At 60.0% G+C, this 230,686-nt stretch carries 189 protein-coding genes, 2 tRNA genes, 1 pseudogene and 1 riboswitch (2 of these 193 running past the window's edge); of the genes and pseudogenes, 80 read left to right on the top strand and 112 right to left on the bottom strand.

What is annotated here, in order from left to right; all coding sequences use genetic code 11:
* The 4 genes from AC3IUF_RS03245 to AC3IUF_RS03230 all read right to left on the bottom strand — a co-directional run.
* Window positions 1-227, bottom strand: partial view of a DUF6124 family protein gene (locus AC3IUF_RS03245; RefSeq protein WP_489280350.1) — the 5' portion only. Its footprint begins 136 nt before the window's first position; 227 of the gene's 363 nt are visible here — the first part of the coding sequence; it begins with the start codon at window positions 225-227; the stop codon falls past the left edge of the window.
* Window positions 228-826: 599 nt separating this feature from the next.
* Window positions 827-1,189 (bottom strand): DUF6124 family protein, encoded by a 363-nt coding sequence (locus AC3IUF_RS03240; RefSeq protein WP_489280348.1) that lies wholly within the window; start codon window positions 1,187-1,189, stop codon window positions 827-829.
* A gap of 818 nt (window positions 1,190-2,007) precedes the next feature.
* The gene (locus AC3IUF_RS03235) at window positions 2,008-2,796 is read right to left on the bottom strand and encodes a response regulator transcription factor (protein ID WP_007914633.1); all 789 of its coding nucleotides are present in this window, start codon (window positions 2,794-2,796) and stop codon (window positions 2,008-2,010) included.
* A 126-nt stretch (window positions 2,797-2,922) separates the two neighbouring features.
* Window positions 2,923-3,393 carry an A24 family peptidase gene (locus tag AC3IUF_RS03230; protein WP_176472353.1) on the bottom strand — a complete coding sequence of 157 codons (471 nt, stop codon included), beginning with the start codon at window positions 3,391-3,393 and terminating at the stop codon, window positions 2,923-2,925.
* Between the two features lie 75 nt (window positions 3,394-3,468).
* Here AC3IUF_RS03230 and AC3IUF_RS03225 point away from each other — a divergent pair, with 75 nt between their 5' ends.
* Window positions 3,469-3,912, top strand: coding sequence for a TadE/TadG family type IV pilus assembly protein (locus AC3IUF_RS03225; RefSeq protein WP_414893245.1), 444 nt, complete (start codon window positions 3,469-3,471; stop codon window positions 3,910-3,912).
* The gene (locus tag AC3IUF_RS03220) at window positions 3,909-6,662 is read left to right on the top strand and encodes a PAS domain-containing sensor histidine kinase (protein ID WP_489280345.1); all 2,754 of its coding nucleotides are present in this window, start codon (window positions 3,909-3,911) and stop codon (window positions 6,660-6,662) included. The genes AC3IUF_RS03225 and AC3IUF_RS03220 overlap by 4 nt, the downstream gene beginning before the upstream one ends.
* Here the strand turns inward: AC3IUF_RS03220 and AC3IUF_RS03215 are convergent.
* The 5 genes from AC3IUF_RS03215 to AC3IUF_RS03195 form a co-directional block, all read right to left on the bottom strand.
* A complete protein-coding gene (locus AC3IUF_RS03215; protein WP_007914629.1) occupies window positions 6,659-8,656 on the bottom strand; it encodes a pilus assembly protein TadG-related protein in 1,998 nt (665 codons plus the stop codon). The genes AC3IUF_RS03220 and AC3IUF_RS03215 overlap by 4 nt on opposite strands.
* Before the next feature lie 207 nt (window positions 8,657-8,863).
* Window positions 8,864-9,421 (bottom strand): DUF4136 domain-containing protein, encoded by a 558-nt coding sequence (locus tag AC3IUF_RS03210; protein ID WP_414893243.1) that lies wholly within the window; start codon window positions 9,419-9,421, stop codon window positions 8,864-8,866.
* Between the two features lie 54 nt (window positions 9,422-9,475).
* The gene (locus tag AC3IUF_RS03205) at window positions 9,476-10,090 is read right to left on the bottom strand and encodes a DUF4136 domain-containing protein (protein ID WP_489280343.1); all 615 of its coding nucleotides are present in this window, start codon (window positions 10,088-10,090) and stop codon (window positions 9,476-9,478) included.
* 12 nt (window positions 10,091-10,102) lie between these two features.
* Window positions 10,103-10,852: a methyltransferase gene (locus tag AC3IUF_RS03200; protein ID WP_007914626.1), complete on the bottom strand. Its 750-nt coding sequence runs from the start codon at window positions 10,850-10,852 to the stop codon at window positions 10,103-10,105.
* Window positions 10,852-11,154 (bottom strand): MazG-like family protein, encoded by a 303-nt coding sequence (locus tag AC3IUF_RS03195; RefSeq protein ID WP_007914625.1) that lies wholly within the window; start codon window positions 11,152-11,154, stop codon window positions 10,852-10,854. The genes AC3IUF_RS03200 and AC3IUF_RS03195 overlap by 1 nt, the downstream gene beginning before the upstream one ends.
* 245 nt (window positions 11,155-11,399) lie before the next feature.
* Here AC3IUF_RS03195 and AC3IUF_RS03190 point away from each other — a divergent pair, with 245 nt between their 5' ends.
* A complete protein-coding gene (locus tag AC3IUF_RS03190; RefSeq protein WP_007914623.1) occupies window positions 11,400-11,693 on the top strand; it encodes a hypothetical protein in 294 nt (97 codons plus the stop codon).
* Window positions 11,694-11,763: 70 nt separating this feature from the next.
* Here the strand turns inward: AC3IUF_RS03190 and AC3IUF_RS03185 are convergent, their stop codons facing one another.
* Both AC3IUF_RS03185 and AC3IUF_RS03180 read right to left on the bottom strand, forming a co-directional pair.
* Window positions 11,764-12,222, bottom strand: coding sequence for an ecotin family protein (locus tag AC3IUF_RS03185; RefSeq protein WP_123376937.1), 459 nt, complete (start codon window positions 12,220-12,222; stop codon window positions 11,764-11,766).
* A 110-nt stretch (window positions 12,223-12,332) separates the two neighbouring features.
* Window positions 12,333-12,776 (bottom strand): ecotin family protein, encoded by a 444-nt coding sequence (locus AC3IUF_RS03180; protein ID WP_463544052.1) that lies wholly within the window; start codon window positions 12,774-12,776, stop codon window positions 12,333-12,335.
* Between the two features lie 211 nt (window positions 12,777-12,987).
* Here AC3IUF_RS03180 and AC3IUF_RS03175 point away from each other — a divergent pair, with 211 nt between their 5' ends.
* The gene (locus AC3IUF_RS03175; RefSeq protein WP_489280341.1) at window positions 12,988-14,337 is read left to right on the top strand and encodes an MATE family efflux transporter; all 1,350 of its coding nucleotides are present in this window, start codon (window positions 12,988-12,990) and stop codon (window positions 14,335-14,337) included.
* Here AC3IUF_RS03175 and AC3IUF_RS03170 read toward each other — a convergent pair.
* The 7 genes from AC3IUF_RS03170 to AC3IUF_RS03140 form a co-directional block, all read right to left on the bottom strand.
* On the bottom strand, window positions 14,331-15,206 hold the full coding sequence (locus AC3IUF_RS03170) for an alpha/beta hydrolase (protein ID WP_414916636.1): 876 nt from the start codon (window positions 15,204-15,206) through the stop codon (window positions 14,331-14,333). The two genes, AC3IUF_RS03175 and AC3IUF_RS03170, sit on opposite strands and share 7 nt — an antisense overlap.
* 17 nt (window positions 15,207-15,223) lie before the next feature.
* Window positions 15,224-16,018 carry a DUF4123 domain-containing protein gene (locus tag AC3IUF_RS03165; RefSeq protein ID WP_007914618.1) on the bottom strand — a complete coding sequence of 265 codons (795 nt, stop codon included), beginning with the start codon at window positions 16,016-16,018 and terminating at the stop codon, window positions 15,224-15,226.
* On the bottom strand, window positions 16,015-17,352 hold the full coding sequence (locus tag AC3IUF_RS03160; RefSeq protein ID WP_414893239.1) for a type VI secretion system Vgr family protein: 1,338 nt from the start codon (window positions 17,350-17,352) through the stop codon (window positions 16,015-16,017). Before AC3IUF_RS03160 ends, AC3IUF_RS03165 begins: the two co-directional genes overlap by 4 nt.
* A gap of 233 nt (window positions 17,353-17,585) precedes the next feature.
* Window positions 17,586-19,499 (bottom strand): arginine decarboxylase, encoded by a 1,914-nt coding sequence (speA, locus tag AC3IUF_RS03155; protein WP_489280339.1) that lies wholly within the window; start codon window positions 19,497-19,499, stop codon window positions 17,586-17,588.
* Between the two features lie 219 nt (window positions 19,500-19,718).
* Entirely contained in the window at window positions 19,719-20,090 is a 372-nt protein-coding gene (locus AC3IUF_RS03150) for a translation initiation factor Sui1 (protein WP_007914613.1), read from the bottom strand.
* 188 nt (window positions 20,091-20,278) lie between these two features.
* A complete protein-coding gene (locus AC3IUF_RS03145) occupies window positions 20,279-20,836 on the bottom strand; it encodes an NUDIX hydrolase (RefSeq protein ID WP_007914611.1) in 558 nt (185 codons plus the stop codon).
* A 2-nt stretch (window positions 20,837-20,838) separates the two neighbouring features.
* Window positions 20,839-21,906, bottom strand: coding sequence for a DUF2333 family protein (locus tag AC3IUF_RS03140; protein WP_007914608.1), 1,068 nt, complete (start codon window positions 21,904-21,906; stop codon window positions 20,839-20,841).
* Between the two features lie 425 nt (window positions 21,907-22,331).
* On the opposite strand from AC3IUF_RS03140, the gene gcbA reads away from it, so the two are divergent.
* The 12 genes and pseudogenes from gcbA to AC3IUF_RS03080 all read left to right on the top strand — a co-directional run bounded on the left by gcbA (window position 22,332) and on the right by AC3IUF_RS03080 (window position 38,545).
* The gene (gene gcbA, locus AC3IUF_RS03135; RefSeq protein ID WP_007914606.1) at window positions 22,332-24,002 is read left to right on the top strand and encodes a diguanylate cyclase GcbA; all 1,671 of its coding nucleotides are present in this window, start codon (window positions 22,332-22,334) and stop codon (window positions 24,000-24,002) included.
* Between the two features lie 1,491 nt (window positions 24,003-25,493).
* A pseudogene (locus tag AC3IUF_RS03130) lies at window positions 25,494-26,000 on the top strand (methyl-accepting chemotaxis protein); the annotation flags it as partial.
* 253 nt (window positions 26,001-26,253) lie between these two features.
* Entirely contained in the window at window positions 26,254-26,706 is a 453-nt protein-coding gene (aroQ, locus tag AC3IUF_RS03125) for a type II 3-dehydroquinate dehydratase (protein ID WP_007914604.1), read from the top strand.
* Window positions 26,707-26,754: 48 nt separating this feature from the next.
* The gene (gene accB, locus AC3IUF_RS03120) at window positions 26,755-27,216 is read left to right on the top strand and encodes an acetyl-CoA carboxylase biotin carboxyl carrier protein (RefSeq protein WP_007914603.1); all 462 of its coding nucleotides are present in this window, start codon (window positions 26,755-26,757) and stop codon (window positions 27,214-27,216) included.
* Between the two features lie 17 nt (window positions 27,217-27,233).
* Complete coding sequence (accC, locus tag AC3IUF_RS03115) at window positions 27,234-28,592, top strand: acetyl-CoA carboxylase biotin carboxylase subunit (protein ID WP_123376932.1); 1,359 nt, start codon at window positions 27,234-27,236, stop codon at window positions 28,590-28,592.
* 237 nt (window positions 28,593-28,829) lie between these two features.
* On the top strand, window positions 28,830-29,708 hold the full coding sequence (gene prmA / locus AC3IUF_RS03110) for a 50S ribosomal protein L11 methyltransferase (RefSeq protein ID WP_007914600.1): 879 nt from the start codon (window positions 28,830-28,832) through the stop codon (window positions 29,706-29,708).
* Between the two features lie 30 nt (window positions 29,709-29,738).
* Window positions 29,739-31,022: a DUF3426 domain-containing protein gene (locus AC3IUF_RS03105; protein WP_007914599.1), complete on the top strand. Its 1,284-nt coding sequence runs from the start codon at window positions 29,739-29,741 to the stop codon at window positions 31,020-31,022.
* 185 nt (window positions 31,023-31,207) lie between these two features.
* Complete coding sequence (dusB, locus tag AC3IUF_RS03100) at window positions 31,208-32,218, top strand: tRNA dihydrouridine synthase DusB (protein ID WP_007914598.1); 1,011 nt, start codon at window positions 31,208-31,210, stop codon at window positions 32,216-32,218.
* Window positions 32,215-32,535, top strand: coding sequence for a DNA-binding transcriptional regulator Fis (fis, locus tag AC3IUF_RS03095; RefSeq protein ID WP_003221275.1), 321 nt, complete (start codon window positions 32,215-32,217; stop codon window positions 32,533-32,535). Before dusB ends, fis begins: the two co-directional genes overlap by 4 nt.
* An 83-nt stretch (window positions 32,536-32,618) precedes the next feature.
* The gene (purH, locus tag AC3IUF_RS03090; protein ID WP_007914589.1) at window positions 32,619-34,226 is read left to right on the top strand and encodes a bifunctional phosphoribosylaminoimidazolecarboxamide formyltransferase/IMP cyclohydrolase; all 1,608 of its coding nucleotides are present in this window, start codon (window positions 32,619-32,621) and stop codon (window positions 34,224-34,226) included.
* Between the two features lie 149 nt (window positions 34,227-34,375).
* Window positions 34,376-35,671 carry a phosphoribosylamine--glycine ligase gene (gene purD / locus AC3IUF_RS03085; protein WP_007914586.1) on the top strand — a complete coding sequence of 432 codons (1,296 nt, stop codon included), beginning with the start codon at window positions 34,376-34,378 and terminating at the stop codon, window positions 35,669-35,671.
* Between the two features lie 99 nt (window positions 35,672-35,770).
* A complete protein-coding gene (locus tag AC3IUF_RS03080) occupies window positions 35,771-38,545 on the top strand; it encodes a hybrid sensor histidine kinase/response regulator (protein ID WP_007914583.1) in 2,775 nt (924 codons plus the stop codon).
* Window positions 38,546-38,567: 22 nt separating this feature from the next.
* Here AC3IUF_RS03080 and AC3IUF_RS03075 read toward each other — a convergent pair whose 3' ends face one another.
* From AC3IUF_RS03075 to AC3IUF_RS03065, 3 genes are read right to left on the bottom strand one after another with little or no spacing between them, the layout of a single operon-like run.
* A complete protein-coding gene (locus AC3IUF_RS03075; protein ID WP_489280335.1) occupies window positions 38,568-39,209 on the bottom strand; it encodes a hypothetical protein in 642 nt (213 codons plus the stop codon).
* Complete coding sequence (locus tag AC3IUF_RS03070) at window positions 39,206-39,907, bottom strand: hypothetical protein (protein ID WP_095113539.1); 702 nt, start codon at window positions 39,905-39,907, stop codon at window positions 39,206-39,208. Before AC3IUF_RS03070 ends, AC3IUF_RS03075 begins: the two co-directional genes overlap by 4 nt.
* A gap of 55 nt (window positions 39,908-39,962) precedes the next feature.
* Window positions 39,963-40,763: a hypothetical protein gene (locus tag AC3IUF_RS03065; RefSeq protein ID WP_007914578.1), complete on the bottom strand. Its 801-nt coding sequence runs from the start codon at window positions 40,761-40,763 to the stop codon at window positions 39,963-39,965.
* A gap of 233 nt (window positions 40,764-40,996) precedes the next feature.
* Here AC3IUF_RS03065 and AC3IUF_RS03060 point away from each other — a divergent pair, with 233 nt between their 5' ends.
* A complete protein-coding gene (locus AC3IUF_RS03060) occupies window positions 40,997-41,593 on the top strand; it encodes a MarC family protein (RefSeq protein ID WP_007914577.1) in 597 nt (198 codons plus the stop codon).
* Window positions 41,594-41,679: 86 nt separating this feature from the next.
* Here the strand turns inward: AC3IUF_RS03060 and AC3IUF_RS03055 are convergent, their stop codons facing one another.
* From AC3IUF_RS03055 to cobG, 5 genes are all read right to left on the bottom strand, one after another.
* On the bottom strand, window positions 41,680-48,840 hold the full coding sequence (locus AC3IUF_RS03055; RefSeq protein WP_489280333.1) for a TcdA/TcdB pore-forming domain-containing protein: 7,161 nt from the start codon (window positions 48,838-48,840) through the stop codon (window positions 41,680-41,682).
* 292 nt (window positions 48,841-49,132) lie between these two features.
* Window positions 49,133-50,833 carry a precorrin-3B C(17)-methyltransferase gene (gene cobJ, locus AC3IUF_RS03050; RefSeq protein WP_447783389.1) on the bottom strand — a complete coding sequence of 567 codons (1,701 nt, stop codon included), beginning with the start codon at window positions 50,831-50,833 and terminating at the stop codon, window positions 49,133-49,135.
* On the bottom strand, window positions 50,833-51,567 hold the full coding sequence (locus AC3IUF_RS03045; RefSeq protein WP_007914574.1) for a precorrin-2 C(20)-methyltransferase: 735 nt from the start codon (window positions 51,565-51,567) through the stop codon (window positions 50,833-50,835). The genes cobJ and AC3IUF_RS03045 overlap by 1 nt, the downstream gene beginning before the upstream one ends.
* Window positions 51,564-52,190 carry a precorrin-8X methylmutase gene (locus AC3IUF_RS03040; RefSeq protein ID WP_007914573.1) on the bottom strand — a complete coding sequence of 209 codons (627 nt, stop codon included), beginning with the start codon at window positions 52,188-52,190 and terminating at the stop codon, window positions 51,564-51,566. Before AC3IUF_RS03040 ends, AC3IUF_RS03045 begins: the two co-directional genes overlap by 4 nt.
* Window positions 52,183-53,478, bottom strand: a complete 1,296-nt coding sequence (cobG, locus tag AC3IUF_RS03035) for a precorrin-3B synthase (protein WP_489280331.1) — start codon at window positions 53,476-53,478, stop codon at window positions 52,183-52,185. The genes AC3IUF_RS03040 and cobG overlap by 8 nt, the downstream gene beginning before the upstream one ends.
* A gap of 132 nt (window positions 53,479-53,610) precedes the next feature.
* Between cobG and cbiE the strand changes: the two genes are divergently transcribed.
* From cbiE to ureC, 21 genes are all read left to right on the top strand, one after another.
* Window positions 53,611-54,822 carry a precorrin-6y C5,15-methyltransferase (decarboxylating) subunit CbiE gene (gene cbiE / locus AC3IUF_RS03030; RefSeq protein WP_489280330.1) on the top strand — a complete coding sequence of 404 codons (1,212 nt, stop codon included), beginning with the start codon at window positions 53,611-53,613 and terminating at the stop codon, window positions 54,820-54,822.
* Window positions 54,815-55,912: a cobalt-precorrin-5B (C(1))-methyltransferase gene (locus tag AC3IUF_RS03025; protein WP_489280328.1), complete on the top strand. Its 1,098-nt coding sequence runs from the start codon at window positions 54,815-54,817 to the stop codon at window positions 55,910-55,912. Before cbiE ends, AC3IUF_RS03025 begins: the two co-directional genes overlap by 8 nt.
* Window positions 55,909-56,637, top strand: a complete 729-nt coding sequence (locus AC3IUF_RS03020; RefSeq protein ID WP_007914568.1) for a cobalt-precorrin-6A reductase — start codon at window positions 55,909-55,911, stop codon at window positions 56,635-56,637. Before AC3IUF_RS03025 ends, AC3IUF_RS03020 begins: the two co-directional genes overlap by 4 nt.
* Before the next feature lie 159 nt (window positions 56,638-56,796).
* A complete protein-coding gene (locus AC3IUF_RS03015) occupies window positions 56,797-57,099 on the top strand; it encodes a type II toxin-antitoxin system RelE/ParE family toxin (protein ID WP_122606498.1) in 303 nt (100 codons plus the stop codon).
* A 3-nt stretch (window positions 57,100-57,102) separates the two neighbouring features.
* On the top strand, window positions 57,103-57,393 hold the full coding sequence (locus AC3IUF_RS03010) for an addiction module antidote protein (RefSeq protein WP_007914567.1): 291 nt from the start codon (window positions 57,103-57,105) through the stop codon (window positions 57,391-57,393).
* A 97-nt stretch (window positions 57,394-57,490) separates the two neighbouring features.
* The gene (locus tag AC3IUF_RS03005) at window positions 57,491-57,889 is read left to right on the top strand and encodes a DUF2946 domain-containing protein (RefSeq protein ID WP_007914565.1); all 399 of its coding nucleotides are present in this window, start codon (window positions 57,491-57,493) and stop codon (window positions 57,887-57,889) included.
* Window positions 57,890-57,937: 48 nt separating this feature from the next.
* Complete coding sequence (locus tag AC3IUF_RS03000; protein ID WP_007914562.1) at window positions 57,938-58,417, top strand: copper chaperone PCu(A)C; 480 nt, start codon at window positions 57,938-57,940, stop codon at window positions 58,415-58,417.
* A 21-nt stretch (window positions 58,418-58,438) separates the two neighbouring features.
* Window positions 58,439-58,885 carry a DUF2946 domain-containing protein gene (locus tag AC3IUF_RS02995; RefSeq protein WP_489280327.1) on the top strand — a complete coding sequence of 149 codons (447 nt, stop codon included), beginning with the start codon at window positions 58,439-58,441 and terminating at the stop codon, window positions 58,883-58,885.
* An 85-nt stretch (window positions 58,886-58,970) separates the two neighbouring features.
* On the top strand, window positions 58,971-61,091 hold the full coding sequence (locus AC3IUF_RS02990) for a TonB-dependent copper receptor (protein WP_489280325.1): 2,121 nt from the start codon (window positions 58,971-58,973) through the stop codon (window positions 61,089-61,091).
* 101 nt (window positions 61,092-61,192) lie between these two features.
* A complete protein-coding gene (locus AC3IUF_RS02985) occupies window positions 61,193-62,572 on the top strand; it encodes a PepSY-associated TM helix domain-containing protein (RefSeq protein ID WP_007914556.1) in 1,380 nt (459 codons plus the stop codon).
* 255 nt (window positions 62,573-62,827) lie between these two features.
* Entirely contained in the window at window positions 62,828-64,093 is a 1,266-nt protein-coding gene (urtA, locus tag AC3IUF_RS02980) for an urea ABC transporter substrate-binding protein (RefSeq protein ID WP_007914554.1), read from the top strand.
* 330 nt (window positions 64,094-64,423) lie between these two features.
* On the top strand, window positions 64,424-65,926 hold the full coding sequence (urtB, locus tag AC3IUF_RS02975) for an urea ABC transporter permease subunit UrtB (RefSeq protein ID WP_489280322.1): 1,503 nt from the start codon (window positions 64,424-64,426) through the stop codon (window positions 65,924-65,926).
* Entirely contained in the window at window positions 65,926-67,005 is a 1,080-nt protein-coding gene (urtC, locus tag AC3IUF_RS02970) for an urea ABC transporter permease subunit UrtC (protein WP_007918912.1), read from the top strand. The genes urtB and urtC overlap by 1 nt, the downstream gene beginning before the upstream one ends.
* Window positions 67,002-67,871: an urea ABC transporter ATP-binding protein UrtD gene (gene urtD, locus AC3IUF_RS02965; RefSeq protein WP_007918913.1), complete on the top strand. Its 870-nt coding sequence runs from the start codon at window positions 67,002-67,004 to the stop codon at window positions 67,869-67,871. Before urtC ends, urtD begins: the two co-directional genes overlap by 4 nt.
* 143 nt (window positions 67,872-68,014) lie before the next feature.
* Complete coding sequence (urtE, locus tag AC3IUF_RS02960) at window positions 68,015-68,713, top strand: urea ABC transporter ATP-binding subunit UrtE (protein ID WP_007918914.1); 699 nt, start codon at window positions 68,015-68,017, stop codon at window positions 68,711-68,713.
* Between the two features lie 43 nt (window positions 68,714-68,756).
* Complete coding sequence (locus tag AC3IUF_RS02955; RefSeq protein ID WP_489280320.1) at window positions 68,757-69,596, top strand: urease accessory protein UreD; 840 nt, start codon at window positions 68,757-68,759, stop codon at window positions 69,594-69,596.
* 544 nt (window positions 69,597-70,140) lie between these two features.
* Window positions 70,141-70,443: an urease subunit gamma gene (ureA, locus tag AC3IUF_RS02950; protein WP_003221215.1), complete on the top strand. Its 303-nt coding sequence runs from the start codon at window positions 70,141-70,143 to the stop codon at window positions 70,441-70,443.
* A gap of 9 nt (window positions 70,444-70,452) precedes the next feature.
* Window positions 70,453-70,986 (top strand): GNAT family N-acetyltransferase, encoded by a 534-nt coding sequence (locus AC3IUF_RS02945; protein WP_007915950.1) that lies wholly within the window; start codon window positions 70,453-70,455, stop codon window positions 70,984-70,986.
* A 5-nt stretch (window positions 70,987-70,991) separates the two neighbouring features.
* A complete protein-coding gene (locus AC3IUF_RS02940; protein ID WP_016984790.1) occupies window positions 70,992-71,525 on the top strand; it encodes a GNAT family N-acetyltransferase in 534 nt (177 codons plus the stop codon).
* The gene (locus AC3IUF_RS02935; protein WP_007915947.1) at window positions 71,525-71,830 is read left to right on the top strand and encodes an urease subunit beta; all 306 of its coding nucleotides are present in this window, start codon (window positions 71,525-71,527) and stop codon (window positions 71,828-71,830) included. Before AC3IUF_RS02940 ends, AC3IUF_RS02935 begins: the two co-directional genes overlap by 1 nt.
* A gap of 294 nt (window positions 71,831-72,124) precedes the next feature.
* On the top strand, window positions 72,125-73,825 hold the full coding sequence (ureC, locus tag AC3IUF_RS02930; RefSeq protein ID WP_099757867.1) for an urease subunit alpha: 1,701 nt from the start codon (window positions 72,125-72,127) through the stop codon (window positions 73,823-73,825).
* Between the two features lie 188 nt (window positions 73,826-74,013).
* On the opposite strand, the gene AC3IUF_RS02925 is transcribed toward ureC, so the two are convergent.
* Both AC3IUF_RS02925 and AC3IUF_RS02920 read right to left on the bottom strand, forming a co-directional pair.
* A complete protein-coding gene (locus AC3IUF_RS02925) occupies window positions 74,014-74,319 on the bottom strand; it encodes a chaperone modulator CbpM (protein WP_016984795.1) in 306 nt (101 codons plus the stop codon).
* A 23-nt stretch (window positions 74,320-74,342) separates the two neighbouring features.
* Complete coding sequence (locus tag AC3IUF_RS02920; protein ID WP_007915937.1) at window positions 74,343-75,293, bottom strand: DnaJ C-terminal domain-containing protein; 951 nt, start codon at window positions 75,291-75,293, stop codon at window positions 74,343-74,345.
* 292 nt (window positions 75,294-75,585) lie between these two features.
* Between AC3IUF_RS02920 and AC3IUF_RS02915 the strand changes: the two genes are divergently transcribed.
* Window positions 75,586-76,860 carry an Hsp70 family protein gene (locus AC3IUF_RS02915; RefSeq protein WP_489280317.1) on the top strand — a complete coding sequence of 425 codons (1,275 nt, stop codon included), beginning with the start codon at window positions 75,586-75,588 and terminating at the stop codon, window positions 76,858-76,860.
* 135 nt (window positions 76,861-76,995) lie between these two features.
* Here the strand turns inward: AC3IUF_RS02915 and AC3IUF_RS02910 are convergent, their stop codons facing one another.
* From AC3IUF_RS02910 to AC3IUF_RS02900, 3 genes are all read right to left on the bottom strand, one after another.
* On the bottom strand, window positions 76,996-78,009 hold the full coding sequence (locus AC3IUF_RS02910) for an AI-2E family transporter (RefSeq protein WP_007915933.1): 1,014 nt from the start codon (window positions 78,007-78,009) through the stop codon (window positions 76,996-76,998).
* Between the two features lie 417 nt (window positions 78,010-78,426).
* The gene (locus tag AC3IUF_RS02905; RefSeq protein WP_007915930.1) at window positions 78,427-78,732 is read right to left on the bottom strand and encodes a PsiF family protein; all 306 of its coding nucleotides are present in this window, start codon (window positions 78,730-78,732) and stop codon (window positions 78,427-78,429) included.
* Between the two features lie 63 nt (window positions 78,733-78,795).
* Window positions 78,796-79,590 (bottom strand): AraC family transcriptional regulator, encoded by a 795-nt coding sequence (locus tag AC3IUF_RS02900; protein WP_016985402.1) that lies wholly within the window; start codon window positions 79,588-79,590, stop codon window positions 78,796-78,798.
* Window positions 79,591-79,686: 96 nt separating this feature from the next.
* On the opposite strand from AC3IUF_RS02900, the gene AC3IUF_RS02895 reads away from it, so the two are divergent.
* Entirely contained in the window at window positions 79,687-80,574 is an 888-nt protein-coding gene (locus AC3IUF_RS02895; RefSeq protein WP_095121883.1) for a DMT family transporter, read from the top strand.
* 109 nt (window positions 80,575-80,683) lie between these two features.
* Here AC3IUF_RS02895 and AC3IUF_RS02890 read toward each other — a convergent pair whose 3' ends face one another.
* The 3 genes from AC3IUF_RS02890 to AC3IUF_RS02880 form a co-directional block, all read right to left on the bottom strand.
* A complete protein-coding gene (locus AC3IUF_RS02890; RefSeq protein WP_489280314.1) occupies window positions 80,684-81,562 on the bottom strand; it encodes an alpha/beta fold hydrolase in 879 nt (292 codons plus the stop codon).
* Window positions 81,563-81,653: 91 nt separating this feature from the next.
* Window positions 81,654-81,959: a DMT family transporter gene (locus AC3IUF_RS02885; RefSeq protein WP_095113522.1), complete on the bottom strand. Its 306-nt coding sequence runs from the start codon at window positions 81,957-81,959 to the stop codon at window positions 81,654-81,656.
* Entirely contained in the window at window positions 81,960-82,598 is a 639-nt protein-coding gene (locus AC3IUF_RS02880) for an FMN-dependent NADH-azoreductase (RefSeq protein ID WP_095113521.1), read from the bottom strand. It lies immediately after the preceding gene.
* Window positions 82,599-82,706: 108 nt separating this feature from the next.
* Between AC3IUF_RS02880 and AC3IUF_RS02875 the strand changes: the two genes are divergently transcribed.
* Window positions 82,707-83,636, top strand: a complete 930-nt coding sequence (locus tag AC3IUF_RS02875; RefSeq protein WP_176472347.1) for a LysR substrate-binding domain-containing protein — start codon at window positions 82,707-82,709, stop codon at window positions 83,634-83,636.
* A gap of 90 nt (window positions 83,637-83,726) precedes the next feature.
* Entirely contained in the window at window positions 83,727-84,260 is a 534-nt protein-coding gene (locus tag AC3IUF_RS02870) for a ferritin-like domain-containing protein (RefSeq protein ID WP_007915920.1), read from the top strand.
* Between the two features lie 149 nt (window positions 84,261-84,409).
* Here the strand turns inward: AC3IUF_RS02870 and AC3IUF_RS02865 are convergent, their stop codons facing one another.
* On the bottom strand, window positions 84,410-86,485 hold the full coding sequence (locus AC3IUF_RS02865) for an AsmA family protein (protein WP_414893217.1): 2,076 nt from the start codon (window positions 86,483-86,485) through the stop codon (window positions 84,410-84,412).
* Between the two features lie 384 nt (window positions 86,486-86,869).
* Here AC3IUF_RS02865 and AC3IUF_RS02860 point away from each other — a divergent pair, with 384 nt between their 5' ends.
* The 7 genes from AC3IUF_RS02860 (at window position 86,870) to AC3IUF_RS02830 (ending at window position 92,157) form a co-directional block, all read left to right on the top strand.
* The gene (locus AC3IUF_RS02860; protein WP_095113518.1) at window positions 86,870-87,337 is read left to right on the top strand and encodes a hypothetical protein; all 468 of its coding nucleotides are present in this window, start codon (window positions 86,870-86,872) and stop codon (window positions 87,335-87,337) included.
* Between the two features lie 155 nt (window positions 87,338-87,492).
* Window positions 87,493-88,125: a TetR family transcriptional regulator gene (locus AC3IUF_RS02855; protein WP_007915913.1), complete on the top strand. Its 633-nt coding sequence runs from the start codon at window positions 87,493-87,495 to the stop codon at window positions 88,123-88,125.
* A gap of 300 nt (window positions 88,126-88,425) precedes the next feature.
* Complete coding sequence (gene ureE, locus AC3IUF_RS02850) at window positions 88,426-88,926, top strand: urease accessory protein UreE (RefSeq protein ID WP_414916657.1); 501 nt, start codon at window positions 88,426-88,428, stop codon at window positions 88,924-88,926.
* Complete coding sequence (locus AC3IUF_RS02845; RefSeq protein WP_007915911.1) at window positions 88,923-89,597, top strand: urease accessory protein UreF; 675 nt, start codon at window positions 88,923-88,925, stop codon at window positions 89,595-89,597. The genes ureE and AC3IUF_RS02845 overlap by 4 nt, the downstream gene beginning before the upstream one ends.
* A gap of 12 nt (window positions 89,598-89,609) precedes the next feature.
* Window positions 89,610-90,224, top strand: a complete 615-nt coding sequence (ureG, locus tag AC3IUF_RS02840) for an urease accessory protein UreG (protein ID WP_007915910.1) — start codon at window positions 89,610-89,612, stop codon at window positions 90,222-90,224.
* 27 nt (window positions 90,225-90,251) lie between these two features.
* On the top strand, window positions 90,252-90,824 hold the full coding sequence (locus AC3IUF_RS02835) for a HupE/UreJ family protein (protein ID WP_489280310.1): 573 nt from the start codon (window positions 90,252-90,254) through the stop codon (window positions 90,822-90,824).
* A 199-nt stretch (window positions 90,825-91,023) separates the two neighbouring features.
* Complete coding sequence (locus AC3IUF_RS02830) at window positions 91,024-92,157, top strand: AGE family epimerase/isomerase (RefSeq protein WP_489280308.1); 1,134 nt, start codon at window positions 91,024-91,026, stop codon at window positions 92,155-92,157.
* Window positions 92,158-92,265: 108 nt separating this feature from the next.
* Here the strand turns inward: AC3IUF_RS02830 and AC3IUF_RS02825 are convergent, their stop codons facing one another.
* From AC3IUF_RS02825 to amaB, 9 genes are all read right to left on the bottom strand, one after another.
* A complete protein-coding gene (locus AC3IUF_RS02825; RefSeq protein ID WP_489280307.1) occupies window positions 92,266-93,171 on the bottom strand; it encodes a cation diffusion facilitator family transporter in 906 nt (301 codons plus the stop codon).
* A 200-nt stretch (window positions 93,172-93,371) separates the two neighbouring features.
* On the bottom strand, window positions 93,372-94,136 hold the full coding sequence (locus AC3IUF_RS02820; protein ID WP_007915905.1) for an SDR family oxidoreductase: 765 nt from the start codon (window positions 94,134-94,136) through the stop codon (window positions 93,372-93,374).
* 840 nt (window positions 94,137-94,976) lie between these two features.
* On the bottom strand, window positions 94,977-95,693 hold the full coding sequence (locus AC3IUF_RS02815) for an ABC transporter ATP-binding protein (RefSeq protein WP_007915900.1): 717 nt from the start codon (window positions 95,691-95,693) through the stop codon (window positions 94,977-94,979).
* Window positions 95,690-96,562, bottom strand: a complete 873-nt coding sequence (locus AC3IUF_RS02810; protein WP_007915898.1) for an ABC transporter ATP-binding protein — start codon at window positions 96,560-96,562, stop codon at window positions 95,690-95,692. Before AC3IUF_RS02810 ends, AC3IUF_RS02815 begins: the two co-directional genes overlap by 4 nt.
* Window positions 96,559-97,860, bottom strand: a complete 1,302-nt coding sequence (livM, locus tag AC3IUF_RS02805) for a high-affinity branched-chain amino acid ABC transporter permease LivM (RefSeq protein ID WP_007915896.1) — start codon at window positions 97,858-97,860, stop codon at window positions 96,559-96,561. Before livM ends, AC3IUF_RS02810 begins: the two co-directional genes overlap by 4 nt.
* Window positions 97,861-97,863: 3 nt before the next feature.
* Window positions 97,864-98,778 (bottom strand): ABC transporter permease subunit, encoded by a 915-nt coding sequence (locus AC3IUF_RS02800; protein WP_007915894.1) that lies wholly within the window; start codon window positions 98,776-98,778, stop codon window positions 97,864-97,866.
* Window positions 98,779-99,019: 241 nt separating this feature from the next.
* Window positions 99,020-100,153 (bottom strand): ABC transporter substrate-binding protein, encoded by a 1,134-nt coding sequence (locus tag AC3IUF_RS02795; RefSeq protein ID WP_007915892.1) that lies wholly within the window; start codon window positions 100,151-100,153, stop codon window positions 99,020-99,022.
* A 368-nt stretch (window positions 100,154-100,521) separates the two neighbouring features.
* Window positions 100,522-101,805 (bottom strand): L-pipecolate oxidase, encoded by a 1,284-nt coding sequence (gene amaA / locus AC3IUF_RS02790; protein WP_489280304.1) that lies wholly within the window; start codon window positions 101,803-101,805, stop codon window positions 100,522-100,524.
* A gap of 158 nt (window positions 101,806-101,963) precedes the next feature.
* On the bottom strand, window positions 101,964-103,454 hold the full coding sequence (gene amaB, locus AC3IUF_RS02785) for an L-piperidine-6-carboxylate dehydrogenase (RefSeq protein ID WP_007915887.1): 1,491 nt from the start codon (window positions 103,452-103,454) through the stop codon (window positions 101,964-101,966).
* A 163-nt stretch (window positions 103,455-103,617) separates the two neighbouring features.
* Between amaB and AC3IUF_RS02780 the strand changes: the two genes are divergently transcribed.
* The 3 genes from AC3IUF_RS02780 (at window position 103,618) to nadE (ending at window position 106,789) form a co-directional block, all read left to right on the top strand.
* The gene (locus AC3IUF_RS02780; RefSeq protein ID WP_127925629.1) at window positions 103,618-104,520 is read left to right on the top strand and encodes a LysR family transcriptional regulator; all 903 of its coding nucleotides are present in this window, start codon (window positions 103,618-103,620) and stop codon (window positions 104,518-104,520) included.
* Between the two features lie 213 nt (window positions 104,521-104,733).
* Entirely contained in the window at window positions 104,734-105,957 is a 1,224-nt protein-coding gene (pncB, locus tag AC3IUF_RS02775; protein WP_095113512.1) for a nicotinate phosphoribosyltransferase, read from the top strand.
* 4 nt (window positions 105,958-105,961) lie between these two features.
* Window positions 105,962-106,789 (top strand): NAD(+) synthase, encoded by an 828-nt coding sequence (nadE, locus tag AC3IUF_RS02770; RefSeq protein WP_007915880.1) that lies wholly within the window; start codon window positions 105,962-105,964, stop codon window positions 106,787-106,789.
* A gap of 172 nt (window positions 106,790-106,961) precedes the next feature.
* Here nadE and azu read toward each other — a convergent pair whose 3' ends face one another.
* On the bottom strand, window positions 106,962-107,408 hold the full coding sequence (gene azu, locus AC3IUF_RS02765; protein ID WP_007915878.1) for an azurin: 447 nt from the start codon (window positions 107,406-107,408) through the stop codon (window positions 106,962-106,964).
* Window positions 107,409-107,748: 340 nt separating this feature from the next.
* Here azu and AC3IUF_RS02760 point away from each other — a divergent pair, with 340 nt between their 5' ends.
* Both AC3IUF_RS02760 and AC3IUF_RS02755 read left to right on the top strand, forming a co-directional pair.
* Entirely contained in the window at window positions 107,749-108,336 is a 588-nt protein-coding gene (locus AC3IUF_RS02760; RefSeq protein WP_123376907.1) for a cytokinin riboside 5'-monophosphate phosphoribohydrolase, read from the top strand.
* Window positions 108,337-108,404: 68 nt separating this feature from the next.
* The gene (locus AC3IUF_RS02755) at window positions 108,405-108,602 is read left to right on the top strand and encodes a hypothetical protein (RefSeq protein WP_095113509.1); all 198 of its coding nucleotides are present in this window, start codon (window positions 108,405-108,407) and stop codon (window positions 108,600-108,602) included.
* A gap of 212 nt (window positions 108,603-108,814) precedes the next feature.
* On the opposite strand, the gene AC3IUF_RS02750 is transcribed toward AC3IUF_RS02755, so the two are convergent.
* From AC3IUF_RS02750 to AC3IUF_RS02735, 4 genes are all read right to left on the bottom strand, one after another.
* A complete protein-coding gene (locus AC3IUF_RS02750) occupies window positions 108,815-109,705 on the bottom strand; it encodes a transglutaminase family protein (protein WP_123376906.1) in 891 nt (296 codons plus the stop codon).
* Entirely contained in the window at window positions 109,705-112,191 is a 2,487-nt protein-coding gene (locus AC3IUF_RS02745; RefSeq protein ID WP_007915860.1) for a circularly permuted type 2 ATP-grasp protein, read from the bottom strand. The genes AC3IUF_RS02750 and AC3IUF_RS02745 overlap by 1 nt, the downstream gene beginning before the upstream one ends.
* A gap of 88 nt (window positions 112,192-112,279) precedes the next feature.
* Complete coding sequence (locus AC3IUF_RS02740) at window positions 112,280-115,555, bottom strand: transglutaminase family protein (protein WP_095113506.1); 3,276 nt, start codon at window positions 115,553-115,555, stop codon at window positions 112,280-112,282.
* Between the two features lie 423 nt (window positions 115,556-115,978).
* Window positions 115,979-118,291, bottom strand: coding sequence for a YgiQ family radical SAM protein (locus AC3IUF_RS02735; protein ID WP_007915855.1), 2,313 nt, complete (start codon window positions 118,289-118,291; stop codon window positions 115,979-115,981).
* Between the two features lie 208 nt (window positions 118,292-118,499).
* Here AC3IUF_RS02735 and AC3IUF_RS02730 point away from each other — a divergent pair, with 208 nt between their 5' ends.
* Complete coding sequence (locus AC3IUF_RS02730; protein ID WP_489280300.1) at window positions 118,500-121,121, top strand: hypothetical protein; 2,622 nt, start codon at window positions 118,500-118,502, stop codon at window positions 121,119-121,121.
* 372 nt (window positions 121,122-121,493) lie between these two features.
* Complete coding sequence (locus AC3IUF_RS02725; RefSeq protein ID WP_489280299.1) at window positions 121,494-125,888, top strand: NEL-type E3 ubiquitin ligase domain-containing protein; 4,395 nt, start codon at window positions 121,494-121,496, stop codon at window positions 125,886-125,888.
* A gap of 39 nt (window positions 125,889-125,927) precedes the next feature.
* Here AC3IUF_RS02725 and dnaB read toward each other — a convergent pair whose 3' ends face one another.
* From dnaB to rnr, 7 genes are all read right to left on the bottom strand, one after another.
* On the bottom strand, window positions 125,928-127,325 hold the full coding sequence (gene dnaB / locus AC3IUF_RS02720) for a replicative DNA helicase (RefSeq protein WP_007915846.1): 1,398 nt from the start codon (window positions 127,323-127,325) through the stop codon (window positions 125,928-125,930).
* Window positions 127,326-127,445: 120 nt separating this feature from the next.
* Window positions 127,446-127,892 carry a 50S ribosomal protein L9 gene (gene rplI, locus AC3IUF_RS02715; protein ID WP_003186385.1) on the bottom strand — a complete coding sequence of 149 codons (447 nt, stop codon included), beginning with the start codon at window positions 127,890-127,892 and terminating at the stop codon, window positions 127,446-127,448.
* A gap of 18 nt (window positions 127,893-127,910) precedes the next feature.
* On the bottom strand, window positions 127,911-128,804 hold the full coding sequence (locus AC3IUF_RS02710; RefSeq protein WP_007915845.1) for a hypothetical protein: 894 nt from the start codon (window positions 128,802-128,804) through the stop codon (window positions 127,911-127,913).
* Window positions 128,805-128,840: 36 nt separating this feature from the next.
* Window positions 128,841-129,071, bottom strand: a complete 231-nt coding sequence (rpsR, locus tag AC3IUF_RS02705) for a 30S ribosomal protein S18 (RefSeq protein WP_002551829.1) — start codon at window positions 129,069-129,071, stop codon at window positions 128,841-128,843.
* A gap of 29 nt (window positions 129,072-129,100) precedes the next feature.
* Window positions 129,101-129,520 carry a 30S ribosomal protein S6 gene (gene rpsF / locus AC3IUF_RS02700; protein ID WP_007915844.1) on the bottom strand — a complete coding sequence of 140 codons (420 nt, stop codon included), beginning with the start codon at window positions 129,518-129,520 and terminating at the stop codon, window positions 129,101-129,103.
* Between the two features lie 306 nt (window positions 129,521-129,826).
* A complete protein-coding gene (rlmB, locus tag AC3IUF_RS02695; protein ID WP_007915843.1) occupies window positions 129,827-130,594 on the bottom strand; it encodes a 23S rRNA (guanosine(2251)-2'-O)-methyltransferase RlmB in 768 nt (255 codons plus the stop codon).
* Entirely contained in the window at window positions 130,591-133,221 is a 2,631-nt protein-coding gene (rnr, locus tag AC3IUF_RS02690) for a ribonuclease R (RefSeq protein ID WP_095120626.1), read from the bottom strand. Before rnr ends, rlmB begins: the two co-directional genes overlap by 4 nt.
* 226 nt (window positions 133,222-133,447) lie before the next feature.
* On the opposite strand from rnr, the gene AC3IUF_RS02685 reads away from it, so the two are divergent.
* The 4 genes from AC3IUF_RS02685 (at window position 133,448) to AC3IUF_RS02670 (ending at window position 136,665) form a co-directional block, all read left to right on the top strand.
* Window positions 133,448-133,534, top strand: a tRNA-Leu gene (locus AC3IUF_RS02685).
* 180 nt (window positions 133,535-133,714) lie between these two features.
* Window positions 133,715-133,801, top strand: a tRNA-Leu gene (locus AC3IUF_RS02680).
* A gap of 288 nt (window positions 133,802-134,089) precedes the next feature.
* A complete protein-coding gene (locus AC3IUF_RS02675; protein ID WP_007915841.1) occupies window positions 134,090-135,100 on the top strand; it encodes an extracellular solute-binding protein in 1,011 nt (336 codons plus the stop codon).
* Window positions 135,100-136,665, top strand: a complete 1,566-nt coding sequence (locus AC3IUF_RS02670; RefSeq protein ID WP_489280295.1) for an ABC transporter permease — start codon at window positions 135,100-135,102, stop codon at window positions 136,663-136,665. The genes AC3IUF_RS02675 and AC3IUF_RS02670 overlap by 1 nt, the downstream gene beginning before the upstream one ends.
* A 109-nt stretch (window positions 136,666-136,774) precedes the next feature.
* On the opposite strand, the gene AC3IUF_RS02665 is transcribed toward AC3IUF_RS02670, so the two are convergent.
* The 12 genes from AC3IUF_RS02665 to AC3IUF_RS02610 all read right to left on the bottom strand — a co-directional run bounded on the left by AC3IUF_RS02665 (window position 136,775) and on the right by AC3IUF_RS02610 (window position 151,772).
* On the bottom strand, window positions 136,775-138,709 hold the full coding sequence (locus tag AC3IUF_RS02665) for a methyl-accepting chemotaxis protein (protein WP_489280293.1): 1,935 nt from the start codon (window positions 138,707-138,709) through the stop codon (window positions 136,775-136,777).
* Between the two features lie 140 nt (window positions 138,710-138,849).
* The gene (locus AC3IUF_RS02660) at window positions 138,850-140,139 is read right to left on the bottom strand and encodes an adenylosuccinate synthase (protein ID WP_007915835.1); all 1,290 of its coding nucleotides are present in this window, start codon (window positions 140,137-140,139) and stop codon (window positions 138,850-138,852) included.
* A 54-nt stretch (window positions 140,140-140,193) separates the two neighbouring features.
* Entirely contained in the window at window positions 140,194-141,381 is a 1,188-nt protein-coding gene (locus tag AC3IUF_RS02655; RefSeq protein ID WP_007915833.1) for an ATP phosphoribosyltransferase regulatory subunit, read from the bottom strand.
* A 313-nt stretch (window positions 141,382-141,694) separates the two neighbouring features.
* A complete protein-coding gene (gene hflC, locus AC3IUF_RS02650; protein WP_007915830.1) occupies window positions 141,695-142,564 on the bottom strand; it encodes a protease modulator HflC in 870 nt (289 codons plus the stop codon).
* On the bottom strand, window positions 142,564-143,736 hold the full coding sequence (hflK, locus tag AC3IUF_RS02645) for an FtsH protease activity modulator HflK (RefSeq protein ID WP_007915828.1): 1,173 nt from the start codon (window positions 143,734-143,736) through the stop codon (window positions 142,564-142,566). The genes hflC and hflK overlap by 1 nt, the downstream gene beginning before the upstream one ends.
* Before the next feature lie 96 nt (window positions 143,737-143,832).
* Window positions 143,833-145,134 carry a ribosome rescue GTPase HflX gene (gene hflX, locus AC3IUF_RS02640; RefSeq protein ID WP_123376900.1) on the bottom strand — a complete coding sequence of 434 codons (1,302 nt, stop codon included), beginning with the start codon at window positions 145,132-145,134 and terminating at the stop codon, window positions 143,833-143,835.
* Window positions 145,135-145,146: 12 nt separating this feature from the next.
* Window positions 145,147-145,407 carry an RNA chaperone Hfq gene (hfq, locus tag AC3IUF_RS02635; RefSeq protein ID WP_007902656.1) on the bottom strand — a complete coding sequence of 87 codons (261 nt, stop codon included), beginning with the start codon at window positions 145,405-145,407 and terminating at the stop codon, window positions 145,147-145,149.
* Between the two features lie 95 nt (window positions 145,408-145,502).
* Window positions 145,503-146,474, bottom strand: coding sequence for a tRNA (adenosine(37)-N6)-dimethylallyltransferase MiaA (miaA, locus tag AC3IUF_RS02630; protein WP_095113497.1), 972 nt, complete (start codon window positions 146,472-146,474; stop codon window positions 145,503-145,505).
* Window positions 146,474-148,375 (bottom strand): DNA mismatch repair endonuclease MutL, encoded by a 1,902-nt coding sequence (gene mutL, locus AC3IUF_RS02625; RefSeq protein WP_463544121.1) that lies wholly within the window; start codon window positions 148,373-148,375, stop codon window positions 146,474-146,476. The genes miaA and mutL overlap by 1 nt, the downstream gene beginning before the upstream one ends.
* Window positions 148,376-148,383: 8 nt before the next feature.
* Complete coding sequence (locus AC3IUF_RS02620; protein WP_409212662.1) at window positions 148,384-149,757, bottom strand: N-acetylmuramoyl-L-alanine amidase; 1,374 nt, start codon at window positions 149,755-149,757, stop codon at window positions 148,384-148,386.
* A 57-nt stretch (window positions 149,758-149,814) separates the two neighbouring features.
* The gene (gene tsaE, locus AC3IUF_RS02615; RefSeq protein WP_489280291.1) at window positions 149,815-150,285 is read right to left on the bottom strand and encodes a tRNA (adenosine(37)-N6)-threonylcarbamoyltransferase complex ATPase subunit type 1 TsaE; all 471 of its coding nucleotides are present in this window, start codon (window positions 150,283-150,285) and stop codon (window positions 149,815-149,817) included.
* A complete protein-coding gene (locus AC3IUF_RS02610) occupies window positions 150,273-151,772 on the bottom strand; it encodes an NAD(P)H-hydrate dehydratase (RefSeq protein WP_489280289.1) in 1,500 nt (499 codons plus the stop codon). The genes tsaE and AC3IUF_RS02610 overlap by 13 nt, the downstream gene beginning before the upstream one ends.
* Window positions 151,773-151,835: 63 nt before the next feature.
* On the opposite strand from AC3IUF_RS02610, the gene queG reads away from it, so the two are divergent.
* Window positions 151,836-152,915, top strand: a complete 1,080-nt coding sequence (gene queG / locus AC3IUF_RS02605) for a tRNA epoxyqueuosine(34) reductase QueG (protein WP_489280287.1) — start codon at window positions 151,836-151,838, stop codon at window positions 152,913-152,915.
* Here the strand turns inward: queG and AC3IUF_RS02600 are convergent.
* Both AC3IUF_RS02600 and orn read right to left on the bottom strand, forming a co-directional pair.
* On the bottom strand, window positions 152,897-153,508 hold the full coding sequence (locus AC3IUF_RS02600) for a trimeric intracellular cation channel family protein (protein ID WP_095120635.1): 612 nt from the start codon (window positions 153,506-153,508) through the stop codon (window positions 152,897-152,899). The genes queG and AC3IUF_RS02600 overlap by 19 nt on opposite strands.
* A gap of 91 nt (window positions 153,509-153,599) precedes the next feature.
* Window positions 153,600-154,142: an oligoribonuclease gene (orn, locus tag AC3IUF_RS02595; RefSeq protein ID WP_489280285.1), complete on the bottom strand. Its 543-nt coding sequence runs from the start codon at window positions 154,140-154,142 to the stop codon at window positions 153,600-153,602.
* Between the two features lie 107 nt (window positions 154,143-154,249).
* On the opposite strand from orn, the gene rsgA reads away from it, so the two are divergent.
* Complete coding sequence (gene rsgA, locus AC3IUF_RS02590) at window positions 154,250-155,281, top strand: small ribosomal subunit biogenesis GTPase RsgA (RefSeq protein ID WP_034151654.1); 1,032 nt, start codon at window positions 154,250-154,252, stop codon at window positions 155,279-155,281.
* 409 nt (window positions 155,282-155,690) lie between these two features.
* Here rsgA and dinD read toward each other — a convergent pair whose 3' ends face one another.
* From dinD to motA, 4 genes are all read right to left on the bottom strand, one after another.
* Window positions 155,691-156,599 (bottom strand): DNA damage-inducible protein D, encoded by a 909-nt coding sequence (dinD, locus tag AC3IUF_RS02585; protein WP_489280284.1) that lies wholly within the window; start codon window positions 156,597-156,599, stop codon window positions 155,691-155,693.
* Between the two features lie 125 nt (window positions 156,600-156,724).
* On the bottom strand, window positions 156,725-157,858 hold the full coding sequence (locus AC3IUF_RS02580) for a sterol desaturase family protein (RefSeq protein ID WP_489280282.1): 1,134 nt from the start codon (window positions 157,856-157,858) through the stop codon (window positions 156,725-156,727).
* 90 nt (window positions 157,859-157,948) lie between these two features.
* On the bottom strand, window positions 157,949-159,004 hold the full coding sequence (motB, locus tag AC3IUF_RS02575; protein WP_007915797.1) for a flagellar motor protein MotB: 1,056 nt from the start codon (window positions 159,002-159,004) through the stop codon (window positions 157,949-157,951).
* A gap of 3 nt (window positions 159,005-159,007) precedes the next feature.
* Entirely contained in the window at window positions 159,008-159,859 is an 852-nt protein-coding gene (motA, locus tag AC3IUF_RS02570) for a flagellar motor stator protein MotA (RefSeq protein ID WP_007915795.1), read from the bottom strand.
* 166 nt (window positions 159,860-160,025) lie between these two features.
* Between motA and AC3IUF_RS02565 the strand changes: the two genes are divergently transcribed.
* The 4 genes from AC3IUF_RS02565 to AC3IUF_RS02550 all read left to right on the top strand — a co-directional run bounded on the left by AC3IUF_RS02565 (window position 160,026) and on the right by AC3IUF_RS02550 (window position 165,125).
* Window positions 160,026-161,564 (top strand): HDOD domain-containing protein, encoded by a 1,539-nt coding sequence (locus tag AC3IUF_RS02565; RefSeq protein ID WP_007915793.1) that lies wholly within the window; start codon window positions 160,026-160,028, stop codon window positions 161,562-161,564.
* A gap of 42 nt (window positions 161,565-161,606) precedes the next feature.
* A complete protein-coding gene (rhdA, locus tag AC3IUF_RS02560; RefSeq protein WP_489280280.1) occupies window positions 161,607-162,422 on the top strand; it encodes a thiosulfate sulfurtransferase in 816 nt (271 codons plus the stop codon).
* An 18-nt stretch (window positions 162,423-162,440) separates the two neighbouring features.
* Complete coding sequence (gene asd / locus AC3IUF_RS02555) at window positions 162,441-163,301, top strand: archaetidylserine decarboxylase (RefSeq protein WP_489280278.1); 861 nt, start codon at window positions 162,441-162,443, stop codon at window positions 163,299-163,301.
* Between the two features lie 69 nt (window positions 163,302-163,370).
* Window positions 163,371-165,125, top strand: coding sequence for a molecular chaperone (locus AC3IUF_RS02550; protein WP_489280276.1), 1,755 nt, complete (start codon window positions 163,371-163,373; stop codon window positions 165,123-165,125).
* An 89-nt stretch (window positions 165,126-165,214) separates the two neighbouring features.
* Here the strand turns inward: AC3IUF_RS02550 and serB are convergent, their stop codons facing one another.
* Entirely contained in the window at window positions 165,215-166,429 is a 1,215-nt protein-coding gene (gene serB, locus AC3IUF_RS02545; RefSeq protein WP_008079219.1) for a phosphoserine phosphatase SerB, read from the bottom strand.
* Between the two features lie 134 nt (window positions 166,430-166,563).
* On the opposite strand from serB, the gene AC3IUF_RS02540 reads away from it, so the two are divergent.
* A complete protein-coding gene (locus AC3IUF_RS02540) occupies window positions 166,564-168,069 on the top strand; it encodes an AhpA/YtjB family protein (RefSeq protein WP_007915782.1) in 1,506 nt (501 codons plus the stop codon).
* A gap of 423 nt (window positions 168,070-168,492) precedes the next feature.
* On the opposite strand, the gene AC3IUF_RS02535 is transcribed toward AC3IUF_RS02540, so the two are convergent.
* From AC3IUF_RS02535 to AC3IUF_RS02495, 9 genes are all read right to left on the bottom strand, one after another.
* Entirely contained in the window at window positions 168,493-169,203 is a 711-nt protein-coding gene (locus AC3IUF_RS02535) for a PqiC family protein (RefSeq protein ID WP_007915780.1), read from the bottom strand.
* A 177-nt stretch (window positions 169,204-169,380) separates the two neighbouring features.
* Window positions 169,381-171,645: a DNA topoisomerase IV subunit A gene (gene parC / locus AC3IUF_RS02530; RefSeq protein WP_414893200.1), complete on the bottom strand. Its 2,265-nt coding sequence runs from the start codon at window positions 171,643-171,645 to the stop codon at window positions 169,381-169,383.
* Between the two features lie 7 nt (window positions 171,646-171,652).
* Window positions 171,653-172,177 (bottom strand): retropepsin-like aspartic protease family protein, encoded by a 525-nt coding sequence (locus AC3IUF_RS02525; RefSeq protein ID WP_489280275.1) that lies wholly within the window; start codon window positions 172,175-172,177, stop codon window positions 171,653-171,655.
* Window positions 172,174-173,163 carry an esterase-like activity of phytase family protein gene (locus AC3IUF_RS02520; protein WP_007915773.1) on the bottom strand — a complete coding sequence of 330 codons (990 nt, stop codon included), beginning with the start codon at window positions 173,161-173,163 and terminating at the stop codon, window positions 172,174-172,176. Before AC3IUF_RS02520 ends, AC3IUF_RS02525 begins: the two co-directional genes overlap by 4 nt.
* A complete protein-coding gene (gene parE / locus AC3IUF_RS02515) occupies window positions 173,163-175,070 on the bottom strand; it encodes a DNA topoisomerase IV subunit B (protein WP_007915770.1) in 1,908 nt (635 codons plus the stop codon). Before parE ends, AC3IUF_RS02520 begins: the two co-directional genes overlap by 1 nt.
* Window positions 175,071-175,111: 41 nt before the next feature.
* Entirely contained in the window at window positions 175,112-175,720 is a 609-nt protein-coding gene (locus AC3IUF_RS02510; RefSeq protein WP_095113482.1) for a YqiA/YcfP family alpha/beta fold hydrolase, read from the bottom strand.
* A 289-nt stretch (window positions 175,721-176,009) separates the two neighbouring features.
* Entirely contained in the window at window positions 176,010-176,825 is an 816-nt protein-coding gene (gene cpdA, locus AC3IUF_RS02505; protein ID WP_489280273.1) for a 3',5'-cyclic-AMP phosphodiesterase, read from the bottom strand.
* Between the two features lie 97 nt (window positions 176,826-176,922).
* Window positions 176,923-177,375, bottom strand: a complete 453-nt coding sequence (locus AC3IUF_RS02500) for a DUF1249 domain-containing protein (protein WP_095113480.1) — start codon at window positions 177,373-177,375, stop codon at window positions 176,923-176,925.
* Window positions 177,366-177,983: an NUDIX domain-containing protein gene (locus AC3IUF_RS02495; protein WP_007915755.1), complete on the bottom strand. Its 618-nt coding sequence runs from the start codon at window positions 177,981-177,983 to the stop codon at window positions 177,366-177,368. The genes AC3IUF_RS02500 and AC3IUF_RS02495 overlap by 10 nt, the downstream gene beginning before the upstream one ends.
* A 227-nt stretch (window positions 177,984-178,210) precedes the next feature.
* Here AC3IUF_RS02495 and AC3IUF_RS02490 point away from each other — a divergent pair, with 227 nt between their 5' ends.
* The gene (locus AC3IUF_RS02490) at window positions 178,211-178,957 is read left to right on the top strand and encodes an RsiV family protein (RefSeq protein ID WP_007915753.1); all 747 of its coding nucleotides are present in this window, start codon (window positions 178,211-178,213) and stop codon (window positions 178,955-178,957) included.
* On the opposite strand, the gene cytX is transcribed toward AC3IUF_RS02490, so the two are convergent.
* Entirely contained in the window at window positions 178,926-180,218 is a 1,293-nt protein-coding gene (cytX, locus tag AC3IUF_RS02485) for a putative hydroxymethylpyrimidine transporter CytX (RefSeq protein ID WP_007915751.1), read from the bottom strand. The genes AC3IUF_RS02490 and cytX overlap by 32 nt on opposite strands.
* Before the next feature lie 130 nt (window positions 180,219-180,348).
* On the bottom strand, window positions 180,349-182,238 hold the full coding sequence (gene thiC, locus AC3IUF_RS02480; protein ID WP_007915736.1) for a phosphomethylpyrimidine synthase ThiC: 1,890 nt from the start codon (window positions 182,236-182,238) through the stop codon (window positions 180,349-180,351).
* Window positions 182,239-182,384: 146 nt separating this feature from the next.
* Window positions 182,385-182,490, bottom strand: a riboswitch (TPP riboswitch).
* A gap of 206 nt (window positions 182,491-182,696) precedes the next feature.
* Here thiC and AC3IUF_RS02475 point away from each other — a divergent pair.
* The gene (locus tag AC3IUF_RS02475) at window positions 182,697-184,130 is read left to right on the top strand and encodes a TolC family outer membrane protein (RefSeq protein WP_007915734.1); all 1,434 of its coding nucleotides are present in this window, start codon (window positions 182,697-182,699) and stop codon (window positions 184,128-184,130) included.
* 90 nt (window positions 184,131-184,220) lie between these two features.
* On the opposite strand, the gene waaA is transcribed toward AC3IUF_RS02475, so the two are convergent.
* Both waaA and AC3IUF_RS02465 read right to left on the bottom strand, forming a co-directional pair.
* Window positions 184,221-185,495: a lipid IV(A) 3-deoxy-D-manno-octulosonic acid transferase gene (gene waaA, locus AC3IUF_RS02470; RefSeq protein ID WP_489280269.1), complete on the bottom strand. Its 1,275-nt coding sequence runs from the start codon at window positions 185,493-185,495 to the stop codon at window positions 184,221-184,223.
* Window positions 185,496-185,506: 11 nt separating this feature from the next.
* Window positions 185,507-186,409: a LysR family transcriptional regulator gene (locus AC3IUF_RS02465; RefSeq protein ID WP_176472350.1), complete on the bottom strand. Its 903-nt coding sequence runs from the start codon at window positions 186,407-186,409 to the stop codon at window positions 185,507-185,509.
* Window positions 186,410-186,514: 105 nt separating this feature from the next.
* Here AC3IUF_RS02465 and AC3IUF_RS02460 point away from each other — a divergent pair, with 105 nt between their 5' ends.
* The 4 genes from AC3IUF_RS02460 to AC3IUF_RS02445 all read left to right on the top strand — a co-directional run bounded on the left by AC3IUF_RS02460 (window position 186,515) and on the right by AC3IUF_RS02445 (window position 189,966).
* Entirely contained in the window at window positions 186,515-186,847 is a 333-nt protein-coding gene (locus tag AC3IUF_RS02460) for a DMT family transporter (RefSeq protein ID WP_007915730.1), read from the top strand.
* 140 nt (window positions 186,848-186,987) lie between these two features.
* Entirely contained in the window at window positions 186,988-188,163 is a 1,176-nt protein-coding gene (locus tag AC3IUF_RS02455) for an NAD(P)/FAD-dependent oxidoreductase (protein ID WP_095113477.1), read from the top strand.
* Window positions 188,160-188,972, top strand: coding sequence for an aldo/keto reductase (locus tag AC3IUF_RS02450; RefSeq protein ID WP_489280267.1), 813 nt, complete (start codon window positions 188,160-188,162; stop codon window positions 188,970-188,972). Before AC3IUF_RS02455 ends, AC3IUF_RS02450 begins: the two co-directional genes overlap by 4 nt.
* A 31-nt stretch (window positions 188,973-189,003) precedes the next feature.
* A complete protein-coding gene (locus AC3IUF_RS02445; protein WP_414893196.1) occupies window positions 189,004-189,966 on the top strand; it encodes a metal ABC transporter ATPase in 963 nt (320 codons plus the stop codon).
* Between the two features lie 4 nt (window positions 189,967-189,970).
* Here AC3IUF_RS02445 and AC3IUF_RS02440 read toward each other — a convergent pair whose 3' ends face one another.
* From AC3IUF_RS02440 to msbA, 7 genes are all read right to left on the bottom strand, one after another.
* The gene (locus AC3IUF_RS02440; protein ID WP_414916674.1) at window positions 189,971-190,771 is read right to left on the bottom strand and encodes a hypothetical protein; all 801 of its coding nucleotides are present in this window, start codon (window positions 190,769-190,771) and stop codon (window positions 189,971-189,973) included.
* Window positions 190,772-190,829: 58 nt separating this feature from the next.
* The gene (locus tag AC3IUF_RS02435) at window positions 190,830-191,537 is read right to left on the bottom strand and encodes a hypothetical protein (RefSeq protein ID WP_489280266.1); all 708 of its coding nucleotides are present in this window, start codon (window positions 191,535-191,537) and stop codon (window positions 190,830-190,832) included.
* Complete coding sequence (locus AC3IUF_RS02430) at window positions 191,538-192,512, bottom strand: glycosyltransferase family protein (RefSeq protein WP_489280265.1); 975 nt, start codon at window positions 192,510-192,512, stop codon at window positions 191,538-191,540.
* Window positions 192,513-192,642: 130 nt separating this feature from the next.
* Window positions 192,643-194,064 carry a bifunctional D-glycero-beta-D-manno-heptose-7-phosphate kinase/D-glycero-beta-D-manno-heptose 1-phosphate adenylyltransferase HldE gene (gene hldE, locus AC3IUF_RS02425; RefSeq protein WP_007915721.1) on the bottom strand — a complete coding sequence of 474 codons (1,422 nt, stop codon included), beginning with the start codon at window positions 194,062-194,064 and terminating at the stop codon, window positions 192,643-192,645.
* A gap of 64 nt (window positions 194,065-194,128) precedes the next feature.
* On the bottom strand, window positions 194,129-195,529 hold the full coding sequence (locus AC3IUF_RS02420; protein WP_489280263.1) for a PIG-L deacetylase family protein: 1,401 nt from the start codon (window positions 195,527-195,529) through the stop codon (window positions 194,129-194,131).
* 4 nt (window positions 195,530-195,533) lie between these two features.
* The gene (locus AC3IUF_RS02415) at window positions 195,534-196,430 is read right to left on the bottom strand and encodes a GNAT family N-acetyltransferase (RefSeq protein ID WP_489280262.1); all 897 of its coding nucleotides are present in this window, start codon (window positions 196,428-196,430) and stop codon (window positions 195,534-195,536) included.
* Window positions 196,424-198,250: a lipid A export permease/ATP-binding protein MsbA gene (gene msbA / locus AC3IUF_RS02410; protein ID WP_007915714.1), complete on the bottom strand. Its 1,827-nt coding sequence runs from the start codon at window positions 198,248-198,250 to the stop codon at window positions 196,424-196,426. Before msbA ends, AC3IUF_RS02415 begins: the two co-directional genes overlap by 7 nt.
* Window positions 198,251-198,375: 125 nt before the next feature.
* Here msbA and AC3IUF_RS02405 point away from each other — a divergent pair, with 125 nt between their 5' ends.
* Window positions 198,376-199,029, top strand: a complete 654-nt coding sequence (locus AC3IUF_RS02405) for a protein kinase family protein (RefSeq protein WP_007915712.1) — start codon at window positions 198,376-198,378, stop codon at window positions 199,027-199,029.
* A 3-nt stretch (window positions 199,030-199,032) separates the two neighbouring features.
* On the opposite strand, the gene AC3IUF_RS02400 is transcribed toward AC3IUF_RS02405, so the two are convergent.
* From AC3IUF_RS02400 to glnE, 12 genes are all read right to left on the bottom strand, one after another.
* Window positions 199,033-200,493: a hypothetical protein gene (locus AC3IUF_RS02400; RefSeq protein WP_007915710.1), complete on the bottom strand. Its 1,461-nt coding sequence runs from the start codon at window positions 200,491-200,493 to the stop codon at window positions 199,033-199,035.
* Between the two features lie 53 nt (window positions 200,494-200,546).
* Window positions 200,547-201,455: a glycosyltransferase family 2 protein gene (locus AC3IUF_RS02395; protein ID WP_007915704.1), complete on the bottom strand. Its 909-nt coding sequence runs from the start codon at window positions 201,453-201,455 to the stop codon at window positions 200,547-200,549.
* Window positions 201,448-203,202 (bottom strand): carbamoyltransferase family protein, encoded by a 1,755-nt coding sequence (locus AC3IUF_RS02390; protein ID WP_007915701.1) that lies wholly within the window; start codon window positions 203,200-203,202, stop codon window positions 201,448-201,450. Before AC3IUF_RS02390 ends, AC3IUF_RS02395 begins: the two co-directional genes overlap by 8 nt.
* A gap of 172 nt (window positions 203,203-203,374) precedes the next feature.
* Window positions 203,375-203,710, bottom strand: coding sequence for a YceK/YidQ family lipoprotein (locus tag AC3IUF_RS02385; protein ID WP_007915693.1), 336 nt, complete (start codon window positions 203,708-203,710; stop codon window positions 203,375-203,377).
* A gap of 124 nt (window positions 203,711-203,834) precedes the next feature.
* Window positions 203,835-205,286, bottom strand: coding sequence for a lipopolysaccharide kinase InaA family protein (locus AC3IUF_RS02380; RefSeq protein ID WP_095113471.1), 1,452 nt, complete (start codon window positions 205,284-205,286; stop codon window positions 203,835-203,837).
* Window positions 205,286-206,038: a lipopolysaccharide kinase InaA family protein gene (locus AC3IUF_RS02375; protein WP_007915690.1), complete on the bottom strand. Its 753-nt coding sequence runs from the start codon at window positions 206,036-206,038 to the stop codon at window positions 205,286-205,288. Before AC3IUF_RS02375 ends, AC3IUF_RS02380 begins: the two co-directional genes overlap by 1 nt.
* Window positions 206,035-206,769 (bottom strand): lipopolysaccharide kinase InaA family protein, encoded by a 735-nt coding sequence (locus AC3IUF_RS02370; protein ID WP_007915688.1) that lies wholly within the window; start codon window positions 206,767-206,769, stop codon window positions 206,035-206,037. Before AC3IUF_RS02370 ends, AC3IUF_RS02375 begins: the two co-directional genes overlap by 4 nt.
* On the bottom strand, window positions 206,769-207,575 hold the full coding sequence (gene rfaP / locus AC3IUF_RS02365) for a lipopolysaccharide core heptose(I) kinase RfaP (RefSeq protein ID WP_095113470.1): 807 nt from the start codon (window positions 207,573-207,575) through the stop codon (window positions 206,769-206,771). The genes AC3IUF_RS02370 and rfaP overlap by 1 nt, the downstream gene beginning before the upstream one ends.
* The gene (locus tag AC3IUF_RS02360; protein ID WP_007915686.1) at window positions 207,575-208,696 is read right to left on the bottom strand and encodes a glycosyltransferase family 4 protein; all 1,122 of its coding nucleotides are present in this window, start codon (window positions 208,694-208,696) and stop codon (window positions 207,575-207,577) included. The genes rfaP and AC3IUF_RS02360 overlap by 1 nt, the downstream gene beginning before the upstream one ends.
* Complete coding sequence (waaC, locus tag AC3IUF_RS02355; RefSeq protein ID WP_489280259.1) at window positions 208,696-209,757, bottom strand: lipopolysaccharide heptosyltransferase I; 1,062 nt, start codon at window positions 209,755-209,757, stop codon at window positions 208,696-208,698. The genes AC3IUF_RS02360 and waaC overlap by 1 nt, the downstream gene beginning before the upstream one ends.
* Window position 209,758: 1 nt before the next feature.
* Complete coding sequence (gene waaF, locus AC3IUF_RS02350) at window positions 209,759-210,793, bottom strand: lipopolysaccharide heptosyltransferase II (RefSeq protein ID WP_042704930.1); 1,035 nt, start codon at window positions 210,791-210,793, stop codon at window positions 209,759-209,761.
* A gap of 310 nt (window positions 210,794-211,103) precedes the next feature.
* Entirely contained in the window at window positions 211,104-214,043 is a 2,940-nt protein-coding gene (gene glnE, locus AC3IUF_RS02345; protein ID WP_489280257.1) for a bifunctional [glutamate--ammonia ligase]-adenylyl-L-tyrosine phosphorylase/[glutamate--ammonia-ligase] adenylyltransferase, read from the bottom strand.
* Between the two features lie 384 nt (window positions 214,044-214,427).
* Between glnE and aceE the strand changes: the two genes are divergently transcribed.
* The 5 genes from aceE (at window position 214,428) to msrA (ending at window position 224,417) form a co-directional block, all read left to right on the top strand.
* On the top strand, window positions 214,428-217,073 hold the full coding sequence (gene aceE, locus AC3IUF_RS02340) for a pyruvate dehydrogenase (acetyl-transferring), homodimeric type (protein ID WP_008081364.1): 2,646 nt from the start codon (window positions 214,428-214,430) through the stop codon (window positions 217,071-217,073).
* Window positions 217,074-217,084: 11 nt separating this feature from the next.
* Window positions 217,085-219,040: a dihydrolipoyllysine-residue acetyltransferase gene (gene aceF, locus AC3IUF_RS02335; protein ID WP_489280256.1), complete on the top strand. Its 1,956-nt coding sequence runs from the start codon at window positions 217,085-217,087 to the stop codon at window positions 219,038-219,040.
* Between the two features lie 277 nt (window positions 219,041-219,317).
* Entirely contained in the window at window positions 219,318-220,715 is a 1,398-nt protein-coding gene (locus AC3IUF_RS02330; protein WP_123376878.1) for an alkaline phosphatase D family protein, read from the top strand.
* 243 nt (window positions 220,716-220,958) lie between these two features.
* Complete coding sequence (locus AC3IUF_RS02325) at window positions 220,959-223,655, top strand: putative bifunctional diguanylate cyclase/phosphodiesterase (protein ID WP_007915678.1); 2,697 nt, start codon at window positions 220,959-220,961, stop codon at window positions 223,653-223,655.
* A gap of 96 nt (window positions 223,656-223,751) precedes the next feature.
* Window positions 223,752-224,417, top strand: coding sequence for a peptide-methionine (S)-S-oxide reductase MsrA (gene msrA, locus AC3IUF_RS02320; protein WP_007915676.1), 666 nt, complete (start codon window positions 223,752-223,754; stop codon window positions 224,415-224,417).
* Between the two features lie 129 nt (window positions 224,418-224,546).
* Here msrA and AC3IUF_RS02315 read toward each other — a convergent pair whose 3' ends face one another.
* On the bottom strand, window positions 224,547-225,386 hold the full coding sequence (locus tag AC3IUF_RS02315; RefSeq protein ID WP_007915674.1) for a 23S rRNA (adenine(2030)-N(6))-methyltransferase RlmJ: 840 nt from the start codon (window positions 225,384-225,386) through the stop codon (window positions 224,547-224,549).
* Between the two features lie 515 nt (window positions 225,387-225,901).
* Between AC3IUF_RS02315 and AC3IUF_RS02310 the strand changes: the two genes are divergently transcribed.
* Window positions 225,902-226,315: a T6SS amidase immunity protein Tai4 family protein gene (locus AC3IUF_RS02310; RefSeq protein WP_489280254.1), complete on the top strand. Its 414-nt coding sequence runs from the start codon at window positions 225,902-225,904 to the stop codon at window positions 226,313-226,315.
* Window positions 226,316-226,423: 108 nt separating this feature from the next.
* Here the strand turns inward: AC3IUF_RS02310 and AC3IUF_RS02305 are convergent, their stop codons facing one another.
* The 4 genes from AC3IUF_RS02305 to putP all read right to left on the bottom strand — a co-directional run.
* Window positions 226,424-226,744 carry a hypothetical protein gene (locus tag AC3IUF_RS02305; RefSeq protein ID WP_007909544.1) on the bottom strand — a complete coding sequence of 107 codons (321 nt, stop codon included), beginning with the start codon at window positions 226,742-226,744 and terminating at the stop codon, window positions 226,424-226,426.
* A 334-nt stretch (window positions 226,745-227,078) separates the two neighbouring features.
* The gene (locus AC3IUF_RS02300) at window positions 227,079-227,792 is read right to left on the bottom strand and encodes a DUF4123 domain-containing protein (protein ID WP_489280252.1); all 714 of its coding nucleotides are present in this window, start codon (window positions 227,790-227,792) and stop codon (window positions 227,079-227,081) included.
* Window positions 227,782-229,797, bottom strand: a complete 2,016-nt coding sequence (locus AC3IUF_RS02295; protein ID WP_489280251.1) for a type VI secretion system Vgr family protein — start codon at window positions 229,795-229,797, stop codon at window positions 227,782-227,784. The genes AC3IUF_RS02300 and AC3IUF_RS02295 overlap by 11 nt, the downstream gene beginning before the upstream one ends.
* 352 nt (window positions 229,798-230,149) lie before the next feature.
* Window positions 230,150-230,686, bottom strand: the 3' end of a protein-coding gene (gene putP / locus AC3IUF_RS02290; RefSeq protein ID WP_007909537.1) for a sodium/proline symporter PutP. 948 nt of this gene lie beyond the right edge of the window; 537 of the gene's 1,485 nt are visible here — the last part of the coding sequence; its start codon lies off the right edge, out of view — the gene reads right to left on this strand; the stop codon is at window positions 230,150-230,152.

Genomic DNA, 230,686 nt, shown 5'->3' with positions numbered 1-230,686 from the left:
GCCGAAGCCAGGGATTCGCAGGCGTGGGCGAGCAGGCTTTCGGTATCGATTTTCGGATGGATGAGAAACATCGTGCTGGGCTGGCGGGGTTTTGCAGATTCGGGGCAGAGGTAGAAATCGAGAGCGCGTTTGATGGCTTCGCGGTTCTTGACGAGGTCGTCGGCGCGGATGGCATCTTCGAGCGGGGTGATGGGTTCGTGGGGTGGGTCGGGGATCAGTTTGTCCATATCAACTCCTACTTGGCTGAGGAGCCAACCTTTGTCGTTTCCACACGACAAAAGGTGGCAGCTGTACGCAGGGTGGAAAACCGATAAGTAGGCAACCGGCCAGACCGAAGCCTGCCCGCGCACAGCCGCCGCGACACAGTTTGCAGACGAAAGAAGACGCCGACAATGATTGCGGTAGCGATGCAACGCATCTACTTGAAATTCAGGTTTCCACACCCGGTCGCTGAATTGGCAGCGACAGCCAGAGACTAAAGAGCGCACGTCCGACGGACAACCTGAAAACCATGTGGGAAGGTTCTGGTTATCTGGCACACATTTAAACAGCCAAAAGCCAACCCTCACCCTAGCCCTCTCCCAGAGGGAGAGGGGACTGACCGGGGTGTTTGGTAGAGGTACGCCGACGTGAAATATCGAGTTGAACTCAGGCTTTGAAAAACACACAAATCGGCCCCCTCTCCCTCGGGAGAGGGCTGGGGTGAGGGGCGAATCCAACGCAAATCAAAAGCCGCCCCCCCTGCGCTCTCCCACAGCTGAAATGCATTTCAAAATGTGGCAGCAAGCCTACTCGCGAAGAACGATGACACAGTTTGCCTGCCGAATCAGGCCTGCGGATCCACCCGATCCAGCGCCCGGTTTACCGCCAACTCGGCCAGCATGACGATCTGCTGAATCGCCAGCGCGGTATTGCGCTCGGGCCGGCCGAGCTGATCGGCAAAGTTACCCGCCAGGGTGTTGGCCGAAGCCAGGGATTCGCAGGCGTGGGCGAGCAGGCTTTCGGTATCGATTTTCGGATGGATGAGAAACATCGTGCTGGGCTGGCGGGGTTTTGCAGATTCGGGGCAGAGGTAGAAATCGAGAGCGCGTTTGATCGCTTCGCGGTTCTTGACGAGGTCGTCGGCGCGGATGGCATCTTCGAGCGGGGTGATGGGTTCGTGGGGTGGGTCGGGGATCAGTTTGTCCATTGAAACAACTCCAAAGTCTTTGCCGCCACCCACTGCCATTCTCACGGGGCAAAAGGTGGCAGCTGTATGCGGGGTGAGAATACCGGTTATGGACACCCGGCCAGACCGAAGTCTGCCCGCACACAGCCGCCATGACACATTGCAGACAGCAGACAAGCTGGCGGCGATTATGCGTGCACAAAGACTTGATGACCATAAATTGCCGGGTTCTCACACCCGATCGCTGAGTGTTCAGCGACAGCCAGAGACTAAAGAGCGCACGTCCGACGGACAACCTGAAAACCGTGTGGGAAGGTTCCGGTTATCTGCAACAAATTTAAACAGCCAAAAGCCAACCCTCACCCTAGCCCTCTCCCAGAGGGCGAGGGGACTGACCGAGTTGTCTGTGGAGAGCTACGCCGGCGTGAAAGACCGAGTCGAATTCAGACGATAAAACAGATCAAAAGCCCTCACCCGCTCCTAACCACTCAACAGGATGAGCGTTAGCTCGGCTGCAGCTTTTGATCTGCTGGCCCCTTCGGCAGGCTGAGTGGAGGGATTTATCCGGGGGTGGGAGCGCAGCGACCGTTTGGCGAAGCCAAACACATCGAGAGGAGGTGCAGCGAAGCAAACCGTAGGCGATGCCCCCCGGATAGATCCCGGAACGAAGGAACCCCGAGCCCTAGCGAGGGGCCGAACGCCGGGGCCCAGCCTTTTGGTTACTTTTTGGCGTCTGAAAAAGTGACCCGCCGTAAGGGCGGAACCGCCAGCCGCAACACCCAAAAAAACGGATATACACACCAAACCCCAAGAACCTGGTCGGCCCAAAGGCCGCCAAGTCAATGCGCCGTAACCCTCTGCCGCGCAGCAGAAGCACTCGGCGACAAAGCCAGAGCCAACTGCGTCCGATTATGCATATGCGTCAACCGCAACACCTGCGAAACATAAAGCTTCACCGTGTTCTCGGTAATCCCCAACTCACAGGCAATCTGATAATTGGTCTGCCCCTTGCCCACCAACCGCGCCACATCCAATTGCCGCGGCGACAACTGATTGAAAATCGCCGGCATCTCCTGCGCCTCAGCCTCAGCAGACTCACCACCCAATCCATCGCGAGCCACCGACGAAGGACTACGCCGTACCTTGTCCAGATCCTGATAAAGGTCATCAATCGACTCAGACAGATACTGCAACTTCTGATTCAAATGCCCCAGTTGCAGATTCTTCTGCCGTTCCTGCAGAGCCGCCTCCTGTCGCCGCACACCTTCGAGCAATTCATCCAGATCAATCGGCTTCTGATAGTAATCAGCAATCCCGGCCCGCAACGCCTTGATCACATCCTGCTTGTCGGCACGCCCGGTGAGCATGATCGCCTCAAAAGCCCGATGCTTGCCCGCCAGTCGCTGCAACGCCTGAATCAACTGAATGCCATCCATGTCCGGCATGTGCAGATCACTCAGCACCAGACCGATTTCCGCGTCCTCAGTGAAACGCTCGATCGCCTGCAGACTCGATTCGCACGGCACACAGCGATAACCGCTACTTTCAAGAAACTCGCACAGCTCCTCAACAATCAACGGCTGATCGTCGACCACGAGGACTTTTACCGCAGACGTAAGCTTGTTCACGTGCTACTCCATGTGCCAGGCCAAAGCTGACCATTCCTGTACTGCCAGCCTTTGGCTGTATAACCAGTTCCTTTGAAAGTAGACGTACTTTCCGACTATGTACATAGGACTAGTGGCGCTTGGCGACTAGTGGATCCAAAGCATGACAAACACGGCCCCCACCAACACGAACGGTGCAAATGGCAGCTTTTTTGACTTATCTGGCGCCAGATATCGCAGACGATCTCTAAGCCCTTGACTCATATGGAGCCAGACTCTTGGCGCCAGCAGCAGCCAGACCACACTGGCAAACCCTGCGCCAATAAACACGCCAAGAATGAACAGACCGTCCGTCGCAAGGCCCAGAGCTGTCATTAATTTCACATCGCCGGCACCCATCCGGCCCATGAAAAAACCCGGAAGGGTCAGCGCCAGAGCGATCAGGCAAGCCCAACCGCCCTGCCCCGCATCAGCGCCCAGCCAAGTGCTGCCGGTCCACAGCAGCCAGATCAGCGCCAGCGCGGCGACGCCGAAGGTCAGCCCATTGGCGATGCGTCGCTGGCGGGCGTCTTGCGCCGCGCACAGCCCCAGCCAGATCAAGAGGACAAAACTGTACATCGGGTAAAAACCGTCCATTTTTGCGGAATGATTCTATGCTGATACTACGCAGTGACAGTCAGGGTAGACGCACTCATGAAAACCGGCTTTCGGAAGTCGCAAAAAGGTGCGGTGGCGATCGAGTTCGCCTTGGTGTTCATCATCTTTTTCGCCGTGTTCTACGGTCTGGTCAGCTACAGCCTGCCGTTGGTGATGATGCAATCGTTCAATCAGGCCACGTCCGAAGCGGTACGCCGCAGTGTCGCGGTCGACCCCAACACGCCCGACTATTCAACGGTCGTGCTTAACACCGCGAATGCCACGCTGACCCAGCAATTGTCCTGGATTCCGCCGGTCTTCAACCTGGTGGTCGGCGTTGATACCAGCAGCCAATACAGCGCGTCAGGCCTGCTGACGGTGCGAGTGGATTATCCAGTCAGCAAGTTGAATCAGGTCATGCCGTTTCTGGTGCTTCCGGTCGTTGGCACAGTGCCTAGTCTGCCCACCTATCTGACCGCCAAATCGAGTCTGCAATTTTGACGTCGGGGGACAAACTGTTCGGGCGCTTGCTCAAACGCACACCGCCCGCCGCCCATGAGTTGCCCGACCCTCTCGGCTCACCCGCAACAGGCTTGCACCTGTACCTGAACGATGACGGTGGCGTGCTGCAAATGGCTGGGCCGTTGCGGCATCTGCTGGCGCAGTTCAAGCCTCACGATCACCCTTTACCGCTGAGCACCTACCTGCTGCCGCACAGCACACTGGCCATCGAAGGTCGACCAAGGGAATGGCAGGGGCTGCTGCTTGATCTCGACTTCTTCGGTCTGGGCGAGCAGACCGTGCACCTGCGTGGCTGGGTGCAGCCGCAGGGCGAAGGCTGGCTGATGCAGTTGATCGATATCGCCGACTTGCTGCTCGAACGTCAACAATCGCGTCAGCGGGATGCCTGCCAATTGATTGCCGGGCAGATCAGCGAACAGTTACGCGCGTGCAGCCAGTTGCGTTTGCCAGTGATCGTCAGCGAACAATTGCAACTGATCGCCCAGCGCTGGCATATCCCTTGTGTGGCCCTGGCCTTGCTCGATGACGAGCAACAGGGTTGGCAAATCTATCGCCAGTATCGCGCTCACGATGCGCCGAATCTGTGGCATGACCAGCAGCGTCTGGGCACGCCGCTGGACAGCCTGAACGGTGTCGCGCCACAGCGTGTCGGCGCACACCATGGCCTCGACGAACACTCGCGGGTGCAAGTCCTGTTCGGCAATGCCGAAGGTTTCGCGGTGCCGTATAGCGATGAACGCGGCGTGGTGGCTTGGCTGCTCTGCGGTTTTTACTCCGTGGACAGCGCCGCGCCGTACCTGACCGAGCGCGACTGGATCGCACTGGTCGGTGCACTGGCCGGGCCTTTACTGGGGCGTTTGCGTGAACAGCAACATCACCTGCAACTGGAACGCATCGAAGCGCTGCAAACCCTGCTGGGCACCGGCTGGTGGGAGATCCTTGCAGGCGACAACAACATTCAACTGGCGCCTGCGCTGGCCGCAGCCCTGAAGGTGAACCCTGGCGGATTATCGCTGGAAGACTGGCTGAGGCAAATCCATCCCGTCGACCGCGACGAGTTGCGCAGCCGTCTGCAAGCCTTGCAGCAACAGGGCGAAGCCCTGACGCTTTCGGTGCGTCTGAGCAGCGATGATCCCGCGCAGGCCCCCCTGTGGTATCGCGTGCAGGGCCAAGTGATTGGCAGCGGCGAGTACCGCCGGTTGGTCGGTTTCATGCTCGATATCAGCGACATTCAGAACCAGCACCAACGAGCCGCTGCCGCACATGCACGGCTCGACAATCTGATCGCCAGTTCGCCCGCAGTAATTTACGTCCAGCAGTACCACGAAGGTGCACTGATTCCGGCGTTCTTCAGTGCCAGCCTGCAGCCGTTGCTGGGCTGGAGCCTTGATGATTGCGGGAACGGGGCCTTGGTCGAAATGATCCACCCCGAAGACCGTGACCTGTATTTCGCCCGCAGTCGCCAGCTGTTGCGCGAAGGTTCAGTGCGCGCGCGTTATCGGCTGCGCGATCGTCACGGTGAATATCACTGGCTGCTCGATGAAGCCAAGTTGCTGCGCAATGACCTGGGCCTGCCCGTGGAAGCAGTCGGTCTGTGGCTGGACGTCACCGAGGCGACCCTGGCGGCCGAGCAGGTGAAAAAGAGCGAAGAGCGCTATCGGATTCTGGTGGAGGACTCGCCAGCGATGATCTGTCGTTATCGCCCGGACCTGATTCTGACCTTTGGCAACCGGCCGCTGGCGAGGTATCTGGAATGCACGCCGGAGCAACTGCCAGGGGTCGATCTGGGCAGTTGGATGTCCGAGGAACAACGCGCCGCATTCGTCCAGCGTCTCGGATCACTGACGGCGGAACAGCCGGTGAGCACCGCAGAAATCAGCCTGCAACTGCCCGGCCGCGAACACGCCTGGTGGGTCTGGTCCGATCGCGGTGTATTCGATGAACACGGCCAATTGATCGAAGTGCAAGCGGTGGGCCGCGATAACACCGAGGTGCGCCGCTCGCAGCAGCAACTCACGCAAAGCGCGAAAATGGCCACCCTCGGCGAAATGGCCACCGGCCTGGCCCATGAAATCAATCAGCCGCTGAACGTCATGCGCATGGCCATCGTCAACGTGCTCAAGCGTCTGGGCAACGGCGATGTGCAGGTCGACTACCTGACCGACAAACTCAACCGCATCGACGCGCAGGTGCAGCGTGCGGCGAAAGTGGTCGATCACATGCGCGTATTCGGCCGGCGCTCGGAGATCGAGCAGCAACTGTTCAACCCCGCCTCGGCCATTGAAGGCACGCTGTCGCTGCTGGCCGAGGGCATGCGCGGCAAAGGCGTGGATTTGCGCATCAGCGAGACCGGGTTCGAGGTCCAGGTGCGCGGCTACGTCGATCAGCTTGAACAGGTGTTGATCAATCTGATGGTCAATGCGCGCGACGCGTTGCTGAGCAAACGCGAGAAGGATTCATCCTTCAAACCGTGGATTTCGATCTATGCCGAACGCGATGAACAGTGCGTGCGGTTGTGGGTCGAGGACAACGGTGGCGGTATCGATCCACGTTTGCTGGAGCGGATCTTCGAGCCGTTTTTCACCACCAAACCGATCGGCGTCGGCACCGGTCTGGGATTGTCTGTGAGCTACGGCATCATCGACAACATGGGTGGCCGGTTGAGCGTGCGCAACTCGGTGGAGGGCGCACGGTTCTGCATCGAATTGCCGGTTGCCGTGGACGCCTAGATCACCAGATAGGCCTTGCCGGTCTGGCCGCAGGTCATGTTGGCGCCGACGTCGACGTCCATCAGATTGATGCCCAGACCTTTGAGCAGGTTGTTCAGCAGCGGGTCGAGCAATGGGCTGACCAGATTGGTCACCACTGGCAGTAACTTGCTGGTGACATCGCTGATCAACGAGGCGACGCCGGTAACAACGGCACCCAATGGATTACTGCCCTGGGGTTTGTAGACGATCAGGTTGATGCCGGCGAGGGTGTTCGACAAGCTGCCGACGATGTTGTTGGTGGGTGCGGCTGACTGAATGCTTGGGGGCAATTTGAGGTTGGCCGGGGTGGCGAATGGCGTGGCGCTGGAGAAGACCAGATCCTGAGTGTTTTGCGCGACGCTGGTGTCGAGCATGATGCCGATGCCTCCCGCGCCGAAAGGGACATGGGTGGCAGGATCACAGGTGCCGAGCAGCAGGATTTTGTGACAGGTGACGATCCCCAGATCGATCAGCGCCAAGGGTGCCACCGTGGGTTCGGCCGCCGAAGAGAAGGCATTGGTCGGATCGATCTTGCCGAGTTTCAAATCAGCGATGGACGTGATGGTATGCGCGGTCAGGCTCTTGGTGCCGGTGGTGCCCGTCGGACAGCTGTAATCGGTGACATAACTCTTGGCGCCACCGGCATCCAGACTGATGTCGATTTGCGGTGATGGCAGCAATTGTGGATCAAGTTGCTCACAACCGGCGCCCAACAGGCACAGGACTGAATTGAGCGTACTGACCAGATTCAGACTCAGTAGTGCATTGAGGGTCGGGGTCAAGCCACCGACCAGCCCCAGCACGGCATTGGTCAGCCCGGTGACGCCGCTGAGCACCGGCAGACTGACTGACACCAATGTGCGCACCTGCGCCGTACGCACATAAATCCGGTCCGCCCCGGTCGGGTTGACCTTGGCCCGCGCCGGATCGCCAATCGCAGAAAACTGCGGCGGTTCGATCACTTTCACCCGCACCGTGACATTCGCCAGCCCGAGCACGCTGATCGGCAATGTCGCCGCCACCGCACTCTTGCTGTTGGCCAGTTGCACCACGCCCTGAATCAGTTGCAGCAGTTGCAGATTGGCGTCCAGCCCTGCCGCCGTGGTGCCAGTCTGCAGTTGCAGGATGTCGCCGAGTTTGACCGGCGCGGCATTGATTGCCGCGACCTGCAATTGGCCCAGTGCAGTGATCACCTGGGCGGTCGCGCCATTGAGCTGCACCACCGTCGCCGCCGCCTGAATCAGTTGCGTCACGGTCGCCTGGGTGTTGAGCAACTGCGTGTAATTGCCGGCCGCGACGTTGAGATTGATCGCCAGTTGATCAAGGTATTTGAGCAAGTTGATGTCGGTGTTCAGCAGGCCATCCCAGCCCAGAGCCGTGAGATTGACGTTACCGCCCAATAATCCGGAAAACAGTGGATTGAGGATGTTCGACTGCGCCGTATCGATGCTGGCCAGGGTGCTGCGAATATTCAACTGGGCCACCGTCGGCTGCGGTTTGGCGGCCACCGCCGAGGCATTGAGCGTGGTATTGAGACTGACCGGTGTGCCGCTGAACAAGGCCTGTACGCCACCGGCAAAACTGCTGGTCACCGTGCGACTGGCGACGACTTTGACCGCTGCCGCTTGCGTGGCATCCACTGCGAACGTGCGCAGGCCGGTGGCGGCCGTCACCAAGGTGCCGCACGTGGTGGCGAGGGTGTTGCTGGCATCGACGAGGTAGCCATTGCGCACGGCGCTTTGCCCGGCATAACTGGCGGCGCTCAGGCCCGGCAGGCAATTACCGCCACGGCTGACGGCTTCGAGGGCGGCGTTGTCGACCACGCGCTGCAATTTGCGTTGTTCCATGTACAGGCGACCGGTGTCGACCACCAACAGCAGCATCACCACCGCCAGACTGAGGGTGGCCGCCGCCATCAAGCCAATCGCCCCGCGCTGCCGGGCCGGGCTGTTGAATCGCGAACGAGGCGACATGGCGCACTCCTTTGCCGCTAGCTCCATTGGTGCAACTGAGTGTAGACGCGCAATCCCCGGTAGGAGCTGCCGCAGGCTGCGATCTTTTGATCTTGGCCTCTAAAAAAGCAAAATCAAAAGATCGCAGCCTTCGGCAGCTCCTACAAGGGTTCGTCGCAGGACAAAAAAAAATGGGAGCTCAAGAGCTCCCGCTTTTCCTGAACGGATTCAGCGCGGTGGATAGTTGACCAGAATCCGCCCGACCGTCTCGCGGATGGCATTGCTGCGATCCTGCGGATTAGGCTTGCTGGCGAGCATCTGCTCATCACTGCCGCGCCACACCAGTTTGCCGTCCTTGCCGTCGAGCAGGTCGATCTGGATGGTCGCGACCTTGTAGGTGATGTTGCGCGTTTCGTTGTACATCGGTGCGCCCCAGTAGCCGTTCCACGGGCCACCCCAACCGCCGCCGTAGTTGGTTGTTACTTGCTGCTGACGATCCTCGACGATCAAGTAGGTCTGCACACTCAAGTCACCCTTGGCGCCCGCAGCCGCCGGGCGCAAGCCACGCTGATCGAGTTGGTCGGCGACTGCCTGGCGGATGCGCTGTTCGGTCAGGTCGCTTTTGATTCGCGGATCATCGGGGCGATATTGCAGGGCGGGGTCTTTCCAGCTCCAGCTGCGATAGGCGGCAAAGTCGCGGCTGGCATCGAAGTCGTGGTTGACCTGGTTGGCCGCGCAGGCGGTGAGCAGCGCGGCCATGGCCAGTAGAACGAGACGGCGGAACATGGTTTTTCTCCGGTTGAAGACATGAACCTGCGGCAGCTTCTGATTGGCAGGAAGCTAACCGGGAGGATACGCCGACATGGCCTTTTCCACAGCCTCGCGGATCGAATCGGTGCGATCGATTTCGCTGCCCTTGTTCGCGGTTTCAGCACTGGCGCTCCACACCGGTTGCCCCGTGCCGGCATCGAACAGATCGACTTGCACCACCACAACCTGCTCCGAATACGTGCGTACGATCGGCACCGTGTTGTACATGCCATAACCGCGACCATATCGATCATAGCCGCCGTATCCGCCGCCGTAATAACCGTAGTCGTCCTGGACCTGACGCAAGCGGGTTTCCAAACGCAGATTGGCGCTTACCAACAAGTCGGCCGGGCGCTTGTCGTGCAGCGGGCGCAAACCGCGCTGATCGAGGGCATTGCTCACCGCCTCGGCCACTTGCGCCGAATCGGCCCACGCCGTACCCGGCGGCAATTGCCCATTGAGCCAGGCCCAACTGCGATAGCGTCCGTAGTCACGCGGCGGCGCCGGGTACGCGCTGCGGTCGAAGGTGGCGGCGGCCTGGGGCGGTGCAGGCGGCAAGGGCCGCGATTGCGTCACGTACGGGTTGCTGCTTTGGCAGGCAGCCAACCCCAGACAGATCAGCAATAACCCGGATTGAGCTTTCATGTCGCGCTCCGATCAGATCGGCCGGCAGATCCAGTGCAAGTAGCGCCCAAGCCCGGCGAAGCTTGGGTGACGGCGGTGAGCGAGTTCCATCTCGAGCAAATCCGCGAGTTCGGCGCGGGCCTGGAACTCCACCGGCATGTAGTCGTGGAAAACGCGAATCCCGCTCTGGGTTTCGACCTGCCACAGGCCGTCGAGTTGCGTTGCCAATTCCCGTGGGTCCAGCGGTTGTTGCGGGGTCAGGCTCTGCTTTTCCCCGGCCATGCTGTTCTTGCGCATTTTCTTGAAATGGCCTTTGAGCAGGTTGCGGTAGATCAGCGCATCACGGTTGTAGAACGCCAGCGACAACCAGCCACCAGACTTGGTCAACTGATGCAGCACCGGCAGGATCGCGTGGGGTTCGGCGAGCCATTCCAGCACGGCGTGGCAGATCACCAGATCGTACGGTTCAGTAAGTTGCCCGAGCAGTTCCTGCCATGGCGCCTGAATGAACGTCGCGGTTTGCCCGGCTTCAGCGAAACGCTGGCGCGCGCCTTCGAGCATCGGTGCGGCCGGCTCGGTGAAGGTCACATCGTGACCGCGTTCAGCCAGCCACAGCGACATGTGGCCAAGGCCGCCGCCAATGTCGAGCACCCGCAACGGACGACCCGGCAATGCCTCGATAAGATCGGCCTGCAACACCGCGAGGCGAATCGCGCCTTTGGCGCCGCCATAGATTTTTTCGGCGAACCGCGTCGCCAACTGATCGAAATGCCGGTCGCTCATCAGCTGAACCGCCGTTCGCTGTCGGCGAGCTTGGCGCGCACCACTTCATTCATGTCCAACCCCAATTCGCTGCACAGCAGCAACAGATACAGCACGATATCGCCGACTTCCTGCCCGGCGTGGGCGAGTTTGTCCGCCGGCAACTGGCGCGACTGGTCTTCCGTCAGCCACTGGAAGATTTCCACCAGTTCAGACATCTCGACACTGGCCGCCATGGCCAGATTTTTCGGGCTGTGAAATTGCCGCCAGTCATTGCGGTCGCGAATGGCGTGCAGGCGTTCGGTCAGTTCAACAAGGTTCATCGGGCTCTCCTGAAGGCGTATAGCTTCGGGGGGATACCCACCAAAGGCAAGCGGCGCAGGTGATCTGATGTGGGAGCGAGCCTGCTCGCGAATACGTTGTGTCATTCAACCCATCAGTTATCTGATCCACCGTATTCGCGAGCAGGCTCGCTCCCACACAGAATGGGTGCAAACCTTCTATCATGCAGGGAACTCGGCCACCTGCGTTGTGGCCCAAGGCTCAGCTCTTTCATCAGGATGCACACATGCAGGTAGAAAGCTTTTTCGAATGGCTCGGCCAGGCGCTCGGTTCGGTCATCCGCTTTATCGTCGACGGCCTCAGTGGCTTGTTCAACATTCTGAGCAATGCCGGCGGCAACTTTGTCGACGGGCTGGCCAAAACCCTGGGCATGGACACCTCGATCATCAGCATCATCGCGCTGATTGTCGGGTTGATGCTGTTGTGGTCGGCGATTCGGGCGTTCATGAATGCCTCGATCATTGCCGGGATCATCTGGTTGTTGCTGGGGTTGTGGTTATTGAGCTGGATTATTCATTGACCCTGTAAAAGCCCCCTCATATCAGGGGGCTGATCAAATACAGGATCAATCAATTCAAAGCTGGCAGCACTCAACTCCCGGATTCTTCGGGCCTGGCTTCTACGGTGTAATGAATATCGATGTCCTCATGTGCGTGAATAACAATTGGAGCGGTGCTGGAATAGGCAAGCAGGCTGTCCCTGAGTATCAGATCGTAAGTCTTGGCATCACGACCGCATTGCAGTCGCTGTGTAGTCAGTTCATAGGGTTTATCGATCTTGTAATAACCCTCCGGAATTGCCTCCAGATCACCGAAAAACAGATTGCCCCCCATTCCGCAGTCTGTCCAAAGATTGCATTCTCCAATAACGGTGATCCTGGCCTGAATCCGTACGACCAGCGTTTGCGCGTCGTCGCGCCTCGGCAGCCAGAAAACATGTTTCCGATCAGGGGCTTTTATCCGGATATTCTCCGGGCGTTCGGAATAGTCCCTGTCGCGCACAGTTTCCTGAGACACAGGTTCGTGGATGATGTTTCGCTCGTTTTCCATTTCGTTTCCTTACAGCCTGATCATTAGTAAACACAGGCCAATTCAATCCATTAATGTTCCGGACATGCGCCGCAGCGAAATACCCGGCGGTTTTTTTGTTCAACAACCGCTCAACCGCTAATCGCCGCGCGCTTTTTTTCAATCGCGTACGAAATATCAATATGCTCGTGCGCATGAATAACAATGGGTTGTCTGCTCGAATAATCGAACGTGTTATCCGTGAGCACTAACGACACCGTTTCTTCGTGGGTGACCGGGCATCCCTTTCTTGTCGACAGGGTAATCGGCAAATCAAGTCGAAAATATCCCAGCGACTCTTTGTGAAGTCTGCCTGGCAATGTAGTCGTCACGTTGCAATCAACGCTTCTTGTTATCTCAGCCTTGATGAGGACCTCAAAGGACGCTTCATCGCTGCGTTTTTTCAGCCAGATAATGTGCTTGCGATAGGGGGCGCTGACTATCGCGTTCTCTGCGCTTTCGAAAAAACCGGTGGAGCGAAGCGCCGTCACAACGGCGTTGACGATGCCAGAGATGATGCTTTCAGAGTGATCCATTGCGCCTTCCAGTAATTTGTTTGACTGCTTGAGGGCGATTGAACCCCGTGTGCAAATCTGGTGTGCGGTACATAGATATACGCGGCATGTTTTTGAGCTGGGCGCATAACCCGATGTGTCGTCGGGGAGCGCCATTGCCGCCCGACGCAGATTTCGGGTGCGGTAAATCCGCGGTGCATCGCTACAATGTCCGCTTCCCCAAGGAGCCTGCATGCCCACTCTGATCGCCGACTGGCGCGACCGCCCGACGCACCGCAAGGTCTGGGCACTCGCCGCGCCCATGATTCTGTCGAATATTTCCGTACCGCTGGTGGCGCTGGTCGACAGCACCGTCATCGGCCACCTGCCCCACGCCCATCAATTGGGCGCGGTGGCAGTCGGCGCCAGCCTCTACACTTTTCTCGCTTGGGCCATGGGTTTTCTGCGCATGGGCACCACCGGGTTTGCCGCACAGGCTGCCGGGCGCAGCGACGGTGCGGCATTACGGCAGATTCTGTTGCAGGGCCTGCTGCTGGCGATGGGACTGGCACTCGTGCTTGGCACGTTGGGTGTGCCGCTGAGCGGCGTCGCGCTGCACTTCATGCAACCGTCGTCGGAGCTGGATCAGCTCACTCGGGACTTTTTCCACACGCGGCTGTTCGGCTTGCCGGCGGCGCTGGCCAGTTATGCGCTGGTCGGCTGGTTCCTCGGCACGCAAAACGCCCGGGCGCCGCTGGCGATTCTGCTGAGCACCAACCTGATCAACATCGTTCTCAATTTGTGGTTCGTCATCGGCCTGGACTGGGGCGTGGTCGGTTCGGCGCGGGCCTCGGTGATCGCCGAGTGGAGCGGCGCCCTGCTCGGCCTGCTGCTGACACGCAAGGCATTGCGGGCGTATCCGGGGCACATTGTCTGGGCGGCGCTGAAGGTCTGGCAGAGCTGGCGCCCGTTGCTGGCGGTCAACCGCGACATCTTCATCCGCAGCCTGGCGCTGCAATCGGTGTTTTTCATGATCACCGTGCAAGGCGCGCGACTGGGTGATTCGACGGTGGCCGCCAACGCGCTGCTGCTCAATGGCTTGCTGTTGACGGCGCATGCGCTGGACGGTCTGGCCCATGCCGTCGAAGCTTTGTGCGGACACGCCATCGGCGCCCGTGATCGCCTGGCCCTGCGTCGATCGCTGGTGGTTGCCGGCGGCTGGTCACTGATCGCCAGCCTCGCCTTCGCCACGTTGTTTCTGCTGGCCGGGCACCTGTTCATTGAGATGCAGACCGACATCCAGAGCGTGCGCGACACGGCCTTCGTCTACCTGCCCTACCTCGCCGTGCTGCCGCTGATTGCAGTCTGGAGCTACTTGCTCGACGGCTTGTTCATCGGCGCCACCCGCGCGCGGGAAATGCGCAACGGCATGTTGATCACTGTGGTGCTGTTGATGCCGTTCGCCTGGGCGTTGCAAGGTCTGGGCAATCACGGGCTGTGGATATCTTTTCTGCTGTTCATGGTGTTGCGCAGCCTGACGCTCGGCGCACAAGCCTGGTGGCTCAAACGCAACGATGGCTGGTTCAGTGGCGGCGTTCACTGAGATGGAGTGTGGGCGATAAACCCGACCACCTGATCGAGCACCGGCGCCAGTTGCCGCAACGGTCGTGACAAGGTCGCAACCAACGTAATGTGATTGGGCCGCGAGTAATACAAGTCCTGCACAGGCACCCCTGCCTCGCGCAGTTTGCTCGCAAGCCCGCCGGTGTTGCGCGTCGGGTTGACCAGATCATCCTCGGTCGCGGCAATCAGCAGCGCAGGCGGTGCGCCGCGACTGACATGGTTGATCGGCTGCGATTGCGGCGGCGAGTCCGGCCAGAAGAACACCGGGCGCACCTCGGGATTCTTGATTGGCAGAAAGTCGTAAGGCCCGGCGAGACCGATCCAGCCGCGCAAATCCTTGGGCGACATGCCCACCGCCGCGAGCCACTCACCATCCAGCGCAAGCATCGCTGCGTTGTATCCGCCAGAGCTGTGGCCCATCACATACAAGCGCTGCGGGTTGCCGGCAAACTCGCGGATATGCGCTTTGGTCCACGCCACCGCCCGCGCGCCGTCCTGCAGAAACAGTGGATAGCGCACCTGTGGATACAAACGGTAATCCGCCACCACCGTGACTATCCCCCGGGACGCCAGCGCTTCACCGACAAAGCGGTAGTCAACGCGCGAGCCACTGTTCCAGCTGCCGCCATAGAAAAACACCACCACCGGCGCGCCCGCCATCGGCTGATGCGGCACATACACATCGAGCTTCTGCCGAGGGTCGTCGCCATACGCGATGCCCATGGTTTTGTCGTAGGTGCTGTCCGGCGTCAGCGCGTTGAGCAACTGCACGGGCGAGCAACCGCTCAGCGCCAGCAGCAACACACTGCCGATCACAGCGCCCACCCCTTGCCGGAATAACCGTGTCATACGCGCCGAACCTCGCCTCAGGACTGATCGCCGCGCCACTGGCGTCGTACATGGTCAAGCCGCTGCTGTTGGGTCAAACCCACCGGCGGTGGCACCAGCACGGCACGCGGATGCAGCAAGCGTAGCCATAACCAGCCATCGAGCACGGTGCGGTCGCTGAATCCCAGCGCCAGGCCTTGTTGAACATGGGAGGACATCGTCGCGTAATCGGTTCCCAACGATTGGCACCAGCGCCAGATGTGCTGTTCCAGCAAGCAGGTTTGCAAGCGTTCGCGCTGGCGCCGGGTCAGGCTTTCTTCGATGCTCAGCGGTTCGACGGCAAGCCCCGGATTGCGCAACTGCTGCCAGCCCTGGCTGCCAATCGCGCGGTCGGCCCAAGTGCCGCCGAACCAGCGCAACTGACGGATCGGCCCGAGCCAGCGGCTCAATTCGGAGGCGTCGCAAGCGTCGAAAAAATAGCTCGCGGTCTGCCGGTTGTAATAGCTGAGCAACGCCCGATGACTCAATCCGAACGACACTGTGAGCATGCGCTGCAAGTGCCTCAGCAACTGTTGCGCCGAGACCTCACTGCCCAGCAACAGCCCACGCCAGGTGTCCGGATCGCGGTGACACAACGCGGCCAATGCCGGGCAATCGCGCAACTCGATCAACACCGGGCCATGCTCGCTGACCGGTTCAAACTCGGTGCCATCGAACAGCTTGAAGCACCGCACATCGGCAAAGGCCTGGCGCAATACCAGCAAGGCCTGCGGTGCATCCGGGCCATCGAGCAACAGCCACTGCGCCATGGGCTCAAGCGCCGCGCCAGTCATGTTGTGCCGCTCTGTTCAAGGGCGGTGACCAGTCGACAACTGCACACCGGCTCTGCGCAGTGACTGAAACTGCCGCCGCCGGGGATCAGGCACAACAGCAGCAACGGCTCGCCGGACGCCAGCAGTTGCTGCAGGCCTTCACTCACCAAGCTGTCGGGCAGTGGCGGGGCATCGTCAGGCTCGGCGACGGCAAGTGGCGGTTGCAGTACACCGCTGATCATCGGCTGATCCGGATCGCCCTCGAAAAAGCTCACCACCACCTCGACGCCATCGCTCAGCGCCGCCATTGGCGTTTGCGCCACGGATGGCGCGAGCGGTAGCCAACAGTGACTCGGCGCGGCGCCTTCACCTTGATAGAGCCAATCGAATTGCACCGCCACCGGGCGCTGGCAATCAGGCTGCGGCTCGTCCACCGTCACCACCCACGCCCGTTGCAGGCTGTGCATGCGCGAGGGCGCAGTGGCTGATGCACACGGCACCTGCAACGCACCAAACAAGCGATTGGCATAAGGACGTTCGAGGGAGGGATCGGCGCGATGTTCAATGCGTGTGAGCAACCATGGGCGATTGCATTCGGCGAAAGGATGACCGGCCAATCGCAGCCAATGACCGCTGCGCAACGCCGCCAGCTCACTTTGTCCTTCGGCCTGTTGCTGGCCCGATGAGCTGGCCTGCACGGTCTCTTGCAACTGCCATTGGTGCAAGGTGCGAGAAGCGTTATGCCCATTGTCCTCGCGCTGATACCGCGCGGCACCGGCCAAGGGCAACTGCGCCGGATCATCGGCAAAAACCAGACAATGCCGGTCACGGTCGTGTTCAAAGTAATAGTGAATCCGCGCCTGCGCGCACAAGCGCTGGAGCAGTTGCAGATCGGACTCGCGGTATTGGGTGCAGAACGTCCGGGGCGCGTACTCCCCGCGTAACTCGAAGCGGCGCTGGGCACCGACGATGCCGTGCTCTCTGAGCACCTGTTCGATGATCTGCGGCACCGAACGGCCACTGAAGATTCGTTGGCTGAAGCGCAGCGCGAGGCAACCCAGTTTCGGCCCCAGACGGATCCGGCTCAACCGCAAACCCTGTCCATGATCATGCTCATGCTGGACAAGGCTCTGCAATTGCCCGTGCACACCCTCCCCCGACGGCCCGAAACAGAGGAACGCCGAACGGTAAAGCAGACCGGCGAGATCCAGGTGCGGATCGTCGATCAACACATCGATCTCGAACGCAAAGGATTCGCTGAGGGCTTCGCTACCGGTAAAGGCCAGGACTTCGAAGGGGTCGGACAGGCCCGCTACATCGAGACGAAACGACGACTCGTTGACTGGTTCGAACATGGGCGGATCTCTACAGGAGGGGCGGTCGGGGATTCTCGCCGAGAGCCATGGCCGAGTAGAGAGCTGAAGTACAACTTAGGAAATGACCTACGTGAAAAGCAGACCGGATGACTTTGCTGGCCGGGGATGCCAAGCATTTCGCGAAGATTTTGGGAGATATCCCACCGGGTCATGCGAATTTTCCACCACTTTCGGAAAAAATTCGGACAACCCGGCGAGATCGCCACCTGGCGTCAGGAGGACAGGTAGGAGGAACGGGTCAGGCCCAGACGCAAGGCATCGAGAAATTGCGTACGCTCGCTGGCACTGATGCGGGCACTGGCGCACTTGTCGCGGTAGTGAGTCATCAGTTCTTCCGGCGACAAGTGCACGTAACGCAGCATGTCTTCGATGGTGTCGTGGGTCTCGATGCCAGCGTGGTACACGCCGCCATCGGCGTTCTGGTAGATGTTCACCGAGTCGGTGTCGCCGAACAGGTTGTGCATGTCGCCAAGGATTTCCTGATAGGCGCCGACCAGGAATACGCCCAGCAGGTAGTCTTCGCCTTCATTCAAACCGTGTACTGGCAGGCTGGTTTCGATGCTCTGCTCGTCGACGTACTGGTTGATCTTACCGTCGGAATCGCAGGTCAGATCCTGCAACACCGCGCGGCGCAGCGGCTCTTCGTCGAGACGGTGCAGCGGGATGATCGGCAGGACCTGATCGATCGCCCAGGTGTCCGGCAGGCTCTGGAATACCGAGAAGTTGCAGATGTACTTGTCGGCCAGCTTGTCGTTGAGTTCGTCGAGCACCTGACGGTGCGAACGCTGACGCGCTTTCAGCGAGTTGTGCAGGCGACGGCAGACAGCGAAGTAGCATTGCTCGGCCAGGGCTTTTTCAGCCAGGGTCAGTTTGCCGTCGGCGTACTGCGCAGCCACATCGCTCATGTAGTGCGTGGCACGCCAGTAGGTTTCGGTGACCATTTCGATGTCGGTCGGGCCGAGCAGATCAACCAGCCACTGCACGGTTTCCGGCAGCGCTTCCTTGTTTTCGATCTGCGGGATTTCGTCGTTGTGCTTCTCGACGTCGGTGACCTGCACGACCAGCATCGCGTGGTGCGCGGTCAGCGAGCGGCCGCTCTCGGAGAAGATGTGCGGGTGCGGCAACGCCTGCGCGTCGCAGAACTCCTTGAGCATGCCGACCACGACACCGGCGTAATCGTCCATGTCGTAGTTGATCGAGCTGGCGTTGCGCGAGTGCGTGCCGTCGTAGTCGACACCGAGACCACCACCGACGTCGATGTGATCAACCGGCAGACCGAGGTTGCGCAGCTCGCCGTAGTAACGGATCGCTTCCTTGAAGCCGTGCTGGTAGTCGGCCAGGTTGGCGATCTGCGAACCCATGTGGAAGTGCAGCAGACGGATGCCCTGATCGAGACCGGCCGCGCGGAAACGCTCGACCACCGACAGCAGTTGCGCCGCCGACAGACCGAACTTGGATTTTTCGCCACCAGTGTCCGCCCACTTCGACGACGCCAGCGACGACAGACGCACGCGCAGGCCGACCTGTGGCTTGACCTTCAGCGAGGCAGCTTCTTCGATCACCAGACCGACTTCGGATTCTTTCTCGATGACGATGAACACGTTGTGACCGAGCTTCTGACCCATCAGCGCCAGACGGATGAACTCACGATCCTTGTAACCGTTGCAGACGATGGTGCCGCCCTTCGGCGCCAGCGCCAGCACGGCCAGCAGCTCAGGCTTGGAGCCGGCTTCCAGGCCGATGGACACGTCCTGGGTGGCAATGATGTTCTCGATCACCGCTTCTTGCTGGTTAACCTTGATCGGGTACAGCGCGGTGTACTTGCTCTGGTATTCCAGACGCTCGATGTTGGCATCGAAGGCGCCGGTCAACTGGCGGACACGGTCTTGCAGGATGTCGGGAAAACGGACCAGCAACGGCAAAGACAAACCGCTCTTGCGCAGTTGGTCGACTTGCTCGAACAGGTCGATAGGCGAGCTGCTCGGGCCGTTCGGACGAACTTCGACGCGACCGGCGTCATTGATCGCGAAATACCCGGCCCCCCAATGGCGAATCCCGTAAACACTGCGGCTGTCCGCAACTGTCCATTGGCTGCCATCGTCTTTGCGTGTGCGTCGTACGGACATCGAAGTCCCCTATAAAGAAGTCATAGTGCGTCGCCTGATCGCAGGCCGGCGCAGTCTAAAGAATGAAAATGACGGTTCGTCAGTGCGGCGGTAGACCTCACTGACTGCGTGGAGTTTAGAAACCGGTCATGAACAGGCTCTGTGAAAACCATGGAGACGACGCCGGATCTGAAGTGTTTCAGCGCCGGATCAAGCCGCAGATGGATTTCACAGAGGCTGCTAGCCGCCGGACTTCTTCGCTTTGAAACCGTGCTTGATCAGCTCAGCCAAGAGTAGCTCGACATGATCGCCCTGGATTTCGATGATGCCGTCTTTCAACGCCCCGCCAGTGCCGCAACGTTTCTTCAACGTTGTCGCCAACTCTTTGAGCGCGTCTTCGGCCAGTGGCACGCCGGTGATGGTGGTCACCGTCTTGCCGCCACGGCCCTTGCTCTCGCGACGCACGCGGGCAATGCCGTCACCGGCCGGGATCACGGTTTGTTTGCAGATACAGGCGTCTACCGGCTTACTGCATTCCGGGCAATGACGACCTGCGTCGGTGGAAAATACCAGGCCACCAAGGGCGGCGAAGGATGCGGCTTTTTTGGCCACCGGCAATCCTCTTGGGAGGACAAAGACTGATCGCGACCTTGGGCAAGGTCATCGACCGCGAAGCCCCACTCAGGCAGGGGCAGCGCTACTGCACCGGATGCTTCAATAAAAGCAGGACGGTGCAGCTTGAAAAGGTCGCGCAGTGTAACGGCAAAAATCCCGATTGCTAAGTGCCAATCGGCGCCAATTTATGTGTTCTTTGCGACGTCGCTTTGCTGCGCCTTCAGATAGCGCTTCAAAGCGGCCAGAGAGTCCGGGCAATAAGGCTTCTGCTCGATTTCCCGCATGACCTGATCGACTGGAATAAAGCGCGCTTCCAGCACTTCTTCAGGTTGCAGGTTCAACGGGCCGTCCCACACCGCAGAAAACGCCGAACACCACAGACGATTGCCAGTGTCTTCGAAGTAGAAATGGTCATGGGCCGTCAACTCTACGCCGCTGACACCCAATTCTTCTTCCAGCTCACGGGCCGCCGACTCGGCGTAGGTCTCGTCCGCCTGCACCATGCCGCCCGCCGCGACATCCCAGTAGCCGGGATAAATCGCCTTGCTCAAGGTGCGCCGGTGCACGCAAAGCTCTCCGGCGGAATTGAACAACATGATGTAGGTGCCTCGACCAATCAGCCCACGCTCGCGCAGATCGGCACGGACGAGCGCGCCGAGCAGGTTGTCCTGCTCGTCGACCCAGGCGATCTGTTCGGCATCCGAGGCGGCGCGATGGGCCGCCTCTTTGGCGTTCTGACTCATAATCAGCCCTGATTGAGCAGTTGACGCAAATCGATCACAGCGGCGTTGGCACGGGAAATATAGTTGGCCATGACCAGCGAGTGGTTGGCGAGGACGCCGAAGCCGCTTCCGTTAAGAATCATAGGACTCCAGACCGGTTCCTGCGAGGCTTCCAGTTCACGGATGATCTGACGCACGCTGACCGTGGCATTCTTCTTCGCCAGCACATCGGCGAAGTCGACCTCGATGGCGCGCAGCAGGTGCGACAGCGCCCAGGCCTGACCACGCGCTTCGTAGAACACGTTGTCGATCTGCATCCACGGAGTCTCGACGACTTCTTCGTCAACCTGTGGTACTTCGCCGATCGCCGGCACTTCGGTTTTCAGCGCGGTATTGAGCTTGACCCGGCCAACGCTGGCCGACAGGCGTTGCGACAGCGAACCGAGACGGGTGCCGACATCGCCCAGCCAGTTGTTCAGGTTGTCGGCGCGGGCATAGAACAGCGCGTTTTTCTGGGTTGGATCAGACAGGCGAGCCTGATAGCGGCTCAGCGAGTTGATGCCTTCCTGATATTCCGACTCACTCGACGGCAGGATCCAGCTTTTGTTGTCGAAGTTGAAACGCGGCTCGGCCTTGGCCAGATCGGCATCTTCCGCCGACTGCGATTGCGAACGGGCAAAGTCTTTACGCAGAGCCCGGGTCAGGTCACGCACCTGCACCAGAACGCCGTATTCCCAGCTTGGCGTGTTGTCCATCCACAGGCCTGGCGGGAAGCGGTCGTTGGAAATGTAGCCGCCCGGTTTGTTGAGCAAGGTGCCGGCAACAGTCTTCAAGGTTTCGACGGTGGTGTAGCCGATCACCATCTGCTTGCCTTCTTTCTCGGCAGCCACTTGCGCATTTTGTGCGACCGGAAACAGCGCCGGCTCCTGGCTCCAGTACCAGCCCAGGCCAATGGTCACCAGCAGATAGAGGCCGATCAGCGTGGCCAAAGCTCGGCTGAACAGCACCCCACCGACATAGCTGCGGGCGGCCGACTTGGGCTCGGCGGCACGTTCAGGCGCGCTGCCCGCGCGGTTTTTCCAGTCCAGCATGGCGATATCCTTTCAATCACTTGGGTTCAACGGTTCGACCACAACCATACAACAACGTGCCAAGGCCGGGCACCCGCGCGTAAAGATAAGCCGCAATTCGTATGGCCGAATGACGCTTCGACGATGACTAAGGGAATCCCCGATGCCCACGCTTCAGCCCATTGGCTTGAAAACCATCGCAAAGGTCACTCAGCGCTCGGGTAAAAGCACGACAGCGTGGTCATCCTGATCACCCTGTTTAGTCAGGGAGTGCCCGGTCTACGGGGACTTGTCAGACGCCAAGGTCAAAAACAAAACCGTCCGGTCAGAAACTGAATGGTGACGCATTGCAGATTATTGACGTACGACACTCGTGTAAGGGAAAAGAGGTGCTAGCATAGAGCCACCAGTCGATCTCAGCATGCAGCCTAACTAGTAGTCAGGATATGACCGAGCCAGAAGACCCCAGCCGTGAGCGTCTCAAGCACCACTTTGCCCAGCGGGTAATTCATCAGGCACGTCAGATTCTTGAGATATGGCAGCGCCTGCAACGCAGTGAGTGGTCCACTGTCGACCTCGCCGAACTGAGCGAGGCCAACCTGCGCCTGCTGCGTTTTGCCGAGCGCTTCGAACAGCCCGAACACACTCAACTGGCGCGGCACATCAGCCAGTCGCTGGAAGCGGTGGACGCCAACCGCGGACGCCTCAGCAGCGGCCTGATCACCGACCTCAATCGCTTGATGCAGCGCTTGTCGCGTACCGGCCTGCGCCATGGCGACCAACTCGACCAGACTTTTTTGCCGCCCCTGCGCAAACCGATCTACGTAATGCTGCAGGACTACGACCGCGCCGAGCGGCTGGCCAAGCAACTGGAATTTTTCGGCCTGAGCGCGCAGGCGCTGGACAGTGTTTCAGCCTTTCGCTCCTCAATGGTCGAGCGTCTGCCAGCAGCGATCGTCATGGACGTGGATTTCAGCGGCGCCGGCATCGGCCTGAAGCTCGCCGCCGAAGCCCAGGTTGGCCTGGAAGAACCGCTGCCGCTGCTGTTCTTCAGCCTGCACGAAACCGACACACCGACGCGTCTCGCCGCCGTGCGTGCCGGTGGCCAGGAATTCCTCACCGGCACTCTCGAAGCGTCGAGCCTGCTGGAAAAGATCGAAGTCCTCACCTGCGTCGCCCAATACGAACCTTATAAAGTGTTGATCATCGACGACTCGCGCGCGCAGGCCCTGCACACCGAACGCCTGCTCAACAGCGCCGGCATCGTCACGCGCACCTTGATCGAACCGATTCAGGCGATGGCCGAACTGGCGGATTTCCAGCCGGACCTGATCATCCTCGACATGTACATGCCGGCCTGCACCGGCACCGAACTGGCCAAAGTCATTCGCCACAATGATCGCTACGTCAGCGTGCCGATCATTTATCTGTCGGCCGAAGACGATCTGGACAAGCAGCTCGACGCCATGAGCGAAGGCGGCGATGACTTCCTGACCAAACCGATCAAGCCGCGCCACCTGATCACTACCGTGCGCAACCGCGCCGCCCGCGCGCGCAATCTGAAAGCACGGATGGTCCGCGACAGCCTTACCGGCCTGTACAACCACACGCATATTCTGCAACTGCTCGAGGATTGCTCATTCCGCGCCCGCCGCGAGAACAAGCCGCTGAGCTTTGCCATGCTCGACATCGACCACTTCAAACGGGTCAACGACAGTCACGGCCATCCGATGGGCGACCGTGTGATCAAGAGCCTCGCGCTGTTTCTCAAGCAGCGTTTGCGCAAAACCGATTTCATTGGCCGATACGGCGGCGAAGAATTCGCCATCGTCATGCCCGACACTGATATAGAAGCCGCGCACAAAGTGCTCGACGAAATCCGCCAGCGCTTCGCCGAAATCCATTATCCGGCGCAGCCGCAGGATTTGTGGTGCACCTTCAGTGCCGGCGTGGTGGAAATGCACGATGACTGCGACAGCCTGATGATGGCCAGTCAGGCCGACGAAGCGCTGTACCGGGCCAAGGGGGCCGGGCGCAACCGGGTACAGACCGCGCGCGACTCAAAGCAAAGTGCCACTTTTTCATCAGATTCCACTGATTCGGTCATAACCCTGTAACAGAACCGCAATAAATTCAGGCGCTTACCATTTCTGCCGTTGGTAGCCGTCATGCGCCTGAAGTTGCTCACCAATCTCAATACGCTGCTGCTGGTCGCCGTGTGCCTGGCACTCGGCGCTACGCTGTGGTGGTCGCAAAAAGCCCTCGAACGCCCGTATCTGTTGATGGAGCGTTATCTTGGGCTGTCGCAACAATTTCAGAACGAGGTGGCACGCAACGTTGAGGACTACCTCGGCAGCGGTGATGCCCTGCGCCTGAGCAGCGCCAGCCAGGCCATCGATAGCCTGCGCAAAGAACTCGATGAGTTGCCGCCGGCGCTGGCTGAAACGCTGCGCCCGAGCCTGTCGGGCCTGGATGAGTTCAGCAAAACCGACTTGCTCGCGGCCGGCAAACTGGCGGGTGATCCGCAGGCGTTGCTATTGCAGGCCGAGCGCGAATTGAGCGCCAGCCTCGATCAGTTCAGCACCTACGCCAACGGTAATCCGGCTTATCTGGCGCCGTTGCTCATCGCCTCTCAGCACTTGGGCAAACTGTCACTGGCGCGGGGCAAACTGGTCAGCAGCGGGCGCAGCGAACTGGCGGCCGATGTTGAGCGCGAAGTCACCAGTATTCGCTCGCAGGCTCAAGCGCTTGATGCCCTGCCGCTGCTCGGCGTCGTCGCCAACAATGAATCGGGCAGCGACGACTTCGCGGCGATGATGGGCATCGAGAACAGTGAAAAAACCGTCGCCGAAGATGTCGGGGTCGGCCTCAAGCGTGAACTCAACAGTTTGTTGGCCCGCTACCCGGCGGAGCTTGCGCGCACTCGCGACCAGATCCAGAAACGCGCCGACCTCAGCGCCGCCACTCACCAGAAAATCGCCGCCGTACAGCAAGCCATCGCCGGACTAGAGCCGGTGGTACGCGCCCAGCACGGCCAGATCCAGGGCGAAGTGCGCTTGATGCAAGGCGTGATGATCGGCCTGATTCTGCTGATCGCGTTGCTGATCGATACCTTGCAGCGCCGGCTCTCGCGCACCCTGACCAATCTGGCGCCGGCGCTGTCGACCTGGGCCGAAGGCGATTTCAGCCGCGATATTCAGTTGGGCAAGACCAACCGCGAACTGCACGACATCGAAGCCTCGCTAAACCGCTTACGTGCCTATCTGGTGGATCTGGTCGGGACGATTCGTGGCAACGCCGAACAAGTCGCGGGCAGCAGCCGCACCCTCGCCGAACTGAGCAACGACTTGCACAGCGGGGCAGAACATCAGGCCGGCGATACCGCGCTGATCCGCGATTCCCTCGGCGAACTTGAAGCGACAATCCAGCAAGTTGCCGGTGATGCACAACAGGCAGCAGAGGCCAGCCGTCACGCCGGACTGGCCGTTGTGCATGGCCAGACCGTGATCGGCCAGAGCCTGACCGGCCTGCACGCGCTGGTCGGTGAAGTTCAGGGCAACGCGCAGATGATCGAGCATTTGGCCGAAGAGTCGGCAACCATTGGCGGCGTGTTGACGGTGATCCGCTCGATTGCCGACCAGACCAACCTGCTGGCGCTGAACGCGGCGATTGAAGCGGCGCGCGCCGGGGAAATGGGCCGTGGTTTTGCCGTGGTGGCCGAGGAAGTGCGCTCGCTGGCACAACGCACCGCCGGTGCTACAGCGGAAATTCAGACGCTGATCGCCGGCCTGCAAACAGCGGCGCGGCAATCGGTCGAAGGCATGCGCGCACAGGTCGAACACGCCGAAGCCACAGCCAACCAGGCGCAAGCAGCGGATGGCGCGCTGGATAAAATCGTCGGCGCGATCCAGACCATCTCCGAGACGGCGATCCGCATTGCCGATGTCACTGCGCAACAGAGCGGCGCTGTCAGCGAGATTCGCGATCACAGTGAGCGGATTCATCAGTTGGGTGGGGATAACTTGCTGCGGATCGGCCAAGGTCGCGAACAGGGCGAGAACTTGCTGGTTCTTGGCGGGCAACTGCATACAGCCGTTCAGGCCTTTCGTGTCTGATAGACCGCTATCGCGAGCAGGCTCACTCCTACAAGGGATCGCATTCCAACTGTAGGAGTGAGCCTGCTCGCGATAGCGTCATTTGTATCACCGCCTATCTTGCAGAAATGACCGGATCAAATCACTTGGTCACATATTTCGCGCAAACATCGGCCATCGTGCTGGCTATTGCATAGAACTGGACAGTCACAAAGTCTTTGCGGCATAGTCGCCGGGTTCTGACGATTGCTCACTCATAACAAGGACTACGCAGATGGCAACCCTCCTGGTGCTGCACGGCCCCAACCTGAACCTGCTCGGCACCCGCGAACCCGGCACTTACGGTTCAACGACCTTGGCGCAGATCAATCAGGATCTGGAGCGCCGCGCCCGTGAAGCCGGCCATCATCTGCTGTATCTGCAAAGCAATGCCGAGTACGAATTGATCGACCGCATCCACGCTGCGCGCGGCGAAGGTGTCGATTTCATTCTGATCAATCCGGCGGCTTTTACGCATACAAGTGTCGCATTACGTGACGCGTTGCTGGGAGTGAGCATCCCATTCATCGAAGTGCATTTGTCCAACGTGCACAAACGCGAACCTTTCCGCCATCACTCTTACTTCTCCGATGTAGCGGTGGGAGTGATCTGCGGCCTTGGCGCCAGCGGTTACCGACTGGCCCTGGAGGCTGCACTAGAACAGCTTGAAACACAGGCAACGACTTGAACTACAAGCGTTAAGCGCCCCTGACCGACCCTTGGGAGTTGATGATTCATGGATATCCGTAAAGTTAAGAAACTGATCGAATTGCTGGAAGAGTCCGGCATCGACGAGCTCGAGATCAAGGAAGGCGAAGAGTCCGTACGCATCAGCCGTCACAGCAAGACCCCGGCTCAGCAGTACTACGCGCCGGCGCCGATGCAAGCGCCGGCTGCCGCACCTGTTGCTGCTGCTCCGGTGGCTGCTGCAGCCCCGGCTGCCGCTGCTGCTCCAGCGCTGAACGGCACCGTTGCCCGTTCGCCGATGGTCGGCACGTTCTACCGTAAATCTTCGCCAACCTCGCCGTCCTTCGTTGAAGTCGGCCAGACCGTGAAGAAAGGCGACACTCTGTGCATCGTCGAAGCCATGAAGATGATGAACCACATCGAAGCTGAAACCAGCGGTGTGATCGAGTCCATCCTCGTCGAAGACGGCCAGCCGGTTGAGTACGACCAACCGCTGTTCACCATCGTTTGAACTGCGGAGAGCCTTTGATGACTGCGAAGTTGGAAAAAGTTCTGATCGCTAACCGCGGTGAGATCGCCCTGCGGATTCTGCGTGCCTGCAAAGAGATGGGCATCAAGACCGTCGCCGTTTACTCCAAGGCCGACAAAGAGCTGATGCACCTGGGTCTGGCAGACGAATCCGTCTGCATCGGCCCGGCTTCTGCCGCGCACTCTTACCTGCACATCCCGGCCATCATCGCTGCCGCTGAAGTGACTGGCGCTACCGCCATTCACCCAGGCTACGGTTTCCTCGCGGAAAACGCCGATTTTGCCGAGCAGGTCGAGAACTCCGGCTTCGCTTTCATCGGCCCGAAAGCCGAAACCATCCGCCTGATGGGCGACAAGGTTTCGGCCAAGCACGCGATGATCGAAGCTGGCGTGCCAACCGTTCCAGGCTCCGACGGCCCACTGCCGGAAGACGAAGAAACGGCGCTGCGCATCGGTCGTGAAGTCGGCTACCCGGTGATCATCAAAGCCGCTGGCGGCGGTGGTGGTCGCGGCATGCGTGTGGTGCACAAGGAAGAAGACCTGATCGCCTTCGCCAAACTGACCCGCACCGAAGCTGGCGCGGCGTTCGGCAACCCGATGGTGTATCTGGAAAAATTCCTCACCAACCCGCGTCACGTCGAAGTGCAAGTGCTGTCCGACGGCCAGGGTCACGCGATCCATCTGGGCGACCGCGATTGCTCGCTGCAACGTCGTCACCAGAAAGTTCTCGAAGAAGCGCCGGCACCGGGCATCGACGAGAAGGCGCGCGAAGAAGTATTGGCTCGCTGCGTCAAGGCGTGCATCGACATCGGCTACCGTGGCGCCGGTACTTTCGAGTTCCTCTACGAGAACGGTCGTTTCTACTTCATCGAAATGAACACCCGTGTTCAGGTGGAGCACCCGGTTTCGGAAATGGTCACCGGTATCGACATCGTCAAGGAGATGCTCAGCATCGCCGCTGGCAACAAGCTGTCGTTCACGCAGGAAGATGTGGTGATCCGCGGTCACTCGCTGGAATGCCGGATCAACGCTGAAGACCCGAAAACCTTCATGCCGAGCCCGGGCACGGTCAAGCATTTCCACGCCCCAGGCGGCAACGGCGTTCGCGTCGATTCGCACCTGTACAGTGGCTATGCGGTTCCGCCGAACTACGACTCGCTGATCGGCAAGCTGATCACTTACGGTGCCACCCGCGACGAAGCCATGGCCCGCATGCGCAATGCCCTGGACGAAATCGTGGTTGACGGGATCAAGACCAACATCCCGCTGCACCGTGATCTGGTTCGTGACGAAGGCTTCTGCAAGGGTGGTGTGAACATTCACTACCTCGAGCACAAGCTGGCTGGCGAGAAGCACTAAGCTTCAGCCCGCACCTGACAAAGCCGCCTTCGGGCGGCTTTGTTGTTTCTGCTGCAAAGTCAAAAGATCGCAGCCTGCGGCAGCTCCTGCCTTGGAATGCGAACTCCTGTAGGAGCTGCCGCAGGTTGCGATCTTTTGATCTTCAACCATGTTCGTGTTCTGCCGCGCGCTCGCGTAAACTTGCGCGCTTCTCGCCGGCCGCTAGGCTGCAATCAATATTTTTCAAAGGTGCCCGCCATGCCTTGGCTGCAAGTACGTCTCGCCATCAGCCCGGAACAAGCCGAAACCTACGAAGACGCTTTCCTTGAAGTGGGCGCCGTGTCGGTGACCTTCATGGACGCCGAAGACCAGCCGATCTTCGAGCCGGAACTCAATACCACTCCGCTTTGGGCGCACACGCACCTGCTGGCGCTGTTCGAAGGCGGTACCGAACCGGCACCGGTTCTGGCCCATCTGGAACTGCTGACCGGCAGCCCGCTGCCCGAGCATCACAGCGAAGTCATCGAAGATCAGGACTGGGAACGCAGCTGGATGGACGGTTTTGAGCCGATGCGTTTCGGCCAGCGCCTGTGGATCGTGCCGAGCTGGCACGCTGCGCCGGAACCTGATGCGGTCAACCTGCTGCTCGATCCAGGCCTGGCCTTCGGCACCGGCACGCACCCGACCACCGCGCTCTGCCTGGAATGGCTCGACGGTCAGGACCTGAAAGACTGCAACGTGCTCGACTTCGGTTGCGGCTCGGGGATTCTGGCGATCGCCGCCCTGCTGCTCGGCGCCAAGGAAGCGGTCGGCACTGACATCGACGTGCAGGCGCTGGAAGCTTCGCGCGACAACGCCGGGCGCAATAACATTGCCGATGAGCTGTTCCCGCTGTACTTGCCGGAAGATCTGCCGCAAGTTCAAGCCGATGTGCTGGTCGCCAACATTCTTGCCGGCCCGCTGGTTTCGCTGGCGCCGCAACTGTCCGGGCTGGTCAAGTCCGGTGGACGCCTGGCGCTGTCGGGCATCCTCGCTGAGCAGGGTGACGAAGTGGCTGCAGCTTACGCGCAGGACTTTGATCTCGACCCGATCGCCAATCGCGATGGCTGGGTGCGCATCACTGGCCGTCGGCGCTAATATGTCCGCCTGCATAATCCGGATCGCCGCATGACCGACAGTTTCGTCACCCAGTGCCCGCATTGCCAAACCAGTTTCCGTGTCAGCCATGCTCAATTGAGCGTGGCCCGCGGGGTGGTTCGCTGCGGCTCCTGCCTGCAAGTGTTCAACGCCGCCAAACAGCTGCTGGAACAACACGCCGGCAAGGACGCGGTGACGCCGGTTGCACCACCGCTCGCCGAGCTGCCTGTCGAGGCGTCGCCGAGCATTGCCGCGCCGCCTGTTGTCGAGCCCCCCGCCATTGAACCTGCGGCACCGCGTGCCATCAGCCAGAAACAATGGAGCGCCTCGGCGCTTGATCTCGACAGCCTCGATCTGGACGAAGAACTGGCCCGTCTCGAACAACGGGAAATCCAGCCCGCCACCGAACTCGGCCGCCCGCGCGAAGAGTCCCTGAGCGCCCGACGCGACAGCCCCGAGCCCGATGATGCCGCGTGGCCTGGCAGCCTGTTCAGCGAACCCGCCGATGAGCGGATCCCTGAGCCGGACGACGAGCCGCAAGCCGACGACATTGAACCGCTCACCTCCGAGCGCACCGAGCCTTCGCTGTCGCTGGAACCGGTGGATGTGGATGACGAGCCGGCGATTCCGCATCTGCGCTTGCATGATCCGATCGACCCGAATGCCCGCCGCGAACGCTTGTCGGCCAGCGACGAGGTCGATGACGACGATTTGCCATCGATCGAACCGCTGCGCAAAAAGCGCGAGCGCGCAGAACCCGGCGTACGCGCCGAAGTCCTGCAAGACCTGACTGACGACCCACTGCAACTGGACTGGCAGAAACGCCGCTCACCGTGGGGACGCCGCTTGCTTTGGCTGTTGTTGGTCCTGCTGGCGGCAGGTGGACTGGCTGCCCAGTACATTTCCTATCATTTCGATGAACTGGCTCGACAGGATCAATACCGCCCGTGGTTTCAGCAAATCTGCCCGCAGATCGGCTGCACGGTGCCGTCGAAGGTCGACATCGCCCGGATCAAGAGCAGCAACCTGGTGGTGCGCAGTCACCCGGAGTTCAACGGTGCACTGGTGGTCGACGCGATCATTTATAACCGCGCGACGTTCTCTCAGCCCTTTCCATTACTGGAACTGCGCTTCGCCGACCTCAACGGTCACCTGATCGCCAGTCGTCGTTTCAAACCCGGCGAGTACCTTAGAGGAGATCTCGAAGGTCTGGCCGAAATGCCGCCGCAGACGCCGATCCATATTGCGCTGGATATTCTCGATCCCGGCCCCAAAGCGGTGAATTACAGCCTGAGTTTCCACTCACCCGAGTGAATCCCTGCATGGCTTTCGAATTGACGGCGGTTTTCTGACTTTGCCAGCCACGACCAAACCGGCGGCGATAACAGAATAACTGTTCAGATTTTGTTCAATTCAGCCTTTATCCAGTCATCGAGAGCGGGTATCATGCCAACCCTTTTTCGAACTCTCATGATCCGGCCCCACCTCAGGGAAGTCCTATGTCGGCGGTACGCATCGGCCCATACACATTGCAGAACGGCTTGATTCTCGCCCCGATGGCGGGCGTCACCGATCAGCCCTTTCGTCAGCTGTGCAAGCGTTTGGGCGCAGGGCTTGTAGTCTCGGAAATGGTCACCAGTGACATGAGCCTGTGGAACACCCGCAAGTCGCGCATGCGCATGATCCACGAGGGCGATCCCGAGCCACGCTCGGTACAGATCGCCGGTGGTGATGCACAGATGCTGGCGGACGCAGCGCGGGCCAACGTCGAACTGGGCGCACAGATTATTGATATCAACATGGGTTGCCCGGCAAAGAAGGTCTGCAACAAGGCCGCCGGTTCCGCGTTGTTGAAAGATGAAGCACTGGTGACCGAGATCCTGCAGGCCGTTGTGGCTGCGGTTGATGTGCCGGTCACCCTGAAGATCCGCACCGGCTGGGATCGCGACAACAAGAACGGCCTGACCGTGGCGAAGATCGCCGAGCAGGCCGGGATCACCGCGCTGGCAGTGCACGGCCGCACTCGCGCCGATCTGTACAAGGGTGAAGCCGAGTACGACACGATTGCCGCGATCAAGCAGGCCGTGTCGATCCCGGTGTTCGCCAATGGCGATATCGATTCGCCGGAGAAGGCCCGTTACGTGCTTGACGCGACCGGTGCCGATGGCCTGTTGGTAGGCCGCGCCGCCCAAGGGCGGCCATGGATTTTTCGCGAGATCGAACACTTCCTGCGTACCGGCGAGAAATTGCCGGCGCCGGAGCTGATCGAAGTGGAACACATACTGCTGGAGCATCTGGCCGCACTTCACGCTTTCTATGGGGACGTGATGGGCGTGCGCATTGCGCGCAAGCATGTGGGCTGGTATCTCGCAACCTTGCCGGGCGCCAGGGAGTTTCGCGCCCACTTCAATCGTTTGGATGGTACGGAAACACAATGCGCCAATGTTCGGGAGTTCTTCGCCGAGCATTACAAGAGCCTGACAGGGGACGAAGAAGGGGTGGCCGCATGACGATGATGACCGAGACTTTAGTGAGTGGAACAGCACCCGTGAGCGACAACGTGAATTTGAAACAGCACCTCAATACCCCGAGCGAAGAAGGCCAGACCCTTCGCGGGAGTGTCGAGAAGGCGCTGCACAATTATTTCGCCCACCTTGAGGGCGCGTCCGTCACGGATGTGTACAACCTGGTGCTCTCCGAAGTCGAGGCTCCCCTGCTCGAAAGCGTGATGAACTACGTCAAGGGCAACCAGACCAAGGCCAGTGAGCTGCTGGGACTTAACCGCGGCACGCTGCGCAAGAAACTCAAGCAGTACGATCTGCTGTAAGCATTCAATCAAACCAGAAAGGCGCCCGCGTAAAAAACGGTCGCCTTTTTTGCTGACTTCCTTTGCTTTTGATGGAAATTGAGATGACCGACCAGACTACCCGCCTGCCGATCCGCCGCGCCTTGATCAGCGTTTCCGACAAGACCGGGATCCTCGAATTCGCCAAGGAGCTTGAAGCCCTGGGCGTCGAGATCCTCTCCACCGGCGGGACGTTCAAGCTGCTGCGCGACAACGGTGTTGCCGCAGTGGAAGTCGCGGATTACACCGGTTTCGCCGAGATGATGGACGGTCGGGTGAAAACCCTGCACCCGAAAATCCACGGCGGCATCCTCGGTCGTCGCGGTATCGACGATGCAATCATGAGCGAGCACGGCATCAAGCCGATCGATCTGGTTGCCGTTAACCTCTATCCGTTCGAAGCCACCATCAACAAGCCAGGCTGCGACCTGCCGACCGCCATCGAGAACATCGACATCGGCGGCCCGACCATGGTCCGTTCGGCAGCGAAAAACCATAAAGACGTAGCAATCGTGGTAAATGCCAGCGATTACGCCAGCGTGCTCGAAGGCCTCAAGGCCGGTGGCCTGACCTACGCTCAGCGTTTCGACCTGATGCTCAAGGCCTTCGAACACACCGCCGCCTACGACGGCATGATCGCCAACTACATGGGCACCGTGAACCAGGCCGCTGAAACCCTGAGCACTGAAGGCCGCAGCGAATTCCCGCGCACCTTCAACAGCCAGTTCATCAAGGCCCAGGAAATGCGCTACGGCGAGAACCCGCACCAGAGCGCGGCGTTCTACGTGGAAGCCAAGCCTGCCGAAGTCGGCATCGCCACCGCGACCCAACTGCAAGGCAAAGAGCTGTCGTACAACAACGTGGCCGACACCGACGCCGCGCTGGAATGCGTGAAGAGCTTCGTCAAGCCAGCCTGCGTGATCGTCAAGCACGCCAACCCATGCGGCGTGGCAGTCAGCCCGGACGCTGAGGGCGGTATCCGTCAGGCCTACGAACTGGCTTACGCGACTGACACCGAATCTGCGTTCGGCGGCATCATTGCCTTCAACCGTGAACTGGATGCCGAGACCGCCAAAGCGATCGTCGAGCGTCAGTTCGTGGAAGTGATCATCGCCCCTAGCGTCAGCGAAGAAGCCCGCGCCATTGTTGCGGCGAAAGCCAACGTACGTCTGCTGGCCTGCGGCGAGTGGTCGGCTGACCGCGCTGCAGCGTGGGACTACAAGCGCGTCAACGGCGGCCTGCTGGTACAGAGCCGCGACATCGGCATGATCAGCGCCGATGACCTGAAAGTCGTGACCAAACGTGCGCCGACCGAACAGGAGATCCACGACCTGATCTTCGCCTGGAAAGTCGCCAAGTACGTTAAGTCCAACGCCATCGTCTACGCCAAGAACCGTCAGACCATCGGTGTCGGCGCAGGCCAGATGAGCCGCGTAAACTCGGCACGTATCGCCGCAATCAAGGCTGAGCACGCCGGTCTGCAAGTGGCCGGTTCGGTGATGGCATCGGACGCGTTCTTCCCGTTCCGTGACGGTCTGGACAACGCGGCCAAGGTCGGTATCACTGCGGTGATCCAGCCGGGTGGCTCGATGCGCGATGCTGAAGTGATTGCTGCTGCCGATGAGGCTGGCATCGCGATGGTGTTCACCGGCATGCGCCACTTCCGTCACTGATTATTGCTTGATCGTACCCACGCTCTGCGTGGGCACGCAGCCCGGGACGCTCCGCGTCCCTCGGACGCAGAGCGTCCGTAGAGGCATTCCCACGCAGAGCGTGGGAACGATCAGCCCCCACAGAATTAGCGTCATCCGAGGTTTTTGAAATGAATGTTTTGATCATTGGCAGCGGTGGCCGTGAACACGCCCTGGCCTGGAAAGTGGCTCAGGATCCGCGCGTGCAGAAGGTTTTTGTCGCTCCGGGCAACGCTGGCACCGCCATTGAAGCCAAGTGCGAAAACGTCGCCATCGACGTGCTGGCCCTTGAGCAACTGGCCGACTTCGCCGAGAAAAACGTTGCCCTGACCATCGTCGGCCCGGAAGTGCCGCTGGTGGCTGGCGTCGTTGACCTGTTCCGCTCCCGTGGCCTGGACTGCTTCGGTCCGACCGCCGGCGCTGCGCAACTGGAAGGTTCGAAAGCCTTCACCAAGGATTTCCTCGCCCGTCACAAGATTCCGACCGCCGACTACCAGAACTTCACCGAGATCGAGCCGGCCCTGGCTTATCTGCGTGAAAAAGGCGCACCGATCGTGATCAAGGCCGATGGCCTGGCCGCCGGTAAAGGCGTGATCGTCGCCATGACCCTGGCTGAAGCCGAAGACGCCGTGCGTGACATGCTCGCCGGCAACGCTTTCGGTGACGCTGGTTCGCGCGTGGTCATCGAAGAATTCCTCGACGGCGAAGAAGCTTCGTTCATCGTCATGGTCGACGGCAAAAACGTTTTGCCGATGGCCACCAGCCAGGACCACAAACGTGTTGGCGACGGCGACAGCGGCCCGAACACTGGCGGCATGGGTGCCTACTCCCCTGCCCCGGTGGTCACCGCCGACGTGCACAAGCGCGTGATGGATCTGGTGATCTGGCCGACCGTGCGCGGCATGGCTGAGGAAGGCAACGTCTACACCGGTTTCCTGTATGCCGGTCTGATGATCGACAAAGCCGGCAACCCGAAAGTCATCGAGTTCAACTGCCGCTTCGGCGATCCGGAAACCCAACCGGTGATGCTGCGTCTGCAGTCGAGCCTGGTGCTGCTGGTTGAAGCGGCGCTCGCGCAAGCGCTGGACAAGGTCGAAGCCCAATGGGATCCACGCCCGAGCGTCGGCATCGTGCTGGCCGCTGGCGGCTACCCGGGCGACTACGCCAAGGGCGCAGCGATCAACGGTCTCGATGCTGCGGCGAAGCTGGAAGGCAAAGTCTTCCACGCCGGCACGGCACTGAAAGACGGCAACGTCGTCACTGCCGGCGGTCGCGTGCTCTGCGCCACCGCAATGGGCGCCAGCGTCGGTGAAGCGCAGCAGCAAGCCTACAAGCTCGCGGCCGCCATCGACTGGGAAGGCTGCTTCTACCGCAAGGACATTGGCTACCGCGCCATTGCCCGTGAACGTGGCGAAACCCAGGAATAAGCTGTCGATCAAGTCCGGCGAGGGATACCGTTCCTCGCCGGGCTGTTCCGCCGCCGCGCATCGTTATATTCTGGCATCAACCTACGAAGGGATTTCGCCGTGCGCTGGCTCAGGATTGCCATAAGCTTCACCGTCACGTTGCTGACCTTGCTCTGCATGCTTCCGGCCCAGGCCGCGCAAGGCAGTGGCTGGTCGGTATTGCTCGACGATCAGGGCAATCTGCAACTGAGCGATATCCGCTCCGCTCGCTACACCAATCAATTCAGCCCCATCGACCTTGACCGCCTCACCGCGTCCGAACCCGATGGCGCCTTGTGGCTGCGTTTCAGGCTGGCACCGGGCAAGCACGAGCAAGTGCTGCGCATCTTTGCCCCCGACCTGTCACAGCTCAATCTCTACGTACTCGACGGCGACAAGCTGATCGAGCAACGCAACACCGGCACCGACCAGCCGCAGGCCGAACGGCCGTTGCCGAGCAGCGACTTCATGTTGCCGTTGCCGCAGAGCGACAAACCCCTCGACGTGTATCTGCGCCTGGTGTCCGACCATCAGTTGCGCCCGCACGTCACCCTGCAATCGGCGGTGATGAGCGCGGCCAATCACAATCAGACGCTGGTCTTCGGTTTACTGTTCGGCTGCCTCGGCATGCTGCTGTTGCACAATCTGGTGCGCTACGCCTATTCCCGCTCGCGCAGCAGCTTATGGCTGGCGGTCTGCGAAGGCCTGCTGGGCCTGAGCCTGTTGCTGCTGCTCAACCTCGCCGGTCCCTGGCTGCCGAACTGGCATGCGGTGCAGACGCCGGGCGCCTATCTGGCGTTGCTGCTGACGGCGCCGGCCGGGCTGATGTTCGCCTATCGCTTCTTCGCCCCGCTCGGCCCGCATCCGCTGAACAAACTGTTGCTGGGCGACATTCTGTTTATCGTGACCTGCAGCCTGTTGCTGCTGTTCGTCAACACCCTGCCGCTGAACATCATCACTTATGCACTGGTGGCGCTGGCCGGCCTGAGCATGTTGTTCGTCGCGTTCTATCACTGGCAGAAGGGTTACCGCCCGGCGCGTTTGTTCGTCGCGGCGATGGTGGTGTTCAACATCGGCACGCTGATCATTCTTCCGGCCTTGCTGGGGCTGACATTGGTCTCGCCGCAAGGCTTGATCATGACCCTGATGGCATTCATCTGCATCAGCGGCCTGCTGATGAGCATCGCCCTCGGTGAGCGTCAGCGCAGCATCACCGAAAGCCGTTTCAGCGTCAGCCGCGACCTCGCCGCAAGCAATGCCGAGATCAACGCCAAAGCCGAATTCCTCGCCAAGATCAGCCACGAAATCCGCACGCCGATGAACGGCGTGCTCGGCATGACTGAACTGCTGCTGGGCACGCCACTGTCGGTCAAGCAACGCGATTACGTGCAGACCATCCACAGCGCCGGCAACGAACTGCTGACGTTGATCAACGAGATCCTCGACATTTCCAAGCTTGAATCCGGGCAGATCGAACTGGACGACGTGCAGTTCGACCTTAATGCCTTGATCGATGACTGCCTGAGCATTTACCGCGCCAAGGCCGAACAGCAGAACGTCGAACTGATCAGCTTCATCCAGCCGCAAGTGCCGCGAGTGATCAGCGGTGACCCGACACGTCTGCGTCAGACGCTGCTGAGCCTGCTGGAAAACGCTCTGAAGAAAACCGATGAAGGTGAAGTGCTGATCGTCGTCGCGCTCGACGAACGCAGCAGCAAGCCACGCCTGCGCATCGCTGTGCAGGACAGCGGCCAACCGATGGATCAGGAAGAACGCGACGCGCTGATGCACGCCGAACTGCACAGCAAGCACTTCCTCTCGGCGAATCGCTTGGGCGGCAATCTCGGTCTGGTCATCGCGCGGCAACTGATTCGTTTGATGCAGGGCGAATTCGGCATCAAGAGCGGCGCCAATCAGGGCAGCACCTTATGGTTGACCCTGCCGCTGGATCCGGATCGCCTCGAACACCCGACCTCCGATCTCGACAGCCCATTGCAAGGCGCACGAGTGTTGGTGGTCGACGACAACGACACCTGTCGCAAAGTACTGGTGCAGCAATGCAGCGCGTGGGGGCTGAATGTCAGCGCCGTGCCTTCCGGCAAGGAAGCGTTGGCCCTGTTGCGCACCAAGGCGCACCTGCGCGATTACTTTGATGTGGTGTTGCTCGATCAGAACATGCCGGGCATGACCGGCATGCAGCTCGCGGCCAAGATCAAGGAAGACCCGAGCCTGAACCACGACATTCTGCTGATCATGCTCACCGGCATCAGCAATGCGCCGAGCAAGATCATCGCGCGCAACTCGGGGATCAAACGCATCCTCGCCAAACCGGTGGCCGGCTACACCCTCAAGACTACGCTGGCCGACGAACTCAACCAGCGCAACAAAGGCCAAGTGGTGTTCCAGCCGCAAGTGGTCACCCCAGCCACGGCTGCCAAAGTGCCGAGCGACTTCCGCATCCTCGTTGCCGAAGACAACACGATTTCGACCAAAGTGATTCGCGGCATGCTCGGCAAGCTCAACCTGCAACCGGACACCGCCGCCAACGGCGAAGAAGCCCTGCAAGCGATGAAAGCCCAGCGTTACGACCTGGTGCTGATGGACTGCGAAATGCCGATTCTCGATGGCTTCTCGGCGACCCAGCAACTGCGCGCGTGGGAAGTCAGCAACCAACGCATCCGCACGCCGATCGTGGCATTGACGGCGCACATTCTCGCCGAACACAAGGAGCGCGCGCGTCAGGCCGGGATGGATGGGCACATGTCCAAGCCGGTCGAGTTGTCGCAATTGCGCGAGCTGATCGAGCACTGGGTTGCCCAGCGAGATCAGCAGAACCGGACGGCGTCGACCTTCTGAGCAGGATCGTATTGTTATTCGATCAGATCTCCAGGCCATCAAGGTATTTGAGTGAGCCGGTGATGACGGAGTTTTTCACCTTTTCGCGAAACTGTGCGTAATGCAGCGTGTTGAATGTAATGGCAGCAATTTGTTCAACGCTGTTGTGGATGAGTGTTTCATCCTCGCTGAACAAAAAACCGCTGGCCTCTCTCTCGATCTGGAACTGGCGGTGATAGATGCCCATTTCCACTTTGTTCGGGCCACTCATCACGCAGGGGATCATTTGAAAATATCCGACATTGGCACACAGGCTCGTGGACTCGAACAGCCTGAGTGCCAATGCGTCACGCTCCATCACCTGCAGCGCACGCCGCATAGGTTCGCAGAACTGTTCACCCAATACCGCCGCGATACGCTGCGTTGCCTGACTGGCCATCAGATTATTGCGCGACGGCGTCAAGGTTTGCGGTTTCGGCACGTCCCATCCGACAAATTTCAGGACATTCCTGTAGTACTCGAACCAGTCCCCCGATAGTCCGTCCTCGAACGCCGCGCGCGTTGCTCTTTGCGCATAGGCTGTGCTCATGTAGATGTCGTCTCGATGGGTCGCAGGCAGGCCACCGGCAAACGCCACGACACTGCCGCCCACCACCGCAGCCTGCGGTGTAATCAAGTCCTTCATGCCGTAATCTCCTTGGGCAGATTCAGCACTGCCACGCTGTCCGCAAGTTTGTCCCTGACTTTCCTGGCAATCGCCTCACGCGCGCCGCTGTAGCGAATTTCCGACAGACTTGCCCGGGCGTGATGCACATGGACCAAGCCTTGAACCTCTTCGCACTGATACAACTGTTGAAATGGATTTTGGCTTAACTCGAGTGACGCCTCGAACTCAACAAACGCGCTTGCTATCGAATCGGCAGCATTCGCGACAATTACCAGTAGATGTACCTTCGCCAACGGCGGCGGCATGCTGTCCGACTCGGCCGTAGCCGATATTTTCATGAAACTGCGCAATCGCTGGATGGCGAGTTCGTCGCCCGGTATTTGTGCCATTCGCTGCAGAACAACACCCATTATTCGGGTTTCAGACATGGCATCATTGCTTAACGCTGTATTGAAAAACTCCAGCGCGGACTGACTTCCGGGATTGCTGACCTGCCATGTCTGCTTCGACTTCTGATGGCGCAACCAGAAATCATCAAGGACACTCACGTACGTGCCGTACCAATCCGGGGACAGGGATTTTTCACGTTTCTTATTGGCAACCAGTTGCGCCAGCAAAATCGAATTGACCAGATCGCTATAAACTTCCAGCCGTTCACCATCGGGAATAATCACCACACAAGCCCCGACAATCAGAACTAAACACTCATCATCCATGTTAGGCCTCCGTAATAAAAAAGGGCAGTCGCCATGACTGCCCTTCTTCTGTCAATCAGATTTCATACTCTTCGATTTTCGATACCACGTTCAGACCCAGCTTAGTCCTGATGGCCATGCGCGCCTTATCAGCAACTTCGGTATTCTTGGCAAAGATCGTTTCACCGGTGTACAACTTCACATTGCGAATATCCACATCGACAAACATAACTTTAGTAGAAGTATTGCGACGCAGAAAACGCACAGCGCCGACGGCCATGATGGCTTCACCATTAACTTCGGTACAGACGCCAGCGGTGATGCCGCCAACGCCGTGGTTCAGCAGATTGCGCTCATACAGAGTCAATGCGGTGTCGCGTTTTTTCAAAGCGGCGATGGCGTCGCCCGCCGTCTTCAGCATCAGCGCAGTTGCAGGACCAGGCACCGCAAGACCCGCTACCACCGAGCCGAGAATTTCCAGGACCAGTTTATCCATCCGTACGCTGGTGCCCGCAACCTCCAGATCGTTGTAGTACTTGGTAACAGGCGTCCAGCCTGAGTTGGTCATGACCTCGCGAAACAGCAGATACCACTCCAGGCCCTGGCTTTCGAGCGGGAATTTCTTGTTGGCTACAAGTGTCGCGAAAAGAAAGGCATTTTGTGCGTCGGTCCGATTGTCATCCGTCAGATGAGCAGAAAATGCCAAAAGACCCTCGCCAACAACTGCCGCCTTTGTCGGCGCTTCCACGGCGTCACCCGAATTAAGGGTCAGGGCAACACCACGACCTTGAATAGTTGGAACCTCATCAATTTCATATTGCTGCAAAGCACTAATGCAGTTGGCGACATAGAGTTGTTGCATTACTGGGTTATTCACTTTCAATTCCTTATCATCATTTAAGCAAGTCTTCATTAACTTGCGAAAACGACCATAACCAAAGACACCAACACCCCACAAACAAAAACATGTAACACTACTTACCAAAGCAATAAAACCACAACTAACAAACAACTAAACCAATAACAATCAGCGCTATAAAAGTCGATACCCCAACCCCGCAAAGCGCTGATAGACTCCATCCCCACTCTCCTTCCCAGCGAGACATGACCATGCTCCACGTGTTGTTCAGCGTTTACCTGAAGATGCTGGTGCTCTACAGCCCGTTCTTCGTGCTGTCCTGTTTTATCAGTCTGACCCGCGGTTATTCGCGCAAGGAGCAACGGCGGCTGGCCTGGAAGGTCGCGGTGGCGACGCTGGTCTCCAGCGTCCTGCTGTATTTGTTCGGACGGGTGATTTTCGATGTGTTCGGCATCACCGTGGATGCGTTTCGCATCGGCGCCGGCAGTGTCCTGTTCATTTCGGCGCTGGGCATGGCGCAGGGCAAACCGGCGGTACAGGCCGACAACGTGCAGCAGGACGTCACCATTGTGCCGCTGACCATCCCGTTGACGGTTGGCCCGGGCACAATCGGTGCCTTGCTGGTGATGGGCGTCAGCCAGCCGCATTGGGACGACAAGCTCACCGCGATCATCAGTATCGCGCTGGCCAGCTTCACCGTGGGCGTAGTGCTCTACCTGTCCAATCGTATTGAGCGGATTCTGGGGGATCAGGGATTGCAGATCGTCAGTCGTTTAATGGGATTGTTTGTCTGCGCCCTGGCGGCGCAGATCATTTTTACCGGGATCAAAGGCTATTTGGTGCCCTGAAACCGGCCCCCGAGTGCGCCGGCCAAAATTAAAACGCCGCGAACGACAACGTTCGCGGCGTTTTGGTTTTCAGACGAATTCACCGGTCAGAGCGAATGGTCAGCCAGCACCGCCAGGCTGGCAGTTGCGTCATTGCCCTGCACGCTCGCCAAAGCCTTGAAGCATTGTTCGAGTGCGAACACGTACTGACGGCCAGCGATTTTGACAGCCAGTTCGCATGAACCCTGCTCCTCGATCCCGCGTACGATCAGACTGTGGCCATTGTCCGGATCGGCCAGTACCAGGTGGCCATCGATCCGCGACATCAGCCAATGCCCACACTCGGGCATATCCAGCACCAACAAGCCAGGTTCCGTCTCCTGCTCCGCGGATGGGCGCCGCACATCGACAACGATGCAATCGAGTCGCTGCCAGGTTGCGGCCGATATCCGATAACCCTCCGTGCGCGAACCGAAGGTCAGAATCAACCGTTCGACGCTGTCCGCAAGCAATGGCTGTACCTCAGTGAGGTCATCACTCACTTCCAGCACCATGACCTCCTCGTCACGGTGGGCGTAGCTACCCGGCAACCAGACGCCATCGACCGTTCCGGCGCTGAAGATCAATGGGTCAATCGGGTCGAACAGCAGCGGATTGGCCGCATCACGCGTACCAAGGAACGTAGCCCATTTTCCATCGTCCCGAGCAGACACCTCGAATAGTCGATCAAGCTTCGGCACGTAGTATTGGTAGCGATTGCCGGTATTTTCAACGGGAAGAAACGCGGCATGGTCTTGCCCGTCCAGCAGCTTTTTTAAACGCTCCTGCAATTGCACAGACGTCTGGCCCGGGACGTATGACCAGCGGTTTTCCATGCCGACAATGCGCGCCGGCTGCTGATCCTGCAGTTGCAGCGTCACACCTTCGCGGGTACGCCCGAGCAGCCCGTCGCCATGCGGCAGCACTTCGCAAAACGCCCACGATGACCAAACTCGCTCGGCCTGTGGCAACGCTTGGCGATGCAGCAACACGCTGCCGTTGCCGAACGCCGCGTGCATCTGCTCGAGAGCAACCAGCGTCTGGCGCCACAGCTGCCCGGAAGTAATATCAAGCAACCAAACTGCTTGCCGGTCGGGCGTTAGCCCCAGCAACGTAAGCTCGTGGCTGCCCATGGCGTCCATCAACACAAGTTTTTCGTCAATACACCACACTGGCAGAAACGTCTGACTCGCTTGGGCACGCAAGCCGATGATTGCAAACGCGGTGCTGCTGTATTCCATGGCAAGCGCCGGTAATGCCGTCAGCCAGTCGGGGTTTTGTTGCAGCCAACGTTGGCCGAGGCCGACAAATTTCAGCACAGGTCTATCAAGCTCGGACAGCCAGTTGTCGTCCTTGACGCCGAGGTCGACTTCGAACATTCGCCCATCGTCTTGGGTGGCCAGGAAGCTTTCGCCAACGCGCGTAACATCGATCACACCTTTCGCAAGCGCCTTGTGCCATGGCACGTTGTCACGCAGTTCTATGCCATGACTGAGCATTTGACTTTGCCGGCTGTAAAACAGCAGCGCAGCGGCGGGATCAGAGGATCGCGGCATCAGCATCACCCTGTCCGCGTCACTGTCGGTGTCTGCTGGGAAGTACCTGTCGTGATGCGCGGCAATCCATGCCCGCTCAAGCAACTGATCGAAGGACCAGGCACGGGCGTGAATGTATGGCGCGTAGGTCCAGGTGCTGATGGGCGAAGCCATACCAGGTGTCTCGTCTGCGTAGGGACGGCGTTGTTTCTGGCGATGGCGGAAAAACGCGATTCGCGTGCCCTCCTCGGGCTTGAGGAAAGATTTTTCCAGACCGGGCGACCACATGTGGATGTCCGTCAGGGTCACTTCGCGGTCGGTCAGATGAAACTCCAGTGTCGTGCGCACATTCATGGACTTTTGTTCTAGCAACTGCTGCGAGACTCGCAGAGTGCCGTCCGCCAGTTGCCCGAAAGCGCTGATTTTCGTACCGGGCTCCACACTCAATAACCGATAACGATGCACGACCAGGCCGCTGATCACAGCCACGCGCCAGACCGTGGCATGCTCGGGATGATAAAACCACGCGTGCGCAGCGCTGGCGGCGCCCAGCATCAGGCCGTCGTTGACTTCGCGCGGCAGCTCGCGCGCGTACAACAAGCGTTTTCGAGCGACATCGTAAAAAGCGGTTGTGCGCACAGCGTGGCTGGCCGGATTGAACGGCACCCTGAACCGGTGAAGCGTGACGTAACCAGTGCCCAGACGCCCTTCATTGTCTCGCTGGCGCAGATGGGCAAGGACATCACGCGGATTGTCTTTAGCATCGTTGAGGGTGATGGAAAGCAGGCGCAGCGACTGACGTTGCCAGTCCAGTTGAAACAACTCTCCCCCGGCCAGTTCGATCAGCCCCTCGAAGGCCGACAGCACGATACCGTCGACCGTTAGTTGACGCCCCGCCAGGTATGTCTGCAGGGCGCCGTCGTCCATCTTGGATACGTCATCAAAGCAGACCTGCTCAATGCTGGCCCAAGGAGCATGCACCAGCCATTGCGTCGCTCCATTGAATTTCACGGTTTTCAGTCCCGGGGTCAGACGGAGCTGGCAGCGGTCTGACGTGGCGCTGATTTCGTAGGACAGCTTGTGCTGGCACTCCATCGGCAAGGTCGGCACCGCTAGTTGGCGCACCTGCTCGTCCAGCACCACGCTGATCGTTGTCGCTTTATAGACCGGATGCAGTTTGTAGAGGATGTGTTTGAAAGAGGGTGTGCTGTGCAGATAAAAACGCCGGTTGCCCTGCTCGTCGTATTCCAGCTTGTCCGCCGCACTGTCGCGCAATTGCGGATAGCGTGTGTGGATGCGCTTATCCAGATGTCTCGTCAGCGTATCGCCCAGTGCCGCGAACGGATTGAAGTACGAGTAAAAGTCTGGCTCAGGCATTTCACTGGCGTTACGAGGCTCGACCTGCTCTCCCGGCAGAGGCTCGTACACATAGCCCGCGCCTCCCAGTTGATATTCGTAGCCGTAATAGCAGAGTGGTGTGCAAGGCAGCACCACGGTATGCAGTGAAGCGGCCCCGTGGATATTCAGCGCTGCGCTCTCGGGGAGACCGAAAGCCTGGCGGATATTGAGGGAACGGTGTATCTGCTGCGGGTCATCGTTGTATTTCGGCAATTCGAGTGCGCCGCCGCCCCATGGATAAAAGCGCTGGCTGTCAAAGCTAACCCGCCTGTCCTGCAGATCCAGATGGGTGATCACGGCTTCTGGCGGGAACTGCAATACACCCTCTGCGACAGTGAAAGCGCCCGGTTTGTAAGCGTTGTGGATGGCACGCAAATGATTGCCGACCGCTGTTGCCTTGTCGGCAATCTGCCCAAGATTGCTGGCGATGGCCGTGGCACCGATGCCGATGCCGAGTAACGGCACAGACAGAAAAGCCGCCGCTGCGCCAACCGTTCCGCCTGCCGCCAATGCAGCAACATCCAATCCCAACGCTATTGTGTTGAACGCCAGAGACGTGGAGAACTGCGAGCGCTGCTCGTGATTTTGCGCCAGTGACAGGTTATGGATGTCGAAGCCGATGTTGACCAGCGAAAACGCAAAACCAACGCCGGTTGCCCCGCGATCGAGCACACGGCCGGACAACGACGATTGGCGCAGGACCAACGCCTGTTCACTGGCCACCACTTGCCGCACCAGGTTGATCATCTGTGCGGTGTCGCTGAGCACGCCAAAACCCAACTGCGCATAGCTGACGTAAACCTGGACTTGAAGCGCAATCGACAAGGCTGGCAACTGATCCCCGGCCTGGTATTCACGATGGCGCAGTTCGCTGATCAGCGTCTGGATCGCAAAGGCGAAACTCAAGCGGCTGCCTCCATCAGCCTCGGCCGGGCCACTGGGTTTGCCTGCCTTCACGCTCTGATGCAGATGCTGCTTGAGCTGAGTGAAGCGCGGGTCGGCCGTGCTCACGGTTCGCACTTGATGCGGATTCTGTGCATCGACCAACGTCAGCGAAAAGTCACCGTCCGCCTGAGGTGTGAGCGTTTCCAGCAACGGCAGATATTCACGCCCCAACGAGTGCTCACTGCGCAACTGCTGCATGGCCTGAGCAAACGCCTGCGCCCAATAGCGCGCATCCACTTGCGCCAGGCTGGCACCCATCCGCGCGTTTTCACTGAGCGAACGCTGGCGCGCCACGGCCTGCTTTGCCCAGACTGGGCCACTGCGTGAATCACGCGAAGGAATGCGCAAAAAACTGTCCAGGGGCAAACCCGTCGATAGCGTGCGGGCCGCCATTGCCTCAGTGTTCAACTCGATCACGTTGAATCGCGCCCCGGCCATGTCGCCCAGACCGTAGAGCCTGGCCAGTGCACTGTCGCCGGCGCTCAGATAACGCTCAACGCCAAGTTTCACCTGCGCGCTTTCGGCGAACGCATAAATGGCAAAGTTCGGGTCGTAGAATCGATAGACGAATTGACCTCCTGCCTGCACTTTGGCCACCAGCAAGGCGTGATCGCCGGTGTCGAGCAACAGGACGGTGGCTGCACTTTTCGCCTCCAGTGTCTGTATGACCGAGTCCAGACTCTGCAAGCCACGGGAGTCACCAATGGCACTGGCAGGCAAGGCTCGCAGTTCATTCAACGCACTGAGCAATGCCTGTGAACTGGGTTGCTGGTGGTTGATGTTGGCCGTGGCAACATGCCCCACCAGTGTCCGTTCGGCCGACTCACCGGCAGCCACCGCTGCGCCCATCAGCAACGCCAGCGGATAACACCGGCGCCCCGGATCACTGCTCGTGTGCATCAGCAAATCCTGCGACAGCTGCCGGGCCGAGGTCGCGCCGGCCTCGAAGAATATCTCGCGCACCTGCGCACTGCGCTGGAGAATCCGCGAGCGGAACTCGCCTTGCGCCGTGTGATTGATCTGCCCGATACGTTCGCCCCATTGGCGCAAGGTCAAGGGTTCAAACAGTGCCTGAACCTTGAGTTCGCGGGCTGTCAGGACGTCATGCGCTTGTCCACGCGCCAGCCCGGCCTCGAAGTCGGGCGACTGCCGCTGGCGCAGGGCTTTTTCAACCGCATCATAGCGAGCGAAAGTACCGTCGCCGTCAGTCTCGACAGCAAGGTCGCGCACGGTTTGCCAGACGCTGGCAAAGCTCGCGTCGTCCAGACTTGTCGCGCCGAAAATCCCCCCGAGCATGACGCGCACCAACGGGCTGAGTTGTTCCAGCGGCAGAGAATCATGGGCGATGCGGCTGAGCAGTTCATTGAGGTTGCTTGAGGATTCGGCGCCCTGGGAAACGGGCAGCTCGCGCACAGGTTGCGCAAGGATCAACTGACGATTTTTAAAGCCGATGGAAAAGGCTTTGGTGAAGCTGATGTCACCGCTGAGTTTGTCCCTCATGGCTCGCACAAAGGGTTCGCCCAGATCATCCATCAATTGTTGCAGGACCGACGTCAGCAGCACCGCTTTACCGCCCACCACCGGCCAGCCTTGTTTGAACGTCAGCGTCTGTTGCGGCTGAAGCAGATCCGCCAGTTGCCCGGTATAGCGTGATTTGAGTTTGCCGGTTTTCCACTTTTCCTGCTCTTTGGCCAGCCATTGCTCGGCGTCATCATTGACGGTCCAACCGGAGATCGCTTCCTCCTCGGTCTGCACGTTGTAACCCTCGGCCAGTCGCAAGCGCTCCTGAACCGTAACCTCGTTGTGCGGCAGGAGGTGAGTCTCGACGTAATTTTTCAGCCCGGTCACCGCTGCACCGGGTCCGGTAAACGCAATAGTGCCGCGCGATCCGACGCGAATACCATCACGGTAGTAGCTTAAAATCGCCTCGCTCAACTTACCCAGAAAATCCTGCAGCGTGCGCGTCAGTTGCCCCTGCTCGATTTTCTCGTTCATGACGTTTTCTATGACATCGAGCAATCGTTCAGTCTGTGACCAGTCTACCGACGATGCGATGGCCGCCTGCTCAACGGCCTGCAGGCAGTCATAGTTGAAGCGGATCAATTGCATGACCGCGAGCGTCATCTCGCTTTGCGGCTGTGCCAGCAGATAAGCGTTCATCTCTCTGCTGAATTGCGTGCCCATTCGCAGACCGTGTTGCGGGCTGACGACTTCACGCGGTGCGACAAATATATGCTTGACGCCGGGCTTGCTGCGGGCAAAGACCAGCAGTGCCTCGCGATGTGCGGCAGGCAAAGTGTCCGTGTGATCGGCGTAGCGCAGGCGGTCGCGACCGGGCATCAACGTTTCATCATGATTGAGCAAAAGCTGCAACACCCCCAGCCGTTGCTCGTCACTGAACCCGCTGATGTCGACACCGCCCAGTCTGTCAGCCAGCGGCGGCAGATAATCCATGTCGCTGTAACGACCACCCTCGGCATATTCGGTTTGCAAGCGAACAACATCGCTTGCCGCCGCAAAGTTACCGCGCATTGACACTTCGCGTTGATAGACATCCTCTAGAAAGTGCCCGGCGAACTCCCGTCGAACATCACGCAACTGCAAGTCGCTGCCGGCCATTTGCTGATGGCTTTGCAAGCAGCGTTGACGGAAGGCTTCCAGCGTCGTGCGGTCTTTGCCGTAAGCGCGCACCATCAGGTCGATCCGGGCCTGATCAGCTTTCCCTTGCCATTGCGGTTGTTGCAGGTACTCGAACATCTCGCGCTTTAATACACGCGCACGATCTTCGATCATCTTTGCAAGTTCATCGGGGTTGCTCACGGTGTCCCCGCCAGACTCCATTGCAGCAACTCTGGCGCTGTCGGATATAACCCGATTCATTTCGAAAGCCAGTAACGCATCGCTGTCGTACCAGAGATTGAACTGGTAATTCTCGGCAGCCAGCACCTGACGCCAGATGTTCATGTAATCGCGCTGGATATTGCCAACCTCACTGCCACCCACCCAGACGAAGTGCATGACTGCGGGTATCGGACTGGGCACGTCACTGAGCATGTTTACAGTGCCTGCCAAGCGGGCGATGTAAGCGCGCAATTGTTCTTCGACGGTATCGATCAACGCTATTGCGGGCGCTGAGTTACGCTTTGCCAAGCGTTCAAAATTTTCCAGAAAGAGTGTTACAACCTGCAGCTTTTCAGCGAGGCTGGTGGCTAGTCCGGCCTGCTCGTAAAGCGCCACCAACATTGCATATTCGGCAGAAGCGGAAAACGCCTTGAATGCGCGCTTTAACGCGGAGTATTCATCGGCGGAAATAAAATCAAACTCGTCAACATATTGCTCCATGACACCCATCAAACTTCATCCTTTATTCGTTGAGAGAATCCTCGACGAAGTTAGTCTGCCTGCGGGGTAACTTCAAAAAGCACAAAACTCAAATAGTTTCCCAAGAAATATCAAACAACAGACAAGTTGCTTCCGCGCACGATTCGGTAACAAACAGACGCGTGCCCCGTCGTTCGATAAACAAGCGAAGCGGCGCTCCCAACGGATGCACCGCCGTAATTCAAAATTAATCGTCCGGGAATGAATTTCGACTTGATGTCACACCGAGGCAACTTATTTACAACTTGCCTCGGCTCGGCACTCAGGAAAGCGGCTTTTCGCCGTACCAGCGCGGCGTGTAAACCCAATCACCACCGCTGGCACGCGCAAACGTGCAGGTGGTCGAAGAACCAATCAGCACCATGGTGCGCATGTCCACCTGCTCGGGAGTTAATGCGCCAAGTGTCGTGGTGCGCAGGGTCTGTCCCGGACGGCCGATGTCGCGGCCCAACACCACGGGGGTTTCAGCTGAGCGATGCTGCGCGACAATCTCCAGCGCCCGGCCCAATTGCCACGGACGTGCACGGGAGATCGGGTTGTAGAACGCCAAGGCCAGATCCGCTTCAGCAGCCAGATCCAGACGCTTTTCGATGATCGACCACGGTTTGAGGTTGTCCGACAGCGACATCACGCAGAAGTCATGGCCCAGCGGCGCTCCGGCTTGCGCGGCGGTGGCCAGCGAAGCGGAAACGCCCGGAAGGATTTCCAGATCGACGCTGTGCCACGCCGGATCAGCCGATTCGTGCAACGCTTCGAGCACTGCCGCAGCCATGGCGAACACACCCGGGTCGCCCGAGGACACAACGATCACCGAACGCCCCTCGGCGGCCAGTCTGAACGCGTGACGGGCGCGTTGCATTTCTTCGCGGTTATCGGTGCAGTGCTGCACTTGATCGTCGCGAAACGGACCGGCCATGCGTACGTAGGTTTCGTAACCGAGCACATCGGTCGCGCGAGCCAATTCGGCTTTTACCGCCGGCACCATCAGTTCGGCAGCGCCGGGGCCGAGGCCGATCACCGCGAGACGACCGCGTGGCCGGCCAATGTTCGAAACATCCAACGGCTGTTCGGCGACCGCGATTGCCATGCCGTGGCCGGCAATGACGGTTGCCTCAGGCACTGCGACACGTGCCTGCGATTCGATGTCGCTTTGCGCCGCGACAAAGCGCAGCGGTACACCCAATTCAAGCGCCGCTTCACGCAAAAGTGGCGAAGCCATTTGCGTCTCGCTGGCCAACAGACAGGCCAGCGACTGCACGGCGATTTGCGCCTGCTGCAATGCGCTGCGAACGGCACACGGCAGGTCCGCAGTTTCCGCGCTCACCGCCACCGCCACACTGCGTGGATAGATCAGTAACTCATTGGCACTTGCTTCACGCTCGGCACTGCCGACATGAATCGAGCGCTGTGCCTGCGGATCTTCCGGCAGTTGCGCCTGATCCAGCCACGGCGCCGCGCCTTCGATGCGCACGCTGTGGCCGGCCAACAGATCGGAGACAAACCGCTTGCCCAGTTCCAGATCGCCCAGTGCGTAACCGCTCGGAGGATTGAGCAGGCAGGTGCCAAATCGCAACTCGCCGCTGGTGGTGATCGCCGCTGCGACTTGCAGCCCGGCAGCGATCTCTCGCGCCATGACATTCACCCCGCCAAGGCCGCCCAACAACGGCACCACGGCGCTGCCGTCTTCGGCCACGGCGAGCACGGCAGGTTCGGCGCCCTTTTCCAGCAACAGCGGCGCCAGCGTGCGAATGACGATGCCGGCTGCGCACAGGGCAATGATCGGCGTGTCCTGCTGATATAGCGCGCGCAGGGTCGCGCCGAACTCCTGATAGGTGCAATCGGCGCCTTCGACGCGCCCGGCGAGGCCGTGGATCTGCGCCGCCGGATAGACTTGCTGAATGCGCCGCGCGGTGGCCAGGCTGCCCTGACCGAGAATGACGATGGCTGGCGTGGATTGAGTCATCAGCCTTGCCACCGTTCGCCCGGCACGATGATCAGCGAGAAGTACGGCGACGACATCGGCTCGACCTGATCCATCGGCACGATCTTCTGATTGGCCATGGTTGCGCGCTCGACGTACAGCGCACGTTCGGCCAGACCGAGTTCTTCCAGCACCTGCCGCACTTTCGGGAAATTGCGCCCCAGCTTCATGATCACCGCCGCGTCGGCATCGGCCAAGCGTCGCTTCAACTCTTCATGGGGCAACACGCCGGAGAGCACCGACAGGCTCTGATTGCGATACACCAGTGGCGCACCCAGCACCGAAGCGCCGCCCAGCATCGAACAAACGCCGGGCACTACTTGTGCTTCGTAACGGCTGGCGAGGCGATCGTGCAGGTACATGTAGGAGCCGTAGAAGAACGGATCACCTTCACAGATCACCGCGACATCGCGACCGGCATCCAGATGTGCCGCGATGGTTTCGGCAGCCTCATCGTAGAAATCGCTGATGACCTGTTCATACGAGAGCGGAGCCGGCAGCACTTCGGTGGTCACCGGGTACACCAGCGGCAGCAGATTCTGTGCGTCTTGCAGGTGCGCTTCGATGATGCCGAACGCATTGCCCTTTTTGCCCTTGGCAACGAAGTACGCCACCACCGGCGATTCGCGCAGCAGGCGCAGGGCTTTGACAGTAATCAGTTCCGGATCACCCGGGCCGACGCCCAGACCAATCAAACGTCCTTTGGCCTGCATCATTCGATCTCCGTGGCGAGGGCATTAACGGCGGCGGCGGCCATGGCGCTGCCACCGAGGCGGCCTTGCATGATCACGAACGGTACGCCACGGCTGTCGGCGGCCAGGGCGGCTTTCGATTCGGCAGCGCCGACGAAGCCGACCGGGAAACCAAGAATCAATGCCGGTTTCGGTGCCCCGGCGTCGAGCATCTCCAACAGATAGAAGAGTGCGGTCGGTGCGTTGCCGATCACCACTACGCTGCCTTCCAGGTGCGGACGCCAGAGTTCCAGCGCGGCGGCGGAGCGGGTATTGCCCAACTCGCGAGCCAGCTCCGGCACGCTCTCGTCGCGCAAGGTGCAGATCACTTCGTTATTGGCCGGCAGGCGTGCACGGGTCACGCCTTCGGAGACCATCCGCGCATCGCAGAGGATCGGCGCACCGGCGGCCAGCGCATCGCGCCCGGCCTTACCCGCACCTTCGGAGAATTGCAGGCCGTCGACGGCTTCGACCATGCCGCAGGCGTGGATCACCCGCACCGCGAGTTTTTCCAGATCGGCCGGGATGCGCGCCAGATTGGCCTCGCTGCGAATGATCGCGAAGGAGTTGCGATAAATCTCCTGACCGTCGCGGATGTAATCAAGCATCAAGGGGGCTCCGAGAGCGGGTGGCGAGCAGGGTCGCGACCGCTTCAATAGTAAGGTTGCGTGCGTGCAGCGCGCCGAAACCCGGCAGCGTCGCATCGCGAAAATAGAGGTCGTAATGACCGGAATTGACGGCCAGCAACGTAACCGGGGCACAGTGGGCGGCGGCGCACGAGCGCGGGCAACCACTGAGGTGGATGTTGAGGGCAGCAGGCAGCAACGTCGCCAGAAGGCGGGCGTCCTGCTTGGTGTCGGCCAGGCCTTTGCTGCAGCCATTGGAACCGGTGCAGGCGATCAGCCGTGCAAGCGGTTCGCCAGCGCGGGTCTGCAGGTTCAGTCGCTGAAAACCTTCCAGCACTTGGACCGCATCACCTGCATTGACGTCGGGCAGCAGCAGGCTTTGCCAAGGGGTGAAGCGCAGGCTGCCATTGCCGAACTGGCGGGCCAGTTGCGCCGCCCCGCGCAGCATCACCGGATCAAGACGGCCCAGCGCCGGCACTGCACCGATGTACACCCGCCCCGAGGTATTTTGCGGATGAGCGCCGATGTGCAGATCGTCCGCCACGGCCGCGCGCTGCCAATGGCTGATCGGCTTGATCGGCAAGCGCGTGCTCAGTTGCCCGATAAACGCCGAGAGCGGCAACTCGTCGAGCAAATGGCGCATGCGCGTCTGCTCGGGCCGCGCCAACTCAAGAAACAATTCCAGCACCGCAACCACCAGTGCATGGCCGTGTTCCAGCGCCACTGCGCCGACCGCGCGATCCGTTGGGCATCCGGCCAGACCGAACGCCAACAAGGTTTCACCGTCACACTCGAACGCTGACAACCACAGATCATGGGGATGTTCGAGCATCGCCAGTGCTTCACCGCCATCGAGTTGCACGGCGAACTTGGCGCTCAGCTCGTGGAACCGTGGATGGCTTTGCAAGGTGTCGAGGATCTGCCCGGCGAGGCCTCGAGTGTCGAAATGCATCTGCCGATCAATCCCGGCCGCAGGGCTGAGCATCAGGTTGCGCACATCGTCAGCGGCCGCCGTGCGCGGACCAAGACCGGCGGCAAGCAAGCCTTCGATCAGTGCCGCAGATTGCTGGCCGATCCCACGGATTTGCAGATTGGCGCGGTTGGTCGCCTCGATAGCCCCGCCGAACTGTTCGGCAACGTCGGCCACCGCGTCAGCCTGATCGGCGCTGATCGAACCACCGTTGAGTTTGATCCGACAGATACCGCCGTCCAGTGCCTGGACAATACGCAGCAACCCCGGGCAGGCCGAGGGGCGTAAGGCGGTGGACATCGGGTGTTCGTTCAAGGGGCTGACCGGCTGCGTGGGAAAGGCGCTTCGCGGGCGAAGGCGCGGTATTATGCCTGCTTTGTCCGCTGGCATGAAAAGACTGCCCGTCGGAACGGCGTGTTTAGAGGAATATAGATGTCACCCTGGCTGACGGTAGTGGGAATCGGTGAAGACGGCTTCAAGGGCCTGGGCAAAAACGCCCGGCGTGCCCTGCTGGGCGCCTCGCGGATCGTCGGTGGCCAGCGTCAACTGGATTTGCTGCCGGTGTGTATTCGCGGCGAACGGCAATTGTGGCCCAGCCCGTTTTCCCTCGCGCCGGTGCTGGCGCAGCGTGGCGAAGCGGTCTGCGTGCTGGCCAGTGGTGACCCGATGTTCTACGGCGTCGGTGCCAGCCTCGCCCGCCAGGTGCCAAGCGAGGAAATGCTGATCCTGCCAGCGCCGTCGTCCTGTTCACTGGCTGCCGCTCGTCTCGGCTGGCCGTTGCAGGAGGTGGTGACGCTGTCGCTGGTGGCCCGACCACTGGCGGCACTCAATGCACAACTGTTCAGTGGCGTGCGTCTGTTGTTGCTAAGCAACGACGGCCAGAGTCCGACTGCTGTTGCGCAATTGCTCCGTGAGCGCGGATTTGGTTCGAGTCGCCTGAGCGTGCTTGAGCATCTTGGCGGTGACGCCGAACGGCGCATCGACAGCACCGCCAATGCCTGGAATGCGACGTCGGTGGCCGACCTCAATGTCATCGCTATCGAATGTCTGGCCGACGCCGACGCCCCGCGCCTGTCACGTTTGGCCGGACTGCCGGATTCGGCATTCCAGCACGACGGCCAGTTGACCAAGCGCGACGTACGCGCCATCACCCTCGCCCGTCTCGCCCCGACCCCCGGCGAACTGCTCTGGGATGTCGGCGCCGGCAGCGGTTCGATCGGCATCGAGTGGATGCGCGCGCACCCGAGTTGCCGCGTCTTGGCCATTGAAGCCGACGAAGGTCGCCAGCAATTGATCGAACACAACCGCGATGCGCTGGGTGTGCCCGGTCTGCAATTGATTCGCGGCAAGGCACCGCAGGCGCTGGCCGGACTGGAGCGCCCGGACGCGATTTTCATCGGCGGCGGCGTGACCCGTGAAGGCGTGTTCGAAACCTGCTGGGAACAGCTCAAACCCGGTGGCCGTCTGGTCGCCAACGCGGTGACCCTGCAAAGCGAAGTGGCCCTGATGAACTGGCGCGAACGTTACGGCGGCGAGCTGACGCGTATCCATGTCGCCCAGGCGCAACCGCTCGGCGAATTCGACACTTGGCGTCAGGCGCTGCCAATCACCCTGCTCGATCTGGTCAAACCCCTCGATGCGTGACGAAACTGCCGAACAACCCGCCCCCCTGCGCAGTGGCCTGACCACCGGCAGCTGCGCCACCGCCACCAGCCTTGCCGCCGCGCGCCTGCTGCTCGGCGGGCTGTCCGCCGATGCAGTGCAGATCGTGTTGCCGAAGGGCAAACAGGTGCAGATGCGCCTGGAGTTCTGTCGTTTGACCGACGACGGCGCCGAGGCCGGGACGATCAAGGATGCCGGTGACGATCCCGACGTGACCCACGGTGCGCTGCTCTACTCGCGGGTGCGGCTGCTGAGTGAGCCGGGAATTCGCTTCAATGCCGGTGCCGGCGTGGGCACCGTGACTCGGCCGGGGCTGGTGCTCGGCGTTGGTGAGCCGGCAATCAACCCGGTGCCGCGCAAGATGATCAGCGATCACCTGAGCCTGCTCGCCGCCGAGACCGGCTACGGCGGCGGTTTCGACGTCACTGTCAATGTCGAGGGCGGCGAAGCGCTGGCGCTGAAAACCATGAATCCACGGCTGGGCATTCTCGGTGGATTATCGATCCTCGGCACCAGCGGCATCGTCCGGCCGTTTTCCTGTGCGGCTTACATCGCTTCGATTCATCAAGGCATCGACGTGGCGAAAACCAACGGTTATCTGCACATCGCCGCCTGCACCGGCAACGCCAGCGAAGACACCATGCGCCGGGTCTACGATCTGCCGGAAATCGCCCTGATCGAAATGGGCGACTTCGTCGGCGCGGTGCTCAAGCATGTGCGCAAAGTGCCTGTGGATAAACTCAGCCTGTGCGGCGGCTTCGGCAAGATCAGCAAACTGGCCGCCGGGCACATGGATCTGCACTCGCGGCATTCGAGTATTGATTTGCCGCAACTGGCGGAGTGGGCGGCGGCGATTGGCGCCGATGCGGCGTTGCAACAAAGCATTTGCGAGGCCAATACCAGTCAGCAGGCGCTGGCCATGGCCAGTGCGGCGGGGATCGCCCTCGGTGATGAAGTCTGCCGCCATGCGCTGAATTTCGCCTGCAGCGTGGTGCCCGCGCAGGTGCAGGTCGAGGTGTTTGCGATTGATCGTCAGGGCGGGATCGTCGGGCATGCCGGAGGTTCTGCATGAAGCGGATTTTGCTGCTCGGCGGCGTCACGGAAGCGCTGGCAATTGCTCGCACGCTGGGGGCAGAACATATCTATAGCCTCGCTGGCGTTGGCCGAGTACCGACCGACCTGACCTGTCAGGTGCGCGTCGGTGGCTATGGGGGCGCTGAAGGTCTGGCGCAATTCATTCGTGACGAAGGCATCGATCTGTTGCTCGACGCCACGCATCCCTATGCCGCACAGATCAGCCAGAACGCCGCGACCGCCGCGCGACTGACCGGCATTCCCTGCTGGGCTTTGCGCCGTCCGGCATGGCAGCCGCAACCCGGTGATGACTGGCGCGAAGTCAGCGACTGGGCCGAGTTGATCGCGACCCTCAAGCCGTTTCGCCGACCGCTGTTCACCCTCGGCCGCGAACCGCTGCAACACCTCGATGAAATCCCCGCCGACCAGTTCTGGACCCTGCGCGCCCTCGACGTCTATCCCGGCAACCAACGCTGCGAAGTCATCGGCGCACGCGGGCCGTTTCTGCTGGAGGATGAGCGAGCGCTGTTCGAGCGGCGGCAGATCGATGTGTTGATCAGCAAGAACAGCGGCAGCACCGCGACCGAGCCGAAGCTGGAAGTCGCGCGTGAGCGTGGGGTGCCGGTGATTGTGTTGAAGCGACCGGGGTTGCCAGAGGTTGATCGGGAATTTCGATCAGCGTCTGAAGTCCTTGAAGCCCTGACGACGTCAGACTTTTCCTGACTTCGAATTTATTTGCGAATTTACCTGCAATTTTTGAGGACGCAGCCGACTGTTTTTCACTACATCCTCACCCCAATACTTCGGTTCCTTTAATCCCGACAAGCAGACAGCCAAGAAAAGCGGCTTGCCAGCTTGTATCCCAAGGAATACGATCCCGACATGATCGCTTTTGAACGATCCCGCATATTTTCCGAATGGCTCGACTCCTTGAAAGACATCAAAGGGAAAGGCCGAATCATCTCCAGAATTAAAACAGCCGAAAATGGCAACTTCGGTGATTGCGGGTTCGTCGGTGACACTGTTTATGAAATGCGTGTTCATTACGGCCCCGGTTACAGGATGTACTTCACACGCAAAGGCGAAGTGATTTATCTACTGCTGATCGGGGGCGACAAATCGACACAAAAAAGAGATATCAAACGCGCCGTGCAGATGGCTCATAACATCGGAAATGAGGAGTAAATCATGACCGAAGAATTCGCCCGTTTTGACGCCGCCGAGTACCTCAAAACTCCCGAGGACATGGCGGCGTATCTGGATGCCTGTTTTGACGACGATGAAGGCGACGGCGTCCTTATCCGTGCAGCGCTCAATGACATCGCCCGGGCTCAAGGCATGACACAAGTGGCGCGGGATGCAGGTTTGGGCCGCGAAAGTCTTTATAAAGCGCTGAGTAGCACTGGCAATCCCGAATTCGCAACTATCATGAAAGTCATGAAGGCTCTGGGTTTGCGATTGCATGCCGTAACACTGTGAACGCGCTGCGACACCAAACCGCACGACGCTTTTTTACTTATCGGCCCTGATCAGGCTAAATAGCCGCGCCTGATCGCCCACCCAATGGATCTGTCCCATGAACCGACACCGGCTAGCAATTGCCTGGATCGCCTGCTTTGCAGTGCTGTTCAACATGCTCGCCATGCCGATGACGGGAGCGATGGCGCAGGCGGCCAATTCACCGGCCGAACAGTTGCTCTGGAGCAGTTTCTGCACCGGCAGCGGGACCAAGATGGTGGCGATCAACATCGGCGCCACCGATCAGAAGGCCCCGAGCAACGACACTCATTCGAACATGCAGCATTGCTGGTGCTGCTCGGGCTCGGCGCCGCTGGTGGCGTTGCCGGGGCATTCGCCGCAGCTTTACTTCGCCCGTTATGAAAGCAATCGCAGTGTGGCGCCCGCCTCGTTGCAAACACCCACGCCGCGCCAGCAATGGCCGAGTCTCAATCCCCGCGCCTCCCCTCTGGTTTGATTTGTTCGCGCAATTGACCTGCGTTTCAAATCGTTCTGGAGAACTGTCATGTTGAACAAACTCATCGTCGTCGCTGCGCTGCTGTTGCCGGCGTGCTTTGCTCATGCCCACGAATACAAGGTGGGCGAACTTGAGATCGCCCATCCGTGGTCGCAAGAGTTGCCGCCAAATGCGCCGACCGTTGCTGCCTATTTCATCATTCACAACGCCGGCAAGACGGACGATCGCCTGCTCAGCGTCGACTCGCCCATCGCCCCGGAAGCGCAACTGCACGAACACGTCATGCAGGGCGATCTGATGAAGATGCAGCAGGTGCCGAGTGTGGCCATTCCGGCCGGCGGCAACGTGACATTCGCGCCGATGGCCTATCACGTGATGCTGCTCAACCCGACCGATCGCAGCCTGCTCAGCGACGGCAAGCGCTTCCCGCTGACGATGCATTTCGAGAAGGCCGGTGACGTCACCGTCGACGTCTCGGTGCAGAAGAAACCGCCGGAAACCACGCAGGCCCACGCGCACGCCCAGTAAGCCTTCCGGCAGACTCCGCCCATGCGCCCGCAGAGCGCCAGGCCCTCCCGGCAACGCCGTCAGACTCAACACCTGACTCGCGGCAGCTGGATCGCCCTGTTCGCCATGTTGATGATCTTCATCGGCCCACTGATTTCTCAGTCGATGCCGATGGATCAACACGCCTCGACATCGATGCCGATGAGCATGGACATGTCGATGGACATGCCGGGCATTGATCACAGCGGCCATGATGCAAAGCCCAGCGCCGAACACTGCCCACCGCAATCCTCGCACCACGTGCTGTGGGAAAAGTGCGGTTATTGCAGCCTGCTGTTCAATTGCCCGGCACTGACCGGCGGCGGTGATTTCGTCGCCTGCAACATCCCGCCGCTGAACACCTTCACCCCGCCCTATCCACGTCTGGGCCACGCCCGGCAGACCTTCTTCCCCGGCGCCCGCAGCCGCGCCCCGCCCGTCGCAGCGTAAACACCGCACCTCTGATTGCACACGGTGGAGAAGACAGCTTCAGGCTGCCGGCCGTGTCGTTTACGACTGTTTGATGGAAATTGTCATGTCCAGGTTTGCTGCTGTTTCACGCTCGGGTGCTGCCCCGGCGTCCTTCGCTTTGAACGAATCGCGGATTCGTTTCAGGCACGCTACCGCCGTCCTTTGCGGCGTTCTGCTGTCCCCGCTGGTGCTGGCCGATGATCACGCCGCGCACAACGAAGAACTCAGCCCGACGGTGATTACCGCAATCGCCCCGAGCTCGCCGCTGACCATCGTCACCAATCCAAAAGACCCGCGCCAACCGGTGCCGGCCAGTGACGGCGGCGATTATTTGAAGACCATTCCGGGCTTCGCACTGGTACGCAATGGCGGCACCAACGGCGATCCGGTGCTGCGCGGCATGTTCGGCTCACGCCTGAACATTCTCACCAACGGCAGCATGATGCTCGGTGCCTGCCCGGGCCGGATGGACGCACCGACCTCGTACATCTCGCCAGAAACCTACGACAAACTCACCGTGATCAAAGGCCCGCAAACTGTGCTGTGGGGGCCGGGCGCCTCGGCCGGCACCGTGCTGTTCGATCGTGAGCCGGAGAGCTTCGGCGAACTCGGCACCCGCGTGAACGCAAGCATTCTGGCTGGCTCCCACGGACGTTTTGACAAGGTTGTCGACGCCGCTGCCGGTGGCCCATTGGGCTACGTGCGAGTAATCGGCAACACCGCGCATTCCGACGACTACCGCGACGGCAACAACGACATCGTCGCCTCGCGCTACGACAAGTGGAACGGCGACATCGCGGTCGGCTGGACCCCGGACGCCGACACCCTGATCGAACTCACCGCCGGCAAGGGCGATGGTGAAGCGCGCTACGCCGGACGCGGCATGGACGGCTCGCAGTTCCTGCGCGAGAGCCTCGGTTTGCGTTTCGAAAAATCCAATATCACGGACGTGCTGGAGAAACTCGAAGCGCAGATCTACTACAACTACGCTGACCACGTTATGGACAACTACACCCTGCGCACGCCGTCCGGCACCGGCATGATGGCGGGGCCGATGGCGTCCAATGTCGACCGCCGCACCCTCGGCGCGCGGATCAAAGCGACCTGGCGCTGGGCTGATATTCAGTTGATCACCGGCCTCGACGCGCAGACCAACGAGCACCGCCAGCGCAGCGGCATGGGCATCGACACCTACAAGGATCAGCCGTACAGCAAGGACGCCGATTTCCATAACTACGGCGTGTTCAGCGAAATGACCTGGTACGCCGCCGACCGTGATCGCCTGATCACTGGCGCCCGCGTCGACCGCGCTTCGGCCAAGGATTACCGGCAAACCACTGGTTCGGGAATGATGACTCGCCCGAACCCGACCGCCGACGACACCCGTGCCGACACCCTGCCGAGCGGTTTCGTCCGTTACGAGCATGACCTCGCCGACAGCCCGACCACGCTCTATGCAGGCCTCGGCCACGCGCAACGCTTCCCGGATTACTGGGAGCTGTTTTCGCCCAAGTCCGGCCCGGCGGGATCGGTCAACGCGTTCGATTCGATCAAACCGGAGAAGACCACCCAGTTCGACTTCGGCGTGAACTACAAGCGCGCCGACCTCGAAGCCTGGGCCTCGGGTTACATCGGTGTAGTCCGCGATTACATCCTCTTCGACTACTCCCCGGGAATGATGGGCATGAGCACCTCGCGCGCCGAGAACATCGACGCGCGAATCATGGGCGGTGAACTCGGTGCCGCGTACAAACTCACCGATAACTGGAAAGCCGATGCGACCCTGGCCTACGCCTGGGGCAAGAACAGCAGCGACGGCACGGCCCTGCCGCAAATGCCGCCACTGGATGCACGCTTCGGTCTGACCTATAGCGAAGACAACTGGAGCGCCGGCGCACTGTGGAGGGTGGTTGCCGCGCAGAACCGTATCGACCAGAACAAGGGCAACGTGGTCGGCAAGGATTACGACAAGAGTTCGGGCTTCGGCGTGTTCTCACTCAACGGTGCCTATCGGATCAACAAGAACTGGAAGGTCAGCAGCGGCGTCGACAACCTGTTCGGCAAAGCTTACGCCGAACACCTGAACCTGGCGGGCAACGCCGGGTTCGGCTACCCGGCCAATGACCCGCAAGCGATCAATGAGCCGGGGCGCACGCTCTGGACCAAGGTCGACATGAGTTTCTAACAAGAAAAGTCAAAAGATCGCAGCCCGCATGTACCCCTGTAGGAGCTGCCGAAGGCTGCGATCTCTTGATCTAGAAAAATTCGCCCAGCGGAGCACACGTGATGAAACAGCCCAAACCGAATTTCTACAACCTGGCCTGGCGTTGGCATTTTTACGCCGGTCTCTTCGTCGCCCCCTTCATGGTGATGCTGGCCCTGACCGGCATCATTTACCTGTTCAAACCGCAACTCGATTCGCTGATGTACAGCAGCCTGCTCAACGTCCCCGCAGGGCATCACACTGTCCCGGCCGATGACCTGCTGCAACGAGTGAAAAGTGCCTATCCGCAAGGCCAGGTCACCCAGTATCTGCCGCCAGTGAACGCCGAACGCAGCGCACAGTTTGTGGTGAAAAACGCCGGCCAGGAACTCAACATCTTCGTCGATCCGTACCACGGCGACATCCTCGGCGAGCAGGATGCCAAGCAGAACCTGCAGGCCATTGCCCGGGCGATCCACGGCGAATTGATGATCGGCACCGTCGGTGACCGCCTTATCGAAATGGCCGCCGGTTGGGGCGTGGTGCTGGTGGTGTCCGGCCTGTTCCTGTGGTGGCCGCGCGGTCAGGCCGCGGGGATTCTGTGGCCGCGGTTGAACAGTCGCGGTCGCGTGTTGTGGCGTGACCTGCACGCGGTCACCGGGTTCTGGGGCGCGACCTTGCTGCTGGTGATGTTGCTCAGTGGCATGACCTGGACCGGCTTCTGGGGCAAGCAATACGCGCAGGTGTGGAACGTGTTCCCGGCGGCGATGTGGGACAACGTGCCGACCTCCGACGTCGAGGCTCGAACCCTTAACAGCGCCACCCGCCAGACCGTGCCTTGGGCGATGGAAAACACGCCGATGCCGATGTCCGGCGATCACGCCGAACACATGAACCACGGCGCCACCAACGCTGGCCCCGCAGCACCCGCCATCAGTCTGCAAGACGTGCAAAACATCGCCACCCAGCGCAAAGTCGAGCCGGGCTACAGCATCACCCTGCCGACCACCGCCACCGGCGTGTTCACCATCGCTGTGTTCGCCGATGACCCGCGCAACGATGCGACCCTGCACGTCGATCAATACACCGGCAAGGTCCTCGCCGATGTGCGTTTCGAACAATACGGCAGCGTTGCCCGCGCCACCGAAATCGGCGTGATGCTTCACGAAGGCAAGATGTTCGGCACCTTCAATCAGATTGTCGTGCTGCTGATATGCCTGATGATTCTGCTCAGCGCCGTAAGCGGCGTGGTGATCTGGTGGAAGCGTCGGCCACAAGGCAAATTGGGTGTGCCGCCGCTGCGTCATGACCTGCCGAAATGGAAAACCGGCGTGGTGATCATGTTGGCGCTGGCGGTGGTGTTTCCGCTGGTGGGGGCTTCGCTGGTGGTGGTGTGGTTGCTGGATCGATTGCTGCTGGCGCGGATGAACCGACCAACCGGGTCTGCCTCGACTTCTTCCTGAACCCGCACTCGATCTTCTTCAACGCCAATCCCGTGCAGGGTCGCCTGCACGGGATTTTTTTGCGCCCCAATCTGGCGCGGCGGCCTGCACCAACGCGCCATGGACGTTCCTTCGTGGTGCATGCGCCATGCAGTCAACCGCTCTAACACGACATTTTCTTGCCAAAACCCGACCGGGCACAGCCCTTGCAAAACACCCTTCAGTCGTCCGCATCTGCCAACCAAAAAAACTTCAAACGTTCATGGAGATCGCACAATGAAGCGTCGCAGTTTGATCAAGGCTTTCACACTCACGGCATCCATTGCCGCGATGGGCATGACCTGGACTGTCCAGGCCGCCGAGACCATCAAGGTCGGGATTCTGCATTCGTTGTCCGGCACCATGGCGATCTCCGAAACGTCGCTCAAAGACATGGCGCTGATGACCATCGACGAGATCAACGCCAAGGGCGGTGTGAACGGCAAGATGCTTGAGCCGGTGGTGGTCGACCCGGCGTCGAACTGGCCGCTGTTCGCCGAAAAGGGCCGGCAGTTGCTGACCCAGGACAAGGTCGCCGTGGTGTTCGGCTGCTGGACCTCGGTGTCGCGCAAATCGGTATTGCCGGTGTTCGAAGAGCTCAATGGCCTGTTGTTCTATCCGGTGCAATACGAAGGCGAAGAGATGTCGCCGAACGTCTTCTACACCGGCGCCGCGCCTAACCAGCAGGCGATCCCGGCGGTTGAATACCTGATGAGTGAAGAAGGCGGCAGCGCCAAGCGCTACTTCCTGCTCGGTACCGACTACGTCTACCCGCGCACCACCAACAAGATCCTGCGCTCGTTCCTGCATTCCAAAGGCGTCGCCGACAAAGACATCGAAGAGGTCTACACGCCGTTTGGTCACAGCGACTATCAAACCATCGTCGCCAACATCAAAAAATTCTCCGCCGGTGGCAAGACTGCGGTCATCTCGACCGTCAACGGCGACTCCAACGTGCCGTTCTATAAAGAGCTGGCCAACCAGGGTCTGAAAGCCACCGACGTACCGGTTGTAGCGTTCTCGGTCGGCGAAGAAGAACTGCGCGGCATCGACACCAAACCGCTGGTGGGCAACCTCGCGGCGTGGAACTACTTCGAGTCGGTGGAGAACCCGCAGAACAAGAAATTCGTCGCTGACTGGAAGGCCTACGCGAAGAAACACAACCTGCCGGGCGCCGACAAAGCCGTGACCAACGACCCGATGGAGGCTACTTACGTCGGCATCCACATGTGGGCGCAAGCAGTTGAAAAAGCCAAATCCACTGACGTCGACAAAGTCCGCGAAGCCCTTGCCGGCCAGACTTTCGCGGCGCCGTCGGGCTACACCTTGACCATGGACAAGACCAATCACCACCTGCACAAACCGGTGATGATCGGCGAGATTCAGGCTGATGGTCAGTTCAACGTGGTGTGGCAGACCGAAGGGCCGATCCGTGCGCAACCGTGGAGCCCGTTCATTCAGGGCAACGACAAGAAGCCGGATTATGCGGTGAAGAGCAACTGAGGCGGATTCAGTTTTTGAGGCGGGCTTTAGATTCCCCCCCTCACCCCAGCCCTCTCCCTCAGGGAGAGGGGGAAAGGGAGCCGATCTTCATGCCTTTCAAAGCCTGAGTTCGGCTCGAATTCGCAGGTCGCAGCACATCGTTCAAACACCTCGGTCAGTCCCCTCAATTTCAAGAGGGAGAGGGGGAAAGGGAGCCGATCTTCATGCTTTTCAAAGCCTGAGTTCGACTCGAATTCGCAGGTCGCAGCACATCGTCCAGACACCTCGGTCAGTCCCCTCTCCCTCTGGGAGAGGGTTAGGGTGAGGGGGCGGTTGAACAGGACACCACTAATGCCCACTGCCATACACCGCTTTCTCATAGCCATCGCACTATTGCTGCCAATGCTGGCCCATGCCGGCGACGCCGAAGACTTCGTCGCGGCCAATCCTGTGCAGCAAGCCAAACTGCTGGAAACCTGGGCCGCGCAGCCCGACCCGGCGCGTATCGAATTGCTCAACGCCCTGCAACAAGGCGAGCTGACGATCGACGGCCAACCGAAAACCCTGCGCCTGAACAATCGCCTGCGGGGTCTGATCGACACCGCCATGGCCAGCCATCAATTGCTCGCTGCCGACGCCAAAATCCGTCTGACTGCCGCGCAGCAATTGCAGAAAAGCGCGAAACCCGCGCAGCTGAAATTCCTCGACCAGCAACTGGCTGGCGAAAAAGATGAAAGCGTCCGTGCCGCCCTGAGCCTGGCGCTGGCCAATCTGCAACTGGTCGACACTGATCCGGCCGTACGACTCGCGGCGGTGCGATTGCTTGGCGAAACCGGCGATCCACTGGCGCGCACGCGCCTCGAAGGTTTGCTCGAACCCGGCGTCGAAGCCGATGCCGGCGTACGCACGGCGGCCGAAACCAGCCTCGCCCAAGTCAAACGCAAACTGCTGATCGGCGAGATCCTCGGCCAGGCGTTCAGCGGCATGTCGCTCGGTTCGATTCTGCTGTTGGCAGCGCTCGGTCTGGCGATCACCTTCGGCCTGCTCGGCGTGATCAACATGGCCCACGGCGAAATGCTGATGCTCGGTGCCTACTCGACCTACGTGGTGCAGTTGATGTTCCAGCGTTACGCACCGCAAGCGATCGAGTTCTACCCGTTGATCGCGCTGCCGGTGGCGTTCTTTGTCACGGCGGCGATCGGCATGGCGCTAGAGCGCACGGTGATTCGCCACCTCTACGGCCGCCCACTGGAAACCTTGCTCGCCACCTGGGGCATCAGCCTGATGCTGATTCAACTGGTGCGCCTGTTGTTCGGCGCGCAGAACGTTGAAGTGGCCAACCCGGCATGGCTGTCAGGCGGGATTCAGGTTTTGCCAAATCTGGTGCTGCCGTACAACCGCATCGTGATCATCGCCTTCGCATTGTTCGTCGTCGTGCTGACGTGGCTGCTGCTGAATAAAACCCGCCTCGGCCTCAATGTCCGTGCCGTTACCCAGAACCGCAACATGGCCGCCTGCTGTGGCGTGCCGACCGGTCGCGTGGACATGCTCGCCTTCGGCCTCGGCTCGGGCATCGCCGGCCTCGGCGGCGTGGCGCTGAGCCAGATCGGTAACGTCGGCCCGGACCTCGGCCAGAGCTACATCATCGACTCGTTCCTGGTGGTGGTGCTCGGCGGCGTCGGCCAGTTGGCCGGTAGCGTGTTCGCGGCGTTCGGCCTGGGCATCGCCAACAAGATTCTTGAACCGCAGATCGGTGCGGTGCTTGGCAAGATCCTGATCCTCGCGCTGATCATTCTGTTTATCCAGAAACGTCCGCAAGGCCTCTTCGCACTGAAAGGACGGGTGATCGACTGATGAACCAGCCTCTGTTAGTCACGGCCACGCAAAAGGCCGGGCCGAAAATCACCCTCGCGATTGGCGCGGTAATCCTCGCTCTGCTGATCGCCCTGCCGCTGCTGTCGTTATTGTCGCCCGACAATGCGCTGCACATCTCGGCGTACACGCTGACGCTGGTTGGCAAAATCCTCTGCTACGCCATCGTCGCCCTGGCGCTGGATCTGGTCTGGGGTTACGCCGGTTTGCTGTCGCTGGGTCACGGCCTGTTCTTCGCTCTCGGCGGTTATGCGATGGGCATGTACCTGATGCGTCAGGCCGCCGGCGATGGCTTGCCGGCGTTCATGACCTTTCTGTCGTGGAGCGAATTGCCGTGGTACTGGACCGGCACCAGCAACTTTATCTGGGCGATGTGTCTGGTGGTGTTGGCGCCGGGATTGCTGGCGCTGGTCTTCGGTTTCTTCGCTTTCCGTTCGCGGATCAAAGGCGTGTATTTCTCGATCATGACCCAGGCCCTGACCTTTGCCGGCATGCTTCTGTTTTTCCGCAATGAGACCGGGTTTGGTGGCAACAATGGCTTCACCAATTTCCGCACGATTCTCGGTTTCGGCATCACTGAACCGGGGACCCGCGCGGTGCTGTTTCTGGCCACGGTGTTGCTGCTGGTGGCGAGTCTGTTCATCGGCTGGCGCCTGGCGCAGAGCAAGTTCGGTCGTGTGCTGACGGCGTTGCGCGATGCGGAAAACCGCTTGATGTTCTGCGGCTACGACCCGCGCGGTTTCAAGCTGTTCGTGTGGGTGTTGAGTGCGGTGTTGTGTGGCCTGGCCGGGGCGTTGTACGTGCCGCAAGTGGGCATCATCAACCCGAGCGAAATGTCGCCAACCAACTCCATCGAAGCAGCGGTATGGGTTGCCCTTGGCGGTCGCGGCACGCTGATCGGCCCGCTGCTCGGCGCCGGTGTGGTCAACGGCATGAAGAGCTGGTTCACCGTGGCCTTCCCGGAATACTGGCTGTTCTTTCTCGGCGCGCTGTTCATCGTCGTGACGCTGTACCTGCCCAAAGGCGTGATCGGTCTGCTGAAGAAACGAGGTGAACAATGAGAGTCACGGCGAGCGCTGAATTCATGCTGGAACCGGCCTTCTTTCCCGTCGAACCGAACAAGGACGCCGGCACCAGCCGCGACTCGATCGGCCTCGGCCAGCGCGTCGGCCCGGGCCTCGACACCCGTCACGGCACGATCCTCACGCTGGAAGACATCAGCGTCAGCTTCGATGGCTTTCGTGCGCTGAACAATCTCAACCTGTACATCGGCGTCGGCGAATTGCGCTGCATCATCGGCCCTAACGGCGCGGGTAAAACCACGCTGATGGACGTGATCACCGGCAAGACTCGGCCGAGTCACGGCAAAGCCTGGTTCGGCGAAACGCTGGATCTGACTCAAATGAGTGAAGTGCAAATCGCTCAGGCCGGCATCGGCCGCAAGTTTCAGAAGCCGACGGTGTTCGAGGCGCTGAGCGTGTTTGAAAACCTGGAACTGGCGCAGAAAACCGACAAGTCGGTGTGGGCCAGTTTGCGTGCGCGCTTGAGCGGCGAGCAAAAAGATCGAATCAGCGAAGTGCTGGAGACGATTCGCCTGACCACCTCGGTCAATCGTCAGGCAGGCTTGCTCTCCCACGGTCAGAAGCAGTTTCTCGAGATCGGCATGTTGCTGATGCAGGATCCGCAATTGCTCCTGCTCGATGAGCCGGTGGCGGGTATGACCGATGCGGAAACCGAGTTCACGGCTGAACTGTTCAAGTCGCTGGCGGGCAAGCATTCGCTGATGGTGGTGGAGCATGACATGGGCTTTGTCGGCTCGATTGCCGACCACGTCACCGTATTGCATCAGGGCAGCGTTCTGGCGGAAGGCTCACTTGAGCAGGTGCAGGAAAACGAGCGCGTGATTGAGGTTTACCTCGGCCGCTGAAGCTGCAAACACTCATCAAAACTGTGGGAGCTGGCTTGCCAGCGATGAGGCCGGCACATCCAGCATTAATGCCGACTGATCCACCGCTATCGCTGGCAAGCCAGCTCCCACAGGGTTCTGTGTGCAACAGGGAGAATTTGGAAATGCTGCAAGTCGACAAGCTGCACCAGTACTACGGCGGTAGCCACATCCTGCGTGGCCTCTCGTTCGACGTGAAAGTCGGCGAAGTCACCTGCCTGCTCGGCCGTAACGGTGTCGGCAAAACCACCCTGCTCAAATGCCTGATGGGCCTGCTGCCGGCCAAAGAAGGCGTAGTCAATTGGGAAGGCAAACCGATCACCACGTTCAAGCCACACCAGCGGGTTCACGCCGGGATCGCCTATGTGCCGCAGGGCCGCGAGATCTTCGGACGCCTGACGGTGGAAGAGAATCTGTTGATGGGCCTGTCGCGTTTTCCCGGCAGTGAAGCCAAGGAAGTCCCAAGTTTCATCTACGAACTGTTCCCGGTGCTGCTACAAATGAAGCAGCGTCGCGGCGGTGATCTTTCCGGCGGTCAGCAACAGCAGTTGGCGATTGGTCGCGCATTGGCCAGTCGTCCGCGTTTATTGATCCTCGACGAGCCTACCGAAGGCATTCAACCTTCGGTGATCAAGGAGATCGGCGCGGTGATCAAGAAACTCGCGGCGCGCGGTGATATGGCGATTCTGCTGGTTGAGCAGTTCTACGATTTCGCCGCGGAACTGGCCGATCAATACCTGGTGATGTCCCGGGGCGAGATCGTCCAGCAGGGTCGCGGTGAAAATATGGAGGCCGAGGGTGTACGCGGGCTGGTAACGATCTAGTACAACGAATTAATCTGTAGCTTCCTAACGATAATTACACACCATGAATTCGACTGTTGCACCTGCCCTGTTTACCCCGAGCTGGCACGCCGCGCTGGAACTCGCTTATGCCCGTTTCGGCGACTGCACGCGCCCGGTCATGCGCCGACACCTCGGGCCGCTGCGGGTGCAAAAGCACCTGTACGCCGAAGGCCCTGAAGTCTGTCAGCACATCATCGTCCACCCGCCGGGCGGGATTGCCGGCGGTGATCGGCTGGACATCAGCGCGCGCGTCGAAGCCGACGCCTGGGCGCAGATCACCAGCCCCGGTGCCGCCAAGTGGTATCGCGCGGGTGGGCCGGCGTATCAAAAACTGGATTTGAAAGTGGCAGCCGGCGGGACGCTGGAATGGCTGCCGCAGGAAACCATCGTCTATAGCGCCGCGCAGGCTGAGCTGAGCACTTCGATTGAACTTGAGGGTGATGCACGGCTGTTTTACTGGGATGTGGTGGCGCTGGGTCGCCCGGCCAGTGGCGAACGTTTTGACCACGGGCATTTTCAGGCGCACCTGGATATTCGCCGCGATGGCCGATTGCTCTGGCACGAGCGCCAGCGCATTGTCGGTGATGACGGTTTGCTTGATTCGCCGATCGGGCTGGATGGCAATCCGGTGTTTGCGACGTTGTTGGTGACCGGTGAGATTGAGGCTGAGTTGCTGGAGCGCTGCCGCTCGCTGGATCACCACGTTCGCGGGGATTTGACGCAATTGCCGGGACTTTTGGTTGCCCGTTGTCTGGCCAGTGAAGCGTTGCTCGCACGGGCCTGGCTCATCGAGTTATGGCGCTTGCTGCGTCCGGTGCTTCTGGATCGCGAGGCGGTGTCACCGAGAATATGGAACACCTGAAAGCAACCCTCACCCCCCGCCCTCTCCCGGAGGGAGAGGGAGCCCGACCGAGTCGTTTGAAATGAATTTAACTGACTGAACGAATACCGCTGACTGAACCGGCCATTGAAAACAACCGAGATCAGTCCCCTCTCCTTCGCAAGAGGGAGCCTGACCGAGTCGCTTGAAATGAATTTAACTGACTGAACGAATACCGCTGACTGAACCGGCCATTGAAAACAACCGAGATCAGTCCCCTCTCCTTCGCAAGAGGGAGCCTGACCGAGTCGCTTGAAATGAATTTAACTGACTGAACGAATACCGCTGACTGAACCGGCCATTGCAAACAACCGAGATCAGTCCCCTCTCCCTCGCAAGAGGGAGCCTGACCGAGTCGCTTGAAATGAATTTAACTGACTGAACGAATACCGCTGACTGAACCGGCCATTGAAAACAACCGAGATCAGTCCCCTCTCCTTCGGGAGAGGGCTAGGGTGAGGGGCTGCTCCAACTGGCACCCCACACCGGCAAGAACCTCACAAATCTGCCCTGATGGAACCCCACAATGGACCTGACCCCACGCGAAAAAGACAAGCTGCTGATCTTCACCGCCGGCCTCGTCGCCGAGCGGCGTCTGGCGCGCGGCGTGAAACTCAATTACCCGGAAGCCATGGCCTACATCTCCGCCGCTCTGCTTGAAGGCGCGCGTGACGGCCAGACCGTGGCCGAGCTGATGCACTACGGCACCACCCTGCTCAGCCGTGAACAAGTGATGGAAGGCATCCCGGAAATGATCCCGGAGATCCAGGTCGAAGCGACGTTCCCCGACGGCACCAAACTGGTCACCGTCCACCAACCGATCGTCTGAGGCTACGCCATGACTTACACCATTCGCGACGCCGTCCACGCCGACCTGCCGGCGATCCGCGACATCTACAACGATGCCGTAATCAACACCACGGCGATCTGGAATGAACAGGCCGTCGACCTCGGCAACCGCCAGGCGTGGTTCAGCGCGCGTCAGGCCCAGGCCTATCCGATTCTGGTAATCATCGACGGTGACAACAGCGTACTCGGCTACGCTTCATTCGGTGACTGGCGGCCGTTCGACGGCTTTCGCCATACCGTCGAACACTCGGTTTATGTGCGCAGCGACCAGCGCGGCAATGGCCTCGGCCCGCAATTGATGGCAGCGCTGATCGAGCGCGCCAGAACCTGCGACAAACACGTGATGGTCGCCGCCATCGAAAGCGGCAACGCCGCCTCGATTCGCCTGCACGAGCGCGCCGGTTTCAGCATCACCGGGCAGATGCCGCAGGTCGGCACCAAGTTCGGCCGCTGGCTCGACCTGACCTTCATGCAACTGACCCTCAACCCTGGCGCGGAGCCGCCTGACGCCAACAAGGAGTGACACCGATGAACGCCGCCCAACTGCGCCGCGTCAATGCTGAAAGTTTTGCCCACTACCGTCAGGGCCTGATTGATCTGCTGCTTGATGCGGTCGGTTACGGCGCCAGTGTCGGCTTCATGGCCGACCTCGATGCGGCTCAGGCGCGCGCCTATTTCGATGAGGTGCAGGACAACGTCAACAAAGGCAGCGTGCTGCTCTGGGTGGTGGTCAAGGACGAGCAGGTGCTGGCCAGTGTGCAACTGGGCCTGTGTCAGAAGGCTAACGGTCTCAACCGCGCCGAGGTGCAGAAACTGCTGGTGCGCGAACACGCACGGCGTCGCGGTCTCGGTCAGCAATTGATGAGTGCGCTGGAACTCGAAGCGCCCAAACACAAGCGCGGCATGCTCTACCTCGACACCGAGGCCGGCTCGCCCGCCGAAGATTTCTACAAGGCGTTGGGTTACACCCGCGCGGGCCAGATTCCCGATTACGCCTGCGACCCGCACGGCACCTATCGACCGACCGCCCTCTATTACAAGATTCTGCAAGGAGCCCAGTGATGATTCCTGGCGAGTACCAGATCCAGCCCGGCGACATCGAACTCAACGTCGGCCGTCGCACCGTCAGCCTGAAAGTCGCCAACAGCGGCGACCGGCCGATCCAGGTCGGTTCGCACTATCACTTTTTTGAAACCAATGACGCGCTGACCTTTGATCGTGCAGCGAGCCGTGGCATGCGCCTGAATATTCCGGCGGGGACGGCGGTGCGCTTCGAGCCGGGGCAGAGTCGCGAAGTCGAGCTGGTCGATTACGCCGGGCATCGGCGGGTGTTCGGGTTTGCCGGACGGGTCATGGGTGATCTCTGATATCGGCGTGCACCGCTGCCCCTCACCCCAGCCCTCTCCCGAGGGAGAGGGAGCCGATCACCGACAGCCGCCCCACCGTGAACAGTCCCCTCTGCGGAGCCGATCACCGATAGCCGACCCACCGCGAACAGTCCCCTCTGCGGAGCTGATCACCGATAGCCGACCCACCGCGAACAGTCCCCTCTGCGGAGCTGATCACCGATAGCCGGCCCACCGCGCACAGTCCCCTCTCCCTCTGGGAGAGGGCTAGGGTGAGGGTCGATGGCTCACCACTATTTTCCTGAAGGACGCAGCATGAAGATTTCCCGTCAAGCCTACGCCGACATGTTCGGCCCCACCGTCGGCGACAAGGTGCGCCTGGCCGACACCGAGCTGTGGATCGAAGTCGAACAAGACTTCACCACCTATGGCGAAGAAGTGAAGTTCGGTGGCGGCAAAGTCATCCGCGACGGCCAGGGCCAAAGCCAACTGCTCGCGGCCGAAGTCGTCGACACGCTGATCACCAACGCGCTGATCATCGACCACTGGGGCATCGTCAAAGCCGACGTCGGCCTCAAGGACGGGCGCATCGCCGCGATCGGCAAGGCCGGCAACCCCGACGTGCAGCCGAACGTGACCATCGCCATCGGCGCCGGCACCGAAGTGATCGCCGGCGAAGGCATGATCCTCACCGCCGGCGGCATCGATACGCACATCCACTTCATCTGCCCGCAGCAGATCGAAGAAGCGCTGATGAGCGGCGTCACCACCATGATCGGCGGCGGCACCGGACCTGCCACCGGCACCAACGCCACCACCTGCACCTCCGGGCCTTGGCACCTGGCCCGCATGCTCCAGGCCGCCGACGCCTTCCCGATGAACATCGGCCTCACCGGCAAAGGCAACGCCAGCCTGCCGGAGCCGTTGATCGAGCAGGTCAAGGCCGGCGCCATCGGCTTGAAATTGCACGAAGACTGGGGCACCACCCCGGCGAGCATCGACAACTGCCTGAGCGTCGCCGATCAGTTCGACGTGCAGGTGGCGATCCACACCGACACCCTCAACGAATCCGGTTTCGTCGAAACCACCCTCGGCGCGTTCAAGGGCCGCACCATTCACACCTATCACACCGAAGGTGCCGGTGGCGGTCACGCACCGGACATCATCAAGGCCTGCGGCTTCCCTAACGTATTGCCGAGCTCGACCAACCCGACCCGGCCGTTCACCCGCAACACCATCGACGAACACCTCGACATGCTGATGGTCTGCCACCACCTCGACCCGAGCATTGCCGAAGACGTCGCGTTCGCCGAAAGCCGCATCCGCCGCGAAACGATTGCCGCCGAAGACATTCTTCACGACCTCGGCGCATTCTCGATGATCAGCTCCGACAGCCAGGCCATGGGCCGCGTCGGCGAAGTCATCACGCGCACCTGGCAGACCGCCGACAAGATGAAAAAACAGCGCGGCCCACTGCCGCAGGACGGCGCAGGCAACGACAACTTCCGCGCCAAACGCTACATCGCCAAATACACGATCAACCCGGCGATCACCCATGGCATCAGCCATGAAGTCGGTTCGATCGAAGTCGGCAAATGGGCGGATCTGGTGCTGTGGCGCCCGGCATTCTTTGGTGTGAAACCGACGCTGATCCTCAAGGGCGGTGCAATTGCCGCCAGCCTGATGGGCGATGCCAACGCCTCGATTCCGACACCGCAACCGGTGCACTACCGCCCGATGTTCGCCAGCTACGGCGGCTCGCTGCATGCCACTAGCCTGACCTTTATCAGTCAGGCTGCGCAGGAAGCCGGGCTGCCGGAAGCGTTGGGTTTGAAGAAAAAGATTGGCGTAGTGAAGGGCTGCCGTGACGTGCAGAAAACCGATCTGATTCACAACGACTATCTGCCGAACATCGATGTTGATCCGCAGACCTATCAGGTCAAGGCTGACGGGGTGTTGCTGTGGTGTGAACCGGCGGAAACATTGCCGATGGCGCAGCGGTACTTTTTGTTCTGACCACAAAAAAAGGCCCTTCGGGGCCTTTTCAATGTTGAGTCAGAAACTCCGCGTTATCGTTCATCGCTGGCAAGCCAGCTCCCACAGGTTCTGCGCCGATCCGAGATCTACATTCCAACGCAAAACCCTGTGGGAGCTGGCTTGCCAGCGATAAGGCCAGCTCAGCCACAACAAGATTTTCAGGCTGACTACTCCACCACCAACCGCCCCAAACGCTGCCGCAACATACGGTTCTCGGCACGCAACTCACGCACCTCCTCCAGCAGGTCCAGCGCCAGCGCAACGCCCTCCCACTCCAGTTCCAGATCACGGCGCAACTTCGCCGCCCGTTTGGCCAACGCCAATTCGTAATCGGTGAAGCGCCACTCCCGGGGCTGCGCGCCCTGAGGTTCGAGGATGCCGTGCTCGACGATTTCGATCACGTAGACGTCCGACAAATCGGCCGCCTCACAGAATTCTGCCAGGTCCAGTTGAACGATCAGGGGGCTGCTCATGATGGGCTACTCCGTCGTCGAATTCAGAAGTTCTCGCGCGGGTTGAACGCGGCTTTCTTCGCCAGTTCCTGCCACAGCGCCTTGACCTCGTCGTCCGAGGTTTTCGGCATCACGGCTTTGAGCTGGACGAACAGGTAACCGCGCTCGCCCGCCTTGTTTTTCAGGCCATGACCTTTGGCGCGCATGCGTTGGCCGTTCTGGCTGCCGGCCGGCACCTTCAAGTTGATCTTGCCGGTCAGGGTCGGCACCGCCACTTCAGCCCCCAGCGCCAGTTCCCACGGTGCCAGCGGCAAGGTGATGATCAGGTTTTCGCCTTCAACATCGAATTTCGGGTGTGGCGCAAAACGAATGGTCAGGTACAGGTCGCCATTCGCCCCGCCACCGACGCCCGGTGCGCCCTGGCCTTTGAGGCGGATGCGTTCGCCGTCGGTCACGCCCGCCGGAATTTTCACGTTCAGGCTCTTGCTGGTATTGCTGACGTGCTGGCCGTTGGCGTTGTATTGCGGCACCTGGAAGGTGACTTTCTTCGATTCGTTAGCGAGCGTCTCCTCGAGGAAGATCGGCAGTTCCATTTCCACGTCTTGCCCTCGGCGCCCAGCACTGCGTTGTTGCCGACCTTCGCCGCCACCGAAACCGGGGCCGCGATTGCCGAAGATCGAACTGAAGAAGTCCGAGAAGTCGCCGGTGTCAGCACCGCCGCCGCCAAAGCCACCACGGCTCTGCCAGCCCGGTGGCCCCTGGAACGGCTGACCATGCTGGCCATAACGGCGCAGCTCGTCATATTCGGCGCGTTTGTCGGCGCTTTTCAGCGCTTCATAAGCTTCCGAGGCGTCTTTGAATTTGGCCTCGGCGTCTTTTTCCTTGCTGACATCGGGGTGGTATTTGCGCGCCAGCTTGCGATAGGCAGCCTTGATTGCCTTGTCGTCTGCTGTCGGCTCCACGCCGAGTATCTTGTAATAGTCTTTGAAGTCCATCGAAGGAATCACCGTCCGTTATCGATTTCGCGCCGATGCCAGCATGCGCCGATTCGCGCGTGCCAGGTTGACCGATCTCAAGGTTGTGACCGGGTGGCGCAGCAGAAGTTTATCGGCAGTGGACGGCGGTTCTTGCGACCGCCGGTGGTTCTGCCGGCCCATGCCAGCAAGTTTGGGGCAAAGCTTGAGGTTTCAAGGCAGTTTAGTCGTGAAATAGCAGATGACCGGCCTTCGATTCTGGCGCGCACTGACATACACTGCGCGGCCGTTTTTTTGACCGGAACCGAAAGACATGAAAGACGCCTCTCCAGCCCGTGCCTGCGGCATCGACTTCGGCACGTCCAACTCCACCGTCGGCTGGCTGCGCCCCGGCATGGAAACGATGATCGCGCTGGAAGACGACAAGATCACCCTGCCGTCGGTGGTCTTCTTCAACATCGAGGAACGCCGCCCGGTTTACGGCCGTCTGGCGCTGCACGAGTACCTGGAAGGCTACGAAGGCCGGCTGATGCGCTCGCTGAAAAGCCTGCTCGGTTCCAAGCTGATCAAGCACGACACCAGCGTGCTCGGCACGGCGATGCCGTTCAAGGACCTGCTCGGCCTGTTCATCGGCCAGTTGAAGAGCCGTGCGGAAACCGCCGCTGGTCGGGAATTCGAGCAGGTGGTGCTCGGGCGTCCGGTGTTCTTCGTCGATGACGATCCGCTGGCTGACCAGGAAGCGGAAGACACGCTGGTCGAAGTGGCGCGCAAGATCGGCTTCAAGGACGTGTCGTTCCAGTACGAACCGATCGCCGCCGCCTTCGACTACGAGTCGACCATCGAAAAAGAAGAGCTGGTGCTGATCGTCGACATCGGCGGTGGTACCTCCGACTTCTCGCTGGTGCGCCTGTCGCCCGAGCGTCGTGGCCTCGATAACCGTCACGATGACATCCTCGCCACCGGCGGTGTGCACATCGGCGGGACCGATTTCGACAAACAGCTGAGCCTGCAAGGTCTGATGCCGCTGTTCGGCTACGGCAGCCGCATGAAGAGCGGCGCCTACATGCCGACCAGCCACCACATGAACCTGGCGACCTGGCACACCATCAACTCGGTGTACTCGCAGAAATCCAGCCTGGCGCTGGGCAGCATGCGCTACGACATCGAAGACACTGGCGGCATCGATCGCCTGTTCAAGTTGATCGAACAACGCGCCGGGCACTGGCTGGCGATGGAAGTCGAAGAAACCAAGATCCAGCTGACCCACACCGACAGCCGCCATGTGCCGCTGGACCGGATCGAGGCCGGGCTGAGCGTGGAACTGACGCGCGCGCTGTTCGAGTCGGCGATCGACGCCTTGCTGGAGCGGGTACGCGGCAGCGTTACGCAGCTGTTGAACGATGCCGGTGTGGCGGTGGATCAGGTTGATACGGTGTTCTTCACCGGCGGTTCGAGCGGGATTCCGGCGCTGCGCAACAGCGTCTCGGCGATGCTGCCGAATGCCCGACATGTTGAAGGCAATATCTTTGGCAGCATTGGTAGCGGTCTGGCGATTGAAGCGATGAAGCGCTACGGGTCGATGGCCTGATCCAGAATCGGCGGCGCGCCATTCGCGAGCAGGCTCGCTCCCACAGTGGGTCGCATTTCAACTGAAGGAATGCGCTCAAAATGTGGGAGCGAGCCTGCTCGCGAAGAGGCCCGCTCAAGCGCTACAAGGCTTGGATCAAACCATCCCGCCCAACTTCAACTCACTCTTCAGGTACGCATAATAAATCGGCCCCGCCACCACTCCCGGCAAGCCGAACGCGGCCTCGAACACCAGCATCGCCAACAGCAACTCCCACGACTTGGCACTGATCTGCCCGCCAACGATGCGCGCGTTGAGAAAGTACTCGAGCTTGTGGATAAAAATCAGATAGCCCAGCGCGGCAATCGCCACCCAGATCGACAGTGACAGGCCGACGATGGTGATCAGCGTGTTCGACATCAGGTTGCCGATCACCGGCAACAGGCCGAGCAGGAAGGTCAGCACGATCAGGGTTTTGGTCAGTGGCAACTTGATGCCGAACATCGGCAGGATCACCGCGAGGAAGATCCCGGTGAAGAAGGTGTTGAGCAGGGAAATCTTGATCTGCGCGAAGACAATGTTGCGGAAGGCCTGCACCAGCAAGTGCAAGCGATCAAACAGGGCCGCAGCCAGCGGTTTGCGCTTGGTCACGTCGGGGATGCGCTGCAAGGCAATGATCGCGCCGAGCACCATGCCGATCAGCAGCGTGACGAACATGTGTGCGGCGTCTTTGCCGACCAGTTGCAGGTCGGACAGGTGCTTGCTCATCCACTCGCCAATCGCCACGCGAAACTCGGCAGCACTGGCCGGTAGATAGGCGTCGATGAACGGCGGCAATTGCCCGCGCGCGCGGTCGACCACACCCATGAATTTGTCGAGGGAAGCGCCGGGGTTTTCCGCTTCATGCAGGAGAAAACTGATCGCGCCGGCGAAGATCAACGCCAGCACACTCACCACCAAAGTGCCGAGCAACGCCACCGCCAGCCAACGCGCGCGGCGGCCTTCGATCAGCCGTTGCAGTTGCGGGGTGAGCATGTTGACCAGTTCAAATACCAATAGCCCGGCCAGCAGACTCGGCAACAAGCGCAACGGTAGCACCAGCAGCAAACCGCCGAAAATGATGATGCAACTGACCCAGAACACTACATGACGCTCAGAAAACGTTGGCATACAGCCTCAAAACGAACGGCGTAAAAGGATTGGCAGTCTGCCAGCGTTCCGGGGTGAGCACTAGAAATATGCGGTGCTTCAGGTCCCCTCACCCTAACCCTCTCCCAAGGGAGAGGGAACCGATCGAGGAATGGCGAAAAAATCCGGCGACCTGCCAGTCCTGTATTGAATCCAGAATCGGCCAGATAGTTCAGGTCGATGGATATCTGAAAACAACACGGTCAGTCCCCTCTTCCCTCCGGGAGAGGGGACTGATTGGGGGATGCTCTGGATACCCGGTGACCTGAAATAGCGCCATGGAATCCATAATCGACCGGTTTTTTCAGGTCGACGAGTTTCTTGAGACACCGCGGTCAGTCCCCTCTCCCTCTGGGAGAGGGTTAGGGTTAGGGTGAGGGCGCACCCCACAGAACCAGGTTATTTTTTCTTCAGGCAATCACTCATGAACGTCTTGCGCGCATCGCCGGTCAGGGCTTTGGTTTTCGCGTCGGCGTTGCAGGTTTTCATTTTTTCCTGCTGCGGGGTCAGGGCCTTGGCATCGTTGGCCGCTGGCGTTGCCTTGAGGCAGGTGCTCATGAAGGTTTTGCGCTCATCGCCTTTCAGACTCTTGGCGGTCGCATCGGCATTGCAGGTGGTCATTTTGTTCTGTTGCGCCGTGGCGGCGAAACCCTGGGAACACAGGAGCAAACCAATCATCAACAACGGCACACGCAACATCTTCATGGAGTTTTCTCCTTGTCGCCGCTCCGATGGGGGCGGCCTCTGCTGGAGTGTAGCCAAATCTTGTTACACCTTCCTGCCTTCCAGATGGCTACGGCGATACTGCTCCGGCGTGCAACCGGCCTGCCGCGCGAACATGGCGATAAATGCCGAGCCGCTGCTGTAACCAAGATCGAAGGCGATTTCCTGTACGCTGCGCGACGTCTCCAGCGCCTCGATTGCCGCGAGATAACGCAGACGCTGGCGCCACTCGCCGAAACTCATCCCCAACTCCCGAACGAATTGCCGGGCCAGCGTGCGCTCACTGACGTGCACTTGCAGCGCCCAATGCGCCAGCGGCTGATTGTTGCCCGGTTCGGCCTGCAAGGTTTCGAGGATTGCCAGCAACCCCGGACTGCTCGCGTACGGCAGATAACACTCATGCACTGGGGCCTGTTGCAGTTGATCGACCAACACCTGCGCCAGACGCTGATCGGCATCGAGTTCGGGAATCTTCACGTCGCGGGCGGCGAAGTCTTTGAGAATCGCCTTGAGAATGTCGCTGATCGCCAGCGTACAGGCGCGCTTCGGCAGTTCGGCGCAGACCTTGGGGTCGAGGCACACCGCGCGATAGTTGACCGGTTGATGGCTGTAGAAACTGTGCTCGACCTGCGGCGGTACCCACACCGCGTACTGTGGCGGTGACATGAAACGGCTGCCGTCGACGTCCATGTGCAGCACGCCATGAGCGGCGTACTCCAGCGTGCCCCACGGATGGCGATGCGGCGCGGCGTATTCATGGGCATTGAAGTCGGCGTAGCGGAAGTACACCGCCGATGGCAGTTCGCTGAAATCCAGCAGATCGATGTGTTTGCTGTTCATGCTGTCCGGTTTCAGAGGCAGGTTGTCCGGTTCGAAGTATAGGCCTGCATCCAGACAAGGGATAATCGCCCTTCATCAACGTAATGGTTTCAACTCATGCAATACGCGTTTCCGCTGCTGGCGATTTTTATCTGGGCCGGCAATACCGTGATCAACAAACTCGCGGTCGGGGCAATCTTCCCCGCCGAGATCGGTTTCTATCGCTGGCTCCTCGCCGGTTTGCTGTTCACCCCGTTCATGCTCAAAGCGGTGATCGCGCACTGGCCGCAGATCCGCCCGAACCTGGGCAAGATTTTCATCCTCGGCGTACTCGGCATGGCGGTGTATCAAAGCCTCGCCTACTTCGCCGCAACCCTGACCACCGCCACCAACATGGGCATCATCCTGTCGCTGATGCCGTTGATGTCGCTGGCCATGGCAATCATCAGTCTCGGTCAGCGCCTGACGGCGGGGGCCCTGGTCGGTGCGGTGTTGTCGTTTGCCGGTGTGCTGGTGGTGGTGTCCTCCGGCAGCCTCGGCGCTTTGCTGCAACACGGCGTGAACATGGGTGATGCGATGATGCTGATCGCGACCCTGGCGTATGCGATCTACAGCACTTTGCTGAAAAAATGGCAGTTGCGCCTGCCGCCGCTGGTGTTGCTGTATTTGCAGGTGCTGGTGGCGATTGTCGTGTTGTTTCCGCTATACGCAGCTTCGCCGAAGACCGGGCTGACTCTGCAGAACATTCCGCTGGTGCTGTATGCGTGCCTGCTGGCGTCGATGCTCGCGCCGCTGGCGTGGATGCAGGCTGTGCAGCGTCTGGGGCCGAGCCGCACGACGTTGTTCTTTAACCTGCTGCCATTGATTACCGCGCTGATTGCGGCGGTGGTGTTGAAGGAGCAGTTGGCGATGTATCACTTGGTGGGCGGGTTGTTGACATTGGGCGGGGTGATTCTTTCCGAGCGCTGGACGACCGTGTTGGGCCGCCGAATCAGCGTTGCCTGATGGAAAAGATCGCAGCCTGCGGCAGCTCCTACATGAGTTCGGGGCGTTCACAAAATCTGTGTTCGACACTGAACCCGTAGGAGCTGCCGCAGGCTGCGATCTTTTGATCCTAAAGGCCTGCAGCCTTCAGCCGCGCCGCATGCTCGACAAACAACCGCACCGGATCCGCGCCCTTACCCACCAGCCCCAGCGACTGGTTAACAATGTCGAAGTGATCCAGCGGATAGTCATCGCCAATCACCGTGCCCAGATGCGAGCTGTACCGTCCGACCATCCCATCGCACTGCCCCGGTTCACGCACAAACGTTTTCGCAAACAACCGGCAACTTCGATTCGTCCCGTCAAACAAATTCCCGCCACGATCAGTCTTGCCCGGCTGCAATGTCCCCGACCACGAGTAATAGCGCACACCGTTGACCTCTTCCGGCCCGTGCCCGCCCCACGTTTCCGGCAAGCCCTGTGGATAACGCTGGTTGAACAGCGCCACGCCCTCCGTCGTCAGTGATTGATGCGAGGCGTGAATATCCACCGGCAGTTTCGGCCCGTGGTAACCGGTTTCCATTAGCGCCATCAGCCAGCCGACAAAACGCAGCAATGCCTCAAGCACACGACCCTTGGCGCTGTCCGCCGGGTAATGTTTTTGCAGATAGTCGGCCAGTTCCGAACCATGATTCGGTCCGGCGACCGACGTCACCGAGGCCACCAGATCCGGCCGTTTCGCCGCCGCATAGCGCGCCGTCAGCGAGCCCTGACTGTGGCCGAACAGGTTGACCTTTTGTGCCCCGGTCTCGCGCAAGATCTCATCGATGCGCGCCAGCAACTGCTCGCCGCGCACCTCAGTCGAATGGAGCGGCGACACTTGCACCGCAATCACCGTCGCACCACCCCGGCGCAGTGCCTTGATGATGCCGTACCAGTACGGATAGAGCACCAGCCGGATAAACCCGAGCATTCCGGGCACCAACACCAATGGATAACGCGTCGACATGGGCAAACATCCTTGTGGTCGGTGAGTGGATGCCAGACGTGCAAAACGCCCGCCAAGCATCCTCCCTGATCATGACAACTCAACGACCAGCCTACTTCAGGCCCACCACCCCCGCCACAATCAGCCCTACCGAAACCAGTTTGACCAGCGTCAGGCTCTCACCCAACAGGGCAAAGCCGAGGAACACCGTGCCCAGCGAACCAATCGCGGTCCAGATCGGGTAGGCGATGCTCACCGGCAACTCACGCATCGCCAGGGTCAGGAAGTAGATCCCGCCGAGCGCCGCAATCACCGTGATCAACGAGGGCCACAGCCGGGTGAAGCCCTCGGCGTACTTCATGCCCATGGCGAAGGTCACTTCAAACCCGGCGGCGATCAGCAAGAACAGCCAGGCCACCTAGAACTCCCGGGCAAGGCTGAGCAAACGCTGCTCCGCCTCGGCCACCGATACCGCGAAAGTGCGTTCGGCGGACTCTTCGCCCTCGGCCGCGACCACGCTGACGTCATTGATGCCGATGAAACCCAGCGCCGTGCGCAACCATGGATCGGCGTGGTTCAAGGCTTCCAGTTCACCACCCGGACCGAAGCCGAAGCCACCGCGACTGGTGACGATCAAGGCTTTCTTGCCCTGCAACAAAGGCGTGTACTGGGCGACGCCATTGTCCAGCGTGTGATCGAAGGTCAGCCCCAGGCGCACGATCTGATCGACCCAGGCCTTGAGGCCGCTGGGCACGCTGAAGTTGTACATCGGTGTGGAAATCAGCAGCAGGTCGTGCTCGAACAACTCGCCGACCAATTGATCGCTCAGGGCCAGATCGGCCTGCATCGACAGTGGGCGTGCTTCAGGCTGTGGATAAAACGCGGCGGCGACAAAGGCTTCGTTGACCGCCGGAATCAGTGCCCGCCCGACCTCGCGGCGAGTCACTTGCGCCTGCGGATGACGCACCTGCCAGGCACTGAGAAAATGTTCCGCCAGACGCCGCGAATGGGAACGGTCGCCACGTGGGCTGGCATGGATCGCAAGAATTTTGCTCATCTGAAACTCCTTGAGGCTAGACTTGAGTTGGCGTGTCGTTGCAGATTGCAGGTGTCACCCCTAAGCCTCAAATGAGCAAAAGTCAGTCTGGATGAGTTTATTTCATCCATGGAGTTTTCAATGTTCGCCTCGCTGCCTCTCACCGCCCTGCGCGCTTTTGAATCGGCGTCACGGCTGCTCAGTTTCAAGGCTGCCGCCGAAGAACTGTCGGTCACGCCCACGGCGATTTCTCACCAGATCCGGTCGCTGGAAGACTGGCTCGGCCTCGCGTTGTTCGAACGCCTGCCACGCCAGGTGCGCCTGACCGAGGGCGGCGAGCGCCTGTTTCGCAGCCTGCACGGCGCATTGCTGGAAGTGGCGCAGAGCGTCGATACCCTGCGCCCGCAGCGCAACGCCAGCACGCTGACGCTATCGACCACCGCCGCGTTTGCCGCGCTGTGGCTGGTGCCGCGCCTCGGACGCTTTTATGCGCAGCATCCGAACATCAACGTGCGCCTCGACACCCACTGCGAAGTCATCGATCTGCATCAGGACGCCAGCGTCGATCTGGTGTTGCGCTACAGCCTCGACGACTACCCGAACCTGTACGGTCTGTGCCTGTTCGATGAATCGTTCGGCGTTTATGGCTCGCCCGAGCAAGTGGCGCTGGCCGCGCGGCGTACGCCAACGTTGATCAGCGTGCGCTGGCACAACTCGAAACTGTATGCCCATGGCTGGGAAGCGTGGTGCGCCAAGGCCGAGGAAAACTGGCTGAACCAGCAACCGGCGATCCGCGAATACGACGAAGAACATTACGCCCTGCAAGCGGCGATCGCCGGGCAAGGGCTGGTGCTGGCGAGCAATATTCTGGTGTCGGAGAGCGTCGCCAGCGGTTTGCTGGTGCCGTACAAGGGCGAGGTTCAGGTCGATGGCGCCGGTTACAGCGCGTTGTGTGTGCCGGGGCGTGAGCGGCATCCGCCGGTGCGGGCGTTTTTTGCCTGGTTGCGCGACGAAGCGCAGCGCTCGGGACTGGTGCCAAGGTCGCAGCAAATCGGGTAAAACTTTTTGCAACGCTCATGACTCACAGCTTAGGTAGCGACCGCGTCCGCAGAACGTGGCGACAATCGGATTAGCCTCCAGGAGATCGAAATGAGCGACGACCTGCATCTGTCAGATGTTCAAACCTTGCGCGACCGTGCGCGCCAACACGTCGAGAATGGCGCCGTCACCGAGGGCTACAGCGCCGACCGTGAAGAGGTGCTGCGCTTGCTCAATGAATCGCTGGCCACTGAACTGGTCTGCGTGCTGCGCTACAAGCGCCACTATTTCATGGCCAATGGCGTGAAAGCCCATGTGGCCGCCGAAGAGTTTCTCGAGCACGCCACCCAGGAAGCCGAGCACGCCGACCGTCTGGCCGAGCGCATCGTGCAATTAGGCGGCGAGCCTGAGTTCAACCCCGACCTGCTGTCGAAAATGTCCCACGCGCAATATGTGGCCGGCAACACCCTCAAAGAGATGGTCTACGAAGACCTCGTTGCCGAGCGGATCGCCATCGACAGCTATCGCGAGATCATTCAGTACATCGGCGAGAAAGACCCGACTACGCGGCGTATCTTCGAAGATATTCTGGCGCAGGAAGAAGAACATGCCGATGACATGGCTGACATCCTGAACGACCTGTAACCCCTGACGACTGATCGTTCCCACGCTCCGCGTGGGAATGCAGCCCGGCACGCTCCGCGTGCCTTTTTATTGCCGAACGCGGAGCGTCCGTTGAGGCATTCCCACGCAGAGCGTGGGAACGATCAGGAAATCGCCTTCGCGAGCACCGATTACTTGGTCGGTTTTACGGTGACAGGCGCCTTGCCCGCCTTCATCTGCTCCAGCAACGGCGCGCACTGATTCGGCTCACCGCCACTCGGCGCCACCAGCGCCAACAGCCCCGCCGCCGGTGCGGCAATCACGCCCAACGCAACCATCCCCGCTCCACGCAACATCAGCGGCACGGCCTTCACGCCGGCATCCGGCTTGATGAACTTGCCCCGCACATACAGCGGCGAACGCAGGGAGATCAAACGCCAGCCCTTGGATTCCGGCGTCACCGTCAGATCCAGTTGCTCGGTGGCCATGTTCGCCGTGCCGTCGATATAGATGATCGCGTTCTCGGTATCGAAGACAAACAGCTGCGTGGTCGCCAGACCGGTCTTGATGTCAAAGTCGGCCGCTGCGCAATTGATCTTCACTTCCTTATCGCCAAAGATCTTGCCGACCACATAGTTGCCGACGTTGAGCCCGGCCAGTTCCATCAGCTCACGGCTGATCGCGCCGTCGTTGATCAACATCTTCAATTTGCCGTTGGCGCCGCCCAGCAGCTTGGCCACCGAGTTGCCGCGACCAGTGATATCGGCGTCGCCATTCAGCTCACCAAAACTGGTCTTCATCGGTTCGAAAGTCGGGAACAGCTCCTTGAGCTTGAAGCGGCGCGCGGTCAGTTTGGCCCGGCCTTCCAGCGGTTCGGTGCGGCCGTTAAGGCGAATCTGTGCATCGAGATTACCGCCAGCGACACCGAAGCGCAGTGGCTCCAGACTGAGCTCACCGTCATTGAGCTTAAGGTGGGTATAGAGGTCGTTGAACGGCAGTTTCTCGCTGTGGACGATGCGCTTGCCGGTGAACTCGACGTCGGCGTCCATCGCGCGCCAGCGATCAGTCTTGAACTCTTCCACCGGCAGCACTTTATCGGCCGGCTGTTTGCTCTCGCCACCGCGGGCCTTTTGCTTGTCATTGGAGTCGGCGCCGATCAGCGGTGCGAGGTCAGCGAACAACAGTTGATTGGAGAGCAACGCGCCGCTGAGTTTTGGTCGCGGCTGGCTGGCGACGTAGGTCAGGTCACCATGAATATCACTGCTGCCGATCTTGCCGTTGAACTGCTCATAGGTAAATTTCGCCCCGGCCTCGTCATGCAGCTTGGCGATCAAATGGCCGTCGGTGGCGTACGGTGGCGTATCCGGCAGGGTCACGCCGGTCAGCGGATAGAGATTGCCGAGGCTGGCGCCGGCCAGTTTCAAGCGCAGATCGAGGGCGCCGAGATTGAGCGGATCGGTCAGCGTGCCAGCCAGTTCGATGCTGGTGTCGCCGATCTTCGCCTGGGCCTGCAGCGGGAATGGCTTGCGCGCATCCTGCAAGGCGAGCAACCCGCCGATCTTGCCTTGGCCGGTGAGGTTCTGCCCGTGGTATTGGCCTTTGACCTTCAAGGCAAACGCATAATCCTGCGGCGCACCGCCCTTGTCCTGCGCGGTTTTCGCCGCCTTGGCACCAACGATGTCGCTGTACGGGATCGGCTTGCCCAGCGGATCGATCAGCACATCGAGATTGGTCTTGAGTGTCTGATCGTCGAGGGTGACGTGCCCCTTGTCGAACCCGATCGCGCCGATGTCGACCACCCAGTTCGACGGTTCAGCGTTCGGATCTTTCGGGTCGAACTTGAACGTCCAGTTGGCGCGGCCATCGGCCAGACGCTGCAACTGGGCATTGGGCTCGGTCAGGTCGATGCGCGGAATCACCACCCGTTGCGCCAACAGCGCCAGCGGCGAGATACGCAGCTCAACGCGCTTGAGCGTGACCATCTGCGGTTGCTTCGACCAGTCCGGGTTGCCCAGGCTCAAGTCCTCGGCGACCACGTGCGGCCACGGCACCCACGCGCGCCAGCCACCCTCGTCCGGCTCGCGCTGCCAGATCACCGCGAGATTGCCGTTGATGGCAAACGGTCGGTGCAGTTCTTCCGAGACTTTGGCGTTGAGCGGCGGTTTGATCCGGTTCCAGTCGAAGAACACGATGATCAATACCAGCACGGCCAGTAGCAGCACGAGGATGGCGAAGGTCCAGCTGAAGATTTTTCCAGTGCGCGTCATGCACAAAGCTCCTGATCACGACCGCACGCAAAGACTGCAGCGCACGGCTGAAACGGCGGGCCAAAGCGGCCCTCATGAAATCTACGACTGGCAAACCAGCCGCAGGTTTAATCGAAAGGCCGATTACTGCGCAAAAAGTCGCGCGAAATCTGACCAACCAGTCGAACAGTGTTACCGCGACCGCACTTTTGCGAGGCGCGAGTGAGTCGGAAATACCCACCCCGGTGCAAAACCGTCGGCCGGAAAGCCGCGATCTAGAGCCTCCCGGCAGAACAATCAATTCTGTTGATTATTACCATTGCGTTTATGAACTTTTATATCGACTTATCGAGAGTAGCATTGCCCTCGTACCCACTTTATCGCCCTCCCAAGGAGCAACCCATCATGAAACGCCAATTACTGCTCAGCCTTACCCTGTCGATGCTAGCCAGCACTGCTTTCGCCCTGCCCGCTGCCGACCAAGCGACTCCGCAAGTTAAATCCAGCCACTCGGTATTCAGCCAAACCGTAGCAGCTGATGGTTCGGACCGTACTCCACAAGGCCAGACCCTGGCTGAAGGCGGCCGCGATCGCCTGGAAGAGAAAGGTCTGGTTCAAGACGGCTACGACAAGACTCCTCAAGGTCAAACTCTGGCGTCTGACGGTAGCGACCGCACTCCACAAGGCCAGACCCTGGCGTCCGACGGTAGCGACCGCACCCCACAAGGCCAGACCCTGGCTTCTGACGGCGGCGACCGCACCCCACAAGGCCAGACCCTGGCTTCCGATGGCGGCGACCGCACTCCACAAGGCCAGACCCTTGCCGAAGGTGGTGGTGACCGTGTGATCGAACGCAACAGCGCTTTGAGCTAAGCCCATGGCGGCCTCGAAAAAAAGCCCAATCCACGGATTGGGCTTTTGACTTTTCCGGCCCGATAAAATCTTCCGCTGCATGCCCTCCCGTTCGACGCCGACAAAGCCGATTTGCTAGAGTGCGGCGCTTGTCCTGCCAAAGAACACACCCTGCGATGCTGCCCCGCGCCGAACAGAAACAACAGACCCGCAACGCCTTGATGGACGCTGCCCGCCACCTGATGGAAAGCGGCCGAGGATTCGGCAGCCTGAGCCTGCGTGAAGTGACGAAAACCGCCGGGATTGTGCCCACCGGTTTCTACCGGCATTTTGCCGATATGGACGAGTTAGGCCTGGTGCTGGTCAGCGAAGTCGGCCAGACCTTCCGCGAAACCATTCGCTTGGTGCGCCACAACGAATTCGTCATGGGCGGCATTATCGACGCCTCGGTGCGGATTTTCCTCGACGTGGTCAGCGCCAATCGCTCGCAATTCCTGTTTCTTGCGCGCGAGCAGTACGGCGGTTCGCTGCCGGTGCGCCAGGCGATCGGGCGCTTGCGCGAGAACATCAGTTCCGACCTCGCGGCCGACCTGACGATGATGCCCAAGCTGCAGCATCTGGATGCCGCCGGTTTGAGCGTGATGGCTGACCTGATCGTCAAATCGGTGTTCGCTACCCTCCCCGACATCATCGACCCGCCCGCCGAAGCCCTGCCGGAGCATCTGACGCCGCAGGCGAAGATCACCCAGCAACTGCGCTTTATCTTCATTGGCCTCAAGCACTGGCAAGGGCTAGGCAGTACCGAGTAACAACCTCTTCCTTACTGATACATCCGGTCCCCTGTAGGCCTTCGCCTGCTCGCGATAGCGGTTTAACAGCTACATATTTGCTGACTGACACTGCGCTATCGCGAGCAGGCTCACTCCTACAAAGGTGCGGTGTCACAGCCTCTATTTGGTGCATAAAAAAATCTTCACGCACCAAAACCTTTCATATTCCCGCAACATCTTGAAACATCCACTACGCTCCGACAGGGATTTCCTACATCTCGTCCGATTGGCAAGGCCCTTGCTCTAGCCAGAGTATTGTCCATAGCTGGAAGTTTTCCGATGCTGGTGATTCACCGCAGAATCGACCCTCAACCCGTCTGGGCCGCCGAGTTGCACCTGACCTTCGAAGCACGGAGCAAAAGCCGTTTGCGCTGTTTCAGTGCCGAGGACGAAGACGTCGGGTTGTTTTTGGAGCGCGGTCAGTCGCCGCTGTATGACGGCGAATGCCTACAGGCTGAAGACGGCCGCATCGTCCGCGTCTGCGCCCGTCCCGAACACCTGTTGCATGTCACCTGCGCCAACGCCTTCGAACTGACCCGCGCTGCCTATCACTTGGGTAACCGCCACGTCGCCCTGCAAGTCGGCGATGGCTGGCTGCGTTTGCTCGACGACTACGTGCTCAAAGCCATGCTGGAACAGCTTGGTGCGCAGGTCGAAGCGATCGAAGCGCCATTCCAGCCGGAGCACGGCGCCTATGGCGGCGGCCATCACCATTCACGCCACGGCGACGAAGACTTCAATTACGCGCCGAAACTCCATCAGTTCGGCGTACGCCTGTGAATCCGGCCTGGGCGCTGCTGCGCCTGGCCAGTCCGCAGCTGCCGATTGGTGGCTACAGCTATTCACAAGGCCTGGAAATGGCGGTGGATAACGGCCGCGTCAACAATCCGGACAGCGCTCGGCGCTGGATCAGCGATCAGTTGCTGCTCAACCTCGCTCGCTTCGAAGCGCCGCTATTGCTCGCGCATTGCCAGGCGGCGGCGGATGAACAGTGGGCTGATTTGCAGATCCTTTGCGAAAGCCATCGCGCCAGTCGCGAGACGCGCGAGTTGCATCTGGAGAGCCGGCAGATGGGCTATTCGTTGCAGCAGTTGCTCAACGGTTTGCCAGAACTCGACGCATCCGCCCGCAGCTTTCTCGATCAATGCACTGAACCGCATCTGGCCCTGTGCTGGGCGCTGGCCGCGCGTGCCTGGGGCATCAACCCGCAGGACGCGCTCGCCGCATGGTTGTGGAGCTGGCTGGAAAACCAGCTCGCCGTATTGATGAAAACCCTGCCGCTGGGTCAGCAAGCCGCGCAACGCCTGACCAGCGAACTGCTGCCGCTGCTGCAACAGGCGCAGCAGGACGCCAGCCGAATCGATCCCGAACACATGGGCAGCGCCGCGTTTGGTCTGTCCCTGGCGTGCATGGCCCACGAGCGCCAGTACAGCCGACTCTTCCGTTCTTAGGAGAAATACTCGATGAACACACAACCTCTGCGCGTCGGCATCGGCGGCCCGGTCGGTTCCGGCAAAACCGCGTTGACCCTGGCCCTGTGCCTGGCGCTGCGCGAGCGCTACAACCTCGCCGTGGTCACCAACGATATCTACACCCGCGAAGACGCCGATTTCCTCGTGCGCAACGAAGCCCTTGCACCGGAGCGGATCATCGGCGTGGAAACCGGCGGCTGCCCGCACACGGCGATCCGCGAAGACGCCTCGATCAACCTTGAAGCGGTCGATCAACTGAACCGGCGTTTTCCGGGGCTGGATCTGATTCTGGTGGAATCCGGCGGCGACAACCTCTCGGCGACTTTCAGCCCGGAGCTGTCCGACCTGACCATCTACGTGATCGACGTCTCGGCCGGCGACAAGCTGCCGCGCAAGGGCGGACCGGGGATCTGCAAATCCGATCTGCTGGTGATCAACAAGATCGACCTCGCACCGCTGGTGGGCGCCTCGCTGGAGATGATGGACAGCGACACCAAACGCATGCGCAACGGCAAGCCGTTCGTTTTCAGCAACCAGAAAACCGGTCAGGGCCTTGAGCAAATCATCGCCTTCATCGAACGCCAGGGCCTGCTGACCGCAGCCTGATTCACTGCTCAACAAGGAAGCTTATCCATGACACTCAAACGTATTCTTGGCGCTGTGGCGCTGCTGCTGACGCCGGCATTGGCTTTCGCACACCCGGGGCATGGCGACAGTGGCTTGATCGCCGGTATCAGCCACCCGATCGGCGGCCTCGACCATTTGCTAGCGATGGTGGCGGTCGGTTTGTGGGCGGCGCAGCAGCAAGGCGCGGCGCGCTGGGCGCTGCCGTGCACATTTGTCGGCACCATGTTGATTGGCGGCATGCTTGGGTTTGAAGGGCTGGAATTGCCGGCACTGGAAAGCGGGATTGCCGCGTCGGTGCTGGCGTTGGGTCTGGCGGTGGCGCTGGCGGTGCGTCCGCCGTTGGTCATGGCGGTGGTGGCGACGGCGGTATTTGCGCTGTTCCATGGCGTGGCGCATGGCTTGGAACTGCCGGACATGAGCAGTCCTTGGGCGTATGCGGCGGGTTTTGTGGCCGCGACAGCTGCACTGCATGCGGCGGGTTATGGAGTAGTGCGTTTCCTGCCTAAGGCTGCGGCACCGTTGGTGCGCCTTGCAGGTGCTGCCTCAGCAATAACAGGCGCCTGGCTGCTGGCAGGCTAATCTCCATCGCCTGTACCGGTCTCATCGCTGGCAAGCCAGCTCCCACAAGGATATTTGGTGTTCACACAATTGTGGACTGACCCAATCACCTGTGGGAGCTGGCTTGCCAGCGATGACGGCCGATCAGACACCAAGACTCTAACGGCCGCCGCTCTGCTACCATGTCGCGCAATCGCCCCAGCCGTGACGACGTCCGCCCATGCCCCACGCTTCCCGCTCCACCTCCCTGCCTGAATTGACCGCCCTGTTTGGCGCTGTGCAACAGCACTTCGTCGACGTGATCGTGCCGCTCTGGCAAGGCCCGGGCTGGAACGCCGACATGGCGTTGCCCTATGAGGCGCTGGACGCCGCGCATCAGCCGCTGCCACCGCAGCGCTACCGGGCGATGGCCTGTGCGCGACAGCTGTATCTGTTTTCCAGTCTGATCGGAGTTGTGGATAACGCTGAAGTCCGTGCGGCGGCGCTGTTCCGCTCCTTGCAACGGCACTTTCATGATGCCGATCATGGCGGCTGGTTCTATAGCATCGATGCGCAGGGCAAGCCGCTGGATCAGCGCAAGGATCTCTACACCCACGCGTTTATCCTGTTTGCCTGCGCGCATTATTGGGCAAAGTCCGGCGATCCGCTGGTCGAGTCGACGCTGAACGCGGCCCTGGAAATCATTGGCCGACGCTTCGCCACCGGCGATGGATTGTACGAAGCCTGCCTGGAACGCGACTGGATCACCCTGCAAACCGGTCCGCTGCAAAACCCGTTGATGCATCTGGCCGAAGCATTCCTCGCGACCCTTGCCGTGCGCGAAGATGCCCAGACGCAGAAAGCACTGCTGGAGTTATGCACAGCCATGCACAAGCGGTTCGTCGATCCGCAATATGGCGTGTTGATGGAGAAGCCTCTCGGCGCTGTGGATAACTGGTATGAGCCGGGGCACCAGTTCGAATGGTATTTCCTGCTGGAATCGTCTGCGGTGTTGCGGGGTTCGAAACTGCACGCGGCGCTCGACCGGGCGTTTGCCTTCACCGAGCAATACGGTGTGGTGCAGCCATCCGGCGCGGTGCGGGCAATGCTCGATCTGGAAATGGACGGACGCCCGCGAGACTCGACTCAGCGGATCTGGGCTCAGGCGGAATATCTGCGCGCGCTGACCTTGCGTCAGGGCAGTGAAGCGGTGGTGCTGCGCCAGTTGCAGGCGTTGCAGCAGCGGTTTCTGCACGCGGGTGGCTGGCATGAGTGTCGGGATGAATTGGGCGAGGTGAGTCGCAAGGACATGCCTTCGACTACGCCGTATCACTTGGCGACTTGCTATAGCGGCCTGGCTGAATATCTGCGCTGACGGATAAATAGCTATCGCGAGCAGGCTCACTCCTACAGGGAACGCATTCCAAATGTAGGAGTGAGCCTGCTCCGGGCGGCAATCCGACGAATGGCCGTTACGTGGTCTTCAGGCAATCCATTTCTTGTCCCCGGTAAAACTGATGGTCAACCAGCGCGCCGCATCCGGCTTGCCCAGCTTCGCCGAAATCTCCTCGCGCAACGTATCCAGCTGTCCGACATGGCTCAGCGCATAATCCGCTGGCAACACCACATGAATCTCGATAAACCGCGCCCGCCCGTGCTTCTGCACGTACGACACGTAATCGTCGAAACCATGCTCGGTTTTCGCCGCGTCCATCACTTGGCGCACCTGATCATCCAGCGTGTCCGGGGCAATCCCCAGCACATCGCGCAGCGCCGGCCCAAGGATCTTGAACGCCGGCGGCAACATGGTCAGCGCCAGCACGATCAGGATCAGCGGATCGACATACACCGCCCACTGGCCATAACCCTGGGACTTGAGCAGCAACGCCGCAAGGAAACTGATCAACAGGCCTACCGACAGCATCGCGTCCACCAGCCAGCTGATGTTGTCGAACTGGATCAGGCTGGATTTGAGCTTGCGGTTACGCTGGCGCACGTAGAAGAAGTAGGCGAATTCGACCACGGTAAACACCGCGGCATAAATGATCACCAGTCCTAACTCGATGTCGCGGCCACCGTTGATGATGCCGAACACGCCGTTGAGAAACGCGTAGATCGCGATCAACATCAGGAAGCTGCCTTCGATTAGCAGCACCATGGGTTCCAGGTGCCAGAAACCGAACTGGAAACGGTGGTTGCTTTCCTTGGCGATCAGCTTGGCAGTGATCAGCATCAGGACTTTGATGAACGTTGCGATCAGCGAGAAAAAACCATCAAACAGGATGGACTGGGAACCTGAAACAAAACCGGTGACGATCCCGGCAATCGCCACCGCCAACATCAGAATGGTCGATTGTTTGAGCAGTGCCTGCTCACCTCGGTTACTCACTTTGACTCCTCGAAAAACCTTGAAAACCGCGGGGTGCGGTTGGGTTGTTGCGAGGGGAGTTTACCTTATCGCCATTTTTTGCCTGTTCTGGCCTCATCGCTGGCAAGCCAGCTCCCACAAGTATCGAGCCGTTCACAAGATTTGTGTACGCCAATAAATCTGTGGGAGCTGGCTTGCCAGCGATTGGCCTTAACGCGGTGTCAGGCCTTATTGCGCTCAATGGCAAACCCGGCCCAGGTCTGACTCACCGGCATCAATTCCAGGCTGTTGATGTTGATGTGCGCCGGCGCATTCATTACCCAGAAAATCGTTTCGGCGATGTCCTGCGGCTGGATCGGCTCGGCACCGGCGTAAGTCGCGTTGTAACGCTCCTGATCGCCAGCAAAACGCACCAGCGAGAACTCGCTTTCGCACAGCCCCGGCTCGATGTTGCTGACCCGCACACCGGTGCCCTGCAAGTCGCAACGCAGGTTCAGCGAGAACTGTTTAACGAACGCTTTGGTCGCGCCATACACGTGGCTGCCCGGGTACGGATAGTTGCCCGCGATGGAGCCAAGGTTGACGATGCCGGCGCCACGGCCATGGGCAATCAGGCGCGGCAGCAGCAGGCGGGTTGCGTACATCAGGCCTTTGACGTTGGTGTCGACCATGGTGTCCCAATCGTCCAGATCGCACTTCGGCGCCGGGTCCACGCCCAGTGCCAGACCTGCGTTGTTGATCAGGCCACGCAGCTTGGCGAACGATGGCGGCAAGTTGGCAATCGCCTCCTCCATCGCCTTGCGATCGCGCACATCGAGCACCAGGCCATGCACTTCGGTCTGCTTCGACAGCTCGGCGCACAGCGCATTGAGGCGTTCTTCACGACGACCGGTCAGCACCAGTTTCCAGCCAGCCTCGGCAAAACGGCGGGCACAGGCTTCACCAAATCCGGACGTCGCGCCGGTGATAAACAGGGTGTTGGACATCGTGTTCTCCTTGCTTCGACCGCCGGGGCAGCCCTTGGAATAGAAAATCAGCAGGCAGCATGCCCGCACGCGCATTCACGGGCAACACCCACAAGCTGTACAAAAAACAACCAATCGCACCAACGCTATAGCAACCGTGGCCTGTAGCCATGTGCACGCATGTTATCCACAGTCCCTTCCACAGTTTCCGGGGGCAAGTGCAAACGCGCAAAGCCGCGCCACACAAGGCTTTGCGGGCGAAATAGAAAGTTTTTTGCTTGACCCTGAAGTGGCGGATGTGCGGGACATGGCATTTTGCACGAGCGGACAGTCAACACAGTGATTGCGCGAGGCCAGTAATTACGGCCCTCAGCGCAGTCTTTCCAGAGTTTAATCACAGACTTATCCACAGGCTTGTTGACATGCAATGGCCGCTGAGGTGGCACCCAAAAAAAGGTTGACAACGACGTCTCCTGCTCTCGTAAAAACGCCTGATCAAAAAACAACCACATCCTTGCAGGCCACGGCTTACAAGGCGCGCAGCCAGATACACCCACGTTATTCACAGCCAGCTCCACAGTAACCGGGGACAAGTCAAAACTGTGGAAAAACAGCCATTTGCAGCGTCTATATGTCGCGCTTTGGCAGCTATGGGAATTTGTTTTCCACAATTCCACGCAAGACTTGAAATCACTGATCAATTCCCTGTAGGAGCTGCCGAAGGCTGCGATCTTTTGATCTTTAAAGACAACATCAAAAGATCGCAGCCTTCGGCAGCTCCTACACAGGCGTGCGGTATGTTTGCGGAATGAAAAAGCCCCGGGACTTGCGTCGCCGGGGCTGTGCATAACGCTGGAAGAATCAGTGCCCGCCCAGATAGGCGTTACGCACCTCCTCATTCACCAGCAACTCTTTACCCGTGCCGGTCAGGCGAATCTCGCCGTTGACCATCACATACGCGCGGTCAGACAGTTTCAGCGCATGGTTGGCGTTCTGCTCGACCAGAAAAATGGTCATGCCGGTTTTCGCCAATTCGCGCAGGGTCGCAAAGATCTGCTTCACCACAATCGGCGCCAACCCGAGGCTAGGTTCATCGAGCAGCAACAGCTTCGGTCGACTCATCAGTGCCCGAGCAATGGCGAGCATTTGCTGTTCACCGCCAGACATGGTCATCGCCCGTTGGTTACGTCGCTCTTCCAGCCGTGGAAACAGCGTAAACATGCGCTGCATGTCCTCTTTGGCGTACTTGTCGCCAATCGGGATGGTGCCCATCAGCAGGTTCTCCTCGACGGTCATGTCGGGAAACACCCGCCGCCCTTCCGGCGACTGCGCAATGCCGTTGGAAGCAATGTAGTGCGAGGACTTGTGGGTGATATCGACGCCTTGATAAAGGATCTGCCCGCCCGCGGCCCGTGGCTGGCCGAAGATCGACATCAGCAACGTCGATTTCCCCGCCCCGTTGGAGCCGATCAGGCTGACGGTTTCCCCTTCATTGATCTGCAGCGACACACCTTTGAGGGCCTGGATCGGACCGTAGAAGACGTCGAGGTCTTTGAGTTCGAGGATCGGTTGCGTCATACCAGCTCCTCTTCATCGGCGCCCAGATAGGCCGCGATCACTTTCGGATCGTTGCGGATCGCTTCAGGCCCGCCTTCGGCGATGACGATGCCGTGGTCCAGCACCACGATGTGATCGGAAATGCTCATTACCATGCCCATGTCGTGTTCGATCAGCACCACGGTCAGATCGTGCTCGTCGCGCAGCAGCCGGATCATCGCGCTCAGCGCTTCGGTTTCCTGAGGGTTGAGGCCGGCAGCCGGTTCGTCGAGGCAGATGATCTGTGGCCGCGTGCACATGGCCCGGGCGATCTCCAGACGGCGTTGCTGGCCGTAGGAGAGTTCACCGGCGAGCCGGTTGGCGCAGTCGACCAGATCGACCACTTCCAGCCAGTAGAAGGCGCAGTCCAGCGCGTCGCTTTCGGCCTTGCGATAGCCCTTGGTGTTGAGGATGCCGGCGAGCATGTTGCGGTTGACCCACATGTGCTGGGCCACCAACAGGTTTTCCAGTACCGACATTTCCTTGAACAGACGAATGTTCTGGAATGTCCGCGCCAGGCCTGCACGGTTTACCAGGTGCGTACCGCCGAACATCTTGTAGTACATGCGGCTGAGGAAGGATTTCGGCGAGACAAAATCCGTCGGTTTGAACGACTCACCCAGCAACTGAATGACGTTGGTCTGCTGGCCGCGCACATTGAGTTCGATCTTGCCGCCGGTGGCTTTGTAGAACCCGGTCAGGCAGTTGAACACCGTGGTCTTGCCGGCGCCGTTGGGGCCGATCAGGGCGAAGATCGAGTTGCGTTTGACCTTCAGGCTGACATCGCTCAAGGCCTTTATGCCACCGAAATGCATCATCAGTTTTTCAACAGAGAGTACGACTTCACTCATGGCGCAGTCCTCTCATAGTGAATGGCACCTTTGCGTGGAGTGACCCCGGTACGGCTGATGCGAATCAGCCCGCGTGGTCGCCAGATCATCATCAACACCATCAGGATGCCGAACAGCAGCACGCGATATTCAGCGAAGCCGCGCAGCAATTCCGGAGCGACGGTGAGTACGAATGCCGCAATCACCACGCCGATGGTCGAGCCCATGCCGCCGAGCACGACAATGGCGAGGATCAGTGCCGATTCGAAGAAGGTGAACGAGGTCGGGTTGACGAAGCCCTGGTAGGTGGCGAAAAACACCCCGGCCAGACCTGCGGTCGATGCACCGATAGTGAACGCCGAGAGCTTGACCAGCACGTGGTTGAGGCCCATCGAGCGGCAGGCGATTTCATCTTCCCGCAAGGCTTCCCAAGCGCGACCGACCGGCATTTTCACCAGCCGATGCTTGATGTACAGCACAGCCAACACCACGAGGAACAACACCGCGTAGATGAAGTAATACTTCACGTCCGGGTTGTAGGCGATGCCGAAGAACTCGTGAAACGGCACCCCGCCATCCTTCGCCCGTTTGCCGAATTCCAGACCGAAGAACGTCGGCAGTGGCGCCGGCATACCGTTCGGGCCGCCGGTCAGCGACAACCAGTTGTTGAGGACCAGGCGAATGATTTCACCGAAGCCCAAGGTCACGATTGCCAGATAGTCGCCGTGCAGACGCAACACCGGGAAGCCAAGGATGCACCCGGCCAGCCCGGCAGTGATCGCCGCCAGCGGCAACACCGTCCAAAAGCCCAGACCGAGATACTGATAACCGAGCGCCAGACCGTAGGCACCGATGGCATAGAACGCCACGTAACCCAGATCGAGCAGACCGGCCAGACCGACCACAATGTTCAACCCCAACCCCAGCAGCACGTAGATCAATCCGAGGATCACCACGCCCAGCAGATAGGAGTTGGAAACAAACGGCACGATGATCGCCAGCACAATCAGCAGCGGGATGATCCAGCGCAGGCTCGATTTATGGTCGCTTGGCAGCACATGCACACCGGAACCGGTGCTCTCGAATCCGTCGAGGATCTTCAGGCCCTTGGGTGTTTGCAGGAACAAGCTGAGGGCGAAGCGGCCGATCATGACAATGCCGATAATCCACGCCACGCGGGTCGGCTCAAGATTGAAGCTGTAACCCTCGAGTACGACGCCGACAATCGGCCCGAATACGATCAGGGCAATCAGGCCGGCCAGAATCGCCTCAACCAGGCTTTTTTTGATATCAATGCTTTTTTGAGTGGTTGAAGACATCGCTTACACCTTCGACACAAGAGGACGGCCCAACAGGCCCTGCGGCCGGAAGACCAGAACAAGTACGAGCAGCGAGAAGCTGAACACGTCTTTGTAGTCGGAGTTGACCAGACCGGAGAACAGCGACTCGGAAATGCCGAGGATGATCCCGCCGAGCATGGCCCCGGGCAGCGAACCGATCCCGCCAAGCACCGCCGCGGTGAACGCCTTGATGCCGATGATGAAGCCGGCATAGAAGTCGAAAGTGCCGTAGTTCATGGTGATCAGCACGCCGGCCAGCGCCGCCATGGCTGCACCGATGATGAACACATAGGAAATGACCCGATCGGTATTGATGCCGAGGATCGAAGCCATCTTGCGGTCTTGCTGGGTCGCACGGCACATGCGTCCGAGCTTGGTGTACTTGATGACGTAGGTCAGCAGGCCCATGCCGACGAACGCGGCCACCAGAATGAAGACTTTGGTGTAGGTCAGTTGCACGAAGCCAGTACCGACTTCAACACGCCACGCCCCGGTCAGCAGGGTAGGCACACCCTGTTGTTTGGCGCCTTGGGCGATCTGTGCGTAGTTTTGCAGGATCAGGGAGATACCGATGGCGCTGATCAACGGTGCCAGTCGGGTCGAGTTGCGCAGGGGTTTGTAAGCGACACGCTCGATGACCCAGCCATACACCGCCGTGATCACGATGGTGAAAATCAGGGTGCCGAGCATCAGCAGCGGGAAGGATTCAATACCGAAGTACGCCAGCAGAGCCAGACTGATTGCCGCCAGGTAAGCAGAAATCATGTAAACCTCGCCGTGGGCGAAGTTGATCATGCCGATGATGCCGTAGACCATTGTGTAGCCGATGGCGATCAGGCCATAGACCGACCCGAGGGTCAGGCCGTTGACCAGTTGCTGCAGGAAAATACCATCCATAACGCAATCTCACGCAGTGAGAACCTGCACACCTGTGATGTGCGGTTCTTCTAGGAAAAATACAGATTTACGTCGGAGCAATGTCAGAGCGCGAACAGTTCGATCACCGCAGGACCTTGTGGGAGCTGGCTTGCCAGCGATAGCGGTAGAACATTCAACACAGTTGTCGACTGTCAGGCCGTCATCGCGGGCAAGCCCGCTCCCACAGGGATTTGCGGAGTTCAAACGGTCGCGTCAGCCCTTACTTCTGTTTTTCCAGCTGGTGATATTTGCCGTCCTTGTCCCACTGGTAAACCACGTAGTCGGAGACTTTCAGGTCGCCCTTGGAGTCCCAGGTTTTTTCGCCCATGACGGTTTTCACCGGATTTTTCTTCAGCCAGGCTGCGGCCTCTTCGCCCTTGTTGGACTTGGCACCGTTGAACGCGGCAGCCAGGGTCTGCACCGAAGCGTAGGCGTACAGGGTGTAACCCTCAGGCTCGGTACCGGCCTTGCGGAAAGCGTCTACCACAGTCTTGCTGTCTGGCAGCAGGCGCGGGTCGGCGCCGAAGGTCATCAGCACGCCGTCGACGAATTGCGGGCCACCGGCGGTGGTCACCAGTTCGTCAGTCACGATGCCGTCATCGGACATGAACTTGACGTCTTTCAGGCCTTGTTCACGCAGCTGGCGAACCAGCGGGCCGGCCTCCGGGTGCAGACCGCCGAAGTAGACGACGTCGGCGCCGGCGCCACGGATCTTGGTGACGATGGTGCTGAAGTCTTTTTCGCCACGGGTCAGGCCTTCGTACAACACAGGCGTCACGCCGCGCTTGACCAGTTGTGCCTTGGTGGCATCCGCCAAGCCTTGGCCGTAGGTGTCTTTGTCGTGCAGCACAACGACTTTCTTGCCCTTGAGCACATCAACGATGTAGTCGCCGGCCACGATGCCTTGCTGGTCATCACGCCCGCACATACGGAACATGGCGCTGAGGCCGCGCTCGGTGACTTGCGGGTTGGTCGAACCCGGGGTGATCGCGATGATCCCGGCTTCGTCATAGATTTCCGACGCTGGAATGGTCGAAGAGGAGCAGAAGTGGCCGACTACACCGGCGACTTTCTGGTTGGTGAGGTCCTTGGCGACCGTCACGGCCTGCTTCGGCTCGCAGGCGTCATCGCCTTTGACCAGAACGATTTTCTCCCCGTTGACGCCACCCGCCGCGTTGACTGCATCAGCCGCTGCCTGTGCACCCTTCATGTACTGCTCGCCAAATGCCGCGTTGGCGCCCGTCATTGGACCCGCTACACCGATTTTCACATCAGCTTGAGCAAACGCAGAAACACCCAATGCAGTAGCCACTGCGAGGGCCAGAAAGCCTTTCTTGTAAAACGTCTGGGACATGAGGTGGTGCTCCAAGGTTTTTTTTAGTTGGCACTGCGACTTCACTTCACTGAATGCTCAGAGCAAGGGCCGTGCCATCGGTTTTTTATTCTTCAAAAAGTCGCTGCTTTCTTGTTATTTCGACTGTTTCGTTCCCATTTTCATTGGGCGTGCAACCGTCTAAACCGCGGAAGGTGAAACCATTTATTTTTTCAGGCGCAACCCGCACGCGCCATCATTGCAACCGCGGCGCCAAACGACGTGCAACCAGCGTGTAACAGCCCGCGTCACCGAACTGCACACTGCTGGTGCGGGACTGCTACAACCCGCACCATTACAGGCTAGTCGCTGCATCGAAAAGCGCCGCTTCCGGCAACATATTTCAACACTCAAATGACGATGCGCAGGCACTGGCCCGCGTGATACAGCGAGAAACCGGCCTCGTACAGGCAACTGCGCAAGCCCACGCCGGCCAAGGGCTGCATCGGTGCGAAGGGAATCGGCAGGGCTTGCGGATTGCCGTTACACAGATAATCAGCGAAAGCCTTGCCGACCACGGTGCCGGTAGTGACGCCACGGCCGTTGTAACCGGTGACGGCCACCAGTCCCGGCGCCGGCTCGAACAAACGCATGAGGTGATCGGGTGTAAACGCAATGCGCCCGGTCCAGGTGCATTCCCACTCGACGGGTTTCAGACTGGGGAAGTAATGCTGCTGCACGCGATCGGCCCAGGCCTTGAGAAACCAGGTCGGCTTCTGATTGCCGTTGCCGAGGCTGCCGAGCAATAACCGGCCTTCTTTGTCGCGACGAATGCTGCTCAGCACTTGCCGCGTATCCCACGAGCCCTGCCCGCCCGGGAGAATTTGCTGCGCGGCGTCTTCGGTCAACGGCACCGACGCGACCTGATAGTAGTAACCGGGGAAGAAGTTGCGCTTGAGCTCGGTCCAGTCGCCTTCGGTGTAGGCGTTGGAGGCGATGACCACTTGCTCGGCCAGCACCGAACCGTGCTCGGTCTGCACCGACCATTTCGTGCCCTGACGCTCAAGGCGAGTGACCGGTGAATGATCGAACAGTTGCCCGCCGAGACCGCTTACCGCATTGGCCAGCCCGGTGACATAAGCCATCGGATTGAGCGTACCGGCGCGGCGATCAAGCAACGCAGCGGCGATTTTTTGCGTGCCCGTGGCTTGCTCGCACGCCTTGCCAGTGAGCAATTCGACTGGCGCGCCACGGCGTTTCCATTGTTGTTCACGACTGCGCAGATCCGCTTCGCCCTTGGCGTTGTGCGCCATGTGCAGGGTGCCTTCGCGGCGTAACTGACAATCGATGTTGTACTTATCCACAAGGCTGAACACCAGCGCTGGCGCCGCCCCGAGCATGCGATTGAGCTGACTGCCGACCGCTTCGCCAAACCCGGCTTCGATCTCGTCCGGTGGAATCCACATGCCAGCGTTGACCAGCCCGACGTTGCGCCCGGAACCACCGTGACCAGCGCGATGGGCCTCCAGCACGCAGACGCTTTTGCCCTTTTCCAACAGATGCAGCGCCGCCGACAACCCGGTAAACCCGGCGCCGATCACGCAGACATCGACCTTCACTTCGCCCCGCAGCCCGGTGTTATCCGGCCTTTGCGGTGTGAGTTTTTCCCACAGACATTCTTCGCGTAACGGCATTGCCAGACTCCAACAGAAACCTAACAAACACTGCAAAATGATCGTTCCCACGCTCTGCGTGGGAATGCAGTCAGGGACGCTCTGCGTCCCAAAAGCGAACGCGGAGCGTCCGCTGAGGCATTCCCACGCAGAGCGTGGGAACGATCGATCTCAACCTATCAGTCGAATGTGATGCCCTGCGCCAGCGGCAGCTCCAGCGAGTAGTTCACGGTGTTGGTCTGCCGGCGCATGTACGCGCGCCACGCATCGGAGCCGGACTCACGACCGCCACCGGTTTCCTTCTCGCCACCAAAAGCGCCGCCGATTTCGGCACCGCTCGGGCCGATGTTGACGTTGGCGATACCGCAATCACTGCCCACCGCCGACATGAACTGCTCGGCTTCACGCACGTCCGTGGTGAAAATGCACGACGACAAACCTTGCGGTACAGCGTTATTCAGGCGCAGCGCTTCCTGGAAATCGCTGTAGCCGACCACGTAGAGGATCGGCGCAAAAGTTTCACTGCAGACCACGTCGCTCTGCTCCGGCATTTCAACGATGGCCGGCGAAACGTAGTAAGCGTTAGGGAATTGATCTTCGAGTTGGCGCTTGCCGCCGAACACCCGGCCGCCCTCGCTCAATGCCTGTTCCAGCGCGTCCTGCATGTTTTCGAAGCTGTGCTTGTCGATCAGCGGGCCGACCAGATTGCCTTCCAGCGGGTTGCCAATGCGCACTTTCGAGTAGGCAGCCTTGAGACGCGTGACGATTTCTTCTTTGACCGACTCATGAGCGATCAGACGGCGCAAGGTGGTGCAGCGCTGGCCGGCCGTGCCGACCGCACTGAACAGAATTGCGCGCACGGCCATGTCGAGATCCGCGCTCGGGCCGAGGATCATCGCGTTGTTACCGCCCAATTCCAGAATGCTGCGAGCGAAACGAGCGGCGACTTTCGGCGCCACTTCGCGGCCCATGCGTGTGCTGCCAGTGGCGCTGATCAACGCAACACGCGGGTCATCGACCAAGGCTTCGCCAGCGTCGCGGCCACCAATAATCACCTGGCAAAGATTCGCTGGGGCGTCGGTGAAATTCTTCACTACACGATCAAACAGCGCTTGGCAGGCCAACGCGGTCAGCGGAGTTTTCTCCGACGGTTTCCACACCACCGGGTTACCGCAGACCAGCGCCAGCGTGGTGTTCCACGCCCACACCGCCACCGGGAAGTTGAACGCGCTGATCACCCCGACCACGCCCAGTGGGTGCCAGGTTTCACGCATGTGGTGGCCCGGACGCTCGGAGGCGATGGTCAAACCGTACAACTGGCGGGACAGGCCGACGGCGAAATCGCAGATGTCGATCATCTCCTGCACTTCACCCAGACCTTCCTGGGTGATCTTGCCAGCCTCCCAGGAAACCAGCTCGCCAAGATCAGCCTTGTATTCGCGCAGCACTTCACCGAATTGACGCACCAGCTCGCCGCGACGCGGGGCCGGCACCTTGCGCCATTGCTCGAACGCATGATCTGCGCGACTGATGTGCTGCTCGACTTCGGCCGGGCCTTCCCAGTTGACGGCGGCGATGCGGCTGCCGTCGATCGGCGAATGCACCGGCACTTTGCCGTTCTGATAAAGGGCCGGGTTCACACCAAGACGATCAAGCAATGCGGCAACCATGGGTCACTCCTCAAGCAAAAAACTGAATGTGTGCGGACGCTTTTTCGCGACCGGGCAGGCCTTTAGTTGTAGCGTCACAATGGCAAGGCAACAAACGACCTTTACGCGAGATATCATTCCGTTTATTCATGCTGGGCATAGAAAGACAAGAAAAGGATCAGCCATGCTGAACAAACGCCACCTGCCATCGATCACCGCATTGCAGTGTTTCGAGGCCGTGACCCGTCACCTGAGTTTCACCCGCGCCGCCGAGGAGCTGAACCTGACCCAGAGCGCAGTGAGCAAACAGGTCGCGCAGCTTGAAGAGCTGCTGCAGCACTTGTTGTTCCGCCGGGTGCGTCGGCGCTTGCAGATGACCCCGGCCGGGGATTTGTACTTGGTCGAAGTACGAAAAATCCTCACGCAAGTGGAAATGTCGACGCATTACCTGCGTTCCTACGGTGGTGAAACCGAAGTCCTGCGCGTGTCTACGCCATCGACCTTCGGCGCGCGCTGGCTGGTGCCGCGCCTGAAAGGCTGGCGTCTGCGCCATCCATCGATTCACCTGGATTTGTGCAACGAGCAAGAAGCGGATGATCTGCTGCAAGGGCGCAGTGATCTGGCGTTCTATTTCGGTCAGGGCTCACGGCCCGGCACTGAATGCCTGAAGTTGTTCGGCGAAGAACTGGTGCCGGTGTGCGCGCCGGGCAGCCTGCCGGACACGCCGTTCACTGATCCGACGCAACTTACCGATCTGGTCCTCCTGCAAAATGCCTCGCGCCCGCAAGCCTGGCACGACTGGTTCGACAGTCAGGGTTACCAGACCGAACACAGCTACCACGGGCCGCGTTTCGAAACCTTTTATATGTGCATCCGCGCCGCGCAGGTCGGTTGCGGTGTGGCGTTGTTGCCACGGTTTCTGGTGGAAGAGGAATTGGCCGACGGCAAACTGGTCATTCCCTTTGAGCATGCCATGCCCAGCACTGATGCCTATTACCTGGCGTACCCGGAGCATGCGGCGGAAGTGCCCAAGGTGCGGGACTTTGTGAAGTGGATGCTCGAACAGATCGACAGCCCGGAAATTTGACTCGATTGAAAAATGTGAGAGCGAGCCTGCTCGCGAAGAGGTCGGCACATTCAATACCCATTTCGACTGAATTGACGCCTTCGCGAGCAGGCTCGCTCCCACCAGGGTTCTGCGGTGATCTAAAAAATTGCTGGCAATCTTCGTCCCTGATATGCGCCACTAGCGCCATTGTTTGAGACCGCGCACAGGCGCGGCGCACCTGGAGACCCCGTTATGAGCGAGAGCGTGTTTGCCGATCGCATCGTGCAGAACCTGCTCGACACCGACTTCTACAAACTGACGATGATGCAGGCGGTGCTGCACAACTACCCCAACGTCGAAGTCGAATGGGAGTTTCGTTGCCGTAACAGCGAAGATCTGCGCCCGTATCTGGCCGAGATCCGTTTTCAGATCGAGCGTCTGGCCGAACTGAGCCTGAGCGCCGATCAACTGAGTTTTCTTGAGCGCATCAGCTTCCTCAAACCGGATTTCCTGCGTTTTCTCGGATTGTTCCGCTTCAACCTGCGCTATCTGCACACCGGTATCGAGAACGGCGAACTGTTCATCCGTCTGCGCGGGCCGTGGCTGCATGTGATTCTCTACGAAGTGCCGTTGCTGGCGATCGTCAGCGAAGTGCGCAATCGCTATCGCTACCGCGAAACCGTGCTTGAACAAGCGCGCGAACAGCTCTATCGCAAGTTCGACTGGCTGACCGCCAACGCCTCGGCCGACGAGTTATCGCAGTTGCAGGTCGCCGACTTCGGCACCCGCCGGCGCTTTTCGTTCGGCGTGCAGGCAGAAGTGGTGAACGTGCTCAAGCACGACTTCCCCGGCCGTTTTGTCGGCACCAGTAACGTGCATCTGTCGCGAGAACTGGACATGAAACCGCTGGGCACCATGGCCCACGAATGGATCATGGCGCACCAGCAACTCGGCCCACGGCTGATCGACAGCCAGATCGCCGCGCTCGATTGCTGGGTCCGCGAATACCGTGGCCTGCTGGGGATCGCGCTCACCGATTGCATCACCACCGATGCGTTTCTCGGCGACTTCGACCTGTTCTTCGCCAAGCTGTTTGACGGCCTGCGCCATGACTCCGGCGATCCTGTGGTGTGGGGCGAAAAATGCATTGCGCACTATCACAAGCTCGGCATCGACCCGATGAGCAAGACCCTGGTGTTCTCCGACAGCCTGACCCTGCCCAAGTCGCTGGAGATCTTCCGCGCCCTGCACGGCCGGATCAATGTCAGCTTCGGCATCGGCACCAACCTCACCTGTGACATTCCGGGTGTCGAACCGATGAGCATCGTGCTTAAAATGACCGCCTGCAACGGCCAACCGGTGGCGAAGATCTCCGACGAGCCAGGCAAGTCCCACTGCAAAGACCCGAATTTCGTCGCTTATTTGCGACACGTTTTCCAGGTTCCTGCCGATTCCAGTCTATCTAGCAAGGAGTGAATTCATGCAAGCCGTACAGCGTGAGATTGCTGAACAGCTCAAGGTGCAACCGCCGTTCGCCGACTACCAGGCCCTGCAGGCCGAAGTCGCCCGGCGCATTACCTTTATTCAGGATTGTCTGGTCAATTCCGGGCTCAAGACGCTGGTGCTGGGCATCAGCGGCGGCGTCGACTCGCTGACCGCCGGCCTGTTGGCCCAGCGGGCGATGCGTGAGCTGCGCGACCAGACCGGCGACAACAGCTACAAATTCATCGCCGTGCGCCTGCCGTACGAAACCCAGTTCGACGAGCACGACGCCCAAGCCTCGGTGGATTTCATCGCCCCGGACGAACGTCACACGGTCAACATCGGCCCAGCGGTGAAATCGCTGGCCAGTGAAGTGGCGGCGTTTGAAGGCAAGCACGCGGTGTCGGTGGACTTCGTATTGGGCAACACCAAGGCGCGCATGCGCATGGTCGCGCAGTACACCATCGCCGGCGCGGCGCACGGGTTGGTAATCGGCACCGATCACGCGGCGGAAGCGGTGATGGGTTTCTTCACCAAGTTTGGTGACGGCGCCTGCGATCTGGCACCGCTCAGCGGTCTGGTAAAAAATCAGGTGCGCGCGATTGCCCGCAGCTTTGGCGCGCCGGAGTCGCTGGTCGAGAAAGTGCCAACGGCGGATCTGGAAGATCTGTCGCCAGGCAAACCGGATGAAGCATCGCACGGCGTGACCTATGCCGAGATCGATGCGTTCCTGCACGGTGAGCCGGTGCGTCAAGAAGCGTTCGACATCATCGTCGCGACCTACAACAAGACTCATCACAAACGCGTGATGCCGTTTGCGCCTTAAGCGCTGACGGAATGAAAAAGCCCGCTGAGGAGTGATCCTCAGCGGGCTTTTCTTTGGCCATTGCTTTCATTGATGCGAATGGCCCCTTCGCGAGCAGGCTCGCTCCCACATTGATGGCGCAAACCTGTGGGAGCGAGCCTGCTCGCGAAGAACGATGACGCGGTTGACCGGCTTACTTGACAGTAATGGTGCCTTTCATCATCGAGATGTGGCCTGGGAACGAGCAGAAGAAGCCGTATTTATCAGTGCCGGCCAGCTTCGACACGTCGAAGGTTACCGAGTCAGTTTCCTTGGCACCGATGATTTTGGTGTGCGCGATCACGCGAGCATCGCCATCTTTCAGGTAGTTTTTGTCGATGCCAGCAGCCAGGCCATCAGTGGCGATTGGCTGCATGTCCGCTTCTTTGCTGATTACCAGGTTATGGCCCATGACGTTCTTCGGCAGGCTGCCGGAGTGAGTCAGTTCAACGGTGAAAGTCTTGCAGCTCTTGTCGATCACGATTTCCTTGGTGTTGAAGGACATCTGATCGGTGGAGTCAACGGTGGTTTTGCACTCGGCAGCCATCAATTGGCTGCTGGCCAGCGCCAGCAGGGATACCGCAACAACTTTGGAAAACATGGTGAATCTCCAAGGCAGGGTTAACAAAAACACGAATGGTGGAAAGACTGCCTGAAATCTTCGCAAGTTCCTATGACTTGAGTCAAAAATTGTATACAACTTTCAGGCTATGACACTCATCGAGACAATCTAACGGCCAGAATTCCGGGCCCGGTCTATGATCGGCGCATCTACTGAGACGGAGTGCCTGTCATGTTCTTTAACGGTCTGTTGTGCAGTTTGCTCGCCGCCTACGCCTGTGGCGCCAGCGGTACCTTTGAATCACCGGAACGCGAAGTTTAGCCCTTGGATCGAGGCGTGCCAGCCATTACCCTGTGACGGATTGACCCAGGAGGAAGGCATGTCTCTGAAATCCGTTTGTGTATTTTGCGGTGCCAACGCCGGCACTGTTCCGGCTTACACCGAAGCCGCCATCGCCCTTGGCCGGGCCTTGGCTGAACGCAAGTTGACCCTGGTCTACGGCGGTGGTGCTGTGGGGCTGATGGGCATTGTTGCCGATGCGGCGCTGGCCGCTGGCGGCGAAGTGATCGGCATCATCCCGCAGAGCCTGATGGACAAGGAAATCGGCCACAAAAGCCTGACACGCCTGGAAGTGGTCAACGGCATGCATGCGCGCAAGGCGCGCATGGCTGAACTCAGCGATGCGTTTATCGCCCTGCCCGGCGGTCTCGGCACGCTGGAAGAGCTGTTCGAAGTCTGGACCTGGGGTCAGCTCGGCTACCACGGCAAGCCGCTGGGCCTGCTGGAAGTGAACGGCTTTTACAGCAAACTCACCGCTTTTCTTGACCATATCGTCGGCGAAGGCTTCGTTCGCGCGCCACACCGTGACATGCTGCAAGTGAGCGAATCGCCGCAAACACTGCTCGATGCCCTGGATAACTGGAAGCCGACCATCACGCCCAAGTGGGTCGACCAAAAACCCGGCTAACCACGAGGCACCGATACAGGGCAGAATATGCGCCGCTCAACCTCACCTTCGACCCAAGAGGATCGCCCATGGCCAAACCCAATTACTCCTTCGCCAAACGTCAACGAGACCTGGCAAAGGAACAGAAGAAAGAGGAAAAGCTTCAGCGCAAGAAACAAACCGCTGAAGAAGCAGCACTGAACCCTGACGGTGAAGTGGCGACGCAAGATGATGTTGATGCAACCGATGCGACTGAAACACCGAAAGATCAGGCGCCCGACGCCTGAACCCCACCGGGTTTGATGATCGAATCAGGCCCTGCGGATTTGTGACGGGGCTGGCAGTTTCACTGCTGGCCCTCACAGCCCTCCCCCTTCCCAAGCACACCCAAATTCCCATGTGAGAGCGAGCCTGCTCGCGATAGCGGTGTGTCAGTTGAAATATTTGCTGCTGACACACCGCTATCGCGAGCAGGCTCACTCCTACAGTTTGATCGGCGTTAATCCAGAGGCATTACGGTGACGCGCACTTCCGGGTCGTGATTGCCGCCACCGAGGATCACCCCACGCAACGGCGACACATCAGAGAAATCCCGCCCCCACGCCAATGTGATGTGCTCCAGCGCCGGTTGCACATTGTTGGTTGGATCAAAATCCACCCAGCCCAGCACCGGACAAAATACCGACACCCACGCATGCGATGCGTCGGCGCCGATCAAGCGTGGCTGCCCCGGCGGCGGCTGCGTCAGCAAATAACCACTGATGTAGCGCGCCGCCAGCCCTCGCGAGCGCACGCACGCCAGCATCAAGTGCGCGAAGTCCTGACACACCCCGCGTCGCCGCTCCAGCACTTCCACCAGCGGGGTCGCCACTTGGGTTGCTTCGGCATCGAAGGTGAACTCGCTGAAGATCTTCTGCATCAAGTCCTGCACGCCCAACAGCAACGGTCGGCCCGGCGGGAAACAACTCTGAGAGAACTCGACGAAGCTGCGCTTCAAATGCACGTACGGTGACTGGAAGCGGTAGCGACAGGCTTCGAGCAACTCAGCGGACAACGGCTGGCTGCTGTAGGTCAGCGCATCGCGGGTCAGCTCCCAGGCGGGCGACTGATTGAAATCCAGCGCAGGCCGCGCCAGCACTTCCACCGTGAGTTGTGCATTGACCTGCAATTCGTCATGCGGGCGTTCGAAGGCCAGTCGGGTCAACGGATTGCCAAACACATCCAGCTCATCGCGCCGCGCTGTCGGATCCGGGCTGATCAGCAATTGCTGATCGGTACAACGCTGCCAATCGCATTTCCGCGGCCACAAGTGCGCCAGTTGCTGCGCCAGGGAAACCGGGCTGTCGTAGTGATAACAGGTGTCGTGGAAAATCTGGTATCGAGCATTCATCAGACGGACACCGTGCGTTGGCTAACGTCATCGACATGAGCGAAATGACGCAGAGCCAAGCGATCCGAGACCTGCCCACTGGCCTCGGCAATCTCTTGCAGCAGATCCGCCAGACCGCTCAAAGCCGCTCGTACGCTGGACTCACCGAACAATGGATTCTCCAGACAACCCAGATCGAACCGTGCCAGACGCTCGACCAGTCGCGGCAACCCCGCTTCCCGTGGCGCGCCAAAATCATCGTTCAAACGTTTCAACGTGCGCGTGACCAGTTTCAACTGGAACAACACCGCGTGCGGGTTCTGCTCGTCCAGCAGCAATAGGTCGAGCACCGGAATCAATTGCGCCACGGCCAGATAACGTGAGCGATAGGTGATGCTGCTGTTGCCCAACTCCAGCAACCACTCCAGGCCCGCCTGATCGAAAGCACCGGCGCCACGCAGAAACGCCGCGAGGCTACTGCTGAGAAACTGCAGTCGCTCGATACGCCGGCCAATCATCAGAAAGCGCCAGCCTTCGTCGCGGGTCATGTCGTCGAGGGCAAACCCGGACAACGCCGCCAGCGACATCACCAGCCGGTTGAGGAAATCCAGCAGTTCGCCGAAGTCAGGCTCGTCGGTGTCCAGTTCCATCGCTTCGCGCTGCAACTCCACCAGCGCCTGCCAGTTCTCCCGCGAAAGCTTGCCGCGCACCTGTGACGCCGCCCACTGCAAGCGTTGCAGGTTGGAACGCAGGCTGAACGACCAGTCTTCACCGAGCAATGCAGCGAGCAAGCGCTCGGGCAGCTCTCCTTCATCCGGCAACAACGTCAACCGCTCACCGAGATCGACCGCCGCCTGCAACGCTTGCGGGTCATCACCATCGACATACCGCGCAAGCATGATGCGCAGCAGCCGCGCACTGTCGTCACAGCGTTCGCAGTAACGGCCGAACCAGAACAGGTTTTCCACCACTCGCGAGGGTAGATATGGATCGCGCCGCACCAGATCGTGCACCCCTACATTACGCTGGCTCTTCCATTGCTCGCCGCTGGGTGGACGATCGCCAATTACCCAAGTGTCCTTGCTCGCCCCGCCGCGCTGCATCGATACCACTTCGGCATCAGCCTCGGCGGCCACCCGGGTCAGACCACCGGGGAGCACACGATAACCATCACCACCCGCCACGGCGTACATGCGCATGCCGATCGCCCGCGGTTGCAGTTGACCGTTTTCGGCCTGCCAGATCGGCGCCTGGGACAGTTGAGCCAATTCTTGCGCCACATAAGCATAAGGGCGCGCCTGCATGCGCTCGGCAAGCGTGTGACGCTGCTTTTCACTCAGATCACGGCCAAATACAGGCGTGAAGCTTTGCGAGGGAAACGCCGGTTTGATCAACAGCTCAGGTAGTTTTTCCAAGGCCTGCGCCAGTACCGGTGGCTCGCCGCACCACCACGTCGCGATTGACGGCAAGATCAGCTCTTCGCCGAACAGGTATTGATTGATCTTCGGCAGAAAACCCAGCAACCCCGGCGATTCCAGAACGCCGCTGCCCAACGCGTTGGCCACCAACACGCGGCCCTGACGCACCGCTTCGAGCAGACCGGGCACGCCGAGCGCCGAATCCGTACGCAGCTCAAGCGGATCGCAGAAATCATCATCGAGCCGGCGCATGATCGCGTGCACCCGACGCAGTCCGCTGAGGGTTTTCAGATAGACCGTGGCATCGCGCACCGTCAGGTCACCGCCCTCGACCAGCGGGTAACCGAGCTGACGAGCCAGATACAAGTGTTCGAAATAGCTTTCGTTGAAGCGCCCAGGCGTGAGCAGCACCACCAGCGGCGCCTCATCGTCACTCGGTGCCTGCCGTGCAAGGGTTTCCTGCAATGTGCGGAAAAACCCGGCCAGATGCTGCACCTTCAGATCCCGGTACAACTCAGGAAAGGCGCGGGACACGATGGTGCGGTTTTCCAAAGCATAACCGGCGCCCGACGGTGCTTGTGTGCGATCCGCCGTGACCCACCAGCGCCCATCCGGCGTGCGCGCCAGATCCACGGCATACAGATGCAGGTACGCGTCTTCCGGCGGTGCAATGCCCTGACAAGGCCATAGGAAATTGTTGTGTCCAAACACCAGTTCAGCCGGCAACAGGCCTTCGCTGATCAATCGTTGCGGCCCGTACAAATCAGCCAACACCGAATTGAGCAGACGTGCACGTTGAGCGATGCCCGCCGACAAATGCTGCCATTCATCTGCGGCAATCACGTGGGGCAACAGATCCAGCTCCCACGGCCGATCCGCGCCTTTGGGATCGGCATAGACGTTATAGGTGACACCGTTTTCCTGAATCTGCCGCGCCAGCAAAGACTGTCGCTGCATCAGTTGCGCCGGGGTGCTGCGCTGCAACTGATCGAACAGCCGCCGCCAGTGCGGGCGCACCGCGCCACTGCCGTCGAGCAGTTCGTGATAAGTGCCCGCCGTCAGCGGGTAGCGGTCTAGCAGGTCAGGCATGGAAAGCTCGGCAGACAGCAAAGAACGGTCAGACTAACGCAGGCACATGACATGCGGATATACGAAAAATCCGCATGTCGCGTGCGATCTAGAAACGTCGCAAATCGATTGTCATCGGTAGCTCGTCACTGATTTCCACGTTGGGTATAGGAAGTTTCCCCGGCGTGTGTCCGACGCGGAAGAATCGCGCCATGCGCCGGCTCTCCGCTTCGTTGGCATTGACCGGCAACGTCTCGTAATTACGCCCGCCCGGATGGGCAACGTGGTACTGGCAACCGCCCAGCGAACGGCCCATCCAGGTGTCGAGCAAATCGAACACCAGCGGTGCGTGCACGGGAATCGTCGGTTGCAGACAGTTGGCCGGTTGCCACGCACGGTAACGCACACCCGCGACGAACTCGCCCACGCGCCCGGTCGGGTGCAACGGCACCGCGATGCCATTACAGGTCAGCAAATAACGCTGCGGCGGCAGCCCTTTGAGCTTGACCTGCAGACGTTCCAGAGATGAGTCGACGTAACGCACCGTGCCGCCTGCCGCGCCCTCCTCGCCCAGCACATGCCAAGGCTCCAGCGCCTGACGCAGCTCCAGTTCGATGCCGTTGACGGCATAATCGCCGACCTTGGGAAAACGAAACTCCAGATGCGCGGCAAACCATTCCGCGCGCAGCGGATAACCGGCGTTGTTCAGCTCCACGATGACGTCGGCGAAGTCCTGCTCGATAAAGTGCGGCAGCAAGAAACGATCGTGCAGCTCGGTGCCCCAACGCGCCAGTTTCGGCGGCGCATAAGGCTCACGCCAGAAACGTGCGACCAGCGCCCGCAGCAACAGCTGCTGGGCCAGGCTCATGCGCGCATGGGGCGGCATTTCAAAGGCGCGCAGTTCCAACAAGCCAAGACGTCCGGTGGCGCCATCCGGCGAATACAGTTTGTCGATACAGAACTCGGCACGGTGCGTGTTGCCGGTGACGTCGATCAGCAGGTTGCGCAGCAGACGATCCACCAGCCACGGCGCGCACTCCTCACCCGGCTCGGGCATCTGCGCGAAAGCGATTTCCAGTTCGTACAGTGCATCATTGCGCGCCTCGTCGACACGCGGCGCCTGCGACGTCGGGCCGATGAACAATCCGGAAAACAGATACGACAGCGACGGATGGTTTTGCCAGTAGCTGATCAGGCTGCGCAGCAGATCCGGGCGACGCAGAAACGGTGAGTCCGCCGGCGTCGCACCACCGAGCACAAAATGGTTACCGCCGCCGGTGCCAGTGTGGCGACCATCGATCATGAATTTCTCGGTGGTCAGTCGGGTTTGCCGTGCCTCTTCATAGAGAAACTCAGTGCGTTCGACCAATTCGTCCCAGGTCGCCGACGGCTGCACATTCACCTCGATCACACCGGGATCCGGGGTGATGCGGAAGTTGCTCAGGCGCGGATCGCTTGGCGGCTCGTAGCCTTCCAGCAACACCGGGCAATGCAGTTCTTCAGCCGTCGCTTCGATGGCGGCCACCAGTTCCAGGTAATCCTCGACCCGTTCCAGCGGCGGCATGAACAGGTACAAACGTCCCTCGCGCGCTTCGGCGCAGAACGCGGTGCGGGTCAGCCAGTCGGCGGACTCGTCGATTTTCGGCGCGCGTTCGTCAGGCGCCGCCGCTTCTCCCGGACTGTTGAGCTGCGCGGTGTCTGGCAACGCGGCGAAGTCCTGATTCGGATCCTGTGGATGAATAAACGGATACTCGGCCGCCTTCACCCACGGCTGCGAACCCAGCGGCAAGCGATAACCCAGCGGCGAATCGCCCGGCACCAAACGGCAATGTTCGTCGCGCAGATACCAGCGCCCGCTCTGCCATTGGTCGCCCTTGGCAGTGCGCGCCAGCGGCAGCACCTGGCCGATCACCTTGTTCAGGCCCTGACTGAAGACCTTGCGCAGTCGCGCGCGCTCCAGCGGTTCCTCAAGACGTGAATCTTCGGCGCTGACATTGCTCGGCAACGTGCCCTCGCGCCAGAGGTAATAGAAATTGTCCTCGTAGGCCGGGAAGACAAAGCGTGTAGGCAATTTCAGGCGTTCGGCAACGCTGGCGAGAAAGCGCCCAGCCAATTCGCCATTGGCGCCGTAATCCTGCTGTTCGTCGGCGATCAGCGCACCGTTGCGCCAGATCGGCACGCCGTCGCGGCGCCAATAGCAATTGAGCGACCAGCGCGGCAGTTGCTCGCCCGGGTACCACTTGCCCTGACCGAAATGCACCAGACCATTCGGCGCGTAGTGTTTGCGCATGCGCTGGAACAGTTCGGCGGAGAGCTGACGCTTGGCCGGCCCCAACGCGGCGGTGTTCCACTCGGCACCGTCCGGATCGTCAATGGAGACGAAAGTCGGCTCGCCGCCCATGGTCAGGCGCACGTCATCCGCCAGCAGGTCAGCATCGATCTGCCGGCCCAGCGCCTGAATTGCCAGCCACTGCTCATCGGTGTAGGGCTTGGTGACGCGCGGCGCCTCCCAGATCCGTTCCACCGACATCTCATGGCTGAACACACATTCGCACGGCTCGACCAAGCCACTGATCGGTGCCGCCGAGGACGGATCGGGACTGCAGGCCAACGGGATATGCCCTTCACCAGCAAACAGCCCGGACGTGGCATCCAGGCCGATCCAGCCGGCACCCGGCAAATACACCTCGCACCAGGCGTGCAGATCGGTGAAGTCGACGTCCGTACCGGACGGGCCGTCGAGGCTCTTCACATCGGCGGTCAGTTGAATCAGGTAGCCGGAGACAAAACGTGCCGCCAACCCGAGGTTGCGCAACAACTGCACCAGCAACCACGCCGAATCCCGGCAAGAGCCAGAGGCATGTTCGAGAGTGTGTTCCGGGGTTTGCACGCCCGGTTCCATGCGAATCAGATAGCCGATGTCTTCGCTCAGGCGCTGGTTGAGCGCCACCAGAAAATCCACCGCCGGCAACGGCGTGCGGTCGATTCCGTCCAGATAGGCCTTGAATTTCGGCGTCAGCGGCAAGGTTTCGAGGTACGGCGCCAGCTCCTTACGCTCATCGGCGGCGTAGGCGAAGGGGATTTTCTCGGCGTAGGGTTCGAGGAAGAAGTCGAACGGATTGAACACGGCCATTTCGGCGAGCAGATCGACTTCAATACGCAACTCATTGGTCTTCTCGGGGAACACCAATCGGGCGAGGTAGTTGCCCTGCGGATCCTGCTGCCAGTTGATGAAATGCTGCTCGGGCGAAACTTTCAGCGCATACGACAGAATCCGCGTGCGGCTGTGGGCGGCCGGGCGCAGGCGAACGATCTGCGGGCCGAGTTCGACAGCGCGGTCGTAGCGGTAATGCGTGACGTGATGCAATGCGACATGAATCGACACGGCGTGCCTCCTGCGAGCCTAAGCGTATTCGAAAGCGCGCAAGACTTATGCCATGCAGAGGCTTGGGCGCTTTCCCGGAATGCTTAGGGCAGTACAGCACCAAAATCGGGCGATGCGGGGAAATGGTTTGGGCTGATTGCACGTAAATGTTGCGAAGAGCCCCTCACCCTAGCCCTCCCGAAACGTCGGACCGCCCATAGGGAGAGGGGACTGACCGAGGTGGATGTAAGAGGTACGCAGACGTGAAAGTCTTGAGTCAAACTCGGATTTTGAAAAGCATGGAGATCTGCTCCCTTCCCCCTCGCCCCCTTGGGGGAGAGGGCTGGGGTGAGGGGGATGGATCTCCCGGACAACGCAATATCCAGCCCCAGAAATGCACAACGCCAACCCGAAGGTTGGCGTTCTGTTCAGCTCAAGCGATGTTTAGCGCGGTACGACCGGCTTGCGGGTCGGTTTCGGCCCCTTGCCTTTCGCGGCGTCTTTACGCTCTTTCGCAGCCTGCTGGTTGCGGGCAAACGCCGCCGCCTTGGCCTGTTCCCGCTTGTCCCAAGGATTACCGCCATCACTGGCACGCGGCGGCAGGCCGGTGTGCTGAGTGAGGATCTTGGTGGTCTTCTCTTTGCCTTCCTTCGCCACTTTATGGCTGCCGGCCGGCGTCGAGTTCTTGCGACGGGCGCTCTGGTAGCTGTCAGTCGCCGGCTGATGAGTCGGGATCAACTGATCCTTGCCCGAACCGATCAAGTCGCCACGGCCCATGCGGATCAGCGCTTCACGCAGCATCGGCCAGCCTTTCGGGTCGTGATAACGCAAGAACGCCTTGTGCAGACGACGCTGCTCTTCGCTCTTGACGATGGTCACGCCGTCGCTCTTGTAAGTGACCTTGCGCAGCGGGTTCTTGCCCGAGTGGTACATCGCGGTGGCGGTGGCCATCGGCGACGGGTAGAACGCTTGCACCTGGTCAGCGCGGAAGCCATTGCCCTTGAGCCACAGGGCCAGGTTCATCATGTCTTCGTCGGTGGTGCCCGGGTGGGCGGCGATGAAGTACGGAATCAGGTACTGCTCTTTGCCCGCTTCCTTGGTGTACTTCTCGAACATGCGCTTGAACTTGTCATAGCTGCCAATGCCCGGTTTCATCATCTGGTTGAGCGGACCTTCCTCGGTGTGTTCCGGGGCGATCTTCAGGTAACCACCAACGTGGTGGGTCACCAGCTCTTTGACGTACTCCGGCGACTCGACCGCGAGGTCGTAGCGCAGGCCGGAAGCGATCAGAATCTTCTTCACACCCGGCAAAGCACGAGCACTGCGGTACAGCTGAATCAACGACGAGTGGTCGGTGTTCAAGTTCGGGCAGATGCCCGGGAACACGCAGGACGGCTTGCGGCACGCGGATTCGATTTCCGGCGTTTTGCAGGCGATGCGGTACATGTTCGCGGTCGGGCCGCCGAGGTCGGAAATGACGCCGGTGAAGCCTGGAACCTTGTCGCGGATCTCTTCGATTTCGCGAATGATCGACTCTTCGGAACGGTTCTGGATGATCCGGCCTTCGTGCTCGGTGATCGAGCAGAAGGTGCAGCCACCGAAGCAGCCACGCATGATATTCACCGAGAAACGGATCATGTCGTAGGCCGGGATCTTCTCCTTGCCATACGCCGGGTGCGGAACGCGCGCGTAGGGCATGCCGAACACGTAGTCCATTTCTTCAGTGGTCATCGGAATCGGCGGCGGGTTGAACCAGACGTCGACTTCGCCATGCTTCTGCACCAGCGCGCGGGCGTTGCCCGGGTTGGTTTCGAGGTGCAGCACGCGGTTGGCGTGGGCATACAGAACGGCGTCGCCACGGACCTTTTCAACCGATGGCAGACGAATCACGGTCTTGTCACGGGTCATGCGCGGGCTGGCCAGAATCTGTACGACCTTGGCTTCCTGCGGATCTTCAACCGGACCTTTTTCCTGCTCGATGGCGCAGGCCTGGGTGTCCTGGGTATTCACGTACGGGTTGATGATCTTGTCGACCTTGCCCGGACGGTCGATACGCGTCGAGTCGACTTCATACCAGTCTTTCGGCGTATCGCGACGAATGAACGCGGTGCCGCGCACGTCGGTGATGTCTTCGATCTTGTGCCCGTAGGACAGACGCTGAGCGACTTCGACAATTGCGCGTTCGGCGTTGCCGTACAGCAGAATGTCGGCGCTGGCGTCGATCAGGATCGAGTTACGCACGCGATCCTGCCAGTAGTCGTAGTGGGCGATGCGGCGCAGCGAGGCTTCGATGCCGCCGAGGACGATCGGCACATGCTTGTAGGCTTCCTTGCAGCGCTGGCTATAAACCAGGCTCGCGCGGTCCGGACGTTTGCCGGCCATGCCGCCAGGCGTGTAAGCGTCGTCGGAACGGATTTTCTTGTCCGCGGTGTAGCGGTTGATCATCGAGTCCATGTTGCCCGCCGCAACGCCGAAGAACAGGTTCGGCTCGCCGAGCTTCATGAAGTCGTCTTTGGACTGCCAGTTCGGCTGCGCAATGATCCCGACGCGAAAGCCCTGAGACTCCAGCAGCCGGCCAATGATCGCCATGCCGAACGACGGGTGATCGACGTAGGCATCACCGGTAACAATGATGATGTCGCACGAATCCCAGCCAAGCTGATCCATCTCCTCCCTGCTCATCGGCAGGAATGGCGCTGGCCCGAAACATTCGGCCCAATATTTTGGATAGTCAAATAACGGCTTGGCTGCTTGCATGTCGACGACCGGTGTTGAAGTGAAAATTCGCGGGCGCGGAATATAGCACAAAAAATAACCAATTCCGACGGCAATGGTCGGTTTCTCTTACAACCGGCGTCGAGCCTGCCCGATAACCCGTAACCGGCAAAAAATCATCGTTCAAACTTAACATTCATCAGTCCGGTGCCTGCGCCAACTGATATGGCAACCCTTCAAGGATGAAGCAATGTCACCCAAACAGCCCGCCAAGGGCAGCATTAAAGTCAACACACCAACCAGCCCGGATGCGCCGCAGCAAGGCAATACCGGGCGAGCGCCACGGACGGGGCCTGAACCGTCCCTGTCTGTCCACCCTGCAACGCGGCCGGGTGGCACTCACGGCGCTCACGGCACTGACAGCCCTGAGGTAACAAGACCACCGCCCGTCGTCATCACGCACACGACAACCGCCTCGGTGAAAACAGGCGCAACGGGACCAAAATCGCTGGAGAGTTACCGTATCCTCGCACCTGACCGTTTGCCCCGGGCCAATACCGAGGGCTTGAGGATGTACAAGGGCCGCGAATACGTCGATGTCGCGCACGACAGCATCGTGATGGTCGGGGTCGATCCGCAGACCGGCCTCTACCGCGCCCAACTCGCGGCCGAGCGCGTGGCCTCTGGTCCGCTACTGCTGCGCGACAGCGACAGCGGTCTGTGGCATTCGCTCGAGGACGGTGACGCCGTTACCTTGATCGACACTCACCTGCAGACGTTGCACACCAATCTCGATCTCACACGTGCCAAGGCCGACAGCGACGGGTTGTTGCGCCACGAGGGTCGGCTGTACCTGCCCCTGCACAATCAGGTTTATCAGGTCATGCACGATGTGAGTGCATCCACGGCGACACACAAAGCGTGGCGCATCGTCAATCCGAAAGACCCCGTGGCAATCGACAGCGCAAATATCTTCCGGGCCAGCCGCAGCGGCGAAACGCGGTCGGTCAGGCGTGATGAGGGCAATCGCTGGGTCTATCATTTGCCAGATCTGAAGGGAGGTATTCAGGACGCGGAGATTGTCCGCCTGAGTAAAGACACGTTGATGCAGATGTATGAGCCTTTTCACAAGGCCCACACGGAGTTGACGAACTCGTCGGACCGGCATAACACCCTCTGGGCGCAAACCCAGAAACTGGCGGAAGGCAGCGCAGAGCGAATCGCAAAACTGCTGAGTCTCGAAGTGCATTTGCTCAAGCATGTGCAGAAACAGGCGGATTTCGTGGAGTCGCTGGTGCTCAACAGAAAATGGCTGGTCCTTGCGAAAGCCAGCGGGCTGTTCAAGCAGGAACTGCACACCTTCCGCATAGAGCGCGCCGAGTTCCTGAACCGCCTCATGGCAGCCATGGATCTGCGGGTGAAGCCAACGATCTCCAGTCTCGATGCCGACAGTTGCAAGCGAATCATCCCTCACCTGAACAAGAAGCTGAGGTTTATCGAAGAACGTGAAGTGGTGCTGGCAGAAATCAGAAAAGCCGACCCCGGAGCGGCGCCGATACTCGAAGAAATCAGGCAGCAAGTTCCGTCGGCCGAGCGCATCAACTTCAACAAGCTGACCCTCTATATACACCTGTTTGCGGGCACACCCGAGCATTCGCCCAATACCACCATGCCCTCGCTTTCAGCCGTCGACCTGGTCACCGCAGACCTGAAAAACATTCCGCAACATGAGCATCCGATGGCACTGCTTTTGAGCCTTGATCAGATCAGGGCGGACAAGTCCCGATTTGAAATGCAACTGGCCGCCAACGCTGACACCGATGCTTTGAGGGCCGGGTATCTGAGGGAAATCCTCGATCTGATTGATCCATTCGAGAAGCGAATCGAAAACCGGCTGAGCGACATTCTGGAGTCGATCGGGCGCGATCGCGAGCTGCCCAACATCGACCACGATATCGATTTCGATTTCCTTCCAGCACTGCCTGACCCTTCCGAAAGCCCCCGCCCGTCAGCCCCCAGAAAGATTTTCCGGGTCCGCCAGCACGGCACGTACCGGGTTCTGGTCGGCGAAACGGAAACGGCGCTGGACGGCAACGTCATCGTCAAGGTGCCGGACCCGTTGCGTCCCGGTTCGCCATCCGCCCGCTACGAAAAAAGACAGGGCGAATGGTTGCCAGTGCGGCCACCCATCGTCAGTACACCCAGACCACAACTGGTCGCCGAGGCAAAACGGTTACTGGTCGACGTTGAACAACACGTCGCCAAGGCCAAGGTGGACGAAGCGAAAAAAACCAATCCGACCGAGATTCTTGAAGGCTTGGGCAAAGAGGCGGAAAGCCTCAACGAGCAGGCAAGGCGCCTGGAAAGCCATGAAGACGCGACCAATGACGCCGAGATCCTCGCCCTGGCTGCGCGATTGCGCAGCGCTGCCGAGTCACTGGATGCGCATGGCCAAAGTGTTCTGGTGCGCATGTACAAGAACAGGGACGTGCTCGACATCATGCGTTTGAACTACCTGATGGATGCCGAAGAAGTCCGCGTGAGCAAAACCGTTGAGCGCAAGCAATCGGGCAAAGGCAGGGACAAGTCGTTTCTCGATGTTTATTCGATCACTGATCGCGCCGACGGCACTCCGTTGTGGGAGGCACATTTCCACTATGACCAGCACAACGCCGCGCCGCTGAGTTTCACTACACGAGGCGGTCACCTCAAAACCCTCGAACAGAGCCGACGCGGCATCGACGCTCAGCGCCGCGATGAACAGGCTGGCTTGCCGCACGTGGCCATCTGGCGCCAGACCTTCGATGGCAAGACCGCGCGCAAAATATTTGCACTGGCCAGCCCGGCTGGCGTGCCTTCCAAGCCTGAGTAAAGAACTCAGGGCCATACGATCAATCAGGCAATGACGCCGCCCCTGCCATCAGCTCCCGCTCAGGCGAGCTGATGCGCAAACCTGCAAGGATAGAAAGACATGCCCGTTAAATCGCCTCCCAGAGGCAACAATTCCGGCAATCCCCCGGTTCGCCAAAACGCTGGGGCAGACGTGGACACCCCGCGCCTCGACTTGCCAGCGCGCGCAGATTTAGAGATCTCGATACCCGGTGGGCAAACGCCACGACCGGGCCGCTTACCAACGCCAGCCGATATCGATGCGATCGAGCCGGCTCCGCGCATCACGATTCATCGACCCGCGTTGCCGTTTGAAAATCCGCGTGCGCCTAGCCAGTCCCTGGAACATTACTGGGTGCCTGCGGCCACAGGTTTGTCGGATCGCAACGCTGACGGCTTGAGAACGCACAAGGGCCGCCAGTATGCCGATGTACCTGGCGGCATCGTGATGGTCAGCAAAGATGCGCAAACAGGACTGTATCGCGCCAGGCTGCCCAGCGAGTCCAGCCCCTCGGGGCCCGTGCTGCTGCGAGACTCCAGCGCGGGACTCTGGCATGAACTGGAACACTTCGAGCCCATCGGGGTGCCATTATCGAGCACCCGCCTGGAAGCTTTCCGTACGCCACTGGATTTCAGTGACGTTCAAAGGGGCAGCGATGGCCTCCACCGGCTCAACGGCAAGCTCTATGCGGTGATCGACAAGCACAGTTATCAGGTTCTGCACGACACCGATGCCTCTACCCCGTCGACACCGGTGATGCGCATCGTCCGCGCGCAAGATCCGGTTGCCGGCGACAGCACCAACACTTACATCGCCACACGTCCCGGGCGCTCGGAGCCGATCATTTTCGATGCTCGCGACGGCTGGCTGGGGACGCCGGTCGGCGGTATCGGCGGCATGTTCCGCAGCGAGCCAGGCAGCCCCGCGCAGCCCGGCTTGCTGCAACGGTTTGCCACCGCGATCAATCATTTGCGCACGCCAGAGTCCCGCGCTCGAAAACTCTTCCCGGCCCTCAACAACGAGGAAATCACCCGGCTTCTGCATTCGCACGGGGATGACGTCCGCGGCTATCTGTCCCAACGCGAGGCCAGTTATAGGGCGCTCAAGGCGGATCTCGCTTCCTGGATCAGGAAGACATCCTCGCAGGCCCCCACCGAAGCTGCACATCCCGCGGTGGAGCGTGCTGTCGAAGAAATAAAACGTTGCTGGAAGCGGCAGACGGGGACGACGCTGAAACTTGATTTGGCAGAGGCAATCCTTGCGCCACTGACGGCTGATTTCAGCCATGTACGAACTCTGGAGCTGAAAGCGGTCGCCTGGTCGGACACCGCCGATACCTTCCTTGGCAGTTTTCCCAACCTCGAGAAACTGTCGGTGACTCACTCCACTCTGGATAAGCTGCCGACCGATATCGCGCCGATGACCGTTCTCAAGGCTCTGGAGCTGAACTCGAACCGAATCCAGCTCAATGAGCAGACAGCAGTAAAACTGGGCGCACTCGAACAGCTTGAACACCTCGACCTGTCGAGCAACCCGCTTGGCAGAATCCCGGACTTTCGCGGCATGTCGCAACTTCGGTCATTGAACCTGAGCAACACTGGACTGGATCACTGGCCCAGCGGTTTACGCGATCAAGTGGCACTGGACGTGGTCGACTTGCGCAATAACCAACTGCGCGAAATTCCACAGGCGAACCTTGCCCCGTCAAGCAATGAACTACTGGCGATCGCCCGTATCAACTCGGTTACCCTGATTGAAGGCAATCCCTTCCCGGCCGGCTACTGGCGAACGCTTGAGGTCTATTGGCGCCGCGTAGTGGCCGACTATCCGGCGATGCGCACCGGCCCCCGCGCCGACGCGTTCAGACTGGATGGCGACATTCCCGAAGTGGCGATGGTGCGGCATATGTATCCAGACAAGGATCCGCAAGCCGCCAGGGAATATCTGCTCGCCCTGGGTGATGGCGCCGAAGAGCAGATCGCACGACGCCTTGCCGGTTTCGCGTTACTGGAAACGCAACTGCAGGCCTACATCGCCGACAGTCAACCCGGCCCGGCCTATGCCAGGGGCCCGGAAAGAGTCAACGCCACCCGCCTGGCAAGGATCATCAGAGGCTGCTGGCTAGGCGAATCGGACGGCGTACTGAAACTGCCACCGCTGTACGGTCCATTACCCCTGCTGACCGTGGATTTCAGCCACATCAAATCCCTCAGTCTCGACTCGGTCATCTGGTCGGACACCGCCAATACGCTTCTGTCCAATTGCCCCAATCTGGAAAGCCTGAGCATCGTTAACTCCGGCATCGATAAACTGCCGCAAAAAATCGCCGAGATGGACAAACTCAACTATCTGGACCTGAGTTCAAACCAGATAAAACTGGATGAGCAAAGCGCTTTGGCACTCGGTGCATTGCACCAGTTGAAACAGATCGATCTGTCCAACAATCAACTGCGGGCAGTGCCCGACTTCAGCACCATGTCCGGGTTGCAAGCCTTGAACCTGAAAAACACAGGCCTCAGTCAGTGGCCTGCCGGGCTGCTCGACAAAACCGCTTTGAACCACCTGGACCTGCGCGACAATCGCTTGAGCGAGGTTCCCCAGGCCAACCTCAACCCGACACCCGAGACGCTGGCTGTCGTCGCGCGGATCAACAACGTCACGCGGCTTGAAGGCAACGACTTCCCCTCTGCGTACTGGCGAAAATTCGACGGCTACTGGCGACGCCTTAAAGAGTCTCACCCCGAGCTGATGGAGCCGGCCCATCCCGCCGTATTCGATAGCGAAGACTCCAGGGCGCAGCGTTATCGAAACCTGTTCCCGAGCAAAACCATCAAGGAGTGCAGAGAGTTCATCTGGAATCATGACAAAGGCACCGTTGCACCACGCTTGCTCGGGCTGGAACAAGAATTCGATCTTTTGAAAACCCAGCTCGACGACTGGGTCTTTTCCGGGGGCGGCAACCGCCTGCGTTACGTGCGTGCCAATCAACTGCAAATCAACGCCACCACCCGCAATGACCGCACCGCAGCGCGGGATCGGATCATCAGTTGCTGGCGCCGCGAAACAGCGCAAAAACATGCATTCGACGGCACGTCGATCGGTCTGGAACTGGACTTGAGCGGCCTGACCTTGCCGACCCTGCCGGATCTGAGCATCGACTTCAGCCATGTTGGTTCACTCAGATTGAGCGGCATGAACCTGACGGAGTCACCGGAAGGCTTCCTCACCCGTTTTCGTCATGTGCGCTGGCTGGACATGTCGAACAATCGCCTCAGGGACTTGCCCCCGGCGGTAGGAGAAATGCACGGGATGACGCGCCTGTTTCTGCAGCACAACCAACTTGAGCTCAATGCAGAAACGGCGCGGATACTGGCCGGACGCACAACACTCAGAGCACTCTGGATCGACAACAATCCCCAGCTCGGTGTGATCCCGGACTTCAGCCTGATCACCGATATGCGCGAGGTCAGCCTGGCGAACACCGGCATCACGCATTGGCCAACCGGACTGTTTGATCAACCCCTGCTGACCCGGATCGATCTGAGCAATAACCAGATCACCACGATTCCCGACTTTGTCACTGCTCCGCCCCCGGAGCGCCTGGCGCATTCGGTCCAAGTGAACAGTGGCACGTTACTGACGAATAATCCGATTACTGATGAGACGCGGATACAAATGGGCGTCTATCGCATGCAACTGGACGAAGCGCAAACCGGGCTTCACAACAGATTCAACCTGTTCACAACGTCATTTCCTTTAGCTCAACGCCCCATTGCAAGGACCGCCGCAGAGCCCACCCTGATCTGGACCAACGGACTACCCACTGATCAAGCGTTCGCCAGAAACACTCAATGGCGCACGTTGCGCGAGCAGCCAGGCTCAGACGGCTTCTTCAACATCCTCGCAAGCCGTGCGCACCATGCCGATTTCCGGCGTCAGGTCTGGGATGTGATCGATGTCATCAGCCAAGACGATCCACAGTCGCGAACCTTGCGTCGAGAACTGTTCGATCGCGCGTGCGAAGCAGGTTGCACTGACCTTGCCGCAGCCACCTTCACCGACCTGCAAGTCCTGGCCATGACTTACAAGGCGCGCGTTCAGGCCAGGCTCGATTTGAATGGCGCCCCCTTGGTGGCGTTGTCCAAAGGATTGTTCCGGCTCAAACAGGTCGACGACATCGCCGCGGCAGAGATCGCTTCAAGCAGGGCAATCATTGACGATCCGGCAACCTCCCGGGAGCTGCGAAACAGCCACCACCTGCGCATACGCGATCCCCATGAAATGACCATGGCCTACCGCTTTGGTCTCAAGGATCGGCTGCAATTGCCGTTTCAGCCACAGGCACTCACGTTTATCGGCATGGCTGGCGTTACCCCGGCAATGCTGGATGCGGCGTATCGCAAAGTCTCGACGCTGAATGGTTCGCCTGAAGAGTTTCAGGCGTTGGTGTCGATGGATTTCTGGCAGGACTTCATCATTCACAAATACCAGGCGCAATTCGATGCGAGTCGCCAGCCGTTTCAGAATCGCCAGGAAATTCTCGACAGCCAGTCATCACAAGGCCTGCTGAGCGAGGCTCAATACAACATGCAAACCGATGATGTGACGGCGCAGTTGGCGATTGTCGAAGCGACATTGATCCAGACGCTGACGCGGCAGGAATTGCAGCCTCGAACAATGATCGAGGCGCCTCCTGCCGACGTCACGCCTGCGCAGGAAACCCCGGGAACGAGTGGTGCAATGCTGTAATCGATACGTCGCAGCAGGCCGATGGACTTCGGCCTGCTGTCACTCGTCGTCGTCGAAGTTGTAACTGCCTGGGGCAAGGTTTTCGAAACGGGTGTACTTGCCGATAAACGCCAGGCGGATAAAACCGATCGGGCCGTTACGCTGCTTGCCGATGATGATTTCGGCGATGCCCTTGTGTTCGGTTTCCGGGTGATACACCTCGTCGCGGTACACGAACATGATCACGTCGGCGTCCTGCTCGATCGCTCCGGATTCGCGCAAGTCGGAGTTTACCGGGCGCTTGTTGGGACGTTGTTCGAGGGAACGGTTGAGCTGCGACAGCGCCACCACCGGGCAGTTGAATTCCTTGGCCAGCGCTTTCAGGGATCGCGAGATCTCGGAAATTTCGTTGGTACGGTTGTCACCGCTGGAACCGGGGATCTGCATCAGTTGCAGGTAGTCGATCATGATCAGGCCGACGTCGCCGTGTTCACGCACCAGACGCCGGGTCCGCGCACGCATTTCCGACGGGCTGATACCGGCAGTGTCATCGATGAACAGTTTGCGATCGTTGAGCAGGTTGACCGCCGAGGTCAGGCGCGGCCAGTCATCGTCTTCGAGTTGACCGGAACGCACTTTGGTCTGGTCGATGCGCCCCAGCGAGGAGAGCATACGCATGATCAGCGATTCGCCTGGCATCTCGAGGGAGTACACCAGAACCGCCTTCTCGCTGCGCAACACGGCGTTTTCCACCAGGTTCATCGCAAAGGTGGTTTTACCCATCGACGGACGGCCGGCGACGATGATCAAGTCGGACGGCTGCAGGCCGCTGGTCTTCTCGTCGAGGTCGGTGTAGCCGGTAGACAGGCCGGTAATGGCGTTGTCGGTATTGAACAAGGTGTCGATCCGGTCGATGGCCTTGGTCAGCAAATCGTTCACACCCACCGGGCCGCCGGTTTTAGGCCGGGCCTCGGCAATCTGGAAGATCTGCCGTTCGGCTTCGTCAAGAATCTCGGCGGCAGTACGACCTTCAGGGTTGAAGGCGCTATCAGCGATCTCGGTACTGATGCCGATCAACTGGCGCAAGGTCGCTCGTTCGCGAACGATCTGCGCATAGGCCTTGATGTTGGCGACGGATGGCGTGTTTTTCGCCAGCTCGCCGAGGTAACCGAGGCCGCCGACTTGCGAGGTCTGACCTTCCTTGTCCAATTGCTCGGACAGGGTCACGACGTCGATCGGCATGTTCTGATCGGCCAATTTGGCGATCGCACGGAAGATCAGACGGTGGTCATGTCGATAGAAATCGCCGTCGGAGACTTGATCGAGCACGCGTTCCCAGGCGTTGTTGTCCAGCATCAGACCACCGAGTACAGCCTGTTCGGCTTCGATGGAATGCGGCGGCACCTTCAGGGCAGCGGTTTGCAGATCGTATTGCTCGGGAGCGGAGATATCGTTCATGGCCACTTGTGTTGTTTGGAAAAACAGGGAATTCAGAAAGACAAAGGGCACGACCTGTATAACAGGATCGTGCCCGATGTTAACCGTCTGACGGACAAGCCGCCAGCCGATCAGTGTTGCTTAAGCTGCTACCACGACAACGCGTACGGTGGCTTCAACTTCGGCGTGCAGGTGCACAGCCACGTCGAATTCACCCACGTTGCGGATGGTGCCGTTCGGCAGACGAACTTCGCTTTTCGCAACTTCAACGCCGGAGGCGGTCAGTGCGTCAGCGATGTCGTGAGTACCGATCGAACCGAACAGCTTGCCTTCGTCGCCAGCGGTGGCAGTGATGGTCACTTCCAGCTCGGCCAGTTGGGCAGCACGGCTTTCAGCCGATGCTTTACGGTCTGCGGCAGCTTTTTCCAGCTCAGCACGACGCTCTTCGAACGCAGCCAGGTTGGCAGCGGTCGCAGCGGTAGCTTTGCCGAAAGGCAGCAGGTAGTTACGGCCGTAACCGGCCTTAACGTTTACTTTGTCGCCCAGGTTGCCCAGGTTGGCGATTTTTTCCAGAAGGATCAGTTGCATGTGAAAATCCTCTAACTTTTAACCTTCACCGTTCGCGCTGTCGGTGTCTTTCGACACGTGACGACCGCGAAAATCAATCAGGCTGTCGACAATGGCCAGGACCACGAGCAACGGATAGATCAGCTGCATGAACAACAGCAGCGTGACGTACAACCCCACCAGCCAGAAACCGGCCAGTCGCTTCTGCCCGACCAGCCCATGAATCAGGGCAAGTCCGGCGAACACCAGCGGTACACTGCACAACGGCGTCAACATGGCCATCTGTGCACCGAGATTCGGGCCCAGAAGCATCAACGCCAGCAGCAACATCGCCGGCCCCAGCGGGATCCGGATGGCGCGAAACTCGCGACCAAAACCACCCGGGTTGTACAACAACGCCTGCCAATGCCGCCCGACAATCAGGCTCAGCACGCTGACGATTTGCAACAGCGCCGCAATCAGTCCGGTCAGGACTGGTGCAATCAGGGACGCGAAACGCGCTTGCTCATCGACCGACAATTGCTTGTAGGTCTCACCGAGAAGCGCCGGCATGACCTTTATCAAGGCCTGCGCGAGCATCTCGATCTGGGCCGCAAACGCGGCCCCGAGCACCACCGAAAACACCACTCCAATCACTACGCTGACCAGCAGCGTGCGAACCCAGGACTCACTTGCGCGCAAAACCAACGCAAGTCCCGAAGACCCCAGCAGCACCAGAAGTGCGCGTGGATCATCGGCATACAGCCACCAGATCAATGCCGGCAGCAGCCCCAGAGACAGAACACCCAGGGCGTCCGTCAGTCCGCGCCGCAGCAGCACAAGGCTCCCGGCGGCAGCGCCCAACCAATACAACAACGGCAATGTTGCACATCCGGCCACCACGAGAGTGGCCTGCATACGGCCTCGCATGATGAACTCAGCTAAGGCACGCATGCATTCAATCCTTTGCTACTTGTCGACTGCCCGGTCTCAGCGGCCGTGGCTGTCGGTGTAGGCCAGCAGGGCCAGGAAGCGGGCGCGCTTGATAGCGGTGGCCAGCTGACGCTGATAACGAGCTTTGGTACCGGTGATGCGGCTTGGAACGATTTTGCCGGTCTCGGATACGTAGGCTTTCAGAGTGTTGAGATCTTTGTAATCGATCTCTTTCACGTCTTCAGCGGTGAAACGGCAGAATTTACGACGACGGAAGAAACGTGCCATTTGATAGGCTCCTTAATAAGGTCCGTGGATTACTCGTCAGCGTTATCGCTGTCGTTCTCTTCGCCTTCAGCGCTTTCAGCGCCTTCGTGCTCAGGACGATCGCGACGCTCACGGCGCTCACTGCGGTTTTCTTCAGCCTTGAGCATCTCGGACTGGCCGGTAACGGCTTCGTCGCGACGGATGACCAGGTTACGGATCACTGCATCGTTGTAGCGGAAGTTGTCTTCCAGCTCGGCCAGGGCCTTGCCAGTGCACTCAACGTTCAGCATCACGTAGTGAGCCTTGTGAACATTGTTGATTGCGTAGGCCAGTTGACGACGGCCCCAATCTTCCAGACGGTGGATTTTGCCGCCGTCTTCTTCGATCAGCTTGGTGTAACGCTCAACCATGCCGCCGACTTGCTCGCTTTGATCCGGGTGGACCAAAAAGATGATTTCGTAATGACGCATGAATGCTCCTTACGGGTTGTAGCCTGCCGCTCAAAAACGGTCAGACAAGGAGTGAATGACACTTATGGACTTGCTGGCGCGGGGCACATGCGTGCCTGCCGTCACAGCAAGGGGCGCAATTGTAGAGAAGGGACAGAAGAGGTGCAAGGCAATTGGTGATTATTTGAACAACCAACGATCTTCGCCTTCCCACAAAACAATGTAGGAGTGAGCCTGCTCGCGATGAGGGGGTAACATTCAACTTTGATGCTGAATGTTGCACCGCTATCGCGAGCAGGCTCACTCCTACAGGGGATTTGCAGCAGATCAGGATTTCTTGGTGGCAGCCTTGGCTTTGGCACCGCGCTGACGCTGCGCTTCGAACAGGCACACGCCAGTTGCCACGGACACGTTCAGACTGCTGACACTACCGGCCATCGGTAGCTTCACCAGATAGTCGCAGTGTTCGCGAGTCAAGCGACGCATGCCTTTGCCTTCGGCGCCCATGATCAGGATGGTCGGGCCGGTCAGGTCCTGGTCATAAATGCTGACCTCAGCCTCACCCGCCGTACCGACAATCCACAGACCGCGTTGCTGGAGCTTTTCCAGAGTGCGCGCGAGGTTGGTCACCGCAACCAGCGGAATCACTTCCGCCGCGCCGCAAGCGACTTTACGCACGACCGGCGTCAAAGTTGCCGATTTGTCTTTCGGCACGATCACCGCCAGCGCGCCGGCCGCATCGGCCGAGCGCAGGCAGGCGCCGAGGTTGTGCGGATCGGTCACGCCGTCGAGCACCAGCAACAGTGGCGCGCCTTCGGTGCGGTCGAGCAGCTCGTCGAGCATCGCTTCACCCCAGACCTGGCTCGGGCTGACTTCCGCGACTACGCCTTGGTGAACACCTTCAACCCAGGCGTCCATTTCGCGGCGCTCGGCCTGACCGACCTGGACACGATTTTCGTTGGCCAGCTCAACCAGGGTCTGCACGCGCGGATCGTTGCGGCTTTCCGCCAACCAGATCTGCTTGACGCGTTTCGGGTGGTGACGCAGCAACGCTTCTACCGCGTGAACGCCGTAGATTTTTTCCAACTGACTCATGACTTCGCCTTCGGTTTACGTGCCCCGCCACTTTTGGCTGGAGCAGAACCCGCTTTTGGCGGGCCTTTACGGTGTTTGCTCGGTTTTGCTGGCTTGCCGCCGGAGGCCTTTTCAGGCGCCGACCGTCCGGTCTTTCCCCCGGACGCCGCTTTACCACCGTTTTTGGCATCGGAAAGCAGAGCTTTCTTCATTTCACGGCTTTTGCGCAGCTCGGCGTTTTTCGCTACGGCGTCGCTTGGGCGATAGGCTTCGGCAGCTTTCTCTTTAGCAGGGCGACGACCAGCGGTTTTCGCTGGCGCTGCTTCGGCTTTTTCCTTCGCGGCCGGTGCGGCAGTTTCAGCACCACGCTTTTTGCGACCGATCGGCGCGCTGATGGTTTTTTCCGCCATCTCGAAGTCGATCTTGCGCTCGTCGAGGTCAACGCGCATGACCCGCACTTCAACGGTATCGCCCAGACGGAAGCTACGACCGGTGCGCTCGCCCGCCAGGCGGTGATGCACAGGATCGAAGTGGTAGTAATCGCCCGGCAGCGCGGTGACGTGCACCAGACCTTCGACATAGATATCGGTCAGCTCGACGAACAGACCAAAACCGGTCACTGCGGTGATCACGCCCGGGAACGATTCGCCCACGCGATCCTTCATGAACTCGCACTTGAGCCAGTTCACGACGTCGCGGGTCGCTTCGTCGGCACGGCGTTCGCTCATCGAGCATTGCTCGCCGAGCTGCTCCAGCGCTGCTTCGTCGTACGGATAGATGCGCGCCTTCGGAATGGTCATCGCACCGGCACGGCGAACGTGCGGGGTGTCCTGTTTCGAATGGATCACGCTGCGGATCGCGCGGTGCGTGAGCAAATCCGGGTAACGACGGATCGGCGAAGTGAAGTGGGTATAGGCTTCGTAATTCAGGCCGAAGTGGCCCTGGTTGTCAGCGCTGTACACCGCCTGGCTCAGCGAACGCAACATCACGGTCTGGATCAGGTGGAAATCCGGACGATCCTTGATGCTTGCCAGCAATGCCTGATAGTCCTTCGGCGATGGACCGTCCTTGCCTTTGTGCAGGGACAAACCGAGCTCGCCAAGGAACGCGCGCAGTTTTTCCAGACGCTCCGGTGGCGGACCATCGTGGACGCGGTACAGCGCAGGGATTTCGTGCTTCTTCAAGAACTCAGCAGTGGCGACGTTAGCCGCCAGCATGCATTCCTCGATCAGCTTGTGCGCATCGTTACGGGTGGTCGGACGAATTTCGGCAATCTTGCGCTCGGTACCGAAGATGATTCGGGTTTCCTGCGTTTCGAAATCGATCGCGCCACGGACGTGACGGGCAGCCAGCAGAACCTTGTACAGCGCATAAAGCTGCTTGAGGTGCGGCAGAACATCGTTGTACTCACCGCGAAGCTGACGCGCCTCGGTGATTTTCGGCGTTTCCAGCATCGCACTGACTTTGTTGTACGTCAGACGAGCATGGGAATGGATCACCGCTTCATAGAAGCAGTAGTCGGTCATTTCGCCGGACTTGGAGATGGTCATCTCGCAAACCATGGCCAGACGATCGACGTGCGGGTTCAGCGAGCACAGACCGTTGGACAGTTGCTCAGGCAGCATTGGCACTACACGCTCGGGGAAGTACACCGAGTTGCCGCGCACTTGTGCTTCGTTGTCCAGCGCCGAGCCGATCTTCACGTAGCTGGAAACGTCGGCAATCGCCACGTACAACTTCCAGCCGCCGGAGAACAGGCGCAGCTTGCCCGGTTTGGCTTCACAATAAACAGCATCGTCGAAGTCGCGGGCATCTTCACCGTCGATGGTGACGAACGGCAGATGGCGCAGGTCGACGCGCTTCTCTTTGTCTTTTTCTTCGACTTCCGGCTTGAGCTTGGCCGCTTCTTTCAGAACGGCTTCAGGCCAGACATGCGGAATGTCGTAGGTGCGCAGGGCGACATCGATTTCCATGCCCGGCGCCATGTAGTTGCCGACCACTTCGACCACGTCACCTTGCGGCTGGAAGCGCGGCGTTGGCCAGTGGGTGATTTTCACCTCAACGAACTGACCGATCTGCGCGTTGGCGTTACGGCCCGGCGTGACCAGCACTTCTTGCTGGATCTTCGGATTGTCTGCGACGACAAAACCGATGCCGCCTTCTTCGAAGTAGCGACCAACGATGGTTTCGTGAGCACGCGACACCACTTCGACGATCACGCCTTCGCGGCGACCGCGACGGTCAAGACCGGAAACACGCGCCAGTGCACGGTCGCCATCGAACACCAGACGCATCTGCGCCGGGCTCATGAACAGATCGTCGCTGCCATCGTCCGGCACCAGGAAGCCGAAACCGTCACGGTGACCGCTGATGCGACCAAGGATCAGGTCAAGCTTGTCGACCGGCGCGTACGTGCCACGACGGGTATAGATCAGTTGAGCGTCGCGCTCCATGGCGCGCAGGCGACGGCGCAGGGCTTCGATCTGGTCTTCTGTGGTCAGACCAAACTCTTCGACCAGTTGCTCGCGGGCAGCAGGCGAACCCCGATCGGCGAGGTGCGCCAGGATCAGTTCGCGGCTAGGAATAGGGTTTTCATATTTTTCCGCTTCACGAGCGGCCTCGGGATCGAGGGACTGCCAATCGGCCATTAGAGAGTTTTCACCTTGTCTATATGCGGGTTAGTTTGGCATAGGCGCCATGAAACGGGAAATTTCCGACTCTATAAGGCCCTTATCAAGGGCTGTAGCGTCACTTGAAAGCCGTTTTGCACACCGCCGGTAAAAAAAATCATATTTTTTGCTGAGAGGGGTTTACAGTTAAAAAGACGCTCCGTATAGTGCGCGCCATCGACGACGCACAAGCGTTGCCGATACTGCCCAGATGGTGAAATTGGTAGACACGCCAGCTTCAGGTGCTGGTGACCTTACGGTCGTGGAAGTTCGAGTCTTCTTCTGGGCACCAATTTCGAGCTTGAGACTAGATCAGTTTCAAGGCTCACACAAAACCCGCGAAAGCGGGTTTTTTGCATTCTAAGCCCAGGTTTTCTTAAAACTGATTTATTAAAATTAAATCAGGGGTTTACAGATCAAAAGTCGCTCCGTATAGTGCGCCACATCAACAGCGGCAACGCTAGCGATGATTGCCCAGATGGTGAAATTGGTAGACACGCCAGCTTCAGGTGCTGGTGACCTTACGGTCGTGGAAGTTCGAGTCTTCTTCTGGGCACCAATTCAAATTCAAGGTCACGACCTTGGATTTCACAGAAACCCGCGAAAGCGGGTTTTTGCGTTTCTGGCTTCCAGAAATCCAGAATCCCCCCTGCAGGAGCTGCCGAAGGCTGCGATCCTTTGATCCTGTTTTTAAAGCAAGATCAAAAGATCGCAGCCTTCGGCAGCTCCTACAGTTCAACGTAGAGGCCGTACCAGAGCTGGCAGCCTCTCGCAAGGCGCACTTGAGAAACAATATCGTTTATCATTGTTGCAAGTTTTTGCAATGCGACAGTGAGGAACCCTGCGAATGACGTTTCGAAATACCCTGCGCCGAGGCCTGACCTTCACCCTCCTCGGCCTGGCGCTCGCCACTCCCCTCACCCAGGCTGCCGATGCGGTTTCCCTGACTCTCTATAACGGCCAGCATAAAGAAGTCGGCGACGCGATCGCCAAAGCCTTCGAAGCCAAGACCGGCATTCACGTCAACGTGCGCAAAGGCAGCAGCAATCAACTCGCCAGCCAGATCATCGAAGAAGGCGACCGCTCCCCCGCCGACGTGATCTACACCGAAGAATCGCCACCGCTGAACAATCTCGGCGAACTGGGCCTGCTGGCCAAGACCGATGACGCCACGCTGGCCGTGCTTCCGGAAAAATACGTGGCTGGCAACGGCACCTGGATCGGCGTGACGGCGCGCGTTCGTGTGGTCGCCTACAACCCGAAACTGGTCGACGAAAAAGACCTGCCGAAATCGGTAATGGAATTCTCCGATCCACAGTGGCAAGGCAAAGTCGGTTTCGTACCGACCAGCGGCGCCTTTCAGGAACAAGCCGTCGCCATCATCAAAATGCACGGTCGCGATGCCGCCGAGGAATGGCTGACCGGCCTGCGCGCGTTCGGCAAGACCTACAGCAACAACATGGTCGCCCTCAAAGCTGTGGAAAACGGCGAAGTCGCTACCGTACTGGTGAACAACTACTACTGGTTCGCACTGCAACGCGAGAAAGGCAAACTGGATTCGAAACTGCATTACTTCACCGGTGGCGACGCCGGCGGCTTGATCACCGTGTCCAGTGCTGCCGTACTGAAATCCAGCAAACATCCAAAAGAAGCCCAGCAATTCCTTGCCTATATGGCCAGCGAAGAAGGCCAGCGCGTGATCACCCAAACCACCGCCGAATACCCGCTGCACAAAGGCATGGAATCGGATCGCGGGCTCAAGCCGTTCAGCGAACTGGAAGCGCCGAACGTAACCCCGGCCGATCTGGGCAATGCCGAAGAAGCCTTGGAACTGGAACGTGAAGTTGGCTTGAACTGATGGCCGCATCGTTATCCGCCCCCGCCGCGCGCGGGGGTTACGTGCCAAAACGCAAGCGGCCTTCAATCTGGCTGGTATTGCCAGTTTTGTTGCTGGTGATACTGAGTCTGTTGCCGCTCGCCTATGTCGGGCTCAAAGCCTGGCAGGCCGGTTGGGCCGAAGCGCTGCACTTGTTGTGGCGCCCATATGTGTTCGGCCTGCTGTGCAACACCTTGGCGTTAATGGTTGGCGTAACCCTTACGTGCGGCGTGATCGGTCTGTCGCTGGCCTGGCTGCTGGAGCGCAGCAATCTGCCGGGACGACGCCTGTGGGGTGTGATTCTGTGCCTGCCGTTCGCGGTGCCGGCGTTTGTCAGCAGCTTCACCTGGGTTTCGTTGAGCGCGCAGTTCGAAGGCCTTGGCGGGGCGATTCTGGTCATGAGCCTGTCGAAGTATCCACTGATCTTCCTGCCCGTGGCGGCAACCCTGCGCAATCTTGATCCATCCCTTGAAGAATCGGCCCGCACCCTTGGGCAGAATCGCTGGGGCGTGTTTTTCCGTGTCACCCTACCGCTGCTCTGGCCTTCACTGCTAGCGGGTTCGTTGCTGATCGCCCTGCACATGCTGGTGGAATTCGGCGCGTTGTCGATCATCGGCCTGCAAACCTTCACCACAGCGATCTATCAGCAATTCGAACTGGAATTCAGCAACGCCAACGCGGCGATGCTGTCGGCCGTATTGCTGGCGCTGTGCTTGGTGTTGCTGTGGCTGGAACTGCGCGTACGCGGCAAAGGCCGGCATGTGCGCACCGGGCAAGGCGCGGCGCGTCAGGCTGAGCAGGTTCGGCTAGGACCATGGGCAGCGGTCGGTCAGTTGTATTGCCTGATGCTGGCGATTGTTGGCAGCGGAATTCCGCTGGGGATGTTGGCGTATTGGCTGGCGGTCGGTTCGTCGGCGGCTTTTCCGGTGGCCGCGATTACTGAAGCCCTGCTCTCGTCTTTGGCGCTTTCTCTTGGCGGGGCGGCATTGTGCCTGGTGCTGGCAGTGCCAGTCGGATTGCTGGTAGTGCGCTACAAAGGCCAACTGGCGATCTGGGCCGAACGCTTGCCGTATCTGCTGCATGCACTGCCAGGATTGGTGATTGCGTTGACGCTGGTGTATTTCGCTCTGCATTACGTGCCGGCGCTGTACCAGACGTCGGGGCTGCTGCTGATCGCTTATGCGCTGCTGTTTCTGCCACTGGCGCAGGCGCCGATCCGCACGGCCCTGAACAAGGCTGCGCCACAGCTGGAAGAAGCTGCGCGGACGCTGGGCGCGTCGTCGTTCACCGCGTTTTGCCGGGTGACGTTGCCGATTATCTTCCCGGCATTGGGCGCGGCGTTTGCGCTGGTGTTTCTGGATGCGATGAAGGAATTGACGGCGACGCTGCTGTTGAGTCCGACCGGGCTCAATACGCTGGCGACCGAAGTGTGGGCGCATACCGCGAATGTCGAATTTGCGGCGGCGGCGCCTTATGCGGCGTTGTTGATTTTGGTATCGGGGTTGCCGGTTTATTTACTGACGACTCGAATGTATCTGAGTCGCTGATATCGCTATCGCGAGCAGGCTCACTCCCACATGTTGACCGAGTTCCATCAGAGGAACGCGATCTAATGTGGGAGCGAGCCTGCTCGCGAAGAGGCCCGCCCAGACGACCTCAAGCCCTGAACTGCCCCAGACTCGCCTTCAACTGCGCAGCCAAGCCATCCAGCACCTTGCCACTCGCCGTGGTCTCCACCACCGCCTGCGCCGCTTTCTCGGCCTGCGCATGAATCGTCTCGACGCGCCCACGCACCGCCTGCGCACCTTGCGCCTGATGCGCCGCTGCCTGGGTTGCCAGACCAATCGCCGCGTGCACCTGCTCGACAGACGTTTGTACCGACTGCTGCAACCGCGCGCTGTCACGCAACACCAGCAAACCTTCGCTGGCCTGACGCCCGGCCTGGCCGATCGCCTCGACCGCCTCACGTGCGCCCTGTTGCAACGCGACGATATGCGCCTGAATGTCACCGGTAGAACTTTGTGTCTTGCTGGCCAGCGCCCGAACTTCGTCCGCTACCACCGCAAAACCACGCCCGGTCTCGCCAGCGCGCGCAGCTTCAATGGCAGCGTTTAGCGCCAGCAGGTTGGTCTGCTCGGCGATCCCGTGAATTACCGTCAGCACCACTTCAATCTGCTCGCTCTGCTGCGCCAGTCGCTCGATCACTTTTGCACCGGTATCGACTTGTCCGGCCAGCGCCTCGATCAGGCTGCCGACCTTGGCGGAGGTGCGGGTGTTTTCATCAGTGGCCTGGCGAATATCCACAACCTGCTTCAACGCCGCTTGCATCGCATGGCTTTCCGATTGCGCTTCATCCGCCATTTGCGAAAGTGCGCGCAAACTCTCCGCCACTTCATCACGCTGCATGCCCGCCGCCGCATCTGCACCGGCATTGCGCAGGGTCATCGCACCAATCTCGACGCCGGTACGCTGCGCCACATCACCCGCCTCACGCACGATCGGTTGCAACTTATCCACAAAGCGATTGACCGCCGAGGCCATGTCGCCAATTTCATCGTTGCTGTTGATCTGCACACGCTTGGTCAGGTCGCCCTCACCCGCCGCCAGATCATCCATCGCGGCGTTGAGCATCTTCAGGCGATTGACGACGCGATGGCCGAGCACGACTGCCAGCAACAGCAACACGCCGCAACCGACCAACGCCAGGCCCATGCCGATCCGCCAGCGCAGGGTCGCAGCCGCCTCTTGAACAGTATTGGCGGTATTGGCTTTCATCTCGACGGCCGTTGACTGCGCCGATTGCAGGCGCGCCTGCATGGCTTTGGCACTGTCGGCAGCGGCGCCTTTGAGGCTATCGCCGACCAGCTGATCACTGCTCGCGATCAGCGCGGAGAAGCGCTTGTCCAGTGCCGCCAGATCGGTTTCCACCGACGCAGTGGAAACGCCCATCAGCACCTTGCCGATTTCCACGCCATTGGGGTTGATCGAGGCCTCGAGGTAATAAACCGACGGATCGTTTTTCGCCGCATCCAGCACTTTATCCAGTGCACGCTCGCCCTGGCCTTTTTCCAGCAAAGCCTTGTTGATCGGATTTTCGCGATTGAGATAACGGGTCAAATGCTGGCCGGTAGCGTCGTCGTAGACCACGAACAGCACGCTGGGATTGCGCTGGGCGCGACGGGCGAACTCCGACAGGGTCGGCACGTCGCTGTCCCACATGGCACGCGGTGCAACGGAGGCGAGCAATTGCGCCATGTCATTGGCCGAATCCTTTAGATCCTTTTCCAACGTCGCACGCAACTGCGCCTGCTCGTCTTTCAGTCGCAAAGACAGACCGGCAGTCAGCCGCTGGCGGGTGCTGGCAGACAAGGCATCGAGGCTCGACGTGACTTCACGCCCCGCCTGCTCCAGCTCACCGGAGAGTTTCTGGCTGTCGGCGCCCAAGCGCACCGCCAAATCAGCTTCCAGCGCGGTGACGGTGCTCCGCGTCAGGGCAACCGCCACCAACACCTGCACCAAAAGGGCGATACCAAGGGTAACGAACACGGGCCGCAACAAACGGCTTTGTAACAGTGAGAGAACGGCCGACACTGTGAATCCCTCTACTTCTGACGCCATTAATTTGATGGCACTCTTGTAGACAGATTCACAGCAAAGGTCATGCCGTCCAACAGGCATAAACGACAAAGGCCCCGATGAAGGGGCCTTTGTGTTTTTACATCAACAACTTATCAAGCAAACGGATGACGCAGAACGATGGTTTCGTTGCGGTCCGGGCCCGTCGAAATAATGTCGATCGGCGCGCCGATCAGCTCTTCAACGCGTTTGATGTAGGCACGAGCGTTAGCTGGCAGCTCTTCCAGGGTCTTGGCGCCCACGGTCGATTCGGTCCAGCCCGGCACTTCTTCGTACACAGGCTGCAGGCCTACGTAGCTGTCAGCGTCGGTCGGCGCAACAGCATTGCCTTCGGCATCTTTGTAGCCAACGCAGATGTTGATGGTTTCCAGACCGTCGAGCACGTCCAGCTTGGTCAGGCAGATGCCCGAGATGCTGTTCACATCGATCGCGCGACGCAGGATAACCGCATCGAACCAGCCGCAACGACGGGCACGGCCGGTGGTCGCACCGAACTCGTGACCTTGTTTGGCCAGATGCGCGCCGACGTCGTCGAACAGCTCAGTCGGGAATGGACCCGAACCAACGCGAGTGGTGTAAGCCTTGGTGATGCCCAGGATGTAATCCAGGAACATCGGGCCAACGCCGGAACCGGTCGCCACGCCACCAGCGGTGGTGTTGGAGCTGGTCACGTACGGGTAGGTACCGTGGTCGATGTCGAGCAACGAACCCTGAGCACCTTCGAACATGATGTCTTTGCCGGCGCGACGCAGGTCGTGCAGCTCGGCGGTGACGTCAAGCATCAGCGGCTTCAGCAGCTCAGCGTATTCCTTGCACTCGGCCAGGGTCTTTTCGAACTCGATGGCCGGCTCTTTGTAGTAACCGACCAGCATGAAGTTGTGGTAATCCACCAGTTCACGCAGCTTGTCTTCGAAGCGCGGCATGTTCAGCAGGTCGCCAACACGCAGGCCACGACGAGCGACCTTGTCTTCGTACGCCGGGCCGATGCCGCGACCGGTGGTACCGATCTTCAACTCGCCACGGGCCTTTTCACGGGCCTGGTCCAGCGCCACGTGGAAAGACAGGATCAGCGGGCAGGACGGGCTGATACGCAGGCGCTCGCGCACCGGTACGCCTTTCTCTTCCAGCTTGGTGATCTCGCGCAGCAGGGCGTCAGGTGCAACCACCACGCCGTTGCCGATCAGGCACTGCACGCCTTCGCGCAGCACGCCCGACGGAATCAGGTGCAGGACGGTTTTCTCGCCGTCGATCACCAGTGTGTGGCCAGCGTTGTGGCCACCTTGGTAGCGCACTACGGCTGCAGCATGTTCGGTCAGCAGATCAACGATCTTGCCTTTGCCCTCATCACCCCATTGGGTGCCCAGGACTACGACATTCTTACCCATAACACTTGTCCTCATTCGCGCAAACTTGGTGCCGGCGATGGCCGGCAGGAAAACTCAAGAAGCCAGTGGCGATACTTGCCAAAGCCCGTTCTGCTGAATCAATTGCCGGTCGCAGTCCGCATCACGGGCGGCGGCCAAAGGTTGTCCAGGCAACGCCTGAACGACACGCTGACCCTCACTGCGCAACTGGCAAACCTGCTGCCAGAGTGCCGCATCCGTACTGTCAGGCATCCAGATACCGCCAGACGGTAGCTCGATCTCAGCACGCCCCAGGGTCACCAGGGTTTTCAAATCGGTGGAGAAGCCTGTCGCTGGACGGGCGCGGCCAAAATCTGCGCCGATGTCATCGTAACGACCGCCCTGAGCGATGGACTGGCCAACGCCCGGTACGAACACCGCAAACACCACACCGGTGTGGTAGTGGTAGCCACGCAGCTCGCCCAGATCGAAGTACAACGGCAGCTCCGGGAAGCGCGCCGACAGACGCTCAGCGATCGCCAGCAAATCTTCCAGTGCTGCCAGAACCGGCGCCGGCGCATTGGCCAGACGCTCACGGGCAGCGCTTAACACTTCACGGCCGCCGCACAGATCAACCAGCGCACGCAGCATGCCGGACAGGTCGGCCGGCAGGCCTTCGGTCAAGGTAATGACCTCGTCGATGGCTTTGCGTTGCAGCGCGTCGAACAACTGCTGCTCGACTTCACCGGACAGACCGGCGGCACGCGCCAGGCCACGGTAGATGCCGACATGACCAAGATCCATGTGCACATCCGGCACGTCGGCCAGTTGCAGCATGGCCAGCATCAGGCTGATCACTTCAACGTCGCTGCTCGGGCTGGCGTCGCCGTACAACTCGGCGCCCAACTGGATCGGGCTGCGCGAGGACGACAATGCCCGCGGCTGGGCATGCAGCACGCTACCGGCGTAGCACAGACGGCTCGGGCCTTCGCGACGCAGGGTGTGCGCATCGATGCGCGCCACTTGCGGCGTGATGTCGGCACGGAAACCCATCTGCCGGCCCGACTGCGGGTCGATGACCTTGAAGGTACGCAGATCCAGGTCCTGGCCCGCGCCGGTCAGCAGGGATTCCAGGTACTCGATATGGGGAGTCACGACAAACTCGTAACCCCAGCTCTGGAACAGATCCAACACCTGACGACGCGCGACTTCAATGCGCGCCGCTTCCGGTGGCAGTACTTCTTCGATGCCATCTGGCAGCAGCCAGCGGTCTACCGTTGCCATTACGCCATTCCCCTTTGATCCGGGCGGCCAGCCTGCGGGCGAGCCTTGAGTGAAGCAGAAAATGACCGGTCCGTTCAAAACGCACGCGCATGAACGACGCGGCGAAAGGCCTGTTACCGGCTTCGCCCATCACTTTCCTCGAAATACTCTCGGGCCATTCAACCCGATGCCTGCAACAAAAAACAGCAATCAAACGTGCAGACGCAAAAAAGCCGGGAATTTCCCGGCTGCCGCATCATACACACGTTTTCCCAAAGGATCACCCCGCCCGAGGTATTAGCCGCCGGGCGGAATGATTCAGGTCAACGGCGTATCAAGGCTTGGCCTTTTCCAGGTAGTGGAAAAAGTCGCTGCTTGGGTCGAGGACCAATACGTCGGATTTGTTCGCGAAGCTTTCACGGTAGGCGCGCAGGCTACGGTAGAAACTGTAGAACTCCTGATCCTGGCCGTAGGCCTTGGAGTAGATCGCAGCGGCCTGGGCATCACCGTCACCGCGAACCTCTTCGGATTCACGATAGGCTTCAGCCAGCAGCACGCGGCGTTGACGATCGGCGTCGGCACGGATGCCTTCCGCCAGCTCGTTACCCTTGGCGCGGTGCTCGCGAGCTTCACGCTCACGCTCGGTGCTCATACGTTCGAACACGCTGCGGTTCACTTCTTTAGGCAGATCGATGGTCTTGACCCGGACATCGACCACTTCGATACCCAGCTCTTTTTCCGCCATTTTGTTCAGCGATGCGGTGATGTCAGCCATCAGTGCATCACGCTCACCCGACACCACTTCGTGCAGGGTGCGCTTACCGAACTGGTCACGCAGACCGGACTCCAGACGACGGGACAGACGCTCGTCGGCGATTTGCTTCAGACCGGAAGTCGCGGTGTAGAAGCGCTCGGCATCTTTCACGCGCCACTTGGCATAAGCGTCGACCATCACGGCTTTCTTTTCCAGGGTCAGGAAACGCTGTGTCGGTGCATCCAGCGTCATCAGACGTGCGTCGAATTTACGCACCTGGTTAACGTAAGGCACTTTCACATGCAGGCCTGGCTGAACATCCGCCTGAACCACACGACCGAATTGCAGCAGCACCGCACGCTCGGTCTGAGCGACGATGTAGAAGCAGTTCCAGCCCACCAGCACGACAACGACGCCAACAATAAGGGCGATCAGCGATTTATTGCTCATCAGCGGGTCTCCCTTGTGCGCGATTGCGGCAGGTCAGTGACATGCGGCGTGACGTCCGTGTTGTTACTGGCGGCAGCCGAACCGGTGACCGGTGCATTGCTGCCCGAACTGTTCTGAATCATTTTGTCCAACGGCAGGTAAAGCAGGTTGCTCTGGCCGTTCTTGTTGCCGGTCACGAGTACCTTGCTGGTGTTGCTGAAGACTTCCTGCATGGTGTCCAGGTACAGACGCTGGCGGGTCACCTCAGGTGCCTTGCGATACTCGGCGACCAGTTTGGTAAAGCGGTCGGCTTCACCCTTGGCGCGCGAGACCGTCTCGTCTCGGTAACCGTTGGCATCCTCAAGGATACGCTGGGCCTGACCACGGGCTTCCGGCACGACGCCGTTGGCGTAGGTTTCAGCCTGGTTGCGCGAACGCTGCTCGTCTTCACGGGCGCGGATCACGTCATCGAAGGCTTCCTGCACTTCACGCGGTGCCGCTGCGCTCTGTACGTTGACCTGAGTGACGGTGATACCGGTGCGATAGGTATCGAGGAAGCGTTGCAGACGCTCCTTGATTTCGCTGGCCATCAATTCACGACCTTCGGTCAGCACCTGGTCCATGGCGGTGGAACCCACCACGTGGCGCAGGGCACTGTCGGTCGCATGCTGCAGGCTGATTTCCGGCTGATCGACGTTCAGCACGAAGTCCTGCAGGTTGCTGATCTTGTACTGCACGGTCAGCGGCACTTCGACGATGTTCTCGTCTTCGGTCAGCATCTGGCCCTGCTTGGTGTAGGCACGCTCACGCGTGACGTTTTCCATGTACTTTTTATCGATCGGCGGGAAATAGATGTTCAGGCCCGGGCCGACAGTCTCGTAGTACTTGCCGAAGCGCAGCACCACGGCTTGCTCCTGCTCGTCGACCACGTAGACCGCGCTGTACAGCCAGACAGCCGCCAGCACAACGAGGCCGATGCCGAGCAGACCGCCGAAGCCGCCACTGCTCTTGCCCGAACCACCGCCGTCATCACCACGTTTCTTACCACCACCGAACAACCCGTTCAGGCTTTCCTGCAGCTTTCGGAAGGCCTCGTCGAGATCCGGTGGCCCCTTGCGGTCGCCATTATTGCGGCGTTTGCCACCCCAAGGATCCTGATTATTCGAGTTGCCACCCGGCTCATTCCAAGCCATAGCGCTCTCCATCTGATAAAGCAAAGACGCACCCACGGCGCGCCGACCAATGCTACAGAATGCCTGCCGTTGCGGCACAACCGCTTTGTCAGGCTTTTATTGCAAAGTGTGTTGCTCGATGAATTCCATCGGCTGCAATCCTTCGCGGCTTACCAGTCGATTCAACTCGACACGGGGCAAACGAACGGCCAGCAAACTGATGCCTTCTTCGTCGTGCTCTTCTTTCTGCACCGCACCGAGTTCGAAAAACTGCGCACGCAGTCGCGCGAATCGTTGCGGCAAACGCAGGGTACCGACAAACAAATCACTGCCAAGTAATTCGGCAATGGCTTGTTCAAGCAACTCCAGACCACTGCCATCTCGCGCCGACAGCCAGACCCGCTGGGGCTTGCCGTTTTCGTCGCGCTGGATTTGTGGCTCAACGCCTTCAAGCAAATCGAGTTTGTTATAGACCTCGAGGATCGGCAAGTCCTGGGCACCAATCTCGCCCAGTACCACCATCACCTGCTCGATCTGCAACATGCGATCCGGTTCGGCCGCATCGATCACGTGCAACAACAGATCGGAATTGCTCGACTCTTCGAGGGTAGACCGAAATGCCTCGACCAGCTTGTGCGGCAAGTGACGAATGAAGCCCACCGTGTCTGCCAGAACAATCGGCCCCAGATCGTCCAGTTCCAGACGACGCAGGGTCGGGTCCAGCGTGGCGAACAATTGGTCGGCCGCGTAGACATCGGATTTCGTCACGTTGTTGAAGAGCGTGGACTTACCGGCGTTGGTATATCCCACCAGAGACACGGTCGGAATATCGGCACGGGAACGACCACGTCGCGATTGCTCGCGCTGGCTGCGCACCTTCTCCAGCCGCCCCTTGATCTGACGCAGGCGAACCCGCAGCAAACGGCGGTCGGTTTCCAGTTGGGTTTCACCTGGGCCGCGCATACCGATGCCGCCACCCTGACGCTCAAGGTGAGTCCAGCCACGAACCAGGCGGGTGCTCATGTGGTCAAGCTGGGCCAGTTCGACCTGGAGCTTGCCTTCATGGGTACGGGCGCGTTGGGCGAAAATATCGAGAATCAGGCCGGTACGGTCGATCACGCGACACTCGAAAACACGTTCGAGGTTACGTTCCTGACTCGGCGTGAGGATGTGATTGAAAATCACCAGATCAGCTTCTTCAGCCTTGACCAGGTCGCGCAGTTCCTCGACCTTGCCGCTGCCGATCAGGTATTTGGCGGTTGGCCGATGACGCGGCACGTTAAAAAACGCAACGGTCTCGGCGCCGGCCGAATTAGCCAATTCCTGAAACTCCTGCGGATCTTCGCGCGCCTCAGGGTCCTGTCCATCCAAGTGAACGAGGATGACTCGTTCACCACCACCGTGGCGCTCAAAGAACAAAGGAGACTCCTATCAGGCGTTACCTGGCTCAGCGTCACCTGCTTCGGATTCGGTTGCGCTAGGCAGACGAATTGGACGAACCGGCACTACTGTCGAGATAGCGTGTTTGTAAACCATTTGGCTCACGGTGTTTTTCAGCAGGATCACGAACTGGTCGAACGACTCGATCGTGCCTTGCAGTTTGATACCGTTGACCAGATAGATGGAAACCCCAACTTTCTCTTTACGTAAAGTATTCAAGTAAGGGTCTTGTAGCGAATGCCCTTTTGACATGTGCCGCACTCCTTTAAGGATTCAATAATAAAAAATAGGTAATTCAGATGGCTTTGGCCGTCACACCCCCAAGGATAGACGGCAATTGCAAGGACTCAGCTCAATATGGAGATGGTCCCAAGGTATTTCAAGGCGCGTGGCAGATTGTCGCAATCAAGACTGTCCAGCCAGTGTATATCTTCCCAGCTGCGCAGCCAGGTGAACTGGCGTTTGGCCAATTGGCGCGTGGCGATGATGCCGCGCTCCTGCATTTCGGCCAACGTCAGCTTGCCATCCAGGTAGTCCCAGACTTGGCGGTAGCCTACCGCACGTATAGACGGCAACCCCGAATGCAGGTCACTTCTTTTACGCAGGGCTACGACCTCGTCGATGAACCCCTGTTCCAACATAATTGTGAATCTTTGTTTAATGCGCTCGTGCAGTACCTGACGATTCGCCGGGGCAATGGCCAAGTTCGCGACAGTATAGGGCAATTGTTGCAGTCCCGAAGCGGCTGCTTCAGTACTTTGCGCAGATTGTTGCTGGCGCAGCTCGGTCATGCTCTGACCGCTGACTCGATAAACTTCCAGCGCGCGACTCAGGCGCTGCGGATCGTTCGGGTGAATCCGCGCTGCGGATACCGGATCGATGGTCGCTAATTGGTCGTGCAGGGCTTGCCAGCCAAGGCGTGCAGCCTCTTCTTCGATCTGCGCACGGACCTCGGGATCGGCGGCCGGCATGTCTGCCAGGCCTTCGACCAAAGCCTTGTAATAGAGCATCGTGCCGCCGACCAGCAGCGGAATTTTCCCGCGCGCGGTAATTTCGGCCATGGCTTGCAGGGCATCACGACGGAAATCCGCAGCGGAATAGGCTTCGGCCGGATCGAGAATATCGATCAAACGGTGCGGATATTCGGCCAGCAGTTCTTTCGAAGGCTTGGCGGTGCCAATGTCCATGCCGCGGTAGACCAACGCCGAATCAACGCTGATCAGCTCGCACGGCAGCACCTTGGTCAGCTCGATGGCCAGATCGGTTTTGCCCGCAGCGGTCGGGCCCATCAGAAAAATCGCTGGAGGGAGTTGGCTCATCAACGACCGCGCAAGAACAGTTTGTCCAGATCGTCCAGGCCCAGTTGGGTCCAGGTCGGTCGGCCATGATTGCATTGACCGCTGCGTTCGGTGTTTTCCATGTCACGCAGCAGGCCGTTCATTTCCGGCAGGGCCAGGCGCCGATTGGCGCGAATCGCGCCGTGGCAGGCCATGGTGCCGAGCAATTCGTTGAGGTGTGCCTGAATCCGGTCGCTGGTGCCGTACTCCATCAAATCCGACAGCACGTCGCCGACCAGACGGTTGGCTTCAGCCTGCTTCAACAACGCCGGAATCTGGCGGATCGCCAAGGTTTCCGGGCCCAGACGCTGCAATTCAAAGCCCAAGCGCTGAAACCATGCCGCGTGCTCTTCAGCACAATCGGCCTCGCGCTGGCTCACGGCCAGGGATTCCGGCACCAGCAGCGGCTGGCCGCTGAGGCCTTCGCTGGCCATGGCGATTTTCAGACGCTCATACATGATCCGTTCGTGGGCGGCGTGCATATCCACCAACACCAGACCTTGGGCGTTCTCGGACAGAATATAAATGCCTTTGAGCTGCGCCAGCGCGTAACCGAGCGGCGGAATGTCTTCCTGACCGGCCGGCAATGCGTTGGCATTGGCTTCCGGCAGCGGTGCGAAAAACTCTCGATAAGCAGCTTGCGCCTCGGCAGCCGGCGGCACTGCCGATTGCGGACGTGGCGTGTATTGATACTGATAAGCCCCGCCAGCACTGGCACCGGACGAAGTATTGAACGCCGGTTGCGCCTGCGGTTGCTCCAGCAAGGCATTGGCCGCCAGACGCATTTCACCCTGTGGGCCGAACTCACCGGCATCGAGGCCCGTTGGGCGCACGACGGCTGTGGTCACGGAACCGGCAAGCTGATCTTCCGGACGCACATCGCCCAACGCTCGGTGCAAGGTGCCATAAAGGAAGTCATGCACCATGCGCCCGTCACGGAAGCGCACTTCGTGTTTGGTTGGGTGCACGTTGACGTCGACCGCCGCCGGATCGACTTCGAAAAACAGTGCAAAGGTCGGGTGCCGGCCGTTGAACAGCACGTCGCGATAGGCCTGACGCACAGCGTGGGCGACCAGTTTGTCGCGCACCGCTCGGCCATTCACGAAGAAATACTGCAAATCCGCCTGACTACGGTTGAAGGTCGGCAAACCGACCCAGCCCCACAGGTGCAAGCCGTTGCGCTCGATCTCGATCGGCAACGCCTGCTCAAGAAACCCCGAACCGCAGATCGCCGCCACACGCCGAGCGCGGGCCGCATCATCGTGGGCTTCGTGCAGGCTGAGAATGGTCTTGCCGTTGTGGCGCAGATGAAACGCGACGTCGAAACGCGCCAGCGCGAGACGCTTTATCACTTCTTGCAGGTGATCGAATTCGGTTTTTTCGGTCTTGAGAAATTTGCGTCGCGCCGGGGTGTTGAAGAACAGGTCGCGGACTTCCACCGAGGTGCCGACCGGATGCGCCGCTGGCTGAACCCGAGGCGCCATGTCGCGGCCTTCGGTTTCCACCTGCCAGGCCTGATCGGCGTCGCGGGTGCGCGAGGTCAGGGTCAAGCGTGCCACGGAGCTGATCGACGCCAGTGCCTCACCACGGAAACCGAGACTCATCACCTGCTCAAGGTCTTCCAGGTTACGGATTTTACTGGTGGCGTGACGAGCCAGGGCCAGCGGCAGATCATCGGCGGAAATACCGCTACCGTCGTCGCGCACGCGCAGCAGCTTGACGCCACCCTGCTCGACGTCGACATCAATGCGTCTGGCGCCGGAGTCGAGGCTGTTTTCCAACAGTTCCTTGATCACCGAAGCCGGGCGTTCAACCACTTCACCGGCGGCAATCTGGTTCGCCAGCCGTGGGCTGAGCAGTTCGATGCGGGCAGCAGCGTTCAACACTTCGTTCATTCTTTGGACGCCAATTCGGTGCCTGGAATGGTCAAGTGTTGACCGACTTTCAGCTCATCACTTTTCAGGTTGTTGGCGGCGCGGAGCGTGGCCGGCGATACCTGATAGCGCACGCCGATCATCGCCAGCGTTTCGCCCGGACCGACGCGATGATCGCGCGGGCCTTGGACAATTTTGCCAGAATCACGCAACCAGGCGATGTAGGTGCCCGGTGGCGGGTTCTGCTGGAAGAACTGACGCACGCCGCTGCTGATCGAACGCGCCAGCGCTTGCTGGTGGCTTGATGCCGAAAGCTTGTTCGCTTCGTTGGCATTGGAGATGAAGCCGGTTTCGACCAGGATCGACGGGATGTCCGGCGACTTCAACACCATGAATCCGGCCTGTTCCACCCGCTGTTTGTGCAGTGGCGTGACGCGGCCGATGTTGGTCAGGACTTTCTGGCCGACGTTGAGGCTGGAGGTCAGCGAGGCGGTCATCGACAGGTCGAGCAATACGCCGGCGAGCATGCGGTCCTTATCATCGAGGCTGACGTTGCCGGCACCACCGATCAAGTCAGAACGGTTTTCGCTGTCGGCCAGCCAACGCGCGGTCTCCGACGTTGCACCACGATCAGACAGGGCAAACACCGAGGCACCGAAAGCGGCGGCAGATGGCGCGGCGTCGGCGTGAATCGAGACGAAAAGGTCGGCGCCCTTCTTGCGGGCGATCTCGGTACGGCCGCGCAACGGGATGAAGTAGTCGCCGGTACGGGTCAGTTCGGCGCGGAAGCCTTTCATGCCGTTGACCTGACGCTGCAGTTCACGGGCGATTTGCAGTACCACGTCTTTTTCACGCTGGCCACGCGAGCCGGATGCACCCGGGTCTTCGCCACCATGGCCGGCGTCGATCACCACAATAATGTCGCGCTTGCCGGCCGGGGCTGGCGGCAACTTGATCGCAGGTTCGGTCGGGGTTACCGGCACCGCTGGCACGGTCGCCACCTGCGGCGTTGGCGCCGGCGGCGGTGCGGCGTCAGCCGGGTTGTCGAACAGGTCGACCACCAGACGATTGCCGTATTGCGCATTTGGCGCCAGCGAGAAGCTTTTCGGGGTGACGGCTTTCTTCAGGTCGATGACCACGCGCAGGTCGGTTGGCGTGCGCTGGGCCGAGCGCATCGCGGTGATCGGCGTGTTTGCGGTCTGTACATTCAGCGGCGCACCGAGGGTGGCGCCGTTGATGTCGATCACCAGCCGGTCCGGTGAGGTCAGGGTGAAGACGCTGTGCTGCACCGGGCCACTCAGGTCGAAGACCAGTCGCGTGTTGTCCGGCGCCCGCCACAGGCGCACGCTGTTGACCTTTGAATCGGCCACAGCGTTGACGGTTACTGCCATCAACAACAGTCCAGCGGCAGCCACCAACGCGCGAAAGCGCATACCTAACCCCATCATTTAATTGGATTCCAATGCCAAAGCGGCACACCAGGCCTCGCCACGCGAACCCTGGGATAAAATTTTCAGCGAACGCCCGCTGTCTTGCGGGCTAATGGTAATGGTCAGGTCAGGCTTTGGCAAAAAGCCTGCACCTTTATCGGGCCATTCGATCAGGCACATCGCATCGTCTTCGAAGTAGTCGCGGATGCCGAGAAACTCCAGTTCTTCCGGATCGACCAGGCGATACAGGTCAAAGTGGAAGGCGCGGATGTCACCGATTTCGTAAGGTTCGACCAAAGTGAAGGTCGGACTTTTTACCGCGCCGAGATGGCCCAGCCCGCGAATGATGCCTCGCGACAGGGTGGTTTTGCCCATGCCCAGATTGCCTTCGAGAAAAATCAGGCCATGGCCTTGAGTCACGCGGGCGATCCGTGCGCCAAAGTCGCTCATGGCCTGTTCATCGGCCAGGTACAGGGTTACTTCAGACACGGTGCTTGCTCCTCCAACAACTGACGAATGGCTGGAATCAGATCACTGGCCGCCAGCCCACGGCCCAATTTGCCTTGTTGCGCCCCGGCGTTGGCGTGCAGCCACACGGCCAGACACGCGGCGTCGAAACTTTGCATTCCCTGCGCCAGCAACGCGCCGGTCAAACCGGCCAGCACATCGCCCAACCCGGCGGTCGCCATCGCCGGGTGGCCCTGATGACACAGCGCCAGACGCCCATCGGGATGTGCGATCAGAGTACCGGCACCTTTGAGAGTTACAGTCGCTGCATATTTTTTGCTCAATGCCCGCGCGGCGGCCGGTCGGTCAGCCTGCACTTCGGCGGTACTGATGCCGAGCAACCGCGCCGCTTCGCCGGGATGCGGGGTGATCACGCAATCCTTGGGCAGCTTCGCTAAACCGCTCGCCAGCAGGTTCAACGCATCGGCGTCCCACACTTGCGGCAACGGCGCATTGGCAGCTGCTGACAGCAACGCCCGGCCCCAACTGGCCTGGCCGAGTCCGGGGCCGATCACCAGTGTCGAGACTTTTTCCAGCAAACCCATCAATTGATTGGACGACGATGTGCCGAGCGTCATCACCTCCGGCACACGAGTCAGCACAGCCGGGACATGCTCCGGTCGCGTCGCCAGCGAAACCATTCCGGCGCCGCTGCGCAAGGCGCTTTCGGTGCTGAGCAGGATCGCCCCGCCAAACCCGTGATCGCCACCGATCAGCAACACATGGCCGAAACGGCCCTTGTGCGAAGTCGGCCTACGTGCCGCCAGTTTCGGAAGATTAGCCGGGGTGAGCCGTTGGGCGATGACCGGAATGTCACGATAGATGTCGGCGCTGGCTTGCAGATCATTAAACAGCAACGAGCCGATGTGATCCGCCGCATCACCTGTGAACAAACCGAGTTTCAGGCCGATAAAGGTCACCGTCAGATCGGCCTGCACGGCGGCGCCGAGCACATGCCCGGTGTCTGCACATAAACCAGAAGGAATATCGACGGCCGTTACCGGCAAGCCGCTGGCGTTAATGGCTTTGATCGCCGAGAGGTAAGGCTCGCGCACGTCACCGCTCAAACCGGTGCCGAGCAAGGCATCAAGAATGACGCCGCGCAGTTCGCTGCGAGCCTGCCAGCCTTGCACCGCAACACCTTCAGCCCGCGCCTCGGAGTGGGCGAGAGCGGCATCGCCCTGCAATCGCTGCGGATCGCCGACTGCCAACACCCGCACCTGCCACCCGGCTCGCTGTGCCATGGCCGCGACCAGATAACCGTCGCCAGCATTGTTGCCATGCCCGGCCAGCACCGTCAGTTCGGTCGCCGACGGCCATTGCCGAACCAGCGCGCGCCACGTTGCATGCGCCGCGCGCTGCATCAATTCGAAGCCCGGCGTACCGGCGGCAATCAGCCGCGCATCGAGTTCGCGCACCTGTGCGGCGCCATACAGCGCGTCGGGTAATTCATCTTTCGTGTGCGGCATGCGTCTTCGGGCTCCGATGTCTGGCAGAATTATACGCACCTCAGCTCCGGTTTCTCTCGCCTCATGTCCGCCATCACCACAGACCTGCCCGCCCTCGCCCAATCGATCAAGGATTGGGGCCGCGAGCTGGGCTTTCAGCAAGTCGGCATCAGCGGTCTGGATCTGGCCGAGCATGAGCAGCACCTCGCACGCTGGCTCGAGGCCGGCTACCACGGCGAAATGGACTACATGGCCGCCCATGGCAGCAAACGCTCGCACCCGGAAGAACTGGTGCCGGGCACATTGCGCGTGGTCTCGCTGCGCATGGATTACCTGCCCGGCGACACGCAAATGGCGCAAATGCTCGCGCAACCGGAAAAAGCCTACGTGTCGCGTTATGCCTTGGGCCGCGATTACCACAAATTGATCCGTAAACGTGTGCAGCAGTTGGCCGACAAGATTCAAGCGCAGATCGGCCCGTTTGGTTTTCGTGCGTTTGTCGACAGTGCCCCGGTGCTGGAAAAAGCCATCGCCGAACAGGCCGGGCTGGGCTGGATCGGCAAAAACACCCTGGTACTGAACCGCAAGGCTGGCAGTTATTTCTTTCTCAGTGAGCTGTTCGTCGACCTGCCATTGCCGGTGGATGAGCCGCACAGCAGCGAACATTGCGGCCGCTGCACCGCGTGTTTGGATATCTGCCCGACCAACGCGTTCGTCGGGCCGTATGTGCTGGACGCGCGACGCTGTATTTCTTATCTGACCATCGAACTGAAAAACGCGATTCCTGAAGACCTCCGCCCGCTGATCGGCAACCGCGTGTTCGGTTGCGATGACTGCCAGATCGTCTGCCCGTGGAACCGGTTCGCCAAGCCCTCCGGGGAAAGCGACTTCAAGCCACGGCACAATCTGGACAACGCCGAACTGGCTGAACTGTTCATGTGGGATGAAGACAAATTTCTCAGCAGTACCGAAGGCTCACCATTGCGTCGGGCCGGGTATGAACGCTGGCTGCGCAATCTGGCCGTGGGACTGGGCAATGCGCCCTCGAGCATTCCAGTACTGGAAGCATTGAAGGCGCGCCGTGACTACCCGTCAGCGCTGGTACAAGAGCACGTCGAGTGGGCGCTGAAGCAGCACGCCCAACGTCAAGGCGCGTCGTTATAAACGAACTTGGGCATTTCCCAGTGGAAACGGATTGCCAGCAGGCGCAGCAGGAAGCCGCCGAACAACGTGATCAGAATCGCCTGCTCGCTCGGTACGTTCAGGTACAGGCAAAGCATGTAACACCACGCCGCCGCGAACGAGACGCTGGCGTACAGTTCACGGCGGAAGATCAGCGGGATGTCGTTGCAGAAGATGTCGCGCAGGATGCCACCGAATACTCCGGTGATCACGCCGCTGACCGAGGCCACCAGCATGCCGTGGCCCATTTCCAGCGCGGTCATGCAACCGATCAGGGTGAAAGCCACCAGACCCACGGCGTCGAGCACCAGAAACAGCGAGCGCAGATGACGCATCCAGCGGGCGGTGAACACCGTGAACATCGCCGCTACCGAGGTCAGCACCAGGTATTCCGGATGTTTGACCCAGGTCAGCGGGTAATGCCCAAGCAACACGTCGCGCACCGAACCGCCGCCCAACGCCGTGACGCAGGCGATCAGCACCACGCCAAACCAGTCCATGCCGCGACGGCCGGCAGACAGCGCGCCGGTCATGGCTTCAGCGGTGATGGCAATCAGATAGAGCATCAGCAACATGGTGGCGATCCAGGCAGGAAGGCGCGCAGTCTAGCCATTTCGATGCGGCACCAAAAGGGGGCAAATGCTTTACCCGCCCCCATCGCCAGTATCAGAACTTGATGAAGTGCTTGCGGTAATGCTGCAACTCGGCGATCGATTCGCGGATATCGTCCAGCGCCAAGTGCGTGCTGCCCTTCTTGAAGCTGTCGCGCACGTCCGGCGCCCAGCGCGCGGCCAGTTCCTTGAGGGTCGACACGTCGAGGTTGCGATAATGGAAGTAGCTTTCCAGCGCTTTCATGTGCGTATAAAGGAAGCGACGGTCCTGGCAGATGCTGTTGCCACAGATCGGCGACTTGCCCCTCGGTACCCATTTTTCCAGGAAGGCGATGGTTTCAGCTTCAGCTTCGGCCATGTTGATACGGCTGTCGCGCACGCGCTGGGTCAGGCCGGAGTTGCCGTGGGTGCGGGTGTTCCACTCGTCCATGCGCGCGAGGACTTCGTCACTGTGGTGGATGGCGATCACCGGGCCTTCGGCCAAGGTGTTGAGGTCACTGTCGGTGACGATGGTGGCCATTTCGATGATGACGTCGTTTTCCGGATCCAGACCGGTCATTTCCAGGTCGATCCAGATCAGGTTCTGCGGGTTTGGCATATGTCGGCTCCTAGGCAATGCTGCGCAGTTTAGCCTAGGCCGGTGGCCGGGCGTGCTAAACTCGCGGCCGTTTTACCTAATCGCTGCATTCTTCAGACGGAACACCCATGGCCAAACGCCAACTCAATCGTCGTCAAAACTGGCGCATCGAAAAGATTCAGGGCGAACGCGCTGCCCGCGCCGCCAAACGCGAGTCCTCGGCGGTCGAGGCCCTTGAGGGCGGCGATCTGGGCCCGGAACAAACAGGTCTGGTGATCGCCCACTTCGGTGTACAGGTCGAGGTCGAGGCGGTTGACGGTGATCAGGCCGGCCAAGTGTTCCGCTGCCACTTGCGCGCCAACCTGCCAGCACTGGTGACCGGCGACACGGTCGTCTGGCGCGCCGGCAACCAAGGCATCGGGGTGATCGTCGCGCAACTGCCGCGCACCACCGAACTGTGCCGTCCGGACAGCCGGGGTCAGCTCAAACCGGTCGCGGCCAACGTCGACATGATCGTCATCGTCTTCGCGCCGCTGCCGGAGCCGCATGCCAACCTGATCGACCGCTATCTGGTCGCGGCGGAACATGCGGGCATCCGTCCGTTGTTGCTGCTGAACAAATTCGACCTGATCGACGAGCAGAACGCCCCGGCGCTCAATGCGCTGCTGGCGGTGTATCGCACGCTGGGTTATCCGGTGCTGGAAGTGTCGGCGCACCACGGCAATGGCATGGAACAACTGCAACAGCAGCTCGACGGGCGCATCAGCGTGTTCGTCGGCCAGTCCGGTGTCGGCAAGTCGTCGCTGGTCAACAGCTTGCTGCCTGAAGTCGAAACCCGCGTCGGGCCGTTGTCCGAGCTGTCCGGCCAGGGCACGCACACGACGACCACTGCACGCCTGTTCCACTTCCCCGGTGGTGGCGAATTGATCGACTCCCCGGGCATTCGCGAATTTGGCCTGGGCCACGTCAGCCGCGCTGACGTTGAGGCAGGTTTCATCGAGTTCGATGATTTGCTCGGCACTTGCCGTTTCCGCGACTGCAAGCATGATCGCGAACCGGGCTGTGCGTTGCTCAAGGCGCTGGAAGATGGCCGCGTGCAGCAGCAGCGCATGAACAGCTACCGCTCGATCATCGCCAGCCTGCCGGAAAACGGTTATTAAATAGCCGTACCGGCGGCCCTGAGACCCGGGGTTGCCGGTTGTCGGATTACGCCTGACAAATCCCTAAAACGCTTAAACAACAGACGTTTCTGTAGGCGTCCGCACACCCGCTTGCAGGACATTTCTCTTTTGCTGCCAGCACCTTGTAGGCATTACGCAGATGCCTACAGTCAGTTCCCCCTTCGCACTTTCGCGACCTCCGAGGAACCCCATGCAAACCTACCATTTGTTCAGACCGGTAACGAGTCGACACGGACGACCAACAAACACAACGCCGAGGTGTTTCACGACGCACTGAAAAACAGGATTCGTCGCGGTTTCTAGAGCCTACCAGCACGCAACAAAAAGCCGCGTACCAAACGCGGCCTTTTGTTGCTATGCACGCTAAATCTACAGAATGGAATGCCAATCAGTCAGTCGGCAACTTCGGTGCTTGTTTCGCAATACTCTTTTCGTGTGATTTAACTCGGCGCTCAAGTTTGCGAATGTCTTCTTCAACAGGGAGTTCCTCGGGTTTGATACCTCGTTGATCCAACATGTCACGCACACTCAGATTGTTTTGAACATGCTCCTTGGCAATAGCCGTCTCACCCTTCAAATCGACCTGAAGTACATTGTGATTGGTCATCTCCGTCGCGAGGTTTTTGGCCGCAATAGTCAACGTAGGTAGAAAATCCGCCAGTGGTCGACTCTTGACGATGCCATAGCGATCTTTCATCGCTTGCGTTGTTTGCCCACCAAAGAGTGCGGCATCGCCCCGAGAACGAATGCGAGCGAAGCCTTCATCGTCCACTCCTCGTTCGTAGATATTCTGCGACAGTTCCTTTTCAGACTCACGCAAGCGATCACGTGCATCAAACCGTGCTTGCAAGCGCATCCGGTCTTCAATCAACTCCTGTTTACGTGTTTGCAGCGCGAAATAACTCTGAGCGAAAGCAATGGGCTGCTTACGTGGATCACCATTCTGAGCGATCAGGTAACAGGCGTAACGAGTGAGCATGAAATCGTCGATGGCACGCTGCCCACCCTTTCCGACTTCGATCATTTTCGTGACGCCACGAAAATGATCCTGTGCAACGGCTCCAGTGGCTTCACATGAAGCTATAGCTCGCTGGATAACCGTAAGAAAGTTCTCCCAACGGGCATAACCCAAAGGCTCTTGCAGCTCGCGAGCAAACCAAAACTCGATGCCCTCACCGGGAATACGTTGTACCAGTTGGTCAAACTGCTGTTGCAATAAAAAAATGCTTGGACTTCCCATGGTGACGATTCCTTGTCGTTTAGGTGGTTTAGGTGGTTTAGGTTCATCAGCAGTCATCAGAAAAACAACTGGCAGCTGCCTCGGAATATTATCAATGAGTGCGGTGGCGAGAGTGTGTCCGCCTATCGACAGCAGGCAAAAAAAAGCCGCGAATCAAACGCGGCTTTCTTCAACCTCCGAACCTACTTCGGCTCAGGCTTGCGAAACGCATACAGATGCTGACGCACAATCCCGCCCGGCAATTCCTTACCAAACACGCCATAACGCACCGGCCACTCTTTCGGCGGCAGCTTGAACGTGCCGAACAGCATGTCGATCAGCGGCGTGTGGATCGCGTAGTTTTTGTAGATGTAGTCCTTGTGCCGGGCGTGGTGCCAATGGTGATAACGCGGCAGCACGATCAGGTAGTTCAGCCAGCCGCCGTTGATCCGCACGTTGGCGTGAGCCAGCACCGCTTGAACACCGACCAGAATCACATAGGCATTCAGCGCTTGCGGCGCGAAGCCCAGCAGCATCAACGGCACCAGCACCCCGGTGCGGGTCAGCAGGATTTCGATGAAGTGCACGCGCGAACCCGCGAGCCAGTCCATGTGCGTGCTGGAGTGATGCACCGCGTGAATGCGCCACAGCCATGGCACGACATGGTAGAGCCGGTGCAGCCAATACTGACCGAGATCGGCGACCAGGATCGCCAGCAGAAACTGCACCAGCAACGGCAGGCTTTGCACGCTGGCCTGCAAGCCAGGCGACACCGCCCAACCGGCGATGTAGCTTGAGGACGCGGTGATGAAGATCAGGATGAACTGCACCAGCATGTGGCTGACAAAAAAGTAGGTCAGGTCGGTGCGCCAGTGGGGGCGCAGGATGTTTTGCTCGGGATCCTTGGAGTAGAGCTTCTCCAGAGGAATGAACACGATGGCCGACACCAGCAGCGCCAGCACAAACCAGTCCAGCCCCAGCGAATAAGGCGTCTGCCCGATCGAGCTGACCTGCACATTGGTACCACCGAGAAATACCGCCAACCCCGATGCAACCAGACCGGTAATCCCCAGGCGTTTGCGTTTGTTCAGCAGGATATTCAGGGTGCCGAGGCTGAACGACAGCACCAGACCGAGCAACAGCGTGGTGCGTGCGAACTGCTCGTCATAGACCTTGCGCAGTTCGGCCGTGGTCAGCCATTCCGGGAAGAGGAAGCAGAACACCGCCAGCAGGCTCAACAGCCCGAGGGTGGCCGAAATATAGCCACTGACCCGCCCCTCGCCAAACTTGAAGGGTGCGTTGCCATGCCGTTGAAAATAGGCTTTGAGTCTTTCCATAACTGATCTTCCGTGATTGCGAAAACTGCGACTGGTCATTGCGACGCAGGCAGATACAAAAAAGCCACGGTGACCGTGGCTTTTTGTGAATCACTGCTTGGGGGCTGGGGGAGCAGGCGCTGGCGCCGCACTCCCCGGCCCGGCCGGTTTCGGCGCGGCGTCGTCGAACAGGTTCAGGCGTTCGCGCAGTTCGTGCGCTGGCACCGGTTGCTGATCCGCCGGCAGTGCATTCGGGTCGACAGGCGCTGCCGGAGCAGCACCGTTCTGCCCCTGATCCGCCGGTTTTGCCGGATCGGCACCTTGCGCACCTTCGATGGCCGCCTGGGCTTTTTTGGTCAGCACCACAATGTCGATGCGGCGGTTGACCGGGTTGAACGGGTTTTCCTTGTCGAACAGCGCCGACGAGGCATAACCCACTACCCGCGCCACTTGCGCATCCGGATAGCTACCGGCGATCAAGGCACGACGCGCCGCGTTGGCACGGTTGGCCGACAGCTCCCAGTTACCGAAATCGCCCGTGCCGGTGTAAGGCTTGGCATCGGTGTGGCCGCTGATGCTGATCTTGTTCGGCACGGCTTTGATGGTGTCAGCCATGGCCAGCAGGATGTCTTCGAAGTACGGCTTCAGGCGTGCAGAACCGGAGTCGAACATCGGCCGGTTCTCGGCGTCCATGATCTGGATGCGCAAGCCGTTCGGCGTGATCTCGAAGAGAATCTGATCCTTGAACTTCTGCAGTTGCGGGTTCTCGTCGACCTTGTTCTGCAGTTCTTGCAGGAGCAGCTCCAGACGTTCCTTCTCGACCTGCTCGGCCATGCCTTCAACCTGCTCGGTGTCGACCGTGACCTTGTCGGGTTGCGGCTGCGACTTCACTTCCGGGTTGAGGGTGTTTTCCGGCGCCAGGGTCGGCGTGCCGCCCAGGTCAATGATGTACGGCGTACCGCTTTCAGAGAAGCCGACCGGGTCTTTGAAGTAACCGGCGATGGCGATCTTCTGCTCCGGCGTTGCGGTAGACAGCAGCCACAACACCAGGAAGAACGCCATCATCGCCGTGGCGAAGTCGGCGAAGGCGATTTTCCACGCCCCGCCGTGATGCCCGCCGGCTATGCGCTTGACGCGCTTGATGATAATCGGCTGATTATTTTCCATTTCTTAGCGACCGCGAACGGCTTGTTCCAGCTCGGCAAAGCTTGGACGGTGGGCCGGGTACAGCACCTTGCGACCAAACTCGACCGCCAGCGATGGCGGCATGCCGGAAGCCGAAGCCACCAGCGAGGCCTTGATGGCTTCGTAGACGTTCAGCTCTTCCTTGGCATCGTGCGCCAGGGAGTGCGCCAGCGGGCCGAAGAAACCGTAGGCCGCGAGAATACCGAAGAAGGTACCGACCAGTGCCGCACCGACGTGCAGACCGATGGACTTCTGATCGCCTTCACCCAGCGAGGCCATGGTCACCACAATACCGAGTACCGCCGCGACGATACCGAAGCCCGGCATGGCGTCGGCGATGCCGTTCACCGCGTGGGATGGATGCTCAAGGTCTTCCTTGAGGCTGTACAGTTCCATGTCGAACAAGCCTTCCAGCTCGTGCGGGGCCATGTTGCCGGACGACATAATGCGCAGGTAATCGCAAATGAACGCGGTCATGCGCTCGTCTTTGAGCACCGCCGGGTACTTGGCGAAGATCGGGCTCGCAGCGGCGTCTTCGATGTCGCCTTCGATGGCCATCATGCCTTCGCGGCGGCTCTTGTTGAGGATCTCGTAGATCAGCCCGAGCACTTCCAGATAGAACGTGTGGCTGAAGCGCGAACTGAACATGCTCAGGGATTTCTTGAGCACGTGCATCGTCATGTAGCCGGGGTTGGCCTGGAGGAATGCACCCAGTGCCGCACCACCGATGATTAACACCTCAAAGGGCTGGATCAGGGCGGCAATCTTGCCGTGGGAGAGCACGTATCCGCCGAGCACGCTCGCGAATACGACGATGATGCCGATAATTTTAGCCATAGGTAGAAAGTACTTACTTAAGTCGGGTTCAAGGTCATATTCGGAAGTTAAAAAATCTCTTCTTCTACTTATCGGCAAAACTGCGCCAGACTATAGCCAGTTCAGGCGAAAAGCCAATTTAGCCCATGCCGGGCGCGTCTACAGTCAGTGAAGATCCCGTCCAGACATGGCTAATGAAACGAACGTCCCACACGCAAAACCGACCACGCTCGACGGCTGGGTAAAGTTGCTCGATGGCGTGCGACTGCCCGTGCCGCAAGAGGCTCACGACAAAGTCTGCCGGGCGATCCGTGACAATCGCAGCTCGCTGCGCGACATCGCCGACCTGATGCAGGACAGCCCGGCACTGGCCTTGAGCATCATCCGTGAGGCGAATCGTCACACCCACGGCACCATGGCCACACCAGCGGAAAATCTCGAGGTGGCGATCAATCGTCTGGGCCTGGCACGGACCGAAGAACTGCTGGCGCGCCTGCCCGCTGAACCGCAGATGCAAATCCCCAAGGCCCTGCGCCAATTGCAGATGATCAGCCAGCACGCGACGCAACAGGCCAACGGTTTTTTCGCCAGTCGCCTGGCGCGGCTGTGGCAGGACATTCATTGGGGCAGCCTGCTGTTTCTGTCGCCGCTGTGGCCGTTGGCGCTGACCTATCCGCAATTGCTTGAAGAATGGGAACTGCGGGTTATCCACAAGGGCGAATCGGCGCGCGTGGTCGAGAAGCAATTGTTCGGCGTGCGCCTGCTGAAAATCGCCGAGGCGCTGGTGCAAGTCTGGCACCTGCCGATCTGGGTGCAGCAAGGCTATAAACTGCTGCTCAGCGAACAGCGCGAACTGGTCAAAGTCCTGCGCATCGCCCGTGACAGCGAACATCCGCTGCGCCAGCAAAACCGCCTCGACGATGATCCGACCCTGCGCCGCTGGCTCAATCAGCCGGCCAACACCGTGCTGCTGGCCAACGGTCTGGCACTGTCGGCGCAACAGGCCTGGGACAGTCCGCACAGCGAACGCTGGCAGTACCTGACCAGCCTGTATCTGCAGATTTCCATGGACGAGGTGCAACAACAGTTGCACCAGCAAGCCGCCAACAGCGCGCGTCATCATGCGATGCCGGACTTGTGGCACCCGGCGGTTTCGTTGCTGTGGCCGTGGGGCACCCGTCGTTTGCCGGCCGGCATGTTGCCGGCCGCCGCGCCCACCGCTGAAGACCTGGGCCAGTGGCGCAAGCAATGCGCCGAACTGCTCGCAGAACCGAGCCGCTTCACCAATGCCATGAGCCTGACGGTCGCCGCTCGCGACGCATTGGTCGCCAGCGGCATGCGCCGCGTAATGATCCTGATGGCCGACCGCACGCAGTCCAATCTGCGCGTGCATCAAACCGCCGGGCTGCCGAAAGAAGCGGCGGCGCTGAATTTTGTCGTCGGTCAGAGCAAGGTCCTGCAACGGCTGCTTGCGCAACAGGCGCAGGTACGCATCACTCCAGAGAACGATGCGCAATTCTCCGCCCTGCTGCCAGCGAGCCTGCGCACGCTGTTTCGCGGCGAGCATCTATTCCTGCGTTCACTGGTCAACAACGGGCGGGTGATCATGATCGTCGTCGCCGATCAGGGCGGCGGGCCGTTCGCCGACATCACCGTGCAGGCCTTTGGCAAAACCGCGCAGTGCATCGAAAAAGCCCTGCACAGCTTTAGCAGCCGTGGCCGATGAGGCTGCGCTACAATTCCCCCCTTTGTGCTCTGGAGACCTCACATGTCTGACTTCTCTGGCTTGCCGCTCGTCATCGAGCCGAGCGACCTGCTCCCGCGCCTCGATTCCCCTGAACTGATTCTGGTGGATCTGACCAGCGCTGCCCGCTACACCGAAGGTCATCTGCCCGGCGCACGCTTTGTCGACCCGAAACGCACCCAGTTCGGCCAGCCGCCGGCGCCGGGCCTGCTGCCGGCCAAAGCCGATCTGGAAGCTCTGTTCGGTGAACTGGGCCACCGCAAAGATGCGGTCTACGTGGTCTATGACGACGAGGGCGGCGGCTGGGCCGGGCGCTTCATCTGGTTGCTCGACGTGATCGGTCACGACAAGTACCACTATATAGACGGTGGTCTGCCGGCATGGCTGGCAGATGGCATGCCGATGTCGATCCAGGTGCCTGCAGCCGTCGGTGGCCCGCTGCCGTTGACCTTGCACGACGGGCCGACTGCCACGCGCGAATATTTGCAAAGCCGTCTCGGTGCTGCTGATCTGGCGATCTGGGATGCGCGCGGGCCGCTGGAGTATTCCGGTGAGAAAGTGCTGGCCGCCAAGGCTGGGCACATCCCCGGCGCGGTCAATTTCGAATGGACTGCCGGCATGGACAAGGCCCGTCAGCTACGCATTCGCACTGACATGCCGCAGATCCTCGAAGACCTCGGGATCACCAAGGACAAAGAAATCATTACCCACTGCCAGACCCATCACCGGTCGGGCTTCACTTATCTGGTGGCCAAATCCCTCGGTTATCCGCGGGTCAAGGGCTACGCCGGTTCCTGGGGCGAATGGGGCAACCACCCTGACACGCCCGTCGAGATTTAAGGTTTTTAAGGACAACTAATGAAAGAGCGTCTGTTTATCCTCAGCCAGTACCTGCTGCCTCATCACCTGCTGTCGCGCCTGGCTGGCTGCATTGCCGAGTGCCGCGTGCGCTGGTTCAAGAATGCCTTTACCCAGTGGTTCGCCAAGCGTTACCAGGTGGACATGTCGCAAGCACTGGTCGAAGACCTGACCGCTTACGAGCACTTCAATGCCTTCTTCACCCGCGCTCTGAAAGACGGCGCGCGTCCGCTGGACGAAACCCCGGGCGCGATCCTCAGCCCGGCCGACGGTGCGGTCAGCCAGCTCGGCCCGATCGAGCACGGTCGCGTGTTCCAGGCCAAGGGCCACAGCTTCAGCGTGCTGGAACTGCTCGGCGGTGATGCGGCCAATGCGGCGCCGTTCATGGGCGGCGACTTCGCCACCATCTACCTGTCGCCAAAGGACTACCACCGCGTGCACATGCCGCTGGCCGGCACCCTGCGCGAAATGGTCTACATCCCGGGCCGGATTTTCTCGGTCAACCAGACCACCGCCGAAAACGTCCCGGAACTGTTCGCCCGTAACGAGCGTGTGGCGTGCATCTTCGACACCGAGCGCGGGCCGATGGCCGTGGTGCTGGTGGGCGCGATGATTGTCGCTTCGATTGAAACCGTGTGGGCCGGTCTGGTCACACCGCCGAAGCGCGAACTGAAAACCTTCCGCTACGACGAAGCTGCGCGTGCGCCTATTCATCTGGAAAAAGGCGCGGAACTGGGGCGCTTCAAACTGGGTTCGACCGCCATCGTGCTGTTTGGGCCGGATCAGGTGAAATGGGCTGAAGAGCTGACGGCAGGTTCGCCGGTGCAGATGGGCCAAGGCCTGGCGCTGCCAAAAGCCTGATGCAGATTTTGCGGGAGCAGCGTTGTGCTGGTCCCGCAGATTCCACTATTTGCTGCTATGGTTTTTGGCATGAGCCAGACCATCTCTCCCCCACCGTTGCGCGCCTCGATCCCGACGCAATCGCGCCTGTCGTTTTGCGAAGCCACCCCGCGCGACCTCAAGCGCTGGATCGCCGGCCTGCCCAAGGCCAACATCGGCGAAACCGCTCGCCTGCTGTATCAAGGCCTGGGCGAACTCAACCAATTGCTCACACCCAGCGACAACCGCCTCAACCTGCTGGAGCTGTTGCGCCCCGAGGTTTATTTCGTCTGCCAGCATCTGGAACGACACTTCCTGCATCAAGCGATCATGCTCGACGAACGTTCGCGCAAAATCAGCAATCTGTGCCAGGCGCTGCAAAGCCATCTGGCCATCGGCTATAAACAGATCGTGCTGCGGATTGCGCCGAAGTACAGCAAGGATCGCGCGGCATTGGTCAGCACGGCCCTGCAACGGGCGGCCCATGCACTCAAAGGCCAGTTGCTGCGCGCCACGCAGCTGTATAGCTCGCCGCCGGAGCATGTGTGGTTCGAACTGCATCAGCTGTATCGCACCGCCTGCGAACTGCAGCTCCAACAGCGCCGGGTCCATGACGACCTCGCCAGCCTCACCACCGAACTCAGTTTCGAACAGACTTACATCGCCGCTCTGCTGCTGGGCAGCGCACGCTGCAATCAATTGCGGCAAAACCAGATCGCCCGATTGGCCGAAGTAATCGAACCGTGGAGTGCCCTGCTCAAATTGCATCCCGGCCGTACGAGCGAAGGCCTGTTTGCAATCAGCCCGGCAATCGATGCCGGCCCACGCTACCGCAACATGTTTCGAAATGAAGAACAGGCCGGATTGCTCGGCTTTGATCCGCAGCCGCTGGTGAACGCCATCGAAGCGCATCTGCAGCATCAGCACACCTCACCCCCCCTGCCAGTGCCGACCGGACTGAGCCTCGATACCCTGCAGCACCTGCATGCCACTTGGGGACAGGCCGCCGAGCGCAGTTTTCAGCGCACCGTCGGCCAGGGCCATCTGACCGTGTGTGTGGGCATGAGCGCTCTGCACTTCTACCTCGGTGGCGAGCGCAGCTTCAGCGAACTGCTCAAACATCCCGGAACGCGCTCGGCGAACTTCAGCAGCGCCGTGATCAAGGGTGAAAAGGACAGTTGGAGCCAGGCCTTCGACGCGGCACCGCAGAGCAAGGCTGATGATTTTTTGCCGTACGAGGAAATCCAGTACGACCATTTGCCCGAGGATGAAAACGGCACGGACAGTACGCCGCACTACCCGACCCATGTCCTGCCGGTGATCAATCACAGCCCCGGCGGATACTGCCTGGCGTGGCCAAATGAAGTGCCCGCCGAGTTGCAGGCCGGAGAAATGCTCGGCATCCAGGACAGTGTCAGTCTGGGCTGGAGCATCGCGGTCATTCGCTGGATCCGCCAGGTACGCGGCGGCGGCACGCAAATGGGTATTGAACTGGTGGCGCCACATGCCCAGCCTTGCGGCCTGCAACTGGTGCGCTCGCGGGACGATCACAGTCAGTATTTGCGCGGACTATTGTTACCGGAGATCAGCGCGATCGATCTACCGGCAACCCTGTTGGCACCGCGCTTGCCGTTTCAGGAAGGCAACAAGGTGATGATCAACACTCAGGGCGAAGAGCACCGCGCCGGGCTGGATCGGCGGGTGGCGAGTACACACAGCTTCAATCAGTTCGCCTATCGCTCGCTGGAGACTGCGCGCAATGGCGGGAGCGAGGAGGATTTTGATTCGTTGTGGAAGTCACTTTGAAGCAAAAGATCGCAGCCTGCGGCAGCTCCTACAGAAAAACGCATATTCCTCTGTAGGAACTGCCGCAGGCTGCGATCTTTTGATCTTGATTACAACTGCCCGTCGCGATCGCGGAAACCCAGCAGATACAGCACGCCATCCAGACCCAACGTCGAGATTGCCTGCTTCGCCGATTGTTTCACCAGCGGCTTGGCGCGGAACGCCACGCCCAGCCCGGCAATCGCCAGCATCGGCAAATCATTCGCGCCGTCGCCGACCGCGATGGTCTGTTCCAGACGCAAACCTTCCTTGTGCGCCAGCTCTTTGAGCAAATCAGCCTTGCGCTGCGCATCGACAATCGGCTCGATCGCCACGCCGGTGCACTTGCCGTCGACCACTTCCAGCTCGTTAGCGAACACGTAGTCGATGCCGAGTTTGGCTTGCAATTGCTTGGCGAAATAAGTGAAGCCACCGGACAGGATGGCGGTCTTGTAGCCCAGACGCTTGAGTTCGGCGAACAGTGTTTCGGCGCCCTCGGTCAGGCGCAGGGAAGCGCCGATCGAGTCGAGCACGCTGACATCCAGACCTTTAAGCAAAGCCAGACGTTCTTTGAAACTGGCGCGGAAATCCAGCTCACCGGCCATGGCGCGTTCGGTGATTTCAGATACCTGCTCGCCCACCCCGGCAGCCTTGGCCAGCTCGTCGATGACCTCGGCTTCGATCAGCGTCGAGTCCATGTCGAACACCGCCAGACGACGATTGCGACGGAACAGCGAATCTTCCTGGAAGGCGATGTCGACGTTCAGCTCTTGGGCAACGCTGAGGAATTCGGCACGCAGCGCTTGCGGATCAGCCGCTTCGCCACGCACGGAAAACTCGATGCAGCCCTTGCCCTTATCAGCCGGGGTGTCCAGCGGCATGCGACCCGACAGACGGTCGATGTGATCGATGTTCAAGCCATATTTGGCGGTGATCGAGCTGACGGCCTGCAACTGGCCGGCGGTGACTTTGCGGGTCAGCAAGGTAACGATGTGGCGTTTCTTGCCCTGATTACCCACCCATTGCTGGTAATCCTCTTCGGACACCGGGGTGAAGCGCACCTGCTGGTCGAGCTCATAGCCCTTGAACAGGATGTCCTTGAGCACGGATTTACCCTGCTCGGAATCGGGGATTTCGACCAGGATGCCGAACGACAGGGTGTCGTGGATCACCGCCTGACCGATGTCGAGAATGTTCACACCACCTTGTGCCAGAACGCCGGTAATGGCCGCAGTCAGACCCGGACGGTCGACTCCCGTGATGTTAATCAGGACGATTTCGCGCAACGCGCACCCCCGCAACTGGAAAAAAACCGCATTCTACCCACTTTCAGTGACCATCGGGCACCGCGAGCGCTTTGCCGGTCTAGGGCCTGTCGCTATACTGCGCGTCAACTTCACGGACAAAAGAGCCGAGCTCAGTGAACCGGCCAACGCCAGTTAAAACCGATAACTTCTTCCTGCTGATCTTCCGTGCACTGCGCCACCGCCGTGTACCGATTGCATTGCGCATTGCCAGCCATAACGTGATCCTGGTCGCTCTGGCCCTGGTGATCTATGCCGGCGTGATGGGTTTGCAATTCAAGCAGGCCATGCACCAGCAGGCCGATGCGCTGGGCGAAAGCCTGACTACGCAGACCGCGACCTCTGCCACGGAGCTGTTGGTGTCCAACGACATCCTCAGCCTCAACGTGCTGCTCAACAACCTGACCAAGAACAAACTGGTGGCCCACGCGGCGATCTACAGCGTGGATAACCGCATCCTCGCCGAGTCCGGTCAGCGCCCCAAGCACAGCCTGCTGGGCGAAGCCGAGGGCATGTACGAGAGCAAGATCACTTTCCAGGACGTCACTGCCGGGCAACTGCGCATCAGTCTGGACATGGATCAGTTTCAGCAGCCGATGACCATCAGCCTGCAAAGTATGGGCATTCTCAGCGGGATCCTGTTGGCGCTGTCGCTGGCCCTGAGCCTGCGCATGGGCCGCTACCTGTCGACGCCGTTGCTGCAACTGCGCGTCTGGTTGCGCCGCATCGACGAACACACGCCGGGCATCGACCGTCAGGATGAAATCGGCGATCTGGCGCGTCAGCTGCACGCCAACTACGCGCCGGAGCCTGCACCTGAACCGGAGCCGGAATTCGAGGACGAAGAAGACGAGCCGGAATTCGAGGTACGCAACTTGCGTGATCCGAGTTTCGACGAAACCCGTCCGATGGCCGCGCAGAAGCCTGCACCGCGACATCTGGTCAGCACCGTCGAAGACGATGATGACGATGACGCATTCGCCGACCTGCGCGACGAGTCGCTCAATGGCGCGCCGCAACCTGTCGTCCGCCAACCGTCGCCAAGCGTGCCGCAGCACACCGCCGTGCTGGCCGTGCAACTGGGCTCGCAGGAGCAACTGCGCCGCTTGCCACGGGCACGTCTGGAAGAGTTGCAGGAGCGCTATCGCGACTGCCTCGACCAGGCCGCTTCGCTGTATCAGGGCGAAATCGAAACCCTGAACGACGGCAGCACGCTGATGCTGTTTCACACCGAAGACAGTGGCGATGATTACCTGACCAACGCGATCTGCTGCGGCGAGCTGCTGCGCGCGTTGGGCCATCAGCTGCAGATTGAGGTCGCGGACAGCGGCATCACCCTGCAATTGCAACTGGGCCTGACCTTGGGCGATGAATTGTTCGGCCTGAGCCAGATCGATCTGCTGCTGACCGATTCGGCACAGGACGCACTGGCCTTGTCGCAGCACAGCCGCAACCTGCTGCTGGTTGAGCGCAAGATCAGTGATGACGCGCTGATTCGCCAGCGTGCGCGGATCCGCCCGATTGCCAGCCCTGAGGGTGCCTGCTGTGTAGAGCGGTTGATGGAGCCTTATCCGTCGATGCTGGAACGGCAACTGGCGCGGATGCATGAGCGTCGGGCTTAAGTTGTAGGAGCTGCCGAAGGCTGCGATCTTTTCGCTGCTAAACATAAGGCTCGCAGACGAGTGATTGTCTGCGGGCTTTTTTGTAGGTAATAGAAAAGCCCCTCACCCTAGCCCTCTCCCGGAGGGAGAGGGAACCGATCCGGGAATACTGAAGACCTACAGCGACTTGAACGCCCAGCGGTGAATCCATAATCGCCAAGATCTTTCAGGTCGATATATAACGCCAGACACCACGGTCGCCCCTGCTCTACCGAATCCATAATCGCCAAGCTCTTTCAGGTCGATGCATAGCGCCAGACACCTCGGTCGGCTCCCTCTCCCTCGGGGAGAGGGCTGGGGTGAGGGGCTTTTGATCTTTCACGCAGAACCCCCAGACACAACAAAGCCCGCACAAGGCGGGCTCTGTTCTGACTCGGTCCAGGCTTAGAAGCGGAACACTTCCATATCTGTCCGAATCGGTGAGGCCATCGGAATCTTCGGCTGCTTCTCGGCTTCCGCTGCTGGCGCCGCCGGCTTCGGTGCCGATTTACGCGGCGCCTCGGCCACCGGCGGCTGATTGGCCAACGGCTTCAGCGCCACCGACAATTGCTCGGCCAGACGCTGCAGCAAAATACCCTGTGCCTGCACCTGCGAAGCCGTACTGCCGGCATGCAGCTCTTGCAGGTGAACGATGCGGTTATCGCGCACCTGACCACGGCGGTCGATCAAACGCCATTGCGCATCAAGTATCGCCGGTTGTTTCTGGCCAGAGTCCAGACGCGTAATGGTCAACAACACCTGCACATCCGGAGTGAACCCCGTTGTGGCCGGTGCCAGCACCACACGTTGGCTGTCCAGATGGCCAGCGACCTGACGCATCAGCAACTGATCGATATCCGACGAAAGGCTGCCAGCCCAACGACCGTCGGTCGCCGCTTGCAGACTGCCGTCTGGTTGACGTTGCAGTAATGTTTCACGTTGCAGGTAATCGGCTACGACTACCGGGCCTAACAAAACCGCCATGCCTGCGCTTTGCGCAGGCTGAACCGGACTTCCGCTGTCCAGTTGATACAGCGACACCGGCTGGTGAACGCTGCAACCCGCCAGGCCCAAAACGCCGGCGAGCAGGAAAATAAGGGGGCGCAGAGCTGTCATCATCCCGTCCAGGTGGCCGCCACAAGGCTGACCACAGTGAAAATACTCAATAAATATGAAGAACGCTCAGCCACGCCGGCGCTTGGAAAGGCCATATCATCCGTGAATATGCGTTCCGACTCCAGCGCCAAAGCGTCGATCTACGCGTTAAATCGTGGATCGACGCCTCTAGGACGCCTAATTGAGGTTTTCGACGAGCAGCGCATCCACTCTCTGGAAGCCCCTTGGAAGCTTGTTGCCACGACGTCCACGTTCACCTTTGTAGTGTTCGAGGTCGTCGGCCTTCAGCGACAGGGTGCGTTTTCCGGCCTGCAGCACCAACGTGGCGCCTTCCGGAATGACCGCGATGTCCGTGACATATTCTTCGCGACTGGCCACGCGCTCACCGGAAATGCCGATGATCTTGTTGCCTTTGCCCTTACCTAATTGTGGCAGATCGCTGATTTTGAAGATCAGCAGGCGACCTTCGGTCGTGACCGAGGCCAGCCAGTTGTGCTCACGATCAGCTACCGGACGCGGCGCGATGACTTTGGCGTTGTTCGGCAGGCTCAACAGGGCTTTACCGGCCTTGTTCTTGGCTTGCAGGTCTTCGCCTTTGACCACGAAGCCGTAACCGGCGTCGGAGGCGATCACGTACAACGCATCGTCTTCCGGCATCAGCACACACTCGAACGAGGCGCCCGGCGGCGGCGTCAGACGACCGGTCAACGGTTCACCCTGACCACGCGCCGACGGCAACGTGTGCGCGGCGACCGAATAGCTGCGGCCGGTAGAGTCAATCACCACGGCAGACTGGTTGGAGCGCCCCGCCGCCGAGGTCTTGAAGCCGTCGCCGGCCTTGTACGACAGGCCGGTAGCATCAATGTCATGACCTTTGGCCGAACGGATCCAGCCTTTTTCCGACAGCACCACGGTGACTTTCTCGTTCGGCAGCAGATCGTGCTCGGTCAGCGCCTTGGCTTCTGCACGCTCGACGATTGGCGAGCGACGGTCATCGCCGTAAGTTTCAGCGTCTTTCAGCAGTTCGGTGCGCACCAGCTTCTTCAGCTTGGCTTCGCTGCCCAGCAGCGCTTGCAGCTTGGCTTGTTCCTTGAGCAGTTCGTCCTGCTCGTCGCGCAACTTCATCTCTTCCAGTCGCGCCAACTGCCGCAGACGGGTGTCGAGGATGTAGTCGGCCTGAATTTCGCTGAGGGCGAAACGCTCGATCAGCTTGGCCTTCGGATGCTCCTCGGTGCGGATGATGTGGATCACTTCATCGAGGTTGAGGTAGGCAATCAACAAACCGTCCAACAGGTGCAGACGACGCTCGACCTTGTCGAGGCGGAATTGCAGGCGGCGACGCACGGTCAGCACGCGGAATTCCAGCCACTCGACCAGCAAGGCACGGAGGTTTTTCAGCTGTGGTTTGCCGTCCAGACCGATGATGTTGACGTTGACCCGGTAGGTCGACTCCAGCTCGGTGCTGGCGAACAGGTGCTGCATCAGCGCTTCGTGATCGACGCGGCTGTTGACCGGAATGATCACGATGCGGCACGGGTTTTCGTGGTCGGATTCGTCGCGCAGGTCAGCGATCTGCGGGGCTTTTGACGGTTTGGCCTGCATCAGCGCGGCGATCTGCTCCAGCACCTTGGCACCGGACACCTGGTGCGGCAGCGCGGTGACGATGATGTCGCCGTCCTCGACGTGGTAGACGGCGCGCATGCGCACCGAGCCCTTGCCGGTTTCGTACATCTTCAGCAGGTCGGCGCGCGGGGTGATGATTTCTGCTTCGGTCGGATAGTCCGGGCCTTGAATGTGTTCGCAGAGTTGCTCGACCGTGGCTTTCGGCTCATCGAGCAGGCGCACGCACGCGGTGGCGACTTCGCGCAGGTTGTGCGGCGGCACGTCGGTGGCCATGCCCACGGCGATACCGGTGGTGCCGTTGAGCAGAATGTTCGGCAGGCGCGCCGGCAGCACCAGCGGCTCCTGCAGGGTGCCGTCGAAGTTCGGCCCCCAGTCGGCAGTGCCCTGGCCGAGTTCGCTGAGCAGCACTTCGGAATAACGCGACAGACGCGCTTCGGTGTAACGCATGGCGGCGAAGGACTTCGGATCGTCCGGCGCACCCCAGTTACCCTGACCGTCGACCAGCGTATAGCGATAGCTGAATGGCTGGGCCATCAGCACCATCGCTTCGTAGCACGCCGAGTCACCGTGCGGGTGGAATTTACCGAGCACGTCGCCGACGGTACGCGCCGACTTCTTGTGCTTGGAATCGGCGTCCAGGCCCAACTCGCTCATCGCATAAATGATGCGACGCTGCACCGGTTTCAGGCCGTCGCCGATATGCGGCAAGGCACGGTCCATGATCACGTACATGGAGTAGTTGAGGTAGGCACTTTCGGTGAAGTCGGCCAGCGAGCGGCGTTCTACACCGTCCAGGCTGAGATCAAGGGGGTTGCTCATGCAGGCCTCATCGGTTCGTTGTCTGGCGCAGCAGCATGGTGCCACCGCGCTGAGTAAATTCAAGTTTGTTCAGGGCGCTCATGCCGAGCAACACCTGATCGCCATGCAGCCCCGGCGCCACCAGTGCGCGGACGTCGCGCAGCACGATGTCGCCCAGTTGCAGGCGGTCGATTTTGGTCCGGTAGCCCTGGCTCAGGCCGTTGGCCGTGCTCAGGGTCACACCGAAACCTTCTTCCAGTTTCAAACGCTTGGCCAGATCCGCCGGGATCGCCACATCGGTCGCGCCGGTGTCGAGCATGAACTCCACCGGCTCACCGTTGATCTGACCGCTGGCGACAAAATGCCCTTGGGCGTTGCCGGCCAGCTTCACCTCGATAAAACCTTCGCCCTGCTCCGAACTGACGACGACGTTCGGATTCTGCTGACGTTGCTCCCACTGGCCGAAAAACCGCATAGCCAGAAACAGCGCCGCGCACCACGCCAGAATCATCAGCACCCGACCGGCGCGCTTGCCCGGCGGCTGTTGACTCATGGCTTGGCGCTCCAGCCGCCATCAGGTGCGGCGAAGCGCCAGACGATCGGCCGAACCTCACCGTCGGCCCGCGGGCCGAAATTATTGTCGACGCCGACCCATGCACCATCAGCGTCAACGATCAGCGCCTCTTCCAGCCCGAAGTTCTGCGAATAACGGCGGTTGGCCTGTAACAGTTCAGCGGCGTACGACCAGCAACGCTCGACCTTGGCGGTCTGCGCATCGCGCCGACAAATCTGGAAGGCGTTGCGCTCAAGGGTAAACAATTTGCCGTTGAACAACGAAAGGTCGGAAAAGTCTCGGTCGACCGCTCTGGCCTTGGGGAACTGCGGCGGCTGCATTTCCTTGCCGCCCTCGCTGAGCAGCACGCAACGACCGTCGCAATCCCACACTGTCTGCTGGCGCTTGATCAGCAGCAAGCCACGGCTTTGCCGCTCGGCGGCCAGCCACATCTGATCGCCCGCCGGGCTGATCGCCAGGCCTTCAAAAATCGCATTGAAATGCAGGAGCATGCCGCTGGCCCGCGCTTCGCGAACCATCATCGGCGAGATCTTCAGCCAGTTGACCGGGCCGCTGACGGGCACCTGCAAGACCGCCGCATGGCCCTCGCTGACAATGTAGCGATTGCCGGTGCTGTCGCAACTGATGCCTTCGAAATCCAGGTCGCCACCGCGCACGAACGAGGCGGCCCAATTGCGCGAGCGCAACCCCCACGGTAGACCGGTCTCCGGCACCAGGGGCACGTCGATGTGCAAGGCTTCGGCCTGCCAGACCTGATCGGCGGTATTGAGCCGATATATCTGATCATCATCGCGGTCCGACACCGTCCACAACTCGCCGCCACACATGGCCAGCCCCGACAGGTTACCGCCGCGCATGCCGTCGACGGGGTGTTCGGAGAGCACGCGCAATTCCTGCAAAGGCTCGGCCGACACGCTCATCACACTCAGCAGCAACACACCCGCCAAGGCCCAGCCAAACCGCATCAGGCCAGCACCTCGGCGAGGTTGCCTTTGGATTCGAGCCAGGTCTTGCGGTCACCGGCGCGTTTCTTCGCCAGCAGCATGTCCATCATTTCCGAGGTTTCGGCAAAATCCTCGCCCAGCGTCAACTGCACCAGACGTCGCGTGTTCGGGTCCATGGTGGTTTCACGCAGCTGCGGCGGGTTCATCTCACCCAGACCTTTGAATCGGGTGACCTGCGGTTTGCCGCGTTTCTTCTCGGCGACCAGGCGGTCGAGAATGCCGTCGCGCTCGGCTTCGTCGAGAGCGTAGTAGATCTCTTTGCCCAAATCGATGCGGTACAGCGGCGGCATGGCGACGTAGACGTGACCGGCATCCACCAGCGGGCGGAAATGCTGGACGAACAACGCGCAGAGCAAGGTCGCGATGTGTAGACCGTCGGAGTCGGCGTCGGCGAGGATGCAGATCTTGCCGTAACGCAACTGGCTCATGTCCGCCGCGCCCGGGTCGACACCGATGGCCACGGCGATGTTGTGCACTTCCTGACTGGCCAACACTTCACTGCCGTCGACTTCCCAGGTGTTGAGGATCTTGCCGCGCAACGGCAGGATCGCCTGGAACTCTTTGTCCCGCGCTTGCTTGGCGGAACCGCCGGCGGAATCACCTTCGACCAGAAACAGTTCGGAACGCATCGGATCCTGCCCGGCGCAGTCGGCCAGTTTGCCCGGCAACGCGGGGCCTTGAGTGACGCGTTTACGCTCGACCTTCTTACTCGCCTTGAGACGACGACCGGCGTTATTGATTGCCAGCTCAGCCAGGGCCAGACCGGTTTCCGGGTTGGCGTTGAGCCACAGGCTGAACGCATCCTTGACCACACCGGAGACAAACGCCGCCGCTTCACGGGACGACAGACGCTCTTTGGTCTGGCCGGAGAATTGCGGCTCCTGCATTTTCATCGACAGGACGAACGCGATGCGCTCCCAGACGTCTTCCGGCGCCAGCTTCACGCCGCGCGGCAGCAGACTGCGGAATTCGCAGAACTCGCGCATGGCGTCGAGCAAACCCTGACGCAAACCGTTGACGTGGGTACCGCCCTGCGCCGTCGGGATCAGGTTGACGTAGCTTTCCTGCACCGCGTCGCCACCTTCCGGCAGCCACAGCAGCGCCCAGTCGACCGCTTCTTTATTACCGGCGAAAGCGCCGCAAAACGGCTCGTTCGGCAGGCGTTCGAATTCGCTGACGGCGTCGACCAGATACGAGCGCAGGCCGTCTTCGTAGTGCCACTCGACTTTCTCGCCGGTGCCTTTGTCTTCGAAGCTGACCAAAAGGCCCGGGCACAACACAGCCTTGGCCTTGAGCACGTGCTTGAGGCGGCTGATGGAGAATTTCGGTGAATCGAAATACTTCGGATCCGGCGCGAAGTACACGCTGGTGCCGGTGTTGCGCTTGCCGACGGTGCCGACGATTTCCAGCTCGGTGGCTTTGTAGCCATCGGCGAACGTCATCTGGTATTCGTTGCCGTCACGCTTTACGCGCACGCGCACTTCGGTCGACAAGGCGTTGACCACGGAAATACCCACGCCATGCAGACCGCCGGAGAACTGGTAGTTCTTGTTGGAAAACTTGCCGCCCGCGTGGAGCTTGGTGAGGATCAGCTCAACGCCCGACACGCCCTCTTCCGGGTGAATGTCGACCGGCATGCCACGACCGTCGTCGCTGACTTCCAGGGAATGGTCAGCGTGCAGGATGACCTGCACCGATTTGGCGTGGCCGGCCAAGGCTTCGTCGACACTGTTGTCGATGACTTCCTGGGCAAGGTGGTTCGGCCGACTGGTGTCGGTGTACATGCCGGGGCGTTTGCGCACCGGGTCGAGGCCCGAGAGGACTTCGATGGCGTCGGCGTTATAAGAGCTAGCGCTGGGAGTGGCCATAGGGTCTCGTCGTCAGTCATTCATGAAATAGGGGCAAGACTTCACAGTGCGGTGAAATCGATTGCCTGATACACATCGGCACCAATGCCGGCAAAACTCAGCAACGCCGGCAATTGCCCGGCAAAGCCTTGGAAACTGTGGTCGCCGCCGGCCTGAATGCGCAAGGCACAGGCGCGGTAATACTGCTGGGCGAGGCGATAATCCAGTGTTTCATCGCCGGTCTGCAACCATACCTGATAGCGCTGGGCGTCCTGAGGCGCCGGCACTTCCAGTTCGGCCAGGGCCGTGACGTGGTCGTGGGTCAATTCCCAGGTTTCATCGGTATACAGGTTTTTCTGCGTGCCCAGATAGCCGTCGAACATCCGGTGCGGGCTGACCGCCGGGTTGACCAGCAGGGCTTTCAGGCCATGGCGCTCGGCCAGGTGAGTCGCATAGTAGCCGCCGAGTGAGCTTCCCACCAGCAGCGGGCTGCCCAGTTCGGCAATCGCTTGTTCCAACTGACCGATGGCTTCACGCGGGTGGTGATGCAGGGCCGGGACACGCAGTTTGTCGCTCAAACCCAGCTGCTCCATCACGGAGACCAGCTGACAGGCCTTTTTCGAGGCCGGGGCGCTGTTGAAACCGTGGATATAGAGGATCGAACCGGACATTTGAGCTCCCTGGGTGTCGGTTTGGGTTTGCGGAGTTTACAGGGAGAGAAGAGCGGATTGGGGGTGGTTTCGAGAAATTGGTTATTCAGCAGGGGCGGCCCTCACCCTAGCCCTCTCCCAAAGGGAGAGGGGACTGAATGGGGAATATTCAAGAACTACACCGACCTGAAAGTGATTGGGCGAATCCATAATCGACTCGGTATTTCAGGTCGGCGCATGACGCAATACACCTCGGTCGGCTCCCTCTCCCTCTGGGAGAGGGCTGGGGTGAGGGGCTCTTGATCGAAAATCAGTAACCTTCGGAACCGTAATCAACGGTAAAAGCAAATCCGGTGACACGTTCCACGCCAGTCTCCAATCGCCCATCCGGCAACAACCGCAACCAGCGATACCCCGGCGCCTGCTCCCCCACCTTGAAGTCCGCACTCCCCGGCTCGAACTGAATGCAGGTCGAAGGCGAAGCCATCAAGCGCACGCCATTGCGCTCACGATCAATCTCCTGATGCACATGCCCCCACAACACCGCGCGAGCCTGTGGAAAACGATCCAGCACCTCGAAAAACGCCTCGGGATTGCGCAAACCAATCGGCTCCATCCACGCGCAACCGATCGACACCGGGTGATGATGAAAACAAACCAGATGATGGCGCTCCGGCGCTTCGCTCAGGGAGCGGGCCAGCAGCTGCAATTGATCATCCTGAAGATACCCCGGCACCGAACCCGGCACCGCCGAGTCCAGCAGCGTCACCCGCCAGTTACCGATATCGACTACCGACTCCAGCAACGCGCTCTGCACGGCGGCCTGGGCCATGATCATCGGTTCGTCGTGATTGCCGGGAACCCAGCGCGCCGGGGCAGCGATCTGCGCGCTCATCTGGCGAAACTGCTGATACGACGCCAGCGTGCCGTCCTGCGAGATATCGCCGGTGGCCAGAATCAGGTCGATCTGCGGCTGCTGCTCCAGCACCAACTCGATCACCTGTTGCAGGCTCTCGCGGGTGTTCATGCCCAGCAGCGTACCGTGCGCTTCAGCGAACAGATGGCTGTCGGACAACTGCACCAGCAGCGGCGAATCGGCGGAGGTCAACGTGGATACGCTCGGCAAGGCGCTCTCCCAAGGCAAAAGCACGGAATCGATAGTGCCGCAATTATGCTGGGGGATCACTGAAAGAGGAAACTGCCGAACCGGACGCAGTTCACAACTAGCGTACGACTTCGTACTCGTGCCCCAACGCCAGGCAATGACTCAGCCATTCCCCCAGGAACAGATTGAGCTGGGCCTTTTCATCTGGCTGATGCATGGCCGCGTTCGGGTAAGGATAGATGCCGCGAAAGCGTCGTGCATGTTCGGCGCTGACCACTTCGGCCATGCGCGCGTCATGATAGACCTGCACTTCCAGTTGCGGCACCGGCAGCCAAGGCAGGCTGTGTTCCTGACGCACTTGCAACGTTGTGGTGTATGGGCAGGTTTGCAGCACTTCGAGGGCCAGCACGCCGAGCATCTGCTCGCCCTGGGTCACGGCGATGCGCCGCGCCTCGGGCTCGTTGCGCATGTCCGGCAGCAGTCGCATCAGGCGCGCGTAGTTGGCCTCGCAGGCGGCTTGCAGCCCCGCGAGGTCGACTCGATAACGATCGCGCAACTTGTTTACGACCATAACCCCCTCACTTCGGCGCGGTTCAGCGCCAGCCACTGCAAAGCGATGATGCTCGCCGCGTTGGCAATGCGACCGTCACGGACGGCCTGCAAGGCATCTTCAAAGGCCCAGACCGTGACGCGGATATCTTCTGCCTCTTCTTCCAGGCCATGCAGGCCGCCAACGCCGTCAGTGCTGCAACGCCCCAGATACAAATGCACGAACTCGTTGCTGCCGCCCGGCGACGGGAAATACTTGGTCATCGGCCACAGGGCCTTGATGTCCAGCCCAGCTTCCTCCTGCGCCTCGCGGTGAGCAACTTCTTCCGGCACTTCGGCCTTGTCGATCAGACCAGCGACCAGTTCGACCAGCCACGGGTTGTCGGTCTTGCCCATGGCGCCGACGCGAAACTGCTCGATCAACACCACCTCGTCGCGCTGCGGATCGTAAGGCAGCACACACACGGCATCGTGGCGTACAAAGACTTCACGGTTGATCTCGCGGCTCATGCCACCGGCGAACAATTCATGACGCAGGTGCAAACGGTCGAGTTTGTAAAAACCCTCGTAGCAGCGCTCGCGTCGCACGACGTCGACGGTGGTCGGAATGGCGTTGGCAAAATCAGTCATGAGCATCCTCTTTACTGCAGATCCATTACGAGTTGCCGCTTGTTACTGGCAACCTCGACTTCGCGCCATCCTAACGCGCCCGCACCGTTTGATGCAGCCCCTTTACCGTCAGCGGGATGGACGGTGGAGGCGAAACCCACTCTAATTAGCTTAGTGGCGAACTGACTGCTTCTGCGAGAGTCGAAGCGGATATCTTTTTGCCTTCCCCTGCTTTCGAAAGGACGCCCATGTCGCTTTTCAAAATTGCCTCCGTGGCCGCCATTGCCCTGACTCTGGGTGCGTGCGCCAGCCTGTTCCAGCCCAACTACCGCACGCCGCTGGAAACCACCCGCGATGCATCGGAACAACTGAAACCGGGCTGTTCCAACCCTGATTGCCCACTGGTGAACATCGACACCCTGCGCTTCCCGGCCGAACCTGCGCTGGACGGCATCATCGAAAAACGCCTGCTGCAAATGACCCGCACCGAGAAAAACGCCCAGGTAGCGCCAACCCTGGCGGCCTATCGCGAGCAGTTTCTGGCCAGTGCCGGCCCGCGCAACAGCAGCTACCTGCAAGCGAAAGTACGCGAGCAGCATGACGGCTTGGTGATCATCGAGGTGTCGAGCTACCTCGACACCGGCGGTGCGCATGGCACCCCGGGGCGCGGTTTCATCAACTATTCGCGCCAGCAGCACAAGGTGCTGAACCTGTCCGACATGCTCGTGCCGGGTCAGGAAGAGGCGTTCTGGAAAGCGGCGCAGGTCGCGCACAACAGTTGGTTGATCAGCACCAAGCTCGATCAGGAGCCGGAGTTCGTGGCGAACTGGCCGTTCGTGAAGACCCCGAACGTGGCGCTGACCTATGGCGGCGTGATCCTCAAGTACGACGTGACCACCATCGCGCCTTACGCGCTGGGCCACGTCGAACTGAAGATTCCTTATCCGCGTCTGAACGGCATTCTCAAGCCTGAGCTGTTTCCCGGCCGTAACTGAAGGCCCGGCCCAGCACTAGTTGCAACAGCCCTGCCAGCACCAGCGCCGGCAGGGTTGCGCCGACATCCGGATACAGATTCGCCAGCAAGTGGTAGGTGCTCACGCCACCCAGCCACGCTAACAACGCCGGCCAGCGCAATGCCGCCGACGCGACCTGAGCGCTGCGCTTGCGCAGGATGAAGTGATCGACCAGCACCACGCCGAACAGCGGCGCAAACACCGAGCCGATCAGCAGCAGGAAATTCTGGTACTGCGCCAACGGCGCCAGCAGGGCGATCAGCGTGCAGATCACGCCAATGGCCAAGGCCAGATGCTCGACTTTCAGGCGCAACAGAATCCCGCTGGAAACCGCTGCCGAGTGAATGTCGGCGAAGGCGTTTTCCGACTCATCCAGCAGAATCAGCAACAGCGGAATGCCCAGACCTGCACCGGCCAGTGCCAGCAGCAACGCGTTGACTTCACCGCTCGGCGCGAACGCAAGCGTGTAAGCGACGCCAAGGCTCATCAGCCAGAAGTTGCCGATAAAGAAACCGACCGCAGTGCCACCAAAAACATTCTTCGCACGCTTGCCGAATCGCGAGTAGTCGGCGATCAGCGGCAGCCACGACAGCGGCATCGCAATGGCAATGTCAAAGCCCACAGCGAATGGCATCGAACCGTCACCGGCACGCGACCAGAGATCGGCCAGATCGGCTTTGGCAAACAGGTTCCAGGTCAGCCACAGGCACGCCGCCAACAGCAGCCAGATGCCCCACTTGCGCAGGATCTGCCGCACAAAAGTCAGCGGCCCGCTAACAGCAAGCAACGTCGCCAACGCCCCGAAAAACAGTGTCCACAAAACCGGGTTCGACCACAGCGAACCTTCGCTGAACGCGCGGGTGCCGAGCAGGCTGGCAGCGTCGCGCATGACGATGATTTCGAACGAGCCCCAACCAATCAGTTGCAGCAGGTTGAGCAGCGCCGGCAGGCTCGCGCCTTTGCTGCCGAGGCTGAGTTTCAGCGCGGCCATCGAGGACAGACCGGTGTCGCTGCCGATCACGCCAACGGCGGCCAGCAACAGTACGCCGACCAACGTGCCGAGGAAAATCGCCAGCAGCGAACCGGACAGGCCCAGACCTGGCGCGAGTAATGCGCCGGTCTGCAAAACCATCAGGCCGATGCCGAGGGAGAACCACAAGGAAAACAGATCGCGACCACCGAATACACGCTTGTCGGCGGGTACGGCGAGGTCGGGGGAATAAGTGCTGGGTTGAATGCTCAAGGGTGTTATCTCAGAGGGACACTTGTTGTGATCGTTCCCACGCTCCGCGTGGGAATGCCTCTAGGGACCAGTGACGCGGAGCGTCACGGGCTGCATTCCCACGCAGAGCGTGGGAACGATCAGTACGGGCTCAAACCTTTTTGTACAGCTGACTGCCTTCCTTCTTGAACCGCTCGGCCTGTTCCGCCAGGCCTTGGGCGACGTCCACGTCGACCGCGTCGATCCGCTGGTTGGCCGCATACTCGCGGACTTCCTGAGTGATCTTCATCGAGCAGAATTTCGGCCCGCACATCGAACAGAAATGCGCGACCTTCGCCGAATCCTTCGGCAGGGTTTCATCGTGATACGAACGCGCGGTATCCGGATCCAGACCCAGGTTGAACTGATCCTCCCAACGGAACTCGAAACGCGCCTTGCTCAAGGCGTTGTCGCGAATCTGTGCGCCCGGATGCCCTTTGGCCAAGTCCGCTGCGTGCGCGGCGATCTTGTAAGTGATGATCCCGGTCTTCACGTCATCCTTGTTCGGCAGACCCAAGTGTTCCTTCGGCGTCACGTAGCAGAGCATCGCGCAACCGAACCAGCCGATCATCGCCGCACCGATACCCGAGGTGATGTGGTCGTAGCCCGGCGCAATGTCGGTGGTCAGCGGGCCGAGGGTGTAGAACGGCGCCTCATCGCAGCACTCCAGCTGCTTGTCCATGTTCTCTTTGATCAACTGCATCGGCACGTGGCCCGGGCCTTCGATCATGGTTTGCACGTCGTGTTTCCAGGCGATCTTGGTCAGTTCGCCGAGGGTTTCCAGTTCGCCGAATTGAGCAGCATCGTTGGCGTCGGCAATCGACCCCGGACGCAAGCCATCACCCAGCGAGAAGCTGACGTCATAGGCTTTCATGATTTCGCAGATTTCTTCGAAATGCGTGTAGGCGAAGTTTTCCTTGTGATGCGCCAGGCACCACTTGGCCATGATCGAACCGCCACGGGAAACGATACCGGTCACGCGTTTGGCGGTCAGCGGCACGTAACGCAGCAGCACGCCGGCGTGAATGGTGAAGTAGTCGACGCCCTGCTCGGCCTGCTCGATCAGCGTGTCGCGGAACAGCTCCCAGGTCAGGTCTTCGGCCGCGCCGCCGACTTTTTCCAGCGCCTGATAGATCGGCACTGTGCCGATCGGCACCGGCGAGTTACGGATGATCCACTCGCGGGTTTCGTGAATGTGCTTGCCGGTGGACAAGTCCATGATGTTGTCCGCGCCCCAGCGAATGCCCCAGGTCAGTTTCGCCACTTCTTCTTCGATGGACGAACCCAACGCGCTGTTGCCGATATTGCCGTTGATCTTCACCAGGAAGTTACGGCCGATGATCATCGGTTCCAGTTCGGTGTGGTTGATGTTGGCCGGAATGATTGCGCGGCCACGGGCGATCTCTTCACGGACAAATTCAGGGGTGATGATTTTCGGCACGCTGGCGCCGAAGCTGTGACCCGGGTGTTGCTGATCCAGCAGGCCGGCGGCGCGGGCCACCTCAAGCTTCATGTTTTCGCGGATGGCGACGAATTCCATCTCGGGCGTGATGATGCCCTGACGCGCATAGTGCATTTGCGTGACGTTGGCCCCAGCCTTGGCGCGGCGCGGGTTGTTGACGTGGGCAAAGCGCAGCTTGGTCAGTTCCGGATCGGCGAGGCGCTCGCGACCAAAGTTGGAACTCAGACCCGCCAGGCGCTCGGTGTCGCCACGGTCATCGATCCACGCCGAACGCACATCGGCCAGGCCTTTGCGTACGTCGATCACCACGTTCGGATCGGTGTAGGGGCCCGAGGTATCGTAAACGGTGACCGGTGCGTTGATTTCACCGCCGAAGTCAGTCGGGGTCACATCAAGGGTGATTTCGCGCATCGGCACGAGGATGTCCGGGCGCGAGCCCTGAACGTAGACTTTTTGCGAACGGGTGAACGGCTTGACCGATTGCTCGTCGACCTTGGCCGAGTCACTCAGGTTGATCGCGTTTTTTGATTTTGTAGTCATCACGGGCTCTCCAGACAGCATCCAGGCAGTGGATTGTCGGAGCAGAACCTGAAAGGCACGGACGCACCAGGACCGGTGCTGTGCATCGTCGTCGAGCGTTCGATTGTCGAACAATTTCCCGGACGAAGCACAAGAGGACTCGCCGGGTGACGAGAAATCTTGTTCCCTACGCAGGCGCTAACCTGATCAGGTTCAACGGGATCCGAAATTATTCGATCTCAGCCTCATAGCAAGGCACCCCGACAAGAACCCGGCCAGTCTAGACACAACCGGCAAAGAACGCCAACACCGCAGCAAACACCATGATGAATGGCGCAAATACACAGGTTGGGCCGATTGTTGTGATCGATTTGCGCAACTACACTCGCTTTGCCCCGCCACGCCTTGACGCTGCGGGGCTTGCGCCTTACCTTTGGCGCCCGGATTACTTCCATAATATTAATGCTAGGGATCGCCTCATGCTGCGCAAACTCTCACTGGCTGTTGCCGTGTCTTGTGCGTCCAACGCAATGGCCTGGGCAGCAGAAGCGCCCTTGTCGACCAAAACCGATCTGGTCAGCGTCTATCAGGAAGCGGTCGACAACAATGCCGACCTGGCCGCCGCCCGCGCTCAGTACGGTGCGCAGAAAGAAGTCGTGCCACAGGCCCGCGCCGGTCTGCTGCCGAACCTGTCGGGCGGTGCCGAAGTGGCCAATGTGCGCACGTCGATCGATCAACCCTCGGCCACTGCCAATCGCAGCGCTCACTCTTATCAAGCGACTCTGGCCCAGCCATTGTTCCGCGCCGATCGCTGGTTCCAGTACCAGGCCGCGAAGGACGTCAACGAGCAAGCCGCCCTGCAACTGTCGGCGACTGAGCAGAACCTGATCCTGCAATCGGCCGAAAGCTATTTCAACGTGCTGCGCAGCCAGGACAACCTCGCCTCGACCAAGGCTGAAGAAGCCGCATTCAAGCGCCAGCTCGACCAGTCCAACGAGCGCTTCGATGTCGGCCTGTCGGACAAGACCGACGTGCTGCAATCGCAAGCCAGTTACGACACCGCACGAGCCAACCGCATCGTTGCCCAGCGTCAGGTCGATGATGCCTTCGAAGCGCTGATCACCCTGACCAACCGCCAGTACAACTCGATTCAGGGCATCGTCCATACGCTGCCGATCCTGCCGCCGGCGCCGAACGATGCCAAGGCGTGGGTCGACACAGCGGCGAAACAGAACCTTAACCTGCTGGCGAGCAACTTCGCCGTCAGCTCGGCCGAAGAAACGTTGAAGCAGCGCAAGGCCGGCCATTTGCCAACCCTCGACGCCGTGGCCAAATACGAAAAGGGTGACAACGATGCGCTGGGATTTGCCAATCCGAACTCGTTCGGCACGCCTTATCACGGCAACGTCGAGCAGAGCACAGTCGGCTTGCAACTGAACATCCCGATCTACAGCGGCGGGCTGACCAGCTCGCAAGTGCGCCAGTCGTATGAGCAACTGAATCAGAGCGAACAACAGCGCGAATCCCTACGCAGGCAGATCGTCGAGAACACCCGCAACCTGCACCGTGCGGTGAACACCGACGTCGAGCAAGTGCAGGCGCGTCGTCAGTCGATCATTTCCAACCAGAGCGCGGTGGAAGCTACCGAGATCGGTTATCAGGTCGGTACGCGCAACATCGTTGACGTGCTCGATGCGCAGCGTCAGCTGTACACCTCGGTGCGCAATTACAACAACACGCGTTATGACTACATCCTCGACAACCTGCGTTTGAAGCAGGCGGCGGGGACACTGAACCCGGGTGACCTGGAAGATCTGCGGCGGTATCTGAAGGCCGATTACAACCCGGACAAGGATTTCCTCCCGCCGGATCTGGCCAAGGCCGCCGAGGCGCAGCTCAAGGCCCGGCCTTAAGCCTTAAAAACAAAAGATCGCAGCCTTCGGCAGCTCCTACAGAGGAACATTTTCCAATGTAGGAGCTGCCGAAGGCTGCGATCTTTTTGCTTACTTGATCAGTCTGCCCAAACCATCCAGCAAACGCTGCAACGCGCCCTGATTGCGGCGCATTACCGCCAGCCCGGCCTCGGCCATACGCTGCGCATCACGCGGCAACTCGAACAAGCGCTGAACTTCCACGGCCAGCCCTTCGGCATCATCGACCTCGGCCAACGCCCCGGCTTCACGCAATTGCGCGGCGATATCGAGGAAGTTGAACAGATGCGGGCCACTGATCACTGGCTTGGCCAAGGCTGCCGGCTCCAGCAGATTGTGCCCACCATTGGCCACCAGACTACCGCCGACAAACGCGCTGTCCGCCAGTGCATAGAGAAACAGCAATTCACCCATGGTGTCGCCGAGCAGCACGGATGTCTGTGCATCAACATTGCTCCCGGTGGAACGCCGCACCGTGGCAAAGCCTTCGCGCTGGCACAGTTCGAACACTGAATTGAAGCGTTCCGGGTGACGCGGCACCAGGATCAGCAACGCATCAGGGTGATTGGTCAGCAAGCGACGATGGGCGTCGAGGATCACTTCGTCCTCGCCTTCGTGGGTGCTGGCGGCGATCCACACCGGACGCTCCAGCGCCTGCCATTGGCCACGCAGTTCAGCGGCGCGTTGCAGCAGTTGCGGGTCGATGGTCAGGTCGAACTTGATCGAACCGGTGACTTCGACTGTTTCCGCACGCGCACCCAGATCGCGGAAGCGCTGGGCTTCGGCTTCGGTCTGCACGGCGAACAAACTCATCTCGGCCAGCATCGGCGCGGTCAGCTTGCTAAAGCGGCCATAGCCGCGTGCGGAGCGCTCGGACAAGCGTCCGTTGGCCAGCGCCACCGGGATTCCACGCTTGGCGCACTGATGAATGTGGTTAGGCCACAACTCGGTTTCCATGATCACCGCAAGCTTGGGCTGAACGCGATCAAGAAAACGCGACGCCGCACACGGCAAGTCGTAGGGCAGATAGCAATGCTGAATGCGCGGCTCGTTGGCGAACAGCGCCTGAATCCGCTCCGACCCGGTCGGGGTCATGCAGGTCACGGTAATTGGCAACTGTGGATAACGTTGCAACAAAGCGCGGATCATCGGTGCGGCAGCGATGCTTTCGCCCACCGATACCGCGTGCACCCAGATGCCGCCGGGTTGCAACCTCGGCATGCCGTAGGAAAAACGTTCGCCAATCCGCTTGGCATACGCCGGCGCCTTGCGCGCCCGCAGCCATAGCCGAATCGCCACCAATGGCAGCCCCAGGTAAAACAGCGCGGTGTAGAGAGTTCTATTCATGGCGGCGGAGTTTATCGACTTTTGCCACCGATCGCCCGCAAGTGCACGGCAAAACGTTCGGCCAGCCAACGCGCGGCCGGGCCGAGCGGTTCGTCGCGGCGCCAGACCAGTTCAACCACCAGCGCCGGCGGCGTCCACTCACTGTCGAGTTCAACCATCAAGCCCTGATACGCCGAGTACTGCACCACGTGGCGCGGCAACCAGGCCCAGCCCAGATCGCGCACCAGCCATTCGGACATCACGTAGAAACTGTCGGCGCGCCACACCTGCGGGCTGGCCGGCTCGTTGCCGGGATAGACGCTGGTTTGCGTCGACATCAGCAACTGTCGGTGTTGCGCCAGTTGTTGGCAGGTCACATAGGACTGCGCCGCCAGCGGGTGCTTGATGCCACAGACCGTGACCATTTCCACGCTACCGAGGACGCGGCGCTCCAAGGCCTCGGGGATTTCATCGTGATAGAAAAGCAGGCCGAGGTCGGCGCGACGTTCGACCAGTTTTCGCGCGACCTCGCCTTGCGCGGCGCTGGTCAGTTGCACTTCAAGGCTGGGGAATTGCTCGGCCAGTTCACCGAAACTTTCCACCAGCGCCTGATAGGGCATCGCCTCGTCCTGGGCCACGCGCAGTTGCGCTTCCTGACCACGCATCATTGCCATCGCCCGGCCATTCAGACGCTCACACTGGCGCAGGACTTCCCGCGCTTCTTCGAGCAATGCTTCGCCCGCTTCAGTAAGGCTTGGCTGGCGACCGCTGCTACGCTCAAACAGGCTCACGCCCAGATCATCTTCAAGCATGGCAACAGCGTTGCTGATCGCCGATTGCGCCTTGCGCTGCTGGCGCGCCACGGCGGAAAACGAGCGATGTTCGGCCACATCGACAAACACCCGAAGTTGATCCAGATTCCACTGCATGCTGATTCGCCAACCCATCTTCAGAACAGATAGGTAATGACTTTACCCCATCTGGTGAATCACTAGAATGCCGCCTCAGCAAGCAACGTTTTACATTGAGGATCATGAACCATGAACGCCTACGCCTACCTGGCCATTGCCATCTGCGCCGAAGTGATCGCCACCGTATCGATGAAGGCCGTCAAAGGCATCAGCACCCCCCTGCCGCTAGTGCTGGTCATCGTCGGCTACGCGATTGCGTTCTGGATGCTGACGCTGGTGGTGCGCACCGTACCGGTCGGCGTTGCCTATGCGGTCTGGGCGGGTATGGGCATTGTGATGGTCAGCGTCGCGGCGCTGTTTATCTACGGGCAAAAACTGGATATCCCGGCGATGCTGGGGATGGCGTTGATCGTGCTGGGCGTCGTCGTGATCCAGTTGTTCTCGAAAACTGCCGGGCACTAAAGCCCAACCACATTCCCTTGTAGGAGTGAGCCTGCTCGCTCCCACATTTGGATTTGTGTTCGGCCTGTTGATCATCGACAAATCCGCCCCTTTCCCGAGTCTGTATACTGCGCCCTCGTCTTGAACACTGAGGTCGTTGCATGCCATCCGTTATTTCCACCGACGTTCTGATTGTCGGCGCTGGTGTCGCCGGCCTCTGGTTGAACGCGCGTCTGCGCCGCCAGGGTTTTTCGACCGTGCTGGTGGAAAGTGCCAGCCTCGGCGGCGGGCAAAGCGTTAAATCCCAGGGCATCATCCACGGCGGCGCCAAGTACGCGCTGCACGGTGCTCTGACCGGCGCCTCGGAAGCCATCGCCGACATGCCGCGCCGCTGGCGTGAAGCGCTGGCCGGTAATGGCGAGCTGGACCTGTCCGGTGTGCGCCTGCTGTCCGAGGCCCATTACCTGTGGTCGCCGGGGACCCTCGCCGGCAACCTCACCAGTTTCTTCGCCAGCAAAGCGGTGCGCGGCCGCGTTGATCAGGTCAAGGGCGAGCAACTGCCGCCAGCCCTGCAAGACAAGCGCTTCAAGGGCAAGGTCTATCGTCTTGCCGAACTCGTCGTGGATGTGCCAAGCCTGATCCAGCGTCTGGCCGATCTGGCCGGCGATGGCCTGCTCGCCGGGCAAACCATCGAGCCGTTGCTGGAAGCGGGCGTGCTGGTCGGGTTGCAAGTCGACGGCCGCGAGATTCGCGCTCAGCGCATCGTCCTCAGCGCCGGCGCGGGTACCGCCCAACTGCTTGAAGACCTCGGTCTGAGCCAGCCGGCCATGCAACGCCGGCCGCTGCACATGATCCTCGCCAAAGGCCCGGGCCTGAAACCGTTGTACGCCCACTGCCTGGGTGGCGGCAGCAAACCGCGGATCACCGTAACCACACACCCGGCGGCTGACGGCCAATGGGTCTGGTACATGGGCGGCGACATCGCCGAAAGCGAAGGCGTGCACCGCGAGCCGGCCGAGCAGATCGCCACCGCGCAGAAAGAGATCGCACAGTTGCTGCCGTGGATCGACCTCAGCGCCACGCAATGGGCGACCCTGCGGGTTGACCGTGCCGAACCACTGCAAACCGGCCTCACGCGCCCGGACAACGCCTTCCTCGCCGAACAAGGCCGCTTGCTGGTCGGCTGGCCAACCAAACTGGCGCTGGCACCGGACTTCGCTGACCGGGTCATCGCCTCTCTCGAGCGCGACGGCATCCAGCCGCAAGCCGCCGAACCTTTGCCGGCGCTGCCAAAACCACCCATGGGCGTTCCCGCCTGGGAGCAACTGCTGCCATGACCATTGCCAATCTGCACGACCTTCATCGACCGTTGGGCAGCACCGGCCTGATGGTTTCGCCACTGGGTCTGGGCACGGTCAAACTCGGCCGTGACCAAGGCGTGAAATACCCCAACGGTTTTCAGATTCCCGGCGACGACGAAGCGCGCATGCTGCTGCGTCAGGCGCGGGAATTGGGCATCAACCTGATCGACACCGCCCCGGCCTATGGCCGCAGCGAAGAGCGTCTCGGCCCGCTGCTGCGTGGCCAGCGTCAGGACTGGGTAATCGTCAGCAAGGTCGGCGAAGAGTTTGCCGATGGTATGTCGCGCCACGATTTCAGTGCAGCACACACACGAATGTCGGTGGAACGCAGCCTGCAACGTCTTGAAACCGATTTTATCGACCTGGTGCTGGTGCATTCCGACGGCAACGACATGGCAATTCTCGAGCACGAAGAGGTGTACGCCACCCTCGCGGCGCTCAAGGCCGAAGGCAAGATTCGCGGCTTCGGCTTTTCCGGAAAAACCGTCGAAGGTGGCCTCAAGGCACTGGAGCAAGGTGACTGCGCAATGGTCACCTACAATCTGAACGAACAAAACGAGAAAGCTGTCATTGACTATGCTGCTGTCCACGGCAAAGCCATTCTGGTGAAAAAAGCCTTGGCCAGCGGTCATGTCTGCCTGAGCCCGGGCGTCGACCCGGTGCGTGCCAGCTTCGAATTGCTGTTCGCACAGCCTGGCGTGGCCAGTGCTATTGTCGGCACGATCAATCCGCTGCACCTCGCCCACAACGTTGCGACCGTTGCCCAGGTCCTACGTGGTCACTGACGCCGCCTCGCGGCCTTAAGCAGGAGCCGATATGCCGCGCACGCTCATCAGAAAGAACCCGAGCAACTTCAAGACCCTGCCGCTGTACGTCGAAGCCACCCCCGAAGGCCTGACCTATCAGAGCGTCGGCATGCCGCTGAACTTCGCGCAGACCTTGCAGCGGCGCAAACCGGTGAGCGTGGCCGACACTGAGCGCTTCTCGCTGGAGCTGGCCAATCTCGGCGTTTCGGTACGTCTGACCCTGCATTGGCAGAATCGCGATTATTGGGTGCTGGTGCGCCAGCGCCGACAGGACCGTGGCGACGTCGTGCTCAAATTGATTTCCGGTTACGTGCCGGCTCATGAGCTGAATATCCCGCTACACACGGCCATTCAGGAAATTGCTGAAGAGTGTTTGCTCGAGACACCGGAAGGCTGGCTCGGCGGGCGCTTCAACGACACCTGGCTGCCAGCCCCCTACTCTGCAGCTCTGCATTATCGCGAAGCCCTGCCGTTTCGCCTGACCCCGTTGTCCGGCTCAGCGCGACCGATCCGTAGCGCCAATCTGCAATTGCTCGAACGGCCTCGGGCCTACGTACACCTGCCGACCGCGTCACTGCAATTGATCTACGACTTGCGCCTGGATGTGCCCAAGGAGGCCAAGTCCCTGAGTCTGTTCCACGTCGACGAGCGTCTGGAAGGTGATCAGCTGGTGGCCAGACTCGACCGCAAGCGCCCCGACCTGTACTTGATGCCACTCAAGGACGGCGCGCCACTGGCCGAGCTATACACGCTCAAGCGCGACAAACTGGTGCCGGCCAGCACCCGAGGTCTGTATCTGGCCGAGAGCTTTGCGACACAAACCGGCTGGGTCGTGCGCGAGGAGCGGATTCGCTGGAAGGACTGGCTGGTGCAACAGGGTCTGCAACCGGCGAAAGCCCCGCGTCAGGGGCTCAAGCAGTTGAGTATCAAGGCGCTGCGTTTGGTCGGGCTGGGCAAAAAAACCGCCAAATAGCGGTTTAGCGGCGGCGATCCCACCACGTGCGCAACGCGGCGAAGAAATGGAAGTAGCGGTTTTCGCGCTTGCCCATGCCACGCTTGGGCGAGAACGACTCCTCGGCAAATGCGCCGGTAATGCGCACTCGTGATGCCTGAGTCGGCAGTGTGCAGATTTTGGCATCCACCTGCTGCAACGCATATTTGAGCAAGCGCTCGGAATGCAGCTTGCGACCTGTCGCCTTGCAGAAATCGAAAATGCGCTCGACCCGTTTGCCGTACGCGACATAGGTATCGCGCCCGCAAACCGCGAAACGGTCGTTCAAACCACCCCACCACTGCCAATCAGGAATGTAGGCGTTGTGTCGCCGCACCTGCGGATGATTGAACACATAGCCGGGCAGCGCGGTGTGGAAGAAATTGTCCGGGCGCACGAACACAACGAAATCCGGATCGAAGGATTCGATCATCGAGGTCACGGTGTGCAACGAGTTGAGCTGATAGATCAGATTACGCAGCGACGCATAGTCATCGGCCCAAGTGTCGCCCTGTGCTTTGACCTGCTCGAAATCCCAGCGCTCCAGCACACCTTCGGTCGAGGTGAGCGTGCCGGTCATCGACTCGAACGGCTGGTAATTGTCCGCCTTCAGTTCACCCTTCTCGCCGGACCGCGTGTTCTGCACCTCATCGATCTTGTACAGATGGTAGAAGCACTTAACGTCGCTGCCCGCAGGCAACTGCGCCAGAACGTTCTGTTCGATAGAGGGGAAGCAGATTGTCGAATTTCTCGGGATCCCGAAAAAAGCCACGGCAATTTTCAACACTCAACAGCACCTTTTGAAAATGGTTCGGGCCTGACGGCAACCGGATTCACGATGTGGCTTACTTTTGCCGAAACAGCTTTTGCCACCAGCGACGGGGTGGCAGCGGCACCACAATGACGTGCGATTTCTGCAGCCAGTCGCGCTCGTAATCCCAGGCATGGCCACCCCACAGCTTTCCTGCTTCGTTGGAAAACCCCAGGGTCATCAGCTGATAGGTATAACCGGCGTGATCACGTAACCAGTCGAACAACACCAGCGTGTTAAAACCCGTGGACGGCCCGACGTAGCGTTTACCGCCCGGCCGGTTGACCGGGTAGTTCCACAGCGGCGGCAGCGGAATGCGATCCCAATACATCGCCACACGCGGCAATGGGCACATCGGTGCGGCACAGCCCACCAGCATGCTGAAACAGCGTTCATTCGCCTGTTCGAACATGCGCTGCACCGGCGGCGCGTAAGGCAGACCAAAAAAATAGGCGTCCTGCGCGTTGTAGCCATGCACGAAGACATTGACGCTGTGCTTGTTGAGCAGCGCCGCTTTGATGCAGGTATTGAAGCTGACGACGACATCATCGGCGCCAATGTCCAGCGCCTGAAAGTCTGCCGCGGTGATAGCCGGATTGTTGGCAACCAGCACGACCCGAGGTGCACGGCCGAGACGCTCGAGAAGGTCTGCAGGCAGAGCGCCCAGAACGGACTGATCACCGCCGGGCAGCGCATCCAGCGCCATGTGTTCGTCGGGTTGCGACGCTTGATGATCCTTCATTCAGACTGACACCTTCATCCCGTAGCGCAGTTTCACCCAGAACCGTGTGAACGCCGAAGGCGGCTGCCATGGGCGCATCTCACGCTGGATTTCCGTGGCCAGTGCCTGACCGACACGGGCAAAGGAATAACGGCTTTGCGCAAATTCCTGGCCGTTGCGGGCAATGCGCTCCGCGAGTTCCGGATCGCTCTGCAACAGCTTGATCTTCTCCACCGCCTCTTCTTCGCTGCGGTAGAACACGGTGTTGTGCATGTCTTCAAAACCGAGCAAGCGGTCTTCTTCGCCTTGGCTCCAGGCCAGCAACACACAGCCGCAAGCCATGGCCTCGTAGTTCTTGATCATGAACTCGTTCATGCCGATGTCGGCGCTGACGAAAATCCTGATGCGATTGAGCGTCTGCAGGTATTCCTCACCCGACTTGGTGCGGGTCACCAGCATCCCGGTCCGCTGCGAGAGCGACTCGAGCATGGCTTTGCGCTCGGCATATTCGGTACTTTTCAGGCTGCCCAGAAAGCCGATGGGAATATCCCGCTCGACGCCGGTGTTGTGCAGCATCTGCTCGTCATAACCCTTGGAGACGAACACCGTGTCGATGCCCTCAGCCAGCATCTTGCGCGCGACCACAGCACCGGACACCAGCGCCCGACAACTCGGCAGGCGACGGTAGAGGCGTGAATACACGCCACGATACTTACTCGCCGGCATGTAGTTCTGGTAGGCGTCGTGTTCGAGGAAGACCAGCCCGGGAATGCACTTGAGCACCCGCAATTGCGGGGCCAGGCGCTTGACCCTGGAAAAGATGACCACACGATCGAAGTTCTGATAACCAACCGAGGCCAGAAACGGCCCCAGGTTCATTTGTTGCCGCTTGCTCAAACGATAGATGAAACACTCATCACAGTTCTGCTGCACGATGTCGTAGAGCCGGTCGAGAATGACCCGCTGCTCGTCCATCACCAGGAGCATGACTTTCATAGATTAATTGACCACGCGACGTAGGCAGGCAAGCGCATCGGATTCAAAGCTGCCTACATCAACGGAAACGGTAAAATCCCCAAGGCAAAATCCGTTCACACGCAGTACACAACAGTAAAAATTCATCTGATCAACGACTGCGGATCTTCTCGACAATCGCAGTTGTCGAGCTGTTTTCCACAAGCCCCAAGACCTTCACGGTGCCGCCATAAGCGCTGACGATATCAGCGCCGACCACCTGATCGATGCCGTAATCGCCGCCCTTGACCAGCACGTCCGGTTTGACCTCGCGCAGCAGGTTTTCCGGGGTGCCTTCAGGAAAACTGATCACCCAGTCCACCGCGCCGAGGCCGGCGAGAACGGCCATACGCCGGTCGACGCTGTTGATCGGACGGCCCGGGCCTTTGAGGCGGCTGACCGAAGCATCATCGTTGACCGCGACAATCAGGCGATCGCCCTGTGCCCGCGCTTGTTCCAGATAGGTCACATGCCCGGCATGCAGGATGTCGAAGCAACCGTTGGTGAAGACGATCTTCTCGTTGTGCGCGCGGGCATCGGCCACGGCGAGCAGCAACTGCTCAAGACCCAGCACACCACGCTCGGAACCTTCTTCACGCTGGATGGCGCGACGCAGCTCCGGAGCACTGATGGCGGCCGTACCGAGCTTGCCAACCACGATGCCGGCGGCCAGATTGGCCAGCGCAACGGCGTGGGGCAGGTCTTCACCGGCGGCAATCGCTGCGGCCAGAGTCGAAATCACCGTATCACCGGCACCGGTGACATCGAACACTTCACGGGCACGGGCCGGCAAGTGCAGTGCCGGCTGGTCAGGACGCAGCAGGGTCATGCCGTGCTCGCCGCGCGTCACCAGCAGCGCACCAAGCTCCAGGTCGTGCATCAGGGCGGCGCCCTTGCTCACCAGTTCATGCTCATCGACACAACCGCCGACGATGGCTTCGAATTCGCTGAGGTTCGGGGTGATCAGGCTCGCGCCGCGATAAATCGAGAAATCCTTGCCCTTGGGGTCAGCCAGTACCGGAATGTTCTTCGCACGGGCGGCCTGGATCAACGCCTGATGGTTTTTCAGGGCGCCTTTGCCGTAGTCGGAAAGTACCAGGACCTTGATGCCTTCGAGCAGGTCGTCGACCTGTGAACCGAGGGCCAGGGCATCGGTGGCGAACGGCTCTTCAAAGTCGATACGCAGCAGTTGCTGGTGCCGGCTCATGACCCGCAGCTTGACGATGGTTGGCTGGTGCGCAATGCGCTGGAACAGGGCACGTACGCCCGCGCCTTTGAGACTGTTGCTCAGGCTGTCGGCGGCTTCGTCGTCACCGGTCACACCGACCAGAGACGCCGGTGCACCCAGCGCGGCAATGTTCAAGGCAACGTTCGCGGCACCGCCCGGACGATCTTCGATCTGCTCGACCTTAACGACCGGCACCGGCGCCTCAGGGGAAATCCGTGAGGTTCCGCCATGCCAGTAACGGTCGAGCATGACATCGCCGACTACCAAGACCGGGGCTTGATCGAAACGCGGCATGGACAACTTCATGGAGCAACCCACATACAAAATGAACAGGGGCGCGATATTAACACAGGGTAAAGCGCCGTCCGCCTCAATCTGAAAGGTCGCGCACCCAGAACAATTCGTGACGCCGGACCGCCTTGCGGAAAAACTCGTTACTGCCTGTTGCTGGCCAGCGACGACCCGCCAGGACTTGCTGGATCCAGCGGCGTAATTGCCGTTTGAACACTTGCCCGCCCTGCAGATCGTGCTCCATGGCCAGTGCCATGGCTTTGTCCAGTTGCACATCTGCTGACAACAGCGGACTCCACAGCCGGTCAGCCGGCAATGGCTCGATGGCCGGCGGCAGCGCAATACCGGCACCGGCTGGGCCCATCGGCCAGCGATCGTTGTCGTGCAGGTGATTGGCGTACATCAGCAAGGTTGTCGGTTTCCACTGACTCAGCTCGATAGCCTCAAGCAGCGCCTGGGTAGACGCCACATGATCGCTGTGAGGATCGAGCTCAGGATGCGGTGTGACAATCACTTCTGGACGATAGTGCTCAAGCAGGGCCTTCAGGTCGCCCAGCAGATTTTGCCAGGTCGGCTGCCCATCGATGTCGGCGGGCAGGCTCAACGGATTGTGCCGGCGCACGCTGCGCACATCGTTTTCCTGCGACTCACGGGAGCCGAACGCCTTCACAGGCGCTTCGGCCATCGACGGCAGTTGCAAGCAGTAATAACCCAATTGCACACAGCGATCGGCAGGCACGCCCCCCCAAAGCGGGATCACCAGACTGTCCCAACTGCGCAAACGGCCCTTCAAACGTGCCGCTGCGGCTTGATCAAGGCCAAGACGCTGGAAGTCTTCAGCCTCGATCTCGCCCTGGGTCAGGGTGACGATACTGACGTCTTCGCAACGGCTGTACAGGCCGAATGCGGCGAGTTCGGCATCATCGGCATGGGGAGCAATGACCATCACCCGCTGACGGGAATAATCAGGATTGGCCATGACCCACAACACACCGGTCGCGGCGGGTACGCAATATCGGCCACGCAGCGCCAGAGCACCTTGCGCCAGCGCAGTGGCCTGCCCGGACAGATTAAGGAAACGCCGCCCTTTGACGCCACGCTCGAAGTCTTGGCGATCATCGCCCACCTCGACGCAGGGATCGAGCCAACGCCCCAGCCAAGTGGATTTCACTTCCAGCTCGAGTACCAGCGTCTCGCCCTGCGCCAGCGGCTCGCTCAGCTGTACGACACCGCCCGCAAGGCTCACCGCCTGCCGCGCGGTTTGCGCCGGGAAGTTGTAGTAATAGTCGTCAGCAGGCCGATAGAACAGATGATCGGCGAACCAGGCCTCGTGTGCGACCCAGGCCAGCACCAGCACCAACGGCACCAGCCACCACGCAACCAACCATCCGATCAGCAACAACCCCACCAGAAAGGCGACCAGGAACAGACGCTTGTTGCGCCGATGGGCCTTGAGAAGCTGTTGTTTGCGAGTGCTCATGGATTCAGACCTTGAAGACCGGCACCTTATGGCACCAGCGATCCTTGTACTCCCGGTCGGCGCGACCGAATGAGTAACGCAAAGGCTTGCCCAGCGCTTGCGCGTGCGCCCAGGCGTCTTGGGTGTTGACGAAACTCAGCACACTGCCGGGACTGAACTCGCGGCTCTGCGGGTCAACGCCACCATTGATGTACTCCAGCGACACCCATTGCGGGGCCTCGACGCGATACAGCACCTGAATGGCCACGGGCGCCGAATCGAGCATCACCACCGAACCGGTCATGAACTCGCGCAGCAACGTAAACACTTCAACCAGCCCGGCCTTGCCCGGCACCTCAAAACCCCAGCGACGCTGAAACAGATCGCCGTAAGCGGCAGACTGTTCCTGCGGGGTGAAGTCGGACATCGGCACCAGCGATCCGCCCGCCTCTTCCAGCAGACGCTGTTCGCGACGCTGGTTGTAGCGGAATTTCTTCGAATACTCTTCCGGCAACCGGGCAAGGGCCAAACCCTCAGGCTGCGGCTTTAACGTACTGATCTGCTCGGCATTGAGTTGCGATACATACGCCACGCGCTGACGCACCGGCACGCTGACATCGGGGGCAATCGGCAGAATGATTTCCGCGTTGCCCATGTCCAGCAAGCCACGCTTGCCCTCGCGCTTGAGCACTTCCTTGGACAAGGCGACATGCCGGCCCCAGCAAGGGATGGCGGCAAGCACATCACCGCCAACGATCCAGCCCAGGTAACGCAGCTCGATGCCTAGGAATGTCGACAAGCGCTCGACGACTTCCGGATGCGTGGCAAAGCTGCCGCCAAATCGCTGCCAGGCCCGGGCGTAGCTGTCCCGGTCGATCTCGGTCCAGCCACGTTCGCGAAAGCTGCGAAACATCGTCAGCATACGTCGGTCGCGTGTGCCGGCTGAGGCTCGTCACCCTCTTCGAACTCTTTGGCATGCAGACGGGCGTAATAGCCGTTTTGCTCAAGCAATTGCGCGTGAGAGCCGCGCTCGACGATACGGCCTTCGTCCATGACCAGAATCAGGTCGGCCTTTTCAATAGTGCTCAAGCGGTGAGCGATCACCAGGGTCGTGCGGTTTTTCACCACATGATCCAGGGCAGCCTGAATATGCCGCTCCGACTCGGTATCCAGCGCAGAAGTGGCCTCATCGAGAATCAGCAACGGCGCATCCTTGAGCAGCGCCCGGGCAATGGCGATACGCTGACGCTGACCACCGGACAGCAGGACGCCGTTTTCGCCGACCATGGTTTCGTAGCCCTGCGGCATCTTGATGATGAACTCATCGGCATACGCCTCGGTGGCTGCGCGCTTGACCTCATCGAACGGCGCGCCGGCCAGGTCGCCGTAGGCGATGTTGTTGGTCACCGTATCGTTGAACAGCGTGACCTGCTGGGTCACCAGAGCAATCTGCCGACGCAGGCTGCGCAGGGTGAAATCCTGCACCTGCACACCATCGAGCAGAATCTGGCCCTGAGCATGATCATGCTGATAAAAGCGCGGAATGAGGCTGGCCAGGGTCGACTTGCCACTGCCCGAGCGGCCAACCAACGCGACCATTTGCCCCGGCTCGACAACAAAGCTGATGTCGTTGAGCACCGCTTTGTCGGTGTCGGGGTAGTGGAAGCTCAGATTGCGCACTTCCAGACGACCTTCGAGACGATCCTGCTCGACCGTGCCCCGATCCACTTCCGCCGGCTCATCCAGTTGCTCGAAAATACTTTCGGCACCGGCCACACCCTTCTGGATGGTCGAGCTGACTTCCGACAACTGACGGATAGGCTTGGGCAACAGGCCTGCCATGGTGATGTACGCCACCAGATCGCCCGGCGAAGCGTCACCGCGCAGATACAGCACGAGGAACATGACCACGGCCATGGCACTGTACGTGACCAGTTGCAGCATCGGCGTGTAAACCGCACCGGTCTTGGTCATCGTCAACTGCTTGTCGGTGTTGCTCTGGCTGGCATCGCGAAAGCGATCCTTTTCGTACTGCTCGCCGCCGAAGCTGCGCACAACGCGGTAGCCATGAATGGTCTCGGAGGCGACGTGCGTGACGTTCCCCATCGAGACCTGAATCTTCTTGCTTTGCTTGCGGAATTTCTTGCTGGTGCTGTTCACCATCAAACCGATCAACGGCAGGATGGCGACCATCACCAAAGTGAGTTTCCAGTTCATCCACAACAGTGTGCAGAACAGGAAAATCACGGTCATGCCTTCACGGATGACGACTTTGATCGCATCCGTTGCAGCACCGGTGACCATCGTCACGTTGAAGGTGATCCGGGAAATCAGATGGCCGGAATTGTTCTTGTCGAAGAAGCGATTGGGCAACTCCAGCAATTTATTGAACAGCACCACCCGCAGGTCATGCACCAGCCCCAGCGAAACCCGCGCCAGGAAGAAGTTGCCCAGGTACGAGCCCACGCCCTGCCACAGCGCGATGAAGACAATCATCAGTGGCACGGTTTCGAGCAACTGCAGCTTGCCCAGATAAGGGTTGCCCGGGAACAGACTGGCTTCAGGATTGGCCAGACCGTCGACAAAGTATTTGAGGATATAAGCGAGCATCGGTTGAGTCGATGCGAAGATCAGAAACCCGACGATGCTGAGAAGGAAAAGGCCGGCATAAGGCCGCACGTAAGCCAAAAGGCGGAAATAGATCGCCAGCGTGGACTGGGCTTTCGGTTCAGGACTGCTCATGGTGATCCGCGCAATTCAGTGAGGCGCCGATGATATCACACGCGTTTTTGCCCCGATAAACATGACTTCAAGCCAGCCTTCGACCAAGTCGGTTAAGATACCCCGCTAATGATGGGGAGCCCGATATGCAATCGATTGATCACAGCACTTACGAGGCACTGCGCAAAGGTGCACACGTACTGGAGGCCGACGGTTCCGGCGACAAGGTGCTCAGATTGGCCGATGGACGCATGCTCAAGCTGTTCCGCCGCAAGCGGCTGCTCAGTTCGGCGCTGTTCTACCCCTATGCACAACGCTTTGCCGACAACACCCGGGCACTCGAACAGCGTGGCATCCTCTGCCCGAAAGTCATCGCGGTCTATCGCATCCCGAGCATCGAGCGCGACGGCGTGTATTACAGCCCGCTGGAAGGCAATACAGTGCGTCAGTTACAAGGCACTGACGAAGAGGCTGACACACTGAGATTCCAGCTGGGCGGGTACTTCGCCCTGCTGCACGAAAAAGGTGTGTACTTTCGGTCGCTGCACTTCGGCAACGTCGTGCAAACCCCCGACAACCGTCTGGGACTGATCGATATCGCCGACCTGCGCTGCCAGAAGCGCGCACTCAGTGACAGTAAACGCCTGCGCAACTTCGCTCACTTGCTGCGCTACAAGGAAGACCGCCAATGGCTGCTGGGCCAGGACGCCGGCGAAACCTTTGTCGAAGGCTATCGCCAAGCGTTGCCGAGCCACCGACAAGCGCCGCTGATCTCACGCCTGCGTCCGCTGCTCGGTTAAGCCTTAGCGTCCGATGATCACCACGGTGGCACCTTTGCGATTGGCGAAATGCTCGATGATGCGCAGCTTGTGCGCCACCAGCCAATCCTTCAGCCAAGGCTCGTCACCTTTGGCCTCGATGAGGAAATATTGATAGTCGCCAGCGTGAGCTGCCGACATTGCTTCCTCTGCGGTCAGCACCGGCATCACGTAGCCGCGACCGGCGTAATAGCTGATCCGCCCATCCTCGAAATAGGTCTTCGCCCCTGGCTCGACGTGGGCAGACATCCAGCGCCCGGCCTCTACATAATGGGTTTTGCCGGCGCCGGTAGAGATGACATTCGAGAGCATCACCAACATCCCTAGAACCACCAGCCACTTGCCGCAACGCGGGAAGTCGCGAACGAACGCCGCCAGCCCCATCGCCAACACGGGCACAAACAACAGATTCAGAAAGCTCAGGTAGCGCGTATTCATGAACTGTTGTTTGATGAAAAACAGCACCAGCACCACCAGATAAAGCAGCGCCGCCCAGGCGAAGGGGCGATAGTCGCGCCAATAGATTCCCAGAACCCCCCAGTTGCGTCGCAGGACGAAGGGGACGGCGAAAGGCCCCATCAGCTTCACGAAACTGATGGTCATGGTCGCCAGGATGCCGAAGAAAATGATCCGGCCAGATTCATCCTGGGAGTACTTGTTGATGAGCGAATTGGCAAATTGATCGCACAGCATCCGGAAGGAAGCAAACACGCTGTGTGGCGCAATCATGTCCAGATACAGCATCACGCGCGCCGACAGGAGCACACCTGAGACCGAAACAGCCAGCAGCCCTAGAACCGGCAACAGCGAAAACTGAACGAACTGCATCCGCCGGTTCGACGACCACAGATTGGGCAACTGCCACAGCGCCAACGCCGGAACCAGCAGCAAAGCCTCCAGCCGAAACAAGGCTGCCGCGACGATAGCCACATGAATGAATGCCGCCCGCAGCCAGCCGCCACGGGCTTGCCAGCGCAGCGCGAGCCAGAGTGTCAGGGTGCAGAAGAACCAGAAACCGCATTCACGGATGATGTCGTTTCGAAAGGCATTCACCGCCGGCATTGCCAATACCACCAGACAAGCCCAACCGGCGAGATGTACCGACCGTTGACGTACGCAGTCCACCATCAGCGCGCTGGTGCCGGCAAAAAAGAGCGCGCACCAAAGATATGCACTCAGCTCCAGCGGCAAATGCAGGACGGTATGAGTAGCGGCCAGCAATAAGGAAAACCAGGGCCAGTCGAAAGCGGCCCAGGCCACATTAGGCCCGTGCTCGGTGACCTGTTGCGCGATATCAATGTACAGCGCGGCATCACGCCCCACTGTGGCGGTGCCCATGACCGCTATCAGCGATAACAGCGCACTGCCCAGAAACGCCAGCCAAACCGGATATTCGTCGATGATTCTGGAGACTTGAGCTCCCACCTTGCCGCCCTTACCTTTCACCCAGCCACCTCACCGACATCCATTACAGGGTCCGCATAGTCTCCGCGACCCGTTTACCGAAACAGCACCCGCAACGCCTTGCGCGTGTAGGACCAGCGCGAAAACGTCCGCCAGTCTGCACGCAAGGCCTTAAAGTAAAACGATTTGGCCAGTTTGTACTCGCCATGGGAATAACAGTCGCGAAACAACGACAGGCAACGCTGCGCCATAAACGCCTGGCGCAAATCAAACATTTCCTCGGGCATCCGCCGACTGGAAAAAACTTCGCTGACCACCTGCTCCGTTCCGGCAGCAAGGCTTTGGCGCAGATCATGGCGCATGCTGTCGGCGTGCTTGTAAATCAGCGCCAGGGGCTCGTCCAGAACGGTGCAGGGGTAGCGCGCCAGCACTTGGGCGAATACTGGCAAGTCCTCGACGTTGCGCAAATTTTCCGGGTAATTACCCAAAACGAATACATCGCGGTGCATCGCACAGGCACCGTTGGAAATCGACACCGTCTTGTTCAGCAGGTAACCCTGCAGGCGCTGGCGGGGCGTCACAGGCAGCGGCTTGGCCGCCTGCAAGCTGCGTCGCCCGTCTGCAAACACCGACCAGTGCGCGCCGATCACCATCAGGCTGTTTGGATTACTTTCGAGGTGCTGCGAAAGTGCAGCCAAGGCACCGGGCGCCATCTCATCATCAGAGTCGAGAAACACCAGATACCGTCCGGTTGTCTCTTCCAGCCCTCGATTGCGCACCGACGACAATCCGCCGTTACTTTTGCGCAACGCACGAAAACGCCCGCCGTGCTTGAGCAGGAGTTTTTCGACTACCTCGGGCGTATCGTCCGTCGACCCGTCGTCGATGACCAGCAGATCCGCGGTCGCTTCATCCAACTGCGCCAACACCGATTCCACTGCACGTGGAAGCGTTCGCGCATAGTTGTAAACCGGAATGACGACGCTGATCAGTGTTTCAGTCAAGTTCGTATCCTTTTACACCCGCTTTTACGACCAGAATATCTTCCATGATCAGGTATTCCAGGTCAGAACCGAAAAACATGTTCAGCGCGTCGGTCGGCGAGCAGATCATCGGTTCGCCACGACGATTGAGCGAGGTGTTCAGCGATACGCCGTTACCGGTCAGGTTTTCCAGCGCCTTCATCATGTCGTAGTAGCGCGGGTTGTATTCACGCTTGAGCACCTGGGCACGGGAGGTGCCGTCTTCATGGACGACTTCCGGCACGCGGGTCTTCCACTCTTCCGCCACTTCGAAAGTGAAGGTCATAAACGGTGCCGGGTGGTCGATCTTGATCATTTGCGGCGCAACGGTGTCGAGCATCGACGGGCAGAAAGGCCTCCAGCGCTCGCGGAACTTGATCTGGTGGTTGATGCGATCAGCCACGCCAGCCACGCTCGGGCAACCAATGATCGAGCGCCCGCCCAATGCACGCGGACCGAACTCCATGCGCCCCTGGAACCAGGCGACCGGATTACCATCGACCATGATTTTGGCAATCTGTTCCGGCATGTTGTCGAGCTTGCGCCAGGTCGGCTTGCTCTCATGACGGGCGCAGGCGGCGATCACGTCCTCGTTGCTGTACGACGGGCCGAGATAGACGTGCTCCATCTTCTCGACCGGCACGCCTCGGGCGTGGGACACGTAGGCAGCCGCACCAACCGCAGTGCCGGCATCGCCGGACGCAGGTTGCACGAACAGTTCCTTGATGTCGTCGCGGGCAATGATTTTCTGGTTCAGTTTGACGTTCAGCGCACAACCACCGGCGAAGGCCAGTTTGCCGGTTTCCTTGAGTACGTCGCCCAGATAGTAGTCGATCATCTGCAACGCCAGTTTCTCGAACAGCGCTTGCATGCTCGCGGCGTAGTGGATGTAAGGCTCGTCAGCGATGTCGCCTTCGCGCTTCGGACCCAGCCACTCGATCAGTTTCGGCGAGAAGTAGAAGCCTTTGCCCTTCTCTTTGTAGCGACGCAGGCCGATGACGTTGGCGTAGTCGGTGTTGATCACCAACTCACCGTTTTCGAACGAGGCCAGACGCGAGAAATCGTACTTGCTGGCATCGCCATACGGCGCCATGCCCATGACCTTGAACTCACCGTCGAGCATCTCGAAACCGAGGAACTCGGTGATCGCACCGTACAAGCCACCGAGGGAGTCAGGATCGAAGAATTCCTTGATCTTGTGGATCTTGCCGTTTTCGCCATAGCCGAAGAAGGTCGTGGCGTACTCACCCTTGCCGTCGATACCGAGGATCGCGGTTTTTTCTTTGAAACCGGAGCAATGGTAGGCACTGGAGGCGTGAGCCAAGTGGTGTTCGACCGGCTCGATCTTGATCTTTTTCGGATCGAAACCCAGTTGCTCCAGGCACCAGACAATCTTGTTGCGGTAGCGCTTGTAGCGACGGTTGCCCATCAGGATCGCATCAAGGGCGCGATCCGGTGCATACCAGTAACGCTTGGCGTAGTGCCAGCGCGCTTTGCCGAACAGGCTGATCGGGGCAAATGGAATCGCGACCACGTCAACATCGGACGGCTTGATGCCGGCCTGTTCGAGACAGAACTTCGCCGATTCGTAGGGCATGCGGTTCTTTGCATGTTTATCGCGTACGAAGCGCTCTTCTTCAGCCGCCGCCACCAGCTTGCCGTCGATGTACAAGGCCGCTGAAGGATCATGGCTAAGGGCGCCGGACAGGCCAAGAATCGTCAATGCCACAGGGGTCTAGCCTCTTTAGTCTGCGTGCAGGCGCAATGCGCCTTGAAAATTGATGTGCCCTCGCACAGGGCGAGTGACAGCTAAAGGGCGGGATTATAGCGTAAACGAGTGGGGAATTACCCTGCGCGATTGCCCCAGGGCGAATGGTTTGAAGGAAACCTCGCCCCGCTACTCAATAACCGCCCTTGCGCCAGTAAATAGCAAGGTTGCCGTCGGTGACCTGACGATAAACCGTATAGGGCAACGCTACTGTATCGAATACACCGGACAATGGCAGATCCAGAAGCACGAATGGCAAAAGAACCCCACTCGGATCGGGAGGCGCGTTCAACACGCAGAAGTCGAAGGCCAGACCGCTGTAAATCCGCGGAATGGATTGGCAGTAGGTTTTTTGCTTGCGCATGTCGCGGGCGACGTCGGCATCGTCCTGCAATACGGTCATGGTGCTGCCACAGCCAGCCAGAACCCATGAAAATACACCCAGCGTTGCAGCCTGTTTGATGGTCAAGATTCGCCCTCCAAGGTCGTTGGGCAAATTAGCATCGGGACTGCACAGGACACAGTTCATGGATTCTGGAGATGCTGTAGGACAAGTCGCTGAATCCTGTCCTCTACTGCTGTACTGGTTTGACTCAGACCGTGTTGGCGATTTTTTTCGGTAAACGCTGATCTATGACCTGATACAACGCACTGCTCTCGGGCCAATTACGCATGAATCGCGCACGGTCACGTATATAAGCCGGGGCGAAACTGCCGGCGGATCCGTGCTGGCACATCGAATCCAGATCGATCAGCGCCCAGCGATCGTGCTGCCAGAACAGATTATGCCCTTTGAAATCGCCATGGCTGATGCGCTCGTCAATCAGTCGAGCGAACAACAGGTCAAGTGCCTGCAACTCCGCCTCAGGCGCTTCGCCACTTTCAACATAGGGCGCAAAGCGTTCGATGATGTCCGGCCCGGGCAGGAACTCGGTTACCAGATACGCACGACTGCGCAGCCACAAAAAGCGCTTCTCCAGTACCGCCAGCGGCTTTGGCGTCGCGATGCCGAGGAACGCCAGTCGATTACCTTCGCGCCACGAATGCCAGGCCCGACTCGGCCGCCAGAAACGCTTGAGCCAATGCGCAAAGCCCTTGATGTTGTAGCGCTTGATCACCAGCGTGCGCGCGCCCGCCTGAACCTTGCCGACGCTCGCCGCACCACCGGTCTTGTACAGATGCCCCTGATCCAGCAGCGCATCGGCCTGATCCAGCACTGGAACCATGGCCGACTCTTCTTCGCGGCGGATCGCGCGCAGACCGAACGCTCCACGCCGCACACTGAACAGCGTGCACTCGCGACCGACCTTGATCAGAAAGTCTTTCAAACGCCAGCGACGCACTTTGTCGATCTGCTTCTGCAAGGCTTCCAGCGGCAATGCGTGCTCGCTGTTGCTCAACAGGTAATACACCAGCAGCTCTTCGGTGAACGGCTCCAGCGCCTTGGGCAACTGAGCGAAAAATACGCCGAGGTTCTCCAGGACTTTTTGTCGCGACAACGGCTGACCGGCGGTTTCTGCGCAAATGCCCGCACCGTCAATCAAGTACAACTGACCGCCGTGACGCAGCAGATTGTCCAGGTGCAGGTCCTCCTGCCAGAGACCTTTGCCGTGCAATTGGGCAATGGCGCCCAGCGCCTCGGCCAATACCGCCGACTGTTCATCAGCGAGCAACGGCAGCGACTCGACCTTGGTCCAGGCATCGCCAAGGCTTTCGGCGCCCTCAAGGAAATCGAACAGCAGCCAGCCACCTTCGTCACTTTTCAAACCATCGGCCAGCAGCAAGGGTGTCGTCATGCCTTGCGCGGCTAACAAGCGCACCCCTTCCAGTTCACGCTGAAAATGCCGGGCGGCTTTGCCACCGACCAGCAATTTGGCCAGCACCGGACGGCCACGCCAGACACCGGCGCCGACGTAGCGTTGCCCTGGCAGCACCCGCAGCAAACTCAGCAGTTGCAGATCCGCACTCCCGGCCGCATCGGCCAAGGTCACGGTCAGCGGCAGTGACGGGGTTCGCCCGACAGCGGCCAGCTCGGACAATTGCATCAGCGCGTCTCCTTGTGACTGCGGCGCGCGGTCAGCCGGACGAGCCAGCTGTCGAGCAGCGAGCTGTCAGTGGGCTGATCGAGATAAGCCGCCAGCAGTTCACGCAGTTGTGCCTCGTTCCATTCCGGCGCGCGGCGTTGCAACGGCTCCAGGTCCTTGATCCGGTCACGCACGCCGAACAACAAGGGACGGGTTTTTTCCAGGTCGATCAATTGCGCCTGATACCCGTCACCGGTGGCGCGCAGAAAAATATGCTTGGGATAAAAGCAGCCGTGCACCTGACGCACACCGTGCAGATGTCGCGCCAGCAATCCGCAGGCCTTGAGAATGGCCGACTGCTGCGCGGCACTGAGCTGCGCCCAACGCTGCAACAGCGACTCCAGATCATTCCAGCCATCGAGTGCCCGGGTCAGCAGGATCGCGCGAACCTCGCCGTCGACCTTGCGCTCACCGAAAAACGCCGCTTGCAGCGCCGGAATACCGAGCTTGCGATAGCGGCTGATATTGCGAAACTCGCGGGCAAAACTGGGCTCACCGAAAGGCGCGTGCAAGGTGCGCGTCAGATAATTGCTCTGGCGCTTGAGGTAATAACCCTGCCCTTCCACGTCCAGGCGGAAGACGCTGCTCCAGCCGCCACGGGCGGTATTGGGTTCGTCCACAGCTTCAAGCTGTTTGGCCCACAGTGCGTCAAAAGTGCCGAGACCATGGCGCTCGAGCAGTGCACGGTCTTCAGCGGCAAGAAAATCAGTCATTCGCGTCCCTCGAAAAATCTCACCACGTGCCGAATCCGTTTCTTGTCGGCGCTATCAAGCCGATCGCACTGGCGGTATTGCTTATAGAAGCGCAGGCGTTGGGTATTGGACAGGTGGTATTTGGCGAGTTTATCGAGACAGGCCAGATCCTTGGTGATCCGATACTTGAGCCAGAAGCCGCGCCAGAACTCGCCGTTAGGGCAATCGATCAGAAATATGCGGGCCTGCTCATCGATCAACAGGTTGCGCCATTTCAAATCGTTATGGGTAAATCGGTGATCATGCATCGTCCGGGTATAGCCGGCCAGTTGCCGACTGACGCCATCGACCCAGGCGCGATCCTTGAGTTTCGGATCCTTGCGCTCGGCGAGCGCCGAAAGGTCTTCGGTGTTGGGCAATTCGCGCGTGATCATGGCGCCGCGATCATACGCCGCGCCACGTCGCTCCAGGCCCCAGGCCACCACCTCTGCAGTGGGAATGCCCCACTTGGCGAAGCGTTTGAGGTTCTGCCATTCCATCTTCACTCGCGGCTTGCCGAGGTAGCGGCGCAAGCCTTTACCGGCGCCGACGTAGCGTTTGACGTAATAGTTGACGCCGTTGCGCTGCACGCGGATCACTTCCGACAGCGGGTCGCGGGTCAGGCGCTCGCCCTGCAACGCAAAGACGGCTTCGAGGCTGCCAAAATCATCGGCGAGCTCGCTGTATTGCGACTCGAGAGTCCAACCCGCCATCAGAGCGCATCCCCGTAACGCTGCTTACGTGCATAGAGCTTGTTGGCTTTGCCTTCGAGCCAGTTCAGCAGCGGCGCTTCTTGCGCCAGGATCTGGCGCAGCGGTTGCTGGAAATAGCCCTTGAGGAAGCGCAGCTTGTCGCGGCGGGTCAGGCCGATGTCCAGCGCGGAAAAGTACAGCGCGGCCAGATCTTTGTTGCGCCAGCGCTGGGTGATTTTCGCGCGGGTCTGGGCACGGTGCAGGTCGATCACCGACAGTTTGAAGTCGTCCGGCGTCACCGGTTTATCGGTGTGCAACAGGAAGTGGCAGATGTAGCAGTCGCGATGGTTGACGCCGGCGCGGTGCATCATGCCGGTCATGCGCGCGACTTCGGCGATCAGCGCGCGCTTGAGCGTTGGCTCCGGCGGCTGCTTGATCCAGTCGATGCTGAAGTCTTCCAGGCTGACGGTCGGCGCCAGTTCTTCGGTGACGATAAACGAGTGCTGATCCGCCGGGTTGCTGCCCTTCTCGCCGTACGCGACGGCGGTCATGGTCGGCACGCCGACTTCCTGCAGACGCTGGATGGCCTTCCATTCCTGACCCGCGCCGAGTACCGGCAGCTTGGCGGTCAGCAGGTTTTTGAAGATTTCACCCCAGCCGATGCCACGGTGGATCTTGACGAAAAATCCGTTACCGTCGACTTCCGTGCGCAGTGTCCGGCGTGCTTCCAGCTCGCGGTATACCTCGCCCTGCAAGCCTTCGACTTCGGCGAACGGGTCGCGTCCGGCCCAAAGGCTTTTGAACGGTTCAGCCAGCATCAACTTCATTAAGCGTGCTCCGCCAGAATCACATCGGCCGCGTGCTGCGGCATGCTGTAGAGGTCGGCCGTCTCGGCATAAGCCAGACCATTGCGGCTCCAGGCCGCCCGTGCAGCGTCATCTTTCAACATGTCAGTCAGGTATTGCGTCAGCTGCGCCTGATCGAACGGCTCGTCCAGCACTCGCCCGGCATCGGCCTCGGCAATGTAATGGGCGTAACCGCAGACCGCGCTGACCAGCACCGGCAAGCCGGCGACCAGCGCTTCGAGCAACACGGTACCGGTGTTTTCGTTGTACGCCGGGTGAATCAACAGGTCGGCGCCGAGCAGGAAGCGCGGGATATCGCTGCGCCCTTTAAGGAACGTCACGTTATCGCCCAGACCCAAAGTTGCACTCTGCATCTGGAACAATTTGGGGTCATCCTGGCCGATTACAAACAGCCGGGTGCGTTTCTTCAGTTCGGCAGGCAATGCAGCCAGTGCTTTCAGGCTGCGATCGACACCTTTGGTCTTGAACCCGGAGCCGATCTGCACCAGCAGCAGTTCGTCGTCCCTGAGATTGAATTCAGCGCGGAACCCGGCGCGAATCTCATCGGCATCCGCCGGGCGGCGACGATCCTGGGCAATGCCCGGCGGCAACAGGTGGAAACGCTCAAGCGGCGTGTCGTAATGCTTGATGAACAGCGGTTGCTGCACTTCGGAAATCATCAGCACTTCGGTCTTTGCGTCTTTGGCGAATACCGCGCGCTCGTATTCGGCAAAGTGGCGATAACGGCCCCAGCGGCGATACAGCGAATGGCGCAGGTTCTGCGCCTTGTCTTCGAAGCAGCCATCGGCGGCGTAATAGACGTCCAGACCCGGCATCTTGTTGAAACCGATCAGACGATCGACCGGGCGCTTGGCCAGATCCGCCTCCATCCATGCGCTGAGCTTTTCGTTGCGACGGTGATTGAAGAACGCCTTGACCGGCGCCACCAGCACTTCGAAACCGGGCGGCACGTCGCCTTCCCAGATCAGCGTGTAGACGCGGATCTTATGACCGCGCTTCTGGCATTCGAGGGCGATGCGCATGAAGTCGCGCTGCAAGCCACCGAACGGGAAATATTTGTACAGGACGAATGCCAATTGCATCAGCGCAGCTCCTCAGCCATTAACAACGTGCTCAGTCGGCTGGCGACACGCTCGGGGTTCAAACGCGTGAAGCACAGCGGCTGTTCACGCTTCAGGTCAAACTGACGGGCATCCTGCGCGGTCGGTTGATAGGTACATTTCTTTTGCAGGCACGGCGCGCACGGGAAGTCGCTGGCCAGGTGAATCTGCAATTTGCCGTAAGCGCCGGTCAGGCCCGGATTGGTCGGGCCGAACAGCGAAATGGTCGGCACATCCAGCGCCGCGGCCAAGTGGCCGAGACCGGTGTCCACCGCCACGCAAGCCTGCGCGCCGGCAAGGACTTTGCCGACGCCGGCCAGATTGAGTTTCGGCAGCACTTCAGCGTGTTTGAAACCGGCAGCGATGCGTTCGGCGCGAGCCTTTTCCTGCGGGCTACCCCACGGCAGTTTGACGCCGACGCCGAGGTAACCGACGCGCTCAGTCAGTTCACGCCAATAACTTTCCGGCCAGTGCTTGGTGTCCCAAGTGGTGCCATGCAGGAACACCACGAAGGCGTTTTTTCGCGGCAACTCGACCAGACGTTCGACGTTGAGGCCGTAGTCGCCGAGGCCTTTTGGCAGGTCGTAACCGAGGGCGATGGCGAACAACTGCCGCACCCGCTCGACGGCGTGCTGACCACGGGCGACGGCCAATTTGCGATCATAGAAACGCGAGGCCATCGGTTCACGGGCCGAACCTTTATCGAGTCCGGCTACCGGGGCTTTGACGTAACGGGTCAGCCAGGCGCTTTTCAGCAAGCCTTGGGCGTCGATCACCAAGTCGTATTTGTTGGCGCGCACCCTTTGCTTGAAGCGTTTCCACTCGCCGCTGGTAATGGTTTTCCAGATGTTTTTGCGCCAGCGGCGGATCGCCACCGGAATCACTTTGTCGACGGCCGGGTGCCAGGTGGGAATCTCGGCGAAGCCTTCTTCAACGACCCAATCGAATTTGATCCCGGGGATCGCCCTGGCGGCGTCAGTCAGCGCCGGCAACGCATGAATCACGTCGCCCAGCGATGAAGTCTTGATCAGCAGTACCCGCAACTTAATGAACCTCGACCACTGAGCCCTGCAATTTCTGCAAGGCATCGTTGACCGCGTCCGGCATCAGCTGGCGCAGGCAGTTGTAATGACCGAAGCGGCAGGTGCGGTCGAAGCACGGGCTGCAATCGAGGCCCAGACGCACCACTTCGACGTGTTCGGCCAGCGGCGGGGTAAAGCCCGGCGAAGTCGAGCCGTAGACCGCCACCAATGGGCGGTTCAGCGCAGCGGCAACGTGCATCAGGCCGGAATCGTTGGAGACCACCGCATCGGCGCAGGACAGCAGGTCGATGGCTTCGGCGAGCGAGGTTCCGCCACTGAGGTTGACTGATTCTTCACGCAGGCCCGGGATCAAGCGTGCGCGGATATCTTCACCGACGGCGTGATCGTTTTTCGAACCGAACAGCCACACCTGCCAGCCTTCGCGAATGCGCGCTTCGGCGACTTTGGCGTAATGCTCGGACGGCCAGCGCTTGGACTCGCCGAACTCGGCACCGGGGCACAGCGCCAACACCGGGCGATCAAGGGTCAGGCCAAACTTGGCCAGCGCCGCTTCACGGGTCACCGGATCGATTTGCAGACTTGGGCGCGGATACGGCTTCGGCAGCTCGGCGTTCGGCTCATAGGCCAACGCCATGAACCGCTCGATCATCAGCGGATAGCGTGCTTTATCGAGGGTGCGTACGTCGTTAAGCAGGCCGTAACGGAACTCGCCGCGCCAGCCCGTGCGTTTCGGGATGCCGGCGAAAAACGGCACTAGCGCCGATTTCAGCGAGTTGGGCAGCAGGATCGCCTGATCGTACTGGCCACGCAGGGACTTGCCGATGCGCCGACGCGTCGCCAATTCCAGCGCGCCGTGGCCGAGCGGGAAGCTCAAGGCCTTGCGCACTTCAGGCATGCGCTCAAGGATCGGCCGGCTCCACTCGGGGGCCAGCACGTCGATTTCGCATTGCGGGTGGCGCTGCTTGAGACACTGAAACAGTGTCTGCGCCATCACCATGTCACCGACCCAACTGGGCCCAACGATCAGAATATTCATGTGGTTTCCATAAACGAACCGGGGAGGCATTTACGCCTCCCCGCCTCGAGAATCACTGAGGGAGCGGCACTGCTTGCGATGGGTCATTACCTTCAACATGACTGTCGACTGTCACTCCGCTATCGCGAGCAGGCTCGCTCCCACATGGTTTTGCCTCTGTTCACACATCTGCGACTCACCGCAGATTCATTGTAGGAGCGAGCCTGCTCGCGATGGGGTCGTTACATTCAACATTGTTGTCGTCTGATACTCCGCTATCGCGAGCAGGCTCACTCCCACAGGGTTTTGCATTCATTCTTACATCTGCGTTTCAGCTTAGCCCCATCTCTTTCCATATCCGCAAAACCTGCCGCCGTTCTTCGACAAACTGGTCTCCGGCAATCACCCCCGGGTCCTTCTGCAAGGCCTGCCGGTGGGCGGCGGAGCGGTAGGCTTTATAGGCCTCGCGCAACAGGCTGGCATCTTCGGCAGGCATCAGCCCTTCGTGTTCCAGCTCTTCCAGAATGCGGATGTTATCGGTCCAGCGCAGCAGTGGCGGGTGGCTGTGCGACCACGCCAGGGCCGCGTATTGCACCATAAATTCAATATCGACGATACCACCGGCGTCCTGCTTGAGGTCGAACGGCGCCGTGGCGTCGAAGGCATTTGCTGCGGTACCGGCTGCGGTGCTCTTGGTGCCAAGGTTATCGCGCATCTTCGCGCGCATCTCGCTGACTTCCTGTTGCAGCTTGGCCAGATCACGCGCCTTGCCCAGCACCTGGGCGCGAACTTTCTCGAACGCCTGACCGACATCCTGACTACCGACCAACACCCGCGCCCGCACCAGGGCCTGATGTTCCCAGGTCCAGGCTTCATTTTCCTGATAGCGGGCAAACGCACCCAACGAACTGACCAACAGCCCCGAAGCACCGGATGGGCGCAGACGCATGTCCACTTCGTAGAGCTGACCGGAGTTGGTCTGCGCCGTCAGCAAGTGAATGATCCGCTGCCCCAGGCGCGTGAAAAACTGCGCGCCATCAATCGACTTCGGCCCGTCGGTTTCCGCCTGTGGATCGCCGTCGTGGATAAACACCAGGTCCAGGTCCGAACCATGGCCCAATTCCAGACCGCCGACTTTGCCGTAACCGACAATGATGAAACCTGGATCGCACAACGTGCCGTCGGTGCGCAGCGGCGTGCCGTACTTGGCCACCGTCTGGCGCCAGGCCAGGGCCAGCACTTGCTCGAGAATCGCCTCGGCCAGCCAGGTCAGGTAATCGCTGACTTTCATCAGCGGCAGGCTGCCGGCAATTTCCGAGGCGGCGACGCGCAAGCGGTGCGCCAGTTTGAAATGGCGCAGGGCCTCCATTTGTTGTTCGAGGTCATCTTCGGGAATCCGCGTCAACCGCTCGCGCAACTCGGCGGCCAGTTCCGGCGCCAAGGGCGGCTTGAACAAACGACCTTCGTTAAGCAATTCATCCAGCAGCAGCGGGAAGCGGGTGATCTGCTCGGCGATCCACGGGCTCGCTGCACACAGCGTCAGTAAGCGTCGCAGGGCGCTGGGGTTTTCCGTCAGCAAGACCAGATAAGCCGAACGCCGGGCAACTGCTTCCACCAGCGGCAGCACGCGTTCAAGCACCAGATCCGGATTGGCATGCTCGACGGCCTGCGCCAACAGACGCGGAATAAAGGCGTCGAGACGCTCACGCCCCAACCGCTGCATCGCCCGCAGTTGCGGACTGCTGCGCAATCCGGCCAGCGCCTTCAGAGCTTTGCTGGCATCGGCAAAACCGCCCTCCTCCAACTGCCGGCACGCGGCCTCTTCGTCCTGCGCCTCTTCCCACAGCGGCAGCCATTCACCACCGACTACCACTTCACTTTCGGCGCCTTCCTCCTCGTCGGGATCGGCGATCACCTGGGCGAAGTGCCAGGCGACGCGGCCACGCCAAAACATCAGTTTCTCGTGAAAAGCATCCCAATCGGCGAAACCGAGCATGAAGGCAATGCGCGCCTGATCCTGCGCGCCATCCGGTAGCATCTGGGTCTGGCGGTCGGCGATCGCTTGAATGGCGTGTTCGGTGTACCGGAGAAATTCGTAGCCTTCGCGCAACTCGCTGATCACTGCCGGCGGCAAATAACCCTGCCCTTCCAGCGTACTCAGCACCTTTAATAGAGGACGCTGTTGCAGGCTCAGGTCGCGGCCACCGTGGATCAACTGAAAAGCCTGAGCGATGAACTCGACCTCGCGGATGCCACCGGAACCGAGCTTGATGTTGTCGGCCATGCCCTTGCGCCGCACTTCCTGCTGGATCAACTGCTTCATGGTGCGCAGCGCTTCGATCGCCGAAAAATCGAGGTAACGTCGATAAACGAACGGTCGCAACATGTCGAGCAACTGCGCGCCCGCGACCTGATCGCCGGCCACCACCCGCGCCTTGATCATCGCGTAGCGTTCCCAGTCGCGGCCCTGATCCTGGTAATACTGCTCCAGCGCATTGAAGCTCAGCACCAGCGCGCCGGACGAGCCGTACGGGCGCAGGCGCATGTCGACACGGAATACAAAACCGTCGACGGTCATCGGGTCCAGCGCCTTGATCAAGCGCTGGCCGAGACGAATAAAGAATTCCTGATTATCCAGCGAGCGCTTCACGCCCACCGTTTCGCCGCCCTCGGGGTAGGCGAAGATCAGATCGATATCTGAAGACAGGTTCAGCTCGACGGCGCCGAGCTTGCCCATGCCGAGAATGACCATTGGCTGCGGCTCACCGCTGCGGCGGCCGGTCGGCGTGCCGAACTGTTCGCAATGGCGGCTGTACAACCACTGATAAGCCTGGTCGATGGTCGCGTCGGCCATATCCGAGAGATCGCGGCAGGTCTGCACCAGATCGGCCTGACGGGTGAGATCGCGCCAGATGATCCGCACTTGATGGCGAGCGCGCTGGCGGCGCAAGGCGCGGCCGAGTTCATCTTCGGTTTGCGCGGCGTTCACTGCCGCAGCAATCTGCGCACACAATTCACCCGGCGCGAAGGCCCGGTCGAGTTCGCCGGACTGCACCAGCGCGAGCAACATCAAAGGGTCACGAACGCTCTGTTCAATGACAAACTCGCTGGCGGCGGTGACGCGGGCGAACTGCGCCCAGCGCTCTGGCGTCCAGTTCGCCAGGCCGTGATCGTCTTCCAGCGCGGCGACGGCCGTACGGAACGACTGCTCGGATCGAGTGACCAACGGCAGGAGAATGGCAGGCAGTTCGGCAAGCACGGGCAGGGTCATGGTCTATCCTTGATCGGCGTATAAATGGCCGCTTGTAGTGATTGGTGAAAAGCCGCTACCCGGAGGACTGTCGAACAAAAGTTAGAAATAGCTGAAATTTCTTTCTCTTTGGCAGCGAACATCAAAGTTTCACCTTTTTCGGATGGCAAAAGACCAACCTTAACGATTATTCTCACAACGCAGCCGGAGGCCACAAGCCATTCTTCTGTAGTTTTACTACTCGTCTATACATTCGAAAGGCTGAAATGCCGGAAGATTTGTAGTAAAACTACACGCCGCCGGAACAACCTATCGGCAATCCAAGAATTTTAAATCGTCTGCCCACAAGGCCAGTCGCAAACTCAGGCAACCGATTCTGGAAGCCTTTCCGCCCTGGAGCAAGCCATGCAAGACCTCGATCCCGTCGAAACCCAGGAATGGCTGGACGCCCTGGAATCGGTTCTCGACAAAGAAGGCGAAGACCGTGCTCACTATCTGATGACCCGTATGGGCGAACTCGCGACCCGCAGCGGCTCGCAGCTCCCTTACGCCATCACCACGCCTTACCGCAACACCATCCCGGTAACCCACGAAGCACGCATGCCTGGCGACCTGTTCATGGAACGCCGCATTCGCTCGCTGGTGCGCTGGAACGCGATGGCCATGGTAATGCGTACGAACCTGAAAGATTCTGACCTGGGTGGTCACATCTCCAGCTTCGCTTCCAGTGCGACCCTGTATGACATCGGCTTCAACTACTTCTTCCAGGCCCCGACCGACGAACACGGCGGCGACCTGATCTACTTCCAGGGCCACACCTCGCCAGGCGTTTACGCCCGCGCATTCATGGAAGGCCGCATCACCGAAGACCAGATGAACAACTTCCGCCAGGAAGTCGACGGTCAGGGCCTGTCGTCCTACCCGCACCCTTGGCTGATGCCTGACTTCTGGCAGTTCCCGACCGTATCCATGGGTCTGGGTCCGATTCAAGCGATCTACCAGGCACGCTTCATGAAGTACCTGGAACACCGCGGTTTCATCCAGCCGGGCAAACAGAAAGTCTGGTGCTTCCTGGGCGACGGCGAGTGCGACGAACCGGAATCCCTGGGCGCGATCTCCCTGGCCGGCCGCGAAAAGCTGGACAACCTGATCTTCGTCATCAACTGCAACCTGCAGCGCCTCGACGGCCCGGTTCGCGGCAACGGCAAGATTATCCAGGAACTCGAAGGCGTATTCCGCGGTGCTCAGTGGAACGTGACCAAAGTCATCTGGGGCCGTTTCTGGGACCCACTGCTGGCCAAAGACGTCGACGGCATCCTGCAACGTCGCATGGACGAAGTCATCGACGGCGAGTACCAGAACTACAAAGCCAAAGACGGCGCGTTCGTGCGTGAACACTTCTTCAACACGCCAGAACTCAAGGCGATGGTTGCTGATCTGTCCGACGACGAGATCTGGAAACTCAACCGTGGCGGCCACGACCCGTACAAGGTCTATGCGGCGTACCACGAAGCGGTCAACCACAAAGAACAACCAACCGTCATCCTCGCCAAGACCATCAAAGGTTATGGCACCGGTGCCGGCGAAGCGAAAAACACTGCGCACAACACCAAGAAAGTCGACGTCGACAGCCTGAAGTTGTTCCGCGATCGTTTCGACATCCCGGTCAAGGACGAAGAGCTGGAGAACCTGCCGTTCTTCAAGCCAGAGCCAAACAGCGCCGAAGCCCGCTACCTCAGCGAGCGCCGCACTGCACTGGGCGGTTTCGTGCCTCAGCGCCGCGCACAAAGCTTCAGCGTGCCGACGCCGGACCTCGACACCCTCAAGGCCATCCTTGACGGCTCCGGCGACCGTGAAATTTCCACCACCATGGCTTTCGTGCGGATCCTCGCGCAACTGGTCAAGGACAAGGAAATCGGCCCGCGCATCGTTCCGATCATCCCGGACGAAGCCCGTACTTTCGGTATGGAAGGCATGTTCCGTCAGCTCGGCATCTACTCGTCCGTCGGCCAGCTCTACGAGCCAGTCGATAAAGACCAGGTGATGTTCTACAAGGAAGACCAGAAAGGTCAGATCCTTGAAGAAGGCATCAACGAAGCGGGCGCCATGAGTTCCTTCATCGCTGCCGGTACTTCGTACTCCAGCCACAACCAGCCAATGCTGCCGTTCTACATCTTCTACTCGATGTTCGGCTTCCAGCGTATTGGCGACCTGGCCTGGGCCGCTGGCGACAGCCGTACCCGTGGCTTCCTGATCGGCGGCACCGCCGGTCGTACCACCCTGAACGGTGAAGGTCTGCAACACGAAGACGGTCACAGCCACCTGTTGGCCGCGACCATCCCGAACTGCCGCACCTACGATCCAACCTACGGCTACGAGCTGGCGGTGATCATTCAGGACGGCATGAAGAAGATGACCGAAGAGCAACAGGACATCTTCTACTACATCACCGTGATGAACGAGTCGTACCAGCAGCCAGCCATGCCGGCCGGTGCCGAAGAAGGCATCAAGAAAGGCATGTACCTGCTCGAAGAAGACACCCGCGATGCGGCGCACCACGTCCAGCTGATGGGCTCCGGCACCATCCTGCGTGAAGTCCGTGAAGCGGCGAAGATTCTGCGTGAAGAGTTCAACGTTGGCGCTGACGTGTGGAGCGTTACCAGCTTCAACGAACTGCGTCGCGACGGCCTCGCTGTAGAGCGCAGCAACCGTCTGAAGCCTGGCCAGAAGCCTAAGCTGAGCTACGTCGAAGAGTGCCTGAACGGCCGTAAAGGTCCGGTCATCGCCTCTACCGACTACATGAAGCTGTTCGCTGAGCAGATCCGTCAGTGGGTACCGTCCAAGGAATTCAAAGTCCTCGGCACCGACGGTTTCGGCCGCAGCGACAGCCGCAAAAAACTGCGTCATTTCTTCGAAGTTGACCGTCATTTCGTGGTGTTGGCAGCCCTGGAAGCACTGGCTGACCGTGGTGATATCGAACCTAAGGTTGTGGCTGAAGCCATCACCAAGTTCGGCATCGACCCGGAAAAACGCAACCCACTGGACTGCTGAGGAGACATTTTGTGAGCGAACTCATTCGCGTACCTGACATCGGCAGCGGTGAAGGTGAAGTAATTGAACTGTTTGTGAAGGTCGGCGACCGTATCGAAGCCGACCAGAGCATCCTGACCCTGGAATCGGACAAGGCCAGCATGGAAGTGCCGGCCCCGAAAGCCGGCGTCATCAAGAGCCTGAAAGTGAAGCTGGGCGACCGTCTGAAAGAAGGCGACGAACTGCTGGAGCTGGAAGTCGAGGGCGCCGCTGAAGCGGCCCCTGCTCCTGCTGCTGCGCCGGCTGCAAAAACTGAAGCCAAACCGGCTGCCGCTCCTGCAGCTGCCGCGCCAGCTGCTGCCGCTTCGGTTCAGCAAGTGCACGTGCCGGACATCGGCTCGTCGGGCAAGGCGCAGATCATCGAGATCCAGGTCAAGGTCGGCGATAAAGTCGAAGCTGATCAATCTTTGATCACCCTGGAATCCGACAAGGCGAGCATGGAAATCCCGTCGCCTGCCGCTGGCGTGGTTAAAGCCATCAGCGTCAAGCTCAACGACGAAGTCGGCACTGGCGACCTGATTCTGGATCTGGAAGTGGCGGGCGCTGCGGCCCCTGCGGCTGCCGCTCCGGCTCAGGCCGCTGCCCCGGCCGCTGCCGCCGCGCCTGCTCCGGCAGCCGCGCCAGCAGCACCGGTTGCCGACAGCGTTCAGGACATCCACGTTCCGGACATCGGTTCGGCCGGCAAAGCCAAGATCATCGAAGTGTTGGTCAAGGCTGGCGATACCGTTGAAGCCGATCAGTCGCTGATCACCCTGGAATCCGACAAGGCAAGCATGGAAATCCCATCGCCTGCCGCTGGCGTGGTGGAAAGCGTTTCCATCAAGCTGGATGACGAAGTCGGTACCGGCGACCTGATCCTCAAGCTGAAAGTCAAAGGAGCAGCGCCTGCTGCTGCCCCGGCTCCAGCTGCCGCCGCTGCTGCTCCGAGCGCTCCGGCACCTGCCGCTGCTGCTCCGGCTGCCGCTGCACCTGCTACCGCTCCAGCCGCCGCACCGGCCAAGCCGGGCGCGAAAGTTCACGCCGGCCCAGCCGTGCGTCAACTGGCCCGTGAGTTCGGCGTCGAGCTGAACGCTGTCGGCGCCAGCGGCCCGCACGGTCGTATCTTGAAAGAAGACGTGCAGGTTTACGTCAAAGCGATGATGCAGAAGGCCAAGGAAGCACGGGCCGCTGCTGCTGGCGCAACCGGTGGCGCGGGCATCCCGCCGATTCCGGTCGTCGACTTCAGCCGTTTCGGCGAAATCGAAGAAGTGCCGATGACTCGCCTGATGCAGATCGGCGCGTCGAGCCTGCACCGCAGCTGGTTGAACATCCCGCACGTGACTCAGTTCGATTCGGCTGATATCACCGAGCTGGAAGCGTTCCGCGTCGCGCAGAAAGCCGTTGCAGAGAAGGCCGGCGTCAAGCTGACCATCCTGCCGCTGCTGCTCAAGTCGTGCGCGCACATGCTCAAGGAGCTGCCGGACTTCAACAGTTCGCTGGCGCCAAGCGGCAAGGCGATCATCCGCAAGAAATACGTGAACATCGGCTTCGCCGTCGACACCCCGGATGGCCTGCTGGTACCGGTCATCAAGAACGTCGACCAGAAGAGCCTGTTGCAACTGGCAGCCGAAGCCGCTGCGCTGGCCGCCAAAGCCCGCGACAAGAAGCTCACCGCTGACGACATGCAGGGCGCTTGCTTCACCATTTCCAGCCTCGGCCACATTGGCGGCACCGGCTTCACGCCGATCGTCAACGCGCCGGAAGTGGCGATTCTCGGTGTTTCCAAGGCAACCATCCAGCCAGTCTGGGACGGCAAAGCCTTCCAGCCGAAACTGATGCTGCCGCTGTCGCTGTCCTACGATCACCGTGTGATCAACGGCGCCGCTGCCGCACGCTTCACCCAGCGTCTGGGCAGCCTGCTGGCCGACATCCGCACGATCCTGCTGTAACTCGGTCGGCCCTCCAGCAACGGAGGGCCGATTGCTGCACCCTTTCGAGCGCCACACGCTCGTACCTCAACCCCGTCAGTTTGGCGGGGCTTTTTTTTGCCTGAAGAAACATACCCTCTCGTCTTTTTCCCACACGTCGCGCTGACATCGGCCACAACCTCGGTCGACTTGGCCCCGATCTTTTTTATTCGATACGCAACTAACCTAGCCCCAGCCAATTCAACTAAGAAAAATTAGTAGAACCCTGTTAATCAAAGTTAACTCGAATGGATTCGACATGTTAAAACCAACTATCGGCCCGATTGTCGGCCACGTCACAACTGATCACGCGCGCATCTTCATGCGGGGCGATCAGCAGAATAAATCGCCGGTATTTGCCGCAGTGCGTTTTCGCAGTTCCGGTACACAACAATGGTCGAAAGGTAACTTCGCCCGCCTGAGCGAATTACGCGACATGTCTGAAGTATTCGCCCTCAACAATTTGAGTAGCGACACCGAATATGAATATCAGGTCGGCTGGTTCAGCCCGATGAATCCGGTGCACACCCCGGACAGCGTCGCCGAACTGCCGCTGCAATGGCCACGAGAGATCTATCGTCTGCGCACCCGCTCCAGCAAAGCCCTGCAACCCAAAGCCTATATCGTCGGCTCCTGCCGCTACCTGCGCATGACCGCCGGCATCGCCTCCCTGCCGCAATTGGGCGACCGGATCTTCGCGTCCATCAACCAATTGATCGAGGGCATACAACCACCGATCAGCGCGGTATTGATGACCGGCGATCAAATCTACGTCGACGATTTGAATCTGCTTGCACCGGATCGCGAATATAAAGACATCCTGAGCAAGTACCGCGCGGCTTTTTCTCAACAGAATATAAAACGACTGATGGCTAGCACTTCGACTTACATGATTCTCGATGATCACGAAATCGAAGATAACTGGCCCGCCAATGCCAGCAAGTCCGACGGTGACTTATACCGTAATGCCATGGCCGCCTATGAGTTGTATCAGGCCAGTCACAGCCCGGCACATCCGCTGACAACTAACGGAGATATAGATCACGCAACACTCGAGCATTACTGGTATCAATTCAGCGATGGCGATATTGAATGGTTTGTGACTGACAGTCGCACCCGCCGCAACTTGTCAGCCGATGACCGACGCATCCTCGACGAGGCACAGGAACAGGCCTTGTTGAAATGGCTGAGCAACAGCGAGGCGCGGGTCAAGTTCGTGGTCACCAGCGTGATGTTCTATCCGGATCGCAAACTTCATGGCGATGACGCCTGGAAAGCCTTCCCCGAACAGCGCCTGCGCCTGCTGGAAACCATCCGCACCCAGCGTATCAAGAATGTCGTGTTCATTTCGGGTGACGTACATGGCTCGCTGACCGCTCGCCTGAGCCACAGCGAAGACCCGGACTTCGAAGTCCACACCGTGGTGTCCTCGCCGCTGTGCAACAGCAAACTGCTGCCGTACGCCAAAGCGTCCACGTTCATTCTGGATCAACCGCTGGTGCGCACGGCGGCGGGCGATTATCGGCATGAACTGACGAGCAGCGTGGTGAGTGAAGACAATTTCGCTCATCTGGTGGTCGAGGCGGGCCAGATTCAGGTCAATTACCACGACCGCGATGGCAAACGCCTGCAATCGATCACCCTCCCACTGCGTTGAATTGCCGGCCAAAAAGACGCCGTTGCGGGGCACAAACCGCTCTGCAACGGCAGTCTTTCAATGCAACAGGATTACTTTTTACCGCACGCTGGAGAAATCTTCAGCGCAGCCGACATATTCTTATAGCACTTGGCCTTCATGTCTCTTGTCAGTCGGTGCCGCAATGATGCAACCTTGCCGCAGGCAACAGTAAAGAGGGCGAGAGCCCGGCGCGTTCAGCATATTTCCAAGCGAGTTCCCTTCATGAAGAGCCAACCCGATGCCGCCAGCCGTATGGCGGCCGAGGTAGTGACGCAGTTGCCTGTGCCCTCGCGGCTCGGCATGCTGCGTTTCGAGCGCTTGAATGAAGCCAGTTGGGCCATGCTGTTTCTCGATCCCAACTGCGAACGCCAGTTCGGCCAGCCGGCCGTTGAGCTTTGCGCGCTGGTCGGCTCACCCTACGCCAGCCTGATGGAACCCGAAGCGCGCTATCAACTGCACGATGCGATTCAGCAACAGCTGACCGCCAGCCCGCATTATCTGGTGCGCTATACCCTGCACACGGCTGCCGGTGCGCTGAACATCCTTGAGTTGGGCGAAGCCTACAAACAGCACAATCGTCACCTGCTGCGCGGCTATCTGCTGGCGGTCGATCACGTCTTCGACGAAGTGTCGCTGCTACCCTCCGTCGATCTCGAAACACAGAATTCGCGCCTGCAAATCGCCCTCGAACTCAACCAACGGGCGCAGCAGGAACAACTGCAGCACCTGGAACGCGTACGCGCCCAACAGGACCTGATTCTGCTGCTCGCCCGTCAGCGCTACAGCACGCATAACTCGCTGCAGGAAGCCGCCGAGCTGATCACCCGCTGCGCCTGCGATATCTATGAAATCGACTGCGCCAGCCTGTGGAACCTCGAAGGCCAGCAGTTGGTACCGATCTCCGCGTACCACCGCGCGACCCAGGAATACATCCTCCCGGACGTGATCGACATCAGCAGTTTCCCCGACTACATGGAAGCTCTGCACAGCAGTCGCGCCATCGACGCACACAACGCGATGCGCGACCCGCGCACCCGAGAGATGGCCGAAGCGCTGCGCCCGCGCGACGTCAACGCCATGCTTGATGCGAGCATTCGCGTCGATGGCCAAGTAGTCGGCGTGCTGTGCCTGGAGCAGACCGGCGTCACCCGCGCCTGGCAGTCCGACGAAATCGCCTTTGCCGGCGAGCTGGCCGACCAATTCGCGCAAGTCATCAACAACCACAACCGCCGCACCGCCACCAGCGCCCTGCACCTGTTCCAGCGTGCGGTCGAGCAAAGCGCCAACGCCTTTTTGCTGGTCAATTGCGACGGCGTGGTCGAGTACGTCAACCCGAGTTTCACCGCGATCACCCAGTACACCACCGAGGAAGTCCACGGCCAGCGCCTGTCCGAGCTGCCGGCACTGGAGAACCTCAGCGAACTGCTGTTCGACGCGCCCTCGGCGCTGGCCAAGAGCAACAGTTGGCAGGGCGAATTCAAGAGCCGCCGGAAAAACCTCGAACCGTACTGGGGCCAGCTGTCGATCTCCAAGGTCTATGGCGACAACCGCGAGCTGACGCACTACATCGGCATCTACGAAGACATCACCCAGACCAAACTGGCGCAGCAGCGCATCGAGCGTCTGGCCTACACCGACAACCTGACCAACCTCGGCAATCGCCCGGCATTTATCCGTAATCTGGACGAACGCTTCGCCCGCGATAGCGATACGCCGATCAGCCTGTTGCTGGTGGACATCGACAACTTCAAACGGATCAACGACAGCCTCGGTCACCAGACCGGCGACAAACTGCTGATCAGCCTGGCCCGACGCCTGCGCAACAGCCTGAGCCCAAGCGGCAGCCTCGCGCGGTTCGCCAGTAACGAATTTGCCGTGTTGCTCGACGACACCGATCTTGCCACCGGCCAGCAGATCGCCAACCAATTGTTGGCGACGCTGGATAAACCGATGTTCGTCGACAACCAGTTGATCAGCGTTACCGGATCGGTCGGCCTGGCGTGCGCGCCGCTGCACGGTCGTGATCCGCAAACGCTGATGCGTAACGCTGGCCTGGCGCTGCACAAGGCCAAGGCCAACGGCAAACATCAGGTGCAAGTCTTTACCGAAGCGCTGAATGCCGAGGCCAGTTACAAACTGTTCGTCGAGAACAACCTGCGCCGCGCCCTGACCCAGAATGAGCTGGACGTGTTCTACCAGCCCAAGCTGTGCCTGCGCAGCGGGCGCCTGCTGGGCATGGAAGCGCTGCTGCGCTGGAACCACCCGGAACGCGGCATGATCCGCCCGGACCAGTTCATCAGCGTCGCCGAAGAGACCGGCCTGATCATTCCGATCGGCAAGTGGATCGCGCGCCAGGCCTGCCGCATGAGCAAGGCACTGACCGCCGCCGGCATGGGCAATCTGCAAGTGGCGATCAACCTGTCACCCAAGCAGTTCTCCGATCCGGATCTGGTCGCCTCGATCGCCAACATCCTCAAGGAAGAAGCGCTGCCGGCCTATCTGCTTGAACTGGAACTGACCGAAGGCCTGCTGCTGGAAGCCACCGAAGACACGCACTTGCAGCTCGACCAGCTCAAGCGCCTCGGGCTGACGCTGGCCATGGACGACTTCGGCACCGGTTATTCGTCACTGAGCTATTTGAAGAAATTCCCGATCGACATCATCAAGATCGATCGCAGCTTCATCCATGAAATCCCCGACAATCAGGACGACATGGAAATCACCTCGGCGGTGATCGCCATGGCGCACAACCTGAAACTCAAGGTCGTGGCCGAAGGTATTGAGACCGCCGAGCAACTGGCGTTCCTCCGTCGTCATCGTTGCGACGTCGGCCAGGGTTACCTGTTCGACCGGCCGATTCCGGGCGGCGAACTGATCCAGGCGCTGAAACGCTACCCGCGTGGCCCGCTCTGCCTCTGATCTCGCCGCTCCTACATTGGATAGTGCGAAGTCGGGCATCATTCGGCACACTGGCGGTCTGACTTTTTACATCCAACCTGACTGAGAGGAACGATCATGGTTCTGCGCTCGGAAATTCTGGTGAACAAAAACGTGCTCCCGACTAAAGAACAAGCTCTGCCCGGCCGCGAAACCGCGATGACCCTGCCTGAAAAGCACTTCGTCTTCGAACAAACCCCGCTGCTTGGCCCGTTTTTCCAGGACGTCGACTTTGCGATCTTCGGTCTGGGCTGCTTCTGGGGTGCCGAGCGCCGCTTCTGGCAGCGTGAAGGCGTGGTCAGCACGGTCGTCGGTTATGCCGGTGGTTTCACGCCGAACCCGACCTACGAAGAAGTCTGCTCGGGCCTGACCGGCCACGCGGAAGTGGTACTGGTGGTGTATGACAAGGCCAAAGTCAGCTATGAAGAGCTGCTGGCGATGTTCTGGGAACTGCACAACCCGACGCAGGGCATGCGCCAAGGTAACGACATCGGCACGCAGTACCGCTCGGTGATCTATGCGACTTCGCCTGAGCATCTGGATGCGGCGCTGAAGAGCAAGGCGACCTATCAGGCTGAACTGTCGAAGGCGGGTCTGGGCGAGATCAGCACCGAGATCGAACAGGCGCCGACCGTGTACTTCGCCGAGGCGTATCACCAGCAGTATCTGGCGAAGAATCCTGAGGGTTACTGTGGGATTGGCGGCACCGGTGTGTGCATGCCAGCGAGCTTGGCGGGTAACTGACCCTTTAAAGCAAAAGATCGCAGCCTTCGGCAGCTCCTACAGGAGATCAGTGATCGTCCGCACATTGGTGGACGACGCCGAACTGGGTAGGAGCTGCCGCAGGCTGCGATCTTTTGATCTTGCCGTTGATCAACTCTCGGCAATCAACCAGTCCATCTGCCACCCGCCCTGGGTCTGCCCCAGCTTCTTCGACAACCACGGCAGCAACTCACGCAATTCTTCCTCCAGCCCCCACGGCGGATTGGCAATCGCCATGCCCGAGCCGTTGAGGCTGTTCGGCGTATCCAGCGGATGCACCAGCAGCTCCACGCGCAGCAACTTCGGCGCACCGGTGCCGGCCAGATCCTGATAGAAACGCCGCAACGCACGCTGATCCTTCACCGGATACCAGATCGCCGCCACGGTTTGGCGCATGCGGCCAATCGCCTCTTTCAACGACGCCGCGCAACGCTGCATCTCGTCGAGCTGCTCGAACGGCGGATCAATCAGCATCACCGCACGCTTCTCCTGCACCGGCAACATCGCCCGTGCCACGTGCCAACCCTCGCCCAGATGAACCTTGACCCGACGATCACCGGCCATGTTGTCCTTGAGCAGTACGCCGTCTTCCGGGTGCTTCTCGTTGAGCATCACCCGATCCTGCGGGCGGGTCAGGCGCCGCGCCAGTTCCGGCGACCCCGGGTAGTAGCGCAACTGGCCATCCGGGTTCATCTCGTGCAGCACCTTCATGTAGTCGGCGGTCAGCGCTGGTAAATCCGGCTGATCCCACAAGCGCGCGATGCCTTCCAGGTACTCACCGGTACGGTTGGCCTGATCACCCTGCAAGTCATACAGACCGATGCCGGCGTGCGTGTCGAGATAGGCAAACGGCTGCTCCTTGCGCGACATCAGGGCGATGAGGCGGGTCAAGGTCAGGTGTTTGAACACATCGGCGTGATTGCCGGCATGGAAGGCGTGACGATAATTCATGGCTGCTCCTGCGAAGGGCGCAAAGTTTACCTTTTACCGGGCGGCAAGTCAGGGGTTGGCGGCTGAGCGGACAAAAGCCTTTCCCTCACCCTAGCCCTCTCCCGGAGGGAGAGGGGACTGACGGTGGTGATCTTGCGAGTTACATCGACCTGAAAGATCGGCGTGATCTCAGGTTTGGCCAAGCGAAGATCAGCGCGGAAGTCGCAAGTCGGCGTACACCGCCCAGACAACTCGGTCAGTCCCCGAAACAACACCACCATCCAGGCTTGGCCAAGCCAAGTTCACCACTGAAGTCGCAAGTCGGCGTACACCGCCCAGACAACTCGGTCAGTCCCCGAAACAACACCACCATCCAGGCTTGGCCAAGCCAAGTTCACCACTGAAGTCGCAAGTCGGCGTACATCACCCAGACGACTCGGTCAGTCCCCTCTCCCTCTGGGAGAGGGCTAGGGTGAGGGGCTTTGCTTTTATGGCGTTAAACTGGCTAACCATGAACGACAGGACGTCAAAAACTCATGCGATATCTGATCATCTGCTTATTCAGTCTGCTTAGCCCATACCTCGCCCTTGCCGACGAAACCCACATTGAGCAGGCACGCCAGACACTTAAGAACTACGGCCTGAGCCACTGCATTCTGAAGCCATTCAACGAGCGCTCCGCGCTGGAAAAAGACATTGCCCTGTCCGCCAATGCCTATTCCGTCATGGGCAAAGGCATGCATTCCATCCTGCAAAATGAAGACACGCTGCAAGTGCTGCACGATCCCTACAAAGAAACCCGAAACTACGTGTTGGCGGCTTACGAGCAGACACCTTCAAACAGCAAATACTCGAATGAAAAAGTAGTGTTTTTTGGGTGCATGAAGGTCTACAACTCCGATGCGTTCAACAGCTTTATCAACTCTCAGGATGGGTACATCCCTGACTGACTAACTGATTTCCTTCAACGTCGAAAGATCGCAGCCTTCGGCAGCTCCTACAGGGCGAACGCCAGTCCCGTGTAGGAGCTGCCGCAGGCTGCGATCTTTTGATCTTTTTCAGGCGGGCATGCTGCGCAGGCGCCTGCCGATCACATCGAGCACATCACAGCCGTCGCGCAAGGGGATCACGCAGAGCTGAGCGAAGTCGCTGAGGATGACGGAGTCGCATTCGACCGAGCCGCGCATGCACATGTTTTCCAGCACCTGGATCACGGCGCGCAGGCGGTGATTGGCCGCGTCCATGAGGATGTCGAGGGGCACGTGGGTGTCGATGAACAGCGTAGGCATGTCGCTGCAATTGCCGGTCAGGGCCATGAAGCGGTTATCGGGATGGGGGATGATTTTTTCGTAGGGTGGAGCCGGTTTAAGCGTTGTCATATTTTGTACCTCAACTGATTAAATGAGGCTACCAATGACCTTCCTACAGGTTTGGGTGGCAGCCGTACGCGAGAGTAGGAAACTGAGGAACCAGCCAAAAACTCAGCTACGCCGAAGCGTTCCCGCGCACAGCCGCCGCGAAAGATGTTACGGACACAGGTTTGGTGCCGCAATCAGACAACAGGGCTGGTGCACGGTAAATTCCAAGGGTTCCTACACCCTGTCACCGCTCTCGCAGTGACAACGAAAAGACTATCCCTGCAACCCACCGTCCACCAGTTCATGAAAACCGCCGCAACTCGAAGGAATCGTCCGAGACCTTCGCCCCGAAAACTCACTCCGACTCTGCCAGCAAAAACGCCAGCAACGCCGATTGCGACGAATCTTCCGACAGTGAAACCTGCAAAAACCGCCTGACCTTGCAACGCAAAACCGCCTCGGGAAAGGCCTCGAAGACTGCCGGATATTCCTCGCTCAACCACTGCAACGCATTGGCCGTTCGAACGTCATTGCCCTGCTGCGCCAGCACCGATTCCGGCACCTGCCACCAAGGAAATATCCGCCCCGAAACCTGCGCCCTGCCGCCAATTTCCAGCGCCTGCCCATTGATCAAACAACGCCCGATCAGCGGGAACAGCTGCGCCGCATCGACCTCATCGGCCTGAAGAATCGGCAACAGAAAGCGTCCGTCCCAAAAACGAAAAAACACCGTTTTGCCACCCGGCATCAGCACTTGGGTCAGGCTGCGAAAGTGCGCCACCACCTCTTCAAGGCTCGCCGAAGACACCGCCAGCCAACCCCAATCCCGCGACTCGGTGGTGGTGACCCAATGCAGAAACTCACTGTCGGCGGCGACAATTCCCACGCAAGGCATCACCGCATCCCACTCGGCATAAATCGTCTCGGCCCAGATCGGGCTCGCCGTTTCTCGCCAAGCGGCAGGCGGTTTTGCCTCATTGGCATTACTGAAAACCGCAAACAACTGCTCGGAAGTTTTCAACGGCTCCCGCGCCAACCAATCGGCAGGCAGAAGAAAATCAGGCTGCACAGAGACCATCCTTGCAACGTTCACACTCTTCGCAGAATGGCGCATCACCCTTGAAGCTCATGATTTGTGCAGCAGTCAGCATGGCTGCCGGCGCGGCGGCGAGTTTCTCCGGCAATCCCGGTACAACCGGGGTGGCACTCATCGCCGCCATCGGTGCGCCGCCCACGACAATCGGCACGCTGCTGAAAATGCCGCCGGGACCGATGTTGATCCACTGCCCACCGGCCTGAATCGTCGCACTCGCGCCACCGTCGATGACCACTTGCTGACCGGCGCTGACGTGGAATTGCCCACTGGCGCTGATCGCCTGATTGCTCACGCGAATATGCCGGTCGCCGCTCACGCTCAGATGGTCGTCCTGCTTCACTTCGGTCTGCCGCTGACCGTGAGTAATGCGCTGCTCATCAGCCTTCAACTCGTGCCGAGCGGTCCCGGTGACAACAATGCTGCGCTGGTTATCAACCTGCACCTGTTGATCATTCAACACATGCTGCGTCCAGTTACGCTGGGCGCGCAGGTAGATTTCCTCGGCACCTTTGCGATCCTCGATGCGCAGTTCGTTGTAGCCGCCACCGCCGGGGCTGCTCTGGCTACGGAAAATGCTGCGGGTCTTGTCCGCCGGCAGATCCAGCGGGATTGGCGTCGCGGCGTTGGGCAGGCAGCCCACAACCAATGGTTTGTCGGCGTCGGCATCGATGAAGCCGACCAGTACTTCCATGCCGACTCGCGGAATCAGCACGCTGCCGTAACGGTCATGGGCCCAACCGCTGGCAACGCGCAACCAACAACTGGAATGCTCGTTCAATTCACCGTCGCGGTCCCAAGCCAGTTGCACCTTGACCCGGCCATACTCGTCGCAGTGGATTTCCGTATCTTTCGGCCCGGTCACAACCGCCGGTTGATAGCCGAGCATGCGCGGTTTTTCAGGCCCCAGCGCCGGGCGGAAAAACACGTCCCACGGCGTGGCGAGAAAGCTATTACGGTAACCCTGAAATCCCTCGCCATCGCTGGTCACCGATTCCTCCAGCACCTGCGGCTGGCGGCCATGATGCTCGATGGCGGTCAGCAGCCACAGGTCATTCCAGTCGTGGCGCGGATGCTCAGTCAGTTGCAGGAAATGTCCGCAAACCAGTGCAGATTCGTCGCTGCTGCCTTCGGCCTGACGGTAATCGGCGACATGTCGCTCAAGTGCCCGCTGGGCGAGATGCTTGCCGGTTTCCCGATCGTTGAATTGGCCGGGGAAGTGATAGTCCTCGAGCACCGGGCGCTGCTCGCCGTCGACTCGGCTTTGCAATTGCAGCCGCGGTTTTTCGAAGTTGTAGTCGCGCCGGGTGACCACGCTGGTGCGGGTTTCCACGCGAACGTTGAAACGCTTGACCGCCGGGGCTCCGGCAGACATGCCACTGCCCGGCAGATAAAAGGTCGGCGTGGCCAGTTTTGGAAACACCGTCTGGTCATCACCGAACACCAGTACGTGCGCGTCGGGGCTGTGTTGAAAGTGGTAATGAATACCCACTTCGGCACACAGGCGTTGAATGAACGCCAAGTCGCTTTCAGCGTACTGCACGCAATACTCGCGAACCGGGTATTCGCTGCCCAACCGAAACTCGAAAGCATCACGAAGGATCGCGTGATCCTTAAGCACCTGCGCAACAATTTGCGGCACGCTCTGATGCTGGAAAATCCGCTGATTGATGCGGTGTTCCAGATACGTCAAACGTGGAACAAGGCTTAAGTGATAACGCGTCAGACGTTTCCCGGAGTCGCCCTGCCCAACCTGATAAATCTGACCGTGAATACCGGAACCTTGAGCATCAAAGCTCAGAAACGCCTGACAGTGCAGCAGGCTCTCGAGGTCCAGATCCGGTCGCTCACTGACCAGTTCCAGCTCGAAACGAAAGGGTTGGCTGATGGCTTCCTTGCCCGTGAACTCAAGGACCTTGAGGTCATGTTGGGCGCCTTCGAGGGTCACCGTGAAACGCGGTTGATTGGCAGGCGCGAACATCCGATGTCTCTCTGCAGAATGAAGGGCGGGCGATTCTGCATGAGGGGCAAGGGGTGGTGAATGGGTGACGGGAAAATCAGATTTGCCCTACTTTTTTTGCCGAAAAAACCTGCAAAAAACGGCGCTTTCAACTACAGACAAATCCCTCAAGTCATCCATAGAACCCTGTGGGAGCTGGCTTGCCAGCGATAGCGATGCGTCAGTTACTGAATGTTCTGAATGTGCCGCCCTCATCGCTGGCAAGCCAGCTCCCACAGGTTTCCTCAGCGTCGGCAAGAAATCACAAGCACAAAAAAACGGCCCGTCTCCTGTGGAAACGGGCCGTTTCTGGATGAGCCTCAGCTCAGAACAATTACTTGTTCAGGTGGAAATCTTTTTCCGCCGCTTCGAAGCGCTGCACCATGCCTCTGGTCGGCTCGCCCATCTTGCTGACGATGTAGATGGCCAGGCTGGCGAAGATGAAGCCCGGGATGATTTCGTACAGACCCAGCAGTTCGAAATGCTTCCAGACCACCACGGTGATCGCGCCGACCAGAATACCGGCCAGTGCGCCGTCGCGAGTCATGCCTTTCCAGATAACCGAGATCAGTACAACCGGACCGAACGCCGCACCGAAACCGGCCCAGGCGTAGGACACCAGGCCCAGTACGCGGTTTTCCGGGTTGGCCGCCAAGGCGATCGCGATCAGTGCAACCAACAGCACCATGGCGCGGCCGACCCAGACCAGCTCCAGTTGCGAAGCGGATTTACGCAGGAAGGTTTTGTAGAAGTCTTCGGTCAGGGCGCTCGAGCACACCAGCAACTGGCAGCTCAGGGTGCTCATCACAGCAGCCAGAATGGCCGACAGCAACACACCGGCGATCCATGGGTTGAACAGCAATTTGGCCAG

It is taken from the genome of Pseudomonas sp. KH_040 (assembly GCF_057839305.1).
This window is presented reverse-complemented; position numbering and strand designations above follow the sequence as displayed.

Bases quoted from the DNA above. Each gene is read 5' to 3' on its own strand.
- AC3IUF_RS02420 (WP_489280263.1), bottom strand. From the start codon at position 195,529: ATGAGCACTCGCAAACAACAGCTTCTCAAGGCCCATCGGCGCAACAAG.
- AC3IUF_RS02915 (WP_489280317.1), top strand. From the start codon at position 75,586: ATGAAAGACGCCTCTCCAGCCCGTGCCTGCGGCATCGACTTCGGCACG.
- rhdA (WP_489280280.1), top strand. From the start codon at position 161,607: ATGTCTGACTTCTCTGGCTTGCCGCTCGTCATCGAGCCGAGCGACCTG.
- AC3IUF_RS03195 (WP_007914625.1), bottom strand. From the start codon at position 11,154: ATGAACCTTGTTGAACTGACCGAACGCCTGCACGCCATTCGCGACCGC.
- rpsF (WP_007915844.1), bottom strand. From the start codon at position 129,520: ATGCGTCATTACGAAATCATCTTTTTGGTCCACCCGGATCAAAGCGAG.
- AC3IUF_RS02880 (WP_095113521.1), bottom strand. From the start codon at position 82,598: ATGAGCAAAATTCTTGCGATCCATGCCAGCCCACGTGGCGACCGTTCC.
- AC3IUF_RS02795 (WP_007915892.1), bottom strand. From the start codon at position 100,153: ATGTCCCAGACGTTTTACAAGAAAGGCTTTCTGGCCCTCGCAGTGGCT.
- AC3IUF_RS02310 (WP_489280254.1), top strand. From the start codon at position 225,902: ATGCGATATCTGATCATCTGCTTATTCAGTCTGCTTAGCCCATACCTC.
- accB (WP_007914603.1), top strand. From the start codon at position 26,755: ATGGATATCCGTAAAGTTAAGAAACTGATCGAATTGCTGGAAGAGTCC.
- AC3IUF_RS02415 (WP_489280262.1), bottom strand. From the start codon at position 196,430: ATGCTGACGATGTTTCGCAGCTTTCGCGAACGTGGCTGGACCGAGATC.
- livM (WP_007915896.1), bottom strand. From the start codon at position 97,860: ATGTCTTCAACCACTCAAAAAAGCATTGATATCAAAAAAAGCCTGGTT.
- AC3IUF_RS02380 (WP_095113471.1), bottom strand. From the start codon at position 205,286: ATGCAATTGTCCGAGCTGGCCGCTGTCGGGCGAACCCCGTCACTGCCG.
- AC3IUF_RS02525 (WP_489280275.1), bottom strand. From the start codon at position 172,177: ATGAGTCAACAGCCGCCGGGCAAGCGCGCCGGTCGGGTGCTGATGATT.
- AC3IUF_RS02295 (WP_489280251.1), bottom strand. From the start codon at position 229,797: ATGTTCGCGCCTGCCAATCAACCGCGTTTCACGGTGACCCTCGAAGGC.
- AC3IUF_RS03240 (WP_489280348.1), bottom strand. From the start codon at position 1,189: ATGGACAAACTGATCCCCGACCCACCCCACGAACCCATCACCCCGCTC.
- motB (WP_007915797.1), bottom strand. From the start codon at position 159,004: ATGGAAAATAATCAGCCGATTATCATCAAGCGCGTCAAGCGCATAGCC.
- parC (WP_414893200.1), bottom strand. From the start codon at position 171,645: ATGAGCAACCCCCTTGATCTCAGCCTGGACGGTGTAGAACGCCGCTCG.
- AC3IUF_RS02655 (WP_007915833.1), bottom strand. From the start codon at position 141,381: ATGGCAACGGTAGACCGCTGGCTGCTGCCAGATGGCATCGAAGAAGTA.
- AC3IUF_RS03105 (WP_007914599.1), top strand. From the start codon at position 29,739: ATGACCGACAGTTTCGTCACCCAGTGCCCGCATTGCCAAACCAGTTTC.
- AC3IUF_RS03175 (WP_489280341.1), top strand. From the start codon at position 12,988: ATGCCCACTCTGATCGCCGACTGGCGCGACCGCCCGACGCACCGCAAG.
- AC3IUF_RS02675 (WP_007915841.1), top strand. From the start codon at position 134,090: ATGACGTTTCGAAATACCCTGCGCCGAGGCCTGACCTTCACCCTCCTC.
- motA (WP_007915795.1), bottom strand. From the start codon at position 159,859: ATGGCTAAAATTATCGGCATCATCGTCGTATTCGCGAGCGTGCTCGGC.
- AC3IUF_RS03015 (WP_122606498.1), top strand. From the start codon at position 56,797: ATGATCGCTTTTGAACGATCCCGCATATTTTCCGAATGGCTCGACTCC.
- prmA (WP_007914600.1), top strand. From the start codon at position 28,830: ATGCCTTGGCTGCAAGTACGTCTCGCCATCAGCCCGGAACAAGCCGAA.
- glnE (WP_489280257.1), bottom strand. From the start codon at position 214,043: ATGACCCTGCCCGTGCTTGCCGAACTGCCTGCCATTCTCCTGCCGTTG.
- accC (WP_123376932.1), top strand. From the start codon at position 27,234: ATGACTGCGAAGTTGGAAAAAGTTCTGATCGCTAACCGCGGTGAGATC.
- AC3IUF_RS03055 (WP_489280333.1), bottom strand. From the start codon at position 48,840: ATGGGTGTCATGGAGCAATATGTTGACGAGTTTGATTTTATTTCCGCC.
- ureC (WP_099757867.1), top strand. From the start codon at position 72,125: ATGAAGATTTCCCGTCAAGCCTACGCCGACATGTTCGGCCCCACCGTC.
- AC3IUF_RS02405 (WP_007915712.1), top strand. From the start codon at position 198,376: ATGCAATCGATTGATCACAGCACTTACGAGGCACTGCGCAAAGGTGCA.
- AC3IUF_RS03005 (WP_007914565.1), top strand. From the start codon at position 57,491: ATGAACCGACACCGGCTAGCAATTGCCTGGATCGCCTGCTTTGCAGTG.
- ureE (WP_414916657.1), top strand. From the start codon at position 88,426: ATGCTGGTGATTCACCGCAGAATCGACCCTCAACCCGTCTGGGCCGCC.
- rfaP (WP_095113470.1), bottom strand. From the start codon at position 207,575: ATGAAGTTGATGCTGGCTGAACCGTTCAAAAGCCTTTGGGCCGGACGC.
- AC3IUF_RS02475 (WP_007915734.1), top strand. From the start codon at position 182,697: ATGCTGCGCAAACTCTCACTGGCTGTTGCCGTGTCTTGTGCGTCCAAC.
- AC3IUF_RS02710 (WP_007915845.1), bottom strand. From the start codon at position 128,804: ATGCGTGCCTTAGCTGAGTTCATCATGCGAGGCCGTATGCAGGCCACT.
- AC3IUF_RS02435 (WP_489280266.1), bottom strand. From the start codon at position 191,537: ATGAAGGATCATCAAGCGTCGCAACCCGACGAACACATGGCGCTGGAT.
- rplI (WP_003186385.1), bottom strand. From the start codon at position 127,892: ATGCAACTGATCCTTCTGGAAAAAATCGCCAACCTGGGCAACCTGGGC.
- rpsR (WP_002551829.1), bottom strand. From the start codon at position 129,071: ATGGCACGTTTCTTCCGTCGTCGTAAATTCTGCCGTTTCACCGCTGAA.
- nadE (WP_007915880.1), top strand. From the start codon at position 105,962: ATGCAAGCCGTACAGCGTGAGATTGCTGAACAGCTCAAGGTGCAACCG.
- AC3IUF_RS02580 (WP_489280282.1), bottom strand. From the start codon at position 157,858: ATGGAAAGACTCAAAGCCTATTTTCAACGGCATGGCAACGCACCCTTC.
- waaF (WP_042704930.1), bottom strand. From the start codon at position 210,793: ATGAATATTCTGATCGTTGGGCCCAGTTGGGTCGGTGACATGGTGATG.
- AC3IUF_RS02855 (WP_007915913.1), top strand. From the start codon at position 87,493: ATGCTGCCCCGCGCCGAACAGAAACAACAGACCCGCAACGCCTTGATG.
- rnr (WP_095120626.1), bottom strand. From the start codon at position 133,221: ATGGCCGATTGGCAGTCCCTCGATCCCGAGGCCGCTCGTGAAGCGGAA.
- AC3IUF_RS03185 (WP_123376937.1), bottom strand. From the start codon at position 12,222: ATGGAAAACGAGCGAAACATCATCCACGAACCTGTGTCTCAGGAAACT.
- AC3IUF_RS02375 (WP_007915690.1), bottom strand. From the start codon at position 206,038: ATGACTGATTTTCTTGCCGCTGAAGACCGTGCACTGCTCGAGCGCCAT.
- AC3IUF_RS02510 (WP_095113482.1), bottom strand. From the start codon at position 175,720: ATGTCCGGTTCGATCCTCTATATCCACGGTTTCAACAGCGCCCCGGCC.
- hflC (WP_007915830.1), bottom strand. From the start codon at position 142,564: ATGAGCAATAAATCGCTGATCGCCCTTATTGTTGGCGTCGTTGTCGTG.
- AC3IUF_RS02450 (WP_489280267.1), top strand. From the start codon at position 188,160: ATGACCATTGCCAATCTGCACGACCTTCATCGACCGTTGGGCAGCACC.
- msbA (WP_007915714.1), bottom strand. From the start codon at position 198,250: ATGAGCAGTCCTGAACCGAAAGCCCAGTCCACGCTGGCGATCTATTTC.
- AC3IUF_RS02745 (WP_007915860.1), bottom strand. From the start codon at position 112,191: ATGCCTGACCTGCTAGACCGCTACCCGCTGACGGCGGGCACTTATCAC.
- AC3IUF_RS02610 (WP_489280289.1), bottom strand. From the start codon at position 151,772: ATGCCGCACACGAAAGATGAATTACCCGACGCGCTGTATGGCGCCGCA.
- AC3IUF_RS02370 (WP_007915688.1), bottom strand. From the start codon at position 206,769: ATGGCGGGTTGGACTCTCGAGTCGCAATACAGCGAGCTCGCCGATGAT.
- AC3IUF_RS03200 (WP_007914626.1), bottom strand. From the start codon at position 10,852: ATGAGCGACCGGCATTTCGATCAGTTGGCGACGCGGTTCGCCGAAAAA.
- amaB (WP_007915887.1), bottom strand. From the start codon at position 103,454: ATGGTTGCCGCATTGCTTGATCGTCTTGGTGTGAACCCGGCCCTTTAT.
- urtB (WP_489280322.1), top strand. From the start codon at position 64,424: ATGCCCACTGCCATACACCGCTTTCTCATAGCCATCGCACTATTGCTG.
- msrA (WP_007915676.1), top strand. From the start codon at position 223,752: ATGGTTCTGCGCTCGGAAATTCTGGTGAACAAAAACGTGCTCCCGACT.
- rlmB (WP_007915843.1), bottom strand. From the start codon at position 130,594: ATGAGTCAGTTGGAAAAAATCTACGGCGTTCACGCGGTAGAAGCGTTG.
- urtC (WP_007918912.1), top strand. From the start codon at position 65,926: ATGAACCAGCCTCTGTTAGTCACGGCCACGCAAAAGGCCGGGCCGAAA.
- AC3IUF_RS02735 (WP_007915855.1), bottom strand. From the start codon at position 118,291: ATGCAAGCAGCCAAGCCGTTATTTGACTATCCAAAATATTGGGCCGAA.
- AC3IUF_RS02865 (WP_414893217.1), bottom strand. From the start codon at position 86,485: ATGACGCGCACTGGAAAAATCTTCAGCTGGACCTTCGCCATCCTCGTG.
- AC3IUF_RS03160 (WP_414893239.1), bottom strand. From the start codon at position 17,352: ATGTTCGAACCAGTCAACGAGTCGTCGTTTCGTCTCGATGTAGCGGGC.
- AC3IUF_RS02620 (WP_409212662.1), bottom strand. From the start codon at position 149,757: ATGGCAGTAACCGTCAACGCTGTGGCCGATTCAAAGGTCAACAGCGTG.
- AC3IUF_RS02500 (WP_095113480.1), bottom strand. From the start codon at position 177,375: ATGGTCGTAAACAAGTTGCGCGATCGTTATCGAGTCGACCTCGCGGGG.
- ureG (WP_007915910.1), top strand. From the start codon at position 89,610: ATGAACACACAACCTCTGCGCGTCGGCATCGGCGGCCCGGTCGGTTCC.
- parE (WP_007915770.1), bottom strand. From the start codon at position 175,070: ATGGCCACTCCCAGCGCTAGCTCTTATAACGCCGACGCCATCGAAGTC.
- AC3IUF_RS02945 (WP_007915950.1), top strand. From the start codon at position 70,453: ATGACTTACACCATTCGCGACGCCGTCCACGCCGACCTGCCGGCGATC.
- AC3IUF_RS03025 (WP_489280328.1), top strand. From the start codon at position 54,815: ATGCGTGACGAAACTGCCGAACAACCCGCCCCCCTGCGCAGTGGCCTG.
- miaA (WP_095113497.1), bottom strand. From the start codon at position 146,474: ATGAGCCAACTCCCTCCAGCGATTTTTCTGATGGGCCCGACCGCTGCG.
- AC3IUF_RS02565 (WP_007915793.1), top strand. From the start codon at position 160,026: ATGGCTAATGAAACGAACGTCCCACACGCAAAACCGACCACGCTCGAC.
- AC3IUF_RS02985 (WP_007914556.1), top strand. From the start codon at position 61,193: ATGAAACAGCCCAAACCGAATTTCTACAACCTGGCCTGGCGTTGGCAT.
- AC3IUF_RS02800 (WP_007915894.1), bottom strand. From the start codon at position 98,778: ATGGATGGTATTTTCCTGCAGCAACTGGTCAACGGCCTGACCCTCGGG.
- urtA (WP_007914554.1), top strand. From the start codon at position 62,828: ATGAAGCGTCGCAGTTTGATCAAGGCTTTCACACTCACGGCATCCATT.
- AC3IUF_RS02925 (WP_016984795.1), bottom strand. From the start codon at position 74,319: ATGAGCAGCCCCCTGATCGTTCAACTGGACCTGGCAGAATTCTGTGAG.
- AC3IUF_RS03225 (WP_414893245.1), top strand. From the start codon at position 3,469: ATGAAAACCGGCTTTCGGAAGTCGCAAAAAGGTGCGGTGGCGATCGAG.
- AC3IUF_RS03170 (WP_414916636.1), bottom strand. From the start codon at position 15,206: ATGACACGGTTATTCCGGCAAGGGGTGGGCGCTGTGATCGGCAGTGTG.
- AC3IUF_RS02600 (WP_095120635.1), bottom strand. From the start codon at position 153,508: ATGTTGCTGATGCTCTATCTGATTGCCATCACCGCTGAAGCCATGACC.
- urtE (WP_007918914.1), top strand. From the start codon at position 68,015: ATGCTGCAAGTCGACAAGCTGCACCAGTACTACGGCGGTAGCCACATC.
- AC3IUF_RS02860 (WP_095113518.1), top strand. From the start codon at position 86,870: ATGAAACGCCAATTACTGCTCAGCCTTACCCTGTCGATGCTAGCCAGC.
- AC3IUF_RS02445 (WP_414893196.1), top strand. From the start codon at position 189,004: ATGCCGCGCACGCTCATCAGAAAGAACCCGAGCAACTTCAAGACCCTG.
- AC3IUF_RS02360 (WP_007915686.1), bottom strand. From the start codon at position 208,696: ATGCAATTGGCATTCGTCCTGTACAAATATTTCCCGTTCGGTGGCTTG.
- waaA (WP_489280269.1), bottom strand. From the start codon at position 185,495: ATGAATAGAACTCTCTACACCGCGCTGTTTTACCTGGGGCTGCCATTG.
- AC3IUF_RS02910 (WP_007915933.1), bottom strand. From the start codon at position 78,009: ATGCCAACGTTTTCTGAGCGTCATGTAGTGTTCTGGGTCAGTTGCATC.
- AC3IUF_RS03205 (WP_489280343.1), bottom strand. From the start codon at position 10,090: ATGAAAGCTCAATCCGGGTTATTGCTGATCTGTCTGGGGTTGGCTGCC.
- AC3IUF_RS02490 (WP_007915753.1), top strand. From the start codon at position 178,211: ATGTCGCTTTTCAAAATTGCCTCCGTGGCCGCCATTGCCCTGACTCTG.
- AC3IUF_RS02810 (WP_007915898.1), bottom strand. From the start codon at position 96,562: ATGAGTGAAGTCGTACTCTCTGTTGAAAAACTGATGATGCATTTCGGT.
- gcbA (WP_007914606.1), top strand. From the start codon at position 22,332: ATGACCGAGCCAGAAGACCCCAGCCGTGAGCGTCTCAAGCACCACTTT.
- AC3IUF_RS02955 (WP_489280320.1), top strand. From the start codon at position 68,757: ATGAATTCGACTGTTGCACCTGCCCTGTTTACCCCGAGCTGGCACGCC.
- pncB (WP_095113512.1), top strand. From the start codon at position 104,734: ATGAGCGAGAGCGTGTTTGCCGATCGCATCGTGCAGAACCTGCTCGAC.
- AC3IUF_RS03145 (WP_007914611.1), bottom strand. From the start codon at position 20,836: ATGAGTCAGAACGCCAAAGAGGCGGCCCATCGCGCCGCCTCGGATGCC.
- fis (WP_003221275.1), top strand. From the start codon at position 32,215: ATGACGATGATGACCGAGACTTTAGTGAGTGGAACAGCACCCGTGAGC.
- AC3IUF_RS02990 (WP_489280325.1), top strand. From the start codon at position 58,971: ATGTCCAGGTTTGCTGCTGTTTCACGCTCGGGTGCTGCCCCGGCGTCC.
- urtD (WP_007918913.1), top strand. From the start codon at position 67,002: ATGAGAGTCACGGCGAGCGCTGAATTCATGCTGGAACCGGCCTTCTTT.
- AC3IUF_RS02875 (WP_176472347.1), top strand. From the start codon at position 82,707: ATGGAGTTTTCAATGTTCGCCTCGCTGCCTCTCACCGCCCTGCGCGCT.
- AC3IUF_RS03215 (WP_007914629.1), bottom strand. From the start codon at position 8,656: ATGTCGCCTCGTTCGCGATTCAACAGCCCGGCCCGGCAGCGCGGGGCG.
- AC3IUF_RS02305 (WP_007909544.1), bottom strand. From the start codon at position 226,744: ATGACAACGCTTAAACCGGCTCCACCCTACGAAAAAATCATCCCCCAT.
- cbiE (WP_489280330.1), top strand. From the start codon at position 53,611: ATGTCACCCTGGCTGACGGTAGTGGGAATCGGTGAAGACGGCTTCAAG.
- AC3IUF_RS02670 (WP_489280295.1), top strand. From the start codon at position 135,100: ATGGCCGCATCGTTATCCGCCCCCGCCGCGCGCGGGGGTTACGTGCCA.
- AC3IUF_RS02520 (WP_007915773.1), bottom strand. From the start codon at position 173,163: ATGCGGTTTGGCTGGGCCTTGGCGGGTGTGTTGCTGCTGAGTGTGATG.
- AC3IUF_RS03070 (WP_095113539.1), bottom strand. From the start codon at position 39,907: ATGGATGATGAGTGTTTAGTTCTGATTGTCGGGGCTTGTGTGGTGATT.
- AC3IUF_RS03180 (WP_463544052.1), bottom strand. From the start codon at position 12,776: ATGGATCACTCTGAAAGCATCATCTCTGGCATCGTCAACGCCGTTGTG.
- dnaB (WP_007915846.1), bottom strand. From the start codon at position 127,325: ATGAACGATATCTCCGCTCCCGAGCAATACGATCTGCAAACCGCTGCC.
- amaA (WP_489280304.1), bottom strand. From the start codon at position 101,805: ATGCCGTTACGCGAAGAATGTCTGTGGGAAAAACTCACACCGCAAAGG.
- queG (WP_489280287.1), top strand. From the start codon at position 151,836: ATGTCCGCCATCACCACAGACCTGCCCGCCCTCGCCCAATCGATCAAG.
- speA (WP_489280339.1), bottom strand. From the start codon at position 19,499: ATGTCCGTACGACGCACACGCAAAGACGATGGCAGCCAATGGACAGTT.
- AC3IUF_RS02830 (WP_489280308.1), top strand. From the start codon at position 91,024: ATGCCCCACGCTTCCCGCTCCACCTCCCTGCCTGAATTGACCGCCCTG.
- cobJ (WP_447783389.1), bottom strand. From the start codon at position 50,833: ATGACTCAATCCACGCCAGCCATCGTCATTCTCGGTCAGGGCAGCCTG.
- AC3IUF_RS03210 (WP_414893243.1), bottom strand. From the start codon at position 9,421: ATGTTCCGCCGTCTCGTTCTACTGGCCATGGCCGCGCTGCTCACCGCC.
- AC3IUF_RS02535 (WP_007915780.1), bottom strand. From the start codon at position 169,203: ATGACAGCTCTGCGCCCCCTTATTTTCCTGCTCGCCGGCGTTTTGGGC.
- AC3IUF_RS03060 (WP_007914577.1), top strand. From the start codon at position 40,997: ATGCTCCACGTGTTGTTCAGCGTTTACCTGAAGATGCTGGTGCTCTAC.
- AC3IUF_RS03000 (WP_007914562.1), top strand. From the start codon at position 57,938: ATGTTGAACAAACTCATCGTCGTCGCTGCGCTGCTGTTGCCGGCGTGC.
- AC3IUF_RS02895 (WP_095121883.1), top strand. From the start codon at position 79,687: ATGCAATACGCGTTTCCGCTGCTGGCGATTTTTATCTGGGCCGGCAAT.
- AC3IUF_RS02760 (WP_123376907.1), top strand. From the start codon at position 107,749: ATGTCTCTGAAATCCGTTTGTGTATTTTGCGGTGCCAACGCCGGCACT.
- AC3IUF_RS02835 (WP_489280310.1), top strand. From the start codon at position 90,252: ATGACACTCAAACGTATTCTTGGCGCTGTGGCGCTGCTGCTGACGCCG.
- orn (WP_489280285.1), bottom strand. From the start codon at position 154,142: ATGCCAAACCCGCAGAACCTGATCTGGATCGACCTGGAAATGACCGGT.
- AC3IUF_RS02750 (WP_123376906.1), bottom strand. From the start codon at position 109,705: ATGAATGCTCGATACCAGATTTTCCACGACACCTGTTATCACTACGAC.
- AC3IUF_RS02995 (WP_489280327.1), top strand. From the start codon at position 58,439: ATGCGCCCGCAGAGCGCCAGGCCCTCCCGGCAACGCCGTCAGACTCAA.
- aceE (WP_008081364.1), top strand. From the start codon at position 214,428: ATGCAAGACCTCGATCCCGTCGAAACCCAGGAATGGCTGGACGCCCTG.
- AC3IUF_RS03165 (WP_007914618.1), bottom strand. From the start codon at position 16,018: ATGACTGGCGCGGCGCTTGAGCCCATGGCGCAGTGGCTGTTGCTCGAT.
- AC3IUF_RS02430 (WP_489280265.1), bottom strand. From the start codon at position 192,512: ATGAAAGTCATGCTCCTGGTGATGGACGAGCAGCGGGTCATTCTCGAC.
- AC3IUF_RS03045 (WP_007914574.1), bottom strand. From the start codon at position 51,567: ATGATGCAGGCCAAAGGACGTTTGATTGGTCTGGGCGTCGGCCCGGGT.
- AC3IUF_RS02815 (WP_007915900.1), bottom strand. From the start codon at position 95,693: ATGACGCAACCGATCCTCGAACTCAAAGACCTCGACGTCTTCTACGGT.
- hldE (WP_007915721.1), bottom strand. From the start codon at position 194,064: ATGAAGTTGTCCATGCCGCGTTTCGATCAAGCCCCGGTCTTGGTAGTC.
- dinD (WP_489280284.1), bottom strand. From the start codon at position 156,599: ATGACTGCTGATGAACCTAAACCACCTAAACCACCTAAACGACAAGGA.
- AC3IUF_RS02870 (WP_007915920.1), top strand. From the start codon at position 83,727: ATGAGCGACGACCTGCATCTGTCAGATGTTCAAACCTTGCGCGACCGT.
- AC3IUF_RS03190 (WP_007914623.1), top strand. From the start codon at position 11,400: ATGCAGGTAGAAAGCTTTTTCGAATGGCTCGGCCAGGCGCTCGGTTCG.
- azu (WP_007915878.1), bottom strand. From the start codon at position 107,408: ATGTTTTCCAAAGTTGTTGCGGTATCCCTGCTGGCGCTGGCCAGCAGC.
- AC3IUF_RS02325 (WP_007915678.1), top strand. From the start codon at position 220,959: ATGAAGAGCCAACCCGATGCCGCCAGCCGTATGGCGGCCGAGGTAGTG.
- AC3IUF_RS03020 (WP_007914568.1), top strand. From the start codon at position 55,909: ATGAAGCGGATTTTGCTGCTCGGCGGCGTCACGGAAGCGCTGGCAATT.
- thiC (WP_007915736.1), bottom strand. From the start codon at position 182,238: ATGACTACAAAATCAAAAAACGCGATCAACCTGAGTGACTCGGCCAAG.
- AC3IUF_RS03040 (WP_007914573.1), bottom strand. From the start codon at position 52,190: ATGCTTGATTACATCCGCGACGGTCAGGAGATTTATCGCAACTCCTTC.
- AC3IUF_RS02940 (WP_016984790.1), top strand. From the start codon at position 70,992: ATGAACGCCGCCCAACTGCGCCGCGTCAATGCTGAAAGTTTTGCCCAC.
- AC3IUF_RS02890 (WP_489280314.1), bottom strand. From the start codon at position 81,562: ATGTCGACGCGTTATCCATTGGTGTTGGTGCCCGGAATGCTCGGGTTT.
- aroQ (WP_007914604.1), top strand. From the start codon at position 26,254: ATGGCAACCCTCCTGGTGCTGCACGGCCCCAACCTGAACCTGCTCGGC.
- AC3IUF_RS02460 (WP_007915730.1), top strand. From the start codon at position 186,515: ATGAACGCCTACGCCTACCTGGCCATTGCCATCTGCGCCGAAGTGATC.
- AC3IUF_RS02550 (WP_489280276.1), top strand. From the start codon at position 163,371: ATGAGCCAGACCATCTCTCCCCCACCGTTGCGCGCCTCGATCCCGACG.
- AC3IUF_RS02660 (WP_007915835.1), bottom strand. From the start codon at position 140,139: ATGGGTAAGAATGTCGTAGTCCTGGGCACCCAATGGGGTGATGAGGGC.
- rsgA (WP_034151654.1), top strand. From the start codon at position 154,250: ATGGCCAAACGCCAACTCAATCGTCGTCAAAACTGGCGCATCGAAAAG.
- hflK (WP_007915828.1), bottom strand. From the start codon at position 143,736: ATGGCTTGGAATGAGCCGGGTGGCAACTCGAATAATCAGGATCCTTGG.
- ureA (WP_003221215.1), top strand. From the start codon at position 70,141: ATGGACCTGACCCCACGCGAAAAAGACAAGCTGCTGATCTTCACCGCC.
- AC3IUF_RS02330 (WP_123376878.1), top strand. From the start codon at position 219,318: ATGTTAAAACCAACTATCGGCCCGATTGTCGGCCACGTCACAACTGAT.
- asd (WP_489280278.1), top strand. From the start codon at position 162,441: ATGAAAGAGCGTCTGTTTATCCTCAGCCAGTACCTGCTGCCTCATCAC.
- AC3IUF_RS02905 (WP_007915930.1), bottom strand. From the start codon at position 78,732: ATGAAGATGTTGCGTGTGCCGTTGTTGATGATTGGTTTGCTCCTGTGT.
- AC3IUF_RS02315 (WP_007915674.1), bottom strand. From the start codon at position 225,386: ATGAATTATCGTCACGCCTTCCATGCCGGCAATCACGCCGATGTGTTC.
- hfq (WP_007902656.1), bottom strand. From the start codon at position 145,407: ATGTCAAAAGGGCATTCGCTACAAGACCCTTACTTGAATACTTTACGT.
- AC3IUF_RS02730 (WP_489280300.1), top strand. From the start codon at position 118,500: ATGTCACCCAAACAGCCCGCCAAGGGCAGCATTAAAGTCAACACACCA.
- AC3IUF_RS03230 (WP_176472353.1), bottom strand. From the start codon at position 3,393: ATGTACAGTTTTGTCCTCTTGATCTGGCTGGGGCTGTGCGCGGCGCAA.
- AC3IUF_RS02935 (WP_007915947.1), top strand. From the start codon at position 71,525: ATGATTCCTGGCGAGTACCAGATCCAGCCCGGCGACATCGAACTCAAC.
- AC3IUF_RS03010 (WP_007914567.1), top strand. From the start codon at position 57,103: ATGACCGAAGAATTCGCCCGTTTTGACGCCGCCGAGTACCTCAAAACT.
- dusB (WP_007914598.1), top strand. From the start codon at position 31,208: ATGTCGGCGGTACGCATCGGCCCATACACATTGCAGAACGGCTTGATT.
- cobG (WP_489280331.1), bottom strand. From the start codon at position 53,478: ATGTCCACCGCCTTACGCCCCTCGGCCTGCCCGGGGTTGCTGCGTATT.
- AC3IUF_RS03140 (WP_007914608.1), bottom strand. From the start codon at position 21,906: ATGCTGGACTGGAAAAACCGCGCGGGCAGCGCGCCTGAACGTGCCGCC.
- purD (WP_007914586.1), top strand. From the start codon at position 34,376: ATGAATGTTTTGATCATTGGCAGCGGTGGCCGTGAACACGCCCTGGCC.
- AC3IUF_RS02920 (WP_007915937.1), bottom strand. From the start codon at position 75,293: ATGGACTTCAAAGACTATTACAAGATACTCGGCGTGGAGCCGACAGCA.
- AC3IUF_RS03075 (WP_489280335.1), bottom strand. From the start codon at position 39,209: ATGAAGGACTTGATTACACCGCAGGCTGCGGTGGTGGGCGGCAGTGTC.
- AC3IUF_RS02820 (WP_007915905.1), bottom strand. From the start codon at position 94,136: ATGTCCAACACCCTGTTTATCACCGGCGCGACGTCCGGATTTGGTGAA.
- AC3IUF_RS02755 (WP_095113509.1), top strand. From the start codon at position 108,405: ATGGCCAAACCCAATTACTCCTTCGCCAAACGTCAACGAGACCTGGCA.
- AC3IUF_RS02455 (WP_095113477.1), top strand. From the start codon at position 186,988: ATGCCATCCGTTATTTCCACCGACGTTCTGATTGTCGGCGCTGGTGTC.
- purH (WP_007914589.1), top strand. From the start codon at position 32,619: ATGACCGACCAGACTACCCGCCTGCCGATCCGCCGCGCCTTGATCAGC.
- AC3IUF_RS02495 (WP_007915755.1), bottom strand. From the start codon at position 177,983: ATGACTGATTTTGCCAACGCCATTCCGACCACCGTCGACGTCGTGCGA.
- AC3IUF_RS02900 (WP_016985402.1), bottom strand. From the start codon at position 79,590: ATGAACAGCAAACACATCGATCTGCTGGATTTCAGCGAACTGCCATCG.
- AC3IUF_RS02780 (WP_127925629.1), top strand. From the start codon at position 103,618: ATGCTGAACAAACGCCACCTGCCATCGATCACCGCATTGCAGTGTTTC.